The 199815-nt window shown below is 72.0% G+C and carries 185 protein-coding genes, 2 tRNA genes and 1 pseudogene (1 of these 188 only partly in view); 119 read left to right on the forward strand and 69 right to left on the reverse strand.

Annotation, left to right across the window (positions count from 1 at the left end; all coding sequences use genetic code 11):
- The 4 genes from AB0I06_RS05985 to AB0I06_RS06000 all read left to right on the forward strand — a co-directional run.
- On the forward strand, positions 1-107 hold the 3' end of the coding sequence (locus AB0I06_RS05985) for a response regulator transcription factor (protein WP_363117505.1). The gene continues 577 nt to the left of window position 1, outside the view; 107 of the gene's 684 nt are visible here — the last part of the coding sequence; its start codon lies off the left edge, out of view; it ends in the stop codon at positions 105-107.
- A gap of 108 nt (positions 108-215) precedes the next feature.
- Positions 216-1559: a histidine kinase gene (locus tag AB0I06_RS05990; RefSeq protein WP_363117506.1), complete on the forward strand. Its 1344-nt coding sequence runs from the start codon at positions 216-218 to the stop codon at positions 1557-1559.
- The gene (locus AB0I06_RS05995) at positions 1556-2221 is read left to right on the forward strand and encodes a response regulator transcription factor (RefSeq protein ID WP_363117507.1); all 666 of its coding nucleotides are present in this window, start codon (positions 1556-1558) and stop codon (positions 2219-2221) included. The genes AB0I06_RS05990 and AB0I06_RS05995 overlap by 4 nt, the downstream gene beginning before the upstream one ends.
- Before the next feature lie 105 nt (positions 2222-2326).
- Positions 2327-3532: a cytochrome P450 gene (locus AB0I06_RS06000; protein ID WP_363117508.1), complete on the forward strand. Its 1206-nt coding sequence runs from the start codon at positions 2327-2329 to the stop codon at positions 3530-3532.
- Positions 3533-3556: 24 nt separating this feature from the next.
- Here AB0I06_RS06000 and AB0I06_RS06005 read toward each other — a convergent pair whose 3' ends face one another.
- Both AB0I06_RS06005 and AB0I06_RS06010 read right to left on the reverse strand, forming a co-directional pair.
- On the reverse strand, positions 3557-5185 hold the full coding sequence (locus AB0I06_RS06005) for an ABC transporter permease (protein ID WP_363117509.1): 1629 nt from the start codon (positions 5183-5185) through the stop codon (positions 3557-3559).
- Entirely contained in the window at positions 5182-6087 is a 906-nt protein-coding gene (locus AB0I06_RS06010) for an ABC transporter ATP-binding protein (RefSeq protein WP_363117510.1), read from the reverse strand. Before AB0I06_RS06010 ends, AB0I06_RS06005 begins: the two co-directional genes overlap by 4 nt.
- Before the next feature lie 74 nt (positions 6088-6161).
- Here AB0I06_RS06010 and AB0I06_RS06015 point away from each other — a divergent pair, with 74 nt between their 5' ends.
- Positions 6162-6668, forward strand: a complete 507-nt coding sequence (locus AB0I06_RS06015) for a MarR family transcriptional regulator (protein ID WP_363117511.1) — start codon at positions 6162-6164, stop codon at positions 6666-6668.
- Between the two features lies 1 nt (position 6669).
- Here AB0I06_RS06015 and AB0I06_RS06020 read toward each other — a convergent pair whose 3' ends face one another.
- A complete protein-coding gene (locus tag AB0I06_RS06020) occupies positions 6670-7551 on the reverse strand; it encodes a diacylglycerol kinase family protein (RefSeq protein WP_363117512.1) in 882 nt (293 codons plus the stop codon).
- A gap of 185 nt (positions 7552-7736) precedes the next feature.
- On the opposite strand from AB0I06_RS06020, the gene AB0I06_RS06025 reads away from it, so the two are divergent.
- Positions 7737-9020, forward strand: a complete 1284-nt coding sequence (locus AB0I06_RS06025) for an adenylosuccinate synthase (RefSeq protein ID WP_363117513.1) — start codon at positions 7737-7739, stop codon at positions 9018-9020.
- Between the two features lie 141 nt (positions 9021-9161).
- Complete coding sequence (locus AB0I06_RS06030; protein WP_363117514.1) at positions 9162-9455, forward strand: hypothetical protein; 294 nt, start codon at positions 9162-9164, stop codon at positions 9453-9455.
- Between the two features lie 9 nt (positions 9456-9464).
- Here AB0I06_RS06030 and AB0I06_RS06035 read toward each other — a convergent pair whose 3' ends face one another.
- The 3 genes from AB0I06_RS06035 to AB0I06_RS06045 form a co-directional block, all read right to left on the reverse strand.
- Entirely contained in the window at positions 9465-10115 is a 651-nt protein-coding gene (locus AB0I06_RS06035) for a hypothetical protein (RefSeq protein WP_363117515.1), read from the reverse strand.
- Between the two features lie 121 nt (positions 10116-10236).
- A complete protein-coding gene (locus AB0I06_RS06040) occupies positions 10237-10938 on the reverse strand; it encodes a GntR family transcriptional regulator (RefSeq protein ID WP_363117516.1) in 702 nt (233 codons plus the stop codon).
- Between the two features lie 118 nt (positions 10939-11056).
- Positions 11057-12412, reverse strand: a complete 1356-nt coding sequence (locus AB0I06_RS06045; RefSeq protein WP_363117517.1) for an aspartate aminotransferase family protein — start codon at positions 12410-12412, stop codon at positions 11057-11059.
- Positions 12413-12573: 161 nt separating this feature from the next.
- Here AB0I06_RS06045 and AB0I06_RS06050 point away from each other — a divergent pair, with 161 nt between their 5' ends.
- The 4 genes from AB0I06_RS06050 (at position 12574) to AB0I06_RS06065 (ending at position 17687) form a co-directional block, all read left to right on the forward strand.
- Positions 12574-13188 carry a DJ-1/PfpI family protein gene (locus AB0I06_RS06050; protein ID WP_363117518.1) on the forward strand — a complete coding sequence of 205 codons (615 nt, stop codon included), beginning with the start codon at positions 12574-12576 and terminating at the stop codon, positions 13186-13188.
- The gene (locus AB0I06_RS06055) at positions 13185-13643 is read left to right on the forward strand and encodes a MarR family transcriptional regulator (RefSeq protein WP_363117519.1); all 459 of its coding nucleotides are present in this window, start codon (positions 13185-13187) and stop codon (positions 13641-13643) included. The genes AB0I06_RS06050 and AB0I06_RS06055 overlap by 4 nt, the downstream gene beginning before the upstream one ends.
- Positions 13644-13723: 80 nt before the next feature.
- A complete protein-coding gene (locus AB0I06_RS06060) occupies positions 13724-16003 on the forward strand; it encodes a protein kinase (protein WP_363117520.1) in 2280 nt (759 codons plus the stop codon).
- 130 nt (positions 16004-16133) lie between these two features.
- Positions 16134-17687, forward strand: coding sequence for a substrate-binding domain-containing protein (locus AB0I06_RS06065; RefSeq protein WP_363117521.1), 1554 nt, complete (start codon positions 16134-16136; stop codon positions 17685-17687).
- Positions 17688-17732: 45 nt separating this feature from the next.
- Here the strand turns inward: AB0I06_RS06065 and AB0I06_RS06070 are convergent, their stop codons facing one another.
- Complete coding sequence (locus tag AB0I06_RS06070) at positions 17733-18491, reverse strand: SLATT domain-containing protein (protein ID WP_363117522.1); 759 nt, start codon at positions 18489-18491, stop codon at positions 17733-17735.
- A 276-nt stretch (positions 18492-18767) separates the two neighbouring features.
- Between AB0I06_RS06070 and AB0I06_RS06075 the strand changes: the two genes are divergently transcribed.
- The 3 genes from AB0I06_RS06075 (at position 18768) to AB0I06_RS06085 (ending at position 20454) form a co-directional block, all read left to right on the forward strand.
- Positions 18768-19109 (forward strand): YbaB/EbfC family nucleoid-associated protein, encoded by a 342-nt coding sequence (locus AB0I06_RS06075; RefSeq protein WP_078615225.1) that lies wholly within the window; start codon positions 18768-18770, stop codon positions 19107-19109.
- A gap of 93 nt (positions 19110-19202) precedes the next feature.
- Positions 19203-19802 (forward strand): recombination mediator RecR, encoded by a 600-nt coding sequence (gene recR, locus AB0I06_RS06080; RefSeq protein WP_003991835.1) that lies wholly within the window; start codon positions 19203-19205, stop codon positions 19800-19802.
- Entirely contained in the window at positions 19795-20454 is a 660-nt protein-coding gene (locus AB0I06_RS06085) for a DUF5063 domain-containing protein (protein WP_363117523.1), read from the forward strand. Before recR ends, AB0I06_RS06085 begins: the two co-directional genes overlap by 8 nt.
- A 37-nt stretch (positions 20455-20491) precedes the next feature.
- Here AB0I06_RS06085 and AB0I06_RS06090 read toward each other — a convergent pair whose 3' ends face one another.
- Positions 20492-21328: a PhzF family phenazine biosynthesis isomerase gene (locus tag AB0I06_RS06090; RefSeq protein ID WP_363117524.1), complete on the reverse strand. Its 837-nt coding sequence runs from the start codon at positions 21326-21328 to the stop codon at positions 20492-20494.
- Positions 21329-21501: 173 nt separating this feature from the next.
- Here AB0I06_RS06090 and AB0I06_RS06095 point away from each other — a divergent pair, with 173 nt between their 5' ends.
- Entirely contained in the window at positions 21502-22029 is a 528-nt protein-coding gene (locus tag AB0I06_RS06095) for an SgcJ/EcaC family oxidoreductase (protein ID WP_363117525.1), read from the forward strand.
- A gap of 6 nt (positions 22030-22035) precedes the next feature.
- On the opposite strand, the gene AB0I06_RS06100 is transcribed toward AB0I06_RS06095, so the two are convergent.
- Both AB0I06_RS06100 and AB0I06_RS06105 read right to left on the reverse strand, forming a co-directional pair.
- Positions 22036-23394: a HAMP domain-containing sensor histidine kinase gene (locus tag AB0I06_RS06100; protein ID WP_363117526.1), complete on the reverse strand. Its 1359-nt coding sequence runs from the start codon at positions 23392-23394 to the stop codon at positions 22036-22038.
- Positions 23391-24083, reverse strand: a complete 693-nt coding sequence (locus tag AB0I06_RS06105; protein WP_363117527.1) for a response regulator transcription factor — start codon at positions 24081-24083, stop codon at positions 23391-23393. The genes AB0I06_RS06100 and AB0I06_RS06105 overlap by 4 nt, the downstream gene beginning before the upstream one ends.
- Before the next feature lie 235 nt (positions 24084-24318).
- Between AB0I06_RS06105 and AB0I06_RS06110 the strand changes: the two genes are divergently transcribed.
- The 4 genes from AB0I06_RS06110 (at position 24319) to AB0I06_RS06125 (ending at position 28936) form a co-directional block, all read left to right on the forward strand.
- Positions 24319-25596 carry an aspartate kinase gene (locus AB0I06_RS06110; protein ID WP_356443529.1) on the forward strand — a complete coding sequence of 426 codons (1278 nt, stop codon included), beginning with the start codon at positions 24319-24321 and terminating at the stop codon, positions 25594-25596.
- Positions 25596-26672 carry an aspartate-semialdehyde dehydrogenase gene (locus tag AB0I06_RS06115; protein ID WP_363117528.1) on the forward strand — a complete coding sequence of 359 codons (1077 nt, stop codon included), beginning with the start codon at positions 25596-25598 and terminating at the stop codon, positions 26670-26672. The genes AB0I06_RS06110 and AB0I06_RS06115 overlap by 1 nt, the downstream gene beginning before the upstream one ends.
- 522 nt (positions 26673-27194) lie before the next feature.
- Positions 27195-27770 (forward strand): SigE family RNA polymerase sigma factor, encoded by a 576-nt coding sequence (locus tag AB0I06_RS06120; protein WP_363117691.1) that lies wholly within the window; start codon positions 27195-27197, stop codon positions 27768-27770.
- Positions 27767-28936 carry a hypothetical protein gene (locus tag AB0I06_RS06125; protein WP_363117529.1) on the forward strand — a complete coding sequence of 390 codons (1170 nt, stop codon included), beginning with the start codon at positions 27767-27769 and terminating at the stop codon, positions 28934-28936. Before AB0I06_RS06120 ends, AB0I06_RS06125 begins: the two co-directional genes overlap by 4 nt.
- A gap of 198 nt (positions 28937-29134) precedes the next feature.
- Here AB0I06_RS06125 and AB0I06_RS06130 read toward each other — a convergent pair whose 3' ends face one another.
- Complete coding sequence (locus AB0I06_RS06130; protein WP_363117530.1) at positions 29135-29929, reverse strand: SURF1 family protein; 795 nt, start codon at positions 29927-29929, stop codon at positions 29135-29137.
- A gap of 135 nt (positions 29930-30064) precedes the next feature.
- Here AB0I06_RS06130 and AB0I06_RS06135 point away from each other — a divergent pair, with 135 nt between their 5' ends.
- Complete coding sequence (locus AB0I06_RS06135; protein WP_363117532.1) at positions 30065-31933, forward strand: prolyl oligopeptidase family serine peptidase; 1869 nt, start codon at positions 30065-30067, stop codon at positions 31931-31933.
- 145 nt (positions 31934-32078) lie between these two features.
- Here the strand turns inward: AB0I06_RS06135 and AB0I06_RS06140 are convergent, their stop codons facing one another.
- Positions 32079-33965 (reverse strand): NAD-binding protein, encoded by a 1887-nt coding sequence (locus AB0I06_RS06140; RefSeq protein WP_363117692.1) that lies wholly within the window; start codon positions 33963-33965, stop codon positions 32079-32081.
- 373 nt (positions 33966-34338) lie between these two features.
- Between AB0I06_RS06140 and AB0I06_RS06145 the strand changes: the two genes are divergently transcribed.
- The 3 genes from AB0I06_RS06145 to AB0I06_RS06155 all read left to right on the forward strand — a co-directional run bounded on the left by AB0I06_RS06145 (position 34339) and on the right by AB0I06_RS06155 (position 36444).
- Entirely contained in the window at positions 34339-35262 is a 924-nt protein-coding gene (locus tag AB0I06_RS06145; RefSeq protein WP_363117693.1) for a permease, read from the forward strand.
- On the forward strand, positions 35259-35969 hold the full coding sequence (locus AB0I06_RS06150) for a TIGR03943 family protein (protein WP_363117533.1): 711 nt from the start codon (positions 35259-35261) through the stop codon (positions 35967-35969). Before AB0I06_RS06145 ends, AB0I06_RS06150 begins: the two co-directional genes overlap by 4 nt.
- 64 nt (positions 35970-36033) lie before the next feature.
- Positions 36034-36444: a hypothetical protein gene (locus AB0I06_RS06155; protein WP_363117534.1), complete on the forward strand. Its 411-nt coding sequence runs from the start codon at positions 36034-36036 to the stop codon at positions 36442-36444.
- 60 nt (positions 36445-36504) lie between these two features.
- Here the strand turns inward: AB0I06_RS06155 and AB0I06_RS06160 are convergent, their stop codons facing one another.
- Positions 36505-37032 (reverse strand): hypothetical protein, encoded by a 528-nt coding sequence (locus tag AB0I06_RS06160; RefSeq protein WP_363117535.1) that lies wholly within the window; start codon positions 37030-37032, stop codon positions 36505-36507.
- A gap of 17 nt (positions 37033-37049) precedes the next feature.
- Positions 37050-37193, reverse strand: a complete 144-nt coding sequence (locus tag AB0I06_RS06165) for a hypothetical protein (RefSeq protein ID WP_363117536.1) — start codon at positions 37191-37193, stop codon at positions 37050-37052.
- 68 nt (positions 37194-37261) lie between these two features.
- On the opposite strand from AB0I06_RS06165, the pseudogene AB0I06_RS06170 reads away from it, so the two are divergent.
- Positions 37262-37399 (forward strand): annotated as a pseudogene (locus AB0I06_RS06170) (site-specific integrase); the annotation flags it as partial.
- Between the two features lie 97 nt (positions 37400-37496).
- Here the strand turns inward: AB0I06_RS06170 and AB0I06_RS06175 are convergent.
- From AB0I06_RS06175 to AB0I06_RS06185, 3 genes are all read right to left on the reverse strand, one after another.
- A tRNA-Pro gene (locus tag AB0I06_RS06175) sits at positions 37497-37570 on the reverse strand.
- 47 nt (positions 37571-37617) lie between these two features.
- A complete protein-coding gene (locus tag AB0I06_RS06180; protein WP_363117537.1) occupies positions 37618-38385 on the reverse strand; it encodes a Pr6Pr family membrane protein in 768 nt (255 codons plus the stop codon).
- An 80-nt stretch (positions 38386-38465) separates the two neighbouring features.
- Positions 38466-39404 (reverse strand): metallophosphoesterase, encoded by a 939-nt coding sequence (locus AB0I06_RS06185; RefSeq protein ID WP_363117538.1) that lies wholly within the window; start codon positions 39402-39404, stop codon positions 38466-38468.
- A 186-nt stretch (positions 39405-39590) separates the two neighbouring features.
- On the opposite strand from AB0I06_RS06185, the gene AB0I06_RS06190 reads away from it, so the two are divergent.
- Entirely contained in the window at positions 39591-40055 is a 465-nt protein-coding gene (locus AB0I06_RS06190; RefSeq protein WP_363117539.1) for a GatB/YqeY domain-containing protein, read from the forward strand.
- A 98-nt stretch (positions 40056-40153) separates the two neighbouring features.
- Here AB0I06_RS06190 and AB0I06_RS06195 read toward each other — a convergent pair whose 3' ends face one another.
- Positions 40154-42454, reverse strand: coding sequence for a transglycosylase domain-containing protein (locus tag AB0I06_RS06195; protein ID WP_363117540.1), 2301 nt, complete (start codon positions 42452-42454; stop codon positions 40154-40156).
- Between the two features lie 685 nt (positions 42455-43139).
- Between AB0I06_RS06195 and wblA the strand changes: the two genes are divergently transcribed.
- Entirely contained in the window at positions 43140-43478 is a 339-nt protein-coding gene (gene wblA, locus AB0I06_RS06200; RefSeq protein WP_352115483.1) for a transcriptional regulator WblA, read from the forward strand.
- 127 nt (positions 43479-43605) lie between these two features.
- On the opposite strand, the gene AB0I06_RS06205 is transcribed toward wblA, so the two are convergent.
- Positions 43606-45054, reverse strand: a complete 1449-nt coding sequence (locus AB0I06_RS06205; protein WP_363117541.1) for an ArsA family ATPase — start codon at positions 45052-45054, stop codon at positions 43606-43608.
- A gap of 49 nt (positions 45055-45103) precedes the next feature.
- A complete protein-coding gene (locus AB0I06_RS06210; protein WP_363117542.1) occupies positions 45104-46081 on the reverse strand; it encodes an ArsA-related P-loop ATPase in 978 nt (325 codons plus the stop codon).
- Between the two features lie 130 nt (positions 46082-46211).
- On the opposite strand from AB0I06_RS06210, the gene AB0I06_RS06215 reads away from it, so the two are divergent.
- From AB0I06_RS06215 to AB0I06_RS06230, 4 genes are all read left to right on the forward strand, one after another.
- Complete coding sequence (locus AB0I06_RS06215) at positions 46212-46370, forward strand: DUF4177 domain-containing protein (RefSeq protein ID WP_093708112.1); 159 nt, start codon at positions 46212-46214, stop codon at positions 46368-46370.
- On the forward strand, positions 46370-46831 hold the full coding sequence (locus tag AB0I06_RS06220; protein WP_363117543.1) for a RidA family protein: 462 nt from the start codon (positions 46370-46372) through the stop codon (positions 46829-46831). The genes AB0I06_RS06215 and AB0I06_RS06220 overlap by 1 nt, the downstream gene beginning before the upstream one ends.
- An 82-nt stretch (positions 46832-46913) precedes the next feature.
- Positions 46914-47783 carry an NUDIX hydrolase gene (locus tag AB0I06_RS06225; RefSeq protein WP_363117545.1) on the forward strand — a complete coding sequence of 290 codons (870 nt, stop codon included), beginning with the start codon at positions 46914-46916 and terminating at the stop codon, positions 47781-47783.
- Entirely contained in the window at positions 47780-48610 is an 831-nt protein-coding gene (locus AB0I06_RS06230) for an MBL fold metallo-hydrolase (RefSeq protein ID WP_363117547.1), read from the forward strand. Before AB0I06_RS06225 ends, AB0I06_RS06230 begins: the two co-directional genes overlap by 4 nt.
- On the opposite strand, the gene AB0I06_RS06235 is transcribed toward AB0I06_RS06230, so the two are convergent.
- Together AB0I06_RS06235 and AB0I06_RS06240 are read right to left on the reverse strand one after the other, a co-directional pair.
- Positions 48607-49437, reverse strand: a complete 831-nt coding sequence (locus tag AB0I06_RS06235; protein WP_363117548.1) for a nucleotidyltransferase domain-containing protein — start codon at positions 49435-49437, stop codon at positions 48607-48609. The two genes, AB0I06_RS06230 and AB0I06_RS06235, sit on opposite strands and share 4 nt — an antisense overlap.
- Positions 49438-49552: 115 nt before the next feature.
- Entirely contained in the window at positions 49553-50227 is a 675-nt protein-coding gene (locus AB0I06_RS06240; RefSeq protein ID WP_010031945.1) for a Crp/Fnr family transcriptional regulator, read from the reverse strand.
- Positions 50228-50562: 335 nt separating this feature from the next.
- Here AB0I06_RS06240 and nth point away from each other — a divergent pair, with 335 nt between their 5' ends.
- The 3 genes from nth to AB0I06_RS06255 all read left to right on the forward strand — a co-directional run bounded on the left by nth (position 50563) and on the right by AB0I06_RS06255 (position 53759).
- Complete coding sequence (gene nth / locus AB0I06_RS06245) at positions 50563-51660, forward strand: endonuclease III (protein ID WP_363117550.1); 1098 nt, start codon at positions 50563-50565, stop codon at positions 51658-51660.
- Positions 51661-51850: 190 nt separating this feature from the next.
- Positions 51851-52546 carry a CoA pyrophosphatase gene (locus AB0I06_RS06250; RefSeq protein WP_363117694.1) on the forward strand — a complete coding sequence of 232 codons (696 nt, stop codon included), beginning with the start codon at positions 51851-51853 and terminating at the stop codon, positions 52544-52546.
- Between the two features lie 13 nt (positions 52547-52559).
- The gene (locus AB0I06_RS06255; protein WP_363117551.1) at positions 52560-53759 is read left to right on the forward strand and encodes a MarP family serine protease; all 1200 of its coding nucleotides are present in this window, start codon (positions 52560-52562) and stop codon (positions 53757-53759) included.
- 62 nt (positions 53760-53821) lie between these two features.
- Here the strand turns inward: AB0I06_RS06255 and AB0I06_RS06260 are convergent, their stop codons facing one another.
- From AB0I06_RS06260 to AB0I06_RS06285, 6 genes are all read right to left on the reverse strand, one after another.
- The gene (locus AB0I06_RS06260; RefSeq protein ID WP_363117552.1) at positions 53822-54004 is read right to left on the reverse strand and encodes a hypothetical protein; all 183 of its coding nucleotides are present in this window, start codon (positions 54002-54004) and stop codon (positions 53822-53824) included.
- Positions 54005-54132: 128 nt separating this feature from the next.
- Complete coding sequence (locus AB0I06_RS06265; RefSeq protein WP_363117553.1) at positions 54133-55071, reverse strand: alpha/beta hydrolase; 939 nt, start codon at positions 55069-55071, stop codon at positions 54133-54135.
- Positions 55068-55556: a phage holin family protein gene (locus AB0I06_RS06270; protein WP_363117554.1), complete on the reverse strand. Its 489-nt coding sequence runs from the start codon at positions 55554-55556 to the stop codon at positions 55068-55070. The genes AB0I06_RS06265 and AB0I06_RS06270 overlap by 4 nt, the downstream gene beginning before the upstream one ends.
- Positions 55557-55677: 121 nt before the next feature.
- A complete protein-coding gene (nhaA, locus tag AB0I06_RS06275; protein WP_363117555.1) occupies positions 55678-57114 on the reverse strand; it encodes a Na+/H+ antiporter NhaA in 1437 nt (478 codons plus the stop codon).
- Positions 57115-57311: 197 nt separating this feature from the next.
- Positions 57312-59267 carry an acetate--CoA ligase gene (gene acs / locus AB0I06_RS06280; RefSeq protein ID WP_363117556.1) on the reverse strand — a complete coding sequence of 652 codons (1956 nt, stop codon included), beginning with the start codon at positions 59265-59267 and terminating at the stop codon, positions 57312-57314.
- A 597-nt stretch (positions 59268-59864) separates the two neighbouring features.
- Positions 59865-62234, reverse strand: coding sequence for a SulP family inorganic anion transporter (locus tag AB0I06_RS06285; protein ID WP_363117557.1), 2370 nt, complete (start codon positions 62232-62234; stop codon positions 59865-59867).
- A gap of 291 nt (positions 62235-62525) precedes the next feature.
- Between AB0I06_RS06285 and AB0I06_RS06290 the strand changes: the two genes are divergently transcribed.
- Entirely contained in the window at positions 62526-63791 is a 1266-nt protein-coding gene (locus AB0I06_RS06290; protein ID WP_363117558.1) for a hypothetical protein, read from the forward strand.
- A 92-nt stretch (positions 63792-63883) separates the two neighbouring features.
- On the forward strand, positions 63884-64708 hold the full coding sequence (locus AB0I06_RS06295) for an oxidoreductase (protein WP_363117559.1): 825 nt from the start codon (positions 63884-63886) through the stop codon (positions 64706-64708).
- Between the two features lie 336 nt (positions 64709-65044).
- Here the strand turns inward: AB0I06_RS06295 and AB0I06_RS06300 are convergent, their stop codons facing one another.
- Positions 65045-65878 (reverse strand): HAD-IB family hydrolase, encoded by an 834-nt coding sequence (locus AB0I06_RS06300; RefSeq protein ID WP_363117560.1) that lies wholly within the window; start codon positions 65876-65878, stop codon positions 65045-65047.
- Positions 65879-66451: 573 nt separating this feature from the next.
- Between AB0I06_RS06300 and ssd the strand changes: the two genes are divergently transcribed.
- From ssd to AB0I06_RS06335, 7 genes are all read left to right on the forward strand, one after another.
- Complete coding sequence (ssd, locus tag AB0I06_RS06305) at positions 66452-67564, forward strand: septum site-determining protein Ssd (RefSeq protein ID WP_363117561.1); 1113 nt, start codon at positions 66452-66454, stop codon at positions 67562-67564.
- On the forward strand, positions 67561-68793 hold the full coding sequence (locus AB0I06_RS06310) for a TadA family conjugal transfer-associated ATPase (protein WP_363117562.1): 1233 nt from the start codon (positions 67561-67563) through the stop codon (positions 68791-68793). Before ssd ends, AB0I06_RS06310 begins: the two co-directional genes overlap by 4 nt.
- On the forward strand, positions 68777-69649 hold the full coding sequence (locus AB0I06_RS06315; RefSeq protein WP_363117564.1) for a type II secretion system F family protein: 873 nt from the start codon (positions 68777-68779) through the stop codon (positions 69647-69649). Before AB0I06_RS06310 ends, AB0I06_RS06315 begins: the two co-directional genes overlap by 17 nt.
- Positions 69646-70437 (forward strand): type II secretion system F family protein, encoded by a 792-nt coding sequence (locus AB0I06_RS06320; RefSeq protein WP_363117565.1) that lies wholly within the window; start codon positions 69646-69648, stop codon positions 70435-70437. The genes AB0I06_RS06315 and AB0I06_RS06320 overlap by 4 nt, the downstream gene beginning before the upstream one ends.
- 81 nt (positions 70438-70518) lie before the next feature.
- Positions 70519-70728 carry a DUF4244 domain-containing protein gene (locus tag AB0I06_RS06325; RefSeq protein ID WP_363117696.1) on the forward strand — a complete coding sequence of 70 codons (210 nt, stop codon included), beginning with the start codon at positions 70519-70521 and terminating at the stop codon, positions 70726-70728.
- A complete protein-coding gene (locus AB0I06_RS06330) occupies positions 70715-71074 on the forward strand; it encodes a TadE family type IV pilus minor pilin (RefSeq protein WP_363117566.1) in 360 nt (119 codons plus the stop codon). Before AB0I06_RS06325 ends, AB0I06_RS06330 begins: the two co-directional genes overlap by 14 nt.
- A 185-nt stretch (positions 71075-71259) precedes the next feature.
- The gene (locus AB0I06_RS06335; protein ID WP_363117697.1) at positions 71260-71673 is read left to right on the forward strand and encodes an Rv3654c family TadE-like protein; all 414 of its coding nucleotides are present in this window, start codon (positions 71260-71262) and stop codon (positions 71671-71673) included.
- Here the strand turns inward: AB0I06_RS06335 and AB0I06_RS06340 are convergent.
- Entirely contained in the window at positions 71591-74158 is a 2568-nt protein-coding gene (locus tag AB0I06_RS06340) for a DEAD/DEAH box helicase (protein ID WP_363117567.1), read from the reverse strand. The genes AB0I06_RS06335 and AB0I06_RS06340 overlap by 83 nt on opposite strands.
- Before the next feature lie 78 nt (positions 74159-74236).
- Between AB0I06_RS06340 and bldG the strand changes: the two genes are divergently transcribed.
- The 11 genes from bldG to AB0I06_RS06395 all read left to right on the forward strand — a co-directional run bounded on the left by bldG (position 74237) and on the right by AB0I06_RS06395 (position 90615).
- Positions 74237-74578 (forward strand): anti-sigma factor antagonist BldG, encoded by a 342-nt coding sequence (gene bldG, locus AB0I06_RS06345; RefSeq protein ID WP_003991900.1) that lies wholly within the window; start codon positions 74237-74239, stop codon positions 74576-74578.
- Between the two features lie 122 nt (positions 74579-74700).
- On the forward strand, positions 74701-75132 hold the full coding sequence (locus AB0I06_RS06350) for an ATP-binding protein (protein ID WP_363117568.1): 432 nt from the start codon (positions 74701-74703) through the stop codon (positions 75130-75132).
- Positions 75133-75405: 273 nt separating this feature from the next.
- A complete protein-coding gene (locus tag AB0I06_RS06355; protein ID WP_363117569.1) occupies positions 75406-77811 on the forward strand; it encodes a sodium-translocating pyrophosphatase in 2406 nt (801 codons plus the stop codon).
- A 193-nt stretch (positions 77812-78004) separates the two neighbouring features.
- A complete protein-coding gene (locus tag AB0I06_RS06360) occupies positions 78005-78595 on the forward strand; it encodes a small secreted protein (RefSeq protein ID WP_363117570.1) in 591 nt (196 codons plus the stop codon).
- A 90-nt stretch (positions 78596-78685) separates the two neighbouring features.
- Positions 78686-80224, forward strand: a complete 1539-nt coding sequence (locus tag AB0I06_RS06365) for a class I SAM-dependent methyltransferase (RefSeq protein ID WP_363117572.1) — start codon at positions 78686-78688, stop codon at positions 80222-80224.
- Positions 80225-80445: 221 nt separating this feature from the next.
- Positions 80446-80643 carry a hypothetical protein gene (locus tag AB0I06_RS06370; protein WP_363117573.1) on the forward strand — a complete coding sequence of 66 codons (198 nt, stop codon included), beginning with the start codon at positions 80446-80448 and terminating at the stop codon, positions 80641-80643.
- A gap of 246 nt (positions 80644-80889) precedes the next feature.
- Positions 80890-83736, forward strand: coding sequence for a type I DNA topoisomerase (topA, locus tag AB0I06_RS06375; protein WP_363117574.1), 2847 nt, complete (start codon positions 80890-80892; stop codon positions 83734-83736).
- Between the two features lie 154 nt (positions 83737-83890).
- Positions 83891-87154, forward strand: coding sequence for a dTMP kinase (gene tmk, locus AB0I06_RS06380; protein ID WP_363117575.1), 3264 nt, complete (start codon positions 83891-83893; stop codon positions 87152-87154).
- A gap of 129 nt (positions 87155-87283) precedes the next feature.
- Positions 87284-88489, forward strand: coding sequence for a DNA polymerase III subunit delta' (locus tag AB0I06_RS06385; protein ID WP_363117576.1), 1206 nt, complete (start codon positions 87284-87286; stop codon positions 88487-88489).
- A 322-nt stretch (positions 88490-88811) separates the two neighbouring features.
- Positions 88812-90434 (forward strand): alpha/beta hydrolase, encoded by a 1623-nt coding sequence (locus tag AB0I06_RS06390; RefSeq protein ID WP_363117577.1) that lies wholly within the window; start codon positions 88812-88814, stop codon positions 90432-90434.
- A gap of 107 nt (positions 90435-90541) precedes the next feature.
- Positions 90542-90615 (forward strand) — tRNA-Thr (locus AB0I06_RS06395).
- 48 nt (positions 90616-90663) lie between these two features.
- On the opposite strand, the gene AB0I06_RS06400 is transcribed toward AB0I06_RS06395, so the two are convergent.
- Positions 90664-91545, reverse strand: a complete 882-nt coding sequence (locus AB0I06_RS06400; protein WP_363117578.1) for an AraC family transcriptional regulator — start codon at positions 91543-91545, stop codon at positions 90664-90666.
- Between the two features lie 206 nt (positions 91546-91751).
- Here AB0I06_RS06400 and AB0I06_RS06405 point away from each other — a divergent pair, with 206 nt between their 5' ends.
- Positions 91752-92645 carry a glycosyltransferase gene (locus AB0I06_RS06405; protein WP_363117579.1) on the forward strand — a complete coding sequence of 298 codons (894 nt, stop codon included), beginning with the start codon at positions 91752-91754 and terminating at the stop codon, positions 92643-92645.
- Between the two features lie 381 nt (positions 92646-93026).
- Positions 93027-95969, forward strand: coding sequence for a BTAD domain-containing putative transcriptional regulator (locus AB0I06_RS06410; protein ID WP_363117580.1), 2943 nt, complete (start codon positions 93027-93029; stop codon positions 95967-95969).
- On the opposite strand, the gene AB0I06_RS06415 is transcribed toward AB0I06_RS06410, so the two are convergent.
- Both AB0I06_RS06415 and AB0I06_RS06420 read right to left on the reverse strand, forming a co-directional pair.
- Entirely contained in the window at positions 95970-97673 is a 1704-nt protein-coding gene (locus tag AB0I06_RS06415) for a bifunctional 3'-5' exonuclease/DNA polymerase (RefSeq protein ID WP_363117581.1), read from the reverse strand. It abuts the gene before it with no gap.
- A 107-nt stretch (positions 97674-97780) separates the two neighbouring features.
- Entirely contained in the window at positions 97781-98521 is a 741-nt protein-coding gene (locus AB0I06_RS06420; RefSeq protein ID WP_363117582.1) for a Clp protease N-terminal domain-containing protein, read from the reverse strand.
- 97 nt (positions 98522-98618) lie between these two features.
- On the opposite strand from AB0I06_RS06420, the gene AB0I06_RS06425 reads away from it, so the two are divergent.
- Entirely contained in the window at positions 98619-99719 is a 1101-nt protein-coding gene (locus tag AB0I06_RS06425; protein WP_363117583.1) for a DUF2786 domain-containing protein, read from the forward strand.
- A 45-nt stretch (positions 99720-99764) separates the two neighbouring features.
- Here the strand turns inward: AB0I06_RS06425 and AB0I06_RS06430 are convergent, their stop codons facing one another.
- The 4 genes from AB0I06_RS06430 to rpmB all read right to left on the reverse strand — a co-directional run bounded on the left by AB0I06_RS06430 (position 99765) and on the right by rpmB (position 101944).
- The gene (locus tag AB0I06_RS06430) at positions 99765-100295 is read right to left on the reverse strand and encodes a DUF4232 domain-containing protein (protein WP_363117584.1); all 531 of its coding nucleotides are present in this window, start codon (positions 100293-100295) and stop codon (positions 99765-99767) included.
- A gap of 476 nt (positions 100296-100771) precedes the next feature.
- Positions 100772-101278, reverse strand: coding sequence for a hypothetical protein (locus AB0I06_RS06435; RefSeq protein WP_363117585.1), 507 nt, complete (start codon positions 101276-101278; stop codon positions 100772-100774).
- Positions 101279-101402: 124 nt separating this feature from the next.
- Entirely contained in the window at positions 101403-101708 is a 306-nt protein-coding gene (rpsN, locus tag AB0I06_RS06440) for a 30S ribosomal protein S14 (RefSeq protein WP_062928325.1), read from the reverse strand.
- Positions 101708-101944 (reverse strand): 50S ribosomal protein L28, encoded by a 237-nt coding sequence (gene rpmB, locus AB0I06_RS06445; RefSeq protein ID WP_037683940.1) that lies wholly within the window; start codon positions 101942-101944, stop codon positions 101708-101710. Before rpmB ends, rpsN begins: the two co-directional genes overlap by 1 nt.
- Positions 101945-102008: 64 nt before the next feature.
- On the opposite strand from rpmB, the gene rpmG reads away from it, so the two are divergent.
- The 5 genes from rpmG to AB0I06_RS06470 all read left to right on the forward strand — a co-directional run bounded on the left by rpmG (position 102009) and on the right by AB0I06_RS06470 (position 104883).
- Positions 102009-102173 (forward strand): 50S ribosomal protein L33, encoded by a 165-nt coding sequence (gene rpmG, locus AB0I06_RS06450; RefSeq protein ID WP_003991959.1) that lies wholly within the window; start codon positions 102009-102011, stop codon positions 102171-102173.
- A 2-nt stretch (positions 102174-102175) separates the two neighbouring features.
- Positions 102176-102433 carry a type B 50S ribosomal protein L31 gene (locus AB0I06_RS06455; RefSeq protein WP_363117586.1) on the forward strand — a complete coding sequence of 86 codons (258 nt, stop codon included), beginning with the start codon at positions 102176-102178 and terminating at the stop codon, positions 102431-102433.
- Positions 102434-102437: 4 nt separating this feature from the next.
- Entirely contained in the window at positions 102438-103640 is a 1203-nt protein-coding gene (locus tag AB0I06_RS06460; protein ID WP_363117587.1) for a GTP-binding protein, read from the forward strand.
- Positions 103641-103646: 6 nt separating this feature from the next.
- Entirely contained in the window at positions 103647-103880 is a 234-nt protein-coding gene (gene rpsR / locus AB0I06_RS06465) for a 30S ribosomal protein S18 (RefSeq protein ID WP_363117588.1), read from the forward strand.
- 787 nt (positions 103881-104667) lie between these two features.
- Positions 104668-104883: a DUF397 domain-containing protein gene (locus AB0I06_RS06470; protein ID WP_363117698.1), complete on the forward strand. Its 216-nt coding sequence runs from the start codon at positions 104668-104670 to the stop codon at positions 104881-104883.
- An 83-nt stretch (positions 104884-104966) separates the two neighbouring features.
- Here the strand turns inward: AB0I06_RS06470 and AB0I06_RS06475 are convergent, their stop codons facing one another.
- Positions 104967-105482: an ATP-binding protein gene (locus AB0I06_RS06475; RefSeq protein ID WP_363117589.1), complete on the reverse strand. Its 516-nt coding sequence runs from the start codon at positions 105480-105482 to the stop codon at positions 104967-104969.
- A gap of 343 nt (positions 105483-105825) precedes the next feature.
- Here AB0I06_RS06475 and AB0I06_RS06480 point away from each other — a divergent pair, with 343 nt between their 5' ends.
- From AB0I06_RS06480 to AB0I06_RS06505, 6 genes are all read left to right on the forward strand, one after another.
- A complete protein-coding gene (locus tag AB0I06_RS06480) occupies positions 105826-106650 on the forward strand; it encodes a helix-turn-helix transcriptional regulator (protein ID WP_363117699.1) in 825 nt (274 codons plus the stop codon).
- A gap of 103 nt (positions 106651-106753) precedes the next feature.
- On the forward strand, positions 106754-108217 hold the full coding sequence (locus AB0I06_RS06485; RefSeq protein ID WP_363117590.1) for an aldehyde dehydrogenase family protein: 1464 nt from the start codon (positions 106754-106756) through the stop codon (positions 108215-108217).
- A gap of 118 nt (positions 108218-108335) precedes the next feature.
- Positions 108336-108887: a DinB family protein gene (locus AB0I06_RS06490; protein ID WP_363117591.1), complete on the forward strand. Its 552-nt coding sequence runs from the start codon at positions 108336-108338 to the stop codon at positions 108885-108887.
- A 10-nt stretch (positions 108888-108897) separates the two neighbouring features.
- The gene (locus tag AB0I06_RS06495; protein WP_363117592.1) at positions 108898-109539 is read left to right on the forward strand and encodes a PadR family transcriptional regulator; all 642 of its coding nucleotides are present in this window, start codon (positions 108898-108900) and stop codon (positions 109537-109539) included.
- 71 nt (positions 109540-109610) lie between these two features.
- Positions 109611-110561, forward strand: a complete 951-nt coding sequence (locus tag AB0I06_RS06500; RefSeq protein ID WP_363117593.1) for an ATP-binding cassette domain-containing protein — start codon at positions 109611-109613, stop codon at positions 110559-110561.
- Entirely contained in the window at positions 110558-111319 is a 762-nt protein-coding gene (locus AB0I06_RS06505; protein WP_363117594.1) for an ABC transporter permease, read from the forward strand. The genes AB0I06_RS06500 and AB0I06_RS06505 overlap by 4 nt, the downstream gene beginning before the upstream one ends.
- Here the strand turns inward: AB0I06_RS06505 and AB0I06_RS06510 are convergent.
- Complete coding sequence (locus tag AB0I06_RS06510) at positions 111316-112722, reverse strand: glutamate decarboxylase (protein WP_363117595.1); 1407 nt, start codon at positions 112720-112722, stop codon at positions 111316-111318. The two genes, AB0I06_RS06505 and AB0I06_RS06510, sit on opposite strands and share 4 nt — an antisense overlap.
- Positions 112723-112760: 38 nt before the next feature.
- On the reverse strand, positions 112761-114047 hold the full coding sequence (locus tag AB0I06_RS06515; RefSeq protein WP_363117596.1) for an ion channel protein: 1287 nt from the start codon (positions 114045-114047) through the stop codon (positions 112761-112763).
- A 102-nt stretch (positions 114048-114149) separates the two neighbouring features.
- Here AB0I06_RS06515 and AB0I06_RS06520 point away from each other — a divergent pair, with 102 nt between their 5' ends.
- The 9 genes from AB0I06_RS06520 (at position 114150) to AB0I06_RS06560 (ending at position 123037) form a co-directional block, all read left to right on the forward strand.
- The gene (locus AB0I06_RS06520; protein ID WP_363117597.1) at positions 114150-114914 is read left to right on the forward strand and encodes a MerR family transcriptional regulator; all 765 of its coding nucleotides are present in this window, start codon (positions 114150-114152) and stop codon (positions 114912-114914) included.
- A gap of 215 nt (positions 114915-115129) precedes the next feature.
- A complete protein-coding gene (locus AB0I06_RS06525) occupies positions 115130-117082 on the forward strand; it encodes an ABC transporter ATP-binding protein (protein ID WP_363117598.1) in 1953 nt (650 codons plus the stop codon).
- On the forward strand, positions 117079-118563 hold the full coding sequence (locus tag AB0I06_RS06530) for an NAD(P)/FAD-dependent oxidoreductase (protein ID WP_363117599.1): 1485 nt from the start codon (positions 117079-117081) through the stop codon (positions 118561-118563). The genes AB0I06_RS06525 and AB0I06_RS06530 overlap by 4 nt, the downstream gene beginning before the upstream one ends.
- Positions 118564-118860: 297 nt before the next feature.
- Positions 118861-119619 (forward strand): class I SAM-dependent methyltransferase, encoded by a 759-nt coding sequence (locus tag AB0I06_RS06535; protein ID WP_363117600.1) that lies wholly within the window; start codon positions 118861-118863, stop codon positions 119617-119619.
- A 67-nt stretch (positions 119620-119686) separates the two neighbouring features.
- On the forward strand, positions 119687-120010 hold the full coding sequence (locus AB0I06_RS06540; RefSeq protein ID WP_363117602.1) for a helix-turn-helix domain-containing protein: 324 nt from the start codon (positions 119687-119689) through the stop codon (positions 120008-120010).
- A 190-nt stretch (positions 120011-120200) separates the two neighbouring features.
- Entirely contained in the window at positions 120201-121103 is a 903-nt protein-coding gene (locus tag AB0I06_RS06545) for an alpha/beta hydrolase (RefSeq protein WP_363117603.1), read from the forward strand.
- Positions 121100-121687: a hypothetical protein gene (locus AB0I06_RS06550; protein WP_363117604.1), complete on the forward strand. Its 588-nt coding sequence runs from the start codon at positions 121100-121102 to the stop codon at positions 121685-121687. The genes AB0I06_RS06545 and AB0I06_RS06550 overlap by 4 nt, the downstream gene beginning before the upstream one ends.
- Before the next feature lie 129 nt (positions 121688-121816).
- Positions 121817-121999 carry a linaridin family RiPP gene (locus AB0I06_RS06555; protein ID WP_099046143.1) on the forward strand — a complete coding sequence of 61 codons (183 nt, stop codon included), beginning with the start codon at positions 121817-121819 and terminating at the stop codon, positions 121997-121999.
- Positions 122000-122140: 141 nt separating this feature from the next.
- Positions 122141-123037 (forward strand): hypothetical protein, encoded by an 897-nt coding sequence (locus AB0I06_RS06560; RefSeq protein WP_363117605.1) that lies wholly within the window; start codon positions 122141-122143, stop codon positions 123035-123037.
- A gap of 113 nt (positions 123038-123150) precedes the next feature.
- On the opposite strand, the gene AB0I06_RS06565 is transcribed toward AB0I06_RS06560, so the two are convergent.
- Positions 123151-123525, reverse strand: coding sequence for a YbjQ family protein (locus AB0I06_RS06565; RefSeq protein ID WP_363117606.1), 375 nt, complete (start codon positions 123523-123525; stop codon positions 123151-123153).
- 134 nt (positions 123526-123659) lie between these two features.
- Here AB0I06_RS06565 and AB0I06_RS06570 point away from each other — a divergent pair, with 134 nt between their 5' ends.
- Positions 123660-124601 carry a VTT domain-containing protein gene (locus AB0I06_RS06570; protein ID WP_363117607.1) on the forward strand — a complete coding sequence of 314 codons (942 nt, stop codon included), beginning with the start codon at positions 123660-123662 and terminating at the stop codon, positions 124599-124601.
- Positions 124602-124640: 39 nt separating this feature from the next.
- Here the strand turns inward: AB0I06_RS06570 and AB0I06_RS06575 are convergent, their stop codons facing one another.
- Together AB0I06_RS06575 and AB0I06_RS06580 are read right to left on the reverse strand one after the other, a co-directional pair.
- The gene (locus tag AB0I06_RS06575) at positions 124641-126338 is read right to left on the reverse strand and encodes a threonine/serine exporter family protein (RefSeq protein WP_363117700.1); all 1698 of its coding nucleotides are present in this window, start codon (positions 126336-126338) and stop codon (positions 124641-124643) included.
- Between the two features lie 120 nt (positions 126339-126458).
- Positions 126459-126950, reverse strand: a complete 492-nt coding sequence (locus tag AB0I06_RS06580) for an inorganic diphosphatase (RefSeq protein WP_003975424.1) — start codon at positions 126948-126950, stop codon at positions 126459-126461.
- A 79-nt stretch (positions 126951-127029) separates the two neighbouring features.
- On the opposite strand from AB0I06_RS06580, the gene dacB reads away from it, so the two are divergent.
- From dacB to AB0I06_RS06615, 7 genes are all read left to right on the forward strand, one after another.
- Positions 127030-128610 carry a D-alanyl-D-alanine carboxypeptidase/D-alanyl-D-alanine-endopeptidase gene (dacB, locus tag AB0I06_RS06585; RefSeq protein ID WP_363117608.1) on the forward strand — a complete coding sequence of 527 codons (1581 nt, stop codon included), beginning with the start codon at positions 127030-127032 and terminating at the stop codon, positions 128608-128610.
- Between the two features lie 433 nt (positions 128611-129043).
- Complete coding sequence (locus AB0I06_RS06590) at positions 129044-130171, forward strand: zinc-dependent metalloprotease (protein WP_363117609.1); 1128 nt, start codon at positions 129044-129046, stop codon at positions 130169-130171.
- Between the two features lie 196 nt (positions 130172-130367).
- Positions 130368-131399 (forward strand): tRNA lysidine(34) synthetase TilS, encoded by a 1032-nt coding sequence (gene tilS, locus AB0I06_RS06595; RefSeq protein WP_363117610.1) that lies wholly within the window; start codon positions 130368-130370, stop codon positions 131397-131399.
- Positions 131400-131461: 62 nt separating this feature from the next.
- Positions 131462-132022, forward strand: coding sequence for a hypoxanthine phosphoribosyltransferase (gene hpt, locus AB0I06_RS06600; RefSeq protein ID WP_363117701.1), 561 nt, complete (start codon positions 131462-131464; stop codon positions 132020-132022).
- Between the two features lie 186 nt (positions 132023-132208).
- Positions 132209-134251, forward strand: a complete 2043-nt coding sequence (ftsH, locus tag AB0I06_RS06605; RefSeq protein ID WP_363117702.1) for an ATP-dependent zinc metalloprotease FtsH — start codon at positions 132209-132211, stop codon at positions 134249-134251.
- A 127-nt stretch (positions 134252-134378) separates the two neighbouring features.
- Positions 134379-134984, forward strand: coding sequence for a GTP cyclohydrolase I FolE (gene folE, locus AB0I06_RS06610; RefSeq protein ID WP_363117611.1), 606 nt, complete (start codon positions 134379-134381; stop codon positions 134982-134984).
- A gap of 64 nt (positions 134985-135048) precedes the next feature.
- On the forward strand, positions 135049-136038 hold the full coding sequence (locus tag AB0I06_RS06615; protein WP_363117612.1) for a hypothetical protein: 990 nt from the start codon (positions 135049-135051) through the stop codon (positions 136036-136038).
- A gap of 11 nt (positions 136039-136049) precedes the next feature.
- On the opposite strand, the gene AB0I06_RS06620 is transcribed toward AB0I06_RS06615, so the two are convergent.
- From AB0I06_RS06620 to AB0I06_RS06645, 6 genes are all read right to left on the reverse strand, one after another.
- A complete protein-coding gene (locus AB0I06_RS06620; RefSeq protein WP_363117613.1) occupies positions 136050-136538 on the reverse strand; it encodes a DUF3180 domain-containing protein in 489 nt (162 codons plus the stop codon).
- A 59-nt stretch (positions 136539-136597) separates the two neighbouring features.
- Entirely contained in the window at positions 136598-137209 is a 612-nt protein-coding gene (gene folK / locus AB0I06_RS06625) for a 2-amino-4-hydroxy-6-hydroxymethyldihydropteridine diphosphokinase (protein ID WP_363117614.1), read from the reverse strand.
- Complete coding sequence (gene folB, locus AB0I06_RS06630; RefSeq protein WP_363117615.1) at positions 137206-137565, reverse strand: dihydroneopterin aldolase; 360 nt, start codon at positions 137563-137565, stop codon at positions 137206-137208. The genes folK and folB overlap by 4 nt, the downstream gene beginning before the upstream one ends.
- Before the next feature lie 236 nt (positions 137566-137801).
- Positions 137802-138308, reverse strand: coding sequence for a nuclear transport factor 2 family protein (locus tag AB0I06_RS06635; protein ID WP_363117616.1), 507 nt, complete (start codon positions 138306-138308; stop codon positions 137802-137804).
- Positions 138305-139195, reverse strand: a complete 891-nt coding sequence (folP, locus tag AB0I06_RS06640) for a dihydropteroate synthase (RefSeq protein ID WP_363117617.1) — start codon at positions 139193-139195, stop codon at positions 138305-138307. The genes AB0I06_RS06635 and folP overlap by 4 nt, the downstream gene beginning before the upstream one ends.
- A 69-nt stretch (positions 139196-139264) precedes the next feature.
- Entirely contained in the window at positions 139265-141100 is a 1836-nt protein-coding gene (locus AB0I06_RS06645) for a phosphatidylglycerol lysyltransferase domain-containing protein (RefSeq protein ID WP_363117618.1), read from the reverse strand.
- 231 nt (positions 141101-141331) lie between these two features.
- On the opposite strand from AB0I06_RS06645, the gene AB0I06_RS06650 reads away from it, so the two are divergent.
- Entirely contained in the window at positions 141332-142450 is a 1119-nt protein-coding gene (locus AB0I06_RS06650) for an alpha/beta hydrolase-fold protein (protein ID WP_363117619.1), read from the forward strand.
- A 135-nt stretch (positions 142451-142585) separates the two neighbouring features.
- Positions 142586-144055, forward strand: coding sequence for a hypothetical protein (locus AB0I06_RS06655; protein WP_363117620.1), 1470 nt, complete (start codon positions 142586-142588; stop codon positions 144053-144055).
- A gap of 59 nt (positions 144056-144114) precedes the next feature.
- Here the strand turns inward: AB0I06_RS06655 and AB0I06_RS06660 are convergent, their stop codons facing one another.
- Positions 144115-145449: a PH domain-containing protein gene (locus AB0I06_RS06660; protein WP_363117621.1), complete on the reverse strand. Its 1335-nt coding sequence runs from the start codon at positions 145447-145449 to the stop codon at positions 144115-144117.
- Positions 145446-145976, reverse strand: a complete 531-nt coding sequence (locus AB0I06_RS06665; protein WP_363117622.1) for a PH domain-containing protein — start codon at positions 145974-145976, stop codon at positions 145446-145448. The genes AB0I06_RS06660 and AB0I06_RS06665 overlap by 4 nt, the downstream gene beginning before the upstream one ends.
- Before the next feature lie 31 nt (positions 145977-146007).
- Here AB0I06_RS06665 and AB0I06_RS06670 point away from each other — a divergent pair, with 31 nt between their 5' ends.
- Positions 146008-147159 (forward strand): NADH-quinone oxidoreductase subunit D, encoded by a 1152-nt coding sequence (locus AB0I06_RS06670; protein WP_363117623.1) that lies wholly within the window; start codon positions 146008-146010, stop codon positions 147157-147159.
- A gap of 4 nt (positions 147160-147163) precedes the next feature.
- Here AB0I06_RS06670 and AB0I06_RS06675 read toward each other — a convergent pair whose 3' ends face one another.
- The gene (locus AB0I06_RS06675) at positions 147164-148165 is read right to left on the reverse strand and encodes an SAM-dependent methyltransferase (RefSeq protein ID WP_363117624.1); all 1002 of its coding nucleotides are present in this window, start codon (positions 148163-148165) and stop codon (positions 147164-147166) included.
- A gap of 118 nt (positions 148166-148283) precedes the next feature.
- On the opposite strand from AB0I06_RS06675, the gene AB0I06_RS06680 reads away from it, so the two are divergent.
- Positions 148284-149477: a sensor histidine kinase gene (locus AB0I06_RS06680; protein WP_363117625.1), complete on the forward strand. Its 1194-nt coding sequence runs from the start codon at positions 148284-148286 to the stop codon at positions 149475-149477.
- A 53-nt stretch (positions 149478-149530) separates the two neighbouring features.
- Entirely contained in the window at positions 149531-150199 is a 669-nt protein-coding gene (locus tag AB0I06_RS06685; protein ID WP_363117626.1) for a response regulator transcription factor, read from the forward strand.
- 16 nt (positions 150200-150215) lie between these two features.
- On the opposite strand, the gene AB0I06_RS06690 is transcribed toward AB0I06_RS06685, so the two are convergent.
- Positions 150216-151322 (reverse strand): DUF5937 family protein, encoded by a 1107-nt coding sequence (locus tag AB0I06_RS06690; protein WP_363117627.1) that lies wholly within the window; start codon positions 151320-151322, stop codon positions 150216-150218.
- Positions 151323-151481: 159 nt separating this feature from the next.
- On the opposite strand from AB0I06_RS06690, the gene AB0I06_RS06695 reads away from it, so the two are divergent.
- Positions 151482-151685 carry a hypothetical protein gene (locus tag AB0I06_RS06695; RefSeq protein WP_363117628.1) on the forward strand — a complete coding sequence of 68 codons (204 nt, stop codon included), beginning with the start codon at positions 151482-151484 and terminating at the stop codon, positions 151683-151685.
- Here AB0I06_RS06695 and AB0I06_RS06700 read toward each other — a convergent pair.
- Positions 151657-152859, reverse strand: coding sequence for a beta-eliminating lyase-related protein (locus AB0I06_RS06700; RefSeq protein ID WP_363117629.1), 1203 nt, complete (start codon positions 152857-152859; stop codon positions 151657-151659). The two genes, AB0I06_RS06695 and AB0I06_RS06700, sit on opposite strands and share 29 nt — an antisense overlap.
- Positions 152860-153041: 182 nt before the next feature.
- On the opposite strand from AB0I06_RS06700, the gene AB0I06_RS06705 reads away from it, so the two are divergent.
- The 10 genes from AB0I06_RS06705 (at position 153042) to AB0I06_RS06750 (ending at position 161243) form a co-directional block, all read left to right on the forward strand.
- A complete protein-coding gene (locus tag AB0I06_RS06705; protein ID WP_363117631.1) occupies positions 153042-153962 on the forward strand; it encodes a DUF2520 domain-containing protein in 921 nt (306 codons plus the stop codon).
- The gene (panC, locus tag AB0I06_RS06710) at positions 153959-154960 is read left to right on the forward strand and encodes a pantoate--beta-alanine ligase (RefSeq protein WP_363117632.1); all 1002 of its coding nucleotides are present in this window, start codon (positions 153959-153961) and stop codon (positions 154958-154960) included. The genes AB0I06_RS06705 and panC overlap by 4 nt, the downstream gene beginning before the upstream one ends.
- Entirely contained in the window at positions 154957-156663 is a 1707-nt protein-coding gene (locus AB0I06_RS06715) for an L-aspartate oxidase (RefSeq protein ID WP_363117633.1), read from the forward strand. The genes panC and AB0I06_RS06715 overlap by 4 nt, the downstream gene beginning before the upstream one ends.
- 5 nt (positions 156664-156668) lie before the next feature.
- Positions 156669-157643, forward strand: a complete 975-nt coding sequence (gene nadC / locus AB0I06_RS06720) for a carboxylating nicotinate-nucleotide diphosphorylase (RefSeq protein ID WP_363117634.1) — start codon at positions 156669-156671, stop codon at positions 157641-157643.
- Between the two features lie 14 nt (positions 157644-157657).
- Positions 157658-158455: a type III pantothenate kinase gene (locus AB0I06_RS06725; protein WP_361113391.1), complete on the forward strand. Its 798-nt coding sequence runs from the start codon at positions 157658-157660 to the stop codon at positions 158453-158455.
- 176 nt (positions 158456-158631) lie between these two features.
- Positions 158632-159273: a hypothetical protein gene (locus AB0I06_RS06730; RefSeq protein WP_363117703.1), complete on the forward strand. Its 642-nt coding sequence runs from the start codon at positions 158632-158634 to the stop codon at positions 159271-159273.
- 18 nt (positions 159274-159291) lie between these two features.
- On the forward strand, positions 159292-159480 hold the full coding sequence (locus AB0I06_RS06735; protein ID WP_363117635.1) for a hypothetical protein: 189 nt from the start codon (positions 159292-159294) through the stop codon (positions 159478-159480).
- 158 nt (positions 159481-159638) lie between these two features.
- Positions 159639-160100 (forward strand): BlaI/MecI/CopY family transcriptional regulator, encoded by a 462-nt coding sequence (locus AB0I06_RS06740; RefSeq protein ID WP_363117636.1) that lies wholly within the window; start codon positions 159639-159641, stop codon positions 160098-160100.
- A 9-nt stretch (positions 160101-160109) separates the two neighbouring features.
- Positions 160110-160643 (forward strand): amino-acid N-acetyltransferase, encoded by a 534-nt coding sequence (locus AB0I06_RS06745; protein WP_363117637.1) that lies wholly within the window; start codon positions 160110-160112, stop codon positions 160641-160643.
- A gap of 261 nt (positions 160644-160904) precedes the next feature.
- Positions 160905-161243: an Lsr2 family protein gene (locus AB0I06_RS06750; RefSeq protein ID WP_363117638.1), complete on the forward strand. Its 339-nt coding sequence runs from the start codon at positions 160905-160907 to the stop codon at positions 161241-161243.
- 9 nt (positions 161244-161252) lie between these two features.
- Here AB0I06_RS06750 and AB0I06_RS06755 read toward each other — a convergent pair whose 3' ends face one another.
- The gene (locus tag AB0I06_RS06755; RefSeq protein WP_363117639.1) at positions 161253-161948 is read right to left on the reverse strand and encodes an SCO3374 family protein; all 696 of its coding nucleotides are present in this window, start codon (positions 161946-161948) and stop codon (positions 161253-161255) included.
- Between the two features lie 441 nt (positions 161949-162389).
- Between AB0I06_RS06755 and AB0I06_RS06760 the strand changes: the two genes are divergently transcribed.
- Complete coding sequence (locus tag AB0I06_RS06760; protein ID WP_363117640.1) at positions 162390-164915, forward strand: ATP-dependent Clp protease ATP-binding subunit; 2526 nt, start codon at positions 162390-162392, stop codon at positions 164913-164915.
- 78 nt (positions 164916-164993) lie between these two features.
- Here AB0I06_RS06760 and AB0I06_RS06765 read toward each other — a convergent pair whose 3' ends face one another.
- Both AB0I06_RS06765 and AB0I06_RS06770 read right to left on the reverse strand, forming a co-directional pair.
- Positions 164994-168053, reverse strand: a complete 3060-nt coding sequence (locus tag AB0I06_RS06765) for an NACHT domain-containing protein (protein WP_363117641.1) — start codon at positions 168051-168053, stop codon at positions 164994-164996.
- 61 nt (positions 168054-168114) lie between these two features.
- Positions 168115-168741, reverse strand: a complete 627-nt coding sequence (locus AB0I06_RS06770) for an HAD family acid phosphatase (protein ID WP_363117642.1) — start codon at positions 168739-168741, stop codon at positions 168115-168117.
- A 439-nt stretch (positions 168742-169180) separates the two neighbouring features.
- Between AB0I06_RS06770 and AB0I06_RS06775 the strand changes: the two genes are divergently transcribed.
- Positions 169181-169894: a M23 family metallopeptidase gene (locus AB0I06_RS06775; RefSeq protein WP_363117643.1), complete on the forward strand. Its 714-nt coding sequence runs from the start codon at positions 169181-169183 to the stop codon at positions 169892-169894.
- Between the two features lie 22 nt (positions 169895-169916).
- Here AB0I06_RS06775 and AB0I06_RS06780 read toward each other — a convergent pair whose 3' ends face one another.
- Positions 169917-170513, reverse strand: coding sequence for a helix-turn-helix domain-containing protein (locus tag AB0I06_RS06780; RefSeq protein ID WP_363117644.1), 597 nt, complete (start codon positions 170511-170513; stop codon positions 169917-169919).
- 123 nt (positions 170514-170636) lie between these two features.
- Between AB0I06_RS06780 and AB0I06_RS06785 the strand changes: the two genes are divergently transcribed.
- The 3 genes from AB0I06_RS06785 to AB0I06_RS06795 all read left to right on the forward strand — a co-directional run bounded on the left by AB0I06_RS06785 (position 170637) and on the right by AB0I06_RS06795 (position 173466).
- On the forward strand, positions 170637-172220 hold the full coding sequence (locus AB0I06_RS06785; protein ID WP_363117645.1) for an MDR family MFS transporter: 1584 nt from the start codon (positions 170637-170639) through the stop codon (positions 172218-172220).
- Positions 172221-172513: 293 nt separating this feature from the next.
- Positions 172514-172948, forward strand: coding sequence for a helix-turn-helix transcriptional regulator (locus AB0I06_RS06790; protein WP_363117646.1), 435 nt, complete (start codon positions 172514-172516; stop codon positions 172946-172948).
- A gap of 71 nt (positions 172949-173019) precedes the next feature.
- Positions 173020-173466, forward strand: coding sequence for a VOC family protein (locus AB0I06_RS06795; RefSeq protein WP_363117647.1), 447 nt, complete (start codon positions 173020-173022; stop codon positions 173464-173466).
- A gap of 28 nt (positions 173467-173494) precedes the next feature.
- On the opposite strand, the gene cseC is transcribed toward AB0I06_RS06795, so the two are convergent.
- The 5 genes from cseC to AB0I06_RS06820 all read right to left on the reverse strand — a co-directional run bounded on the left by cseC (position 173495) and on the right by AB0I06_RS06820 (position 178115).
- Positions 173495-174844, reverse strand: coding sequence for a two-component system sensor histidine kinase CseC (gene cseC, locus AB0I06_RS06800; RefSeq protein WP_363117648.1), 1350 nt, complete (start codon positions 174842-174844; stop codon positions 173495-173497).
- Between the two features lie 8 nt (positions 174845-174852).
- Positions 174853-175554, reverse strand: coding sequence for a two-component system response regulator CseB (gene cseB / locus AB0I06_RS06805; protein WP_363117649.1), 702 nt, complete (start codon positions 175552-175554; stop codon positions 174853-174855).
- 129 nt (positions 175555-175683) lie between these two features.
- Complete coding sequence (locus tag AB0I06_RS06810; RefSeq protein WP_363117650.1) at positions 175684-176340, reverse strand: hypothetical protein; 657 nt, start codon at positions 176338-176340, stop codon at positions 175684-175686.
- Positions 176328-176867 carry a SigE family RNA polymerase sigma factor gene (locus AB0I06_RS06815; protein WP_030251439.1) on the reverse strand — a complete coding sequence of 180 codons (540 nt, stop codon included), beginning with the start codon at positions 176865-176867 and terminating at the stop codon, positions 176328-176330. The genes AB0I06_RS06810 and AB0I06_RS06815 overlap by 13 nt, the downstream gene beginning before the upstream one ends.
- 282 nt (positions 176868-177149) lie before the next feature.
- Complete coding sequence (locus AB0I06_RS06820; RefSeq protein ID WP_363117651.1) at positions 177150-178115, reverse strand: A/G-specific adenine glycosylase; 966 nt, start codon at positions 178113-178115, stop codon at positions 177150-177152.
- Positions 178116-178619: 504 nt separating this feature from the next.
- On the opposite strand from AB0I06_RS06820, the gene AB0I06_RS06825 reads away from it, so the two are divergent.
- Entirely contained in the window at positions 178620-179477 is an 858-nt protein-coding gene (locus AB0I06_RS06825; RefSeq protein WP_363117652.1) for a hypothetical protein, read from the forward strand.
- Positions 179478-179737: 260 nt separating this feature from the next.
- Here the strand turns inward: AB0I06_RS06825 and disA are convergent, their stop codons facing one another.
- The gene (gene disA, locus AB0I06_RS06830; RefSeq protein ID WP_363117653.1) at positions 179738-180862 is read right to left on the reverse strand and encodes a DNA integrity scanning diadenylate cyclase DisA; all 1125 of its coding nucleotides are present in this window, start codon (positions 180860-180862) and stop codon (positions 179738-179740) included.
- Between the two features lie 80 nt (positions 180863-180942).
- Positions 180943-182352 (reverse strand): DNA repair protein RadA, encoded by a 1410-nt coding sequence (gene radA, locus AB0I06_RS06835; RefSeq protein WP_363117654.1) that lies wholly within the window; start codon positions 182350-182352, stop codon positions 180943-180945.
- 197 nt (positions 182353-182549) lie between these two features.
- Between radA and AB0I06_RS06840 the strand changes: the two genes are divergently transcribed.
- Entirely contained in the window at positions 182550-184250 is a 1701-nt protein-coding gene (locus AB0I06_RS06840) for a hypothetical protein (protein ID WP_363117655.1), read from the forward strand.
- Positions 184251-184258: 8 nt separating this feature from the next.
- Here the strand turns inward: AB0I06_RS06840 and AB0I06_RS06845 are convergent, their stop codons facing one another.
- Positions 184259-185059, reverse strand: a complete 801-nt coding sequence (locus AB0I06_RS06845; protein ID WP_363117656.1) for a hypothetical protein — start codon at positions 185057-185059, stop codon at positions 184259-184261.
- A gap of 71 nt (positions 185060-185130) precedes the next feature.
- On the opposite strand from AB0I06_RS06845, the gene AB0I06_RS06850 reads away from it, so the two are divergent.
- The 4 genes from AB0I06_RS06850 (at position 185131) to ilvD (ending at position 189594) form a co-directional block, all read left to right on the forward strand.
- Positions 185131-186063: a Ppx/GppA phosphatase family protein gene (locus AB0I06_RS06850; RefSeq protein WP_363117658.1), complete on the forward strand. Its 933-nt coding sequence runs from the start codon at positions 185131-185133 to the stop codon at positions 186061-186063.
- A gap of 82 nt (positions 186064-186145) precedes the next feature.
- Positions 186146-186970, forward strand: coding sequence for a sugar phosphate isomerase/epimerase (locus AB0I06_RS06855; RefSeq protein WP_363117659.1), 825 nt, complete (start codon positions 186146-186148; stop codon positions 186968-186970).
- A complete protein-coding gene (locus AB0I06_RS06860) occupies positions 186967-187599 on the forward strand; it encodes a TetR family transcriptional regulator (RefSeq protein WP_363117660.1) in 633 nt (210 codons plus the stop codon). Before AB0I06_RS06855 ends, AB0I06_RS06860 begins: the two co-directional genes overlap by 4 nt.
- A 141-nt stretch (positions 187600-187740) precedes the next feature.
- Entirely contained in the window at positions 187741-189594 is a 1854-nt protein-coding gene (ilvD, locus tag AB0I06_RS06865) for a dihydroxy-acid dehydratase (RefSeq protein WP_363117661.1), read from the forward strand.
- 46 nt (positions 189595-189640) lie between these two features.
- Here ilvD and AB0I06_RS06870 read toward each other — a convergent pair whose 3' ends face one another.
- Positions 189641-191752 (reverse strand): serine/threonine-protein kinase, encoded by a 2112-nt coding sequence (locus tag AB0I06_RS06870; RefSeq protein ID WP_363117662.1) that lies wholly within the window; start codon positions 191750-191752, stop codon positions 189641-189643.
- 181 nt (positions 191753-191933) lie between these two features.
- Between AB0I06_RS06870 and AB0I06_RS06875 the strand changes: the two genes are divergently transcribed.
- The gene (locus AB0I06_RS06875; RefSeq protein ID WP_363117663.1) at positions 191934-192260 is read left to right on the forward strand and encodes an SH3 domain-containing protein; all 327 of its coding nucleotides are present in this window, start codon (positions 191934-191936) and stop codon (positions 192258-192260) included.
- A gap of 161 nt (positions 192261-192421) precedes the next feature.
- Entirely contained in the window at positions 192422-192934 is a 513-nt protein-coding gene (locus AB0I06_RS06880) for an EamA/RhaT family transporter (protein WP_363117664.1), read from the forward strand.
- Between the two features lie 51 nt (positions 192935-192985).
- On the opposite strand, the gene AB0I06_RS06885 is transcribed toward AB0I06_RS06880, so the two are convergent.
- A complete protein-coding gene (locus tag AB0I06_RS06885) occupies positions 192986-193564 on the reverse strand; it encodes a TetR family transcriptional regulator (protein ID WP_363117665.1) in 579 nt (192 codons plus the stop codon).
- A gap of 70 nt (positions 193565-193634) precedes the next feature.
- Here AB0I06_RS06885 and AB0I06_RS06890 point away from each other — a divergent pair, with 70 nt between their 5' ends.
- The 5 genes from AB0I06_RS06890 (at position 193635) to proC (ending at position 197961) form a co-directional block, all read left to right on the forward strand.
- The gene (locus tag AB0I06_RS06890) at positions 193635-194228 is read left to right on the forward strand and encodes a dihydrofolate reductase family protein (RefSeq protein ID WP_363117666.1); all 594 of its coding nucleotides are present in this window, start codon (positions 193635-193637) and stop codon (positions 194226-194228) included.
- A 241-nt stretch (positions 194229-194469) separates the two neighbouring features.
- The gene (locus AB0I06_RS06895; protein ID WP_363117667.1) at positions 194470-195309 is read left to right on the forward strand and encodes a class I SAM-dependent methyltransferase; all 840 of its coding nucleotides are present in this window, start codon (positions 194470-194472) and stop codon (positions 195307-195309) included.
- An 81-nt stretch (positions 195310-195390) separates the two neighbouring features.
- Complete coding sequence (locus tag AB0I06_RS06900) at positions 195391-196221, forward strand: ABC transporter ATP-binding protein (protein ID WP_363117668.1); 831 nt, start codon at positions 195391-195393, stop codon at positions 196219-196221.
- A complete protein-coding gene (locus tag AB0I06_RS06905; RefSeq protein ID WP_363117669.1) occupies positions 196218-197006 on the forward strand; it encodes an ABC transporter permease in 789 nt (262 codons plus the stop codon). The genes AB0I06_RS06900 and AB0I06_RS06905 overlap by 4 nt, the downstream gene beginning before the upstream one ends.
- Before the next feature lie 142 nt (positions 197007-197148).
- The gene (gene proC / locus AB0I06_RS06910; RefSeq protein WP_363117670.1) at positions 197149-197961 is read left to right on the forward strand and encodes a pyrroline-5-carboxylate reductase; all 813 of its coding nucleotides are present in this window, start codon (positions 197149-197151) and stop codon (positions 197959-197961) included.
- Between the two features lie 44 nt (positions 197962-198005).
- On the opposite strand, the gene trpS is transcribed toward proC, so the two are convergent.
- Positions 198006-199040: a tryptophan--tRNA ligase gene (trpS, locus tag AB0I06_RS06915; protein WP_363117671.1), complete on the reverse strand. Its 1035-nt coding sequence runs from the start codon at positions 199038-199040 to the stop codon at positions 198006-198008.
- Between trpS and AB0I06_RS06920 the strand changes: the two genes are divergently transcribed.
- The gene (locus tag AB0I06_RS06920; RefSeq protein ID WP_363117672.1) at positions 199034-199189 is read left to right on the forward strand and encodes a hypothetical protein; all 156 of its coding nucleotides are present in this window, start codon (positions 199034-199036) and stop codon (positions 199187-199189) included. The two genes, trpS and AB0I06_RS06920, sit on opposite strands and share 7 nt — an antisense overlap.
- The last annotated feature ends 626 nt before the right edge of the window (positions 199190-199815 follow it).

Below are 199815 nucleotides of genomic sequence, written 5' to 3' on the forward strand. Positions count from 1 at the left end.
TGAAGACCCACGTCGGCAGGATCCTGGTGAAGCTGGGCCTCAGGGACCGCACCCAGGCGGCGGTGTTCGCCTACGAGTCGGGGCTGGTGCGGCCCTCCGGCTACTGAGGGCGGTGCCGGTCCCACTGGTGGCTCCCGTAGTACCTGAGAGGGACCCCGTATGACCCCTCTCACTGGGGACGACCACGCCCCCGGCCTACGCCTACCGTTCTGTACGTGACCGAGACGACTCACATGCAGACCACGCCGCCAGGGGGCGGGGCCAAGCCGCGCAGTCCCGAGTACCGGGTGGCGGTGGACTCCCTGCGCGGGCTGCGGCAGGACCTCATCCACGACGCGTTCGCCTACCGGCCGCTGCCGGGCCGGCGCACGGACGGGCGGCTCGTGCGGCGGCTGCCGGGGCGGCTGCGGGTGTACGCCGCGTGGCTCCCGCACGCCGTGATCGGCGTGGCGGCCCTGATCACCCTGTCCGCCTCCACGGTCGACTCCGGCGGCCCGGCCGTGCTGCTCGGTCTGCTCTGCGTGGTTCCCGTGCTGCTGACCATGGTGCGGCCGGTCGCGGCGTTCTGGGCGTCCATGGTCTCCACGCCGTTCGCCTCCGTGCTCGGCAGCCGCTGGGGCGAATGGCCCTGGGCCGCAGGCAGCTTCGCCTGCCATCTGACCGTGCTGACGGTCGTGGCGATACGCACCCGGCCGCGCACGGCGGGGTGGATGTGGGTGCTGACGGCGCTGTACGCCGTCCTCGCGGACACCGGCATAGGCCCGACGTACTACGAGTACGGCAGCAACGCCGCTTCCATGCTGGTCATATCGGCCCTGGTCCTGCTGTGCGTCACCGTATGGCACATCCGCCGCCACGCGGAGCAGGAGGTCACCGCCCAGCAGACGGTCACCGCGCACGAGCGCTCCCGCCGCACCCTGCTGGAGGAGCGGACCACCATCGCCCGGGAGCTGCACGACGTCGTCGCGCACCACATGTCGGTGGTGGCCATCCAGGCGGAGGCCGCGCCCTACCGGGTGGACAACCCGCCCCCCGAGCTGGAGAAGGCGTTCGCCACGATCCGGGAGAACGCGGTGGCGGCCCTGACCGAACTGCGCCGCGTGCTGGGCGTCGTCCGCGCCGAGGACTACGAGGTCCCGGACGCGCCGCAGCCCACGCTCGCCGACCTGGACGGGCTGCTGGCCAATGTGAGGGAGGCCGGGCTGACGGTGGACAAGGTGGTGACGGGAGCGGTCCGCGAGCTGCCGCAGGGCGTGGAGCTGTCGGCGTACCGCATCGTGCAGGAGGCGCTCAGCAACACCCTGCGGCACGCGCCGGGTGCGACGGCCCGCGTCGAGGTGGGCTATGTGCTCGGCGGCCTGGGCGTGCGCATCGTCAACGGCCCGCCGCCCCACCCGCAGCTGATCAAGCCCTCGCCCGGCGCCGGACACGGCATCACGGGCATGCGCGAGCGGGTGTCGATGCTGAACGGCGAGATGACGGCGGGCGGCACGGACGACGGAGGTTACGAGGTGACGGTGTTCCTGCCGGTCGCCCTGCCGGACGAAGGTGACGCATGACCATCCGCGTCCTGATCGCGGACGACCAGATGATGGTGCGCGAGGGCTTCTCGGTCCTGCTGAACGCGATGCCGGACATCGAGGTCGTCGGCGAGGCCGTGAACGGCCGGGAAGCCGTCACCAAGGTCCGTGAGCTCGCCCCGGACGTGGTGCTGATGGACATCCGCATGCCCGAGCTGAACGGCATCGAGGCGACCCGCGAGATCGTCGCCGCCGACGGCGCGGCCAGGGTGCTGGTGCTCACCACCTTCGACCTCGACGAGTACGTGTACCAGGCGTTGCGCGCCGGTGCCTCCGGCTTCCTCCTCAAGGACGCCTCGGCCCGCCAGCTCGCCGACGGGGTGCGCGTGGTCGCGTCGGGGGAGGCGCTGCTGGCCCCGTCGGTGACCAGGCGGCTGATCACCGAGTTCTCCAAGCTCTCCGCGACGCCGCGCCTGATGCCCTCCGCGCAGGCGGCGTACGGGGATCTCACCGACCGGGAGACGGAGGTGCTGGTCCTCATCGCGCAGGGCCTGTCGAACTCGGAGATCGCGGTGCGGCTGGTGGTCGCCGAGTCGACGATCAAGACCCACGTCAGCCGGATCCTGGTGAAGCTGGGCCTCAGGGACCGGACCCAGGCGGCGGTGTTCGCGTACGAGGCACGGCTGGTGACGCCCGGGTAGCCGCCCCCCGGGCGGCCGGGGGGCGACGTGGAAAACGCGTTTCCCCCTCGGCCACTTGAAGGAAGACCCTGGTCAGGGACGGGGGTGTGGGGCTAGCGTCCCGGCATGGCTGCATTCGACCCGTGGGACCCGGCCTTCCTCGCCGACCCGTACCCCGCCTACGCCGAGCTGCGTGCCCAGGGCCGCGTGCACTACTTCGAGCCCACGAACCAGTGGCTCGTTTCGCACCACGCGGACGTCTCGGCACTGCTGCGCGACCGGCGCCTCGGCCGGACGTACCAGCACCGGTTCACGCACGAGGAGTTCGGCCGCGGCGCGCCCCCGCCGGAGCACGAGCCGTTCCACACGCTCAACGACCACGGGATGCTCGACCTGGAGCCGCCGGACCACACCCGGATCCGCCGGCTGGTGTCGAAGGCGTTCACGCCGCGCACGGTGGAGCGGCTGAAGCCGTATGTGCGGGGGCTGGCCGACGCGCTGGTGGCGGATCTGGTCGCGGCCGGCGGCGGTGACCTGCTGAAGGACGTCGCGGAGCCGCTCCCGGTCGCGGTGATCGCCGAGATGCTGGGCATCCCGGAGTCCGACCGGGCCCCGCTGCGCCCCTGGTCGGCGGACATCTGCGGGATGTACGAGCTGAACCCGTCCGAGGAGACGGCGGCGCGGGCGGTGCGGGCGTCGGTAGAGTTCTCCGACTATCTGCGCGAGCTGATCGCGGCCCGCCGCAAGGAGCCGGGCGAGGACCTCGTCTCCGGTCTCATCGAGGCCCACGACGAGGGCGACCGCCTCACCGAGCAGGAGATGATCTCCACCTGCGTCCTGCTGCTCAACGCCGGCCACGAGGCCACGGTGAACGCCACGGTCAACGGCTGGTACGCACTGTTCCGCAACCCCTCCCAGCTGGAGCTGCTGCGCTCGGACCACACGCTCGTCCCCTCCGCGATCGAGGAGCTGATGCGCTACGACACCCCGCTCCAGCTGTTCGAGCGCTGGGTCCTGGACGACATCGAGATCGCCGGCACGACCATCCCCCGGGGCGCGGAGATCGCCATGCTCTTCGGCTCCGCCAACCACGACCCGCAGGTGTTCCGGAACCCGTCCGGCCTCGACCTCACCCGCGCGGACAACCCGCACATCTCCTTCAGTGCCGGCATCCACTACTGCATCGGCGCCCCGCTGGCCCGGATCGAACTGGCGGCCTCGATGGGCGCCCTGCTGGACAGGGCCCCGACCCTCCGCCTCGCCACCGAGCCGGAGAGGAAACCGAACTTCGTGATCAGGGGCTTGGAGGGGCTGGCCGTCGAGGTGGGCTGACCGTCGAGGTCGGCTGATCACCCGCTAGGTGGTCATGTCCCGGCGCCGCAGCCCCGCCAGCCCGCCCGCGACCAGCGCCACCGCCAGCCCGGTCAGCACCAGCAGCGGCCCCCACCGCACGGAGCCGCCCGGCAGCTTGGGCAGGTGGCCGAACGGGGAGAGGTCCAGCACCGCCTGCGGTACGTCCAGCGCGGGCCCCACCCAGCCGATCAGCAGCGCCGCCCCGGCGACGCCCCAGGCCGCCACGGCCGCCCGGGGCAGGACCCCGTACAGCAGCACCGCCAGCCCGCCGATCACCCACACCGCCGGGAGCTGCGCCAGGCACGCGGCCAGCACCGGGCCGGTCCGCCTGCCGTAGCCGACGGCGAAACCCAGCCCGGCCAGCAGCATGATCAGGGTGGCGCCGCCGAAGGCGATCAGCAGGTGGCCGGCGGCCCAGCGCAGGCGGCCGACGGCGTTGGCCAGCACCGGTTCCGCCCGGCCCGAGGTCTCCTCGCCGTGCAGACGCAGCACCGACGCCACGATGTACAGCGCCGCGACCAGGCCGAGCATGCCGATCATGGACGCCAGGAACGCGTCCGTCAGGCCGGAGTGGCCGCCCATCCGCTCGAAGACCTTCCGGGCGTTGTCGTTGCCGCCGACCAGGTCCGCCGCACCCTCGGTCATGCCGCCGTAGACGACCCCGGCCAGGAAGAATCCGATGCCCCAGCCGAGCACACCGCCCCGCTGCAACCGCCAGGCCAGGGCGCCCGCGCTGCCCAGACCGCCGGACGCCGGGCCCGGCCGGGTCGGCAGGAAGCTCATGCCGAGGTCCCGGCGGCCGGCCAGCGCGTAGGCCGCCAGGCCCTGGAGGACCACCGCCCCGGCGAACAGCGCCAGCACCCACCAGCGCTCGGCGGCGTAGGGCCGCAGGTTCTCCAGCCAGCCCAGCGGCGACAGCCAGGTCAGGACCGAGGAGCCTGCCCCGGTGCCGGAAGCCCGGGAGGTGCCCCCGTCCGTGGCCGAGTCGCCCGCCGCGCGCAGGACGAACGCGGCCCCGAGCACCGCCGCCGTCAGGCCGCGTGCCAGCCGTGCGCTCTCCGTCAGCTGGGCGACGATCGCCGCCATCGTGGCGAAGACCATCCCGGCCCCGGCGACCCCGAGCCCGAGGGCCAGCGCCCCGGTGCCGCCCTGGCCGGCCAGTCCGGCCGTCAGCAGCAGTGCCAGCACCCCGTTCGCGACCGCCGCCGCCAGCAGCGCCGCCGTCAGGGAGGCCCGGCGGCCCACCGTGCCGGACGCCACCAGCTCCTGACGGCCGCTCTCCTCCTCGTCCCGGGTGTGCCGCACGACGACCAGCAGGCTCATCACGGCCGCCAGGGCACCAGCGTAGAGGCCGGCGCGCCAGGCCGTCAGGGCGCCCAGCGAGTCGCCGAAGACCGGGCCGACCATCGCCCGCAGCGAGGAGTTGGTCTCCACCTGCCGGACCAGGTCCGCGCGTGCGGCGGGAGTGCCGTAGAGGCCCTCCAGCGTGCTCGGCATGGAGAGGACCATCAGCGCGGTCACGGCGATCCAGACGGGGATCAGGATCCGGTCGCGGCGCAGGGCGAACCGCAGCAGGGTGCCCGTGCCCGCCAGGTGACGTGCGCCGCCGGGCCGCGCCGCGAAGGCCGTCATCGGGCGCCCGCCTCGGCCGTGCCGTCCTGGTAGTGGCGCAGGAACAGCTCCTCCAGCGTCGGCGGTGTCGACGTGAGCGACCGCACGCCCGAGGCGCTCAGCGACCGCAGGACGCCGTCCAGCCGCTCGGTGTCGACCTGGAGGCGGACGCGGTGCCCCCGCACCTCCAGGCCGTGCACGCCCGGCAGCTCCGCCAGGCCGTCGGGCGCGCCCGCGAGTTCGGCGACGACGCTGGTGCGGGTGAGGTGGCGCAGGTCGGCGAGCGAGCCGCTCTCGACCGTACGGCCCTTGCGGATGATGCTCACCCGGTCGCACAGCTGCTCGACCTCGCTGAGGATGTGGGAGGAGAGCAGGACCGTGCGGCCCCGGTCGCGCTCCTCCTCGACGCAGGCCCGGAAGACCTCCTCCATCAGCGGGTCCAGGCCCGAGGTCGGCTCGTCCAGGATGAGCAGGTCGACGTCCGAGGCGAACGCGGCGACCAGGGCGACCTTCTGCCGGTTGCCCTTGGAGTAGGTGCGGCCCTTCTTGGTGGGGTCGAGTTCGAAGCGCTCGGTCAGCTCCGCTCGGCGCCCGGGGTCGAGTCCTCCGCGCAGCCGGCCGTAGAGGTCGATGACCTCGCCGCCGGACAGGTTGCGCCACAGCGTCACGTCCCCGGGGACGTAGGCGATGCGGCGGTGCACCTCGACCGCGTCCTGCCACGGGTCGCGGCCCAGGACCTGTGCGGCGCCCGAGTCGGCGCGCAGCAGACCGAGCAGGACCCGGATGGCGGTGGACTTTCCGGCGCCGTTGGGGCCGAGGAAGCCGTGGACCTCGCCGGTGGCGACTTCAAGGTCGAGTCCGTCGAGCGCGTGGGTCCGTCCGAAGGACTTGTGCAGTCCGGAGACGGTGATGGCCTTCGTCACGCTTCAGAACGTACGCGTCTTTCAGAAATTTGTGAAGGTTAGGAACAGTGTGAATCACGCCTAGGATGGGACCCATGACGCAATCAGCCGGGAGCGACCGGGACGCGGAGGCCGTGTCGAGGTTCGTGGAGTCCTTCGCGGCGCAGCTCGTCGAGGCGGGGATGGCGCGCATGCCGGCCCGGGTCTTCGCGGCGCTGCTGTCCTCGGACGAGGGTTCGTTGACCTCCGCCGAGCTGGGGGAGCAGCTGCGGATCAGCCCCGCGGCGGTCTCCGGCGCGGTGCGTTACCTGGCCCAGACGCACATGGTCTCGCGCGAGCGGGAGCCCGGTTCGCGCCGGGAGCGCTACCGGGTGCACGGCGATCAGTGGTACGAGGCCCTGGCCAACCGCGACGCCGTCCTCAAGCGCTGGGAGGCCGCCCTGCGCGAGGGCGTCGCCGGCCTCGGCGCGGGCACCCCGGCGGGCCGCCGCCTCGCCGAGACCCTGGCGTTCTTCGAGTTCATGGAGGGCGAGCTCGCGGAGCTGATGGAACGCTGGCGCGTGCACCGGGCCAGGACCTTCGGGCCGGACGCCGGGGCCTGACTCACCGGCCCGACGGCACCGTCAGCCCCCACGCTCCTTCCCGCACCACCCAGGTGCGGGTGCGCACCGGCCCCGACACCACGGTGTCCGCGCGGTAGCGGAAGTGCGCCCCGGACACCGTCACCGTCCGGCCCTCCGCGAGCAGCGGCGAGGCCTCCGCGCCCACCGACACCGGTCTGACCTCCACCGACGCAAGGCCCGCCGCGGACGGCGCCACCGACACCGCCTCCACCGGCTGGTTCAGGTCCACGAGGGTCTCCCCGTCCACCTCGACCCGCAGTCGCGACGGCCCCGGCTCGGGCGCGGGGGCGGGCCGGGACGGACGGTTGACCGGCACCAGGGTCCGGACCAGGGACTGGCAGGTCCGCAGCCACGGGCGGCCCGGCACCTGCCCCGGGTCCGGCTCGGCCCGCGGGCCGGACCAGGCCGGGGAGGGCGACAAGGGCGGTATCCGCAGCGCACCGAGCACCACCCCGTCGCTGTCGTCGACCATCAGGTCCATCCGCCGTTCGACCCCGTCGAGCACCGCCCGCGCCGCCGCCACCGTCCCCGTCGGCACGCCCAGGGACCGGGCCAGGGACTGCGCAGCGCCGACCGGCACCACCGACAGCGCGCATCCGGCCAGCTCCCGGTGGCGGTGCAGCAGCGCCACCGCGCGGATCAGGGCCCGGTCGTCGCCCACCACCACCGGTCGCCGCGAGCCCCGCCGGGCCAGTGCCCGCGCGAACTCCTCCGGCCCGTCCGGCAGGCACAGCTTCATGCCGGCACCCGCGCCGAGCACGTCTTTCGCGATCCTGACGGACTCGCCGTCCGACCGACGGGCGCCCGGGTCGACCACCACCAGCAGCTGCTCGGACGTCGCGGAAGTCGCCACCTCGGCCATGCCTCGCTTCCTCGGGTAGCATCTTTGTGCAAGAGCCCCTTGCGCTATTGCGCCAGGGGCTTCGTCTATTCCGGGGCATCCGGTCCGACGGTTGGCCGCCAACGGCGGTCGCGGTGCACGCGGCTGTGATCCTCCGCGTTCGCCCTCGACCATGGACATGCCCCGCCCGGAAGGGGTGTACGCGCGTGCCCGCACTTGTGCTGCTCGGTGCTCAGTGGGGTGACGAAGGCAAGGGAAAGGCCACCGACCTGCTCGGTGGTTCCGTGGACTATGTGGTGCGCTACCAGGGCGGCAACAACGCCGGCCACACGGTGGTCGTGGGTGATCAGAAGTACGCACTGCACCTCCTCCCTTCCGGAATCCTGTCTCCCGGCTGTACGCCGGTCATCGGTAACGGCGTCGTCGTCGACCCGTCGGTCCTGCTCTCCGAGCTGAGCGGTCTGAACGAGCGTGGCGTCGACACGTCCAAGCTCCTCCTCAGCGGAAACGCGCACATCATCACGCCGTACAACGTGACGGTGGACAAGGTGACCGAGCGCTTCCTCGGCAAGCGGAAGATCGGCACCACCGGGCGCGGCATCGGCCCGACCTACGCCGACAAGATCAACCGCGTCGGCATCCGCGTGCAGGACCTCTACGACGAGTCGATCCTCACGCAGAAGGTCGAGGCGGCCCTCGACGTCAAGAACCAGATCCTCACCAAGCTCTACAACCGGCGCGCGATCGCCGTGGACCAGGTCGTCGAGGAGCTGCTGGCCTACGCGGACAAGCTCGCGCCGTACGTCGCCGACACCGTCCTGGTGCTGAACCAGGCGCTGGAGGAGGACAAGGTCGTCCTGTTCGAGGGCGGCCAGGGCACGCTCCTGGACATCGACCACGGCACGTATCCCTTCGTGACCTCGTCGAACCCGACCGCGGGCGGTGCCTGCACCGGCGCAGGTGTGGGCCCGACGAAGATCAGCCGGGTCATCGGCATCCTGAAGGCGTACACCACCCGCGTCGGCGCCGGTCCGTTCCCGACCGAGCTGTTCGACGAGGACGGCGAGGCACTGCGCCGCATCGGCGGGGAGCGCGGTGTCACCACCGGCCGTGACCGCCGCTGCGGCTGGTTCGACGCGGTCATCGCCCGCTACGCGACCCGCGTGAACGGCCTGACCGACTTCTTCCTCACCAAGCTCGACGTCCTCACCGGCTGGGAGCAGATCCCGGTCTGCGTGGCGTACGAGATCGACGGCAAGCGCGTCGAGGAGCTCCCGTACTCCCAGACCGACTTCCACCACGCCAAGCCGGTCTACGAGATGCTCCCGGGCTGGTCCGAGGACATCAGCAAGGCGAAGTCCTTCTCCGACCTGCCGAAGAACGCGCAGGCGTACGTGAAGGCGCTGGAGGAGATGTCCGGCGCACCGATCTCCGCGATCGGCGTGGGCCCGGGCCGCGACGAGACGATCGAGATCAACTCGTTCCTCTGACCCGTCCCCGTCCCCGTCTCCGCAGACCGCCCCCCGTTCCCGCGGGGGGCGGCCCGCGTTCTCCCGCCGGGAGAGTTGCCGGGAACCGGCATACGCTGAAGCCATACCCCCGCGTGCGTCGACCAGGAGAAGGTGAGTGCGATGCGCGTCATGCTCAAGGCGTCCATGGACACGGAGAAGGCCAACGAGGCCATCCGCAACGGCACCCTGGGGAAGCTGATCCAGGAGGCGCTGGAACAGATCAAGCCCGAAGCCGCCTACTTCACCTCCGACCACGGCAAGCGCACCGCTTTCCTGGTCTTCGACATGCAGGACAGTTCGCAGATGCCGGTGCTCAGCGAGCCCTTCTTCCTCCACCTCAACGCGGAGATCACCTACACGCCGGTGATGAACGTCGAGGACGTGCAGAAGGGCCTCTCCCAGCTCGGACGCTGAGCCGCCGGCTCAGCTGAAGACGATCATCGACCCCTGGGCGAGACTGCGGGTCACGGCCGCGTGCAGCCCGAGCCAGACGTGCCGCTCACGGGCGAACGGGCTCGGGTCGTACGGGGCGGGAACGGCGGGCTCCTCCAGCTCCGTCGGGGCGAGCGGCGGCTGGGGGGCCGCCGGCGGGTTGGCCGGGTCGATGCCGAGCGCCGGGGCGACCACCTCCAGCTCCCGCAGCAGGGCGTGCGAGGAGCCCAGCGGGCCGCCGCCCGCGAGGAGGTCGTCGTCCGCGAGCGGGCTGGGGAAGTCGACCGGGACGTAGGCGCCCGCGTGGTCGTAGTGCCAGACCAGGTGGGACTGCTGGGCCGTCGACTCGAACATCTCCAGCAGCTGCTCGTAGTCGCCGCCGAGCTCGTCCACGGGCGTCACCGGCAGGCCGCACACCTGGAGCAGGTAGGCGCGGCGCAGGAAGTGCAGTGCGTCGTAGTCGAAGCCCGCGACCGGGGCGACGTCACCGGTCAGGCCCGGCATGTACTGGTACACCGGCACCGGCGGCAGACCGGCCTCCGCGAGCACCTTGTTGTATTGCGCGAGTTCCTCGGCGAAGGGGTTGTCCGGCGTGTGGCACAACACGTCGACGAGCGGTACCAGCCACAGGTCACAGGCCAAAGAAGGCTCCTCGCTCAGCGCGGTGGTCGGGTAGCACGGTGGTCAAGAAGAGTAGCGGTGCGACACGGTCACGGCTCCCGCCGTGCCTGTCCCATACCCACACGGGCAGCGGCGACTCGGGTCATCGGGAGGCGAGCCGCTCGATCAGGTCGAGCGAGTGCGCGTTGTACGCGGCGATGATCGCCCGGGCGGCGTCGTTGTCGCGGTCGATCAGGGCGTCCACCAGCCGGGTGTGACCGGCCCACAGCTCGCCGCGCAGATCGGTCAGCCGACGCAGGTGCTGCACCGCGCAGACCCAGGTCTGGACGCGCAGCCGGTGCAGGAAGTCGGCGAGGTAGGGATTGCCGAAGCAGGCGCCGAGCTCGCGCCAGAAACGCAGGTCGTAGCCGATCAGGACGGAGAGATCACCGGCGGCGGCGGCCCGCTGCGCCTCCTCGCCGCGCCTGCGGACCCCGGCGACGACGGCGGCGGACCGGGGATCGTCCGGCCGCACCGCGTTGGGGCGCCCCTCGGTCAGCGCGACGAACATGCCCTCGATGACCAGGTCGCGGGCCTCGATCATGCCGCGGAAGTCCTCGACCGAGTACTCGTGGACCCGGAAGCCGCGGTGCTGGTCGGCCTCGAGCAACCCCTGGGCGGAGAGGTCGACGAGCGCCTCGCGCACCGGCGTCGCGGACACCCCGTACTGCTCGGCGATCTCCTTGACCGTGAACTCCTGCCCCGGCTGGAGCCGTCCGGCCAGCACCTCGTCACGAAGCGCGTCGGCGATCTGCTGTCGCAGGGTGCTGCGCGTCACGGCGCCGTTGCCGGTGCTGGCGGGCATGGTCAGGGCGTCTCCCTCGTCGCGTTCGGGTGGCGTGCGCGTATATGTCTACGAGCACGCCACCTTACGCGTTCGAATGAGTCGCGAGAATGTCGGTTACTGACGGGTTTACAGCTCTTTACTCGGTGTGCTCGTCCGCCACCGAGAGCGCCGCGTCCAGGGCCGCGAGCCCCTCCTTCAGCTCCGCCTCGCTGATGTTGCAGGGCGGCACCACGTGCGTCCGGTTCATGTTCACGAACGGCCACAGCCCGCCCTTCTTCGCGGCGGCGGCGAAGGCGGCCATGGGCGCGTTCGCCTCACCGGCCGCGTTGTACGGCACCAGCGGCTCCCGCGTCTCCCGGTTGCGGACCAGCTCCAGTGCCCAGAACATGCCGACGCCGCGCACCTCGCCGACGCTGGGGTGCCGCTCGGCCAGCGCCCGCAGCTCCGGCCCGACGACGGACTCGCCGAGGCGCGCGGCGTTCTCGACCACGCCCTCCTCCGCCATGACGTCGATCGTCGCCGCCGCGGCCGCGCAGGCCAGCGGGTGCCCGGAGTACGTCAGACCGCCCGGGTAGGGCCGCTTCCCGAAGGTCTGCGCGATCGCGCCGGAGATCGCCACTCCGCCCAGCGGCACATAACCGCTGTTCACGCCCTTGGCGAAGGTCAGCAGGTCGGGGGTGACGTCGAACAGGTCGGCGGCGAACCACTCACCGGTCCGCCCGAACCCGGCCATGACCTCGTCCAGGACGAAGACGATGCCGTGCCTGTCGCAGATCTCCCGCACCCCGGCGAGATAGCCGGGCGGCGGGACCATGATCCCGGCCGTGCCCGGGATCGTCTCCAGGATGATCGCCGCGACCGTCGAGGGCCCCTCGAAGGCGATCGTCGTCTCCAGGTGCTCCAGCGCCCGCGCGCACTCCTGCTCCTCGGTCTCGGCGTAGAAGCGCGAGCGGTAGAGGTAGGGCGCCCAGAAGTGCACGACTCCGGCCGTGCCGCTGTCGGAGGCCCAGCGGCGCGGGTCACCGGTGATGTTCACGGCCTGCTGGGTGCCACCGTGGTACGAGCGGTACGCCGAGAGCACCTTGGGGCGGCCGGTGTGCAGACGGGCCATCCGGATCGCGTGCTCGACGGCGTCGGCGCCGCCGTTGGTGAAGAAGATCTTGTCCAGGTCGCCCGGCGTCCGCTCGGCGATCAGCCGGGCCGCCTCCGACCGCGCCTCGACCGCGAAGGCGGGCGCGAACGTCGTCATCCTCGCCGCCTGCTCCTGGATCGCCGCGACGACCTTCGGGTGCTGGTAGCCGATGTTCGTGTAGACCAGCCCGCTGGAGAAGTCGAGGTAGCGGCGGCCGTCGTAGTCCCAGAAGTGCGATCCCTCGGCACCGGCGACGGCGAGCGGGTCGATGAGCTCCTGAGCGGACCAGGAGTGGAACACGTGGTCACGGTCGGCGGCCTTGACGGCGGCACCGGCTTCGGGGTTCGGCTGAGGGGTCATGCGGGCGAGCGTAGGCGCGGGGGAGAGGGCGGTGAAATCGGCGGCCTGTCTGGCGTCGGCGGCATTCCGCGACAGGTTGTCCACGGGGGACGCGGCATGTTGACAGCATGCTGCCCAGTCGACAGAATGCTGTCATAAGCGCACGGGACCGAGGAGGAGCCATGAACGCCACCACCGGCAAGCCCGTCCATCTCGCCGTCTACGACACCCTCGCCGACTGGGAGACCGGTCACGCCACGGCCCAGCTCGCCCGCTCCGGCCACGAGATCCGCACCGTCGGCCCGGCCACGGCCCCCGTGCGGAGCATCGGCGGCCTGCGCGTCCAGCTCGACCTGGCCCTTGAGGACCTGCGCCCCGAGGACAGCGCGCTGCTGATCCTCCCGGGCGCCGACCTGTGGGACACCTCGGACGACCTCGCCCCCTTCGCCCGCACCGCCCGGGCGTTCCTGGACGCGGGCGTCCCGGTCGCCGCCATCTGCGGCGCCACCGCCGGACTCGCCCGCGAGGGCCTGCTCGACGACCGCGACCACACCAGCGCGGTCTCCTTCTACCTGGCCGCGACCGGCTACGCGGGCGGCGCACGCTACGTCGAGGCCGACGCCGTCACCGACGGCGCGCTGATCACCGCGGGCCCCACCGAACCCGTCGCCTTCGCCCGCGAGATCCTCCGGCTGCTCGGGGTCTACGAGGGCGAGGTGCTGGACGCCTGGTACCGGCTGTTCCACGACTCCGACGCGGCGGCCTACGGGGTGCTGGAGAAGGCCGGCGCCCTGTGAGCCGCGAGCGTCAGGACCTGCTCAGCCGCAGCGCCCTCGGGGTGTTCCGGCTCAACGGCCAGTTCCTCGCCGTCGCGGAGGAACTGGCCCGGCCCGCCGGGCTCACCGCCGCCTGGTGGCAGGTGCTCGGCGCGGTCCTCCCGGAGCCGCTGCCCGTCTCCGGCATCGCCCGCGCCATGGGCATCACCCGGCAGAGCGTCCAGCGCATCGCCGACCTGCTGGTGGAGCGGGGCCTCGCGGAGTACCGGCCGAACCCGGCCCACCGCCGCGCCAAGCTCCTCGCCCCGACCGATGAGGGCCGCGCGGCCGTCGCCCGGATCGACCCCGGGCACGCGGCCTTCGCCGACCGGCTGGCCGAGGCGTTCGGTGAGACGGAGCTGGCGGAGGCGGTGCGGACGCTGGAACGGCTGTCGAAGGTGCTCGACCAGGCAGGTCCGCCTGTTACGGAACCGTAGACGTCGCCCAGGCCACCCCGCCCCCGCCCCGCACTATTCTCGATCTGTTTGCTCGCGTGTGGGGGGAAGGCGGCTGAGCGATGGAGAAGCTGGGGCCCGGGGATCCGCCTCGGATCGGTGCGTACCGGCTGCTGGCGCGGCTCGGTGCGGGGGGCATGGGGCACGTCTATCTGGCCCGCTCCGAGCGGGGCCGCACGGTCGCCGTGAAGCTGGTCCGTGAGGAACTCGCCGCGCAGGAGGAGTTCCGGGAGCGGTTCCGGCAGGAGGTGCGGGCCGCGCGGAGGGTCGGCGGGTACTGGACCGCGCCGGTGCTGGACGCCGACACCGAGGCCGCCGTGCCGTGGGTCGCCACCGGGTACGTCGCCGGGCCGAGCCTCCAGCAGGTCGTCGGGCACGATCACGGTGCCCTGCCCGAGCGGACGGTCCGCATCCTCGCGGCCGGGCTCGCGCACGCGCTCAAGGACATCCACGCCGCCGGGATCGTCCACCGTGACCTCAAGCCGTCCAACGTGCTGGTCACCATCGACGGCCCGCGCGTCATCGACTTCGGCATCGCCCGCGCGCTGGAGACCGTGACGGACGGCGGGCTCACGCGCACCGGCGCGCTCGTCGGATCCCCCGGTTTCATGGCGCCCGAGCAGGTGCGGGGCGATCGCATCACCCCGGCGTGCGACGTCTTCTGCCTCGGCTCGGTCCTCGCCTACGCCGCGACCGGCGCCCTGCCCTTCGGCAGCGCCAACAGCGGTGTGCACGCGCTGATGTTCCGCATCGCCCAGGAGGAACCGGACCTGACGGGCGTCCCCGAGGGCATCGCCGACCTGGTCCGGGACTGCCTGCGCAAGGACCCCGCCGCCCGGCCCTCCCTCGACCGCGTCCTGGAACGCACGGGCGCGGACGACACCGTCGCGGACGGCCGCGCCCTCGATCCGTGGCTGCCGAGCGCCCTCGTCGCCCAACTGGGGCGGCACGCGGTGCGGTTGCTGGACGCGGAGGAGCCGGAGGGGGCCGGCTCTCCCGCGGGGTCAGCCTCCGGCCCCGGGGGCGGCGAGCGCCCCGGAGCGCAGCCCGCCGGCCGGCCCGCCCCTGACGCCTCCACACCGCCGCGCCCTGCCGGGGCCGCCGGCCCTGGTTCTGCCGTGCCGCCGGGCTCTGCCGGGGTCGCCGGTCCTGGTTCTGCCGTGCCGCCGGGCTCTCCTGGGGGCGCCGGTCTGGGCCCTGCCACACCCCCGGGCTCTGCGGGGGTCGCCGGTCCTGGCCCTGCCACGCCCCCGGGCTCACCGGGGGCCGGACCCGGTTCTGCCACACCGCTGGTCCCCGCCGACGCCCCCGGCTCGGGTGCCGTGACACCGTCGGCCCCCTTCGGGAGCCCGGGTGCCGTGACACCCCGGGCCGCCACCGGGGCCCCCGGCCCCGGCCCCGGCGCCGTACCGTCCGCCCCCTCCGGCGGACCCGGCCCCGGCCCCACCCCTGAGCACGCCCCCGCCGCCGACGAGTCCTCGCCGCGCCCCATCACGCCGCCCCCGCCGGGCCCGCCGGGGGAGGGGCCGTCGGTGAACCATCTGCCCACCATGGTCGCGGGGCAGAGCGTGCCCCCGGCGCCCGGGCGACTGCCGGGCGCCGCCGCCCCGTCCCACCCGCAGATGCCGACGCCCGCGCCCCCGTACCCGGCGTACGGCTACCCCCAGCAGCACCCCCAGCCCCACCCCGCCTACGGCGGCCTCGGCTCCACCCCGCCCTACGGCCCGCCGCCCTACGGCACCACCCCGCCGTACGGCCCCCCGCAGCCGCAGCGGGGGAGAGACGGCCGTTCCACCGCGCTGCTCGTGGTGATCGCCCTGGTCGTGGCGCTCGCCGCGGGCGGGTCCGTGTACGCGCTGATGCAGGGCGGCGGCGACGACCGGGCCGACGGCGGCCCCACTCCCACGCAGGGCACGAGCGCGCCACCGACCACGCCGGGCCCGTCCCCGACGACCTCGCAGGGCACCTCCCCCTCCCCGGCGGACGGCACGATCCCGACCGGGTACCTCGGCACCTGGACCACGGCCATCGACAACGCCGACGGCGAGCACAGCCGTTCGCTCACCCTCCAGCAGGGCGAACCGGGCGACACGGTCCTGTCCCTCGTGGCCGACGGGCCGACCAAGGACGGCGGCACCTACCACTGCGTCTTCGAGGGGCGGCTGACCGCGGAACCCGGCACCGACGGCGCGCTGAGCATCGGCCCGACGACCGTGAAGGTCGGACAGCCCCGCACCGCCTGCACCCCGGGCGCGGCCACCGAGGTGACCCTCCTGTCGGACGGCACGCTGGAGCGCGTGAACACCAGCAGCGGGGAGCGGCTGACGTACACGAGGCAGTGACCAACTGGCACTGGTCACCCGGAGGTTGAACGTCCGGCGAATTCCGGCCGACGACAACCGGATGGGTGCTCGCACGGCCGTACGGTGACCGGACGATCGAATCGTCCGGGCGGCGGCGGGGGCACCCACGGTGGAGTGGTTGAGCGCGGAGAACCTCGTGGCCGTGGCCACGGCCCTCCTCGGCATCGTCGCCTCGGGCGTGATGGTCTGGTACGAACGCCGGGTACCGCGCCGCAAACGCATGGGCTACCGGGTGCAGATGGACAACCCCATCGGCGACGACGTGCGTTCGGGCCGCGCCAACCGCCGACTCGGCCTGTTCGACGAGGCTCCCGGTATGTCGGACGCGACCCTGGTCCTGCTGCGCATCGAGAACGACGGCTCGCAGGGCATCGACCGCGACGACTACACCGGCCCCGAACTCCACGGCCTGACCGCCGTGTTCACCGGCCGGACCGTCCGCGGTGTCTCGGTCACCCAGCCGTCGGACACCGACCACCTCATGGACCACTTCACCGCGGCACGCGGGTTCGCCTACGACGGCAACACCCTGCGCATCCCGCGCGTCCCGCTCAACCGCGGCGACCACTTCAAGCTGCTCGTCCTCCTCTCCGGCGGTGACGTCGGCGACGAGATCCGGCTGGTCGGCGGACTGCGCGACGGTGAGGTGCACCCCAACCGCAGTGCCACGCCCGACGAGAAGCCGCCGCTGTTCAGCCGGGCCGCGCGGCTGATCACCATCGCGCTCACGGCGAGCGTGGTCACCCTGGCGGCGATCGTCGTCGCCCAGGACGACACCCCGCCCCCGATCGGCTGCGCGAGCGGCACCCTCACCCTCACCGGCTCGACCGCCTTCGCTCCCGTCCTGCGCGAGGCGGCCGAGAAGTACGAGCGCGACTGCGGCGGCGACCCCGTCATCGCCGTGGACGCCCACGGTTCCACGGCCGGGATACGCGAGCTCACGGCCGCCGGCGACCGGGCGAAACGGGACTCCCAGGGCTCCCCGCCGGTCGTGGCACTGTCGGACGGCCCCAAGCCTGCCGGTCTGCCCGACCTGCGGGAGAACAGGGTGGCGGTGTCCGTCTTCGTGCTCGTGGTCAACGACGACGTGAGGCTGACGAACCTGTCCACCGACGACGTCCGGCGCCTGTACCGGGGCGAGATCCGCAACTGGCGGCAGCTCGGCGGCCCCGACCTGCCCGTGCGCCTCGTCAGCCGGGACGCCAACTCCGGGACACGGCAGGTCTTCCAGCGCCGGGTGCTGGGCCGGGGGGAGATCGCCAACTCGTCCGTCGACTGCGTCCACAAGGACGACCCCACGGCGATCGTCCCGCGCTGCGAACTCGATGCGACCGAGCAGGTCCTGGCGACGGTCGCCGGCCTCCCCGGCGCCGTCGGGTACAGCGAACTGAACCTCGCCGCCCGGGCGAAGGGCCTGCACGCGCTGCGCCTGGACGGCGACCCGCCGTCCGTCGACGCCATCGAACACGGCACGAGCGCCTACCCCTACCGCGAGATCGAGTACGCCTACACCTACGGCCGCCCCCCGGCCGACTCCCTGGCGTCGAGCTTTCTCACCTACCTGGCCCGCGGCAACGGCCAGGACGTCATCCGCACCCACGGCCACGTGCCGTGCTGGACACCGGAGGGGCTCACCTTGTGCGCACGGGACGGAGGGTCCTGAGGCCGCAGTTCGCCGTGGCGGCGGACGGAGGGCCGCCGGCTCCGCTCACCGCGGCTCGGGCGGCCGCTGCCGGGGCATGTTCGGCCGCGTGCCCCCCGCCGGGGGCACGGCGAACCGCCCGTTCACCCCCACCTCGGTCCCACGCCCCGGCCCGGGGAACGTCACCGCCTGCAGACCCACCGGCGCGGCACCCCCGGACCGGAACTCGCCCATCCAGTCCGCCGTCTCCACCCGCACCAGCTCCGTCACGTCCTCGGAGAACCTCCGCAGCACCCCCAGGCACCGCTCGGCGGCCTCGCCGGCCGTGCCCTCCGCCGGTCCCAGCACCTCCCGCACGCTCTCCGCCGCCCAGTCGAACTGCAACGCCTGGAGCCGCCGCTGCACGGCCTGGGCGGTGGCCACGTCCCGCATCCACCCGGACGTCACGCCGAAGTACCGGTCGACGGCCACGCACGCAGCTCCCGCCAGCAGCGCCAGGCACCCCCAGGGCGCGATCCCGCCCGCCACGCCGGTCAGGTCCAGCACGGGCAGCGCGACCCCGGTGACCGCCCCGGTCGCCGCCCCGCAGCGCAGCACCCGCGCGCACCGCCGCTTCCACACCCGGTCCACGAGATACCAGGCCGCCGTCCGCAGCGCCCCCCGCTCCACCCACCGGTACAGCTCGTCCAGCCGGACCGCCGGCTCGCCCCAGTCCCCGAGCGGAAAGACCCGCCCGGTCAGATCGCCGGGCCGCAGCCCGGCCGCCGTCTGCTCGCCCCGCCCGTCCTGAGGCGGCCCCTCGGGCTGCATCTCCGGCTGACCCACCCGGCACTCCTCACTGACCACGAATGACCACGTACGGTTCACTCACCGATCACGCTGCGCGATGGGCGAAAGCCCGCCTCCCGAACGCGCCCGACCCTTCCTACCCCCCAATGGGTGGCGAAGACGCGGCTTTCGCCGCTTTTCCGCCCGGAAGTATTCCTTGATCAGGTATAGGGCGCGAGAGGGACTCACTCGAAAGAGTGCTGGGGCGACGGCAGCCCCGACCACGTAGGCTCGTGCCGAACGGGAAAACCCGTACCGAGCAAGGAGCTGATCGTGATCCCCGGTGGTGGCCAGCCCAACATGCAGCAGCTGCTCCAGCAGGCCCAGAAGATGCAACAGGACCTGGCACAGGCGCAGGAGGAACTGGCGCAGACGGAGGTCGACGGGCAGGCGGGCGGCGGTCTGGTGACGGCCACCGTCACCGGCGCCGGCGAGCTGCGCGCCCTGAAGATCGACCCGAAGGCGGTGGACCCGGAGGACACCGAGACCCTCGCCGACCTCGTCGTGGCGGCCGTCCAGGCGGCCAACGAGAACGCGCAGACGCTCCAGCAGCAGAAGCTGGGCCCCCTCGCGCAGGGCCTCGGCGGCGGCGGGATCCCCGGCCTGCCGTTCTGACCCGGCGCACCGCCTTCCTCACAGAGGCGGCAGACAACTACGGTACGTACGGGACGGTGCGCACCGCCCCGGAAGACCCAGGAAGGCAGTCCGTTGTACGAAGGCGTGGTCCAGGACCTGATCGACGAGCTGGGACGGCTGCCCGGCGTCGGTCCGAAGAGCGCCCAGCGGATCGCCTTCCACATCCTCCAGGCAGAGCCGACGGACGTACGGCGGCTCGCGCAGGCGCTGATGGAGGTCAAGGCGAAGGTCCGCTTCTGCGCGACCTGCGGCAACGTCGCGCAGGAGGAGCTGTGCAACATCTGCCGTGACACCCGCCGCGACCCGGCCGTCATCTGCGTGGTCGAGGAGCCCAAGGACGTCGTGGCGATCGAGCGCACCCGTGAGTTCCGGGGCCGCTACCACGTCCTGGGCGGCGCGATCAGCCCGATCGACGGCGTCGGCCCGGACGACCTGCGCATCAGGGAACTCCTGGCCCGCCTGGCCGACGGCACGGTCACGGAACTCATCCTGGCCACGGACCCGAATCTGGAGGGCGAGGCGACAGCGACGTACCTCGCCCGCATGATCAAGCCCATGGGCCTGAAGGTCACCCGCCTGGCCAGCGGCCTCCCGGTGGGTGGGGACCTGGAATACGCGGACGAGGTCACACTCGGCCGCGCCTTCGAGGGGAGACGACTCCTAGATGTCTGACGCCACGCTGCACGCGACCGACCAGAACCCGGACGATTTCGCGGTCCAGATCGCGGACCAGATCGAGAGCTTCCTGGTCGCCGTCACGGAGGTCGCCAAGGGCGACGAGCCGGAATCGGCCGTGCCCTTCCTCCTCCTGGAGGTCTCCCAGCTCCTCCTGGCCGGCGGCCGGCTCGGCGCGCACGAGGACATCGTGCCCGACGAGCGCTACGAACCGGACTCGGGCCCCGAGCCGGACGTCGACGCGCTCCGCGAGAACCTGGCCCGTCTGCTGGACCCGATCGACGTCTACTCCGAGGTCTTCGACCCCTACGAGCCCCGCAAGGCGCCCGTGCCGGCCCGGATCTCGGACGACCTGGCCGACGTCATCGCCGACCTGCGCCACGGCATGGCCCACTACCGCGCGGGCCGCACCAGCGAGGCCCTGTGGTGGTGGCAGTTCTCCTACTTCTCCAACTGGGGCTCCACCGCGTCGGCCACCCTGCGCGCCCTCCAGTCGGTCCTCGCCCACGTCCGCCTCGACCAGCCCCTGGCCGAACTGGACGGCCTGGACACGGACCAGAGCATGGGCGACGACACCCTGGAGATCGAGGCGGGCCGTGTGATGGCGGAGGAGATCGCCGGCCCGCTGGGACTGCGCCCGGCCACGTAGCCGGTCGGATCCGGACGCCGGCCGGATCCGGACGCCGTCAGATCCGGACGGCCGTGCCGGTGACGCCGATTCCGCTGCCCGCCTGCGCCGGCACCGTCACCGTGATGGTGCTCGGCCGTCCCATGTCCACGCCCTGATGGATCGTCAACGTCGCGGGGACCGGCACGAGTTCGAGCTCCCGCAGGTAGCCGCCGAACGCGGCCGCCGCCGCCCCCGTCGCCGGGTCCTCGACGACGCCGCCGGGCGGGAAGGGGTTGCGGGCGTGGTAGACGGTGGGTGACTCCCGGTGGACCAGGTCGATCGTGGTCCAGTCCCGGCCGGTCATGAGGGCCGCGAGCGTGGGCATGTCGTAGTCCAGGTCCGCCAGCCGCTCCCGGCTCGCGGTGGCGAGGACCGGGTGCCAGGCCCCCGCGAAGGCCACCCGGGGCGGCAGTGCCGGATCCAGGTCGTCCGCGGACCAGCCGAGGATCGCCAGCAGTTCGGCGAGGTCGCCCTCGTCGAGCGGGACCGTGCGCGGCGGGACGCTCACCAGGGTCGCCACCAGGGCGCCGTCCGCCGCCCGGTCCGTGGTGACGGTGACCGGGCCCGCCGCCGTGCGCAGCAGCAGCCGTCCGGTGCCGTGACGCTCCGCGTGGGCGACAGCGGTCGCGATCGTCGCGTGGCCGCAGAACGGCACCTCGGCGAGCGGGCTGAAGTACCGCACGTCCAGGGAGCCTTCGCCGGCCTCCCGCACGAACGCCGTCTCGGAATAGCCCACTTCGGCCGCCGTCGCCAGCATCGCCGCGTCGTCGGTGCCGCTCGCGTCGAGCACCACCCCGGCCGGGTTGCCGCCCTTGGGGTCCGAGCTGAACGCGACGTAGCGCAAGGTCTCCATGTCCCGACCGTAGCGCCCGGCCGCTGGTCGCGCCGCGCGATTTTGGCGGCTCCTTGTACGAGCCCTGTACGACGGCTGTACGGCCCCTGGCCGGGGGGACGCGAGGCTGGAGTCACTTCCACCGCGGAGCACGCGGAGGCAGGCCAACTCCCCTCGATGTCCCAGGAGATGTCATGAACCGTCGCCCCGCCCGCCGGCACATAGCCGCCGTCGCCACCGCCACCGCGGTCCTGGCCGCCGGCTCCTTCGCCCTCGGCACCGGAGTGGCCGGAGCCGACTCCCCGAGCAAGGGCGAGAAGCACGCCGTGCCGGTGACCAAGACGCAGGTGCTCGGCCTGTTCGACGACTGGAACGCCGCGCTGCAGACCGGTGACCCGAAGAAGGTCGCCGACCTGTACGCCAAGGACGCCGTCCTGCTGCCCACCGTTTCCAACCAGGTCCGCACCGACAGAGCCGGCATCGTCGACTACTTCGAGCACTTCCTGCTCAACAAGCCGAAGGGCACGAAGATCGAGTCCGTCGTCAACGTCCTGGACCGGGACACCGTGATCGACACCGGTGTCTACGAGTTCGCGCTGACCGACCACGGCACGGGTGCGAAGAGTACCGTCAAGGCCCGCTACACCTACGCCTACGAGAAGCAGCCGAACGGCAAGTGGCTCATCGTGAACCACCACTCGTCGAAGATGCCGCAGGGCTGAGCCGGGTCAGCCGCCGCTGCGGTGGGACGCCCGGAGCGTGATCGTCACGCACAGGCCCCCGCCCGGTGCGTCCGTCAGCGCCACGGTCCCGCCGTCGTCCGTCGCCAGTTGTCTGACGACGGCGAGACCGAGGCCGGAGCCGGACTTCCCGGTCAGGCCCCGGCCCCGCCAGAAGCGGTCGAAGGCGCGGGACTTCTCGGCGTCCGGCATGCCGGGTCCCTGGTCCAGGACCGACACCCGCACCACATCGCCCCCGGCCTCCACCCGCACGGTGATCGTCCCGCCGTCGGGCGAGACCTCCAGGGCGTTGGAGAGCACGTTGTCCAGCATCTGGTCCAGATGACCGGGACCGGACAGCACAGACAGCCGGCCGTCGGCACTCCCCCCGAGCGCGACGGTGACTCCGCGCTCGTCGGCGGCCGGCCTCCACACGGCGAGCCGCTCCCGCACGATGTCCATCAGCGGCAGCGGCTCGGCCGCCGTCACCTTCGCCTCGGCCCGGGCCAGCACCAGCAGTCCGCTGACCAGCCGGCTCATCCGCACGACCTCCGCGGTCGCCTGCTCCACGTCCTCCCGTACGAACTCGTCGTCCACGCCGTCGGCGATGTTGTCCAGGGACAGGCGCAGCGCCGTGAGCGGGGTGCGCAGCTGGTGGGAGGCGTCCGCGACGAAGATGCGCTGGGCCGCGATGAGCGTGTCCAGGCGTTCGGCGCCCTGGTTGAGGGTGCGTGCCAGGGTCTGGGTCTCGGGCGGGCCCGTCACGGGGGAGCGGGCGGTCAGATCGCCGTCGCTGAACTTGCTGGCCATCTCGTTGAGCTGGCGCAGCGGCCGGGTGAGCCGCCGGGCCACCACGACGCCGAGCAGCGCGGCCACCCCGAGGACGAGCACGGCGAGGACCGCCCGGAAGGCCCAGATCTGCCACAGGCGGCCGGTCATCTCGCCGGTCGAGTACACGATGCGTACGGCGCCGACGACGCGGTCCGTGCCGGGCGCGCGGGCGGGCACCGTGACCACCAGCTCGGGTCCCCAGATGAAGGAGGAGCCCCAGTCGGTCGTGGCCCTGCCCTCCTCCAGTGCCCTGGTCAGCGCCGCGTCCGCGGCCGGCCGCGGCAGGTCCGCCGCGCAGCTCGCGGTGCGGGTCACCTGGATCTCGTCGTCGTAGGCCTTGGCCATCTCCTGGAGCGCCCGGCAGGACGCGGCCCGGCCGTCGCCCAGCAGCAGGGCCATGGCTCCGGCCTCGCGCAGCACCGCGGACCTGGTGTCGCCGCGCAGCTGGTCCGTGAGCGTGAACGCCACCGGCACGGTGAACAGCGCGATGGCGACGGCGACGAGCAGGACATAGCTGCGGACGAGCTGGCGGATCATGAGGCGCCGCCGTCCCCGCCGGTGTCCTGCGTGATCTCCAGCCGGAACCCCACCCCGCGTACGGCCTCGATCGTGATCGCTCCCGCGAGCTTGCGCCGCAGCGCCGCCACGTGCACGTCCAGCGTCTTCGTGGGGCCGAACCAGTTCGCGTCCCAGACCGCTTCCATGATCTGTTCGCGGGACATCAGCGCGCCGGGCTCCTCGGTGAGGAAGGCCAGCAGGTCGTATTCCTTGGGCGTGAGGGAGACCTCCTCGCCGTCCAGGTGCACCCGGGCGGCCTTGCGGTCGACGGTCAGCCGGGTGCCGTAGCGGTCGGGGGCCGCGTCGGGGGTGCGGGGCCGGGTGCGGCGCATGACCGCCCTGATCCGCGCGATGACCTCGCGGACGCCGAACGGCTTGGAGACGTAGTCGTCCGCGCCGAGCTCCAGGCCGACCACCCGGTCCGTCTCGTCGCTGCGGGCGCTGATCACGATGATCGGCACGTCACCGCGCTCACGCAGCGCCTTGCAGACGTCCAGTCCGTCGGTGTCGGGCAGGCCGAGGTCCAGCAGGACGACCTCGTAGGGGCCCGGGTGCCGCAGGGCCGCCTCGCCCGTGGCGACCCACTCCACCTCGAAGCCGTAGCGCGTGAGGCCACGGCGCAGGGACTGGGCGACCGGTTCATCGTCTTCCACCAGGAGTACGCGCACAGCCGCACCCTAGTGCTTGAAAGTTGCCAGACCAGGACCGCGCCCACGTGCGATTGTGACGCCGGGCACTTTCTCGCGTGGCCCGTGCCCAGATGGGCATGAGCCACTCTGGACGGGCGGGCCGAGATCTCACCATGCGATATCGCGGAGGGGTTTTTCGGACGCTCGTTAGACTGAGCCGACCGCGGTACGAATGCGTATGAGCGGACAGAGACGGATTGAGCGAGGAGCGCACGTGGGCCTTGTCGTGCAGAAGTACGGAGGCTCCTCCGTAGCCGATGCCGAGGGCATCAAGCGCGTCGCCAAGCGGATCGTGGAAGCGAAGCAGAACGGCAACCAGGTGGTTGCCGTGGTTTCCGCGATGGGCGACACGACGGACGAGCTGATCGATCTCGCCGAGCAGGTTTCCCCGATGCCTGCCGGGCGCGAGCTCGACATGCTGCTGACCGCCGGAGAGCGGATCTCCATGGCCCTGCTGGCCATGGCGATCAAAAAGCTGGGCCACGAGGCCCAGTCGTTCACCGGCAGCCAGGCGGGTGTCATCACCGACTCGGTCCACAACAAGGCCCGGATCATCGACGTCACGCCCGGCCGGATCAAGACCTCGGTGGACGAGGGCAACATCGCGATCGTGGCCGGGTTCCAGGGCGTCTCCCAGGACACCAAGGACATCACCACGCTCGGCCGCGGCGGCTCGGACACCACGGCGGTGGCCCTGGCGGCCGCGCTGGACGCCGATGTCTGTGAGATCTACACCGACGTGGACGGCGTGTTCACCGCCGACCCGCGCGTGGTGAAGAAGGCGAAGAAGATCGACTGGATCTCCTTCGAGGACATGCTGGAGCTGGCGGCGTCCGGGTCGAAGGTGCTGCTCCACCGCTGTGTGGAGTACGCCCGCCGGTACAACATCCCGATCCACGTCCGGTCCAGCTTCAGCGGGCTTCAGGGCACGTGGGTCAGCAGCGAGCCGATCGATCAAGGGGACAAGCAGGTGGAGCAGGCTCTCATCTCCGGTGTCGCGCACGACACCTCCGAGGCCAAGGTCACGGTTGTCGGCGTGCCGGACAAGCCGGGCGAGGCGGCCTCGATCTTCCGCACGATCGCCGACGCCGAGATCAACATCGACATGGTCGTGCAGAACGTGTCCGCGGCCTCCACGGGCCTGACGGATATCTCCTTCACGCTGCCGAAGACCGAGGGCCGCAAGGCCATCGACGCGCTGGAGAAGAACAAGGCCGGCATCGGCTTCGACTCCCTGCGCTACGACGACCAGATCGGCAAGATCTCCCTGGTCGGCGCCGGTATGAAGACCAACCCGGGTGTCACGGCCGACTTCTTCACGGCCCTGTCCGACGCGGGCGTGAACATCGAGCTGATCTCGACCTCCGAGATCCGCATCTCGGTCGTCACCCGCGCCGACGACGTGCCCGAGGCCGTCCGCGCCGTGCACTCGGCGTTCGGACTCGACTCCGACAGCGACGAGGCCGTCGTCTACGGAGGCACCGGCCGCTGATGGCCGGACCCGACCGAACCGGCCGGTCCGCACGCCCGACGCTCGCCGTGGTGGGAGCGACCGGAGCCGTCGGCACGGTCATGCTCCGGATCCTGTCCCAGCGGGCGGACATCTGGGGCGAGATCCGACTCATCGCCTCCCCGCGCTCGGCCGGCCGCAAGCTGGCCGTGCGCGGCGAGGAGACCGAGGTCGTGGCGCTCACCGAGGAGGCCTTCGACGGGGTCGACGTCGCCCTGTTCGACGTCCCCGACGAGGTCGCCGAGCAGTGGGCGCCCCTCGCCGTCGCCAAGGGCGCGGTGGTCGTCGACAACTCCGGCGCGTTCCGGATGGACCCGGACGTGCCGCTCGTCGTGCCCGAGGTCAACCCGCACGCCGTGCGCATGCGCCGGCGGGGCATCGTCGCCAACCCCAGCTGCACGACGCTCTCCATGATCGTCGCCGTGGGCGCGCTGCACGCCGAGTTCGGGCTGCGCGAGCTGGTCGCCTCCTCGTACCAGGCCGTCAGCGGTGCCGGGCGCGCGGGCGTGGAGACCCTGCGCCGGCAGCTCTCCCTCGTCGCCGGCACGGAACTGGGCACCAGCCCCGGCGACGTCCGCCGGGCCGTCGGGGACCAGACCGGGCCGTTCCCCGAGCCGGTCGCCCTGAACGTCGTGCCCTGGGCCGGCACGGCGCGAGAGGACGGCTGGTCCTCGGAGGAGATGAAGGTGCGGGACGAATCCCGCAAGATCCTCTCCCTGCCCCGCCTTCCCGTGGCCGTCACCTGTGTCCGGGTGCCGGTGATCACCACGCACTCCCTGACCGTGCACGCCCGCTTCGAGGGCGAGGTCACCGTCGACAAGGCCCGTGAGATCCTCGCCACAGCGCCCGGGGTCGTGTTGTTCGACAACCCGGCCGCCGGGGAGTTCCCCACCCCCGCCGACGTGGTCGGCACCGACCCGACCTGGGTCGGCAGGGTCCGGCGGGCCCTGGACGACCCCACGGCGCTCGAACTGTTCGTGTGCGGGGACAACCTGCGCAAGGGCTCCGCGCTCAACACCGCGCAGATCGCCGAGCTGGTCGCGGCCGAACTGGCATGAACCCGGTGTTCCCCCCGGTTTTCGTGAAGTTTCGCGCGCCCGAATCCCCGAGCCGATGTCATAGGCGGTTTGTAGGATCTGTGCACGACATGTGAGCCGGTCGATGGTCCGGATCACTTGTTCACGGCGCTTTGGCATCAGAGGATTTACCTCCCCGCTCTCCGCAACCGCGCGGAGGGCGGGGAGCGTCTTTGCGGTCACCCTTCGACCGTGGGAGCGCTTCATCAGGCGTGGGGACGCCTGGAACCGGGCGTGGGGACGTCCGTTCACATTTGGACATAGGGGAAGAGCGGGACGCATGAGGGCATTTGATGCACCATCGGTTGTGCTGCCTGACGCGGGTAGACCGCCGACGGCGACGGTCGGCGTGAAAGTGATGCCCGGCACGTACAACCCTGACAGGGGTACGCGTGTCCAACAGGCGTGGCAGAGGTACTCGACTTCAGCGCGGCACGCGGCACGGTCCTTCGACCGCCCCGTCCGGCGGCTCTACGACCCCGCATGTCCGGTACGCCCGGTGGCATGCCGGTGATCGCGCCCGTGCCCGCAGCGCGGCCGACCCGCATCCCCAGTCAGCGCGACGGCGCGGAGGACGGCGTCGCGGCCGGCACCACCGTCGACCACCTCACCGAGACCTACCGCGCGCACTACCGCTCGCTGCTGGGTCTCGCAGCGCTCCTCCTCGACGACACCGCCTCCTGCGAGGACGTCGTCCAGGAGGCGTTCATCCGTGTCCACTCCGCCCGCAAGCGGGTCCGCGAGCCCGAGAAGACGCTGGCGTACCTGCGCCAGACCGTCGTCAACCTCTCGCGCTCCGCGCTGCGCCGCCGCATCCTCGGCCTGAAGCTGCTGTCGAAGCCCATGCCCGACATGGCCAGCGCCGAGGAAGGCGCCTACGACCAGCTGGAGCGCGACTCCCTCATCAAGGCGATGAAGGGGCTCCAGCGCCGCCAGCGCGAGGTGCTGGTGCTGCGCTACTTCGCGGACATGACCGAGGCTCAGGTCGCCGAGACGCTCGGCATATCGCTGGGCTCGGTCAAGGCGTACGGCTCGCGCGGCATCGCGGCACTCAGGGTCGCCATGGAGGCCCCGGTATGAGTGACGGCAACGGCGCGGGCGGCAAGGGGCGCGACCGCCCCGACCCCGCCGAGGGCCTCGACGGGTGGCAGGCGCCGACAAGGCGGCACGGGCAAGATCCGAAGCAATCGCACGCTGGGAACGGAACTGTGAACCACGGCCCCGACGACCAGAGCCCCGACGGGTTCGGCTCGGACGAGCTGGACCTGCGCACGATGCTGCACCAGGCGGTGCGGGAAGTGGAGCCGCGCGACGGCACCCTGGACTACCTGCGCAAGGCGGTGCCGCAGCGGCGGACCCGCAAGCGGCAGGCCGTCGTCGGCATGGCGGCCGCCGCCCTCTTCATCGGCACCGCCGTCCCCGCCCTCGTCCACGTCTCCAACGCCACCGGCTCCGACGCCAACCCGTCCGCCATCGGCCACGCCTCCGAGACCCAGGGCGGCGCGAGCCAGGGCAAGGGCCCCGACGGCGGCGAGAGCACCTCGGGCGGCTCCGCCGGCAAGCCCGAGGGCAAGGAGAAGGGCGACAAGAAGGAGAAGGACAAGGACAAGGGATCCGGCGCCTCCACCGGCGCGTCCCAGGGCACCGGTCCGTCCTCCACCACCGCCGCCGGCATCCCGGCGTGCACCCCGGCCCAGCTCGGTCCCGCCTCCGGCAGCAGCAACGCCCCCGACTCCACGGGTGCGGTCTCCGGCTCCTTCCGCGTCGTCAACGTCTCCGGCGCCGCCTGTACGGTCACCGGCCCCGGCTCGGTGAGCGCGCTGCCGCAGGGCGCGGCCGACGCCACCAAGGTCGGCGCGGTCCGGCACGCGGCCGGGGACGCGGCGGCCGGGCTCCTGCCCGACCCGTCCCTGGAGGCCGCCCAGCTGGTGCTCCAGCCGGGCCTCGGCTACGACGTGAAGTTCGCCTGGGTCCCCTCCGAGACCTGCCCGACCCCCGGCGGCAGCGTCGGCGGCCCCGACCCCAGCCCCGAGCCCACCCCTTCGGAGGACCCGACGACCACGGCCGGCACCTCCACCGGCGGCGACACGGGCGCGGTTCCCCAGCTGGCCACGGAGGACGGCACGGTCGACGGCAGCGTCGCGGTGTCCTACACCCCGGGCACCGGCTCGGGCGGAACCTCGGTGACGGTGTCCAACGCGTGCGCCGGGACGGTGTACTGGACGGGCGTGCTGGCGGGGGCGTAGCAGCCGGGGGAGTAGGCGGAGTCGGAGTCGTGGTCGCGGGCGTGCGGGCCGCCTAGCCGGCGGCCGGCGCGCCCTTCGCCGGAGGTCGGGCGCCGCTCAGGTCGCGGCGGCGTCCGGACGGCTCACTTGGCGGTGGCTCCCACGCGGCTCGGCTCGGTGGCCTCCGCATGGGCCACTTCGCGGTGGCGTCCACGCCGCTCACTTCGCGGTGGCGTCCACGGCGACGGGCTCCTCGTCCGGTACCAGGCCCAGCTCCGCGTCGCGGGCGAACTCGACCTCGCGCCGCAGCAGGCGGAACCACATGAAGATCACGAAGCCCACGAAGGCGAACCACTCGGCGGTGTAGCCCAGGTTCTGGAACGCCTTCAGATCCAGCCCCGAGTCCGGTGGCGCGGCGGCCGGCACCGCCTTCATCCCCGAGTCGGCCTTCGTCAGCGTGACCCACGCGTCGTACACGTCGTACGGCACCAGGTTCACCAGCGACGCCGCACTGATCGCCGACGTCTGCCCGGCGGGCAGCCCGCCCTGCGCGCTGACCCCGTTGTCCCCCGGCGTCTCCGATGCCTGGAGCGCCCCCGTGACGGTGACCTCACCGGCCGGCGGGGCGGGGGCCTTCGCCGTGTCGGCGGCCCCGGGCAGCCAGCCGCGGACCACCGGCAGCGCCTCACCCGAGCCGGTCCGCAGCAGCGTCAGCACGTAGAAGCCCTGCTTGCCGTCGAGCTCCCGGCCGGGCACCAGCAACTGCTTGCCGTAGCGCCCGCTCGCGGTGACCAGCTTCCCGGAGGTCGCCTTGTCCACCGGCAGCATGTCCTTCAGCGGCCGGGGCGCCTCGCGCCGGGCTTCGGAGACCTGCTCGGTCGCGTCACGATGGTCCTGCACCCGGTCCTCGAACCGGCCCAGCTGCCACGACCCCATGAAGATGCAGAAGGGGATGGACAACAGCACGAAGACGTTGATCCCCCACCATCGGGGCGTCAGCAGAAACCGGTACACACCCCCACGGTACGGGGCTGTCGGACAGCTCGGGCCCGCGGGGTCGGCAACCGGCGGGCCCGGGACCGGTGGAGGTTATCCACAGGCTGGGGACCTCGGCAGCGGATTGTCGGCCCGGGCGGGCAGTATGGGGCCATGACTGAGAGCAACGGGTCCGACGCGCGGGATCAGCGGGACCAGCACGAACAAGCGGTACAGGCGGGGCGGCAGGAGCGGATGCCGGACTGGGAGAAGCGCTTCCGGGCGCCCCGGGTGTCCCTGCCCGACTGGGCGGAGGACGCGCCGGACCACGCCCTGTTCGTCTCGAACGCGACCGGGACGTACGAGCTGTACGCCTGGGACCGGTCGACGGGCGAGCAGCGCCAGGTCACGGACCGGCCGAACGGCACGACCGACGGCGTGCTGTCCCCGGACGGCGCGTGGATCTGGTGGTTCGACGACAAGGACGGCGACGAGTTCGGCGTGTGGCGCCGCCAGCCCTTCGAGGGCGGCGCGGACGAACCGGCCGCAGCCGGCCTGGAGCCCTCCTACCCGGCAGGCCTCGCCCTCGGCCGCGACGGCCGTACGGCGGTCGTGGGCCGTTCCACGGACGAGGACGGCACGACCATCCACCTCGTGCGCACCGGAGAGGAGCCGGTGGAGATCTACCGCCACCGTGAGTCGGCCGGTGTCGGGGACCTCTCCCACGACGGCTCGCTCATCGCCGTCGAGCACACCGAGCACGGCGACGCGATGCACTCGGCGCTGCGCGTCCTGCGCTCCGACGGCACCGCGGTCGCCGACCTCGACGACACCGAGGGCGGCACCCGCGAGCTGGGCCTGGAGGTCCTCGGCTTCGCCCCCGTAGACGGTGACACCCGCCTGCTCATCGGCCACCAGCGCCGCGGCCGCTGGGAGCCCCTGGTGTGGGACGTGGCCACCGGCGAGCAGACGGACCTGGCGCTGGAGCTGCCGGGTGACGTCAGCGCCGAGTGGTACCCGGACGGCACCGGCCTGCTCATCGTGCACAGCTTCGAGGCCCGCAGCGAGCTCTTCCGCTACGACCTGGCAAGCCGCGCCCTGACGGAGATCCCGACCCCGCCCGGCACGGTCTCCGGCGCGACGGCCCGGCCCGACGGCAGCGTGGAGTACCTGTGGTCCTCGTCGGCGGAGCCGTCGGCGGTCCGCTCCACCACGGGCGGCGTCGTGCTCGACCCGCCCGGCATGAAGTCGCCCGGCTCGGTGCCGGTGGAGGACGTGTGGGTGGAGGGCCCGGGAGGCCGCATCCACGCCCTCGTCCAGAAGCCGGCGGGCGCCACCGGCCCGTTCCCCACGGTCTTCGACATCCACGGCGGCCCCACCTGGCACGACAGCGACTCCTTCGCCGCGGGCCCCGCGGCCTGGGTCGACCACGGTTACGCGGTGATCCGTGTCAACTACCGCGGTTCCACGGGCTACGGCCGTGCCTGGACGGACGCCCTGAAGCACCGCGTCGGTCTCATCGAGCTGGAGGACATCGCCGCGGTCCGCGAATGGGCCGTCGGATCCGGCCTCGCCGACCCCGAGCGCCTGATCCTCACCGGCGGTTCCTGGGGCGGCTACCTCACCCTGCTCGGCCTCGGCGTCCAGCCCGACGCGTGGACCCTCGGCATCGCGGCGGTCCCCGTCGCCGACTACGTCACGGCGTACCACGACGAGATGGAAGCGCTGAAGGCGATGGACCGCACGCTGCTCGGCGGCACCCCCGAAGAGGTTCCCGACCGCTTCGAGGCGTCGTCCCCGATCACCTACGTCGACAAGGTCACGGCCCCGGTCTACATCTCCGCCGGGGTCAACGACCCGCGCTGCCCGATCCGCCAGATCGAGAACTACGTCAAGCGCCTGGAGGCGAGGGACGCGGTCCACGAGGTCTACCGCTACGACGCCGGGCACGGCTCCCTGGTGGTGGACGAGCGGATCAAGCAGGTACGGCTGGAGCTGGAGTTCGCGGAGCGGCACCTCAAGGGGGCACCGGGCACCCGGTAACCCGGGAGGCGGGGCTTGGGCGGCCGCGGGCGGGTGGTGGCCGATCGCGCGGTCCCCGGGGGGCGCGGGACGGCGGAGACCGGCGTTCACGCACCCCCCGCTGCCGCCGCCTGAGCCTCAGCAACTCAGGCGGGCACCGCGTCGTTCAGGCCCCCGCCCGCTGCCGCCGCCTGCGCCCCAGCAGTTCCGCCAGGCCGCGGCGCGTGGCGGCCAGCACCACCCGGTCGGCGGCCCCCAGCACATAGGTGGAAGGCAGATCCCACACCAGCCCCGAAGTCCGCTCCTCCCCCGGAGGGACGTGCTCCTCCCGCCGCGCGCCGCGAGGTGACGTATTGAGCGCCAGCACCCGCCAGGCCCCGGCCCGGAAGGCCTCCGCCACGGTCCGCCCCTCCAGCTGCGGATGCCCGGCCACCTCCAGCTCCGCGAACAGCAGCACCCGCCGCTCCACCGGGATCGCCCCGAGGATCTGCCGCCCCATCATCGCCCCGGCGAACGCGGGCGCGGCCAGATGCGACACACTCCGGCTCCGCGTCAGGGCGCGCGGATGCGCGGCCCGCAGCGTGCGGTACACGGCCGTCGCGAAGTCGTCGTCGTACAGCCGCAGCACGACCCGCAGGTCCGGCCGCAGGGACCGGGCGTACAGCGAGGCCTCCAGATTCGTCGTGTCCGCACTGGTCAGCGCGAGCAGGGCATGCGCGCGGTGGATCTTCGCTGCTTCCAGCACGCCCTCCTGCGTGACGTCCCCGAGCACCACCGGCACCCGCAGCCGCCGCGCCGTGGCCATGCCCCGGGCATCGGGATCGGACTCCACGCACACCACCGGGATGTGCAGCTCCCGCAGCCGTGTCAGCACCCGTGTCCCGATCTTGCCGAGCCCGAGCAGCACCACGTGCCCGCCGAGCCCCCGCGGCGGCTTGCGCAGGGCGGAGGCGCTGCGGAACGTGCCGAGTGCCTCCAGCACCGCGGCCAGCAGCACCGGCAGCAGCAGCAACCCGACCAGCCCGGACAGCAGTTGCAGCACCTGCTGCCCGGTCGACTCGTGGAAGGCGGGGTCGTTGATGCCGAACAGATCGAGCAGCGTGACGTACGTGGCGTACAGCGGATGCTCCCCGGTCACGATCGTCAACGCGACGGCGAGCGCGAGCACACACCCCACCAGCCCGGCCAGCGACCACCGCAGCCGCCGCGAGAACAGCGAGGCCAGCGGCGGCACCCCGCCCCTCCCGGCGGGCAGGGACGGCCCCGAGTACGACACCTGTTCCAGGACCACCGTCCCGCGCCCGGTCGCCGACGCCACCGCCGCCTCGTCCGGCAGGAGTTGCGGCCCGTGCTCCCCGCTGCCCTCGGAACCGTCGGCTCCGGCCGGGTCGTTGCTCGTCGCGGACAGCAACGCCAGCGTGCACAGTCCCGGGTCGGCCACCTCGCCCGGCCGGGGCGGCTGCCGCTCCACCGCACGCAGCACCAGCCCTTCCGTCTGGACGACCTTGCTGGTGCCCACCAAGGCGGTGGCGGCCAGCGCGGGCGCGGCCGTGTCGGCGTCGGACAGCACCGTCGTGGACGCGTCGAGGCCCGCGCCGGGACCGTCCCCGGAGGCGACGGCGGCTGTCTGGTCCAGCAGTTCCTCGATGTGCTGGCCCAACCGCCGGTTGTACAGCCGCAGTACGAGACGCAGGCGCGGGTTGAGCCGGCGCGCGGTGAGGGCGGCCCGGATGTTGGTCTCGTCGTCGTCGTAGACGAGCGCCAACGCCGCCGCCCGGTCGGCGCCCACCTCGGTGAGCACCGCTTCGGTGACCTCGGCGGCCTCCACGACCTGCTCGTTCGAGGCCGGTTCGCCGCTCGCGCCGGTCCGGTTGACGGCCGCGTTCACGACCCGGTCCAGCAGCGCGGCCGAGGCGGCCCGGGCCCGCCCGACCACTGGCCGGCGCACGCGTCTGTCCGAGGGCGGCACGACGAGTGTGACCTGCTCGGCGTAGACACCGCGGAGTTCGGCGGCCAGCCGGTGCGCGAGCCCGTCGTCACCGCACACGATCATGTGCGTGGCCGGATCACTCGGCTGACCTTGGTTCGGAACGCTCCCCACGAGGAGAAGACTGCCTCACCGGGGCGGCCGGTTCCAGAAGGGGACGGTGGTGCCTGAACGCCCGTCCCCCGTCGTCCGTACGCAAGGGGAGGGAAGAAAAACGCCCTCGCGCACCACCGGAGGTACCGGGCCCGTGGCCACGACGAAGACCACACCGCGAGACAGCGGCGAGCGCAGGGAGCCCCGGACGGACCGGGCCGACGAAGGTGAGCCGGCCCGGGACCGGGAAGCCACGGCGGACGGCGCCGACACGGCGGACGGCGTCGACACGGCCGAGCCGGACGGCGGCCGGGAAGAGGGCCGCCACCTCGACTCCGCCCTCCTCCTGACACTCCTGCTGCTCACGGCGGTGATGTTCCAGGACCCGATCCGCGGCGCCCTGGCCGCACCGGTGATGCAGAGCTGGATGACGGTGTTCGTCGCGGTCATGGTCCAGGCGCTGCCGTTCCTGGTGCTGGGCGTGCTGCTGTCGGCGGCGATCGCGGTGTTCGTGCCGCCGTCGTTCTTCGCCCGGGCACTGCCCAGGCACCCGGCCCTGGCGGTCCCGGTCGCGGGCGCGGCCGGCGCCGTGCTGCCGGGCTGCGAATGCGCGTCCGTGCCGGTGGCCGGCGCTCTGGTCCGCCGCGGGGTGACACCGGCGGCGGCCCTGGCCTTCCTCCTGTCGGCACCCGCCATCAACCCGATCGTGCTGACGGCGACGGCCGTGGCGTTCCCCGGCAACCCGGAGATGGTCCTGGCCCGTTTCGTCGCGAGCCTGCTGGTGGCCTGCTCGATGGGCTGGCTCTGGCACCGCCTCGGCCGCACCGACTGGCTCCGCCCGCCGGAGAGGACGTCGTACGAGGGGCAGGGCAAGGGGCCGGCGTTCTGGGGCTCGGTCCGCCACGACGTGACGCACGCGGGCGGTTTCCTGGTGATCGGCGCGATGGCCGCGGCGACCCTGAAGGCGATGGTCCCGGCGGACTGGCTGGGCCTCGCCGCCGGCCACCCCGTGCTGTCGGTCCTGGTCCTCGCGGTCCTGGCCGTGCTGCTGTCCATCTGCTCGGAGGCGGACGCGTTCGTGGCGGCGTCCCTGACCCAGTTCTCCCTGACGGCCCGTCTGACGTTCCTGGTCGTCGGCCCGATGATCGACCTGAAGCTCTTCGCGATGCAGGCGGGTACCTTCGGCCGCGCCTTCGCCCTGCGCTTCGCCCCCGCGACCTTCGCCCTGGCCGTCGTCGTGTCGGCCCTGACCGGAACGGTCCTGCTGTGAACCGCCTGGCCCAGACGGCCCTCCTCTTCCTCCTCGGCGCGACGCTCCTGCACGCCGGCACGACCGACCTCTACCTGCGGTACGTCAAGGAAGGTCTGCGGCCCCTGGTCCTGCTGGCGGGCGCGGTCCTCATCACCACGGCCGCGGCGAACCTCTACCACGACCGCCGCACCCCCGCCGCCCATGACCACCACCACCGCGAACCCCGCGTCTCCTGGCTCCTCACCCTCCCGGTCCTGGCCCTGATCCTGGTCGCCCCGCCGGCCCTCGGCTCCTACAGCGCGGCCCACACCGGCACGGCCCTGACGAAACCCTTCGGCTTCCCGGCGCTGCCCCCCGGCGACACCCCTCTGCGCCTAGCCGTCGCCGACTACGCCGGCCGTGCCGTCTACGACGAGGGCCGCTCCCTGCGGGGCCGCGAGCTGCGGATCACCGGGTTCATCACCCTGGACCGGGCCGGCACCCCCTACCTGGTCCGTATGGGCCTCAACTGCTGCGCGGCGGACGCCCAGCCGGTCAAGATCGCACTGGCGGGCGACGTTCCCCCGGTCCTGCGACCGGACACCTGGCTGGAGATCACCGGCACGTACACCCCCCGCCGCACGAAGGACCCGGTCAACAACGGCCCCATCCCCTACCTGTTGGTCAAGACGGCCAGACCGGTCCCCACCCCGCACGACCCGTACGACGAGACGTGGAACACCTGAACTCCGGTGTAGCGAGGGTCCTTCGGGGTACTCGTGAGGGACCGCTGATCAGCGAGGAGTACGCATGACCACACTCCAAGGCGAGCACACGGCGGATTTCGACCGCCCGCTCCTGCCCGAGGCGGTCCGCGAGGAACTGGCGAAGGCGGACCACCGGGCCACCCTGACCCTGGCCACCCTCGGTGCGGCCTTGGCCGCCCTCCTCACCGCGATCACCACCGGCGTCATCACCCCCGCCCAGTACGCGGCGATCCCCCAACTCCTCCTGTGGACCGGCTGCGCGGCCTGCGCCCCCTCCCTGGTCCTGCTCAGCCTGGTGCGCAGGCCCGACCCGTCCACGACCGCCGACACCCCACCCCAGTTCCTCACCCGCACCACCTGCACCAAGCACCGCCGCACACGCCAGGCGATGGCATGGGGCGCGGCATTCCTGACCCTCACCCTGGCGGGGACGCTGACCGGGCTGCTGTCCTAGCCCGTTCACAGACACCGAGGCGGGCCTTTCGAAACGGCTGCGCCACCGAACGTACGAATGTCAGAGGTCGTCCTCATCGACTGGTTCGGGTTCGCCGATGTAGGCGAGATCGAGGACATAGCGTTCGGTGAAGGGGCAGTTGTTCCATGCCTGGGTGAGGTGGCCTTCGAAGGTGTCGTCCGTGGGGTGGCCGAGGCTGCGCTCGTAGTAGTCGGCAGTCGCCTTGCGGCCTTCCCACCAGACGTGGCCTTCGTAGATGCCGGGGCGCGGCAGGGTCATTTCTCCCGCAGGCCCGTACGCGAGTTGGTTGACGACGAGGATGCCGGTCTCGGACTCGATACGCACGGGAACCTGACCCTCCGCGTCGGCAGGCGGGGCCGGCGGGGTGTCCCAGACACGGATGGCGACTTCCACTTTGATGTCGGGTTGCAGACTGAGGATGTACAGGTGATAGCCGTTGCCGCCCACCACATGCCTGCACGCAGCGGCCATGGCCTCGTCGTCGCTCAGGTAGGCGTCGGCGTCGTACACCTCCACGACGCGGCGGGCCGGTGTGGCCTTGCAACGGTATTCGGCGAGGAGTGCCATGTGCCCTTGTCCTTCTGCTAGTTGCTGATCTTCATGGAGATGGCGTCACCGTCCAGGGTCGGGTCGAGGGTGTACCTCTGGCCGAGCTTGCGACCGCCTGCCTCATTGTCATCGCCGTTGATCAGCCGGACGGAGAAGCGGCGGTGGGGCTTTTCGGTCATTGAAGGTCATCTAGGCTGCCGACGCCCGTGAGGGGCGGCGTGGGACGCCGCCGGTTGCTGGGGTTGCTCAAGTGATCTGCCGGCTCGTCGGGCACTCCGGGACGGCCGTGACCGAGGAGGTCTACTGGAAGCAGATCCCGCCCGTGATCCAGACCGGCGCCGTGGTCATGGACGGGATCTTCGGCGCTGGTCCGCGGCGGCCGTAGACACGTGGGAAGCGGCGGTCACGCACATAGGCACGCACACAAAAACAGGTGAGGCACCTAGGAACATTCCTAGGTGCCTCACCTGGTGTTTCGGCTGTCGGGGTGGCGGGATTTGAACCCACGACCTCTTCGTCCCGAACGAAGCGCGCTGCCAAGCTGCGCTACACCCCGATGTCGCTGCTGTCGCGGCGACGACGTTTACTTTAGCCCACCGGTGGCTAGAGACGAAATCCGGTTTTGCCGCGGTGCCGGATGGGGTTCGGGCGGGCGTGGTCGAGGGCCACGAGCAGCACGGCCAGGGCGTAGAAGGACAGGCCCAGGAGGAGGGCGTTGCCCAGGACCCGCTTGAAGCCGTCCTGGCCGACGTCCAGGAACGGGTAGAGGTAGCGGCCCGGGGTGCCCGGAAGCAGCAGCTCGCCGCGGACCAGGCAGAAGGCCAGGTAGGCCATGGGGTAGAGGAGCCAGGTGCTGGCCTGGCGCAGGTGCAGGCGGCCGGGGGCCGTGAGCAGGAGCCAGTCCAGTACCGCCGCTATCGGCGTCACCGTGTACAGCACGCCGTGGCACACGGCCTGCCAGCCCGTGGGGGCCGCCTCGCCCGTCAGGGAGAAGGGGCTCGCCTCGTTCGCCAGCAGCAGATGGTGAACCAGGGCCGAGATGACCACGTAGAGCAGCGTCGCACCCAGCACCGCACCCGGCAGGGGCCGGCTGGCCGTCCAGGCGCGTCGGGCGGAGAAGGTCATGACCAGCGCCAGCAGCAGGTTGCTCTGGATCGCGAAGTGGCTGAGGGCCCGGGACGGATCGCCGAGGAGCAGTTCCAGCGTCACCCCTGCGGCCGCCACCACGGCGATCAGCAGGCGGTAGGCCGCGGCCGCGGGGCGGCGGACCGGGGTGACGACGGCCGTGGCGGGCACGGGCGCGGGCTTCAGTGCCGGCGGGGACGGTATCGCTGGGAGGTCCGGGATGTCCCGGGGTATCGGGGCGGTCATGCCCCCACGCTGACAGGAGGGGACATAAGGGGCGATCCGGGCGGGGCTGTGTGGGTTACCTCCGCCCGTGGCCCCCCGCCCTACCTCACCGCCTCCTCACGCCCCACCAGCGTCAGCAACGTCGCCTCCGGCGGGCAGGCGAACCGCACCGGCGTGTAGCGGTTGGTGCCGCAGCCCGCCGACACGTGCAGGTAGGACGTACGGCCCTCCGCCGTGTGCCTGGAGAGGCCCTTCACCCGGTCCGTGTCCAGGTCGCAGTTGGTGACCAGGGCGCCGTAGAAGGGGATGCACAGCTGGCCGCCGTGGGTGTGCCCGGCCAGGATCAGCGGGTAGTCGTCGGCCGTGAAGGCGTCCAGCGTGCGCAGGTACGGGGCGTGGACCACGCCCATCGAGAAGTCGGCCGCCTCGGACGGGCCGCCGGCCACCCGGACGTAGCGGTCCTTCTTGATGTGCGGGTCGTCCAGGCCCGTGAGCTCGACCGAGCCGCCCTCGAGCTTGAGCTCGCCGCGCGCGTTCGTCAGGTTCAGCCAGCCCGCCGCGTCGAAACCGTCCCGCAGGTCCTCCCACGGGTTGTGCACCACGCCCTCGGCCGGCGCGTTGCCGTTGAGCCCGTGGCGGCCCTGGGCCTTCTCCAGGAGGTAGCGGGCGGGGTTGCGCAGCTTGGGGCCGTAGTAGTCGTTGGAGCCGAAGACGTAGGCGCCGGGGAACTCCATGAGGGGACCGAGCGCGTCCAGGACCTCCGGGACGCCCTCCGGGTCGGAGAGGTTGTCGCCCGTGTTGATCACGAAGTCGGGGCGCAGGCCCGCCAGGGACCGCAGCCAGCGCTGCTTCTTGCGCTGGCCGCCGACCATGTGGATGTCGGAGACCTGCAGCACACGCAGGGGGCGCATGCCCGGAGGCAGGACCGGGACCGTGACCCGGCGGAGGCGGAAGGAGCGGGCTTCGAAGCCCGCGGCGTACAACAGTCCGGCGGCACCGGCCGCCGTGATTCCCAGGGGGACTTTGTATCGCGCGCGCATACGACCATCGTGTCAGACCCCGGCGGTCGCCCGTGCCGGGGCGCTGCCCGAAATCCCCTGGCGGCACCGGTCCTTGATTGGCCCGCGGGCGCCGGTCCCTCGGCGGCGGTCCGGAGGGAGGTCCGTCCGTGGCGGCCCCTGAAATCGAGGGGCGTCACTCCGCCCGCACCTGCGACAATCGACCCCATGACCACGCTCAAGTCGAAGCTGCAGGATGACCTCAACGTTGCGATCAAGGAGCGCGACGAGCTCCGCTCCTCGACGCTCCGGCTGACGCTCGCCGCGATCACCAAGGAGGAGGTCGCGGGCAAGGAGAAGCGCGAGCTCTCCGACGACGAGGTCCAGAAGGTGATCACCCGGGAGGCGAAGAAGCGGCGGGAGGCGGCCGACGCCTTCGCGCAGGGCGGTCGTCCCGAGCAGGCCGAGCGGGAGAAGGCGGAGGGCGAGGTGCTCGCCGCGTACCTGCCGAAGCAGCTGTCGGACGAGCAGCTCCAGGAAATCGTCGCCCAGGCCGTCGAGGAGGCCAAGGCCGCCGGCGCCGAGGGGCCGCGGGCCATGGGCGCGGTCATGAAGATCGTGAACCCGAAGGTGGCCGGCCAGGCCGAGGGCGGCCGCGTCGCCGCCGCCGTGAAGAAGCTGCTGGCCGGCTGACCTGCCGACCGGACGAGGACGGCCCCCTCCCACCCGCGCGGGTGGGAGGGGGCCGTCTGCATGTGGCGGCCGCGGCTCAGCCGAACCGCGGCCGCGGCTCAGCCGAACCGGCCGCCGTTGCCGTTTCCGCCGTTGCCCTGGCCCCGGAAGAAGCCCTCCGGGATGGAGAACGAAGGCGTGGGCTCGCCGCCGCCCCCTCCGCCGTCGTTGCCGCCGACCAGGCCGCCGAGGAAGCCGTCGTTCCCGCCGTTGCCCCCGTTGTCGCCGTTGCCGCCGTCGTCACGGCCGCCGTCGTCACCGTCACCCCGGTCACGGGGCTTGCTGTCGGGGATGTGGACGGTGTTGAAGTTCTCGACGGGCTTGCCCTCCAGCGCGCCGGACATCATGTCGCCCCAGATCGGGCCGGGGACCTCGCCACCGAAGACCTTGCCGTACGACCGGCCGCCGATGGTGATGCCGACCATCTTCCGCTTGTGCGCGGGGTCGCCGACCCACACCGCACCGGCCAGGTTCGGCGTGTAGCCCACGAACCAGGCCGCGTAGCGCTCGTCCGTCGTACCGGTCTTGCCGGCGCTCGGGCGGCTGCCCAGGCCGGCCTTCTTGCCCGTGCCGTCCTCGACGACGCCCTTCAGCAGCGTGTTGATGGTGTCGGCGGTGTTCTCCGACATGGCGCGCGAGCAGGTCGACTTCGGCACCTGGAGCGAGGTGGTCTTGTCGCCGACCCGCCGGCTGACCGACTCGATGGCGACCGGCGTGCAGTGCATGCCGCGCGAGGCGAAGGTCGCGTACGCGTTCGCCATGGTCAGCGGGGACATCTCCTGCGTGCCGAGGGCGATGGAGGGCACCTGCGGCATCTTGTTGCCGTCGGCCCGCACCACGCCCATCTTCTTCGCCATCGTCGTCACCGGGCAGATGCCGATGTCGCCGATCATCTGCACGTAGTAGGTGTTGACCGACTTGGCGGTCGCCTCCCGCATGTCGTACGGGCCGACCTCGGAGGAGTTCTCGTTCTCGAGCTTCGCCGGGTTGTTGGGGTCGTTCACCCACCGCTTGCCGTCACAGGCCGAGACCGGGCTCGGGTACGCCATCTGGTACGGCGACGAGTACACCTTGTTCGCCGGCATGCCGTCCTCGAGGGCCGCGGCGGCCACGATCGGCTTGAACGTCGAACCGGGCTGGTAACCCATGCCGCCGCCCATGTCGCCGTCGACGGACAGGTTGAGGGTCGTCTCGCCCTCCTTGATGTCGACGCCGTACGGACGCGACTGGCCCATGGCGAGGATCTTGCCGGTGCCCGGCTGGACGAGGGTTACGGCCGTGGCCACGTCGTCGCTCTTGTAGACGTGCTCCTTGATGGAGCGCTGCGCCGCGTTCTGGGCCTGCGGGTCCATGGTGGTGCGGATGGTGAGGCCGCCCTGGTTCCAGATCTTCGCGCGCTGCTCCTTGGTCTTGCCGAAGACCGGGTCGGTCAGGAAGACCTCGCGCACGTAGTCGCAGAAGAAGCCGGCGCCCTTGACCGCGGTGATGCAGCCGTTCTTGGGCTTGCTGACCTTCAGGCCGAGCGGCGCCTTCATCGCGTCGGCGGCCTGCGCCCTGGAGATGTCGCCGACGGCCGCCATGCGCTGGAGCACGGTGTTGCGGCGCTTGGTGGCCTCCGCCTCGTCGTTGACCGGGTCGTAGCGGCTGGGCGACTGGACGATGCCGGCGAGCAGGGCGGACTGCTCCAGGCTGAGGTCCTTGGCGGACTTGGAGAAGTAGCGCCGGGCGGCGGCCTCGACGCCGTAGGCCTGCTGGCCGAAGAACGTGATGTTCAGATAGTTCTCGAGGATCTTCTTCTTGCCCAGTTCCTCCTCGACCTGGATCGCGTACTTGAGCTCGCGGATCTTGCGGCCGATGGTCTGCTGGGTGGCCTGCGCGACCTTGGTCGGGTCGTTGCCCGCCTCCTCGACGAAGACGTTCTTCACGTACTGCTGCGTCAGGGTGGAGGCGCCCTCGGAGACCCCGCCGGTCTGCGCGTTCTTGTTGAGGGCGCGCAGGACGCCCTTCAGGTCGACGGCGCCGTGCTGGTAGAAGCGCGAGTCCTCGATCGCGACGATCGCCTTCTGCATGTACGGCGAGATGTCCTTGAGGGGGACCACCGTGCGGTCGCGTGAGTAGACGGTGGCGATCGGGCCGCCGTCGGCGTCGAGGATGGTGGTGCGCTGACTCAGCGGTGGGGTCTTCATGGTGGCGGGGAGCTCGTCGAAGCTCTCGACGGATCCCTTGGCGGCGAGGCCCAGCGCCCCCACCGCGGGGAGGGCGATGCCGGCCAGCACGGCTCCCGCGAGGACACTGACACCGAGGAACTTTGCGGCCTGCTGCGTGGGAGACAGACCACCGCCCGAGCGCTTCTTTGGCATGAGGGCAGCCTAATCCGTAGGTTTGAGCGATCCGCAGGAGCAGGGGGTGCTCGGAGCGTTCGAGTACCAGACCGTGACATCCGGGTGCGGCCGGGGTGTCGGGCCTCACCGTGGAACGGTGCGCGGTCGAGCCGCGAGTGGCGGGGCGGTCACGCGGCGCCGGACGGCCTCCTGATGCCCTCGGCGCCCCCGGCCGGACGCCGGCGGGTGGTGTCGACGGCATCACGACCGCGCCCCGGGCGCGGGACACGGCCCCCGGACCTGACGGCATGGCGACGTGAGCGGCCTACGTTCCCATTCGCCGGACAGGCGTATAGGCCTTGGCCTAAGCTGCTCTCAACTGTCACAGCAGTGAGGTCACGTATCAATACGTCCGGCGACCCCGAATCGTTCTGGGTGTTCCCCGACTTTTTTGCTGGGGGCGTGTCCGAATCCGCCTTGTGTGTCATACGGCGTCCGTTGTGACGCAACTGAACTGTCCCGGTTTGACGGGAAGGTCGCGTATGTCGCCAGCTCACTCCCCCGGGTGATCTGCCGCTTACCCATAGTCCGTTCGGGCCATTCAAGATTGGGCCCGAAGGGGGTGTTGCGCTGTGCCCACCTTCCGTAACGTCCTCAACTGGCGGCGGTGAATATGCCGCTGCCGCCGTGGGGGAGCCTCGATTCGGGAGAGGACGGCGCCGGTATGGGCTGGGTAACCGACTGGAGTGCGCAGGCGGCCTGCCGCACTACCGATCCGGATGAACTGTTCGTTCAAGGAGCAGCGCAGAACAGGGCCAAGGCGGTGTGCACCGGATGCCCGGTGCGCACGGAGTGCCTGGCCGACGCGCTCGACAACCGCGTCGAGTTCGGCGTGTGGGGAGGCATGACGGAGCGGGAGCGCCGCGCACTGCTGCGCAGGCGTCCCACTGTGACCTCCTGGCGCCGGCTGCTGGAGACGGCGCGCACGGAGTACGAGCGGGGGTGCGGTGTCATGCCCCTCGACGACGACGAAATCTACGAGAACTACGCGGCGGTGAGCTGAGGACTCCCCTCCGGGAGCTCCCCAGGTCCAGGTCTGAGGGCCCGTTGCCGGGCCCTTCGCCGTCACCGGTGAGCCCGGCGCCGCCCGCGCCGCCGCTCACCCGCCCTGCGCTCTCGCCTGGTTGCCCTCAGGCACTCGCCTCGGGCGGTTCGGGCCGGTCGCGTCCGGCCTGGTCGACTCCGGGCTGGTCGACGGGGTCGGGAAGCGCACGCTCGTCGGCCGCGAGCCGGCCGCCGATGGCGCGCAGTCCCGCGAGGTCGTGCACATCGCCGGGCAGCGCGGCCACTTCCGTCACGGCCACCTCGGGGTGCAGCGCGGTGAAGCGGTCACGCGTGCGCTGCTCACGGGCCAGCAGGTGCATGCGATCGGCATGCAGCCTCAGCAGGCCTGCCGCGAGCTGGTCGACGGACCGCTCGGTGTCCTCAGCGTGCTCGGCGTCCTCGGTGTGTCCGGCGACTTCGGTGGGGGAGCCATCCTCGGGAGCCGGTGCCGATGCCAAAGCTGGTGTTCCGGGCGTGGGAGAGTCTGAACTGTCGTGTGCGTCGGGGGAGTTACGAAGTACTGCTTTCCCGCCCTCCTGATCCACAATGCCGGGCTCTTCAAGATTTTCCGCGGCGGCGAGCGCCCGCTCGGCCGACAGTCCGCCGGCGCCGCTGCCGTGCACCCGGTTGAGCACCAGACCGGCCAGCGGCATGTCCTCCGCGGCCAGCCGCTCCACGAAGTAGGCGGCCTCGCGCAGCGCGTCCCGCTCCGGGGCCGCGACCACGAGGAACGCCGTGCCGGGCGCCTGGAGCAGCTTGTACGTCGCGTCCGCGCGGGTGCGGAAACCGCCGAAGGTGGTGTCCATCGCGGACACGAACGTCTGGACGTCCTTGAGGAGCTGACCGCCGAGCAGCTTGCCGAGGGTGCCGGTCATCATCGACATCCCGACGTTCAGGAACTTCATCCCCGCCCGGCCGCCCAGCTTCGCCGGTGCCGTCAGCAGCCGGATCAGCCGGCCGTCCAGGAACGAGCCGAGCCGCTTCGGCGCGTCCAGGAAGTCCAGCGCCGAGCGGGACGGTGGCGTGTCCACGACGATCAGGTCCCACTCGTCCCGGGCGCGCAACTGCCCGAGCTTCTCCATCGCCATGTACTCCTGCGTGCCCGCGAAGCCCGCCGAGAGCGACTGGTAGAAGGGGTTGCCCAGGATGGCGGCCGCCCGCTCGCGGTCCGCGTGCGCCTCGACGATCTCGTCGAAGGTGCGCTTCATGTCGAGCATCATCGCGTGCAGCTCGCCGCCCGCGGAGTCGTCGATGCCCTTCACCCGGCGCGGGGTGTTGTCCAGCGAGTCGATGCCCATGGACTGGGCCAGCCGGCGGGCCGGGTCGATGGTCAGGACGACCACCTTGCGGCCCCGCTCGGCGGCGCGCAGACCCAGGGCCGCCGCGGTGGTGGTCTTGCCGACCCCGCCCGAGCCGCAGCACACCACGATCCGGGTCTCGGGGTCCTCCAGCAGCGGATCGATGTCGAGGAGCCGCGCGGGGGTGAGATGAGGGCGGGCCGGGTCGTGGGTGTGGGCCGGGTCCGGACGACTCATGACATCCCCTGCTTCCGACTCGTGACGGGCCTTGACTGTCTGTCCCGGCTCATGACACGCCCTGCTCGCGCAGCTCGCGGGCCAGCTCGTACAGCCCGGCCAGGTCCATGCCCTCGGCGAACAGCGGCAGTTCGTGTAGCGGCAGGCCCAGCTCGGCCAGGACCGCGCGCTGTTCGGTCTCCAGCGTGTACCGCTCGGCGTACTCCTCGGCCTGCGCGAGCAGCGGGTCCACCAGCCGCTCGGCGTGCCCGCCGCGCCGTGCCCCGCCCAGCCCCGCGGACGACAGGGACCGCGCGACAGTGGAACGCGGGACCGTCCGCAGGAGTTCCAGGTCGGTCTCGTCCAACACCTCCGGCCGGACCATGTTCACGATGATCCGCCCCACCGGGAGCCGGGCCGAACGCAGCTCGGCGATGCCGTCCGCGGTCTCCTGGACGGGCATCTCCTCCAGCAGCGTCACCAGGTGCACGGCCGTCTCGGGCGACTTCAGCACCCGCATCACGGCCTGCGCCTGATTGTGTATCGGGCCGATCTTGGCGAGACCCGCGACCTCGTCGTTCACGTTGAGGAAGCGCGTGATCCGCCCGGTCGGGGGCGCGTCCATCACGACGTAGTCGTACACGAAGCGGCCGCTGCGCTCCTTGCGCCGCACCGCTTCGCAGGCCTTGCCGGTCAGGAGGACGTCCCTGAGGCCGGGCGCGATGGTGGTGGCGAAGTCGATCGCGCCGAGCTTCTTCAGGGCCCGTCCCGCACCGCCCAGCTTGTAGAACATCTGGAGGTAGTCCAGAAGGGCCAGTTCGGGGTCGATGGCCAGGGCGTACACCTCCCCGCCCCCGGGAGCGACGGCGATCTTCCGCTCCTCATAGGGCAGCGCCTGCGTCTCGAAGAGCTGCGCGATGCCCTGACGGCCCTCGACCTCGACGAGAAGCGTCCGCTTCCCCTCCGTGGCGAGAGCCAGTGCTAGTGCGGCGGCCACCGTGGTCTTACCGGTACCGCCCTTGCCGCTGACGACCTGGAGCCTGCTCACGTATTCGAGCCTAACCAGTCCGCGCCCGGGCTACGCGGGAGGCTGTGGACAACCGTGGCCGTGGCCTGTGGACGACCGGGGCCGCGGGTGGCCGCGTGGCCCTCCTCCGGCAGCGGCTAGAGTCGGCCGCATGACCAAGTGGGAATACGCAACCGTGCCGCTGCTCGTCCACGCCACGAAGCAGATTCTGGACACCTGGGGCGAGGACGGCTGGGAGCTCGTCCAGGTCGTGCCCGGGCCGAACAACCCCGAGCAGCTCGTGGCCTACCTGAAGCGGGCGAAGCAGTAGTGGGCGCCGTCGAGGCGAAGCTTGCCGAGCTCGGCCTGAGCCTTCCCGACGTGGTCCCGCCGCTCGCCGCGTACCAGCCGGCCGTGCAGTCCGGCCCGTACGTCTACACCGCCGGGCAGCTCCCGATGGTGGACGGCAAGCTTCCGGTCACCGGCAAGGTCGGCGCCGAGGTCACCCCGGAGGAGGCCAGGGAACTGGCACGCACGTGCGCGCTGAACGCCCTGGCCGCCGTCAAGTCCGTCGCCGGTGACCTGGACCGCATCGCGCGCGTGGTGAAGGTCGTCGGTTTCGTGGCCTCCGCCTCGGACTTCACCGGCCAGCCCGCGGTGCTGAACGGCGCAAGCGAGCTGCTCGGCCAGGTGCTGGGAGACAAGGGCGTGCACGCGCGCAGCGCGGTGGGCGTCGCGGTGCTGCCGCTGGACGCGCCGGTCGAGGTCGAGATCCAGGTCGAGCTCGCCTGACCCGCTCTTCGACGGCCCCAGCTGCGGAATCCGCCCCCGGGGCCACTCGAACATCCGCCCGTCACGGGATAGCCTCGCGCCCATGGCGAACGGTCAGTGGTACCCCCCGGAGTGGCCGGACCGCATCCGCGCACTCGCGGCCGGCACCCTCACCCCGGTGACCCCGAAGCGCGCGGCCACCGTCATGCTCCTGAAGGACACCGGCGACGGCCCCGCCGTCCACATGCTGCGCCGACGCGCCTCCATGGCCTTCGCCGGAGGCGCGTACGCGTATCCCGGTGGCGGAGTCGACCCGCGTGACGACGATCACCACGTCCGCTGGGCGGGCCCCACGCGCGCGTGGTGGGCGAAACGGCTCGGCGTCGACGAGACGGCGGCCCAGGCCATCGTCTGCGCCGCCGTGCGCGAGACGTACGAGGAGGCGGGCGTGCTGCTCGCCGGACCGGCGCCCGACTCGGTCGTCGGCGACACCACCGGCGCCGACTGGGAGGCGGACCGCGCCGCCCTGGTGGCCCGGGACCTGTCCTTCGCGCAGTTCCTGGACCGCCGCGGCCTGGTGCTGCGCTCCGACCTGCTCGGCGCATGGACCCGGTGGATCACGCCGGAGTTCGAGGCCCGCCGCTACGACACCTGGTTCTTCGTCGCCGCGCTCCCCGAGGGGCAGCGCACCCGCAACGCCTCCACGGAGGCCGACCGCACGGTGTGGATCACCCCGCGCGAGGCGGCGGCCGGCTACGACAAGGGCGAGCTGCTGATGATGCCGCCGACCATCGCGACCCTGCGCCAGCTGGCCCCGTACGAGACGGCCGCCCGGGCGCTCGACGCCGCCCCGGAGCGCGATCTCACGCCCGTCCTGGCCGGCGCCCGCCTGGTGGACGGCGAGATCGTGCTCTCCTGGCCCGGCCACGACGAGTTCACCAAGCACATCCCGACCGGGGGAGCCACCGCATGACGGACGCAGCAGCCCTGCCCGGCCGGCCCCGCGGCGGCGTCCTCTCGGGGCCGGCCACCGCGCGGGCCGTGAACGTCCTGGCGCCCAACGCCTCGGCGATGACCCTGGACGGCACGAACACCTGGATCGTCGCCGAGCCCGACTCGGACCTCGCCGTCGTCATCGACCCGGGTCCCCTGGACGACGCGCACCTGCGCCGGGTCGTCGCCACGGCCGAGCAGGCCGGCAAGCGCGTCGCCCTCACCCTGCTGACGCACGGCCATCCCGACCACGCGGAGGGCGCCGGCCGGTTCGCCGAACTGACCGGCACGCGCGTGCGCGCCCTCGACCCGGCACTGCGCCTTGGCGACGAGGGTCTGGCCGCCGGAGACGTGATCACCACCGGCGGACTCGAACTGCGCGTCGTACCGACCCCCGGCCACACCGCCGACTCCCTCTGCTTCCACCTCCCTGCCGACCGGGCGGTCCTCACCGGCGACACCGTCCTGGGCCGCGGCACGACGGTCGTGGCCCACCCCGACGGCCGTCTCGGCGACTACCTGGACTCCCTGCGGCGCCTGCGCTCCCTCACCGTCGACGACGGCGTCCACACCGTCCTGCCCGGTCACGGCCCGGTCCTGGACGACGCCCAGGGCGCCGTCGAGTACTACCTCGCCCACCGCGCCACGCGCCTCGCCCAGGTCGAGACGGCCGTGGAGGACGGCTACCGCACCCCCACGGAGGTCGTCGCCCACGTCTACGCCGACGTGGACCGCTCCCTGTGGCCGGCGGCGGAGCTGTCGGTACGGGCGCAGATGGAGTATCTGGAAGAACACGGGCTCATCTAGAGGCCGTCGGGGCGCGGCGCTTTGAGCCCGTGCACGCGCGCGTACTCCCCGGCGAGCCAGGGGCCCAGATCGCCCACGTACGACGCGAGGACGACGGCGTCGCCGACCGGCTCCCGTCCCAGGACGGCAGCGGCCCGCATCTGCTCGCCGCGCCCGGGGTAGTACCCGGCGAAGGCCTCGGCCATCTCGCTCAGATCGCTGGTCCAGCCGTTCCAGCGGGGCATGACGAGCGTGAAGCCCGTACGGACCAGATGCCGGGACATGAAGCGGACCAAGGGCCGCAGGGCCTCCTCGGTGTCGCCTGCCTCGGCGATCCGCCGACGCCAGCGGGGGAGCAGCAGGGCCAGGTCGCCGTTGGTTTCGCGGGCCAGCATCGAGTCGGGACGGTAGCGCGGCAGACATGCGGCCAGGTCCTCGCCCAGCAGTGGTGTGCACAGACAGGCGACGAACCATCCCAGGTCGTACCTCTCCGGGTCACTCAGCAGTCGGGCCCGGCTGAACAGCAGGATGCCGTGCCCGTCGATCTGTTCGAACTCCGCGTCCAGTGCCGTGCCGAGCGCCCGGGCGTCGTCCCGGTCCGCCTCGGTCGGCTCCTCGCGCAGGGCGAGCAGCAGGTCCAGGTCGCTGCGGCCTACGCGCGCGGTGCCGCGAGGTATCGACCCGTAGAGGTACGCGCTGTGCAGCCGGCGCCCGAAGACGCCGGCCAGCCGGTCGCGCGTCGCGGCGACGACCGGGCGGAAGGCGTGCGGCACACGTGCCAGGCACCCCTCCCGGGTGAGGAAGCCCCGCGCGTCAAGTCCCGGACGCTGGGCTGTGCTGCCGGTCATGCGCCCACTGTGGCGTGAGCGGGGTCCACGCGAGGCGGGTTTTCGGTTCTCTTGACGACGTCGGCCCCGTCTCACGCGGAGACGGGGCCCGATGACGTACGGCCGGGTAGTGCGCTCAGCGGGAGCGCTTGGCGAGGCGTTCGACGTCCAGCAGGATCACCGCGCGGGCCTCCAGCCGCAGCCAGCCGCGCTGGGCGAAGTCCGCGAGGGCCTTGTTGACCGTCTCGCGGGACGCGCCGACCAGCTGGGCCAGCTCCTCCTGCGTGAGGTCGTGGACGACGTGGATGCCTTCCTCGGACTGCACGCCGAACCGTCGGGAGAGGTCGAGCAGGGCGCGGGCGACACGGCCCGGAACGTCCGAGAAGACGAGGTCGGACATCGCGTCGTTGGTCTTGCGCAGTCGGCGCGCGACAGCGCGCAGGAGGGCCGTGGCCACCTCGGGGCGGGCGTTCAGCCAGGGCTGGAGGTCACCGTGGCCGAGGCCGAGCAGCTTGACCTCGGTCAGTGCCGTGGCGGTCGCGGTGCGCGGGCCCGGGTCGAACAGCGACAGCTCGCCGATGAGCTCGCCGGGGCCGACCACGGCCAGCATGTTCTCGCGGCCGTCGGGGGACGTGCGGTGGAGCTTCACCTTGCCCTCCGTGACCACGTACAGGCGGTCACCCGGGTCGCCCTCATGGAACAGCGAGTCACCGCGGGCGAGGGTCACCTCACTCATGGAGGCGCGGAGCTCCGCGGCCTGCTCGTCATCGAGCGCCGCGAAGAGCGGGTTGCGCCGCAGAACGTCGTCCACGAGTTCTCTCCTATTCGACCTGCTCAGGGGATCTTGCTCCCCCGTGTACCGAGGGACCGTTGTGCCCATTTTGTCGGGCGGTCCAAACAGTGTGATCTGTCACAAGGATGCCGCACACGTGTCCCGGGGTACGCGGCAGGGGTCCAATTGGGCGCCGATCTTCAGGGGCCGGGGCGGATGTCGGTGCCGGGCCTTAGGCTGGCCGGGTGTCCAAATCGCCGGTGAGAGCACAGGCCGAGGGGGCTGCGCGGGTGGTTGTACGTCGCGATTCCGCTGTGGGCGAACAGAGCCCCGATGGCGGTAGGAAAACGGCGAAAGAGAACAAGACGGAACCAGTGAAGAAGGCTGCTTCCGCGAAGAAGACGGCGCCTGCGAAGAAGGCGACGTCCGCGGAGAAGACGGTGTCTTCGAAGAAGGCCGCCACTGCGAAGAAGGCCGCCTCCGGGGGCAAGGCCGCGTCGACGGGAAAGACGGCGGCCGCGAAGAAGGCCGCGCCGGCGAAGAAGGCCGCTTCCAAGACCTCCGGTGCCGGGAAGGCCTCGCAACGCGCCCTCGTGAAGAAGGCGCCCGCTGCCAAGAAGGTCGCGGTCGCGCCCAAGAAGGCCACCGCCCGCGTCAAGGGCGCCACCCCCGCCAAGGCCGTCGTCCACCCGCCGCGCGACGAGTCGCCCACCGCCCTGGTCCGCCGGGCCCGCCGCATCAACCGCGAGCTCGCCGAGGTCTATCCGTACGCGCACCCCGAGCTGGACTTCGACAATCCCTTCCAACTGGTCGTCGCCACCGTCCTGTCCGCGCAGACGACCGACCTGCGCGTCAATCAGACGACCCCCGCCCTCTTCGCCAAGTACCCCACCCCGGAGGACCTGGCCGCCGCCAACCCCGAGGAGGTCGAGGAGATCCTGCGCCCGACCGGCTTCTTCCGGGCCAAGACCAAGTCGGTCATAGGGCTCTCGAAGGCTCTGGTGGAGGAGTTCGGCGGGGAGGTGCCCGGCCGGCTGGAGGACCTGGTCAAGCTGCCCGGCGTCGGACGCAAGACCGCGTTCGTCGTGCTCGGCAACGCCTTCGGGCGCCCGGGCATCACCGTCGACACGCACTTCCAGCGCCTGGTGCGCCGCTGGCAGTGGACCGCCGAGACCGACCCGGACAAGATCGAGGCCGCCGTGGGCGCGCTCTTCCCGAAGAGCGACTGGACGGATCTCTCGCACCACGTGATCTGGCACGGCCGCCGCATCTGCCACGCCCGTAAGCCCGCGTGCGGCGCCTGCCCGATCGCCCCGCTCTGCCCGGCCTACGGCGAGGGCGAGACCGATCCGGAGAAGGCGAAGAAGCTCCTCAAGTACGAGAAGGGCGGCTTCCCCGGCCAGCGCCTGAAGCCCCCGCAGGCGTATCTGGACGCGGGCGGCACACCGGCGCCGCCGCTGGGGGCCGGATGAGCCGCCCGAGCCGCCTGATGCGCCGTCCGAGCCGCCCGACGCGCCGTCCGAGCCGTCCGGCGCGCCGGTTGACGGGCCCGGCGCGCCCCCCGACGGGCTCGGCGCGCCGCTCGTTCAGGGGACCCCGGGCGTCCATGGAACGATCTCGGGCCCGTCGCGCGTTGGACGCGGCAGGACGACGGGGGTGGCGATGACGCGGGCGAGCGACACACAGGGCGGCCCGATGGTGCTGAGCAAGGAGGGGCTGCCCGGCTGGCTCGACCCGGTGGTGCACGCCGTGGAGACGGTCCGGCCGAGACAGCTCAGCCGGTTCCTGCCGCCCGAGGACGGCCGGGGGCGCCAGTCGGCCGTGCTCGTCCTGTTCGGTGAGGGCGCGCGGGGGCCGGAGCTGTTGCTCATGGAGCGCGCCAGCTCCCTGCGCTCGCACGCCGGCCAGCCCTCCTTCCCGGGCGGCGCCCTCGACCCGGAGGACGGCGACCCGTCCGGCGACGGCCCGCTGCGGGCCGCCCTGCGCGAGGCGGAGGAGGAGACCGGCCTCGACCCCTCCGGCGTCCAGCTCTTCGGTGTCCTGCCCCGGCTGTACATCCCGGTCAGCGGCTTCGTCGTCACGCCGGTGCTGGGCTGGTGGCGCGAGCCGAGCCCGGTCGGGGTCGTCGATCCGAACGAGACCGCCCGGGTCTTCACCGTCCCCGTGGTGGATCTCACGGAGCCCGCCAACCGGGCGACCGCCGTCCACCCCAGCGGCCATCGAGGTCCGGCATTTATGGTCGAATCGGCCCTTGTCTGGGGTTTCACGGCCGGAATCATCGACCGGTTGCTGCACTTCGCGGGCTGGGAGCGGCCCTGGGACCAGGAGAAGCAGGTCCCGCTCGACTGGCGCGCATGACAGGGTGGCCTTCGTGAACGTGCTGGACATCTTGTTGCTGGTCGCCGCCGTGTGGTTCGCGGTCGTGGGGTACCGCCAGGGGTTCGTCGTCGGCATCCTGTCGGTGATCGGCTTCCTGGGTGGCGGCCTCGTCGCGGTGTACGTGCTGCCCGTCATCTGGGACGCGCTGACGGACAACGCGGAGGTGAGCACGACCGCCGCCGTCGTCGCGGTCGTCGTCGTCATCGTCTGCGCCTCCGTCGGCCAGGCGCTCACCACCCACCTCGGCAACAAGCTGCGCCGGCACATCACCTGGTCCCCGGCCCGGGCCCTGGACGCCACCGGCGGCGCTCTGGTCAACGTCGTGGCGATGCTCCTGGTCGCCTGGCTGATCGGCTCCGCGCTCGCGGGCACCACGCTGCCCACGCTCGGCAAGGAGGTCCGCAACTCCAAGGTGCTGCTGGGGGTGTCGCGGGCCCTGCCGGAACAGGCGGCCACCTGGTTCGCGGACTTCTCCTCCGTCCTCGCGCAGAACGGCTTCCCGCAGGTCTTCAGCCCGTTCTCGAACGAGCCGATCACCGACGTCCGGCCGCCCGATCCGGCGCTCGCGAACAGCGAAGTCGCGCACCGCGCCCAGCGTTCCATCGTCAAGGTCATGGGCACCGCCCCGAGCTGCGGCAAGGTCCTGGAGGGCACCGGCTTCGTCTTCTCCGACCGCCGCGTGATGACCAACGCGCACGTGGTGGGCGGAGTCGACGAGCCGACCGTGCAGATAGGCGGCGAGGGCAGGAAGTACGACGCCAAAGTCGTGCTCTACGACTGGCGGCGCGACATCGCCGTCCTCGACGTGCCGGACCTCAAGGCGCCCGTGCTGCGGTTCACCGAGAAGGACGCGACCAGCGGCGACGGCGCGATCGTCGCGGGCTTCCCGGAGAACGGGGCGTACGACGTGCGGGCCGCGCGCGTACGCGGCCGCATCACGGCCAACGGCCCGGACATCTACCACCGCGGCACGGTCCGCCGTGACGTCTACTCCCTCTACGCCACCGTCCGCCAGGGCAACTCCGGCGGCCCGCTGCTCACGCCCGACGGCAAGGTCTACGGCGTCGTCTTCGCCAAGTCGCTCGACGACGCCCAGACGGGATACGCGCTGACCGTGGACGAGATCCAGCAGGACATCACCAAGGGACGCGCCGCCGACCAGCAGGTGGGCAGCGACAGCTGCGCCCTTTGAGGCCGGCTCAGGAGCGTTCTCGGTGCGGGAGGTGGCGGGGTGTCACTCGCGCGAGTGATGCCTCAGTCGCGTGTGTGACGCAGGCGTACGGAGACCCAGCGGGCCCGGCGGCGGAGGATCAGCGGAATCCCGACCCGGGGATCCGCGGTCGCCATCTGCGGTGCGCCGCTTCGCCGGTGGGGATTCGCACCGCCCGCCGAGCGGCGATTGCGGGTTGCGTCACTGTAGTCGTGCGTCCAGCCCATACCCCGACGTGTGCCCCCGCCCCATGGTCGATAACCGCTCCCGGAGCGTCCAATTGGCCTATGCGCCAGGCAATTGGCCGTTCGTCAGACAATCGTTCCCGTGCCGGTGAGCGGACGGGAACGACCGGTCACCGGTCGGGCTCGGGATCCCGCAGCCAGTTGATGAGCTCCGAGGAGAACGCGACCGGGTCCTCCTCGTGCGGGAAGTGGCCGAGCCCGTCGAACAGGCGCCAGCGGTAGGGGGCTTCGACGTACTCGCCGGACCCGGCCGCGCTGCGCGTGCGCATCACGGGGTCCAGCGAGCCGTGCAGATGCAGGGTCGGCACGCGCACGGGCCGCTTCATCCGCCGGTTGAACTGGATGCCGTCCGGGCGGGCCAGGGAGCGCACCATCCAGCGGTACGGCTCGACCGCGCAGTGCGCGGCGGAGGGGATGCACATGGCGCGGCGGTAGTTCTCCAGCGCCTCGTCCTCGGGCGGCCTCGGCCCCGACCACTCCTGGATCAGCTCGGCGACGAGCGCCCCGTCGTCGGCGGTGAGCTGCCGCTCCGGGATCCAGGGCCGCTGAAACCCCCAGATGTGTGAACCGGCGCGGCTCTGCTTGACGTCGCGGAGCATGGCCGAGCGCCAGCGCCGCGGGTGCGGCATGGACGAGACCGCGAGCCGCCGCACCAGCTTGGGGCGCATCGCGGCGGCCGTCCAGGCGAGGTATCCGCCCAGGTCGTGGCCGACGAGCGCGGCGTCCGACTCGCCGAGGGAGCGGATGACGCCGGTGACGTCGAGCGCGAGGTTGGCGGGGTCGTAACCGCGCGGCGTCCGGTCACTGCCGCCGACTCCCCGCAGGTCCATGGCGACGGCCCGGAAACCGGCGTCGGCGAGCGCCACCAGCTGGTGCCGCCAGGCCCACCAGAACTGCGGGAAGCCGTGCAGCAGCAGGACCAGCGGCCCCTCACCCAGCTCCGCGATGTGGAAGCGGGCGCCGTTGGCGGCGACGTCGCGGTGGCTCCAGGGGCCGTCCAGGAGGACGGCCGAGGCCGGTTGAGCCGGGGGCGGTGCGGGGTCCGTCATGACGACGAGCGTGCCACAGCCTCGATGGCCTCGGGGACCCGGTCCTGCGCGAGCTCCGGGCGCGGGTGCGGCTTGGCCTTCTGCAGCACGACCGCGGTCTGCTTCATCGAGGCGGCGACCTTCTGCGGGCCCTTGCTCTTCTTGGCCTTCTTCGCGAAGACCACGCCGATCAGCGCGAGGCCGCCCGCGACCAGCACGTTCGCCGCGAAGGACAGCAGGAAGCAGACCGCGAGGTTCCAGTCGCTCCAGGTGCGGATGCCGTACGCCAGCGCGAAGTTCAGCATCGGCAGGGAGAAGATCAGCACGGCGCCGGCCGCCGAGAAGGCGCCGCCACTGGTCGCGCCGCGCTTGACGTCCTGCTTGAGCTGCGCCTTCGCCAGCGCGATCTCGTCGTGCACCAGCGCCGACATTTCCGCCGTCGCCGAGGCGAACAGCTGGCCGATGCTGCGTTCGGCGCCGACCGGGCTGCCGTCGGGTGCGCTCATCGCGGTCTCCCTCTTCTGCGTACGGTCCGATGTCCGTGTCTTCTGCCTGACTCGTGCGCAGTCGTCCGACTGCGTCCGGCATGACTGCGTACGGTCCCGTCTTTTGTACCGTCTCGTCAGATCATGCCGGACGGTGGTGGTCCTCGCCTGCCCCGCCCGGTACTTCGGCAAGCCCGTGGCGCGCGGCTGCCTTCTCCTGGGCGATCCTGCGGTGTTCGGCGGCCTTGCGTTCGTGGAGCGCGGCGAGCCGCAGGTGGTACGCCGGGTCGTCCTCCTCGTAGATGTCCGGGATGCCGTCGGCGTCCTCGTCGCGCTCCTCGTCCTCCCACAGCCGGCGGTACTTGGTGTTGCGGATCTTCAGCAGGACGGTCGCGAGTATCGCGGCGATGAGCGAGCCCAGCAGGACGGCCGCCTTGACCTGGTCGGTCATCGTCCGGTCTCCGGCGAAGGCGAGTTCGTCGATGAGCAGCGACACGGTGAAGCCGATGCCGGCGAGGCTCGCCACCGCGAACACGTCCGCCCAGGCCAGGTCGTCGCTGAGCGAGGCGCGGGTGAAACGGGCCGTCAGCCAGGTGCCGCCGAAGATGCCGAGCGCCTTGCCGACGACGAGACCGAGGACGACGCCGAGGGTCTCGGGCGTGGTGAACACGTCGGCCAGGGCCCCGCCGGACACCACGACCCCCGCGCTGAACAGCGCGAACAGCGGGACGGCGAGCCCCGCCGACAGGGGGCGTACGAGGTGCTCGATGTGCTCGCCGGGGGAGCGGTCCTCGCCCTCGTGGCGGTGGCAGCGCAGCATCAGGCCCATGGCGACACCGGCGATGGTGGCGTGGATGCCGCTGTTGTACATCAGCGCCCAGACGACGAGGGCGAGCGGGACGTACACGTACCAGCCCCTGACACCCTTGCGCAGCAGCAGCCAGAAGAGCACCAGTCCGGCGACGGCGCCGCCGAGGGCGGCGAAGTTCAGGTCGGCGGTGAAGAACACCGCGATGATCAGGATCGCGAAGAGGTCGTCGACGACGGCGAGGGTGAGCAGGAAGGCCCGCAGCGCGCTCGGCAGGGAGGTGCCGATGACCGCGAGCACGGCGAGCGCGAACGCGATGTCGGTGGCGGTCGGCACGGCCCAGCCGGCCAGGGAGCCTCCGCCGGCGACGGTGGTGACGGTGTAGACGAGCGCCGGCACGGCCATGCCGCAGAGCGCGGCCACGACCGGCAGGGCGGCGGCTTTCGGGTCGCGCAGGTCGCCCGCCACGAGTTCCCGTTTGAGTTCGATCCCGGCGACGAAGAAGAAGACGGCCAGCAGTCCGTCGGCGGCCCAGTGGGCGATGGAGAGGTCGAGGCCGAGGGCGGCGGGGCCCAGGTGGAAGTGGGAGACGCTCTCGTAGCTGTCGCGCAGCGGGGGGATGTTCGCCCAGAGCAGCGCGGTGACCGCGGCGGCGAGCAGCAGCACCCCGCCGACGGTCTCGGTGCGCAGCGCGTCCGTCACGTAGGTCCGCTCGGGCAGCGACAGTCGGCCGAGGACCTTGCGGGGGGTGGTGGGGCGGGGCGCTGTCACGGGCGAACCTCCGGTCGGTGGGCAGGACGGAACACATGCCGACCAGACTTCCCGGCGCACCATGGAGCACTTGTATTGCTTAGCTTAGCTAAGGGAGTGGCCGCCCGCACCCCCTGATCTGCGGCGGGGGTGCGCGGAGGGCACCCGGTATCAGCTCACCGGGTGCCCTCCGCGGCCTCCGCCATGCCTGTGCGCGATCAGTCCTCGCTGGGCGCGGCCGGCAGCTTGGCCTGGATGAGGTCCATGACCGTGGAGTCGGTCAGCGTGGTGACGTCACCCAGCTGACGGTTCTCGGCGACGTCCCGCAGCAGCCGTCGCATGATCTTGCCGGAGCGGGTCTTGGGCAGCTCGGCCACCGGCAGGATCCGCTTGGGCTTGGCGATCGGGCCGAGCGCGTTGCCGACGTGCGCGCGCAGCTCGTCGACCAGCGTCTCGGTCTCGGCGGCCGTACCGCGCAGGATCACGAACGCGACGATCGCCTGCCCGGTCGTCTCGTCCGCCGCACCGACCACGGCCGCCTCCGCGACCGACGGGTGGGAGACCAGAGCGGACTCCACCTCGGTGGTGGAGATGTTGTGCCCGGAGACGAGCATGACGTCGTCGACCCGGCCCAGCAGCCAGATGTCCCCGTCGTCGTCCTTCTTGGCACCGTCACCGGCGAAGTACTTGCCCTCGAAGCGCGACCAGTAGGTGTCGAGGAACCGCTGGTCGTCGCCCCAGATGGTGCGCAGCATCGACGGCCACGGCTCGGTGAGCACCAGGTAGCCGCCTCCGCCGTTCGGCACCTCGTTGGCCTCGTCGTCGACGACCGTCGCGCAGATGCCGGGCAGCGGCGTCTGGGCCGAGCCGGGCTTGGTGGCGGTCACGCCCGGCAGCGGCGTGATCATCATCGCGCCGGTCTCGGTCTGCCACCAGGTGTCGACGACCGGGGTGCGGTCGGCGCCGATGTTCTTGCGGTACCAGATCCACGCCTCGGGGTTGATCGGCTCGCCCACCGAGCCCAGCACGCGCAGGCTGGACAGGTCGAACTTGGCGGGGATGTCGTCTCCCCACTTCATGAAGGTGCGGATCGCGGTCGGCGCGGTGTAGAGGATCGTCACGCCGTACTTCTGGACGATCTCCCAGAAGCGGCCCTGGTGCGGGGTGTCGGGCGTGCCCTCGTACATGACCTGCGTCGCGCCGTTCGCCAGCGGGCCGTAGACGATGTACGAGTGGCCGGTGACCCAGCCGACGTCGGCCGTGCACCAGTAGACGTCGGTCTCCGGCTTGAGGTCGAAGACGGCGTGGTGGGTGTAGGCGGTCTGGGTCAGGTAGCCGCCGGAGGTGTGCAGGATTCCCTTCGGCTTACCCGTGGTGCCCGAGGTGTAGAGGATGAACAGCGGGTGCTCGGCGTTGAACGGCTGAGCGGTGTGCTCGGCGCTCTGCCGCTCCACCAGGTCGTGCCACCACACGTCGCGGCCCTCGGTGAAGGCGACCTCCTGGCCCGTGCGCCGCACGACCAGGACGTGCTCGACGTTGCCCGCCTTCTCGACGGCCTCGTCCACGGCCGGCTTCAGCGCGGACGGCTTGCCGCGCCGGTATCCGCCGTCGGAGGTGATGACCACGCGCGCGTCGGCGTCCTGGATGCGGGTGGCGAGGGCATCGGAGGAGAAGCCGCCGAACACCACCGAATGGGCGGCGCCGATGCGGGCGCAGGCCAGCATGGCGATCGCCGTCTCGGGGATCATCGGCATGTACACCGCGACCCGGTCCCCGGCCTGAACCCCCAGCTCCAGCAGGGCGTTGGCCGCCTTGGAGACCTCGTCCTTGAGCTCGGCGTAGGTGATGGCGCGGCTGTCGCCGGGCTCGCCCTCGAAATGGATGGCGACCCGGTCGCCGTGGCCCGCCTCGACATGCCGGTCGACGCAGTTGTAGGCGACGTTCAGTTCGCCGTCCTTGAACCACTTGGCGAACGGCGGGTTCGACCAGTCGAGGATCTCGGTGAACTCCTTGGCCCAGGTCAGTCGGCGGGCCTGCTCGGCCCAGAAGCCGAGCCTGTCAGCCTTGGCCTGTTCATACGCCTCCGCGGTGACGTTGGCGTTGTCGGCCAGGTCGGCGGGGGGTGCGAACCTGCGCTCTTCCTTGAGCAGGTTGGCCAGGCTCTCGTTGCTCACGGCATCTGCCTTTCCCAGGGTGTCCGTTGTGTCCCAGGCCACAGCTCATCAGACCCGGGGGTGCGATGACAAGGGCCGACCGGCGATTGGTTTAGACCTTTCCGGCGGTCTGCCGGCGGCCGGGGTCATCCGTACCCACGGACGCCGACCAGGGAAAGTTCACCGTGGAGGCAGCCCTTCACTTGGCTCGCGCCGGGGGGAGGGGCTGAGGGGATCGGGCGGGCCGCTCGGCCCCGGGGCCGCCGTTCGGCCAGGGGCCGGGCCGTTCGGGCCAGCCGGGCCGTTCGGGCCAGCCGGGCCGTTCGGGCCAGCCGGGCCGTTCGGGCCAGTCGGGCCGTTCGGGCCAGCCGGGCCGGACCTCCAGGCCGGGTTCGGCCGGAGCCCCGGGCCGAGTCCGGCCGGAGCCGCAGGGCGGACCCGGCCGGAGCCCCGGGCCGGACCCGGCCGGAGCCGCAGGGCGGGCCTGAGGTTCCTCGGGCCGGGCCCGATGAGCCCCCGGGCCCGACCCGCTGACGTACAGGGTGTGCCCCCGCTGTCGGTCGGGGGCACACCCTCATCCGGTGCCGGGCGGGAGCACGCCCCGGCCCGGCGCCGGGGTCATGCCGTCAGGTCCGGCTCCCGTACGCGGTCGAAGACGCCTCCGGTCTCCGACTCGGTGAGCAGGTACGCCTCGGCCTCGCCCACGTGGAAGTACATCCCGTGCAGCTCCAGGGAACCCTCGCCCAGGGCCCGGGCCACCGAGTCGTGGGCGCGCAGGTGCTCCAGCTGCTGGACCACGTTCGTCAGGCAGAGCTGCTCGACCGCGTCCTCGGGGGACCGCCCGGCCAGCCCGGCCCAGGACCGGCTGTCGTCGGCCATGCGTTCCAGGCTCGGCAGGCCGTGCCGCAACCACCGCTTCAACGGGGTCCGGGCGCCCCCGGGCTCGGCGTTGAGCAGCGCCTGCATGGCGCCGCACCCCGAGTGCCCGCACACCGTGATCGACCGCACCCGCAGGACGTCCACGGCGTACTCGATCGCGGCCGACACCGAGTCGTCGCCGTCCTCCTCACCCGGACGCGGGACGAGGTTGCCCACATTGCGCACGACGAACAGGTCGCCCGGACCACTGGAAGTGATCATCGAGGTGACCAGCCGTGAGTCGGCGCAGGTCAGGAAGAGCTGCGAGGGCCGCTGCCCCTCACGCGCCAGCCGGGCCAGCTCGCTGCGCACCAGGGGCGCGGTGTTGCGCTGGAACGCGCTGATGCCACGCGCCAGTTCGCTCCCCCTGGATCCGCCGGGGCCCTGCGGGTCCGGCTCGGAGCGGTCCGCCCCTTCCGCCCTCTTCTCGGCGAGGGGCACAGCCTGGGGGCCGTCGCACTGGTGGTTGCGCCAGGGCGTCCAGGGCCGGCAACGGCAGTCGGTGAGGGACTGCGGTTCGGAGATACGGGTGCCGGGATTCCGGCCGGTGATCTCCACGGTGCCGCCCTGCGCGGTGTGCGTCTTCTGCCAGTCCTGCAACGTCTCGTACGCCGCGTGGTCCATGAACGACCCGTCCAGCTCGACGACGGTGTCGGCGCCGTGGGGCACGCGGTGCAGGGCCCGGCTGAGCCGAGGCACCGCCAGGAACGTCAACTGGCCTCTGACATGGACGTGATGGACTCCTTCCCTGTCTTCGTGCGTGATGCGGGTGCGGGTGAGGCGGTGCAGGGCGACACCGACGGCGGTGGCGATGCCGAGCGCCACGCCCTCCAGGACGCCGAGCGAGACCACGCCGAGGGTGGTGACGGCGTAGACCCACACTTCGCGGTGGCGGGTCACCGTGCGGATGTGGTTCAGGGACACCATCTGGATGCCGACGGCCATCACCAGGGCGGCGAGCGAGGCGAGCGGGATGAACTCCAGGATCGGGACCATCAGCAGCGTGGCGATCACTACGAGAACGCCGTGCAGCATCGTGGAGTTCCGGCTGACCGCTCCCGCGTGGACATTCGCCGAACTCCGCACGGCCACACCGGCGATGGGCAGACCGCCGAGCGAGCCGGAGACGATGTTGGCGGCGCCCTGACCGAGCAGTTCGCGGTCGAGGTTGGAGCGTCCGACCCGGGCGGACGCGCCCTGGCGGCCGGCGACCAGCTTGTCCACGGCGACCGCGCCGAGCAGCGACTGCACGCTGCACACCAGCGTGGTGGTGAGGACGGCGGCGACCAGGCCGAGCACGGGGCCCTCGGGCAGCCCGGCCAGGGCGTGGTTGCTCCAGGACGGCAGGTCGACCTTGGGCAGGCGCAGACCGGCGAGGGCGGCGACCGCGGTGGCCCCGGCGACGGCGATGAGCGCGGCCGGGACCTTGCGCAGCAGCTTTCCGGCCCGGCCGGGCAGGCGCGGCCAGAGCAGCAGCAGTGCCAGGGTCAGCACGCTCACCGACACGGCCTCGGGGCGCATCTGCGCCAACTGGGCGGGCAGCGCGCGCAGGTTGTCCGGGACGGAGCTCTGCGGTGTGCCGCCGAGCACGATGTGCAGCTGGGCGACGGCGATGGTGACGCCGATCCCGGCGAGCATGCCGTGCACGATGGCGGGGCTGACGGCGAGGGCGCCACGGGCCACGCGCAGGCACCCGAGCCCGAGTTGGGCGAGGCCGGCGAGGACGGTGATGGCGCAGGTCGTCCGCCAGCCGTAGCGCTGGATGAGGTCGGCGGTGACCACGGTGAGTCCCGCGGCGGGTCCGCTCACCTGGAGCGGGGAACCGCCGAGCCGCCCTGCGACCAGTCCGCCCACGGCGGCGGCGACGAGGCCGGCCTGCAAGGGGGCGCCGGTGGCGAGGGCGATGCCCAGGGACAGGGGCAGGGCGATCAGGAAGACCGCGATCGAGGCCGACACGTCGGCACCCGCGATGCGGAATCGGCGGGGCCCGGTCGGTGGCGGACTGTGGGGCGGATGGGTTCGTTCGGTTCGGTTCGGATCGGCGGCGCGTGTGGGGACGCAGGCTGACATGGTTTCCCGTCTCCTCCGGGGCTGCGCGGTCGCGTAACTGGGGGGTCCCGCCTCGGGCGGGGTTCGGTCGCGGCGGTCACGGCGTAAATCGGCGGGATGAATCAACGCTCGGTAAACGGATCGTAATGCAGAGTAAAGGACGAGCATAGACTTTACGGGCAAATGGGTGAATGGATCACCTTGAAGAGTGAAGTGGCCATTTGATCGGCTTGTCGTACTAATTCCTTCTCGGTCTCGTGCGAATTTGGCGGCGCTGTCCGCACCCGAGAGAAGGAAGAAGGTGGGCGGAACATGGCCGCCACCCACAGGATCGCCGCGGGTTCCGTGATCGCCGCGGTCTGCGCCGCATCGCTCGCCGGTTGCGCGACCGGCACCCCCCGGCAGGAGCGTCCCGACCCGCAGAAGGCCACCCCGGCGCAGGCGCCGAAGAGCGCCGTCCGGCTGATCGGAGACGGCTCGACCGCCTACACCGGAGCCCAGCCCCACCTGCCGCGAGCCGAGCGGCTGCGGCCCGGCCAGAAGCCCCCGCAGTTCGTCGTCTTCTCCTGGGACGGCGCGGGCGAGGACAGCCAGAAGCTGTTCTCCCACTTCCGTGAGGTCGCCAGGAAGAACAACGCGACCATGACGTACTTCCTGAGCGGCGTGTACATGCTGCCGGACGACGAGCGCGACCGGTACCGGCCGCCGGAGCACTCCCCGGGCCGCTCCGACATCGGCTTCAACGACCGCCGGGGCATCGCCGCCACCGTGAAGCAGCTGCGCCTGGCGTGGCTGGAGGGCAACGAGATCGGCACCCACTTCAACGGCCACTTCTGCGGCAGCGGCGGCGGTGTCGGCGAGTGGTCCGTGCAGGACTGGAAGGACGAGATCTCCCAGGCCAAGCGGTTCGTGAAGACCTGGAAGACCAACACCGGCCTGAAGAACGCCGCCCCGCTGCCCTTCGACTACGACAAGGAGCTCATCGGCGCCCGCACGCCCTGCCTCGAAGGCCAGCGCAACTTCATGAGGGCCGCCCGCGACCTGGGCTTCCGCTACGACACCAGCGGCGTCAACGACCAGGTCTGGCCGAAGAAGAAGCAGGGCCTGTGGGACGTGTCCATGCAGCTGGTGCCGTTCCCCGGCCACTCCTTCGAGCAGCTCACCATGGACTACAACTTCATGGTCAACCAGTCCGGCACCGCCACCCAGGGCGATCCCGCCAAGTTCGACTACTGGGGCGACCAGATGCGCGACGGCCTGCTCAAGGGCTTCTCGAGGGCCTACGACGGCAACCGCGCGCCGTTGATCATCGGAAACCACTTCGAGTCCTGGAACGGCGGCACCTACATGCGTGCCGTCGAGGAGGTCATCGAGACGGTGTGCACCAAGAAGGAGGTGCGCTGCGTGTCGTTCCGCCAGCTCGTGGACTGGCTCGACGCGCAGGACCCGAAGACGCTGGAGAAGCTGCGCAGTCTGCCGGTCGGCCAGGCACCGAAGGAGGGCTGGGCGTCCTTCCTGTCGGACCGGCCGGCCCCGGCACCCAAGGGCGTGCCCGGCGCTCCGGCGGCCAAGGGGTAGTCCTTCGGGAGGACGTGGCCCGGCGCACGCGCGCGCGTGAAGAAGGCCACTCCGCCGTGGGACGGCGCCCCGGGGTGCGTAGGGTCGTACTCATGAGTACAGCAGGCGCGAGCGCCGATCCCCTCGCGGCCCTGGGGGCGCTGCCCGGAGTGGCCGAGTCCGTGGAGTCCGTACGCAAGGCCGTGGACCGGGTCTACGGGCACCGGGTCATGCGGCGGCGCAGCAACGCGATCACCTCCGAGGCCGCCCTGCGCGGCGCCCGTGGCTCGGCCGCGCTGTCCGGCGCGGACTGGGCCCTGGAGGAGGTGCGCCGGCGTACGGACTTCAGCGGCGACGACGAGTCCCGCACCGTGGGCGCCGCCCTGCGGCTGACCGCGGAGGCGGGTCAGCTGCTGTCGATCTGGCGGCAGTCGCCCCTGCGGGTGCTGGCCCGGCTGCATCTGGTGGCGGCCGCGGACAAGGGCGACCAGGTGGGGCGGCCCCGCAAGGAGGGCGAGTCAGTCGACGAACCGGTCGTCGCGCTACCGCTGCCGAGCGCCGCCGAGACGCACGGCCGACTGGACGGGCTGGCCGAGCTGATCATCGCGGGGGGCTCCGCTCCGGCGCTGGTGACGGCCGCCGTCGTACACGGCGAACTTCTCGCCCTGCGCCCCTTCACGTCCCACAACGGCCTGGTCGCGCGCACGGCCGAGCGCATCGTCCTGGTCGGCAGCGGGCTGGACCCGAAGTCGGTCTGCGCGGCCGAGGTCGGTCATGCGGAGCTGGGACGCGACGCCTACCTGGAGGCCCTGAGCGGGTACGTCTCCGGGACTCCTGAGGGTGTCGCCGCCTGGATCGCCCATTGCGGCAGGGCGGTCGAACTGGGGGCCCGCGAGTCGATGGCGGTGTGCGAGGCGCTGCAACGCGGAGCGGCCTGAAATCTTTCACCGGGAAAAGTGATGCGGCGGTACGAGTTCTCGTACCGCCGCTGGCATGAGCATCGGGTTACCAAGCGTCCTCGATATGTGCCCATCAGGCCGGGAACTTTGCCCGTGACCTGGTGCGGCTGGCCCGTATTCGACGGGTCGACGTCGCGTGGGTGCCCGGTGTTCATGCTCGGTCCGTGGGGCCAAATGCGTTTAAAAGGTGATCCTCTCGGATGTCCTTGGTCTCGCGGGCCGTTGAGTCCTTTGTACTCCTGACCCGCAACAAGCGGAAGTCCAGGCTGCACTTCTTTACTTTCGGATTCACCTAGTGCGAGCCGTCGTTCCAGGTCAAGCGACCGTCGCCCGGCGCCTGTTCGCGTACCAGACGAGTCCCGCCGTCGCCGCCGCGGCGCTTATCGCGGCGACCGCCACGAGGGCCGGGCGCGGCGGTACGGAGAACGCGGGAATGCGCTGCTTGAGCCGGACGGGGCGGTGGAAGTCCAGGATCGGCCAACCACGCGTCAGCGCCTCGCGGCGCAGCGCCCGGTCCGGGTTCACTGCGTGCGGATGGCCGACGGACTCCAGCATCGGCACATCGGTCGCCGAGTCGCTGTAGGCGTAACAGCGGCTCAGGTCATACCCCTCGGACTCGGCCAGTTCCCTGACGGCCTCGGCCTTGGTCGGGCCGTACGCGTAGTACTCCACCTCACCGGTGAAGCAGCCGTCGTCGCCCACGACCATGCGGGTGGCGACCACCCGGTCCGCGCCGAGCAGCTCTCCGATCGGCTCGACCACCTCCGCGCCCGAGGTGGACACGATCACGACGTCGCGGCCCGCGGTGTGGTGTTCCTCGATCAGCGAGGCGGCCTCGTCGTAGATGATCGGGTCGATCAGGTCGTGGAGCGTCTCGGCGACGATCTCCTTGACCTGCTGCACGTTCCACCCGCGGCACAGGGCGGACAGATATGCGCGCATGCGCTCCATCTGGTCGTGGTCGGCGCCGCCGGCGAGGAAGACGAACTGGGCATATGCGGTGCGCAAGACGGCCCTGCGGTTGATCAGACCGCCTTGGTAGAACGACTTGCTGAACGTGAGCGTGCTCGACTTCGCAATGACCGTCTTGTCCAGGTCAAAGAAGGCGGCTGTGCGGGGCAACGAGTGGTTTTCCACGCCCCGAAGCATAGGGGCAGCCCATTCGGCGTAAGGTGGGGCGCGTGGGTTTGCCTGAGAAGGCTCTCGGGTACACCATGGAAGTCACGGATCGTTCGCGACCGTGCTAACCCGGCCCGACTCCTCCCCCCCCCGAGTCGGCCGTGGGGACGACCCCCGCTCTCCCCCCCGGCGGGGGTCGTCGCATGTCCGGGTGGGTTTTCTCCTTCTTTTTCGGCCTGACAGCCGCTGAGATGTTCACGGTGGCGCGCTGTTGGCATGCCCATGACCAGTAACACCGTGTAGCCGCCGGACTGCTCTGTGGAAGTCGCACAGAGGGTCTGAGCGGCTCACCGGTATGGGTGACGGCGATATTCACAACCCCCGGCACGTCCACAGTTATCCACCAAGATCCACACGATTTCCGGGATCGCTGCACCGTGATTCCAACGCGTCCCGCTCGCGGCGAGTTCATGGCCGGTTCCGAGGAGCGGGGGCGTTCGGCCGGTTTCTGTCCGGCCGTTCACAGGGAGGCCGCTCGCCGGTTCTCCCAGGTTTGGCAATCGCGGGGCCGCTGGAGCCGCGCGAGTCACGCAGCGAAGGGGGATGGAAACCGTGGCCGGAACCGTCACACACGACCCGCCGCCGGCCGCCGGAGGGCGGCAGGGCGGACCACTGATCCTCACCGAGGACACCGAACTCCTAGACGATCTGCTGCGCCTGTGCGCGGCGGCGGGCGCCACACCCGAGGTGCACCACGGTCTGCCCGAGCGCAGAGGCAGCTGGGAGGCCGCGCCGCTGGTCCTGGTGGGCGACGACGCCGCCCGGAGGGTGCGCGGGGCCGCGCGCCGAAGGGGTGTCGTCCTCGTCGGCCGGGACCAGGACGACTCCGGCGTGTGGCGGCGGGCCGTCGAGATCGGCGCCGAGCACGTCCTGATGCTGCCCGACGGTGAGCAGTGGCTGGTCGACCGGATCGCCGACGTGGCCGAGGGCGTCGGCCGGCCGGCCCTCACCGTGGGGGTCATCGGCGGGCGGGGCGGGGCCGGAGCGTCCACGCTCGCCTGCGCCCTGGCCGTCACCTCCGCGCGGGAGGGACTGCGCACCCTCCTCGTGGACGCCGATCCGCTGGGCGGCGGACTCGACGTACTCCTCGGCGGTGAGACGGCCGAAGGACTGCGCTGGCCCGCGTTCGCCTCCTCCCGCGGACGGGTCGGCGGGGGAGCCCTGGAGGAGTCGCTGCCCGAACTGCACGCGCTGCGGGTGCTCAGCTGGGACCGCGGCGACCGCATCGCCGTCCCGCCGCAGGCGGTGCGCGCGGTGCTGGCGGCGGCCAGGCGCCGGGGCGGCACGGTCGTGGTCGACCTGCCGCGCCGGATCGACGACGGTGTCGCCGAGGTCCTCTCACAGCTCGATCTGGGCGTGCTGGTGGTGCCCGCCGAGCTGCGGGCCGTCGCGGCCGCGGGACGGGTGGCGTCCGCGGTCGGCATGGTCCTGCGGGATCTGCGGGTGGCGGTCCGCGGGCCGTACCCGCCGGGGCTCGACGACCGCGAGGTGGCCCGCCTGCTCGGACTGTCTCTGGTCGGCGAGGTACCGGACGAGCCGGGGCTGTCGCGCCCGGACCAGGCCGCAGCGCCCCCGGGCGCCGCCCCGCGCGGACCGCTCGCCCGGTTCTGCGCGGAGTTCTGGGAGCGGGCGCTCGTCGAGGCGGGTACGGCATGAGCACCCTGGCCGGACTCGAGGGCGCGGCGCTGCTCGACGGGGTGCGGCGGTGGCTGGCCGAGAGCGGGGGCGAGCCGACCCCCGCACGCGTGGCGCAGGCCCTGCGGGAGCAGGGGCGGGTCCTCGGGGACGCCGAAGTGCTGGGGGCGGCCGCGCACTTGCGGTCCGAACTGGTCGGCAGCGGACCGCTGGAGCCGCTTCTCGCCGACCCGTCGGTGACGGACGTGCTGGTGTCGGCCCCCGACCGGGTCTGGGTCGACCGGGGCGGCGGACTGGAGCTGACGCCGGTGCGCTTCGCGGACGCCGCGGCCGTACGCCGGCTCGCCCAGCGTCTCGCGGCCGTGGCCGGACGCCGTCTGGACGACGCCCGGCCCTGGGCGGACGCCCGGTTGCCCGACGGGACGCGGCTGCACGTGGTGCTGCCGCCGGTGGCCGTGGGCTGCGCCTGCCTGTCGCTTCGGGTCGTGCGTCCTCGTGCCTTCACACTCGGCGAGCTGGTCGCGGCGGGCACGGTTCCTCCGGGTGGAGACCGCGTGCTGCGCGCGCTGCTCGACGCCCGGTTGTCCTTCCTGGTCAGCGGAGGAACCGGCACCGGCAAGACCACGCTGCTGAGCGCCCTGCTGGGACTGGTGGGACCGGACGAGCGGATCGTCCTCGCCGAGGACTCGGCGGAACTGCGACCCGACCATCCGCACGTCGTGCGGCTGGAGACCAGGCCCGCCAACCAGGAGGGGGCGGGCCTGGTCACCCTCGAGGACCTGGTGCGCCAGGCGCTGCGGATGCGGCCCGACCGGCTGGTGGTGGGTGAGGTGCGCGGGCCCGAAGTGGTGCATCTGCTGGCCGCGTTGAACACCGGCCACGAGGGCGGCTGCGGCACCGTGCACGCCAATGCCGCCGCCGACGTACCTGCCCGGCTGGAGGCGCTCGGCACGGCCGCCGGGCTCGACCGGGCCGCGCTGCACAGCCAGCTGGCGGCCGCGCTCTCCGTGGTGCTGCACCTGGTGCGCGACCGGTCCGGGCGGCGGCGGATCGCCGAGGTGCACGTGCTGGAGCGGGACCCGTCGGGGCTGGTGCGGACGGTACCGGCACTGCGATGGGGAGAGCGGGCCTTCGTGCGTGAGCCGGGGTGGGAGCGGCTGAGGGGGCTGCTCCGGGGCGGGGAGAGCGGGAGCGGCCCGGAGGAGGCCGCGGTGGAAGGGGGCGAGGCGAGGCATGACGGGGGTGGCTGAGATGTCGACGGGTACGGCGGTGGTCTGCATGGGAGCGGCCGTCTGGTTGCTGGGCGAGCGGGAGGAGGCGGCGCGACGGGCGCGGCTGCTGCTCGCGGACGGCGGAGCCGTCTCGCACGGGTCGCCCGGGTGGCGGCGGCTGACCCATGGGCTGTGGCGTATCCGTGCGCGACTGGGGGCCGAGTGGTGGGCGCCGGTGGCCGGGCTGGTGCCGGCGGTGCTCGGGGCGTCGGTGCTGCCGGTCGTCCTGGGGGCGGCCGGGGTGCCGCTGCTGCGGCGGGCCCGGCTGGCCGGCCGGGCGCGGCGGGAGCGGGAGCGCCGGGCCGACGCGGTGATCGCGTTGTGCGGGTCGCTCGCCGGGGAGGTGCGGGCCGGACGTCAGCCGGGTGAGGCGCTGCTGCGGGCCGCGCGGGACTGCGGCGGGCTCGCGGGCACGCGGGCGACGGTGCTGGCGGCGGCGCGGTTCGGCGGTGACGTGCCGGAGGCGCTCGCGATGGCGGCACGGCAACCGGGCGCCGAGGGACTGCGGGGACTCGCGGCCTGCTGGCGGGTGGCGGTGGACCAGGGCGCGGGGCTCGCCGCCGGGCTCGACCGGCTCGCCACCGCCTTGCGGGCCGAACGGGACCAACGGTCCGACCTGAGGGCTCAGTTGGCGGGTGCCCGGGCCACGGCGGTGATGCTCGCCGCTCTGCCGGCCCTGGGCCTCGCCATCGGCATCGCCCTCGGCGCCGATCCCCTTCACGTCCTGCTGCACACCGGGGCGGGGCTGGGCTGTCTGGCGGCGGGCGGGGTGCTGGAGGGCCTGGGCCTGTGGTGGGTGCGGCGGATCGTTCGGGGCGCGGAGGAAGCGGCATGAGCGGGGACGTTGTCCACAGGCTGGGGGTGGCCCTGGGGATCGTGGCGGCCTGCGCCTGGTCGGCGCGGTGGCTGGTGGAGTCGCGGCGTCGCCGAAGGACGCGCCGGCGGCTGGCCGAGCTGTCGGGGGCCCGGGAGGCCACCGCTCCTGCCCCACGCCATGCCATCCGTGGGATCGCACGCGCCTGGCTGGCCCCGGTGGGCGTGGCGTGCGCCGTCTGGGCGCTGGTCGGGGGCCTCACCGGGGCCGCCGTGGGACTGGCCGGCGCGGTGGGCCTGTGGCGGTGGCAGTTGCGGCAGGCGGCTGCGGGAGAGGACCCGCGGGCACCTGACCACGCCGAGGCAGCGCGCCAACTGCCCCTCGCCGCCGACCTGCTGGCGGCCTGCGCGGCGGCGGGCGCCGGCCCGGTCATCGCTGCGCAGGCGGTGGGCGAGGCCCTGGGCGGCCCTGTCGGCGAGGCGCTCGCCCGGGGCGCCGCGGAGGTGCGGCTGGGCGGTGAACCGGGGGCGGCCTGGCGGAGGCTGGACGCGCTCCCGGGCGCCGGAGGTCTGGCCCGGCTGCTCGAACGGGCCGATGTGTCAGGCCTGCCGGCCGCCGGACCGGCCGCACGGCTGGCCGCCGAATCGCGCGCCGACTGGAACCGCGCCGCGACGACCAGGGCCCGCCGGGCGGGCGTGATGGTCAGCGCGCCGGTCGGGCTGTGCTTTCTGCCCGCATTCATCGCGGTCGGCGTGCTGCCGGTGGTGATCGGGCTCGCGGGCGGGGTGCTCGGAGGGGGTGACGGCTGACGCGGGGACGGACCGGAAGCGAGTGAGCGACAAGTGAGCGAAGACCAAGAGAAGTTCGGACTCTTTCCTACGGGGGTTGAGATGTATCAGGCGGTTCGGGCACGGCTGCGTGCCCTGGTGTGCGGGTTGCGTGCGGCGCGGCGGGACGGGGGGATGGTCACCTCCGAGTACGCGATGGGAATCGTCGCGGCCGTGGCGTTCGCGGTGGTGCTGTACAAGGTCGTCACGAGTGGGCCGGTCAGCGCGGAGCTGCAAGCCGTGGTGAAGGGGGCCCTCAATGCGCGGATGTGAACGGGGCGCGGACCGCGGGTTCGTCACGGCGGAGTCGGCGGTGGTGCTGCCCGTCCTGGTGATGTTCGCGATGGCCCTGGTGTGGGGGCTGCTGGTCGTGGCCGCGCAGATCCAGTGTGTGGACGCGGCGCGGACCGGGGCGCGTGCGGCGGCACGCCAGGACCCGCCCGGCGCGGTCGTGCGGCTGGCCCGCGAGGCGGCACCGCCCGGTGCGAAGGTGACGGTCAGCCGGGACGCGGAACACGTCCGGGTGACCGTGGTGGCCGAGCCGCCGGTGCTGCGCGGTCTGTCCTTCGCCGTGCGCGAGGAGGCGGTGGCGTCCGTGGAGGAGGCGGTGGGCACGTGAGACGCCGCCGGGCGGGGGCCGGGGTCAGTACCGGTGGTGGGCATGTGTGGTGCCGCCGGGAGGGGGCCGGGGCCGGGGTGAGTACCGGCGGTGGGCACGTGCGGTGCCGTCGGGCGAGAACCCGGCCCGAGACAGGTAGCGGCGGTGGGCGTGTGAGGCACCGCCGGGCGGGGGTCGGAGCCGGTATCGGCAGGTGGACGGCCGTGCGCTTGAGCGCCGGTTCGGACCGCGGGTCCGCCACCGTCTGGAGCGTGGGGGCGATCGCCGTGCTGTGCGTGGTGTTCGGTGTGGTCCTCGCGCTGGGACAGGCCGTCGTGATCCGGCACCGGGCGGCGGGCGGTGCGGATCTCGCGGCGCTCGCCGCGGCGGACCACTGGGCCGAAGGGGGCTCGGCGGCCTGCGCTCGGGCCGGCCGGGTGGCCCGGGCGCAGGGCGTGCGGCTCGTGCGGTGTGAGATCACCGGGCAGATCTCGGATGTGACGGCGGCGTCGGGACGGGGCCCGTTCACGGCGCGGGTCAGGGCGCGGGCGGGTCCTCCGATGGCCCCGCCGGGCCTTCCGCCGGCTGCTCTGCCACCCCGTCCGCCGTCCCCTCCATGACAGGAGCGCCTTCCTCCTCCGGAGCGCCCTCCTTCTCCTCGGGAGCCCCCTCCAGCAGCACCGTGAGGAGGCGCACCGCCCCCCTCTTGTGCAGCGGGTCGTTGCCGTTGCCGCACTTGGGGGACTGGATGCAGGACGGGCAGCCGGCCTCGCATTCGCAGGAGGCGATGGCCTGGCGGGTGGCGGTCAGCCAGGTGCGGGCGGTGTGGAAGGCGCGCTCCGCGAAGCCCGCGCCGCCCGGATGGCCGTCGTAGACGAAGACCGTGGGCAGCAGCGTGTCGGGGTGGAGCGGGATCGACACGCCGCCGATGTCCCAGCGGTCACAGGTGGCGAAGAGGGGCAGCAGGCCGATGGACGCGTGTTCGGCGGCGTGCAGGGAGCCGCCGAGGATCTCCGGGTTGATCCGGGCCCGGTCCAGCTGGTCCTCGGTGACGGTCCACCACACGGCGCGGGTGCGCAGCGTACGGGGAGGGAGGTCGAGTTTGGTCTCGCCGAGCACTTCGCCGGTGATGAGCCGTCTGCGCAGGAAGGAGACGACCTGGTTGGTGACCTCGACGGAGCCGTAGCAGAGACGGCCGTCACCCCAGGGGATCTCCACGTCCGTCTCCAGGACGGAGATCGACGTCGTGTCCCGGGCGACGGTGGAGTACGGCGGGGCGGCCTCCTCGACGAGGGCGACGGAGTCCTCCAGGTCCAGCGACCGCACCAGGTAGGTGCGGCCCTGGTGGAGGTGGACCGCCCCTTCGTGCACCGTCGAGTGCGCGGCGCCGGCGTCGACCGTGCCGAGCAGCCGGCCCGTGCCGGTCTCGACGACCTGGACCGGGCGTCCGCCCTCCCCTCGGATGTCCGTCAGGTCGGCGGCGCGCTCCCGGCGGGTCCAGTGCCAGGCCTTGGTGCGGCGGCGCAGCAGCTTCGCGGCCTCCAGCTGCGGCAGCAGGCTCTCGCCGGCCGGGCCGAACAGGGCGAGGTCCTCGTCCGTCAGGGGCAGCTCCGCGGCGGCGGCGCACAGATGCGGGGCCAGCACGTAGGGATTGTCGGGGTCCAGGACGGTCGATTCGACGGGCTGGTCGAACAGGGCCTCCGGGTGGTGGACGAGGAAGGTGTCCAGCGGGTCGTCACGGGCCACCAGCACGGCCAGCGCCCCCTGCCCGGCCCGTCCGGCCCGGCCCGCCTGCTGCCACAGGGAGGCGCGCGTGCCCGGGTAGCCGGCGATGACGACCGCGTCGAGGCCGGAGATGTCGATGCCGAGTTCGAGGGCGTTCGTCGCGGCGAGGCCCAGCAGTTCACCCGAATGGAGGGCATGTTCGAGTGCGCGTCGCTCTTCCGGCAGATAGCCGCCCCGGTACGCCGCGACACGCCGGGCCAGCGACCGGTCGACTTCGGCGAGGCGCTCCTGGGAAATGACCGAGATCAGCTCGGCGCCGCGCCGGGAGCGGACGAAGGCGACCGAGCGCACGCCCTGCACGGTGAGGTCGGTCAGCAGGTCCGCGGCCTCGGCGGTGGCCGTGCGGCGGACGGGAGCGCCCTTCTCGCCGTGCAGCTCGGTCAGCGGCGGCTCCCAGAGGGCGAACACCAGTTCACCGCGTGGGGAGGCGTCGTCGGCCACCTCCAGCACCGGCACGCCGGTGAGGCGGCGGGCGGCCACCGCGGGCTCGGCGGCGGTCGCGGAGGCCAGCAGGAACACGGGCGAGGCGCCGTAACGGGCACAGAGCCGCCGCAGGCGGCGCAGCACCTGGGCGACGTGGGAGCCGAAGACGCCGCGGTAGGTGTGGCACTCGTCGATGACGACGTACTTGAGCGACTTCAGGAAGGAGGACCAGCGGGGGTGGGACGGCAGGATCCCGCGGTGCAGCATGTCCGGGTTGGTCAGGACGTAGTTGGCGTACTGCCGGATCCACTCGCGTTCCTCGAACGGAGTATCGCCGTCGTACACGGCTGCGCGTACGGCGTTGCCGAGGGGATGTGAAAGTTCCTTCACCGACCGGCACTGGTCCGCCGCGAGGGCCTTGGTCGGAGCCAGGTAGAGGGTGGTCGCGCCCCGGCCGTTCGGGGCCTCCGCGCCGTCCATGAGGGTGGACAGCACCGGCACGAGGTAGGCCAGGGACTTGCCGGAGGCCGTGCCGGTGGCGACGACGACCGAGTCGCCGTCCAGGGCGTGCTCGGCCGCCCGTGCCTGGTGGGCCCAGGGGTGTTCGATGCCCGCGGCCCGCACGGCGGCGACCACCTCCGCCCGGATCCGGTCCGGCCAGACGGCATGCCGACCCGCGCGCGGGGGCAAGTGCTCCGTATGAGTAATGCGCGAAGCCCTGCCCGGACCGGACGCGAGCCGGTCCAGGACCGTGCCCGGAGCGGGCCGGGAGGCGGGTTCCGTCGGGGTTCGATCGGATCGGTGATTCTTGGCCATCGGCACCGAGTGTGTCACTGGCGTGACGGACAATGGAGCCAAGGCGTCGTGCACGCCTGCCGGTAAGTGATTGAATGCCATCGCGGCTGGCGAAGCGTCCAGGGGCTGAAGCCGAATGCCCCTAGGGCGACCGCTCGATAGCAAGGTGCTGGAGGATCCGTGGACCTGTCCCTGTCGACCGAAACCATGGGCGATCGCACGATCGTCAGGGTCGGTGGCGAAATCGACGTATATACCGCGCCCAAGCTGCGCGAGCAGTTGGTCGAGCTGGTGAACGACGGCAGTTTCCACCTTGTCGTCGACATGGAGGGCGTGGACTTCCTCGACTCCACCGGGCTCGGCGTGCTGGTCGGCGGCCTGAAGCGTGTGCGGGCCCATGAGGGCTCCCTGCGCCTGGTCTGCAACCAGGAGCGCATTTTGAAGATCTTCCGTATCACCGGCCTCACCAAGGTGTTCCCCATTCACACCTCGGTCGAGGAAGCGGTTGCGGCCACCGACTGACACCGGTCCCGGGCCTCGTGCCCGGGCCGGCCGACATTCGGCAAGAGTGAACACCGAGGGGGCCCGGGTTTCGTCGGCCCGGAGCCTCTCGACAGCACGCCCGCTAGTTGCGAGGGGGATGCATGGCCACCGTTGAGCTCCGCTTCAGCGCGCTGCCCGAGCATGTCAGGACCGCCCGGCTGGTGGCGGCCGCGGTGGCGCGCAGGGCCGGAGTGGACGAGGCCGTCCTCGACGAGGTCAGGCTCGCCGTCGGCGAGGCGTGCAGCCGGGCCGTCGGGCTCCACCAGACCGTCGGGATCTCGGCACCGGTGAAGGTGCTGCTGATCGAGGAGGAGAAGCAGTTCTCCATCGAGGTCGGCGACGAGGCCCCGCACGCGGTCTCCGGCGAACGCGCGTCCGGTGCCGGCGGCTCCGACGGCGAGGCCGACGAGGACGAGATGGGCCTCGCGGTCATCAGTGGACTCGTCGACGACGTCGAGGTCAGCGCGGGAGAACACGGCGGGCTGATCAAGATGACCTGGCCGACCACACCGCCGCCGACGATCCTGGTCTGATTCCGCCACCGCGCACACCGTTCTTCCGAAGGGCCCCACCCGTGGGGCCCTTCGTCATGTGCGGGTGTCAGTGCTCGCCTTTACAGTAGTTCCTGTGCCGTTCATCGCGTGAATTCGTTCACGATCATTCGCGCGCCCTCCGGCAGCGTCAGAATGCTTTCAGGGCATTACCTCGGACGTCCAATTCCGTTTATCGCGCTCTGTTTTGATCAGGTTCCGGTACCTACAATCCCGTCCACATCTTGAGCTCAGCCCAAGCGTCAAGGAGGACGAATGGCGGGGCTTTCCCTCTCACAACAGTCGGGTCATCACACCGACTTCGCAGCCGCGGTCCTGACCGACGGCAACCGCGTTCTCATCGTGGTCATCGCGGTCGTCGCACTGGCGGCGCTGGCGGTCGCGGGCGTCCTGGTGCGCCAGGTGCTAGCGGCCGGCGAGGGCACCGACAGCATGAAGGAGATCGCGGCAGCGGTCCAGGAAGGCGCGAACGCCTATCTGGCGCGTCAGCTGCGCACGCTCGGCGTATTCGCCGTCGTCGTGTTCTTCCTGCTCATGCTGCTGCCCGCGGACGACTGGAATCAGCGTGCCGGACGTTCGGTGTTCTTCCTGATCGGAGCGGCGTTCTCGGCGGCCACCGGCTATATCGGCATGTGGCTCGCCGTGCGCAGCAATGTGCGTGTCGCCGCGGCGGCACGTGAAGCAACCCCGGCACAAGGCGAGCCGGAAAAGGATCTGACCTCCGTCTCGCACAAGGCGATGAAGATCGCATTCCGTACGGGCGGCGTGGTCGGCATGTTCACGGTGGGCCTCGGCCTGCTCGGCGCCTCCTGCGTGGTGCTGGTGTACGCGGCCGACGCGCCGAAGGTGCTCGAGGGCTTCGGCCTCGGAGCCGCGCTGATCGCGATGTTCATGCGGGTCGGCGGCGGCATCTTCACCAAGGCCGCCGACGTCGGCGCCGACCTGGTCGGCAAGGTCGAACAGGGCATTCCGGAGGACGACCCGCGCAATGCCGCGACCATCGCCGACAACGTGGGCGACAACGTCGGCGACTGCGCGGGCATGGCGGCCGACCTCTTCGAGTCCTACGCCGTGACGCTGGTGGCCGCGCTCATCCTGGGTTCGGCCGCCTTCGGCGACGCAGGGCTGGGCTTCCCGCTGCTCGTGCCGGCGATCGGCGTGATCACCGCCATGATCGGCATCTTCGCGGTGGCGCCCCGGCGCGCCGACCGCAGCGGCATGAGCGCCATCAACCGCGGGTTCTTCATCTCCGCGGTGATCTCGCTGGTGCTGGTGGCGGTGGCCGTCTTCGTCTACCTGCCCGGGAAGTATTCCGAGCTCGACGGGGTCACCGACGCCGCGATCATGGGCAAGGACGGCGACCCACGGGTCCTCGCGCTGGTCGCGGTGGCCATCGGCATCGTGCTCGCCGCCCTGATCCAGCAGCTGACCGGCTACTTCACCGAGACCACCCGCCGCCCCGTCAGGGACATCGGCAAGACCTCGCTCACCGGCCCGGCCACCGTCGTCCTCGCCGGAATCTCCGTCGGTCTCGAATCCGCCGTCTACACCGCCTTGTTGATCGGCCTGGGGGTGTACGGGGCGTTCCTGCTCGGCGGCACGTCCATCATGCTGGCGCTCTTCGCGGTGGCCCTGGCCGGCACCGGCCTGCTCACCACGGTCGGCGTGATCGTCGCGATGGACACCTTCGGGCCCGTCTCCGACAACGCGCAGGGCATCGCGGAGATGTCCGGTGACGTCGAGGGCGCGGGCGCGCAGGTGCTCACCAACCTGGACGCGGTCGGCAACACCACCAAGGCGATCACCAAGGGCATCGCGATCGCCACGGCCGTGCTCGCGGCGGCGGCGCTGTTCGGGTCGTACCGCGACGCGATCATCACCGGCGCGCGGGACGTGGGCGAGAAGCTCAGCGGGGAGGGTGCCCCGATGAGCCTGATGATGGACATCTCGCAGCCCAACAACCTCGTGGGTCTCATCGCCGGCGCGGCGGTCGTCTTCCTCTTCTCGGGGCTGGCGATCAACGCCGTGTCGCGGTCGGCGGGTTCCGTGGTCTACGAGGTGCGGCGGCAGTTCCGTGAGAAGCCCGGGATCATGGACTACAGCGAGAAGCCGGAGTACGGCAAGGTCGTCGACATCTGCACCAAGGACGCCCTGCGCGAGCTCGCCACGCCCGGTCTGCTGGCCGTGATGGCGCCCATCTTCATCGGGTTCACGCTGGGCGTGGGAGCGCTCGGCGCGTTCCTGGCGGGCGCGATCGGCGCGGGCACGCTGATGGCGGTGTTCCTCGCCAACTCCGGTGGCGCCTGGGACAACGCCAAGAAACTCGTCGAGGACGGCCACCACGGTGGCAAGGGCGGCGAGGCCCATGCGGCGACCGTGATCGGAGACACGGTCGGCGACCCCTTCAAGGACACCGCGGGCCCCGCGATCAACCCGCTGCTGAAGGTCATGAACCTGGTGTCGCTGCTCATCGCGCCCGCGGTGATCAAGTTCTCCTACGGCCCGGACAAGAGCATCGGGGTGCGGATCCTGATCGCCGCCCTCGCGTTCGTCGTGATCGTCGGAGCGGTCTACGTGTCAAAGCGGCGGGGAATCGCCATGGGTGACGAAGACAACGCCGGATCGAAGTCCAAGTCGGCCGACCCGGCGGTGGTTTCGTAGGGAGGTTCTCCGAGCCCCAGCTCAAGGTGCGGGCGGGCGGCGCGCGTTGACGCGTCGCCCGCCCGCTCTTTGTGGGTAGACGCTCACGCGTGAGCCTTCTCTCGATTGGTGCAAAAGGTTACAAAACGGTCTTAATAGACGTTCGACGTGCGGTTGCCGTGCATCTGGCGTGTATGTTCCGGGGCCGAGAGCCATGGAAGGGACCAAACCGGTGAACAAGAAGCTCGCGGCCGCACTGTCCGGCGGTGCGGTACTGGTACTGGCGCTGTCGGGCTGCGGCGGCGACGACGGCAACGACAAGCTGGACTCCTGGGCCAAGCAGGTCTGTGACGCCGTGCAGCCGCAGGCCAAGAAGATCGAGTCGGCCAATGCCGCGATCCAGAAGGAGACCTCGGACAACAGCACGCCGAAGGACGTCCAGAAGACCGACGCACAGGCCTTCCAGGACATGTCCGACGCCTACAAGGCGATCGGGACGGCTGTGAACAAGGCCGGGGCGCCTGACGTCGAGAACGGCGAGAAGAAGCAGCAGGACGCGGTCAAGGAGCTCAACTCGATCTCCGCCTCGTACGCCTCCCTGAAGAAGCAGGTCGACGGGCTCGACACCAAGGACCAGGGCAAGTTCGCCGACGGCCTGAAGGACATCGCCACCGAGCTGGACAAGCTGAGCCAGAGCGGGAACGACGCCCTCAGGAACCTGGAGGAGGGCGAGGTCGGCCAGGCCATGGCCCGGCAGTCCAGCTGCAAGGCGGCCACGGCGTCGGCGGGCGCGACGCAGAGCTGAGCGTGCACCTCATGCCGCTGGTGCGCCGAGTGGCGGGGAACGCACGGACTGCCGCGCACGGTCACGCGCGGCCCCGCACCGGCGGCCACAATGGACGGCGTGAGTAACGCCAGCCAGTCATCCCTGCCCCCGCTGCCCGCCTCCGACCGTCCCGATGTCGCCGCCCGGCTCCGGGACGCCCTGCTCGCGGCCTCCTTCACCGCCGACGGACTGCTCGAACTGCTCGGCGCCCCCGCGTACGCGGCGCTGGCCCGGAGCGAGACCGTGCCCGCGCTCCGGGCGACGCGCGGGGACACGCCCCTGGAGATGCTCGTCCGGCTGTTCCTGCTCCAGCAGCCCGTGCCGCACGCGCGCGTGGCGGACGTCCTGCCCGTCGACGCCTGCATGGAGAGCGGCTGGCTGGCCCGGGCCGGCGGGGACGAACTCGCCGCCACGGTGGACGTCCGGCCCTACGGCGGGCCCGGCGGCGAGGACTGGTTCATCGTCTCGGACCTCGGCTGCGCGGTCGGCGGCGCCGGCGGCATCGGCCGGAGCGACGAAGGGGTCGTCCTCGGAGTCGGCGGCGCCTCCACGACCCTCGCCGGCATCACCGTCCGCACCCCCGTCGCCGCCACGCTCGACCTCGGTACCGGCTCCGGCATCCAGGCCCTGCACGCCACACGGCACGCCACGCGGGTGGCGGCCACCGACCTCAACCCGCGCGCCCTGCACATCACCGCCCTCACCCTGGCACTGTCCGGCGCCGCGACCGCCGACCTGCGCGAGGGCTCCCTCTTCGAACCGGTCCGGGACGACGAGACGTTCGACCTGATCGTGTCCAACCCGCCCTTCGTGATCTCTCCCGGCACACGACTCACCTATCGCGACGGCGGGATGGGCGGGGACGATCTGTGCCGCACGCTCGTTCAGCAAGCGGGCGACCGGCTGAACGAGGGCGGGTTCGCCCAGTTCCTGGCCAACTGGCAGCACGTGGAAGGGGAGGACTGGCAGGACCGGCTCAGGTCATGGGTGCCGCGAGGCTGCGACGCGTGGATCGTGCAGCGCGAGGTGCAGGACGTCAATCAGTACGCCGAGCTGTGGCTGCGTGACGCCGGTGACCACCGGGGTGACCCGGCGGAGTACCAGGCGCGGTACGACGCATGGCTCGACGAGTTCGAGGCGCGCAAGGTGAAGGCCGTCGGGTTCGGCTGGATCACCCTGCGCAGGACGAGTGCCGCCGTTCCCTCGCTCACGGTGGAGGAGTGGCCGCACCCGGTCGAGCAGCCGCTCGGCGACACCATCCGGGCCCACTTCGACCGGCTCGACCACCTGCGCGACCACGACGACGCCGCGCTGCTCGAAGGGCACTTCCGGCTCGCCGCCGAGGTCGTGCAGGAGCAGGTGGGGCTGCCGGGGGCCGAGGACCCCGAGCACGTCGTGCTGCGCCAGAACCGCGGCATGCGCCGGGCGACCCGGGTGGACACGGTCGGCGCGGGCTTCGCGGGTGTCTGCGACGGCACGATGAGCGCGGGCCGCATCCTCGACGCCATCGCCCAGCTGATCGGCGAGGACCCGGTGCTGCTGCGCGACCGCACACCGGCCCAGATCCGGCTGCTGGTCGAGCAGGGGTTCCTGGAGCCGGTGCGCTGAGCGCCCGCGCGAGGGGTGTCGTCGGAGGGTGCCGGGAGGCGCGCCAATAAATTCGAGTCGATTTGGACACCCCGTCCGAGACGGGTCACGCGGAACCGGACGCCCTTGATCCACCGCCGTGTCGCCCCGGCGTTCACCTCGGGTTCGCCTGCCCGCCGCCCGCGCGTGTCAGCCTCCCGGGGCCGACACGGCGCGGGCGGGGGAGAAGGGGGACGGCGGCCATGGAGAGCGAACCGGCGATCTTCACGGGAGCGGTGTTCTCCCTGTTCGGAGGCGGGCTGCTGGCCTGGACCGTGTCACGGGTGCGCCGGCGGCTGCCTGTCGCCGAGGGGGTGAGGCCGGCCCCATCCGCGGCCCTCGCGAGCGTCGCCGCGGTGATCGCGCTGGCCCTCGCGGCGTGGTGCTTCACGCGCCTGTGAGACCCGCGTCGGCCTCGCACCCGCCGGTGACCGGGGGGTCGCGCTCCGCACAGGGCCCGGCCTGCTCTCGATACGCCGGGCGGCAGGATCGGTGGTAGTCGGGTTACCGTTCGAGTGGCCGTTGCGGGCTTTTCCCGTTTGACACGGGGGCGGGATGTACCGTCACACTCCGCAGCGTCACCACGTTTCCAGCCCCGGTGAGCGACTCCGGGGAGGCCCCAGTGTCGACCGGAGAGAAGAGCGAAGTTGTCCCCGACCAGCGAGACCGCGAAGGGCGGCCGCCGACTCGTCATCGTCGAGTCGCCTGCCAAGGCGAAGACGATCAAGGGCTATCTCGGCCCCGGCTACATCGTCGAGGCGAGCGTCGGGCACATCCGCGACCTTCCCAACGGCGCCGCCGAGGTGCCCGACAAGTACACCGGCGAGGTCCGCCGCCTCGGTGTGGACGTCGAACATGACTTCCAGCCGATCTATGTGGTCAACGCCGACAAGAAGGCGCAGGTCAAGAAGCTCAAGGACCTGCTGAAGGAGTCCGACGAACTCTTCCTCGCCACCGATGAGGACCGCGAGGGCGAGGCCATCGCCTGGCACCTCCAGGAAGTGCTCAAGCCCAAGGTCCCGGTCAAGCGGATGGTCTTCCACGAGATCACCAAGGCCGCGATCCAGGCCGCCGTGGCCAATCCGCGCCAGCTGAACCAGAAGCTCGTCGACGCCCAGGAGACCCGCCGCATCCTCGACCGCCTCTACGGCTACGAGGTCTCGCCGGTCCTGTGGAAGAAGGTCATGCCGCGGCTGTCCGCGGGCCGTGTCCAGTCGGTCGCCACCCGGCTCGTGGTGGAGCGGGAACGCGAGCGCATCGCCTTTCGTTCGGCTGAGTACTGGGACCTGACGGGCACCTTCGCGACCGGCCGCGCGGGAGACCCGTCGGACCCGTCGTCGCTGGTCGCGCGCCTGCAGACCGTCGACGGCAGGCGGGTCGCGCAGGGCCGCGACTTCGACTCCCTGGGACAACTGAAGAGCGCGAACACCCTCCACCTCGACGAGGCGAACGCCCGCGCCCTGGCCGCCGCACTGGAGCAGACGCGGTTCGCCGTCCGCTCCGTCGAGTCCAAGCCCTACCGCCGCTCGCCGTACGCCCCGTTCCGTACGACGACGCTGCAGCAGGAGGCCAGCCGCAAGCTCGGCTTCGGCGCGAAGGCCACCATGCAGGTCGCGCAGAAGCTGTACGAGAACGGCTACATCACCTACATGCGTACGGACTCCACGACGCTGAGCGACACGGCGGTATCCGCCGCCCGCGCCCAGGTCACGCAGCTGTACGGCGCCGACTACCTGCCGCCGCAGCCGAGGACGTACGCCGGGAAGGTCAAGAACGCGCAGGAGGCCCACGAGGCGATCCGCCCCTCGGGCGACCGTTTCCGCACTCCCGCCGAGACCGGACTGACCGGTGACCAGTTCAAGCTGTACGAGCTGATCTGGAAGCGGACCGTCGCTTCCCAGATGAAGGACGCCACCGGCAACAGCGTCACGGTGAAGATCGGCGGCACGGCGGCCGACGGACGGGACGTCGAGTTCAGCGCGTCCGGCAAGACGATCACTTTCCACGGCTTCCTGAAGGCCTACGTGGAGGGCGCCGACGACCCGAACGCCGAGCTGGACGACCGGGAGCGCCGGCTGCCCCAGGTCGCCCAGGGCGACGCCCTGAGCGCCGAGGAGATCACGGTCGACGGGCACGCCACCAAGCCCCCGGCCCGCTACACCGAGGCGTCCCTGGTCAAGGAGCTGGAAGAGCGCGAGATCGGCCGCCCGTCGACCTACGCGTCGATCATCGGCACGATCCTGGACCGCGGCTACGTGTTCAAGAAGGGCACGGCCCTGGTGCCGTCCTTCCTGTCCTTCGCCGTGGTCAACCTCCTGGAGAAGCACTTCGGGCGGCTCGTCGACTACGACTTCACCGCCAAGATGGAGGACGACCTCGACCGCATCGCCCGCGGTGAGGCGCAGTCCGTGCCGTGGCTGAAGCGCTTCTACTTCGGCGAGGCCAACGGCATCGGCGGCGCGGCCGAGGCGGGCAACGGCGACGGGGACCACCTCGGCGGCCTCAAGGAGCTGGTGACGGACCTGGGCGCGATCGACGCGCGCGAGGTGTCGTCGTTCCCGGTGGGCAACGACATCGTGCTGCGGGTCGGCCGCTACGGGCCGTACATCGAGCGCGGCGAGAAGGACACCGAGCAGCACCAGCGCGCCGACATCCCCGACGACCTGGCGCCCGACGAGCTGACCGTCGACCTCGCGGAGGAGCTGCTCGCCAAGCCGAGCGGTGACTACGAGCTGGGCACGGACCCGGCCACCGGCCACACCATCGTCGCCAAGGACGGCCGCTACGGCCCGTACGTGACGGAGGTCCTCCCCGAGGGCACCCCGAAGACGGGCAAGAACGCGGTCAAGCCGCGCACGGCGTCCCTGTTCAAGACGATGTCGCTGGACACGGTGACCCTCGACGACGCCCTGAAGCTGATGTCGCTGCCGCGTGTCGTCGGCACCGACGCCGAGGGCCAGGAGATCACCGCGCAGAACGGCCGCTACGGCCCGTACCTGAAGAAGGGCACCGACTCCCGGTCCCTCCAGGCCGAGGAGCAGCTCTTCACGATCACGCTGGAGGAGGCGCTGGCGATCTACGCCCAGCCCAAGCAGCGTGGCCGGGCCGCGGCGAAGCCGCCCCTGAAGGAGCTGGGCACCGACCCGGTGAGCGAGAAGCCGGTCGTGGTCAAGGACGGCCGCTTCGGCCCGTACGTCACCGACGGGGAGACCAACGCGACCCTGCGCTCCGGTGACAGTGTGGAGGAGATCACCCCGGAGCGCGGTTTCGAGCTGCTCGCCGAGAAGCGCGCCAAGGGGCCGGCGAAGAAGACCGCGAAGAAGGCGGTCAAGAAGGCGCCGGCGAAGAAGACGACGACGGCGAAGAAGACCGCGGCGAAGAAGACCACCACCGCGAAGAAGGCGACCGCGAAGAAGACGACGGCGAAGAAGACCACCGCCGCCGCCAAGACGGCAGCCACGGCGGCGGCCGCCGCCAAGTCCGTGGAGGACTGAGGTCGTTCGAGTCCTGTTCGAAGTCCGCGCCGCCGCGCGCGGATCTTCGCCCAGGGTTCGGAAAGCGAACGCCCCGGCAACACTTCGGTGTCGGGGCGTGCGCATGCCAGGCCGCGCCCTCCAGCGTGCCGGTGGCTCCCGATAGGCTGAACGCATGACGCGAGCCGACCACCCAACGGCCCCTCAGCCCGCCCCCGACGATGCCCTGGTCGCGGACTCCCGCGAGCGTGCCGTCCGTGCCCTGCTGCGGCGACCGCAGTTGAAGCGGTTGTGGAGCGCACAGCTCGTGGGGGGCGTGGGGGACACCCTCGCCCTTCTCGTCCTGGTCGTTCTCGCACTCCAGGCGGCCGTCGTCGAAGGCTCGTTCGGGGGCGGTTACCGGGGTGTGGCGTTCGCAGTGGCGACCGTTTTCGGGGTGCGCATCCTCGCGACGCTGCTGTTCGGCGCCGTACTGCTCGGTCCGCTGACCGCACTCACCTCGCAGGACGGTCCGCTGGACCGCCGCTGGACCATGGTGGGCGCCGACGGGCTGCGCGCGGCGCTGCTCATCGTCGCTCCCTTGTGGATCGACTGGACGCCCGACGACGCGCTGACGCTGCTGCTCGTCACGGCCTTCGTGACCGGGGTCGCCGAGCGGTTCTGGACGGTGTGCCGCGAGAGCGCGGCCCCCGCGCTGCTGCCCGCCCCGCCGCCGGAGGGCGCGACGGTCCGGCCGCTGCCCGACCACATGGACGCCCTGCGCCGCCTGTCGCTGCGCACCGGCTTCGTGGCGATCCCCCTCGCGGCCGTCGCCCTCGTCGTCGCCTCCCTGTTCAACAACCTGCTCGGCGCCGGCATCGACTGGTTCGGCCAGCACCAGGCGGCCCTCGCCTCCTACGTCGCGGCCGGCCTGTTCGCCGCGTCCCTGTCCGTGCTGACGTTCCTGGAGCTGCCCGACACCCGCACCCCGCGTGCGCGATCGCCGCTCGAGGGGCTGCGCCGCCCGAAGACCGGCACCGGCACCGACAAGGGCCGCACCGGTGCGTTGCCCCTGCTGGTGCTGGCCAGTGCCGCCGTCGCCGCGGCGGTGTCGGCCGCCGTCGCCGTCGCCGTGCTGCACGCCAAGGACCTGGGCGGTGGCCCGGTGCTCTACGGCCTGTTCGTGGCCGCGCTGACCGGCGGTGTCGTGGTCGGCATCCGCACGGCGCCCGCCTTCATGCCGGCGCTGTCCCGGCGCAGGCTGCTCGCGCTGACGATCGCCTTCACCGGTATCGCCCTGCTGGCCGCCGGGCTGGTCCCGGACGTCACCACCGTGCTGCTGATCCTCGCGCTGGCCGGCGTCGGCGCGGGCATGTCCGCCAACATCGGTCACACCCTGCTCGACCAGGAGACCGAGGAGTACCGGCGGCCCCGCACGACGGAACACCTGCACGCGGTCGTCCGGGTCTTCGTGGCGCTCGGCGCGGTCATCGCCCCGCTCGTCGCGGCGGCGATCGGTCCGCACCGGCTGGAGAGCGGCAAGTTCGTCTTCGCGCACGGCGGCGCGGCCTTCGCGCTGATGCTGGCCGGCGCCCTGCTGCTGCCGGTGGCCGCGCTGGTGCTGGCCAAGGCCGACGACCGTTCCGGTGTGCCGCTGCGGCAGGACCTGAAGGACGCGCTGCTCGGCGGCGACGACCCGGAGCAGGGCCCGTCGGCCTCCGGTTTCTTCATCGCCCTGGAGGGCGGCGACGGGGCCGGCAAGTCGACGCAGGCCGAGGCGCTCGCCGAGTGGATCCGCGGCAAGGGCCACGAGGTCGTGCTGACGCGCGAGCCGGGGGCGACGCCCGTCGGCAAGCGGCTGCGGTCGATCCTGCTGGACGTGTCGAGCGCCGGTCTGTCCCACCGCGCGGAGGCACTGCTGTACGCGGCCGACCGGGCCGAGCACATCGACACCGTCGTACGGCCCGCCCTGGAGCGCGGTGCTGTCGTCATCTCCGACCGGTACATCGACTCCTCGGTCGCCTACCAGGGAGCCGGCCGCGACCTGTCGCCGACCGAGATCGCCCGCATCAACCGCTGGGCCACGAACGGGCTCGTGCCGCATCTGACCGTGCTGCTGGACGTCGCGCCGGAGACCGCGCGCGAGCGGTTCACGGAGGCGCCGGACCGGCTGGAGTCGGAGCCCGCCGAGTTCCACGCGCGCGTACGGGCCGGTTTCCTCACCCTGGCCGCGGCCGACGCCGGCCGGTACCTGGTGGTGGACGCCGGCCAGGAGCCCGAAGCCGTCACGACCGTCATCCGGCACCGGCTCGACCAGGTGCTGCCGCTGTCCGAGGCCGAGATCAAGGCCCAGGAGGAGGCGCGGAGGAAGGCCGAGGAGGAGGCCCGCCGCAAGGCCGAGGAAGAGGCCGCCCGCAAGGCCGAGGAGGAGCGCCTGGAGCGCGAGCGCCAGGAGCAGCTGGCCAAGCTGCGCGCCGAGGAGGAGGAGCGCAAGCGCCGCGAGCTGGAGGAGGCGCAGCGCCGCGAGGCCGAACGGCAGGCGGAGGAGGCCCGGCGCCGCGCCGAGGAAGCGCGCAGGAAGGCCGAGGAGGAGCGGGCACGTCTCCTCGCCGAGGAGAAGGCCCGCGCCGAGGAGGAGGCCCGCCGCAAGGCGGAGGAGGAGCGCCGCCGCAAGCAGGCCGAGGAGGAGGCGCGGCTGCGCGCCGAGGCCGAGGCGCTCCGGCTGGAGAAGCAGCGCAAGGCCGAACAGGCGCTGCTGCGGGCCGAGGAAGCCCGGCGGCTCGCGGAGGCGGCGGCCGCCGCGGCCGAGGTCGGCCCGAAGAACTCCGCCCCGAAGGGTGCCGCGGGTTCCGCCGCCCCCGCTCAGGACGCGCCGACCGTGCCCACGCCGGTGGTGTCCCCGGGCGGCGGTGCCGGAGACGACACGACAGTGCTGCGCCCGGTGCGGGAGGAGGAGCGCGGTGCGGGCCGGGTTTCCGGTGAGTCCGACGCCGAGGTGACGGCCGAGCTGCCGATGCCGCCGCCGGTGGCGCCGGAGGCCGACGACCGGACGGAGCTCCTGCCGCCGGTGTCCCCCCGCGCCGGGGACGAGACCGAGGTGCTGCCTCCGGTCCGGCCGACAGACGCGGAGGAGACGGCGGTGCTGCCTCCGGTCCGGCCGGCAGACGTCGAGGAGACGGCCGTTCTCCCTCCCGTGCGCGGCGATGACCCGGCGGACCGGGTTCCGCCCGGCTACTTCCGCAAGGACGCCCCGGCCCCCCGGCCCGACGGCACCGAGGACCGCACGCGGGAGATGCCCCAGGTCGACGCCGACGGGGCGCCGCGCCGGCGCCGGTCCGACTGGGCCGAGGAGACGCCGCTGGACGACCTGCCCTCGCTGGCGGACGAGCTGCTCGGACCGCACGACGACGAGCCGGACGAGGGGCGCGGACGCCGGGGCCGAGGCGGCCGGGGGCGCTGACGCCTCCGGCCGGCGGGCGCGGGACCCAGGGCTCCGGCCGCGCGGTCGGACGGGGCGGCAGGCGTTGTCAGTGGTCGCCCCCACAATGGAGCTCGCAACGCGGAACGTGACGGAAGGACGGCGTGACCCATGACCGTGTGGGACGACCTCGTCGGGCAGGAGAGGGTGAGCGAGCAGCTGGCCGCCGCCGCTCGGGACGCCGACGCGCTGGTCACCGCGGTCGCCACCCACGTCCCGCCGCCCGAGGCGTCGAAGATGACGCATGCGTGGCTGTTCACGGGCCCGCCGGGGGCCGGGCGCAACCAGGCGGCGCGGGCGTTCGCGGCGGCCCTGCAGTGCGTGAGCCCCGACCGGGCCCTCGGCGGCTCCCCGGGCTGCGGCTTCTGTGACGGCTGCCACACGGCACTGATCGGGACGCACGCCGATGTCACCACCGTGGCGGCCGTCGGCACGCAGATCCTCGCCGACGACATGCGCGACACCGTCCGCAAGTCGTTCACCTCGCCGGCGAACGGCCGCTGGCAGATCATCCTCGTCGAGGACGCCGAGCGGCTGAACGAGAAGTCGGCCAACGCCGTCCTCAAGGCCGTGGAGGAACCCGCCCCACGGACGGTCTGGCTGCTGTGCGCGCCCTCCATCGAGGACGTCCTGCCGACCATCCGCTCCCGCTGCCGCCACCTCAACCTGAGCACGCCGAGGGTCGACGCCGTCGCCGACATGCTCGTCCGCCGCGAGGGCATCGAGCCGGACGTGGCCGCCGCGGTGGCCCGCGCGACCCAGGGCCACGTCGACCGGGCACGCCGCCTGGCCACCGACCCGGCCGCGCGTGAACGCCGCGCCGCCGTGCTGAGGCTGCCGCTGCGGGTCGGGGAGATCGGCGGTGCGCTCAAGGCCGCGCAGGAACTCGTCGACGCGGCCGCCGAGGACGCCAAGCAGCTCGCCGAGGAGACGGACTCCAAGGAGACCGAGGAGCTGAAGACGGCTCTCGGCGCCGCCCAGGGCGGGCGCATGCCCCGGGGCACGGCGGGTGTGATGAAGGACCTGGAGGACAAGCAGAAGCGCCGCAGAACGCGCACGCAGCGTGACAGCCTCGACCTGGCCCTGACCGACCTCACGGCCTTCTACCGCGATGTCCTCGCCCTCCAGCTCGGCTCCCGCGTGGCCATCGCCAACGCGGATGCCGAGGACGCCCTGGAGCGCCTCGCTCGCGGCAGCTCCCCGGAGTCCACACTCCGCCGCATCGAGGCGATCGCCGCCTGCCGGGACGCCCTCGACCGCAATGTAGCGCCCCTGCTCGCGGTGGAGGCCATGACGATGGCGCTCAGAGCGGGCTGAACAGGCGCGGGAGGCCGCGGGGCCGGGGCGGACGCGGGGTGTCGGTGCCGCGGGGCTGATGCGGGCACCATGCCGGATGCCGGATGCCGGATGGTGTGGCGCCGCTGGAGCCGATGCCGCAATGACGGGTCGGGCAACGGACAACGACGCCGCACGACGACGCCGGGGCAGGGCACCCCCATCGCCCGAGCCGGACGGGCGCCGCCCGAGCCGGACGGACGCCGCCCGTCCCGGACATGGCATGGCATTGACCCCGTCACTCGTACGAGGCACGACACGCACGCAGGGCACTCATCCCGTCGCCCAGAGTTACGCTCGCTGGATGGACACAAGGCGCACCCCCCGCTCCGCCTCCGCCTCCGGCGGTCTCCACCGCAGGACACGCAACCGTGCCAAGACCGCCGCCGGTCTCCTCGCCACGGCCGCGCTGCTCGTCTCCGCCTGCTCCTCCGGGAGCGCGACGACATCCGCCGCCTCAGCGGCGGCGGAGGCGGCGCTGATCGCGTTGCCGCAGGCCACGCCCGAGGCGCTCTCGTCGTACTACGGGCAGAAGCCGGCCTGGCGCGCCTGCGGTACCCCCGGCTTCGAGTGCGCCACCCTCAAAGCCCCGCTGAACTACGCCGAGCCCTCCGCCGGAGACGTCCGGCTCGCGATCACCCGCAAGAAGGCCACGGGCCCGGGCAAGCGGCTGGGCTCGCTGCTCGTGAACCCCGGCGGGCCGGGCGGCTCGGCGGTCGGCTACGTGCAGGCGTACGCGGGCATCGGCTACCCCGCCGAGGTGCGCGCCCGCTACGACATGGTCGCCGTCGACCCGCGCGGTGTGGCCCGCAGCGAGCCGGTCGAGTGCCTGGACGGTCCGGACATGGACACGTACACGCAGACGGACACCACGCCTGACGACGCGAAGGAGAAGGACGGCCTGGTCGCGGCGTACCGGACGTTCGCCGAGGGCTGCGGCGCGGACGCGCCCCGGCTGCTGCGCCATGTGTCCACCGTGGAGGCGGCCCGGGACATGGACATCGTGCGGGCGGCGCTCGGCGACGAGAAGCTGAACTTCGTCGGGGCCTCGTACGGCACCTTCCTCGGGGCGACGTACGCCGGGCTGTTCCCGGAGCGGGCGGGCCGGCTGGTGCTGGACGGCGCGATGGACCCGTCGCTGCCGGCCCGGCGGCTGAACCTCGAACAGACGGCGGGTTTCGAGACGGCCTTCCGGTCGTTCGCGAAGGACTGCGTAAGCCAGTCCGACTGCCCGCTGGGCGGCAAGGGCACCGCGCCCGAACAGGTCGGCAGGAACCTCAAGGCGTTCTTCGGGAAGCTGGACGCGCGGCCCCTCGCCACCGGCGACGCGGACGGCCGCGAGCTCACCGAGTCGCTCGCCACCACGGGCGTGATCGCGGCCATGTACGACGAGGGCTCGTGGGAGCAGCTGCGCGAGGCGCTGACGACCGCGATGAAGGAGAAGGACGGCTCGGGGCTCCTCGTCCTCTCCGACGCCTACTACGAGCGGGACGCCGACGGTGCGTACAGCAACCTGATGTTCGCCAACGCGGCGGTGAACTGCCTGGACCTGCCGCCCTCCTTCGACACCGCCGACGAGGTGGGCAAGGCGCTGGCCGACTTCGAGAAGGCGTCGCCGGTCTTCGGTGAAGGCCTGGCGTGGTCCGCCCTGAACTGCGCGTACTGGCCGGTGCAGGCCACGGGCGAGCCGCACCGCATCGAGGCGAAGGGCGCGGCGCCCATCGTCGTGGTCGGCACGACCCGGGACCCGGCGACCCCCTACCGCTGGGCGCGGGCCCTGGCCGGTCAGCTCTCCTCGGGGCGTCTGCTCACCTACGAGGGCGACGGCCACACCGCCTACGGCCGCGGCAGCGCCTGCGTCGACCGGACGATCAACGCCTACCTGCTCCGCGGCACCCCGCCGACGGACGGGAAGCGCTGCTCATAACCCTGCTCCCAGCCCCGGAAAGCCCGCCTCCGGGGCTGGTGCGGAGCACCCTCGGAAACTGTGTAGACTTACCGTCGTTGCTGATCGCACCATAGTGCGGACAGCGCGCCGCCTTAGCTCAGATGGCCAGAGCAACGCACTCGTAATGCGTAGGTCTCGGGTTCGAATCCCGAAGGCGGCTCACCTGAAACCCCAGGCCGGATGCAATCCGGCCTGGGGTTTCTGTGTGTCAGTGGCTCGTTTCCCGCTCCACCGGCAGCCACAGTTCCGCGTCCGCCCGCGTGCCGTCGGGTGACAGGCGGGCGCGGAGGATCTCCGGGCCCGGGCGGGTGCGGTAGGGGTTGGACGGGAACCACTCCGTGAACACGTCGCGCCAGAGTTCCTGGATGGCCTCCGGGGCCGGACCCGACGTGGTGAAGACCGCCCAGGTGCCCGGCGGGACCGGGAGCGTGGTCGTGCCCTCGGGGGCCGGGCCGGGGGTCGGGGCCGATGTGATCACTGCGTGGTAGTAGTCCAGTTCCGTGCCCTCCGCGCGGCTCGGGTCCAGGTCGTCGCAGACCGCGACGAGGCCTTGCGGATCCTGGTCGGAGAGTTTCTCCAGGCGTTCCACGGCCGGCTTGTCGAGGCCGCGGACGAAGTCGGTGATCGCCGGGTTCGGGCCGGAGTGGATCAGGGGGATCCGGGTCTTGAAGCCCAGGACGGTGAAGGCCGGGCGGTCGGTGACGCGGTAGTGCATGCTGCTGCTCCCTTCGACGGTGAGGCGGAAGGTCAGCCGGGGCTGGGAGACGAGCGCGGCGCCGGTGCGCCGGGCCTTGCCGGGGCCCACGCCGTGCATCGCGCGGAAAGCCCGCGCGAACGCCTCTCCGGATCCGTAGCCGTAGCGGACCGCGATCTCCAGCAGCGTCGCGTCGCCCGCCAGGACCTCCGCGCCCGCGACCGTCAGCCTGCGGCGGCGGACGTACTCCGACAGGGGCATGCCTGCCAGGGCGGAGAACATGCGGCGCAGGTGGTACTCCGAGGTGCACGCCGTCCGCGCCAGGTCCGCCACGTCCACGGTGTGGGTGAGGTTCCGTTCGATCCGGTCCATCGCCTGGTTGAGCCGGTCCAGCACGCCGGGCTCCTTCCTTTTCGTGCCCTCACGCTAGGCAGCGCGCCCCCCGCCGCACCCGACATCCTGTGCCCGCTCCGGTCGGGTGCGGCCCGCCCCGACCGGCGTGGGGCGAACCGCCGTCGGACAGACGTACACCGGGCGTCCCCGCCGTGAACGGCTAGCATCGCCCGTCGACCCGTAGGCGCCGACCGGATGAGGTGAAGGACATGGGGGCACCCAGGATCGCGGTCGCCGTGGTGACGATGGGCAACCGGCCCGAAGAGGTCGACGCCCTGCTGGAGTCCGTGGGCAAGCAGGATGTGCCGCCCGAGCGGATCGTCGTCGTCGGCAACGGCTGCCCGCTGCCCGACTTCGCCCGCCGGCTGTCGCTGCCGGGTGAGGTCACCACCGTCGAACTCGACGAGAATCTCGGCTGCCCCGGCGGGCGCAACGCGGCCCTGGCACGGCTGCGGGAGTTCGGCGACATCGACGTGGTGGTGGATCTCGACGACGACGGTCTGCTCGTCGACGCCGATGTGCTGCGCCGGGTGCGCGACCTGTACGCCGCGGACGAGCGGCTGGGCATCGTCGGCTTCCGCATCGCCGACGAGCTCGGTGAGACGCAGCAGCGGCACGTGCCCCGGGTCGGCAACGCGGACCCGCTGCGGGGCGGTTACGTCACCGGCTTCCTCGGCGGCGGGCACGCGCTGCGCATGGCGATGCTCGACGAGATCGGGGACTGGCCGGCCGAGTTCTTCTTCGCGCACGAGGAGACCGACCTCGCCTGGCGCGCGGTCGATGCCGGGTGGCGGATCCTGTACGCGCCGGAGCTGCTGCTGCGGCATCCGAAGACCTCGCCCGCCCGGCACGCCATCTACTTCCGCGTCAACGCCCGCAACCGGGTCTGGCTTGCCCGCCGCCGGCTTCCGCTCGCCCTCGTGCCCGTCCATCTCGGCGTGTGGGTGCTGCTCACCCTCGCCCGGAACCGGTCGGGCGCCGGACTGCGGGCGTGGTTCGGAGGGTTCCTGGAAGGTGTGCGGGAACCGGCGGGGGAGCGGCGGCCCATGCGGTGGCGGACGGTGTGGCGGCTCACCCGGCTCGGGCGGCCGCCCGTCGTCTGACGCGTCGGAGAGATTGAGGGGCCCCGGCCGTTCACCTCCGCCGACCGGGACCCGGATCCGGCCGCGGCGGCGACACTCCCCCGAGTTGCGCGTCCAGACGCGCGTACCGTCGGGCCAGATCCGATGAAGTGATCACATCAGGTTTTGCCAACCGATCGCTAACATGTGGCCAATGGTTCGCCGTTGTGTCATCCGCTGCCTGGCCTGAAGTCGCCGGACCGGGATCGGGGCGGCCGGTAGGGCTGCCGGTGGGACCGCCGGTGGGACCGCCGGTGGAGCGGTCGGCAGGGCGGCCGGATCCGGCGGAGCGGGCCGCGGGCCGAGGTGGCGGAAATCCGCTGCGTGGGGATGGAAACTCGTCAGGGCTGGGGGCACGGGGGTATGCGATTCGGGCTGCTGGGGCCGCCTGCGCTGTTCTACGACGTCCGGGGTGGCGGCCCGGTCGAGGCCAGGGCCGTCGCTAGCCCCAAGTCCCGTGTGCTGCTGGCCGTGTTGCTCCTCGACGCGGGGCGCGTCGTCTCCGTCGAGTCGCTCAAGGACGCCCTGTGGAGCGGGGCGCCGCCCGTTTCCGCCCAGGCCTCGCTGCACAACCACATCGCCCGGGTGCGGCGGCTGCTCGACGATCCCGAGCGGTTGCGCACCGTGCCGTCCGGGTACGTGCTGAGGCTCGACGAGGGCGAGTTGGACGTCCATGTCTTCGACGCCCGTGTCGCCGCCGCGCGCGCCGCGCACGCGGGGCGGGACTGGGAGCGGGTGGTGCGTGAGTGCGAGGCCGCGCTCACGCTGTGGCGGGGTGCGCCGCTCGCCGGGTTGCCGCCCGAGGCGGGAGGGTACGCCCTCGCGCAGCGGCTGCGCGAGGCCCGGATGATGCTCCTGGAGTGGCGCTACGACGCCGAGTTGGCGCTGGGCGGCCCACGCCTGCGCGAACTGGTGCCGGAACTGGCCGCGTTGACCGGCGAGCACCCGCTGCGGGAGATGTTCCACCGGCAGCTGATGCTCGCCCTGCACCGCACCGGTCGCCAGGCCGAGGCCCTGGCCGTCCACCGCGACCTGCGCACCCGCCTCGTCGGCCGACTCGGCGTCGAGCCGGGTCCCGGGGTGCGTCAGGCCCATGTGGAGGTGCTGCGGGGGGCCATGGGGGAGGGGAGCCCGGCGGAAACACGCGAAGCGGTGCCCTCGCCCGCTCAACTGCCCCCGCCACCTGCCCATTTCGTCGGCCGCACCGCCGTACGCGACCGTCTGCACCGCGTCCTCGCGGCGCCCGATCCGCATCCCGCCGTCGTCATCAGCGGTATGGCGGGTGTCGGCAAGAGCGCCCTCGCGCTCCAGGTGGCCCACCGTTTGGCGGACCGTTTCCCCGATGGGCAGCTCCACCTCGACCTGCACGGTGCCACGCCGGGCATGACCCCCCTCACCCCCGGTCAGGCGCTCACCGCCCTGCTGCGTGACCTCGGCACGGAGCCCTCCCGCATCCCCGAACAGCCGGACGCGGCGGCCGCGTTGCTGCGCTCGCTGCTCGCGCCGACCCGCACGCTCCTGGTGCTGGACGACGCCGTGAGCGCCGCGCAGGTGCGTCCGCTGCTGCCGGGCGGTGCCGGATGCGGGGTGATCGTCACCAGCCGTTCGCCGCTGGCCGCCCTCGACGGCGCGGCCCGGTTCCCGCTCGCTCCGCTGTCGGAGGAGGAGGGCGCCGAACTCCTGCGCGCCGCTTCGGGCCGCGACGGCCTGGACGGTACGGACGCCGCCCGCCGCCTCGTCGCCCTCACCGGCCGTCTCCCGCTGGCCCTGCGTGTCGTCGCCGCGCGGCTGGCCGCCCGCCGGGCTCTGTCCCCGGACGTCCTCGCCGGTCAACTCGCGAATGCCGACAGGCGGTTGCACCACCTGGAGTACGACGACCTGAGCGTCCGGCGCTCCCTGGCCGTCGCCTATGACGCGCTCGCCGCCTCCGAGCGCGAGGCGGACCGGGACGCGGCCCGCACCCTGCGCCGCATCGGCGCGCTCGACCTGCCCGCGTACGGCGCCCCCCTGCTCGCCCGCCTCACCGGCATCGGCGAGGCCCGCACCGAGGCCGCCCTGGACCGGCTCCTCGACGTGGCGCTGCTGGAGGAGACCACGTACGGCCGCTGGGCCCCGCACGACCTGGTACGTGACTTCGCCCGTGAACTCGCCGGGCGGGAGGACGCCGGTGCCTGCGCCGACACGGCACTGCACTGGTACGCCGCCGTCGCCGAGCGCGTCCTCACCGCGATCGTGGAGCCCGGCCCCGACCAGGACGACCGCCGCCGCCCGACCGCGGGCCTGCCGGGCTGCCACGCGGCCCACCTCGGCACCGTCGCCCCCTTCACCGGCCCCGAGGAGGCCTTCGCCTGGGCGGACGGTGAGCTGGAGAACGTCGTCACCCTCGTCGAGCGGTACGCGGACGACCCCTGCGAGCGGCGGGCGGGCCTGATCTGCACGCTGGTCCGGCTGATCGTTCCCTACGTGCACCGCCGGGGCCGCGTCGCCGAGATGGAGGTGCTCGGGCCGGCCGGGCTGCGGGTGGCACGGCGGCTCGGTGACGCGGCGGCGGAGGCGTACGCGCTGGTCGACCTCGCCGGGCTGCACTTCCTCACCGGCCGGCACACCGAGGCCCTCGCCCTCAACGACCTCGCGCTCGTCATCTGGCGGCGGCTGGACCACCCCTCCTGGATCCGCCGCTGCCTCAACAACCGCGGCCTGCTGCTGGACGGCCTCGGCCGGCACACCGAGGCGGGCGAGGCGCTGAAGCGGAGCCTGGAGTACGCCCGGCGACTGGACGATCCGTACGGCGAGGCCGTCACCCACAGCCACCTCGGCAACCTCTTCGAGCACACCGACCCGCGGGCCGCGATCGAGGAACACCGGCGTTCACTCGCCCTCGGGGACGAGATCGACGCCGTGATCGTGCGCCACTCCGCACACCGCAACATCGGGTACGCGCATCTGCGGCTCGGTGAACCGGCCGCGGCGCTGCCGCACTTCGAGGAGAGCCTGCGCATCCTCGGCGGGCACGGCGACTGGCACGGCGAGTCCCGGGCCCGGCTCGGTCTGGTGCGCGCTCTACGGCTGCTGGGCCGCGGTCGCAGGGCCGCCCGCGAGTGCGCCGAACTGCTCGTCCTCGCCGATGCCCGCGCCGACCGCTACACCGGCGCTCTCGCCCGCCACCAGCACGGACTGCTGCTGCGCGAGCGGGGGCGTCTCGGTGAGGCGCGGGCGCAGTGGGGCTCGGCGCTCGCGGCGCTGGAGGGCACGGACGAGCGGTCGGTGGTCACCGAACTGCGTGCGCTGCTGGCCTGCTCCGCCTGATCACTTGGCGTCCGCGTAGCACTCCACCACCGCCGTGGTGAACGGGAACCGGACCGGCGTCTCGCCGAAGGTCAGCCGCCCGGCCAGGGCCGCCGCCTCGCGGATGGCGGCCACCACCGCCTCCGTCTCCCGCTCGGGGCAGTGCACGATCACCTCGTCGTGCTGGAAGAAGACCAGCTCGGCCGACAGCTCGGCGCAGCTCTTGCGCAGCGCGGCGAGCAGCAGCAGCGCCCAGTCGGCCGCACTGCCCTGCACGACGAAGTTGCGGGCGAAGCGGCCGCGGGCGCGGGCGTTGGTCGAGGCGTAGCCGGGGACCCAGGCGGCGCCGGCGGTGTCGGACCGGTCGTCGTCCTCGGCGGCAGCGGAGGGGATGCCGGCCTCCTCGGTCGCGTCGTCCGTCCCCCGGGCAGCGGGCGGGCAGGTCCGACCGAGCCAGGTCCGCACCAGCCGGCCCTCCTCACCGGCCCGGGCCGCGTCGTCGACGTACGCCACCGCCCTGGGGAAGCGGCGTCTGAGCGCGGCGAGGTTCTTCAGGCCGTCACCGGAGGTCTGGCCGTAGACCGCGCCGAGCACGGCGAGCTTGGCCTGGTCGCGGTCACCGGAGAAGGCGCGGTCGGAGACCGACTGGTACAGGTCGCTCTCCCGGCCGGCCACCTCCATCAGGCCCGGGTCGCGGGAGATCGCGGCGAGGACGCGCGGTTCCATCTGGTCGGCGTCGGCGACGACGAGCCGCCAGCCGGGGTCGGCGACCACGGCCCGCCGGATCACCTTGGGGATCTGGAGCCCGCCCCCGCCGTTGGTGACCCAGCGCCCGGTGACCGTGCCGCCCGCGAGGAACTCGGGTCTGAACCGGCCCTCGCGGACCCAGTCCTGGAGCCAGGACCAGCCGTGGGCGACCCAGATGCGGTACAGCTTCTTGTACTCGATCAGGGGCTTCACCGCCGGGTGGTCGACGGACTGGAGCTCCCAGCGGCGGGTCGAGGAGACCTTGATGCCGGCCTGGGAGAAGGCCTTGACCACGTCCGCGGGCAGGTCGGGGCGGACCCGTCTGCCGAACGCGGCGGACACCTCGTCGGCCAGCTCGGCCAGCCGGCGCGGCTCGCCGCCGCCCGTGTAGCGCTCGCCCAGCAGGTCGTGCAGCAGCGCGCGGTGCACCTCGGCGCTCCAGGGCAGCCCGGCGCGGTTCATCTCGGCGGCCACCAGCATGCCCGCCGACTCGGCGGCCGTCAGCAGCCGCATGCGCTCGGGGTGCTCGGCGCGCGCGTGCCGCCGCTGCTGCTCGGCGTAGACCGTGAGCAGGTCCGGCAGGGGCAGGGGGACGCCCCGGGGCTCGAACAGGGAGGACTGGGAGCCGGGCTCGGCGGAGCGCTGCGGTGGGTCGGGCGGTACGGGGCCGCCGCGCAGCCGGGCCAGGGCGGCCGCGGCCGAGCGTGGTTCCCCGTACCGCCCCTCGTGGCCGAGGAGGAGCGTCTCGGCGGCCTCGACGTCGTAGCACCGCTCGACTCGCACCCCCGTGGCGAGCAGGCGCGGGTAGACCTCGGCGGTGGACCGCCACACCCACCGCGTGACGCCGGGACGGCTCCGGACGGCCTCGGCGGGATCGGCCTCCCGCCGCACCGGCCCGGCGGGCAGCCCGTCCGGACCGAGGGGGGCGACGTCCACGCCACCGTCCTCGGCCGGAGCGAGTGCCCACCGGTCGGCCATGCTGCGAGTGTGCCAGGGGGGTCTGACAACGCCCCGTCGCCGCGGGCCGCCGTCAGGATTCCTCCGGCGTCCCCTTCTGCGCCTGCACGATCAGGACGCCCGCGCGATCAGGATTCCTCCAGCGCTTCCTTCTGCGCCTGCGCGATCTTCTCCAGCACCGCGGCGACATACCGCTCGGTGCGTTCCTTGTCGACGCCGAGGCCGCTGAGGACGCCCTCGCCGTTCTCGTGCTCCAGCAGGGCGAGCAGGATGTGCTCGGTGCCGATGTAGTTGTGGCCGAGGCGCAGGGCCTCGCGGAAGGTGAGCTCCAGGACCTTCTTGGCGGCCTGGCCGTACGGCACCAGCTCCGGGACCTCGTCGACGGCGGGCGGGAGCGCCGCCGTCGCCGCCTCGCGGACCGTGTCGAGCGAGACGCCCTGCTCGACGATCGCCTTCGCGGCGAGGCCCTCGGGCTCGGCGAGCAGTCCGAGGACGAGGTGCTCGGGCACGCCCTCGGCGTTGCGCGCGGTCTTGGACTCGTTGTGGGCGGTCATGACCACGTTCCGGGCGCGCACGGTGTAGCGGCTGAAGCCCTGGCTGGGGTCGAGGTCGGCCGACTCCTTCGGCACGAACCGCTTCTGGGCGGCCTGCCGGGTGACGCCCATGCTCTTGCCGATCTCGGTCCAGGAGGCGCCGGAGCGCCGGGCCTGGTCGACGAAGTGGCCGATCAGGTGGTCGGCCACGTCGCCCAGGTGGTCCGCGGCGATCACCGCGTCCTGCAACTGGTCAAGCGGTTCCTCGTGGACCTTCTTGATGGCCGCGATGAGGTCGTCGAGACGGATGGATGACGTGGTGTCGGGGTTCGTCATGTGTCAACCGTAGGTTGCGCCCCCTGAGGTGTCAACCTTGAGTTGACAGCCGTCATCGGGTTCCGGATCCTCCGCCACGGCGTGGCACCATCGGCCCGTGAGTACGTCCAGCACCGTCGACCGCGCCTTCGCGGCGGCCCTCTACGCGACCGGCGAGAGCGCCCTCGACACCGGCGCGTCCCTGCTCGCCTCCGACCCGGCGGCGGACGCCGAACTCGCGCGCCGCGGGCAGGAGTTCATCGCGAGCGCCTGGCGACGCGGCTGGCAGCCGGCCGATGTCGTGCGGATCGTCCGGCGCGAGCTGGACGACGCCCACGTGCTCCTCGCCGCCGAGCTGATCCGCGCCCAAGTGCCCGACGACGGGCCCCGCGGCCGCCGCTGGAACGAGCAGCTCGCGGACCTGCCCGGCGACGCCCTGCCCCGGACCGACCGTTTCTCACACGCCACCGCCGTGCTGGAGCTGTATCGGCTGCTGCTGCGGCTGCCGGCACTGGAGGCCCTGGACGAGGCGCCCGGGCCCGCGCGGACCGAGTCCCGCATGCTCACCCGCATCCGTGCCCTGCTCGCCAAGGCGGAGGCCACCGGGTTCCCGGAGGAGGCCGAGGCGCTCAGTGCCAAGGCGCAGGAGCTGATGGCCCGGCACAGCGTCGACGAGGCGCTGCTCGCGGCGCGGGCGCCCTCGCCGGACACGCCCGGGGCCTGCCGGATCGGGGTCGAGCCGCCGTACGAGCAGGCCAAGGCGGTGCTGCTGGACGCCGTCGCGGGCGCCAACCACTGCCGGGCGGTGTGGAACGAGCCGCTCGGGTTCTCCACCGTGGTCGGCTTCGACACCGACCTGGAGGCGGTCGAGCTCCTCTACACCTCACTGCTCGTCCAGGCCATGAGCGCGATGACCAAGGCGGAGGCCGCGCAGCGGGCGGGTGGCCGCAAGCGCACGAAGACGTTCCGGCAGTCGTTCCTCGCGGCCTACGCCCATCGCATCGGCACCCGTCTGACGGCGGCGGCGCGGACCCAGGTCACCGACGACCTGCTGCCGGTCCTCGCCTCCCGCGAGGTCGCCGTCACCGGGCGGCTGGACCGGATGTTCCCCGAGACGACCACGACCCGGCTGCGGGCGGTCCGGGACGAGGCGGGCTGGACGGAGGGCGCGCGGGCGGCGGACCGGGCCCAGGTCCGGCACCGGCCGCCCTTGCGCTGACCTGCCGGGAGCTCCGCCCGGTTCGGTCCGGTTCCGCCCGTGCCGTCAGTCGCCCGACGTCTCGAAGCCGCTCACCGAGGGCTTGTGCGTCGTCCAGTCGACCTCGCCGTAGGACCACGTCAGTTCGTGCGCCGTCCTGGTGTCGCCGGGCAGGGTGAAGGACGCCTTGCGCACGTCGAGGCTCTCAGCGGAGCCCGCCTCGCCCCGGACGTAGGTGATCGTGAAGGACGTGGTGCCGCCCTTCCCGAGGGTCAGCGACTGGGCCTTCGCGCCCTCGTCGGGGGAGACGGACGTCGTCTTGTCGTCGGCCAGCAGGTCCACGCCGGGGAAGCCCTTCAGCGTGCACGTCGCGCCCTTGTTGGTGAGCGTGACGGTGACGGTGCCGGTGTCCCCGGCGGCCGGGGCGGCACCCGCGCCGACCTCGACGCCCATGTCGCCGAGCGCGCAGGCCGCATCGCTCTTCGGCCGGTCCGCGTTCTTGACGTCGTCGCCACCACCGGAGGCGTCGTCGCTGCAGCCGGTCAGCAGGACCGTCGCGGCGAGGGCGGCGGCCAGGGTGAGGGGAAGGGTTCGCATGGGGTCCTCTGGACGTGTCGAACGGAAGCGTCATCGGGCCCCTGGATCATCACGCACGCGACTGCCGCAGGAGCACGCACCCCCTGCGATTCCCCCGAACGCCGGACGGTCCACGGTGCCCGGGGCGATCCAGGGCCCGCCTGCACGGCGCCGAGTGCCAGTTGGGCTGCTGCCCCGGGTTTCGGGTCAGCCGGGTTGTTGTCCGGGTTCGGTCAGCCGGGCCGCCGCCCAAGATCGGGGACAGCCAGGCTGCTGTCCGGGGTCCGGGGCAGCCGGGCTGTCGTCCGGGACCGGGGTAAGTCGGCCTGCCGTCCGGGAGCCGGGGCAGCCGGCCGGCCGCCCGGGTTTCGGGTCGGCCGGGCCGCCGCCCAAAATCGAGGCTAGCCGGGCTGCCGTCCGGGACCCGGGTCAGCCGGGCTGCCGCCCGCGATCAGGGGCAGCCCGTCTGCCGCCCGGGACGCCGCCCAGGACCCGGATCAGCCGAGGCCGGCCGTCGGCAGGTCCGTCGGGAGTTTGCCGCCCTCGGCCTTCCGGTAGGTCTCCGCACCGAGGCCGCCCTTCCAGGTGACCTTCAGGCTGCTCCCGTCCACGGAGTCGACCATGCCGCTCGTCCGGTCCTTGGAGCCGTCCGTGCACTTCAGGCGGATCATGCGCATCCCGGACTCCTCGCCCGCGGTGCCGCTGCACACGCTCCCGCCGGTGGCGAACAGCGCGGCCTGCTTGCCGGTGATCACCAGGGCCACGGCCTTGCCGCCGGTCGTCGCGAGCCAGCTGCCCTCCAGTTCGCCGGCCGCCGGCTTCCCGGAGCCGGAGCCGGAGTCGCCGCCCGTGCCGGCGGAGGCCGAGGCGGACGGAGCCGGGCTGGAGGCCGAGTCGTCGCCCGAGTCGCCGTCGCTGCTGCACGCGCTCAGCGCGAGCACGCCCGCCAGCCCCGCGGCCGCCGCCGCGACACGCACGGCGCCGGAGCGGCGCGAGAAGATCACCGAAGTCACTGCAAGCCCCCAAGCTGTAGCCGGGCGGGCGGCCCGGACGGCACCGGCCCCGCCCCGTGGCCGGAACGATCGCAGCAAGCTACCAGGGGCCGTCAAGAGCCTCTGCGAACGCCTCTCACCAGGACGACTTGCGCACCCCGGGCAGATACCCCGCGTGCGCCTGCTCGCGCAGACTCACCCGGGACAGCCCGAACGCCCGGAAGTAACCGCGCGGCCTGCCGTCCACCTGGTCCCGGTTGCGCACGCGCGTGGCGCTCGCGTCGCGCGGCTGCCTGCGCAGTTCCGCCTGTGCGGCGAGCCGTTCGGCCTCCGTCGACGACGGCCGCCGGATGATCTCCTTCAGTTCGGCCCGCCGGGCGGCGTACCGCGCGACGACCTCCTGCCGGCGGTCGTTCTTGGCGATCTTGCTCTTCTTGGCCATCAGACCCTCACTCCCCGGGCCCTGATCCGGGCGACGGCGGCCTCGACCCCGATCGTGTCGACGGTCTTGATCCCCCTGGCGCTCAGCCGGAGCCGGACGTACCGGCCCTCGCTCGGCAGCCAGTAGCGCTTGGACTGGATGTTGGGGTCGAACCGGCGCGACGTGCGCCGGTGGGAGTGCGAGATGCGGTTGCCGAAACCCGGCTGTGCGCCGGTCAGCATGCAGTGCGCGGACATGGGTGGTGACGTACCTCTCTGCTCAGGCAATGGAAATGGGATTCATTTTCAGTATCATAGCGGCATGGCACGCAACGAACTCCGGCCGGTCATCAAGCTCCGGTCCACCGCCGGGACCGGCTTCACCTACGTGACCCGCAAGAACCGCCGTAACGACCCGGACCGGCTGACCCTGCGCAAGTTCGATCCGGTCGCCGGCCGCCACGTCGACTTCCGAGAGGAGCGCTGACCATGCGCCAGGGAATCCACCCGCAGTACGGGCCCGTCGTCTTCCGCGACCGTGCCGCGAACTACGCCTTCCTCACCCGCTCGACCCTGTCCGCCACGGCGGGCGAGAAGACGATCGAGTGGGAGGACGGCAACACCTACCCGGTCGTGGACGTCGAGATCTCCGATGTCAGCCACCCCTTCTACACCGGCACGGCCCGCGTCCTGGACACCGCCGGCCGCGTGGAGCGCTTCGAGCGCCGGTACGGAAAGAAGGGCTGACCCGGTGGCCGTCCCTCCTGGGCTCCCCGTCGTGATCGTCGGCGGGCTGCACGCCGACGCCCGCCGGGCGGCCGTCGCGCGGCTGCTCGCCGACGTCCCCGGCAGCGTCGTCCTCCACCACGACCTGTCGACGGCCGCCGCGGGCACCGTCGTACGGACCGTCAGGGACGCCTCCGGCCTCCTCGACCTGGGGGAGGCGCCGCTCGTCAACGACTGCGCGTGCTGCGCCCTGCGCGAGGACCTGGTGCCGGAGCTGGAGCGGCTGCGCGACGCCGGGGCCACCCGGCTCGCGGTCGTCGAACTGTGGGACTCCGTCGAGCCCAAGGCCATGGCCGAGGTCGTCACGGCCGGAGGGCTCACCGTGAGCGGCGTGATCACCGCCGTCGACCCGGCCCTGGTCCTGCCGTACCTCGGCAACGGCGACGACCTGGCCGACGGCGGTCTCGCCGCGGCGGCGACCGACCAGCGCACGGTGGCCGACACCTTCGCACGCCAGCTGGAGTACGCCCCCGTCCTCGCGGTCGCCGATTCCCCGGAGGCCGACGACGAGGACCGTGAGCTGCTCGCGCAACTGCACCCGACGGCCCGCCTGGCCCCCATCGGGTGCGAGGCTCCCGCGGATCCGGCCGGTGACGGTCTGACGGTGCCGGCCCCCCGCCGGCGCCCGCTGTCGTCCCTGGCCGAGGCCGCCCTGGCCGGTTTCGACGTCGAGGCGGCCGCCGCCGCCCAGCACCCGGCCTGCGCCCTGCTTCCCGCGGAGGCCGACGCGCACGGTGTCTCCACCCTGGTCTGGAGCCGCCGCCGTCCCTTCCACCCGGAGCGGCTCTACGCCGCGCTGGAGGACCTGACCTGTGCGGCCGCCCGCAGCCGGGGCCGGTTCTGGCTCGCCGACAAGCCCGACACGCTGTTCCACTGGGACGCGGCGGGCGGGGCCCTGTGCGTCGAGAGCGCGGGCCCGTGGCTGGCCTCCCTGCCCGACGCGGCCTGGGAGATGGTCCCGCCGGTGCGCCGCGCCGCCGCCGCGCTGGACTGGCACCCCGAACACGGCGACCGGGGTCAGCACCTCGTCTTCACCTCGCCCGGCCTCGACCGGGACGGTCTGGAGCGACTGCTGGAGTCCTGCCTGCTCACCGACGCCGAATACGCCGCCGGGCGCGATGCCTGGCAGCGGCTGCCGCACGCCTTCGACACCCTCCTGGAGGTCTGACCCCTCATGCCGCGCAAGCCCGACCGCAAACCCGCCAAGGACCGGCCCAACCCCCTGGACCAGGCCGGGATCACGTACATCGACTACAAGGACACCGACCTGCTGCGGAAGTTCATCTCCGACCGCGGCAAGATCCGCAGCCGCCGCGTCACGCGGGTGTCGTCCCAGCAGCAACGGCAACTGGCCAGGGCCATCAAGAACGCCCGCGAGATGGCCCTGCTGCCCTACAGCGCCCGCTGATCCCCGCCCGAGGAGCTGAGGTCCCCGACGATCGCTGGAGCTCAAGCGTCGCCTCGGGGGCCTCAGCTCCTCATCCCCCCGGGGCGGGACCGGCCTCGCCCCGGGTGACGTTCCCCACGCTTGACGACCGGCAAGTCTCCCGTCCGGGCAACGGGAGGTCCTGCGAGCGGTCTCTCGCGGCCCGGGCCGCAGCCCCCGGCGGACCGTCGGGACCGGGTCCGATGTCGGCCGGGCGGTCGTGCGGAGGCCGTTCGCGGCAGCGTCCCGGGGGCGTCTGCCGACCGGGTGGGCGGGGACGGGAGCCGGGCGCGTGTCCGGCGATGGGCCGAGGACGGTACCGGTCACGCGGAGGACCCCGCCCTCCTGCGACCGGCCCAATTTTCCCCGTACCCGCAGGCCGGGGCCGTCTTCCGGATGCGGGTCGGCCGGCCGAACGGCCGCGGCCGGGCCCCGCGCCCCAGCTCACGCTTCTCCGGTGCGGCCCCCCGCCCGGCCCCTCGTCCGGCGGTCGACCGGATGCTCCGCCTCCACCCGGCCTCCCCCGGAGCGGCGAGTTCGCCGCGCGCCGGGGGAACGTGAGGCGGGCCGAAGCCGTCAAACAGTCAAGAACTTCGGTCGAGCGGGGCCAGCGCTGTAACCGCGGGACCACCCCGCGTGCACGTGCATCTGCTCCTGCATCTGCACATGAACAGAGCTATGATCCGGGTCAGTTGACCACTGCATCAATGGCCACACCAGCCAGTGCACCACCGGGGAGCGACCTGTGGACCACGACGTGTACAACGGTATGGCGGCCGCGCGGCTGCACGGTGTGGCCTGGCAGAAGAGCCGGCACAGCAACTCGCAGGGCTCGTGCGTGGAGTTCGCCCGGCTGCCGGGCGGAGACGTGGCCGTGCGCAACTCGCGCTTCCCCGACGGGCCCGCGCTGGTCTACACCCGTGCGGAGATCGAGGCGATGCTGCTCGGGGTGAAGGACGGCGAGTTCGACCACCTGGTGGGATGAAGGCCCTGCCTCCGCAGGGCCGTCAGGTGCGCGCCGCGCGGTGACGCGCGTAGAACCGCGGCGCGAGAAGGCGCCGCGGTGTCTCATTCCCCGTGCGGCCGGGTACCGGAGCGCGGCAGCCGGAACAGTGCCCAGACCACCTTGCCGTCGAGCGCGCCCGCGAGCGGGTGCCAGCCCCAGCTGTCGCTGAAGGAGTCGACGAGGAACAGCCCGCGGCCCGACTCGGCCGAGAAGTCGTCGGTCTCCCGGGCCACCGGACTGTCGTGACTGGGGTCGCGCACCGCGCACACCAGCCGCTCGGTCCACCGCATCAGGTGCAGCCGCACGGGAGCCTCACGGCCCCCGGCGCACGCGCTGTTCGCCGGCAGGCCGTGCCGCAGGGCGTTGGTGACGAGTTCCGAGACCACCAGACAGACGTCGTCGAACCGGTCGCCCATGTCCCACCGGTCGAGGGTCTTTCGGGTGAACCGCCGTGCCTCGCGCACCGCTTCGTAGCGGGCGGGAAGGGCGCAGGAGGCGGCGTCGGACACGGCCGCGGGATCCAGCGGCGGAAGGCCCTGCCGTAACGGCTCGAGCATGGTCGATCCATTCGTCCCCATGCGAGGCACTCCCGGGAATTCGCGGTCGGTGCGATGCGGCGGTGGTGCGGGACCATGGTTTCGGATGCGTACAGCAGATGCAAGGGCAGATGCACGTGCACGTGACCGGATTGCGACGTCCCGTACCGCTTGTTGGCCAATTTTTCCGTCATCTTCGCGTCTCCCTTTGGTCGTTCGCTTGCCTCTTTCTTGCTCACCCGCGCGAGCGCCGACCGACTGGATTCCGTTTCCGTAACCGGGCGAGTACTGCTCGGAGTGTTTTAGTGGCAGACTGCGGCCCCTGGAGACGTTGGGGAGGCTGGCGAACGTGAGCGCGGGAGAGCCGGGATCGGTGGTGCGGCGCATGCTGCTCGGATCACAACTCAGGCGACTGCGTGAGGCGCGGGGCATCACGCGCGAGGCGGCGGGCTATTCGATCCGCGCCTCCGAGTCGAAGATCAGCCGGATGGAGTTGGGCCGGGTGAGCTTCAAGACCAGAGACGTCGAGGACCTGCTGACCCTGTACGGCATCACGGACGAGCAGGAGCGCGCCTCCCTGCTGTCCCTGGCGAAAGAGGCCAACGTCGCGGGGTGGTGGCACAGTTACTCGGACGTGCTGCCCAGCTGGTTCCCGACCTACGTCGGCCTGGAGGGCGCGGCGTCGCTGATCCGGGCCTACGAGGTGCAGTTCGTGCACGGACTGCTGCAGACCGAGGCGTACGCCCACGCGGTGGTCCGGCGGGGCATGCAGGGCGCGAGCGAGGCCGACGTCGAGCGCCGGGTCGCGCTGCGTCTGGAGCGCCAGAAGCACCTCGTCGACGAGCGCGCCCCCGACTTCCACATCATCCTGGACGAGGCCGCCCTGCGCCGCCCCTACGGCGACCGCGCGGTGATGCGCGGCCAGCTCCAGCACCTCATCGACATCTCCGAGCGGCCCAACGTGCGCCTCCAGGTGGTGCCGTTCAGCATGGGCGGTCACTCCGGCGAAAGTGGCGCGTTCACGATCCTCAGCTTCCCGGAGTCCGACCTGTCGGACGTGGTGTACCTGGAGCAGCTCACCAGCGCGCTGTACCTGGACAAGGCCGAGGACGTCGCCCAGTACGAGAGGGCACTCAAGGAGCTCCAGAGCGACAGCCCGGGCCCCTCGGAGAGCCGGGACCTCCTGCGGGGGCTCCTCCAGCTCTCCTGAAGGCCCAAGGACCCCTTCAACTCACCTGAAACATCAGTACGATGACGTGTGATCAGATCGTGAAGGCGCGATCAGAGGCCTGCCAGGGATCGAGGGGTCACACATGTCGTCGTCCTGCTTCACCGACCTTGCACAGCAGTACATCGACGGTGAGTGGCGCCCGGGTACCGGCTCCTGGGACATCATCGACTTCAACCCGTACGACGGCGAGAAGCTGGCGTCGATCACCATAGCCACGGCCGACGAGGTCGATCAGGCGTACCGGGCCGCCGCCCGTGCCCAGAAGCAGTGGGCGGCGACCAACCCCTACGCCCGCCGGGCGGTCTTCGAGAAGGCGCTGCGCCTGATCGAGGAACGCGAGGCCGAGATCTCCGAGGCCATCGTCGCCGAGCTCGGCGGCACCCGCCTGAAGGCCGCCTTCGAGCTGCACCTCGCCAAGGAGTTCCTGCGCGAGGCGGTCCATCTGGCGCTTGCTCCCGAGGGCCGGATCATCCCCTCACCGGTGGACGGCAAGGAGAACCGCGTCTACCGCGTGCCGGTCGGTGTCGTGGGCGTGATCAGCCCCTTCAACTTCCCGTTCCTGCTGTCGATCAAGTCAGTCGCCCCGGCGCTCGCGCTCGGCAACGCCGTGGTGCTCAAGCCGTACCAGAACACGCCGATCGTCGGCGGTTCCCTGGTCGCGAAGCTCTTCGAGGACGCGGGGCTGCCCGGCGGTCTGCTGAACGTCGTCATCACCGACATCGCGGAGATCGGCGACGCCTTCATCGAGCACCCGGTCCCCAAGGTCATCTCCTTCACCGGCTCGGACGCGGTCGGCCGGCACGTAGCGACGGTCTGCGCCCGGCTGTTCAAGCGCTCGGTGCTCGAACTGGGCGGCAACAGCGCGCTGGTGGTCCTCGACGACGCCGATGTCGACTACGCGGTCGACGCGGCCGTCTTCAGCCGGTACGTCCATCAGGGCCAGGTCTGCATGGCCGCCAACCGGATCCTCGTGGACCGGTCGATCGCGGACGAGTTCACGGAGAAGTTCGTCGCCAAGGTGAAGTCCCTCAAGACGGGCGACCCGCGCGACCCGGAGACCGTCATCGGCCCGGTCATCAACTCCTCTCAGGCGGACGCCGTCTCCGGTGTGGTCGAGCAGGCCCTCGCGGAGGGTGCCACGGCCCTGGTGCGCGGCGGGCGGAGCGACAACCTCGTCGAGCCGTCCGTGCTGACCGACGTGCCCGCGGACTCGGCGCTGCTGCGCCAGGAGGTCTTCGGCCCGGTCGCGTTCCTCGTCCCGTTCGACGGCGAGGAGGAGGCCCTCCACCTCGTCAACGACACCCCGTACGGGCTGAGCGGTGCCGTGCACACCGGGAACATCGAGCGGGGCGTCGCCTTCGCCCGGCAGATCGACACGGGCATGTTCCACGTGAACGACGGCACCGTGCACGACGAGCCGATCGTCCCGTTCGGCGGCGAGAAGCACTCGGGCATCGGCCGGCTCAACGGCGACACGATGCTGGACTCCTTCACGACGACCAAGTGGATCTCGGTGCAGCACGGCCGCAGCGGCTTCCCGTTCTAGCCCTTCCGAGCCTTCGCCCGGCCCGCCGGACCCTTGCGGACAGAAGCTGACCGCAAGGGTCCGTAGCGTGGTCGTTGTCAGGGGGAAAGGCCCCCGGACCCGGTGAAAGGCGGCAGTCATGGTCACTCACGTTCCGGCTGAGGCGCACGGCGACGAGCGCGGAGCCCTCCTGTCCTTCATCGCCGAGCAGCGCGGAGGCGTCCGCCGGGCGGTGCTCGGGCTGACGGACGAGCAGGCGGCTTCCCGCCCCAGCGCCAGTGAGCTGTCCCTGGCCGGGCTGGTCAAGCACGTCGCCGAGGTCGAGCAGATGTGGGTCTCCCTGGCCAAGGGCGAGCCGCCGGCCGTGGTGCGGGACCAGAGCAACTGGCACGAGTGCTTCCGACTGGTCGAGGGCGAGACCGTCGCCTCGCAGCTGGAGTACTGGGAGAAGGTCGCCGCCGAGACGGAGGCGTACATCCGCTCGGTCCCGAGCCTGGACGACACGTTCGCGCTGCCTGCCCAGCCCTGGTTCCCGCCGGACGGCCGGGTCTCGCACCGCTGGCTCTGCCTGCACCTCATCCGCGAGACGGCCCGGCACGCCGGACACGCCGACATCATCCGCGAGTCGCTGGACGGCAGGACGGCATTCGAACTGGTGGCCGAGGAGCAGCGGGTCGTGGCCGGGCCATAACCTGGACCGCATGTCAACCATCCGCCTCCTCGTGCTCGGCGCGGTCCGTATGCACGGCCGCGCCCACGGCTACCAGGTGCGCAACGACCTGGAGTACTGGGGTGCGCACGAGTGGTCCACCGCCAAGCCCGGCTCGATCTACCACGCCCTGAAGCAGATGGCCAAGCAGGGCCTGCTGCACGCGCACGAGATCGCCCCGTCGACGGCCGGCGGCCCGCCGCGCACGGAGTACGAGATCACCGGGCAGGGCACCGAGGAGTACTTCCGGCTGCTGCGTGAGGCGCTGGTCACCTACGACCAGCGCGGGGACATGAAGACGGCCGCCGTCGGCTTCGTCGTCGACCTGCCCCGGGCCGAGGCGGTCGCGCTGCTGAAGGAGCGGATCCTGCGCATCGAGCAGTGGCGGACCTCCGTCCTGGAGCACTACGTGCCCGAGGAGGGGCCCGAACAGCTCGGCCACATCGGCGAGATCATGAACATGTGGGTGCACACGGCCGACTCCGAGGCCGAGTGGACCCGCGGTCTCGTCGCGCGCGTCGAGGGCGGCGCCTACACCTTCGCCGACGAGGGGGACCCGTTCGTCGGGGTCCTGGCCGACGGCGAGGAGAACCCCTACGCGACGGGGGAGCGGCACCCCGGGGATGCGGACTGATCAAGTTTGACGAATGGCCTCCGCCTGCTTACCCTCGACCTTGTAGTCAAGTTTGACTAGCGAGGGGGCTCATGACCGACACGGCGATCACCGTCGAAGGCGCGGAGAAGACGTACGGCGACAAGAAGGCGCTGGACGGGCTCGACCTGACGGTCGCGCGCGGCACGGTGCACGGGGTGCTCGGCCCGAACGGCGCGGGCAAGACCACCCTGGTGAGGATCCTGTCCACCCTGCTGCGGCCGGACGCGGGCCGGGTCCGGGTCGCGGGGCACGACGTGGTGCGCGAGGCGTACGCCGTGCGGTCGCGCATCGGCCTGCTCGGCCAGCACGCCGCCCTCGACGAGGAGCTCGGGGGCCGGCAGAACCTGGAGCTGTTCGGCCGGCTGCACCACCTGGGCGCCAGAGGGGCACGCGCGCGTGCCGGTGAGCTCCTGGAGCGCTTCGGCCTGGCCGGCACGGGCCGCAAGGCGGTCCGGCAGTACAGCGGTGGCATGCGGCGGCGTCTGGACCTCGCCGCCTCCCTGATCACCGAGCCGGAGGTGCTGTTCCTGGACGAACCCACCACCGGACTCGACCCGCGCGGCCGCGCCGAGGTGTGGGCCTGCGTGCGCTCCCTGACCGACGGCGGTACGACGGTCCTGCTCACCACCCAGTACCTGGAGGAGGCCGACCAGCTCGCCGACCGCATCTCGGTCGTCGACGCCGGCCGGGTCATCGCCGAGGGCACGCCGGACGAGCTGAAGGCGCGGACGGGCGGCGACCGCATCGACGTGGTCCTGCGCGACGCCGGCCGACTCGGCGCGGCCGTCGCCCTGCTGCCCCTCACCGGGGTCAGCGTGGATGCCGACCGCCGGCTGCTGAGCGCCCCGGTCACCGACCGCATGGAGGCGCTCTTCGGGGTCGTACGGGCCCTCGAGGAGGCCGGGATCGAGGCGGAGGACGTCGCCCTGCGCCGTCCGACGCTGGACGAGGTGTTCCTGCATCTCACCGGAGACGACCGCCGGATGAAGGAGGCCGCGTGAGCGCCCACGCACTGACCGACTCCTGGACCATGACCCGCCGGGAACTCGCCCGCTGGGGACGGCAGCCGGCGCAGCTGGTCGTCGGCCTGGTCTTCCCGGTGATGCTCCTGCTGATGTTCGGCTACCTGGTCGGCGGCGGCCGGGGCGTGAGCGGTGAGTACCGCGACTACCTGATCCCCGGCATGCTCGCGCTCACCATGGCCTTCGGCCTGGAGGGCACGATGCTCGCCGTCACACAGGACCTCGGCAAGGGCGTGATCGACCGCTTCCGGTCGATGCCGATGGCCGACGGGGCCGTGCTGGTGGGCCGTTCGGCCGCCGACATGCTCCAGTCCGCGCTGGCCCTGGCCGTGCTCATCGGCGTGGGCGCCGCGCTCGGCTGGCGGCCGGGAGGAGGCCCGGTGGCCCTCCTCCAAGCCGTGGGCCTGCTGCTCCTGTTCCGGTTCGCCATGCTGTGGATCGGCATCCACCTGGCGCTGGTGGCCGGGAAACCGGAGATGGTCCAGGCCGTGCAGATCCTGGTCTGGCCGGTCGGCTTCCTCTCCAACGCCCTGGCCGCTCCCGGCTCCATGCCCGGCTGGCTGGGCACGGCCGTCGAGTGGAACCCGATGTCCCACACCGCCACCGCCGTACGGGACCTGTTCGACGTGCCCGGCACGCAGTCCGGGCACGTCTGGGCGGCGGTCGTCTGGCCCCTGGCGCTGCTGGCGGTGTTCTTCCCGCTGGCGGTGCGGAGGTTCGCACGCCTGAGCCGTTAGTGGTGGAAGCCGGTCGCCGCGTCCTTGTCCTTCGTCAGCGGGCGCGGCTGCCGGCGCAGGTCCGGCAGCAGCCGTTCCAGGTCCTCGGCGAGCAGCTCGGCGAGGTCGGCGGAGAAGCCGTTGCGGCACACCACCCGCAGCACGGACAGGTCCTGACGGTTCTCCGGGAAGGTGTACGCGGGCACCAGCCAGCCGTGCTCGCGCAGCCGCCGCGACACGTCGAAGACGTCGTACGCCGTGACGTCCGGCGCGGTCGTGAAGGCGAACACCGGCAGTTCGTCGCCCCGGGTCAGCAGCCGGAAGTCGCCGAGCGCCTCGATGCGCCCGGCAAGCCCCGTGGCCACGTCCCGCGCGGCCTGCTGGACGACCCGGTAGCCCTCCCGGCCCAGCCGGAGGAACGTGTAGTACTGCGCCACGACCTGCGCGCCCGGCCGGGAGAAGTTCAGCGCGAACGTCGGCATGTCGCCGCCCAGGTAGTTCACCCGGAAGACCAGCTCCTCGGGCAGCGCGTCCGCGTCCCGCCACAGCGCCCAGCCGACGCCCGGGTAGACCAGCCCGTACTTGTGCCCCGAGGTGTTGATCGACGCCACCCTCGGCAGCCGGAAGTCCCACACCAGGTCCTCGTCGAGGAACGGCGCGACCATGGCGCCCGACGCCCCGTCGACATGCACGGGGATGTCGAGCCCGGTCCGCTCGTGCAGCGCGTCCAGCGCGGCGCACAGCTCGGCGATCGGCTCGTAGGAGCCGTCGAAGGTGGAGCCGAGGATGCCGACGACCCCGATGGTGTTCTCGTCGCACAGTTCGGCGGCGGCCTGCGGGTCGAGGTGGAAGCGCTCGCCCACCATGGGCACCAGCCGGGCCTCCACCTCCCAGAAGTTGCAGAACTTCTCCCAGCAGACCTGCACGTTGACGCCCATCACCAGATTGGGCCGGGCCCCGGGGTAGCGGTCGGCGTTGCGCTTCGCCCAGCGCCGCTTCAGCGCCATGCCGGCGAGCATGCACGCCTCGCTCGACCCGGTCGTCGAGCACCCGACGGCGGTCGCCGGGTCGGGCGCGTTCCACAGGTCGGCGAGCATCGCCACGCAGCGCCGCTCCAGCTCGGCGGTGCGCGGGTACTCGTCCTTGTCGATCATGTTCTTGTCCCGGCACTCCGCCATCAGCACCCCCGCCTCGGGTTCCATCCAGGTGGTGACGAAGGTGGCGAGGTTCAGCCGCGCGTTGCCGTCGAGCATCAGCTCGTCGCGCACCAGCTGGTGGGCGGTCGCCGGGGCCAAGGGCTGGTCCGGGAGCCGGTGGGTGGGCGGGGCCTCGGCCATGTCGCCGAGCGGGTTGGCCGGGCCGTAGAAGGGGTTGACGGACAGACGGCGTCCGCCGGGCCGGGGGGATCCTTCGTGGAGCGGCATGGGTGCCTCCGGGGGGTGGGGTCGAGAGGGGGACGGCTTCAGCGGACGGGGGTGCCGTCCTCCCGCAGCTGCATCTGCGGCCGGCCGGTCACCAGCAGCCAGGCCCCGAGCGAGGCGACGCAGAGCAGGGCGAGGATCCCGGCCTCGGCGACCAGGACCGCGGCGACGAAGAGGCTCACCCAGCCCTGCCGGGTGATCGCCAGCAGCATCCCGAGCACCCCGGCCGAGACGCCCACCGAGGCATGCACCCCGGGCACCAGGGCGTGGGCGCACAGGCCGAGGGCGGTGCCGATGAACACGGCCGGGAAGATGCGCCCGCCGCGGAACCCGCAGGACGCGGCCACCAGCAGCGCGGCCAGCTTCACCAGGGTCAGCAGGGCGTACTCCCCGGCCGAGCGGCCGTCCGGGTCGCGGGCCAGCTCGGCGATCTCGTCGAGCCCCTTGAACAGCGTCAGGTGCCCGCCCAGGGCCGCGAGGGCGCCCAGCACGGCCCCGCCGGCCGGGAGCATCAGCATCGGGTGCCGCAGCCGCCGGAACGCCCCGTGCACGTACGGGAGCGCCCGCACGGCGCACATGCCGAGCAGCGCGCCCGCGCAGGCGACCACGACCACCGCCAGCAGGTCGGCCCAGCCGGGGCGCCCGAAGGACGGCAGGTTCAGGTCGAAGCTCGGGTGTTCCAGGAGGGAGGCGGTCAGCGCGCCGGCCGCGGCGGCGGTCAGCGGCGCGAAGAGGTTGTCCCAGAGCAGGCCGCGCGTCTCCTGCCGGGCCAGCACCTCGGAGATCACCAGGGCGGCCGCCACGGGCGTGCCGAACAGCGCCCCGAGCGTCGCCGCCTCCGCCAGGGCCGGCCAGATCCGGCCCGGCGCGCGCGGCACGGCCCGGCCGCCCAGCCAGACCGCCAGCCCGACGTTCACGGCGATGATCGGGTTCTCCGGACCGAGGCTGGGCCCGCCGGCCAGCATCAGCGCGGTCGCCAGCAGCAGCCCGGGCAGCACGGCGGGCGGCAGGACGGGCGCGTCCAGACCGACGGTCGCCGGGTCCGGGCCCGCGTGCCCGGGCGCCTTCCACACCACCAGACCGACCGCGACGCCGGTCCCGACGAGCATCACGAACATCCACGTCACGGAGTACCGGCCGACGCCGAGCGCGTCCGGCACGGTCTGCCAGAGCACGTCCTGGAGCTCCTCGGCGGCGGCACTGACCCCCACCAGGATCAGGCTGGAGATCACCCCCACGGCGAGGGCGGGCAGGATCGCCGGCAGCAGGGCGCGCGCGGGGGTCGACGGGGTGACGGAGGATGCCCGCTCTTCGGTGTCCTGGACCACGGGCCCACGATAAACGGATCAAACGGTACAAACGGGAAACACGCTTGCACCTCACGTGGCGTGAGGCCCGACCGTGGAGCACGGAAGAAGAAGGGAGCGGTAGTGAGCTACTCCGTAGGACAGGTCGCGGGATTCGCCGGCGTCACGGTGCGCACGCTGCACCACTACGACGACATCGGCCTGCTCGTCCCGAGCGAACGCAGCCCGGCGGGACACCGGCGTTACAGCGACGCCGACCTCGACCGGTTGCAGCAGATCCTGTTCTACCGGGAGCTCGGCTTTCCGCTCGACGAGGTCGCCGCCCTGCTCGACGACCCGGACGCGGACCCGCGCGCACACCTGCGCCGGCAGCACGAACTGCTGACCGCCCGGATCGAGAAGCTGCGGAAGATGGCGGCGGCCGTGGAGCAGGCCATGGAGGCACGCACGATGGGACTCAACCTCACGCCCGAGGAGAAGTTCGAAGTCTTCGGGGACAACGACCCCGAGCAGTACGACGAGGAGGTGCGGGAACGCTGGGGCGGCACCGAGGAGTACGCCGAGTCGCAGCGCCGCACCGCGAGCTACACGAAGGAGGACTGGAAGCGCATCCAGGCCGAGGCCGCCGACTGGGGCGAGCGCTACGTCGCCCTGATGGCGGCGGGCGAGCCACCCACCGGCGAGGCGGCCATGGCCCTGGCCGAGGAGCACCGGCAGCACATCTGCGCGTCGTTCTACGAGTGCTCCTACGAACTGCACCGCTGCCTCGGCGAGATGTACGTCTCCGACGAGCGCTTCACGGCGTTCTACGACGCCATGCGCCCGGGGCTCGCCGAGCACCTGCGGGACGCGATCGTGGCGAACGCGGACCGCCACAGCGCCGGGTAAGAGTCACGCAAAAGGGAGAGCGCTTAAGTTGCGGACATCCGCCCGCCTCTTTCCCGTCCTGTGCCGGGGGGCCGATCGCCGGTCACTTTACTCATAAGTTGAGGCCGGACGAGCGTGTTAGCTTCGAACGCCTTGACGACGGGACTCGTGCGGCGCAGCTGTCTTTCCGGCGCGTGCCGAGGGGTGTGACCGTCGGCAAAGCGGGGGGAGCGCTGATGGCGAGTCACGGGACGGATCACGGGAAAGAGGCGAGCCCGCGGGCCCGGGGAGCGAACGGCGCGCAGTCGGTGGCGAGCGTCGCCCGACAGCACACCGGACTGCTGCTCACGGGCGTGCTGCTCGGGTTGCTGGGAGTGGCCGCCTCCCTCACCCAGCCCTGGGCCATCGGCAACCTGATCGAGGCGGCGGGCGCGGGAGCCTCGATGCGGGGCCCCGTCGTCCAGCTGGTCGGCCTCTTCTGCGCGGGCGCGCTCTTCTCCGCCCTCCAGGCCTACGTCATCGGGCGGGCCGGGGAGAACATCGTCTTCGACGTCCGCGAGATCCTGGTCGGGCGGCTTCTGCGCGCCGACCTCACGGCGTTCGCGAGGGAATCCCAGGGCGACATCTTCACCCGCACCGTCACCGACACCTCCCTGGCGAGGATCGCCCTGGCCCAGAGCCTCGCCCAGCTGATCGTCAGCGGCGCCACCGTCATCGGCGGTGTCGTGCTGATGTGCCTCATCGATCTGTGGCTGATGGCCATCACCATGAGCTGCCTGGCGGTCGCCGGTGTCCTGTCCGTCACCCTCGCCCGGAAGCTGCGCAAGGCCGCTCTGCGCAACCGCGACGACACGGGGGCCTTCGCCGCCGGCATCCAGCGCGTGCTGTCCGCGCTGCCCACCGTGAAGGCCTCCCGCGCCGAGTCCCGTGAGGCCGCGCGCATCGGCGAACTGGCCGGCACGACACGGCGCTCGGGCATCCGGGTCAACGCCTTCAACGCCCTGCTGATGCCGTCCATGAACGTCGGGACGCAGGGCGCACTGGCCGTCGTCGTGGGCGTCGGGATGGCCTGGGTGGCCCGCGGCGAGATGGACATGGCCAGTCTGACCACGTTCATCATGTACCTGTTCCAGCTGGTGTCCCCGCTGGTCATGCTCTTCATGGGGGTGGGGCAGCTCGTGCAGGGCCGGGCCGCCATCCAGCGCGTGGACGAACTCGCGCGCCTGCCCCAGGAGGACGACGTCCCGGCCGGTGCGGCCGGCACCGCGCCCCTCGCGCAACTGGCCCCGCATTGGCCGGCGGTGGAGTTCCACGACGTCCGCTTCGCCTACCGGCGGGGCAGGGAGGCGGAGCGGGCGCAGGTCCTCGACGGCGTCTCGTTCAGCGTGCCCACGCGCGGACTGACAGCGGTGGTCGGACCGTCGGGCGCGGGCAAGACCACCCTGTTCCAGCTGATCGAACGCTTCTACCCGGTGGACGGCGGACAGATCCGGCTCGGCGGGCGGAACGTCCAGGCGCTTCCCCTCGACACCGTCCGGGGGCTGGTGGGCTACGTCCAGCAGGACAGCACGGCCCTGCGCGGCACCATCCGGGAGAACCTGACCTACGCCCGTCCGCACGCCGGTGAGGACGACATCCGGGAAGCGGTGGAGATGGCCGGACTCGCCTCGGTGATCGCCCGGCTCCCGCACGGCCTCGACACCGAACTCGGCGACCAGGGCAGCGGGTTGTCCGGCGGGCAGCGCCAACGCCTGTGCATCGCCCGCACACTGCTCCAGCGGCCCGCGGTCATGCTGCTCGACGAGGCCACCTCCAACCTGGACTCCGACTCCGAGCGGGACTTCCGCGAGGTGCTGCGCCGGGTCTCCCGGCGGTGCGCGGTCATCACCATCGCCCACCGCATCTCCACGGTGATCGACGCCGACCAGATCGTGGTGATGGAGGCGGGCAGGGTCCGGGCCGTCGGCGTGCACCGGGACCTGATGGAGCACGACGAGCTCTACCGGCGCCTGGCCGGCTCCCAATTGCACGCCGGGCCCGGCCCCGCCGCCCCGGCGACTCGCCCCGGGCCGGGGGAGGCGTGGGCTGCCGTGCCCGCGCCCCCCGTCGCCGCCGGCCGGCCGCCGTTCACCGGGTTCGCCGAGCAGACGTTGCGGCTTCGGCCCGTCAACAGTGAGGAGCAGCGGTGAGCACCACCGATGTCGCCATCGTGGGCACCGGACCCAACGGCCTCGCGGCCGGTGTCGTCCTGGCCCGGGCCGGTCTGCGCGTGGAGCTGCACGAGGCGGCCGAGACCATCGGGGGAGGGCTGCGCACCGCTTCGCTCTTCGACTCCGACGTGGTGCACGACCTCTGCTCCGCCGTCCACCCCATGGCCGCCGCCTCCGCGTTCTTCCGGGCCTTCGATCTGCCGGCCCGCGGGGTCGAGCTCCTCCAGCCCGAGATCAGTTACGCCCATCCGCTGGACGGGGGACGCGCCGCCCTGGCCTACCGGTCCCTGGAGCGGACCTGCGAACACCTGGGCGCCGACGGCCCACGGTGGCGCCGGCTGATGGGGCCGCTGCTCGACCACAGCGCGGCGGTCGTCGACCTCGTCCTGTCCGGGCAGCGCCGGCTGCCGCGGGACCCCGTGGCGGCCGTGCTGCTGGCGAGCCGGGTGGCCCTGCACGCAGGCCCGCTCGGCGCGGCGCGCTTCCGGGGCGAGCAGGCTCCCGCCCTGCTCACCGGTGTCGCCGCGCACGCGCTCGGCAAGCTGCCGAGCGTGGCGTCCGCCGGGGTGGCCATGCTGCTGGGCCACCTGGCCCACGGGACCGGGTGGCCGCTGCCGCGCGGTGGCAGCGGCCGGATCGCACAGGCGCTGGCCGACGACATCACGGCGCACGGCGGCGTCTTCCACACCGGGCACCACGTGGCCGACCTGTCCGAACTGCGCGGCGCCCGCGCGGTGTTGCTCGACACCAGCCCCAAGGGTGTGCTGGCCCTCGCGGGCGACCGGCTGCCGGCCGGCTACGCGCGCGCTCTGCGGCGGTTCCGCTACGGCCCGGGCGCCGCCAAGGTCGACTTCCTGGTCTCCGAGCCGATCCCCTGGGCCGATCCGGCGGTGGGCCGTGCCGGAACGGTCCATCTGGGCGGCACACACGCCGAGATGGCGCGCCAGGAGACGGCGAACGCCCGCGGTGAGCGCACCGAGGAGCCGTTCGTCCTCGTGGTGGACCCGGCGGTGGCCGACCCCGGGCGGGCCCTGCCGGGCAAGCGCCCCGTGTGGGCGTACGCGCACGTGCCCAACGGCGACCCCACCGACCCCTACGACCTGGTCCGGGCACGGATCGAGCGGTACGCCCCGGGGTTCTCGGACACCGTGGTCGCCCACCGTTCCGTCGCCGCCGCTCAGTACGAGGCGTACAACCCCAACTACGTGGGCGGGGACATCGGTTCGGGAGCGATGACGCTCTACCAGAGCATCGCGCGGCCCGTACCGCGCCTCGACCCCTACCGCACGCCGCTGCCGGGCGTCTTCCTGTGCTCCTCGGCCACCCCGCCGGGTCCCAGTGTGCACGGAATGTCTGGATACCTGTCCGCTCTTTCCGCTCTCCGCCATTGTTTCGGGATATATGATGCGCCCGACTTGACGTTCGACCCGTCGACACTCGAATTCGGACGCCGTGGCTAATCGGGAGCCCCGCTGATCCGCCTTGTCCTTCAACTCTCGCTGCCGCAACCCGATGTGACGAATTCGGCCCGGAAAATTGATGGATCCGTTGATAACCGGTTTGGTACGGTGGAGGTAACGAAGGCCGCCCCACCGGCCCCGTTGAGGCGTTACCGCTGATGCTTGACCAATCACGCGGGTGGTTGCGGTGCTTCCGCGGCCGATGCAGCCGACATCCAGTTGTAATCGGTTTCAGTTCCTCGGCTTCATGGCGCTCCCATCGGTAAGGCAGTGGGGACAGCATGAGGGGGAATATCTGTGGATACCGGAGTCGACGACATAGGCTACGGCAGACAGTTCGATGGCTGGTACGACCGGCTCATCCCGGACGACAGACTCACCGCGGAGGCCGTCGCGGGACTGCGCGACCGCCATCCCGCTCCCGAACTGGGAACCCTTGAATTCGGAGTCGGCACCGGGCGGATCGCCATCCCGCTCTCCCGGAGCGTCGGCCACGTGACCGGCGTGGACTCCTCACCCGAGATGCTGGACGCGCTGCGCGTCAAGCTGAAGGACGGCGGGGACGTCACCCCGGTGCACGGGGACATCCGCTCGTACACCTCGGAATCCCGCTACGGAATGGTGTATTCCGTATGTGCGACCCTGTCCTGCCTCACCACCGCCGAGGACCAGCAGCGGGCCGTCCGGCGCGCCGCCGACCTCCTGGTCCCCGGCGGCCGGCTGGTGATCGAGACGCACAACAAGCCGGCGATCGTGCGACTGCACGAAGGCCTGGCCCGTACCACGTACTTCGTGCCCTACCCGGAGCCCGGGACCGGTGTGCAGACCCACTCCACCCTGCTGGACGGGGGTCTGTGGCAGTGCTCGCACATCCTGTACCAGAGCGACGGCACCACCCGGGTCGGCAACGAACTCACCCGGCTGACCACCCCGGACGACGTCGACGGCTACGCCCGCGCGGCCGGGCTGGTCCCCGAGTCCCGCATGTCCCGCTGGGACGGCACCCCCTACAGCGAGCAGGCACCCCTGTTCATGTGCTGCTACCTCAAGCGCTGAGCGCACCAGACACTGCACACGGTTGGTCATAAGGGGGTTGCACATGGGGCGTCCGCCAGTACTTCCGGTGGACAAGAAACTCGGACTGGTGGTCCGGGTGATGAGCGGTGACCTGACAGCGGCGGAGGCCGCACGGGAAGCAGGAGTCTCCGAACAGTCGGTATCGAACTGGCGGAGACAGTTTATTGAGGGTGGCCGTAACGGCCTGGCCGGCGAAGGTGGAAAAGACACCGAGGAAGCATCCCGGATGGCCGAACTGGCCAAAGAGAACGCGATGCTGAAGACAACGATCGGTGAACTCTACCTGGAACTGCGCAAGTACGGCCGCAGTGCCGCCCTCCGTCCGCCGCAGCCCCGGGGCAGAGTCCGCCCGGGACGGCTGGTCAATTAACTCATTAATTGAGCCCGGGATCTCCTGTTAGTGTTTCGGGCAGACAGTCACTCCACATCACGGGGGAGGGAATGTGGCGTCTCTGGAACGCCAGTTTACCGTCGGTATTGCTGGATTGGCCGGCGCAAGCCTTCTGACCGGTGCGGTAACCCGATTCACCGGTGCGCGCGAGCGTGCGCGGCGTTATCAGATGCATGAAAGGCCGGACGGCAGCCTCGTCGAGGTCGACGTCCATATTCCTCCGCAGGCGCAGCGAGCCGTTCTGCTGGACAACGGAATGGGCGCACCCCAGGAATACTGGGACTGGGTCTGCCGCGCACTTCCCGCGGACATGGGATACGTACGCTTCAACCGCCCCGGCTACGGGCTCAGCACCCCGGGCACCCGCTACGGCCTCGAGGCGCATTTCGAGCTGTTGCAGGAGCTGCGCGACACCTACATCGACGACCTTCCCGTCGTGCTGGCGGGGCACTCCCTGGGCGGGTACTTCGTGGCGGCCTACGCGTCGCTGCACCCGGGCGCTGTGCGGGGTGTGACCCACGTGGTGATGATCGACGCCACCGAAGTGGTCAGCCTGCGCCACGCCCGCCGAACCGACGTCGACCGCTGGTCCCACCAGCGGATGATGATGGAGCAGGTGTTCGCCGCCACGGGACTCTCGGTCTTCCGCCCGGCCATGAACACGCACCAGCAGTACCGTCCGGAGATCAACCGGAGCCACCGGGCGTTCCTGGCCACCCCGCGCAACTGGGCCACGGCGCACCGGGAGTACCGCGACGCCCAGACCTACCCGGAACTGACCCGCCTGGACTGCCCGTTGACCGTCATCACGGCGGAGAACAACATCGGCGACAACACCCTGCACGCCGGAATCCAGGCCAGGCTGGCCGTCATCTCCGAGCGCAGCCGGCATCACTTCGTGGCCGGCTCGGACCACGAGTCCCTGCTCTCGGTGCGCAAGCACGCCGAAGAGGTGACGGAACTGATCACCGGCGAACCGCCCTCCGAGTCGCTCGGGGAGTCGTGGCGGCCGTCCACCACGGCACGCCGGATCGTCGGCGACGCCGCGGTGCGGGAGGAGGAACCGGCGTGATCCCGAAGATGGACACCGAGCGTGTGAAGACCGCCGCCGTCACGACGTCACTGGCCGCATGGCTGGTCGCCACGGCCGTGGCACAGATCCCCGAGCAGCGCTTCGACGGTCTGCTGCGGCGCGGGAAGCTGCGCATTCCCACCCCGAACTGGCGCTTCTTCGGGCCGAACCCGGGCGTCAAGGACAACCACCTGCTCTACCGCGACATCACGGCTGGAAAGCCCGGTGAGTGGACGGAGGTCCCGATCGTCCAGGACCGGCCGTGGTACGCGCTGGCCTGGAACGCCCGCAACCGGAGCCCGAAGGCCCTGTTCGACGCGACCCAGCACGCCCTCGCCCACGCGGTCGCCTTCGGATCGGCGGTCCTCCCCGTGACGACCGCCTCCGGATACCGGCTGCTCGGGCGCTACATCCAGCTGCACCTGCCGCACGCCGAGGGCGCCACGCACAGCCAGTTCATGCTGCTGCACTCGTACCCCACCAGCCCGCAGGACCGGCAGATCGAACCCGTCTTCGTCTCCATGGAATTCCCCCTGGACGGAGACGTCACCCCCGCCGAGGCACCGTCGCGCATTCCCGCGTGAACGGGCGGCCCGAGCCTTTCGACCGGAAGCCGCGAGCTCACTCGGCACCCTCGTGCCGCGTGAGTCCGCGCCCTCCCGCCGAACGGCCGGAGAACTGTTCCGCGCATTACCGACAGGAAGAGGACAACCATGTCTGTTGTGGCTGATTTCGCCAACACCGAGCTGGCTGACGTGACTCCGGGCCGTATCGGCAACGACGCGACCCCGACCATGCTCACCCCGCTGGCCGCCCTCGCCACCCCGGAGGGTGTCGCGGTGACCGCCGCGACCGCCTACGCGCTGAACGAGGTCACCAACGACCTCGCCGGCTGACCGACGGGCCCTCAGGCGACGCTGACCGGCATCGCCGGCTCCGTCCTGTGAAAGCGGCGGCACGGTACGCCCGATACGCATACCGTGCCGCCGTTCGCCGTATCAACCGTACTCGCATCACACCGTCGGGAGCACCCATCCATGTTCCTCAGCGCTCCGCCCGAGGTCACGGCACGCCGAGTGGCTTCGCTGGGCACGTTGGTCTCCGCACTGGAAATGCTGAGCCAGTCGCGCAAGTTCGAAGAGGGCGAAATGCTGAGCGGCCAGGTGGCCAACATGCGCCCCAAGTTCGCCAAGCGCTTTCCCCGGCTGACGCGCGCCCTGGAGTCCAAGAAGGCGGCCGTCGCCCTGTACGGGGTGCAGGCGGGTGCCTCCGCCGCGACGCTGATCTGGGCCCACAAGCGCGGCGTGCGCACGGCGGGCAGTGCCGTCCTGGCGGTGACGGGCGCGGCCGGGCGGCTGCGCACCCCCTTCGGCGGTGACGGCGCCGACCAGCTCCAGCAGGTGATCAACATCGTCCTCGCCTCGACCGGCACCTTCAAGGACGGCGACAAGGCCCGCGACGTGGCCATGCGCGCCCTCGCGCTGGAGACGACCATCTCCTATGTCGCGTCCGGCGTGGTCAAGCTCGTCTCCCCGGTGTGGCTCAGCGGAGAGGCGTTCAACGGGGTCATCCGTACGCGCAACTACGGTGACCAGCGCGTGTACCGGCTGGTGCACAAGTACCCCACCGTGGGCAAGCTCGTGACCTGGGGGACGGTCGCCGCGGAGGTCTCCTTCCCGCTGGTCTTCGTCCTGCCCAAGCCCGCGGCGAAGGCGTTCCTCGGCTCGATGACGCTGTTCCACCTCGGCATCGGGCAGTTCATGGGCCTCAACCGTTTCGTGCTGGCCTTCGGCGCCACCCACCCGGCGCTCCTGTACGTCTTCGCCGAGAGCGACAAGCGGGCGGAACTGGCCGGCAAGACCGTCGCGGCCCTCGCCCCCGCCGCGGCCGCCGCCGGCGCGGCCCTCGCCCCCGCCGCGGCCGCCGCCAGGTAGCGGGCGGACGCGAGGCGGACGAGGGACGGCAGCGAGGGCGGACGAGCGGGTACGGCAGCCGGATTCCCGGGAGGCACGCGGCGGGTCTCCGGCTACCGTCGGCAGCGCTCCTGTCACGCCATGTGCGCGTCCTCGATCACCACCGCCGTGCCGTACGCGCACACCTCGGTGCCCACGTCCGCCGCCTCCGTCACGTCGAAGCGGAACGCCAGGACGCAGTTGGCGCCCCGCGCGCGTGCCTGTTCGACCAGTCGCTCCATGGCCTGGTTGCGGGTCTGCACGAGGGTCTTGGTGAGCCCGCGCAGCTCGCCGCCGACCATCGACTTCAGCCCGGCGCCGATCTGGCTCCCCAGGTGCCGGGAGCGCACGGTCAGGCCGAAGACCTCACCGATCACCTCGCGCACGTGGTAGCCGGGAACGTCGTTCGTGGTGACGACGAGGACGTCGGGCCGGGGGCCCTGTCCACCGCCGTATTCATCGATGCCCATGGTCCACAGCTTTGCCCGGGACGGCCCACGGTGCATCCTGAGTACCCCCATGGAACCTGGGCCGGGACGGCTGCGTTGATACTTTGAGGCAGCCAGCCCAGCCCGTCCCCCACTGCAGCAGGAGCCACATCCCCGTGACCACGCTTGCGCTCGGCCCCGAGTGGCTCAGCCCGGACTACCTGATCTCGACGTTCAGCCTGCCCGGGATCCTGCTCATCGTCTTCGCGGAGTCCGGTCTCTTCGCCTTCCTGCCCGGCGACTCCCTGCTGTTCACGGCCGGCCTCTTCGTCGCCGAGGGGACCTACATCAGCCAGCCGCTGTGGCTGGTCTGCACCCTGATCGTGCTGGCCGCCGTCCTCGGCGACCAAGTGGGCTACATGATCGGCAAGTTCCTGGGCCCGAAGCTCTTCAGCCGTCCCAACTCCAAGCTCTTCAAGCAGGAGAACCTGGACAAGGCCCACGAGTTCATGGAGAAGTACGGTCCCAAGGCGATCGTGCTGGCCCGCTTCGTGCCCATCGTGCGCACCTTCGCCCCCATCGTGGCCGGCGCCGGCCGCATGAAGTACCGCACGTTCCTCACGTACAACGTCATCGGCGGCGTCGCCTGGGGCACCGGCGTCACCCTCGCGGGCTACTGGCTCGGCCAGATCGCCTTCATCAAGAAGAACGTCGAGCCGATCCTGGTCCTGATCGTCCTGCTCTCCGTCGTGCCGATCATCTTCGAGTACCTGCGGGACCGCTCGAAGAAGAAGCGGGCCGCGGCGCAGGCCCCCGCGGAGCGGCAGCAGCCCCCCGCCATGGACGACGCCACCACGCAGCTGCGCCGCATCACCCCGCAGGACCAGCCGCCCCACCAGCAGCCGCAGCAGCCCCCGTACGGCCGGCAGAACGGCCACCAGGAGCAGCAGTACTACGGCCAGTACCCGCAGACCCCGGGCTACGGCCAACCCCAGCAGCAGGGCGGCGGTCACCAGCAGCAGGGGTACGGCCATCAGCAGCAGGGCTACGGTCAGCAGCAGGGCTACGGCCATCAGCAGGGCGGCGGTCACCAGCAGCCGTACAACGGCGGTTACTGAACCGCGAACGCCCCCGCCGGTCCGCGGCCGCCTAAGCCATCAGAAGCCCCTGGTGCGCTTGGCGGCCCTTCGCTTCTCCGCGGACCCGATGCGCAGGAACATCCGGGAGATCTCGGAACCCAGGTTCACCCCGATGGCGATGGCCATGGCGAGCGCCACCGCCTTGGACAGAGACACCAGCCCTTCGTCGATCTCGTTCTGCGCGATGGCCAGCAGCCCGAAGTAGGTCGCCGAACCCGGCAGCAGAGGCCCGATCGCCGCCGTCGTGTACGGCAGGGCGGAGGCGAACTGGTACCGGGACAGCAACTGCCCGAACAGCCCCACCAGCCCCGCGGCCGCCGCCGTGGACGCCACCGGCGAGATGTCTCCCACGTAGTGCATCGCGCCGTACACGATCCACGCGACACCGCCGTTCAGGGTCACCCACACCACGGTGGATCGTTCCTGCTGGAGCAGGACCGCGAACGCCAGGGACAGCAGCATCGACGCCCCGATCATCATCACCGGGTCGTCGGAGGCGCCGAGCGCCTGGTCCGGGTTGAGCCGCGCTCCCAGCTGCACGCCGAAGTACAGCACCAGCAGCACACCCGCGACGATGCCGACGAAGAAGTACAGGACCTCCAGCAGACGCGCGGACGCGGTGATGTAGAACCCCGTCAGTCCGTCCTGCACCCCCGCCACCAGGGCCCGCCCGGGCAGCAGCGCGAACAGCCCACCGGTGATGACCGCGGAGGCCTTCACGTCGACATGGCCCAGCGTCAGCGCGACCCCGATCGCGGCCGGCGGCATCGCGGCCACCGTGAACTGGTAGAACTCCGGCAGCCCGCGCCCCGCGCACAGCCACGCCAGCCGGTCACCGAGCATCGCGCCCAGCGCCGCCGCGACGAACACGACCACGTCACCGCCCACCAGGACGGAGGCCGCACCCGCCAGCAGGCCGCTCGCACCGGTCAGCGCCCAGCCGGGGTAGGGGTGCCGGTTACGGCGGATCTCCGCCAGCCGCCGGTAGGCCTCCTCCAGGGAGACGGCCGTCTCGTCGTCGCTGAGGTCGTCCACCAGCTGGTATACGGCCGCGAGCCGCGTGTAGTCGGTGCCCCGGCGGCGCACGGTGCGTGACGCCGTGACCGGGTCCTCGACGAGGGACGGCTGGTACGAGATGGCCAGCAGCGTGAAGGTGACGTTGGGCTCGCAGCGGTCCAGGCCGTAGGACCGGCAGACGGCGAACATCGCCGCCTCCACGTCCTCGGCGCCCTCACCGCCCGCCAGCAGCAACTCGCCGATACGCAACGTCAGGTCGAGCACGCGCGGCACGGCGGGCCCGCTCTCGTCGCCGCCGCGCTGGATCGTCTCCGGCGCCGGCCGGTCCGCCACCGGCATGCGCAGCATCGTGCGCATCCGGTCCTGCCAGGGCACGTCCTTGGTCAGACTGACCACGGGGATCCCGCTCGGCGGTGTGAAGGCCGTCGGAGGGTGCTTCGCGCTGTACGTGCTCGGCGGGGTGAACGCCGACCCCTCCTGCTCCACCGCGGGCGCCGCATGGACGTCCAGCCCCTGCGGCACCGCGAACTCGGAGGTCGTCTCGGACTCCGTACCGGCCGCTCTGTGCAGGGCCAGACCCTCGGGGATCGCGAACTCCGACGTCGTCGACATGTCTCCGTCGACGCCGGTCCCGGCCGGAGGCAGGAAGGCGCTCCTGGCCTCGTCCGACTTCGGCTTGCGGTCCTCCGCGTCCATCACTGCCTGGCGCTCCCTGTACGACACGTCAGCCTCGTACCCCCCACAGGCTCAGTATGCGCACAGACGGACGAACGGGCCGCACACGCAGGCGTGCGGCCCGTGAGCACCAAGGGGAGGGGGTCAGTGACCGCCCTGGTCCTTGAATCGCTTGTACGACCGCTCGATCTCGGCCTCGGCCTCGGTGCGGCCCACCCAGTCGGCGCCCTCGACGGACTTGCCCGGCTCCAGGTCCTTGTAGACCTCGAAGAAGTGCTGGATCTCCAGGCGGTCGAACTCCGACACGTGGTGGATGTCCCGCAGGTGCTCCACGCGCGGGTCCGTCGACGGCACGCACAGCAGCTTGTCGTCGCCGCCGGCCTCGTCCGTCATGCGGAACATGCCGATCGCACGGCAGCGGATCAGGCAGCCCGGGAACGTCGGCTCGTCGAGGATGACCAGCGCGTCCAGCGGGTCGCCGTCCTCGCCGAGGGTGTTCTCGACGAAGCCGTAGTCGGTCGGGTAGGCGGTCGAGGTGAAGAGTCGCCGGTCCAGGCGGATACGACCGGTCTCGTGGTCCACCTCGTACTTGTTGCGCGAACCCTTCGGAATCTCGATCGTGACGTCGAACTCCACCGGTGGCTCCTCCATGATCAACACATAGTTCTGGTGGTTAAGTGTCCCTCACGCAGGTGTGTGATCGCGAAAGGGGCTGGTGGTCGTGCCAGAGCTGAGGCCTTGGCGGGCCGCGAGACCGCATGTGGTGCGGCTCGCGGATGCCGTACGACCGCGCCTGGCCCGGGCCGCAGCGGCCACGAAACCACGGCTCGCCCGGCTCGCACCAGCCGGGAAACCGCAGGTCGCGCAGGTCACGCGGCCCTGGCAGTACACCGCGGGGGCCGCCACCGCCGGTCTCGCACTGGCGGCCGGTGTGGTGACCGCCGCCGGTCCCTGGGACTCCTCGGGTCAGCGTACGGCCGAGCGGGACCGGGCAGTGGCACTGGGCCGCCCGGGTGGCACAGATCACGGCAGCGCCCCCGGCGCGCCCGGCCGGCCCCGGCCCGCCCCCAGCGCCGGACCGGTGCTGACCGGCCTCGGCGGCGTCAGCACCGTGAAGTCCGGCCCGGACGGCAAAGCCCTCACCGACGCCCTCACACCGCTGCTGAAGGACCCGGCCCTCGGCCCCCGGCCCGCCGGGGCGGTCGTCGACGTCACCACCGGCAGGCGCCTGTTCGGCAGGACCCCGGACGCCGCGCTCACCCCGGCCTCCACCACGAAGGTCGCCACGGCCGTCGCCGCGCTGTCCGCGATGGGCCCCGACCACCGCCTCACCACCCGCGCCGCGCTGGAACCCGACACGAAGGAAGTCGTCCTGGTCGGCGGCGGCGACCCCACGCTCACGGCCCGCGAGAAGGCCGGGGACTCGGCGAGCCTGCGCACCCTGGCCGCCTCCACGGCCGCCGCCCTCGCCGACCGGGGCGTCCGCGAGGTGACCCTGTCCTACGACACGACCCTCTACGCGGGCGACGAAATGCACCCGATCGGGGTCGACGGCAACATCGCCCGCATCACCCCCCTGATGGCCGACGAGGGCCGCACCGACGACTCGACCAGCGGCCCGGTCGACCGCGTCGAGGACCCGGCGGCGGACGCGGCCCGCCGGTTCGGCGACTTCCTGAAGTCCCACGGCATCAAGGCCACGGCCCCCGGCCCGTCCAAGGCCACGACCCGCGCCCAGACCCTCGCCTCGGTCTCCTCGCCCCCGCTGTCCGCCCTCGTCGAGCGCATGCTGACCAACAGCGACAACGACATCGCCGAGGCCCTGGCCCGGCAGACCGCGATCGCCACGGGCGGCCGGGCCGACTTCGCCGGCGCCGGGAAAGCCGTCAGCGCGCGGCTGCGCAAGCTGGGCCTGCCCCTGAAGGGCGCCGCCTTCAAGGACGGCAGCGGCCTGAACCGCGCCGACCGGCTGTCCCCCGGCCTGCTCACCGCGCTGCTCGCCAAGGCGGCCGACCCCTCCCACCCCGAGCTCCGCCCGGCCCTCACCGGCCTGCCCGTCGCCGGTTTCACCGGCACCCTGACCGGCCGCTACGCGGACGGGGCGGCCGGCGTCGTCCGCGCCAAGACCGGCACCCTCTCGGGCGTGCACGCCCTCGCGGGCACCCTGGTCGACGAGGACGGCCGCCTGCTGGCCTTCGCGTTCATGGCCGCCGACACGGACCCGGGCCGCCGGGCGGCGACCCAGCAGGCCCTGGACCGCATCGCCACGGCCCTGGCGGCATGCGGCTGCAGGTGACGGCGACCCGGTCCCCGACCCCCCACGGCACACCCACCGGCTGCGCGGCCGTCACCGCCTGACCGTCCGGCCCCGGCGCTCCGGCTACCGGAGCAGGTCCGGCCGTGTCTGCTCGGGCCCGGCCGTCGCGGCTGCGGCTACCGGTGGCCCGGCAGGCCATCGGCTGCGCCCGGTTGCCCGGCCGTCGCGGCCTGGCTGTCCAGTTACCGGCTCGGCGTTCCGGCTGCCGGAGTGGGCCCGGCCATGTCTGCCCGGGCCCGGCCGCCGCGGCCACGGCCACCGGCCACCCCGTCGCGCCGCCCCGGGCGGTCGACCGGGCGGGGTGGGACACGGTGGGTGCGGCCGTCGGCACCGGGTGACCGGGAACGGACCCCGCATCACCCCGGCCCTCGCCGCCCTGCCCCAGCGGCGAGCGCTCACGTACGGTTGACGCATGACGAGCATCGGTGGTGCTTCAACCGGCATGGTCGACTGGAATCTCGCGGTCGCGACCGCGACCCGGCTCGTACGGCCGGGCCCCGAGGTCAGTCGCGACGAGGCGAGGGCCGTCGTCGCGGAACTGCGCCGGCACGCCAAGGCATCGGAAGAACACGTCCGCGGATTCACCCGGCTGGGCACCGAGGAGGGGCACGACACCCCCGTCCTCGTCGTCGACCGGGCGGGCTGGATCCGGGCCAACGTCGCCGGCTTCCGGGAAATCCTCAGGCCCCTGCTCGACAAGATGCAGGAACGGCGCGGCGACAGCCCGGGCGGCGCGGTCATGAGCGCCGTCGGCGGCAAGGTCACCGGCGTCGAAGTGGGCATGCTGCTGTCCTTCCTGGCCTCCCGCGTCCTCGGCCAGTACGAGACCTTCGCCCCGGCCACCGGCGACCTGCCGTCCGGGCAGAACGGCGGCGGCCGGCTGCTGCTCGTCGCCCCCAACATCGTGCACGTGGAGCGCGAACTCGACGTCGACCCGCACGACTTCAGGCTCTGGGTGTGCCTCCACGAGGAGACGCACCGCACCCAGTTCACCGCCGTGCCCTGGCTGCGGGACCACCTTGAGGGTGAAATCCAGTCGTTCCTGGGCGAGACCGATGTCGACCCCATGACCGTCCTGGAACGCGTCCGGGAAGCCGCCCAGAGCCTCGCCGGGGGCCGCCCCGAGGGCGAGGAGGACGACGGCGGCCGCTCCCTCGTCGAGATCGTCCAGACCCCCGCCCAGCGCGAGATCCTCGGCCGCCTCACGGCCGTGATGTCCCTGCTGGAGGGCCACGCCGACTTCGTGATGGACGGCGTCGGCCCCTCCGTCGTGCCGTCCGTCGGCGAAATCCGCGAGAAGTTCCAGCAGCGCCGCGCCAAGGGCGCCTCCCGCCTGGACCTCGCCCTGCGCAAGCTGCTCGGCCTGGACGCCAAGCTCCGCCAGTACCGGGACGGCGAACGCTTCGTGCGGGCCGTCGTGGACGAGGTCGGCATGGACGGCTTCAACCGGGTGTGGACCTCGCCCAACACCCTCCCCACCAAGTCGGAGATCGCCAAACCGGCGGACTGGGTCGCGCGGGTGCACCGCAGGGCCGAGTAGTGAACATCGCGGGAAGGTCGTGAAAGGAAACCGGCCGACGGCAGGCGAACGCCCCTCCAATCACCCGTCCGAGGGACCGTGAGGCAGGGGTAGGCGTGCGATGCTCGGGGAACGGCCCGGTTCTGTCACCATCTACACACTCGGCGTGACCGACACGCGGGCTCACCCCCCGATAACTTCATGAAGGGAACCGGACATGGGTCCCCATCCTGCGGTCGCGGCGATACGCCTGGCGGTCCGCCGCGTCCTCCACGACCTCCTCACCGAACACCACCGCGCCCCCGTCGCGGCCCCGCACGCCCCCTCGCACGAGCCCCCGCCGCTCGTGCTCGTGGCGTGCTCCGGCGGCGCCGACTCCATGGCCCTCGCCTCCGCCCTCGCCTTCGAGTCGCCCAAACTCGGCATCAGGGCCGGCGGCATCACCGTCGACCACGGCCTCCAGGCCGGCTCCGACGCCCGCGCCGCCGAAGTCGTCCAGCGCCTGCGCGAGCTCGGCCTCGACCCCGTCGACTCCGTCGCCGTCACCGTGGGCCGCGCCGGCGGGCCCGAAGCCGCCGCCCGCGACGCCCGCTACGCCGCCCTCGACGCGGCCGCCGAACGCCACGGCGCCGCCGCCGTCCTGCTCGGCCACACCCGCGACGACCAGGCCGAAACCGTCCTGCTCGGGCTCGCCCGGGGCTCCGGCACCCGCTCCCTGTCCGGAATGGCCGCGGTCTCGGGGGCCGACGGCCGTTACCGCCGCCCCTTCCTGGAACTCGACCGGCAGACCGCCCGCAAGGCCTGCATGGTCCAGTCCCTGCCCGTCTGGGACGACCCCCACAACGCCGACCCGGCCTACACCCGCTCCCGGCTGCGCCACGAAGGCCTGCCCGCCCTGGAGAAGGCCCTCGGCAAGGGCGTCGTCGAAGCCCTCGCCCGTACGGCCCAGCTCTCCCGCGACGACGCCGACGCCCTCGACTCCTGGGCCTCCCAGGCCGAGGCCACCGTCCGCGACGCCTCAGGGCAGCTGGAGTGCGCCAGGCTCTACGCCCTGCCGCCCGCCGTACGCCGCCGCATCCTGCGCCGGGCCGCCGTCGCGGCCGGGGCACCCGCCGGATCGCTGTTCGCCCGCCACATCGAGGAAATCGACCGGCTGATCACCGGCTGGCGCGGCCAGGGGGCCATCAACCTCCCCGGCAAAGTCGTGGCCCGGCGGCAGGGTGGCAGACTGGTGATTCGGCAAGGCTGAACCACGACCCCTCCCCGCAGTCGCCAGGAGGGGCCGTTCGGCCGGTGGGACGACCGAAAGTGATGCGGGTGGACGCGAAAGACATGGGTGCCGACCTCGAGAAGGTGCTCATCACCAAGGAAGAGATCGACGCCAAGCTGGTCGAGCTGGCAGCGAAGATCGACGCGGAGTACGCGGGCAAGGACCTGCTGATCGTCGGAGTCCTCAAGGGCGCGGTGATGGTCATGGCCGACCTCGCCCGGGCGCTGTCCACCCCCGTCACCATGGACTGGATGGCCGTATCCTCGTACGGGGCGGGCACCCAGTCCTCCGGTGTGGTGCGGATCCTCAAGGACCTCGACACCGACATCAAGGGCAAGCACGTCCTGATCGTCGAAGACATCATCGACTCCGGCCTGACCCTGTCCTGGCTGCTCTCCAACCTCGGCTCGCGCGAGCCCGCCTCCCTCAAGGTGTGCACGCTGCTGCGCAAGCCCGAGGCCGCGAAGGTGGCCATCGACGTGGAATGGGTCGGCTTCGACATCCCCAACGAATTCGTCGTGGGATACGGACTCGACTACGCCGAGAAGTACCGCAACCTCCCGTTCGTCGGTACGCTCGCGCCCCACGTGTACGGCGGCTGAAACCCCGGAAGGGATGCCGTCACGGTGATCGGGAACCCCAGCGGACTTCCCGCCGTTGGAGCATGCGTAGGCGGATCGCCAGCTGTCCCACGCGGCTTCAGGTGACAATGCTGGGGTACCGTCCGAAGAACAGTCTTTATCAAACTCACTATGGCAGGAGGGACGGGGCGGCACCGCTCCGTATGGATGGACGTGAAGCGATACTTCCGTGGGCCGGTCATGTGGATCGTGCTGGCCGTCCTTGCCGTGGTCGTGTTGATGCAGGTCGTCGGCTCGTCCGGCGGCTACAAGACGGTGGACACCGGCCAGATCGTCCAGGCGATCAACCAGAACAAGGTCGAGTCGGCCAAGCTGACCACCGGTGACGAGCAGACCATCAAGGCCACGCTCAAGGACGGCGTAAAGGTCGAGGGCAGCTCGAAGATCCAGGCGAGCTACATCGGCGATCAGGGCGTGGACATCGCCAACACGCTGCAGAACAAGTACCAGGACAAGCAGATCCCGGACGGCTACACCGTCTCGCCGTCCAAGCAGAACCCGTTCATCGGGATGCTGATCTCCTTCCTGCTGCCCCTTGTTCTCATCGTGATCATCTTCCTGTTCCTGATGAATCAGATGCAGGGCGGCGGCTCCCGGGTCATGAACTTCGGGAAGTCCAAGGCCAAGCTCATCACCAAGGACACCCCCAAGACGACCTTCGCCGACGTCGCCGGGTCCGACGAGGCCGTCGAGGAGCTCCACGAGATCAAGGAGTTCCTCCAGGAGCCGGCCAAGTTCCAGGCCGTCGGCGCCAAGATCCCCAAGGGCGTCCTGCTCTACGGGCCTCCCGGCACCGGCAAGACCCTCCTCGCGCGTGCCGTCGCGGGCGAGGCCGGCGTCCCCTTCTACTCGATCTCCGGTTCCGACTTCGTCGAGATGTTCGTCGGTGTCGGTGCCTCCCGTGTCCGTGACCTGTTCGAGCAGGCCAAGGCGAACGCCCCGGCGATCGTCTTCGTCGACGAGATCGACGCCGTCGGCCGTCACCGCGGTGCCGGACTCGGCGGCGGTCACGACGAGCGCGAGCAGACCCTGAACCAGCTGCTCGTCGAGATGGACGGCTTCGACGTCAAGGGCGGCGTGATCCTCATCGCCGCCACGAACCGGCCCGACATCCTCGACCCGGCGCTGCTGCGCCCCGGCCGCTTCGACCGGCAGATCGCCGTCGACCGCCCGGACATGCAGGGCCGTCTGGAGATCCTCAAGGTCCACCAGAAGGGCAAGCCGGTCGCGCCCGACGTCGACCTGTCGGCGATGGCGCGTCGCACGCCAGGTATGACGGGTGCCGATCTGGCCAACGTGCTGAACGAGGCCGCCCTGCTGACGGCCCGCAGCGACAAGAAGCTGATCGACAACCACATGCTGGACGAGGCGATCGACCGTGTGGTCGCGGGCCCGCAGAAGCGGACCCGGATCATGTCGGACAAGGAGAAGAAGATCACCGCGTACCACGAGGGCGGACACGCCCTGGTCGCGGCGGCCTCACCGAACTCCGACCCCGTCCACAAGATCACGATCCTGTCGCGCGGCCGTGCCCTCGGCTACACGATGGTGCTGCCGGACGAGGACAAGTACTCGACCACGCGCAACGAGATGCTCGACCAGCTGGCGTACATGCTGGGCGGCCGCGCGGCCGAGGAGCTCGTCTTCCACGACCCGACCACGGGTGCCGCCAACGACATCGAGAAGGCCACCGGCCTGGCCCGCGCCATGGTCACGCAGTACGGCATGACCGAGCGTCTCGGCGCGATCAAGTTCGGCGGCGACAACACCGAGCCCTTCCTCGGCCGTGAGATGTCTCACCAGCGCGACTACTCGGAAGAGATCGCCGCGCTCGTGGACGAAGAGGTCAAGAAGCTCATCGAGACGGCGCACAACGAGGCCTGGGAGATCCTGGTCGAGAACCGCGACGTCCTCGACAACCTCGTGCTGCAGCTGCTGGAGAAGGAGACGCTGGGCAAGGAGGAGATCGCCGAGATCTTCGCCCCGATCGTCAAGCGTCCGCCCAGGCCCGCCTGGACCGGATCCTCCCGCCGCACGCCGTCCACCCGTCCGCCGGTGCTCTCCCCCAAGGAGCTGGCCCTGACGAACGGCGCGAACGGCGCGACGCCGGCCATCTCCACCGCGAAGAGCACCGCGGCGGAGCCCACCCCGGCGCCCGAGCCGACCCCGGAGGAACGCCCCGAGGGCTGACCCGGGCCCCCAAAGGCCCCGCCGCCCCCGGAATGGATGCCGCGCCCCCCAGGTTTTAGCCTGGGGGGCGCGGCTTTTCGCCATTTCCGCAGGCCGCTCCGTGAAGGACACAGGAACGAGGCACCACATGACCGACCCCGTGACGCTGGACGGCGACGGCCGGATCGGCGAGTTCGACGAGAAGCGCGCCGAGAACGCCGTCCGCGAGCTCCTGATCGCGGTCGGTGAGGACCCGGACCGCGAGGGCCTCCGGGAGACGCCGGCACGGGTGGCGCGGGCGTATCGCGAGCTGCTGGCAGGGCTGCGGCAGGAGCCCGAGGATGTTCTGACGACGACGTTCGATCTGGGGCACGACGAGATGGTCCTGGTCAAGGACATCGAGATCGTGAGCCTCTGTGAACATCACCTGCTGCCGTTCCACGGCGTTGCTCATGTCGGCTACATCCCGGCGGAGACCGGCAAGATCACCGGTCTGTCGAAGCTGGCCCGTCTCGTCGAGGTGTTCGCCCGGCGTCCGCAGGTGCAGGAACGACTCACCACCCAGATCGCCGACTCCCTGATGAAGATCCTCGAAGCGCGGGGCGCCATCGTCGTGATCGAGGCGGAGCACATGTGCATGTCCGTGCGCGGCATCCGCAAGCCGGGGGCCAAGACCACGACATCGGCGGTCCGAGGCCAGCTTCGGGACGCTACGACCCGGTCCGAGGCGATGAGTCTGATACTGGCGCGCTGAACCCACTGTCAGTACTGCCCGATATCGTCCCTGATCGGTGATTCATAACTGATCGGGGGGCGCGGTGGGATACGGGCTGCCGAGTCGGCAGACGGTGAACGTCGTCGGTGGCCGTCAGCAGGCGCGGAGCGTTCAGGTGGGCTGCCGTCTGTGGACCTTGGACGAGGGGCGCACGGTCCCCACGACGGTCACCGGCGTCTCGACCGCCCAGGCGCGTGAAGTCGTCGACGTGGTGACAGATCACCTGACGTTCGCAGTGTCCCCAGATCAGATGCTGGGCACGCCGGACGGGTGGGTTCACGCCCGAGATGCCGAGGGGACCGTCCTGGCTTGGACACCTGCGCGGAAGTTGTGCCGCGAGCGGTTGACGATCAAGTCGGGATATGAGTTCGGCTACTTCATCGGCGCCACGTGTTCTGACGGAACAGTCGGTAGGAACTACGTCTCACTTGTGGTCAACGACGAGGGTTTCGCTTCTCGCTATGCGGCTTGCCTGGCGTCTGCGACCGGGCTGCCTGCCCGGCTGCAAGCGGTGTCACGGCCGTCCGGCTACCTTCAGCGTGACGTCCCTGGTTTTCGCGTACGCGTGGTCTCGTCGTACTTGGCGGATCTTGTGAGGCAATACGTGGGCGGGGACGCGCACCATATGAGGCAGCGGTTCCCTCGCGTTGTCCTCCGGGACAGGGAGACGTTCGAGGGTTTTCTGGACGGGTATGTGGACGGCGACGGATTCAGGCCCAAGAACTGGTCCGGGCGCTTGCTGGTCAGTGCCAATGTGCCGTTCCTCGCGGAACTGGCCAAAGTGGTCGGTGCCCGCTTCACCCCCCGTCCCCGAGCGTCTGCCGCACATCTCGTCGTGACCGACAGCTGGCCCGCACGAGGAACGTTCAGGTCCGAACGGCACCCCTTGCAGCTTCGGGAGTCCGGGTGGGTTCAGGTGCGTGAGGTGCGGCGGCGGGCGACTGCGAACAAGCCGTTCACCCTTTACCGCTACCGCCTCCACCCCTACCCGGGTTTCCTGATCAACGGGCATCTCGCCCGGCAGCCCTGGTGAGCCCGGGTGGGTCACACCGTCGGGGCAACCCCCGTGCCGTCGTTCTCGTCGTCCTCCGGGAGTTTGCAGACGCGCTCCAGGAAGAGGGCGGCCGCTATGACGGCGATGCCCGCGAGGACCGAGAGGCCGGCGTAGATGGCCTGGTCGCGGCGGGCGGGGATCTCCAGGTACTCCAGGAGGAAGACGCCGGTGCCGCCGTACATGCCGGCCACGAGGGCGGCGACCAGGGCGCTGGCGTGGCCGAAGACGACGGCTCGGGCGGCCATGAGGGGGTCGACGCCCTTGGCGTCCGGAAGCCGCTCGCGCTGGGCCTTGAGGCGGGCGCGGATCGAGAGCGCCGTGGCCAGCAGGACCACGGCGATCGCGGCGAGGACGATGGGGGCGGGCAGGGGGACGCTGGGGAGCGTTCCGATCGAGTTCCACAGGCGGGCGCCCGCCCAGGACAGGACAGCGGCCACGGCGAAGACGCCGGCCAGCACCCGGATACGCAGCTCTCTCACGGTGTCCCTTCGGTTCCCCCGGCTTCCGGCCCGGTTCGCGGCCGTCTTGACCTTAACGGCTACTCGGGCAGCCGGAGTTCCAGGTCCTCGCGGGGTGTCACGCCCTCGCGGGTGACGGCCTCCAGCAGACCGGCGACCGGGCCGTGGCCGGGCAGCTGCGCCTCGGGGTCCAGGTCGTGCCAGGGGGCCAGGACGAAGGCGCGTTCATGGGCGCGGGGGTGGGGGAGGGTGAGCCGCGGGTCGTCGGAGACGACATCGGCGTAGGAGACGATGTCGACGTCGAGGGTGCGGGGGCCCCAGTGCTCGTCCCGGACGCGGTGGAAGGCCTCCTCGACCGCGTGCGCGCGCTCCAGGAGCGAGGAGGGCGGGAGGGTGGTCTTGAGGACCACGACGGCGTTGAAGTAGGCGGGCTGGCTGCCGGGATCGACGCCCCAGGGCTCGGTCTCGTAGACCGGGGAGACGCCCTTGACGCGGACGCCGGGCGTGTCCCCGAGGGCGTCCACGGCTCCCTGGAGGGTCTCCAGGCGGTTGCCGAGGTTGGAGCCGAGGGCGACCACGGCCCGTTTCGGGTTGGACAGGGTCGTGTCGGCGGCGTCGACCTTCTCGACGACGGAAGCGGGCACCGGCTGGACGGTCGGGTCGGTCGGGCCCTGGATGAAAGGCGCGGTCATGCTCGGCTCCGGGTGATGGTGACGGTCACGTCGTCGAAGGGGACGGTGATCGGGGCCTCCGGCTTGTGGACGCAGACCTCGACCTCCTGGACCGCCTCGTGCTTCAGACAGACCTGGGCGATGCGCTCGGCGAGCGTCTCGACGAGGTCGACGGGCTCGCCCTGGACGACGGCCACGACCTCCTCCGCCACGATGCCGTAGTGCACGGTCTTCGCCAGGTCGTCGTCGGCCGCGGCCGGGCGGGTGTCCAGGCCGAGGACGAGGTCCACGACGAAGGTCTGGCCCTCCTCGCGTTCCTTCGGGAACACCCCGTGGTGCCCGCGGGCCTTCAGGCCGCGCAGCGCGACACGATCCACGCGAATCACTCCTGCAATCGTCGGTCAGGGCCGGTCGGTGCCGGGTGCGGCCGGCACCCCGGCCTCGGTCGAATCTACCTGCGAGCACGGGCGGGGCCGGGCCATGGGGTGGGGGCCTCGGCCGGATCCGTCAGGATTCACCGGGCGTTCGTCCGGGGGAACCCGCCGGCTCACGGGCTGGTAGCCGCCCCTACCCGTGGGGTGGTGTTTCCAACCACTTCCTGGCGCGTACCCACTCAGGTGGGGGTGTCGTCCTGCTCGTCCTCGTCGGTTTCGGCGAGGACGGGGGAAGCGTGGTGCGACCAGAGTTTCCACCCCTGGGGCGTGCGCCGGAACACATTGGTGGCGACCACGAGCTGCCCGACGAGGGGGCCGAGTTCCTCGTCGGCGCCCTCGGGGGCGGGGCCGCCGCTGAGGATGTTCTCGGTGCAGTTCACCAGGGCGGTGTCGCCGGTGACCGAGACGTGCACGTCGGTCAGGAAGAACTGGATGTAGTCGGTGTTCGCCATGATCAGCGCGTACGACCTGAGGACCTCGCCGCGGCCGGTCAGCACGGGCCAGCCGGGGTGCACGCAGGAGACCACGCCGGTGTCGGCGGGGTCGTGGTAGGTCTCGTCGACGCCCAGGTCGGAGGGGGTCAGCCAGAGGGAGGCCAGCTCCTCGAAGTCACCTTGCTCGAGTGCCTCGTAGAAGGCGGTGTTGGCGGCCTCGACCTGTTCGACGTCGGTGTGGGGGGCGCTCACCGGGCTCCTTCCGCGCCGGTGTGCGTCCCGCGCGCTCCCGCGATGGCGCGGGCGACCCGGACCGCGTCCGCGGTGGCGCGCACCTCGTGGACGCGGACCGCCCATGCGCCGGCGTGCGCCGCGAGCGCGGACACGGCGGCGGTGGCGGCGTCGCGTTCGCGTGCGGGCGGTGGCGGGCCGTCGGGGGCGGCCAGGACCCGGCCGAGGAAGCGCTTGCGGGAGGCGGCGACGAGCAGCGGATGTCCGAGGCCGAGGACCCGGTCGAGGCCGGCGAGGAGGGCGAGGTCGTGCTCGGCGTCCTTGGAGAAGCCCAGGCCGGGGTCGACGACGACACGGTCGGGGGCGATGCCGCCGGCCAGGACGGCCTCCACGCGCGCGTGCAGTTCGTCGACGACTTCGGTGACGACGTCGGTGTACTCGCCTCGGACGTTGCCGCCCTGGAGGAAGCCGCGCCAGTGCATGACGACGAAGGGGGTTCCGGCGTCGGCGACGGCCGGGATCATGCGGGGGTCGGCCAGGCCGCCGCTGACGTCGTTGACGAGGGCGGCACCGGCCGCGAGGGCCCGTTCGGCGACGGAGGCGCGCATGGTGTCGACGGACACCGTGACGCCCTCGGAGGCCAGACCGCGCACGACGGGGACGACACGGCGCAGCTCCTCGGCCTCGTCGACCCGGGTGGCTCCGGGGCGGGTGGACTCGCCGCCGACGTCGACCAGGTCCGCGCCCTCGGTGACCAGGTCGAGGCCGCGTTTGACGGCGGCCGTGGTGTCGAAGAAGCGGCCGCCGTCGGAGAAGGAGTCGGGGGTGACGTTCACGACACCCATGACCGCGCAGCGGTCCCATTCGGGTAGGCCCGCCACGCGCCCGCGTCCGCTCTGGTTGCTCATATGGTCAGCGTAGGCCCCGGCGGGGGCCGCCCGGCGCTGCGGCCCGGGGCGACGCCCCCCGGGGGCGGGTCATGCCGCCCGGACGTCGCGTTCGGCCGTGGTGGCGTGGGCGCAGGGGCGGGAGGTGGTGGCGCGCCGGGGGCGCAGGAAGCGCGGCAGGGGGAGGGCGAGGTTGACGAAGCCCTCGGCCTGCATGGCGGCGAAGCCGATGCGGGGCAGGTCGGCGGAGGCGCGGTAGACGACGAAGCGCGGCTCCCAGCGCGGCTGGAACTTGGCGTTGAACTTGTACAGGGACTCGATCTGGAACCAGCGGGAGAGGAAGACCAGCAGTCCGCGCCAGGCGCGCAGCACCGGTCCGGCCCCGATCTTCTCGCCGCGGGCCAGCGCCGCGCGGAACATGGCGAAGTTGAGGGAGACGCGGGCGATGCCGAGCTTGGGGGCGGCCTGGAGGGCGGCCACGATGAGCAGCTCGTTCATGCCGGGGTCGGCGGAGCGGTCGCGGCGCATCAGGTCCAGGGAGACACCGTCGGTGCCCCAGGGCACGAAGTGCAGGATCGCCTTCAGGTCGCCGTAGGGGCCGGGGTGCTCGTCCTGCTTGTGGGCGGTGGCGATGAGGCAGTCGCCGTCGGCGGGGTCGCCGACGCGGCCCAGGGCCATGGAGAAGCCGCGTTCGGTGTCGGTGCCGCGCCAGTCGTCGGCGGCCTGGCGGATGCGCTCCAGTTCGGTTTCGCCGAGGTCACGGACACGTCGTACCCGGGTTTCGTAACCGGCGCGCTCGATGCGCTTGACCATCTGGCGCACATTGCGCATCGCGCGGCCGGCGAGGGAGAAATCCGCGACGTCCACCACCGCCTCGTCACCCAGTTCGAGGGCGTCGAGCCCGGTCTCGCGGGTCCACACCTCGCCGCCGGTCTCGGAGCAGCCCATGACGGCGGGGGTCCAGGAGTGGGCCTTGGCCTCGTCCATGAACCGTTCGATGGCGCCGGGCCAGGCCTCGACGTCGCCGATCGGGTCGCCGCTGGCGAGCATCACGCCGGAGACGACGCGGTAGGTGACCGCCGCCTTGCCGCTGGGGGAGAAGACGACGGCCTTGTCGCGGCGCAGGGCGAAGTGGCCGAGGGAGTCGCGGCGTCCGTGCTTGTCCAGCAGGGCGCGCAGCCGGGCCTCGTCCTCCTCGGTGAGCTGTGCGGCCGGGTGCTCGGGGCGGAAGGCCAGGTAGATGGTGGTGACGGCGGTGAGCAGACCGAGGGCGCCGAGGGAGAAGGCGACGGTCCAGGAGGTGTTGCCCTGGTAGTCGACGGGGCCCTCGAAGCCGAACAGGCCGTAGATGACGTGGGTGATGCGGTCGGCGAGGCTGGGGTCGCCGACGATGCGCTCGCCGTGGACGCTGACGATGAGCAGCCCGAGCAGCAGCGAACCGGCGCTCATGAGCACGAAGTTGGCCAGCGCCCGCCAGCGGCTGCGCGGGTCGGGCAGGGCGTTGAACTGGTCGCGGTGGCGCAGCAGGGGCGCCAGCAGGGCCAGCGAGATCAGCATGCCCACCAGTGAGTGCCGGTAGGTGAACTGCGCGACGGCCCCGGCGGGCAGGAGCGCCACGGCGGCCCGCCAGGCCCGGCGCTTGCCGCGCTTGAGGCCGTGCGCGAGCAGCAGCAACAGCACGCCGGTGCTGAGCGACAGGGCGGCCGCGAACGGGCCGAGGGCGCCGGGCAGGACCTCGGCGATGGCGTGCATCCGGCTGTGCCGGAAGCGGGGGAAGACGCCCGCGGCGATGTCCAGGACGCCCACCAGGGCGCAGGCTCTGCCGACGAGGGCGGGGACGGCCTCGGGGCGTGGCCCGCTCAGTATCCGGTTCATCCGGCCCGGGCCGGCCGTGCCGCTGAAGCGACGCGGAACCTCGCCCGACATTTCCTCATCTGTCCTGACAGACATCGCATCCCGTAGTTCTGCGAGAGACCTTGGATCCGGTGCCGATTCGGGCATCCGGCGACATTGCGCCCTCTAGGACGGTGTCTCGGGGGGAGAGGTTCACTCCCCACGTCAAAGCCGTATCAAAGGCCGAGGAAAGTCCGGGACAAGCCCGTGCGAAGGTGTGATCGCGGGCGGGCCGGGCGGAGAGTGCGCACAGGTGACCGACCCATGGGTCTGACAAGCGAAAAGGTGCTGGTGCTGGCGGTGGCGTCGGCGGTGCTGCTGTTCGTGGGCACGGTCTGGCTGTGGCCACGGCTGGCCCGGCGCACCTGGCGTGCCGTGGGCGGGCGCGTGGGTCTGCTGCTGGGCACCCAGCTGGCGCTGTTCGCCGCGGTGGGCCTCGCCGCCAACCAGTCCTTCGGTTTCTACGCGAGCTGGGCGGACCTGTTCGGGCAGGAGAAGGACCAGGGCGTGGTCGTCGACCACACGCCGGGCGGCGGCCCGCTGGAGGTGGTCGCCTCGCGCCGGGTGCCGGGGGCGGCCGGGGCGCTGCCCCGGACCGGTGGCCGGGTCCAGCAGGTCGACATCGTGGGCCGGACGACCCACATAGCCACGCCCGCGTACGTCTATCTGCCGCCGGAGTACTTCCAGCCGCGGTACCGCACCCACCGGTTCCCGGCGGCCGTCGTGCTGACGGGGTATCCGGGTACGGCGTCGGCGCTGGTGGAGAAGCTGCACTATCCGCGTACGGCTCTGGAGCTGGCCCGGGAGGGCCGGGCGAAGCCGATGATCCTGGTGATGCTGCGGCCGACGGTGGCGCCGCCCCGGGACACGGAGTGCGTCGACATCCCGGGCGGGCCGCAGACCGAGTCGTTCTTCGCGAGGGATCTCCCCGACGCGTTGCGCACGCACTACAGGGTGGCCGAAAAGCCCGGCGGTCTGGGCATCATCGGCAACTCCACGGGCGGCTACTGCGCGTTGAAGATCGCCTTGCACCATCCCGATGTGTACGCGGCCGGGGCGGGCTTGTCGGCGTACTACAAGGCGCCGATCGACGCCACGACGGGTGATCTCTTCCAGGGCGACAAGGGGTTGCGCAATCGCGCCGATCTGGAGTGGTACCTCGCGCACATGCCCGCCCCCGATACGTCCCTGCTGGTCAGCAGCAGCAAGCGGGGAGAGAGCAACTACAAGGACACGCTCCGGTTCATCGAGGGGGTGGAGCGCGGTGGGAAGACGCGGATCTCGTCGATCATCCTGGAAAGCGGCGGGCACAACTTCAACACCTGGCGGCGCGAGATTCCGGCGGCGCTGGAGTGGATGAGCGAGCGGCTGAGCCGCCCCTGAAAATGATCTTGGGAATTGCTTGAGCGATCCATTCCGCTTCTTGTCGAGATCTGATGCCGTGTGAAGGTTTCGGTGTGGCTTTGTTTTTGCGGGGTGGGTCACCATGATTCGCCTACGCGCGGTAAGTTTCTGGCCATGCCACGTGGACGTCATCGCCATTCCCCGCCCCTGCACAGGCTGCTGCCCCCGTCGGCGATCGCGGGCGTCTCCCTCGTCTGCGCCCTGGGGCCTTGGTTGTTCACGGAGCCGATGGTGCTCCGCGGTCTGGCCGCGGCGGCCGCGGCGACGGCGGTCATCGGGGCGATCGTGCTGCGCCGTTGGGACACCCAGGCGGGCAAGCGCGTCGCCGACCTCACGCGCGCGCGGGCGAGCGACGAGTGGCGCTTCGAGGAGCGGGTCGCCGAACTGGAGGCCGACCTCGAGGAGTCGCGGGAGCTGCGCGGCAAGCTGGAGCAGCGGCTGCGCGCCAAGCGCACGGAACTGGCCGGGCTGCGCAACGAGCACGCCGCGCTGCTGCGCCGGTACGCCACGGCGGAGACCGAGCGCGCGAGCGTCCTGGAGGAACGCCGGGTGCTCGAGATAGAGGCGACGGTTCCGGCGCGGGCCGCGCTGCCGGCGGGGGTGTCGGAGGCGGCCGGGGCTTCGCCCGTACGGGACGGGGCGCCCGAGGCGCTCGCCGTCGAGGAGGAGCCCGCGGTTCCCGCCGTGTTCTCGCCCGAGGGTTCCCGGCTTTTCCTGCGGGCCGCTGCCGCGCTCGCCCGGTTCGACGGTGCGACCGTCCCGGACCCGGACGGCGGTGGTGACGGCGACGGCGACGGCGTGCCGGAGGGTGAGGACGCCGAGTCCGCGCGGGAGCCGCGGCCGGAGCAGACGGAGCAGGAGGAACGGCGCGAGCAGGCGCCGGAGGACGAGGCGGCACGGGAACGGTCCGAGGCGGCCGACGGACACGACCGCGCGAGGGCCGCGACGTCCGTGCGGGGCGACGGGACCTCGGCGCCGGGCGGTGCGGCTTCCGTGCGCGGCGGTGCGGTTTCCGGCGAGGCTTCCGCGCGAGGCGGTGCGGCTTCCGGCGAGGCCCCCGCGCGGGATGGCAAGGCTTCCGTGCCGGGCGGCGGGGCCTTCGCGCCGCGCGGTGCGGCCTCGGTTCCGGGCGGCGGCACCTCCGCCCCGCTCGCGGACACCTCCGCACCGGCCGTCGACACCTCCGCCCCGGCCGCGGACACCCCCCTTCGGGGCGGCGAGTCCGGTCGGCTCCAGGAGGCCGCGCGGCGCGAGCAGTCCGCGGGGCGGGACGGCCACTACGCCGTGCCGACCGCCGTGGCCGTCCCGCCGCAGGTACCGGCCCGGCGCCCGCTGACCGAGGGCGGGTTCGACTTCTTCGGCACCAAGGCGGGCACCACGCGCGCCGCCCTGGAGGCCGTGCAGAACGAGGACCTCGCCGATGTCGTCGGCCAGGAGGCGCTCGCCCTGCACAAGGCCGAGGCCGAGGCCCGGTACAAGCCGGCCGACGAGGAGTCGCGCGGCATCGGCCAGGTCATCGACCTGACGGCGCACGACGAGACCGAGCAGATCGACGTCCAGACACTGCGCAGCGCGGTGTCCTGACGCCGGTGCGGACCCAGGGCCCCTCGGCTACGGCCGGGGGGCCCTCGGCGTGCGGCCGGTCATGCCATCCAGCGGTCCGGCCGCGCGTCCCTGCGCCCCGTCCGGGACCGCTCCGCCTGGGAGGCCAGCAGTTCGCGTGCCTCCCCGGCCTCCCGCAGCCGGGCCCGCACCGTCTTGTTCGCGCCCGTGTCCACACACACGTCGGCGAGGCCCCGGGCCCGCTCCCACGGCCCCTGCGTCAGCCGTACGCTCTGCACCTTGGCGTGCGGCACCAGCGCCAGGCTCCGCCGCAGCAGTCCCGAGCGGGAGGCGAACACCGCGTCCGTGACGGCGAGTTTGTAGCCACGCCACCACAACGGCACGCACCAGCGGGCGACTCGCGGCGCCGGCGACAGGGCCGAGGCGGGCGGCACGCTCACCCCGGGCAGCACGCGCGCGACGACGTCCGCGGCGATCTCGCGCGGAGCGACCGGCACCAGCACGGAGTTGGACGAGCCCGCCACGTCCAGTTCCACCCGCACCCAGCCGCGCCGCCGCCACAGCAGCGGTTCCACGATCCGCACGGTCTGGACGCGGCCCGGCGGCACCGTCTCGTGCGCCCGGTCCAGCAGCCCGTGATCGATGCGCAGCCCGTCGGGCGACTCACCCACCGTCCAGTCGTACTCGGCGACGAACCGCCCCACGCTGCTCGCGCCCGCCGCGCCCAGCAGCGGCAGGGCGACCGCGAGGACCGTCCACAGGCTGTGGGTGAGCAGCCACAGCACCGGCGGGACGACGAGCGCCGCGGCCAGCGACATCCAGGTCGCGCCCGTCAGCACCAGCGACAGGGCGAGCACCCCGGGCGGCACCCGCAGCAGCTGCCGGGCCGGGGCCTCCCCGACCTCGTGCGCGGTCTCCGGGGCGAAACCGGCGGCCCGGGCGAGCAGTTCGGCCCGCAGCGACCGGGCCTCGTCCGCGCCGAGAAAGGCCAGTTCGTCCTTCTTGTCGGTGCCTATGACGTCGAGTTTGAGCTTGGAGACACCCGCGACCCGGGCCAGCAGCGGCTGGGTGATGTCGATGGCCTGGATCCGCTCCAGCCGGATGTGCGCGGTGCGCCGGAAGACGAGCCCGGTACGGATGCGCAGTTCGCTCTCGGTCACCGCGAAGTGCGTGAACCACCAGGAGCAGAAGCCGTACAGCGCGGCGGCCGGGACGAGCACGGCGAGGCCGATCAGCAGGGTGGTCGTGGTGAGCCGGGCCAGATGGCGCTGCGCCCCGTCGGGGTCGTGCACGGCCCAGCCGATGATCACGGCGACCGGCGCCCAGGCGCGGCGCAGCGGGGTGACGGGGTGCAGCCGCCGCTCGACGACCTCGGCGACGGCCCGCTGGGCCTCGGCGGCCCCGGGCGCCGTCACAGCCCCGCCGATCGGGCCTCGCCCAGCTCGGTGAGCCGGTCGCGCAGCCGCTCCGCCTCGGCCGGGTCCAGTCCCGGGATGGTCGCGTCGGTGGCCGCGGCGGCCGTGTGCAACTGCACGCTGGCCAGCCCGAAGTGCCGCTCGACGGGCCCGGAGGTGACCTCGACCAGCTGCATCCGCCCGTACGGCACGACCGTCTCCTCGCGCCACAGCACGCCCCGGCTGATCAGCAGGTCGTCGGCCCGCTCGGCGTACCGCCAGGAACGCCAGTTGCGCTCGGTCATCACCCAGCCCCAGGCCATCAGCGCCAGCGGCGGCAGCGCGAAGGCGGCCCAGGCGGGTCCGGCCAGCAGCCCCGGCAGCAGCCCGGCGGCCAGGGCGATCAGCCCGAGCCACACCACCAGCAGCAGCCGGCGCATCCTCAGCAGGCCGGGCGGCAGTCCGGTCCACACCGGCTCGTCACCGGCCGCCTCGATCGTGCCCCGTGGCCCGTCCGGCCCCACCTCGTGCGGACTCCCCGTATCCATGGGGCCAGCGTACGTAGGAGAGACTGTGTCCATGACTCCTACGACGGAGACCATGGTCGGAATCGGCGGCGCGGCGGAGAGCACCGACATGGTGCTCAACATCGGTCCGCAGCACCCGTCCACCCATGGCGTGCTGCGGCTGAAGCTCGTTCTGGACGGCGAGCGCATCAGGCACGCGGAGCCGGTGATCGGCTATATGCACCGCGGCGCGGAGAAGCTGTTCGAGGCGCGCGACTACCGCCAGATCATCATGCTCGCCAACCGCCACGACTGGCTGTCGGCGTTCTCCAACGAGCTGGGCGTGGTCCTCGCCGTGGAGCGGATGCTCGGCATGGAGGTGCCCGAGCGCGCGGTCTGGCTGCGCACGCTGCTCGCCGAGCTGAACCGGGTGCTCAACCACCTGATGTTCCTCGGCTCGTACCCGCTGGAGCTGGGCGGCATCACCCCGATCTTCTACGCCTTCCGGGAGCGCGAGGAGCTCCAGCACGTCATGGAGGAGGTCTCCGGCGGGCGGATGCACTACATGTTCAACCGGGTGGGCGGCCTCAAGGAGGACCTGCCGGCCGGGTGGACCACACGCGCGCGCGGCGCCGTCGCCGACGTGCGGTCCCGCATGGACCGTTTCGACGACCTGGTGCTCGGCAACGAGATCTTCCGCGGCCGCACCCGGGGCGTGGGCGTCCTCACCGCCGAGGCCGTGCACGCCTACGGGGTGAGCGGGCCGATCGGGCGCGCCTCGGGCGTCGACTTCGACCTGCGCCGGGACGAGCCCTACCTCGCCTACGGCGACCTCCAGGACACCCTGAAGGTGGTCACCCGGCAGGAGGGCGACTGCCTCGCCCGCTTCGAGTGCCTCCTGGAGCAGACGCACAACGCGCTCGACCTGGCCGACGCCTGCCTCGACCGGCTCGCCGAGCTGCCGCCCGGGCCGGTCAACCAGCGGCTCCCCAAGGTCCTGAAGGCACCCGAGGGCCACACCTACGCCTGGACCGAGAACCCTCTCGGCATCAACGGCTACTACCTGGTCAGCAAGGGCGAGAAGACCCCGTACCGGCTGAAGCTGCGCTCGGCGTCGTACAACAACATCCAGGCGCTGACGGAGCTGCTGCCGGGGACGCTGGTGGCGGACATGGTGGCGATCCTCGGGTCGATGTTCTTCGTGGTCGGGGACATCGACAAGTAGGGGCTCACGGCCGGAAGGGGTCCGGGACGCCGACCGGCTGCACCAGCCAGCCGAAGTCGCCGAGGCCGGCCCCGGCGGTGAGTTCGGCGGCCTCTCCGGCGCTCGCGAGGGCGCGCACATAGGCGGCGGGGTCGGTGGAGGCCAGTGTGAGCGGGGGGCGTGCGCCGTGCACGCCCAGGGCGTACAGCGCCTCGCGCTGGGACAGGACGCGTCCGCCGGGCAGCGCGCACGCGTCCAGGGCGACATGGGCGGTGAGGTCGCAGGAACCGTCCGGCACCGGTGTGGTCTCGCGGCCCTCGCGGAAGCCGGTGAGCGTCCCGAAGGGCGGCCGGGTGGCCGCCGTGTGCGCGTAGTCCACGGCGACGGCGAGTCCCCGGCGCAGCGTCCCCACCGCCCGGGCCCAGGCCTCGTCCCGGGGCAGACCGATCTCGGCCCGCAGCCCCTCCTCGCCGGGCAGCGGCCACCACCGCTCCAGCCACCGCGCCGCCGCCCCGGCCACCGGCTCCCCGAGCCGCTCGGTCCCGTCCTCGCGCACCAGCACCAGCCTCGCGACGCCCGCGGCGTCCACCTCCGCGACCTCCACGGGCACGTTGTCCAGCCACTCGTTGGCGAACAGCAGCCCCGTCGTCCCCTCGGGGGGCGCGGCCAGCCACTCGATCCGGTGATCGAGCCCGGCGGGACGCTCGGCGATCTCGACGGCGTACGCGCGCGTGCGGGCCGCCACGTCGGCGGGGAGGGCGGCGAGCACCCCGCCGGCCAGCTCGCCGCGTCCGGCGGCCATGTCGACGAAGTCCAGGACCGGCGGCCGCCCCAGCGCCTCGTCGACCCGGCACAGCAACCGCGCCACGGCTCCGGCGAACAGCGGCGACGCGTGTACGGATGTCCGGAAATGCCCGGCGGGCCCTTCCGCGCGCCGGTAGAAGCCCCCCGGCGCGTACAGGGCGTGTTGCGCCGCCGCACGCCACCCGCGCCCCTCACGCCCCTCGTTGCTCTTGCCTGCCGTCACCGGGCCAGGTTAAGCGGACACAACGAACGCAACTCCACCTTGGGGAGTAGGCGCACCCGATGCGGATCGGCCCTCCGGTTGACCCCTGCACCTATCCCGTATCCCTACGCTGGGTTACGTGCAGCGCCTCTATGACTTCCTCCGCAGGCACCCGACATGGGTCGACGGCTTCTGGGCCGTGGCCCTCCTCGGGATTTCGGTTGTGGGCGGGGCGGCGGGCGAGCAGTTCGGCCCCTGGGCCACCGTCGTCCCCATCACGCTGCTGCTGTGCCTCGTGGTGGCGCTGCGCCGCCGTATGCCGGAGAAGATGCTGCTGCTCGCGGCGGCGGTCGGCGTCGCGCAGCTGGTCACCGACGTCGCGATCCTGCCCGCCGACTTCGCCATGCTGGTGGTCGTCTACACCGTCGCGGCGGAAGGCGCCCGCTGGGCCTCACGCTTCGCGCTGATCGCCGGCCTGTGCGCGGCCCCCCTGGCCCAGCTGCGCTGGTCGAACGAGCAGACGGGGGTGGCCGGGGACATCGCCCTGGCGGTCCTGCAGACCGTGCCCTTCGCCCTGGCCTGGGTGCTCGGCGACTCCATCCGCACCCGCCGCGCCTACTTCGCGCAGCTGGAGGAGCGGGCCGCCCGCCTGGAGAAGGAGCGCGAGGCCCAGTCCAAGGTCGCCGTCGCCGCCGAACGCGCCCGGATCGCCCGCGAACTGCACGACGTCGTCGCGCACAACGTCTCGGTGATGGTGGTCCAGGCCGACGGCGCCGCCTACGTCCTCGACGCCGCGCCCGACCAGGCGAAGAAGGCCCTGGAGACCATCTCCTCCACCGGCCGCCAGGCCCTCGCCGAGATGCGCCGCCTGCTCGGCGTGCTGCGCACCGGCGAGCACCAGGAGGCCGGCGAGTACGTGCCGCAGCCCGATGTGCGCCAGATCGAGGACCTCGTCGAGCAGTGCCGCGGTTCCGGACTGCCCGTCGACTTCAAGGTCGAGGGCACGCCCCGCCCGCTGCCCAGCGGCGTCGAGCTCACCGCCTACCGCATCGTGCAGGAGGCGCTCACCAACACCCGCAAGCACGGCGGTGCCAACGCGGGCGCCAGCGTGCGCCTGGTCTACTTCGACGACGGCCTCGGCCTGCTCGTCGAGGACGACGGCAAGGGCGCCCCGCACGAGCTGTACGAGGAGGGCGGGTTCGACGGTCAGGGCCACGGCCTCATCGGCATGCGCGAGCGGGTCGGTATGGTCGGCGGCACCCTGGACGCCGGTCCGCGCCCGGGCGGAGGATTCCGCATCAGCGCCCTGCTGCCGCTCAAACCAGCGCACTGAGCCCCGCGCACGCCCCACTGACACCTGTCACGACCCCCTATGGAAGAGGCCCGATGACGATCCGCGTGATGCTCGTCGACGACCAGGTGCTGCTGCGCACCGGGTTCCGGATGGTGCTCGCCGCCCAGCCGGACATGGAGGTCGTCGCGGAGGCGGGCGACGGGGTCGAGGCCCTCGCGGAACTGCGCAGGACCGAGGTCGACGTGGTGCTCATGGACGTCCGCATGCCGAAGCTCGACGGGGTGGAGACGACCCGCCGGATCTGTGCGGACACCGACCCGCCGAAGGTGCTCATCCTGACCACCTTCGACCTCGACGAGTACGCCTTCTCCGGGCTGAAGGCGGGTGCCTCCGGCTTCATGCTCAAGGACGTGCCGCCGGCCGATCTGCTGGCAGCGATCCGGGCCGTGCACAGCGGTGACGCGGTCGTCGCGCCCTCCACCACCCGGCGGCTCCTGGACCGCTTCGCGCCGATGCTGCCGGGCACCAAGCAGCCCCAGCACAAGGAGCTGGAGCGGCTCACCGAACGCGAGCGCGAGGTCATGGTCCTGGTCGCGCACGGCCTGTCCAACGGCGAGATCGCGGCGCGGCTGGTGCTGTCGGAGGCCACCGTCAAGACGCACGTCGGGCGCATCCTGACCAAGCTCGGGCTCAGGGACCGGGTGCAGGTCGTCGTGCTGGCCTACGAGACGGGGCTGGTGCGGGCCGGCGGGCACGGCTGACCGGTGCGCCGGGCGGCTACCTGAGGATCCCTTCCAGGAACTCGCTGCCGAGCCGCGCCACCACCGTCACGTCCAGCTGGTGCAGGACGTAGCGGCCGCGGCGGCGGGTGGTGATCAGGCCCGCCTTCTTCAGCACGGCCAGGTGCCGGGATATCTCCGGGGCGCTCATGCCGTGCACCTGCGCCAGCTCGCTGGTGGTGTGCGCGCTGCGGGCCAGGTGCCGGCACATGCGCATACGGACCGGGTGGGACAGCGCGGTCATCCGCATGGCCAGCTGTTCGAGCGTCTGCGGCGCGGTGAGCTCCGGGGAGCCGACCGGGTAGTGCAGCACCGGCTGCCAGCCGTGCCGGTGCAGGACCATCAGGTGCGGCCAGCCCAGGCTGGTCGGGACCAGCAGCAGGCCGCCGTCGCGGGTGGCCGTACGGCCCTCGCCCAGCTTGTCGACGGTGATCCGCGCGGCCTCCTCGTCGAGCGTGACCGCCGGGGACACCGCGCCCAGCGCCTCGGCCAGGCCCTTGCGCCGCAGCAGGTCCGTCTTGTGCCGGGCGTCCGCCGCGAGCTGGTGGCGCAGCCGCTGCCAGGCCTCCGCGAAGAACGCCTCGTCGCAGTCCCGCAGGAACTGCCGCATCCAGGCCCGGATCCTGGGCGGATCGGCCAGCAGCCGCTCACCGAACCGCAGCTGCCGCGGCCCGCGCGCGGCGGCGAGGTCCAGCGCCCGGCGGCGCGTCGCCGGGTCGGACAACGGGGTCGGCGCGCACTCGCCGTAGCCGAGGCCGCAGGTGAACTCCAGTGCCGCGTCCACGAACTGCTCGTCCGACAGCTTGTCGAGCTGGTCCAGTTCCTCGGCGAGGGACGCGCCCGGGAGGGAGCGCCGGTCCGGCAGGCCCGCCCAGGGCAGGAACAGGTCCGAGAACGTGGTCCGCCACAGGAAGTCCGCCTCGCACATCCGGTCGGCCAGATGCGAGTCGAGCCGTGCCGTCACGCCCGTCACCCAGCCCTGGAGGCCCGGGTGGTGCGCCGGCTCGGACAGCGCGTGCAGCGCCATGCCGAGCTCGGCCAGGGGGGAGGGCACGACGGCGATCTCCTCCGGCCGCAGACCCGCGATGTCGATGTGCACGCTCATGACCTCATGGTGCACCCGGCCACCGACAACGCCCCCGCCGATTGACGGACCCCGTCAATCGGCGCGACGCCACCCCCGGCGCGGGCGCACGGTGGGATCACCGGGGCCACCGCGGAGCCTTCGGACCTCCACCACCCCGTCGCGCGAAGGCGAACCACCATGAGCATCACGCAGCAGCACCTCCTCGACACCTACCGCGCCCGGACCCTCGGCGAGCCCGCCCCGCCCGCGCCCGGCGCCCACGACCGGCAGGTCGTACGGGAGTGGCGCGAGGCACGGCGGTTCCGCGCGGTCCTCGCGGGCCGCCCGGCCCGGCACCGGTTCCAGGACGCCCTCAGGCGGTGGCGGCGGCGCCCTGTCTGACCCGCTCCGGCAGCCGGGCCACGAACTCCGCCACGGCCGCCTTCACGTCCTCGGCGCTCCACTCCAGCGCCTCGGCCCGCACATGCACGTCCGTGAAGGCCAGCCCGGGGCCGCCCCGTTGCCAGGCGCTGCCGAACAGGACGTCCCCCGTCTCCTCGGCCGTGCGGACCGCCGCCTCCCCGAGCACCTCCGGCTCGTGGGGCAGCCAGACCCGGAAGTCGTGGGTGTGCGGCACCTCCGGGTGCACACGCGCCCACGGCACCCCGGCCGCCGCGAACCCCTCGCGCAGGGCGGTGGCCACCACGCGCGCGTGGGCCACGTACTCCGGCAGCCTGGGCAGTTGCCGCTCCAGCCCGACCAGCGCCGACAGCACCGTCGGGAACTGCTGGAAGGCCATCCCGCCGTACCGGTGCCGCCAGGTCCTGGCCTGGCCGACGAGCTCCTCGGGGCCGGCGAGCGCCGCGCCGCCGTACGCCTCCAGGGACTTGTAGAACGACACGTAGACGCTGTCGGCCAGGCCCGCGATCTCCTCCAGGGGGCGGCCGAAGTGGACGGTGGACTCCCACAGGCGGGCCCCGTCGAAGTGCACCACCGCGTCCCGTTCCCGGGCGGCCTCGACGACCGCGGTGAGCTCCTCCCAGGTGGGCAGCAGGTAACCGGCGTCCCTGAGGGGCAGTTCCAGCATCAGCGCCCCGAAGGGCTCCTCGAAGTCGCGGACCTCGGCGGCGGTCGGCAGCCGCGGCTCGCTCGTCAGGCGCACCGGGCGCAGCCCGCCGACCTCGCTGAACGCGTTCCGCTCGTGCACCTCGGGATGGCTGAGCGCGTGCAGGGCGACCGTCCGGTTCCCGGTGCGCTCCGCCCAGCAGCGCAGGCCCACCTGCTGGGCCATCGTGCCCGTCGGGAAGAACGCGGCGGCCTCGGTGCCCAGCAGGCCGGCCACCTTCCTCTCCAGCTCCTCGACGACGCCGTCGCCGTACACGTCGGACAGCTCGTCCAGGTCGTGCACGCCGCCCGCCTCCTCCAGCAGGGCCAGGCGTTCCCTGAGGGTCCGGTGGAAGCCGAAGCGCGCGAACACGCGCCGTGCGGTGCGATGCGCGGCCAGCCGTCTCTCCCGCAGCCCCGCGCCCCGGTCCTCGTCCGCCGCCTGATCGTCGTGCTCCGCCGTATCGGTCATGCCCGGGATCCTCTCCCGCGCGCACGGCGCCGGGCACCCGACTTTTCCGTACGCCGTGCCGGGCGTGCCGCACGCGCGTGCACAGCCTGTGGACGACCGGACGCCCCCCGAACCGATCGCGTTAACATGACGAGAAATCGTCCGGTACCCGGAGCGGACTGGAACGGGAAGGCCGCCGTCGAGTGAACACAACCCCACAGCCGGATCCCAGGGACCGCCCCGCGCGGCTCACCGTAGGCGTGGTCGGCGCCGGCCGGGTGGGCCCCGCGCTGGCGGCGTCCCTCCAGCTCGCCGGGCACCGCCCGGTCGCCGTCTCCGCGGTCTCGGAGGCCTCCCGGCGCCGCGCCGGGCTGCTGCTGCCGGACGTACCGGTGATGCCGCCCGCCGACGTCCTCCAGCGGGCCGACCTGGTGCTGCTCACGGTCCCCGACGACGCCCTGCCCGAGCTGGTCAGCGGCCTCGCCGACACCGGGTCCGTCCGGCCCGGGCAGCTCCTCGTCCACACCTCCGGGCGGTACGGGGCGCGGGTCCTGGACCCGGCCCTGCGCGCCGGTGCCCTGCCGCTCGCGCTGCACCCCGCGATGACCTTCACAGGCACCCCCGTGGACGTCCAGCGGCTGGCCGGCTGCTCCTTCGGCGTCACCGCCCCCGAGGAGCTGCGCCTGGCCGCCGAGGCCCTGGTCATCGAGATGGGCGGCGAGCCGGAGTGGATCGCCGAGGAGAACCGCCCGCTCTACCACGCGGCCCTCGCCCTCGGCGCGAACCACCTGGTCACCCTGGTCGCCCAGTCCATGGAGCTGCTGGCCGCGGCCGGCGTCTCGGCCCCCGACCGGATGCTCGGCCCGCTGCTCGGCGCGGCCCTGGACAACGCCCTGCGCTCCGGCGACGCGGCCCTGACCGGCCCGGTCGCGCGCGGGGACGCGGGCACCGTCGCGGCGCACGTCACCGAGCTGCGCCGGCACGCCCCGCAGACCGTCGCCGGCTATCTGGCGATGGCCCGGGCGACCGCCGACCGGGCCCTCGCCCAGGGCCTGCTGAAGCCGGAACTCGCCGAGGACCTCCTCGGGGTACTCGCCGACGGCACCGAAGGGGACGCCCGATGACCACCGCCCTGCTGCGCACCGCCGGGGACCTGCACGCACGCGCGCGTACGGGCCGCCGTGCCGTGGTGATGACCATGGGCGCCCTGCACGAGGGCCACGCCACGCTGGTGCGCACCGCGCGCGAGCTGGCCGGGCCGGACGGCGAGGTCGTCGTCACCGTCTTCGTCAACCCGCTTCAGTTCGGCGCGGGCGAGGACCTCGACCGCTACCCGCGCACCCTGGACGCCGACATCGAGCTCGCCGGGCAGGCGGGCGCCGACGTCGTGTTCGCCCCCGCGGTGGACGAGGTCTACCCCGGCGGCGAGCCCCAGGTCCGGATCACCGCGGGCCCCATGGGCGAGCGCCTGGAGGGCGCCTCCCGCCCCGGCCACTTCGACGGCATGCTCACCGTCGTCGCCAAGCTGCTGCACCTCACGCGCCCCGACGTCGCCCTGTACGGGCAGAAGGACGCCCAGCAGCTCGCCCTGATCCGCCGCATGGTGCGGGACCTGAACTTCGGCGTGGAGATCGTCGGCGTGCCCACCGTCCGCGAGGAGGACGGCCTGGCCCTGTCCAGCCGCAACCGCTACCTCTCGGCCGCCGAGCGGCGCACCGCCCTCGCCCTGTCCGGGGCCCTGTTCGCGGGCCGTGACCGGCATGCCGCACAGGAGGCGCTGCGCGCCCGGGCCCGTGAAGTGCCGGCCACGCGCGCGCGTGCCGAAGCGCTCAGCGCCATAGGGGAGTCCCGCGCGGCGGCCGACGCGCACGCCGTGGCGACGGCCGTCCCGGGCGGCCCCGCGGCCGTGCGTGCCGCCGCCCGCCAGGTCCTCGACGAGGCCGCCCGCCTCGATCCGCCGCTCGCCCTGGACTACCTCGCCCTGGTCGACCCCTCCGACTTCACCGAGATCGCGGACGACTTCACCGGCGAAGCGGTCCTCGCCGTCGCCGCCCGGGTCGGCACGACCCGGCTGATCGACAACGTCCCCCTCACCTTCACACGCTTCGGAGCCGCCTCGTGACCACCACAGGCATACGACTGCACGCGCCCGCCCCCGGGTGGTCCATCGCCGCGGACGTGGTCGTCGTCGGCTCCGGCGTCGCCGGGCTGACCGCCGCCCTGCGCTGCGAGGCCGCGGGCCTGCGGACGGTCGTCGTCACCAAGGCCCGGCTCGACGACGGCTCCACCCGCTGGGCCCAGGGCGGCATCGCCGCGGCCCTGGGCGACGGTGACACCCCCGAGCAGCACCTCGACGACACCCTCGTCGCGGGCGCCGGCCTGTGCGACGCGGACGCGGTCCGGCTCCTGGTCACCGAGGGCCCCGGCGCGGTACGCCGCCTGATCGAGACCGGTGCCCGGTTCGACGAGTCCGAGGGCGAGCTGGAACTGACCCGCGAGGGCGGCCACCACCGCCGCCGCATCGCGCACGCGGGCGGTGACGCGACCGGCGCCGAGATCTCCCGCGCCCTGGTCGAGGCGGTCCGCGCGCGGGGCATGCGCACCGTCGAGAACGCGCTCGTCCTGGACCTCCTCACCGACGCCGAGGGCCACACGGCCGGCGTGAGCCTGCACGTCATGGGGGAGGGCCGGCACGACGGCGTCGGGGCCGTCCACGCCCCCGCGGTGGTCCTCGCCACCGGCGGCATGGGCCAGGTCTTCTCGGCGACCACCAACCCGTCGGTGTCGACGGGCGACGGCGTGGCGCTCGCGCTGCGGGCGGGTGCGGAGGTCAGCGACCTGGAGTTCGTCCAGTTCCACCCGACCGTGCTGTTCCTGGGCCCCGACGCCGAGGGCCAGCAGCCCCTGGTCTCCGAGGCCGTGCGCGGCGAGGGCGCCCACCTGGTCGACGCCGACGGCGTGCGCTTCATGGTCGGACAACACGAACTCGCCGAACTCGCCCCCCGCGACATCGTCGCCAAGGGCATCACGCGCCGTATGCAGGAGCAGAACGCCGAGCACATGTACCTCGACGCCCGGCACTTCGGCGCCGAGATGTGGGAGAGCCGCTTCCCGACGATCCTCGAAGCCTGCCGCGCCCACGGCATCGACCCGGTCACCAGCCCCATCCCGGTCGCCCCGGCCGCCCACTACGCCTCCGGCGGCGTCCGCACCGACTCCCACGGCCGGACGACCGTCCCCGGCCTGTACGCGTGCGGCGAGGTCGCCTGCACCGGGGTGCACGGCGCCAACCGGCTGGCGTCCAACTCGCTGCTCGAAGGTCTCGTCTACGCCGAGCGCATCGCGGCCGACATCGCGGCGAACGGCCTGCCCGCGCGCGTGCCCGCGCCGGTTTCGCACCCCGAGATCCCCGAGCACCCCCTGCAGACCGCTCAGGCCCGCTTCACGATCCAGCGGATCATGACGGACGGGGCGGGCGTCCTGCGCTCGGCCGGGTCCCTCGCCAAGGCCGCCGACCAGCTCCAGCGCCTGCACACCGACGCCCGGGAGGCCCTCGCCGAGAACGGCGCCACGGCCGAGGCCGGCGTCGACACCTGGGAGGCCACCAACCTCCTGTGCGTGGCCCGCGTCCTGGTCGCCGCCGCCCTGCTGCGCGAGGAGACCCGGGGCTGCCACTGGCGCGAGGACCGCCCCGAGCGCGACGACCCGGCCTGGCGCCGCCACATCGTCGTGACCCTGAACCCGGACCGCACCCTGGCCGTGCACACCACGGACACCACAGACTTCCCCCCGACCCTCCCCACCCAGGCCCCCCAGGAGCAGTGACCGACGTGAGCACCCCCGACCTTCCCCTCGCCTCCTCGGGAGGCTGCGGAGACGGCTGCGCCTGCGGCGCGGACGACGAGGCATACCTGGAGTGCGGCCTGGACCCCGCACTCGCCCAGCTCCTGGCCGACGCCGGCCTCGACCCGGTCGAGGTCGAGGACATCGCCAACGTGGCGCTCCAGGAGGACCTGGCCCACGGCGTGGACGTGACCACGGTGGCGACCATCCCCGAGGACGCGGTGGCCACGGCCGACTTCACCGCCCGCGAGGCGGGCACCGTGGCCGGTCTGCGCATCGCCGAGGCGGTCATCTCGGTGGTGTGCGAGGAGGAGCTCGAGATCGAGCGCCACGCCGAGGACGGCGACCGCGTGGAAGCCGGGCAGAAGCTCCTGTCCGTCACCACCCGCACCCGTGACCTCCTCACGGCCGAGCGCAGCGCGCTGAACATCCTGTGCCGCCTGTCGGGCGTCGCGACGGCCACGCGCGCGTGGGCGGACGTCCTGGAGACCACCAAGGCCAGGGTCCGCGACACCCGCAAGACCACTCCGGGCCTGCGCAGCCTGGAGAAGTACGCGGTGCGATGCGGCGGCGGCGTCAACCACCGCATGTCGCTGTCGGACGCGGCCCTGGTCAAGGACAACCACGTGGTCGCGGCCGGCGGTGTCGCCCAGGCCTTCCAGGCGGTCCGCGAGCGCTTCCCCGAGGTCCCCATCGAGGTCGAGGTCGACACCCTGGACCAGCTCCGCGAGGTCCTGGACGCGGGAGCCGACCTGATCCTGCTGGACAACTTCACGCCCGCCGAGTGCGAGGAGGCCGTCGCGATCGTCCAGGGCCGTGCCGCCCTGGAGGCGTCGGGCCGTCTCACGCTCGACAACGCCAAGGCGTACGCGCAGACGGGTGTCGACTACCTGGCCGTCGGAGCCCTCACCCACTCCTCGCCGATCCTGGACATCGGCCTGGACCTGCGGCCGGCGGAGTAGGGGCGGTACGGGTCATGCTGCTGACGATCGACGTAGGAAACACCCACACCGTCCTCGGCCTGTTCGACGGCGACGAGATCGTCGAACACTGGCGCATCTCCACCGACGCCCGGCGCACCGCCGACGAACTGGCGGTCCTGCTCCAGGGCCTGATGGGCATGCACCCGCTCCTCGGCGACGAGCTGGGCGACGGCATCGACGGCATCGCCATCTGCGCGACCGTCCCCTCGGTCCTGCACGAGCTGCGCGAGGTGACGCGCCGCTACTACGGCGACGTGCCCGCCATCCTCGTCGAACCGGGCGTCAAGACGGGCGTGCCGATCCTCATGGACAACCCCAAGGAGGTCGGCGCCGACCGGATCATCAACGCGGTCGCGGCGGTCGAGCTCTACGGCGGCCCCGCCATCGTCGTCGACTTCGGCACGGCGACGACGTTCGACGCGGTCAGCGCGCGCGGCGAGTACGTCGGCGGGGTCATCTCGCCGGGCATCGAGATCTCCGTGGAGGCCCTGGGCGTCCGCGGCGCCCAGCTCCGCAAGATCGAGGTGGCCCGGCCCCGCAGCGTCATCGGCAAGAACACGGTCGAGGCGATGCAGTCGGGCGTCATCTACGGCTTCGCGGGCCAGGTCGACGGCGTGGTCAACCGCATGGCCCGCGAGCTGGCGGAGGACCCGGACGACGTCACGGTCATCGCGACGGGCGGCCTGGCGCCCATGGTCCTGGGCGAGTCGTCGGTGATCGACGAGCACGAGCCGTGGCTGACGCTGATCGGCCTGCGGCTGGTCTACGAGCGCAACGTCTCGCGCATGTGAGCCTGCGCCGGGGGCGGTGCACACCCGGCCCGGGGCCTGCCGTGCGCAACGGAACACTGCGGCGGGCCCTAGGCGGGACGGGTGGTCCCCCGCGCCACACCCGTCCCCTATGTCGAATTTGTCTGATTAGCGCGTATCGTCGCCACATGCCCACGCCATACGGATCCCGCGGCGGCATGGCGTTCGGCGTGGAGGAGCTGCGTGTGCTCCGCCGCGCTCTCGCCCTCGCCCTCCACCCCACCCACGCCTCGGCCGACGACGTCCAGGACTGTCTCCGCCTCGCAGAGTCACTCGACGAGGCCGTGCGGGAGGGAGCCAGGCTGCGCGCCTTCCTCGTGGCCGACCTGGGCCGCTACCGCGCCGCCCTCCCCGGTACCGCCGCCGGTTACCTCGCGCTCCTCGAGGAGGCGCTGGGCGCCGGTTACCGCCCCCTGCCCGACGACCTCGCGGCCCTGCGCGCCCTGCGCGGCAACCCGGCCGCGGCGGCCCTCCTGGACCGCTGCACCGTCCCGTCCGTCACCGTCGCCGCCGCCGTCCCCGCGGCCGTCGTGCCCGGCTCCCGCACCCGCACCCGCCTCATGGCCCTGCCCGGAGGCCGCCGCGCCGCCGTCGGCGCCGGGGACGGCCCGGGCAAGCAGCCCGAGAAGAAACCCGCCCGCAAGCCGGTGGCCCCCAAGCCCGCCCCGGGCCCGCCCCCGGCGCCCGCCCCGGGCACCCCGAAGCCGTCCCGTCCGATCCCCACCCCGGGCGAGGTCTTCCCGCGCCGCAAGCCGACACCGCCACCCCCGGCGAACCCCCAGCAGCTCGCCGCGGGCTGACGTGGCTACCCTGGATCCATGGACTACGTCTCCGCGCTCCTGCCCCCGGTCGTCATGGCCGTCTTCTTCATCGGCGTGATCCGGGTGATCGTGAAGACACAGGGCGGCGCCAACAAGGCCAAGGAGGACGCGGCCGTCGACGCCGCCCTCGCGCGCGCGGAGAGCGCCCCCGGCCCCGCCGCCGCGCCCCCGAAGGCCGAGGCCTGACCCCACCCCCGAGAGGGCGTACGACTCGGCGAGCCCGCCCCCGCGGCGCTCGTACTTTCGAGTCGTACGCCCTTTTTGTTCCCGTTCGCCGGTGAAGCGCACGTCCGCCACGCCATTACCGGGATCTCCCACTATTGTTCTGAGCTGTGCCTCGCCCATTGGGAGAACTCGAAGACGCGGTCATGTCGCGGGTGTGGAAGTGGAACCGCCCGGTGACCGTTCGAGAAGTCCTGGAAGATCTTCAGAAGGAGCGGTCCATCGCGTACACCACCGTGATGACCGTTTTGGACAATCTCCATCAGAAGGGCTGGGTGCGCCGCGAGGCGGAAGGCCGCGCCTATCGATATGAGGCGGTCTCCACCCGCGCCGCCTACGCGGCTGCCCTGATGAACGACGCCTGGTCGCAGAGCGACAACCCCGCCGCCGCTCTCGTCGCCTTCTTCGGGATGATGAGCGAGGAACAGCGGCGGTCTCTCAGTGATGCCGTACGCATCGTCCAGGGTCCTCAAACGCAGGAACCGACCGAACCGTCGGAATCCGCGGAACCGGCCGAAGGAGCGGAACCCCCACAAGACCCTGCGCAGAACCCCGCCTCCGCTCAGGACCACGACGGGCGATAGCGTCCCGTCATGTCCGCGAAGAGCCCCGAACCCACCGCAAAAGCCATCACCGTCCGGCGGGCCCGCACCAGCGATGTCCCGGCCGTGCGCCGTCTCCTCGACGCCTACGTCCGCGGCGGCATCCTGCTCGACAAAGCGATGGTGACGCTTTACGAGGACATCCAGGAGTTCTGGGTCGCGGAACGGGACGACAACGCCGAGGTCGTCGGCTGCGGTGCGCTGCACGTGATGTGGGAAGACCTCGCGGAAGTCCGCACTCTGGCGGTGAAGCCAGGACTGAAGGGCGCGGGCGTCGGACACCGGGTGCTGGAGAAGTTGCTTCAGACCGCCCGCTGGCTCGGTGTTCGCCGCGTTTTCTGTCTGACCTTCGAAGTCGACTTCTTCGCCAAGCACGGCTTCGTGGAGATCGGCGAGACGCCCGTCGACCGGGATGTCTACGCGGAGCTGCTGCGTTCCTATGACGAGGGCGTCGCGGAGTTCCTCGGACTCGAACGAGTGAAACCGAACACCTTGGGCAACAGCCGGATGCTTCTGCATCTGTGATCGCCGGACGCCAGTCGCCCGCAAGACGCGCACGCTTGTCCCGGCATATTCCGCCGTGCCGACCCTGCCCAGGTGCCCTATGTCCGAAACGCGCACGTTTCCGGACCGGGCCCGGGCTGCCGGTCTCTGCCGGGGGTTTGTGTTTTTCGGGCAAAAGCGGTTTGCTTTCCGACGTACTGCAGTACTGCATATAACAGGGGACGGCGATACGGCGGACGCCGGCACACCCCGGCCCTGAAGATATCGATGAAAGGAAATCCGGTGGCACAGAAGGTTCAGGTCCTTCTTGTCGACGACCTCGACGGTGGCGAGGCGGACGAGACCGTGACGTTCGCGCTGGACGGCAAGACGTACGAGATCGATCTCACCACCGCCAATGCGGACAAGCTCCGCGGCCTTCTCGAGCCTTACGTGAAGGGCGGTCGTCGTACCGGAGGCCGTGCTTCGGGCGGACGTGGAAAGGCGCGCGCCGCCGCGAGCGGCGGCAGCCAGGACACCGCGGCGATCCGCGCCTGGGCGAAGGAGAACGGCTACGAGGTCAACGACCGCGGCCGTGTTCCCGCGACCATCCGCGAGGCTTACGAGAAGGCCAACGGCTGAACAGCGGCTTCACCGACCCTGCGCACGCAAGGCCGGCGGCTGGGCGCACGCGCGCCGCAGCCGGAGCCGGTGGCACTGGGTCGCCACCGTGTTCACCAGCCGCACGAGATCGGGGGCGTTCCCATCTGCCCCCAGCGCCGACAGCGTCGGCAGCGAGGCCTCGACCTCGCATCCCGGCTCGGGGGGCCGCAGCCACACGGCGGCCCCCTGGGAACCGGCCGGGCACGGCACGGAGAGCGGAACGCCCGCCTCGCGGGACGCCGCGGCGTGCGACGCGCGCGCCGGCAGCGCCGCCCTCTCCCGCCGAGGCTCCGGGGGCGACGGGGCGTCCATGACGCCGCCCGCGCCGATCGCCGCCAGATCCAGGGCCAGGCACCCCCAGTCGAGCCACTCCAGCAGCCCGGGAAGCTCCTGCGCGCTGCCGGCGGCCACCAGCAGCAGCATCCGGTCGCCGTGCAGGGCGACGGGCCCGGTCGGCACCGAGCGCCGCAGCGCCGCGTGACCCGCCTCCGCCGGCACGTCCAGGACGTCGTAGCGCGGCCCCACGGCCAGCCGCAGCGGATCGCCGGGCACCGTCGGCCACCGGAGTTCGTTCTCGTACCACCGCCGGACCTGACCGCTCGCACCGGCCGGGTCGAGCGGCCGGCGGGGGAGCGGGACGGGCGGGGCCGAGGATGCGATCACGGGCTGAGGGGCGCCGAACATGCCAAGCGCAACAGCCGGAAGGGCGTGCGGGTTACGCTGGGTGGCGCCTCGAACGCACGGTGTGGCGAAATGGGGGCGCGCGGGGGGTGCGGGGAGGCGCAAGGTTGTTCGCCCGTAGCGGAGGGAACGGGGGCACTCGGCATGGTCTTCCGGTCCGCGCGGGTAAGACATCCCTAGTGGGAGGGGGCGACACGCAGAAAAGGCCGTCTCACGTTCGCCATCGGCGTACTGGCGAGTGGGGTATCTGCCTGGCCTGCGGGAACATCGTCTCGCACCATCGGGTTGGAGCAGATGTCGGCGTTCGGGGTCAGGAGGCAGTGTTGGTTCTCGGTCCGGTGTCGGCAGTTGGAATGAGCGGTCCCCGCTTGCGGGACTAAGCTGCGGAAGGACAGGGAGGGGAAGTTCCCCCCACTGCCTGACCGCTCTGAGGAGCGATTAACGATGTTCGAGAGGTTCACCGACCGCGCGCGGCGGGTTGTCGTCCTGGCTCAGGAAGAAGCCCGGATGCTCAACCACAACTACATCGGCACTGAACACATCCTCCTGGGTCTGATCCACGAGGGTGAAGGTGTCGCCGCCAAGGCCCTTGAGAGCCTCGGGATTTCGCTCGAGGCGGTCCGCCAGCAGGTGGAGGAGATCATCGGCCAGGGCCAGCAGGCCCCGTCCGGGCACATCCCCTTCACCCCCCGAGCCAAGAAGGTCCTGGAGCTGTCGCTCCGCGAGGCCCTTCAGCTGGGCCACAACTACATCGGCACGGAGCACATCCTGCTCGGCCTGATCCGCGAGGGCGAGGGCGTGGCCGCCCAGGTCCTCGTGAAGCTGGGCGCAGATCTGAACCGCGTGCGGCAGCAGGTCATCCAGCTGCTCTCCGGATACCAGGGCAAGGAGACCGCCACCGCCGGCGGTCCTGCCGAGGGCACGCCCTCCACGTCCCTGGTCCTCGACCAGTTCGGCCGGAACCTCACCCAGGCCGCTCGTGAGTCCAAGCTCGACCCGGTCATCGGGCGCGAGAAGGAGATCGAGCGGGTCATGCAGGTGCTGTCCCGCCGTACCAAGAACAACCCGGTGCTGATCGGTGAGCCCGGCGTCGGCAAGACCGCCGTCGTCGAGGGCCTCGCCCAGGCCATCGTCAAGGGCGAGGTGCCCGAGACCCTCAAGGACAAGCACCTCTACACCCTGGACCTCGGCGCCCTGGTCGCCGGCTCCCGCTACCGCGGTGACTTCGAGGAGCGCCTGAAGAAGGTCCTCAAGGAGATCCGCACCCGCGGCGACATCATCCTGTTCATCGACGAGCTGCACACGCTGGTCGGTGCGGGTGCCGCCGAGGGCGCCATCGACGCCGCTTCCATCCTGAAGCCGATGCTGGCCCGCGGTGAGCTCCAGACCATCGGTGCCACCACGCTCGACGAGTACCGCAAGCACCTGGAGAAGGACGCGGCCTTGGAGCGCCGCTTCCAGCCCATCCAGGTCGCGGAGCCGTCCCTGCCGCACACGATCGAGATCCTCAAGGGTCTGCGTGACCGGTACGAGGCGCACCACCGCGTCTCCATCACCGACGAGGCGCTGGTCCAGGCCGCCACCCTGGCCGACCGGTACATCTCGGACCGCTTCCTGCCGGACAAGGCGATCGACCTGATCGACGAGGCCGGTTCCCGGATGCGCATCCGCCGGATGACCGCGCCGCCGGACCTGCGCGAGTTCGACGAGAAGATCGCCGGTGTCCGCCGGGACAAGGAGTCCGCGATCGACTCGCAGGACTTCGAGAAGGCCGCCTCCCTGCGCGACAAGGAGAAGCAGCTCCTCGCCGCCAAGGCCAAGCGGGAGAAGGAGTGGAAGGCCGGCGACATGGACGTCGTCGCCGAGGTCGACGGCGAGCTGATCGCCGAGGTCCTCGCGACCGCCACCGGCATCCCGGTCTTCAAGCTGACCGAGGAGGAGTCCAGCCGCCTGCTCCGCATGGAGGACGAGCTCCACAAGCGGGTCATCGGCCAGAACGACGCCGTCAAGGCGCTGTCGAAGGCGATCCGCCGTACGCGTGCCGGTCTGAAGGACCCCAAGCGTCCCGGTGGCTCGTTCATCTTCGCCGGCCCGTCCGGTGTCGGTAAGACCGAGCTGTCCAAGGCGCTCGCCGAGTTCCTCTTCGGTGACGAGGACGCGCTGATCTCCCTCGACATGTCGGAGTTCAGCGAGAAGCACACGGTCTCGCGCCTCTTCGGTTCGCCCCCCGGATACGTGGGCTACGAGGAGGGCGGCCAGCTGACGGAGAAGGTCCGCCGCAAGCCGTTCTCGGTCGTCCTCTTCGACGAGGTCGAGAAGGCCCACCCGGACATCTTCAACTCGCTGCTGCAGATCCTGGAGGACGGTCGCCTGACCGACTCCCAGGGCCGGGTCGTGGACTTCAAGAACACGGTCATCATCATGACGACCAACCTCGGCACCCGGGACATCTCCAAGGGCTTCAACCTGGGCTTCGCGGCCTCGGGTGACACGAAGACCAACTACGAGCGCATGAAGAACAAGGTCTCGGACGAGCTCAAGCAGCACTTCCGGCCCGAGTTCCTCAACCGCGTCGACGACGTGGTCGTCTTCCCGCAGCTGACCCAGGGCGACATCCTGCGGATCGTCGACCTGATGATCGGCAAGGTCGACGAGCGCCTGAAGGACCGGGACATGGGCATCGAGCTCTCCCAGTCCGCCAAGGAGCTGCTGGCCAAGAAGGGCTACGACCCCGTGCTGGGTGCGCGTCCGCTGCGCCGCACCATCCAGCGCGAGATCGAGGACTCGCTGTCGGAGAAGATCCTCTTCGGCGAGCTGCGCCCCGGTCACATCGTGGTCGTCGACACGGAGGGCGAGGGCGAGACCAAGACCTTCACCTTCCGCGGCGAGGAGAAGGCGGCCCTGCCGGACGTCCCGCCGATCGAGCAGGCGGCCGGTGGCACGGGTCCGAACCTGAGCAAGGACGCGTGATCCCTCCGGGACACGTGTGACACGACAGCGGGGCCACCACCTTCGGGCGGTGGCCCCGCTTCGCGCTTCTCCGGGGTCTCAGCGCCGGACCGCGGTGACGTCCGCACCCGGGAACAGCGGCTGGAAGTCCGACACCGGGAAGGAAAGCCCGGGCAGGGGCCCCAGGATCACCGAGTGCAGTCCGGGCAGCCGGGACGCCAGTGCCGCGAGGTGCTCGGTGCCGTCCATGCCGGAGAGCCGCACCGTCCCGACCTGGGGCAGCTCCGGCATGCAGCCGATGGAGGCCGGCAGATCCCGGATGATCGACGCGTTCAGGTAGAGGCTGGTGAGCCCGAGGAGCGCGGCGACCTCCCGCCAGTCCTCGGCCGTCAGTTCCGTGGTCAGCGGTCCGAGGCTGAGCGTGTGCAGCGCGTCCCAGTGGCGCAGCCCCCGCAGGCCGGTCGCGTCGGTGCTGTGGCGGCCCAGGAAGAGGTAGCCCAGCGGCGCCTCGGTCGGCAGGGTGTCGGTGAGGTCGGCCCCGGGCAGTTCCTGGGCCACGGAGAGCAGGGTCAGTGACGACAGGGACCGCAGCCCCGCCGGATCCGCGGCCGTGTGGAGGACGAGTTCGGCGAGCGGCAGCGGCCGCAGGTGCTCCAGACCCGTCGCGTACGGGCACTCGAAGAGTGTCAGTCTGGCCAGCGAGGTGAAGCGCCGCAGGGCGCCGAGGTCCGTCAGCCGCTGGTTCAGCTGGATGCCGAGGTCGGTCACCGCCCCGGGCTCGGGCACGGCGGCCACGATGTCCTCGGCGCTGTGCGGGCCCTCGAAGGTCAGCTCGGGCCAGGGGCGCATCCGGCCGAGGGCCGTGAGCTGGGCGGACGACGCGCAGGTGACGAAGAGGTCCGAGCGGTCGAGGTGGTCCAGTACCTCGACCGCGTACTCCTCGGCGTCGAACCGGTGCCAGGTCCCCGCGAGCTGCCGCCGCACGCCGTGGTCGGGATGGTCGCGGAAACGGCGCAGCACGGCGAGGGCGCCGCCCGGTTCCTCCGATCCCACGACCGAGGCGGTGGCCACGACTCCCAGCGCCTCCTCGTCCGTCAGGTCCTCCGGCCCCGGCAGCAGCTCCAGCACCAGCGGGCCCGCCTCCGCCAGCTCTCGGGCGGCCCTGGTCGTGCGCGGCGGGATCAGCGCGGCGGCCCGGGCCTCCACCTCCCCGCGCACCGCGGGATCGAGCGCCGTGGCGTGTTCCAGGCAGGCCAGGGCCAGCAGGGTGAGCCGGGGCGTGTCCCGGGCCAGCAGCTCCCGCAGCACCAGGACCCGCTCGTGGGGCCGGGCGTGGGCCACGGCCATGCGGATGACGTCCTCCCACTGGGTGTCGTCGGCATGCCGGATCAGCACGTCGAGGTGTCCCTCCTCCACGGCGTGCCGGGCTCCCAGGTAGTCCTGGAAGGTGCGGTGGACGAAATCCATCACGTCCTGGGCCGGGCGGCGCAGCACTCCGCTGCGCAGCAGGAGGGCCCGCAGCACCGTCGAGGCGTCCCCCTGGTGGGCCTCCGGCGCCAGGACGGGCAGCGCGCGCTCCACGATCCGCTCGGCCGTCTCCAGGGTCATCTCGTTCCGGCCGCTCAGCACCAGGGCGTAGGCGAGGCGCTGGAGCAGTTCGAGCCGGGCCGCCTCCCCCAGCTCCGGTCCTTCGACCGGGCCCATGCCGCGCTCCCGGTCCCGGCGGGAGAGCAGCATGGCGAGGGCGGCGTCGTACAGCTCCTTGCGCCCGGTCGGCAGATAGCCGCGCCGCTCGCGGTGCAGGGCGCAGATCAGGCCGCACATCAGGGGGTTGGTGGCGAGGCGGGCCAGGTCCCGTTTGGTGCGCAGGGAGTCCAGCAGCCGCTGCTCGTACTCCGGGGCGCGTGCCGCCCGGTGCCAGCGGTGGACGAAGGTGGCGACCTCGGCCCGGCCCATCGGTGCCAGGGACAGCTCCCGGAAGCCCTCCTGGGCGAGCCACTCGGTGCGTACGGCGGTGGGCCGGGTGGTCAGCAGCCAGCGGTTGCCGGGGTAGGCGTGGATGAGGGCACGCAGCCAGTCACGGGTGGCGTGACGGTCGGCGGCCGGGACCTCGTCCAGACCGTCGACCAGGACCAGCGCCCGGCGGGTGGCCAGTACGCGTTCCGCCCAGCCGTCCGGTGGGGACAGCGGGCAGCCTACGGCGCTCAGGAAGGCGGCCGGTGCGGGCAGCGGGCCGGTGCGGATCAGGGTGCGCAGCGGGAGGACGAACGGGATGTGCGTGCCCGCGCGCGCCGCGGTCACCGCCAGCCACTGCACCAGGGTCGTCTTCCCCGAGCCCGCGTCGCCGCGCAGCAGCACCCGGGAGTCCTGCTCCAGCGTGCCGTCGGCGGGCATTCGCCCGGTGCGCGCCGGCTGGTCCTCGCCGGGTGGGCCGGCCCGGTCGGGTTCCTGGTCGGCCGTCGCCTCCAGCGTCAGATAGGCGACCTCCAGAGGCCAGCGGTCGGGGGAGTCCCGCAGGTCGATGCCGTAGATGGTGAGGTGGTTGTGACGCTCGGCGACGTACGGCAGGTAGCGGCGTTCGAAGGCGGCGTCGCGTGCGTCCGGGCGGGGGGCGCGGGTGAGCAGCTCGTCGACCTTGGCGATCAGTTCCGCCTGGTCGCGGGTCTGCTCGACGAGGGTGCGGGCGACAAAGGTGGAGCGGCGGGTGAAGAACTCCAGGATGTTGAGGCACGCCCACTCGGTCGCGTGGTCCAGGAAGTGGCAGGCGTCCGCGGACAGGCCGTCGGGGTAGGGGCCCGAGTGGTGCAGCTCCCTGGCCAGCTCGCGGTGGCCGAGGCGGACCGCCTGGACGTCGTCCATGCCGAGGTCGCCCAGGGCGAGCAGCCGGCGGGCCAGGGTGTCGGTGACGGCGATGTGCTCGTCCGCCGGGAAGGGCGGCTCGCCCGGGGAGTCCACGGCCTGCGCCACGATCCGCGCGGCCAGCTTGTGCACGTCCGCCTCGGTCAGGGTGCGCTTCTCGCCCCGGAAGGACACGAGAGCGGCCAGGCGTACGGGCTTGTCGACCAGGCCCGCTCCCGGTCCCTCCGGGCGGAAGAGCTTTTTCAGCAGCGGGGCGACCAGTCCGGACGCCAGCTTGCCGCCGAGTACTGTCGGATCCAACCGCCGCACCCCCGTGATCGCGTGAACGGGGCCGAGAGTACCCGGAGTTGATCCGTCGGGGTCAGGACAGCTGCCCGTCGTAGTCCGGCAGCTTGTACGTCTTCTCGGCGTGGCCGCCCGACAGGTCGGTGGCGCTGTTGCCGATGTTCGCGATGATCGTGTAGCCCTTGCGCTCGATGTCGACGCGCTGGGCCGTCTTGTAGTCGGCGACGTTCTTGAAGAGGTCGCCGAAGCCGCGGACGTAGAGCCCCGAGACCCGGTAGCCGGCCTGCTTCAGGTTGTACTGGGTGAACGAGGCGATGATGTCGGGGCGGGCGGTCACGAAGAACAGGGCGACGCCGTGGTCCTGCGCGTATCTGGCGGCCTCCAGGACCGGCTTGTTCGCCGGCTGCGGGTAGCTGAAGCCGAAGTCGGTCTCCAGCGCCGTGTTGTCGATGTCGAGGACGACGGCCTGCTTCTCGCCCGGGTTCGTGGCCGCGATCCGCTGCTTGAGGTAGGGCAGCGCCTGGTCCATCACGGCCCGGCAGTCCTTCTGCCAGGTGCCGTAGTCGACGTCCGCCGCGGTGGCGGACGGGGAGGAGGCCGGGGCGGCGGTCGTGGCGTCGGCCGGGGCGGCCATCGCGACCAGGGCTGCCGCCGAGACGGCGGTCACTGAGGCACGGCGCAACCAGGGGCGTCGGATCTGCATGTCGTGGGGGTCCTCTCACGTCCGTGACGCTGCCAACATGTCGTGTGCATGCTCGTGCTCGAGGGTGGCGCGAGGGGAACCGTAGGGTTACCGGACGGTAGGTGCCTAGAGGCGTGCGCCACATTTCCGGAATGGCCGAAGAGGCGTCCCGGTGACATGGCGCACAGGCGATATGTCCCTTACTAACCGGAATAGTGGCCAACGGGCCAGGAGAAAAGGGATTCCTGGTCTTCCCCGAGGGTGGAAGTGCTAGCCAGTGCCCTATTCGTCCGGAATGGCTGCCCTGTCAAGAGACGTAGAACACTGAACCACATTACTAACTAACGCCGTAGATCACGCTTTTGGGCGTATGTCGGACTTCGGGTTACCAAGGGATGGCCACACGGCGAGCGTCAATGCGCCGGGTGGTTTTCTCCGTCCCCTTCCACACGAGGTTTCGATGTCCCAGCGCGTCACGTCCCGTTCTTCCCGTACGTCCCAGCTCCGCACCCGTGCGACCGTGCTGGCCGCCGGCCTTGGTGTCTCGGTCGCACTGGGAGCCGGGGTCGCGTCCGCCGCCGACACCACGGCCGCGTCCGGTGCCGCCAGTGCCGTCCAGGCGCAGGCCGCCGCCCAGGCCAAGGCCGCCAAGGCCGAGGCCGTGAAGGCCGAGAAGGCCGCCAAGACCGCCGCCGCGAAGAAGGCGGCCGAGAAGAAGGCCGCTGCCAAGAAGGCGGCCGCCAAGAAGGCCAAGCCCTCCTGGGTCGACCCGGTGAAGAAGTACACGCTGTCCGCGAGCTTCGCCCAGAACGGCGGTATGTGGGCGCACAAGCACAGCGGCCAGGACTTCGCCGTGCCGAGCGGCACCCAGGTCGTCGCCACCCACGGCGGCACCGTCGTCAAGGCCGGCGGCAACGGCGCCGGTGACGGCCCCGCGTACGGCAACGCCGTCGTGATCAAGCACGGCAACGGCACGTACTCCCAGTACGCCCACCTGTCGAAGGTCGAGGTGCGGATCGGCCAGATCGTCAAGACCGGCCAGGAGATAGCCAAGTCCGGCAACACCGGCAACTCGAGCGGTCCCCACCTGCACTTCGAGATCCGTACGACCCCGAACTACGGCTCGGCGGTCGACCCGGTGAAGTTCCTGCGCGCCAAGGGCGTGACGGTCTGACCGAAGGTGTGACCCCCAGGCCCTAGGAGCCCCCGGCTCCCCGGTGGGCCTGGGTCACCAGGTCCGTGGCGACCTCGAGGACGGCTTTGTTCTTCTCCTCGGGGTCGTTTCCCATGTCCTGGAGCAGGAACATGCCGGCGTGCAGCGTGAAGATCGCGCTGGCGCAGCGGACCTGGTCGGCCAGCTCGGCGTCCGGGTCGACGATGATGTCGCGCAGGCTGGTGATGCGCGCCTTGAAGGAGTCGCCGATCCGCAGGTCCCGCACCGTCGCCTGGTTCTCGTGCATGAAGCGGAACAGCGGTGCCGCCTCGGCGAGGGTGTCGGCGTAACGGCGGATGATCTCCTGCTTGGTCGCCAGGGTGGGCGGCTGCTGCCGGCCCCACTCGATCAGGTCCTCGATCGGCTGGGTGAGGTCCTCGAAGATGCTGACGAGGATCTCTTCCTTGGTCTTGAAGTGGTAGTAGAGCGCCGCCTTGGTGACCTCGAGATGCTCCGCGATCTCGCGCAGGGAGGTCTTCTCGTAGCCGTGCTCCGCGAAGAGGTCGAGGGCCACGTCCTGGATGCGCCGGCGGGTGTCCCCGCGGCGCCGCTGCCTGGTGCCGTCCATGGTGCCGCCCATCCTCCTACGCCGCCCGCTTTCCATAAAACTTACTTGACGCCCGGCTAGTTCCGCGGCTAGCTTCCGAGTGTAGTCACTAGCCGGTCGGCAAGTAAGTAGCGGTAGCTGGGGGAGTGGGAAGCGATGACGGACACAACGGACACACCGGCGGCCGACGCCGGGGGGAAACAGCCGAAGAGCGTGCGGGTGGTCCTGCTCGCGCTGATGATCGCGATGATGCTCGCGATGCTCGACAACATGATCATCGGCACCGCGATGCCGACGATCGTGGGTGAGCTGCACGGGATCGAGCACCTCGCGTGGGTCGTCACCGCCTACACCCTCGCGACCGCGGCCTCCACCCCGCTGTGGGGCAAGCTCGGCGACATGTACGGCCGCAAGGGCACGTTCCTGGCGTCCATCGTGATCTTCCTGATCGGCTCCGCGCTCAGCGGCATGGCCCAGGACATGAACGAGCTGATCGGCTTCCGCGCGGTGCAGGGCCTCGGTGCCGGCGGTCTGATGGTCGGCGTCATGGCGATCATCGGTGACCTGATCCCGCCCCGGGAGCGGGGCAAGTACCAGGGCATGATGGCCGGCGTCATGGCGCTGGCGATGATCGGCGGTCCGCTGGTCGGCGGCACGATCACCGACAACTGGGGCTGGCGCTGGGCCTTCTACATCAACCTCCCCCTCGGCGCGGTCGCGCTGGTCGCCGTCAGTGCCGTGCTGCACCTGCCGAAGAAGCGCGCCCAGGCGCGGATCGACTACCTGGGTGCCGCGCTGCTGACCGTCGGCATCACCGCGATCGTGCTCGTCACCACTTGGGGCGGGACGGAGTACGCCTGGAGCTCCGCGCGGATCATGGAGCTGATCGGCATCGGCGTCGCCGCGCTCGTGGGGTTCCTGTTCTGGCAGACCAGGGCCGCCGAGCCGGTGCTGCCGCTGCACATCTTCCGCAGCCGCAACTTCACGCTGATGTCGGTCATCGGCTTCATCACCGGCTTCGTGATGTTCGGTGCCACCCTCTTCCTGCCGCTGTACCAGCAGTCCGTGCAGGGTGCCTCCGCGACCAACTCCGGGCTGCTGCTCCTGCCGATGCTCGGTGCGATGCTCGTGACCTCGATGGTCGCCGGGCGGGTGACCACGAACACCGGCAAGTACAAGATCTTCCCGATCCTCGGCAGCGCGCTGATGATCGTAGGGCTGTACCTGCTGTCCACGATGGACACCGGCACCTCCCGTCTGACGTCCGGCGTCTTCATGGCCGTGGTCGGGCTCGGCATGGGCTGTCTGATGCAGATCACCATGCTGGTCGCGCAGAACAGCGTGGAGATGAAGGACATGGGCGTCGCGTCCTCCTCCACCACGCTCTTCCGCACCCTCGGCTCCTCCTTCGGCGTCGCGATCATGGGCGCGCTGTTCAACCACCGCGTCCAGGACGTCATGAGCGAGCGGGCCGGTGCGCTGGGCTCCAAGGTGACCGAGCAGTCGGCGCAGCTCGACTGGAAGAGCATGCAGAAGCTGCCGGTGCTGGTCCGTGAGGCGTACCAGCACGCGGTCTCCGCCGGTACGCACTCGGCGTTCCTGCTCGGCGCGGTGGTGGCGGTGGTCGCACTCGTCGCGGCCGTGTTCGTCAAGGAGGTGCCGCTGAAGGGAGCCGGGCCCAAGGAGGACGGCACACCGGACGCCGCGACGGCGCAGGCGCCCATGGTCGAGGCCGTCTGACCGCGCGACGCGGCCCGGCCGGGCGACCCGGTCCGGCTGGGCGACGCGGTCCGGCCGGGCCACGCCGTCCGACGGCAGGAGACCGTCCGGCCCTGTGACGCGGTGCGGCCCGTGTGACGCCGTCCGGCCGGACAACGCGGTCCGCCCCGTGCGACGCCGCCCCGCCGCAGAGGTCGTCCCCCGCCCCACGTGAGGCCCCCGGGAGTGTCCCCCCGGGGGCCTTCGTCATGCGCGTCGGTCGTGCCCGGTTGCGAGCCGGGCCGTTGTCACACCCCCGTGCCACCATCGGCAGCATGGACAAAACGCGGTGTATCCGGCTCGCCAAGGACGCCATGGACCGGGACTGGGCCGACCCCGGGCTCGACCTGGACACCATGGCCGCACACGCCGGGTACTCGCGCTACCACTTCATCCGCGCCTTCAAGGAGGCCTACGGCGAGACCCCCGGCCAGTACCTGACGCACCGGCGCATCGAGCGGGCCGAGGACCTGCTGCGCACCGCGAACCTGTCGGTGACGGAGATCTGCCACCTGGTCGGCTTCAGCAGCGTCGGCACCTTCTCGGCCCGCTTCAAGACCTGGACCGGCCTGACACCCAGCGAGTACCGGACCAAGCACGTGGGCCGGGGAGCCGCTCTCATACCCGGTTGCTACGCCATGCTCTGGGCCGGCGGCTTCCGCCCCGCGCCCGGCGCCGGCAAGCAGCGCAATTCCGGAGAAGCGGGCTGACACCGCCGCTGCCTACCGTGACAGTGCGGGCACAACCGGCCGCACCCGCAGCGTCAGAGCAGGAGCACACCATGATCAAGGGTCTCGCCATCTCGACCGTCTGGGTCCTTGACCAGGACCGCGCCAAGGAGTTCTACACCGAGAAACTGGGCCTGGAGGTCCGTACGGACATGACCATGGGCGAGGGCGGCATGCGCTGGCTCACGGTCGGCTCGCCGAACCAGCCCGAGGTGGAGCTGACGCTCATGGTGCCCGGCGGGCCCGCGATGGACCCCGAGTCCGCCGAGATGCTCCGCAAGCTGGTCACCAAGGGCGCGCTCGGCGCGGGAGTGCTCACCACCGACGACATCCACGGTGACTACAAGAAGCTCAAGGACCGGGGCGTGGAGTTCCTCCAGGAGCCGCAGGAGCGCCCGTACGGCACGGAGGCGCTGTTCCGCGACGACTCCGGCAACTGGTTCTCCTTCACCCAGCCCCGCGAGGGCGGACTCGACATGGACCGGGACTGGACCTGCTGACCGCGTCGGTGCCGGGAGCCCGAGAGCCCTACGACCCCGGCAGCACCGGGTAGCTCCCCGTGTTGGTCGGCGCGTGCTCCGGCAGCCACAGCACGGCGACCGCGCCCTCGGCCGGCAGGTGCTCCGGCGTCCCCGGGGTGCGGACGTTGCGGAAGGTCAGCCGGGCGCCCAGCACCCGGGCCTGCCCGGCCGCGATGGTCAGACCGAGCCCGTGGCCGTGCCCGGCCCGGTCCGCGCTGCCGGTGCGGAAGCGGCTCGGCCCCTCGGCGAGCAGATCCTCGGGGAAGCCCGGGCCGTGGTCGCGCACCCGGATGACCCGGCCCTCGACGCTGACCTCGATGGGCGGCTTGCCGTGCCGGGCCGCGTTGGCCAGGAGGTTGAACAGCACGCGCTCCAGTCGGCGCGGGTCGGTGGTGACCTCCGACTCGTGCACGATGCGCACGTCGATGCCCGGATCCTTGGCCGCCACCCGCCGGGCGACGAACTCGCCCAGCATGATGTCCTGCAACTCCGCCCGCTCCGAGGCCCCGTCCAGCCGGGCCACCTCCAGCACGTCCTCGACGAGGGTGCGCATGGCCTTCGCCCGGTCCAGCACCAGCTCGGTCGGGCGTCCGGGCGGCAGGAGCTCGGCGGCGGTCAGCAGCCCGGTCACCGGGGTGCGCAGCTCGTGCGCGATGTCGGCGGTGACCCGCCGCTCGGCCTCGATGCGCTGCCGCAGCGCGTCCGCCATGGCGTCCACCGCGCTCGCCAGGTCGTCCGTCTCGTCGCGCACGACCCCGCCCATGGCGTCCCGCACGCGTACGTCCGTCTCACCGCCCGCGAGCTGGTTCGCCGCGACGGCGGCCTTGCGCAGCCGCCGCGAGAGGTGCCCGCCGATCAGCACCCCGAGCGCGCTGCCGCCGAGGACGACGGCGATGGATCCGATGAGCAGGGCCTGGTCCAGGTCCTGAAGGATGTCCGAGCTGCGGTCGGTGAAGCCCGAGTGCAGGGACATCACCTGCCCGTTCTTCAGCGGCACGGCGGCCCATATGTCGGGCACGCCCCCCGGCCGGTCGGCCACGTAGGTCGCCCGCCGGCCCGCCTCGACCCGTTCGCGCAGTGCGTGCGGCAGATTCGGGTCGTTGATCTTGGCGTTGGGGAAGTTCATCCGCCCCGACAGCTCGAAGTTGCGCTGGGCGATCATGATCCGTTCGTCGGCGAGGTCACGTGCGTTGTCCAGCATCGAGACCCGGGCGGCGTTGTGCACGACCAGGCTCAACGCGATCGCCACCAGTGCCCCGACCAGCGCGATGGCCGCGCTCAGCTTCCATCTGAGGCCGGTGCGGATGCCCGCCCGGTCCAAGCCCGTGGCGACCAGGCGCCGGAACTGCCCCCTCATACCCCTGCTCAGGCCTTCAACTTGTAGCCGAAGCCACGGACCGTCTCGATCCGGTCCTGGCCGATCTTCTGCCGCAGCCGCTGCACGTGCACGTCGACCACCCGGGTGTCCCCGCCCCAGCCGTAGTCCCACACCCGCTCCAGCAGCTTGTCGCGGGAGAGCACCGTGCCCGGCGCGGAGGAGAACTCCAGCAGCAGCCGCATCTCGGTCGGTGTCAGCCCCACCGGCTGCCCGGCGCGGCGGACCTCCATGCCCTCGGTGTCGACCTCCAGGTCCCCGAAGGCCAGCACCCCGCCGCTCGCCGGGACGGGCGCCTCCTCGCCCCGGCCGCCGCCCGCGTGCCCGAAGCGGCGCAGCACCGCGCGGATCCGGGCGACCAGGACCGCACCGTCGAACGGCTTGGTCACGTAGTCGTCGGCGCCCGCCTCCAGGCCCAGCACCACGTCGATGGAGTCGGCCCGCGCCGACAGCATGATCACCGGCACGGTCGACTCGTCCCGGATGCGGCGGCACAGGCTGACCCCGTCGAGGCCGGGCACCATGACGTCCAGCAGCGCGATGTCGGGGCGGTCCGCCCGGAACGCCTCCAGGCCCGACAGCCCGTCGGGCATGGCGGTGACCACGAAGCCGTCCCGTTCCAGGGCGAGCTGCGTGGCCTCGCGGATGACGTCGTCGTCCTCGACGAACAGGACGTGGGTCTGGTCTGCCATCCCGGTGCTCTCAGTCCTTCGTGGTCCGTGGGGGTGCGTTCTCACTGCTTCGACGCACGGGCCGTGCGGTGCGTTCACCGGGGGATCGGTCCGAGCGGCCCGATCGGTTCACGCGGCCCCGGGCCCGCGTCAGCTCGCGGGCGCCGGTGTCGTGCTGTCGCCGACGACCTTCCCGTAGTCGTTGTGCGTGCGGTACTTCTCCGCGAAGTGGCCGGAGGTCCATCTGTACGTGATCACGTTCTCCCCGGAGGGGCTCGACACCGGGTCGCCCTTCTCGTACACCTGCTTGGTCACCACCAGGTCGCCGCGGTCGATCTCCGCGTAGACCGGCGGCTCCTCGGCCTTGAACACATTCTCGTACGAGCCGCCCTGCTCGCGATACACGTAACTGCCCACACCCACCGCGTCACCGCAGGTCAGCACATTGACGACGACGTCGTCGGCGGAGCCGCCGGTCAGGTTGCCGTAGGAGACGTCGACCGGGTACTCGTCGGCGACGCACGGCTTCAGATCGCGCTTCACCTCGGGCGCGACCTTCGGGTCGTCCTTGACGAGCTTGACCGCGTTCACGGTGTCGGGCGACTGCGACGGCGCGGCGGACGGGGTGGCCGCCGCGGCGCCCGCCACCGAGTCGGCGTGCGCCGGGCCCTCGTCCCGGGCACCGGTCCCGCCGGAACCGCACCCGGACACCAAAAGGGCGAGGGCGGTGGGCACGGCCAGTGCCGCGCTCACCGCCTGGATACCGCCCCGGGTCCGCGCGGAACCCTCGCCGGTCAGGCCGCGCACCGCTCCCGCTCCTCACGCTCCAGCGCGCGTGCGTCCAGATCGCGGGACTCCAGCTCCTCGCGGAGCCGGGCGAGCGCCCGGTGCAGCGTGCTCTTGACCGTTCCGGCCGACATGCCGAGGGCGGCGGCCGTCTCCTCCGTGGACATCTGCTCCCAGTGTCGCAGCACCACGACACTGCGCTGTTTCGGGGCGAGCACCTTCAGGATGTCCATCAGCAGGGCGCGGTCCGCGTGCTGCTCGGTGGCGTCGTCGACCGAGGCGTCCGGGAGCTGCTCGGTCGGGACCTCCTCCAGCTTCCGCGCCCGCCACCACTCGGTGCGGGTGTTGATCATCACCCGGCGCAGATACGCGTCGGCCAGCCGCTTGTCCTCGATGGTCTCCCAGCGGCCGTACGTCCGTACCAGCGCCGTCTGGAGCAGGTCCTGCGCATCCGTCGGGTCCGGGACCAGGCGGCGGGCACTGCGCAGCAGCGCGTCCTGCCGGGTGCGGACGTACTCCTCGAACTCGAGCACCTCGCCCTGCGCCATGGTGAACCGCCTCCCGTTTCCCCGTTCGGGCCGGCTCCCCGCCGCCCGTGTACTGCCTGTGGCCTTCGTCGTCCCGTGTCTTCCGGGAACGAGTTCGAAGGTACGGAGGCGTTGTCACGGCGTTGTCCGAAGCAGCCTGCGGCCAGCGCTCGGCTGTCCGTCGGTTGTGTAACGGAAGTCGGAACGGGGTAAAGCCATGGGGGTGTTGGGGGTGGTTCGGGGTGATTTGCCCACCCCGGCTTCTGTGACGGACGGCGATCCGCGCTGTGAACTGTCCGTACGTCAGCTCATCGGCAGCCGGTACGAACCGTCCGCCAGCGGTTCCACCAGACCGTCGGCGACCAGACCGTCCAGCGCGCGGGCCCGCTGCACCGGCTCGTGCCACACCCGGTCCAGGGCGGCCTGCGGAACGGGCCCGTGCGCCTCCCGGAGCACGGCGAGCAGCCGCCCGCGTACCTGCCGGTCGGTGCCCGCGTAGGTCTGGCCGCGGCGCGGCGGCCCGTCGTGCTCCGGCTTGCCGGCCAGCCGCCAGGCGCACTGCGCGGCGATCGGGCAGCGGTGGCACGACTCGCTCTTCGCCGTGCAGACCAGCGCCCCCAGTTCCATCGAGGCCGCGGCCCAGCGGGCGGCGGTGGTCTCGTCCTCGGGCAGCAGCGCGCGGGCCAGTCTGCGCTCGGCGGCGGTGGTGGCGTTCGGCGGGTACCGCACGCCGGTGACCGCGCGGGCGAAGACCCTGCGCACGTTGGTGTCCAGCACCGGGTGCCGCTGCCCGTAGGCGAAGGAGGCGACGGCGGCGGCCGTGTACTCGCCGATGCCGGGCAGCGCCAGCAGCTGCGCGTGGTCGGCCGGTACGTCGCCGCCGTGCCGCTCCGTTATGGCGACGGCGGCGCCGTGCAGCCGCAGCGCACGGCGCGGGTAGCCGAGCCGGCCCCAGGCGCGCACGGCCTCGCCGGGCGCCTCCTTGGCCAGATCGGCGGGGCGCGGCCAGCGCGCCACCCACTGCTCGTAGACGGGCAGGACGCGGCTCACGGGCGTCTGCTGGAGCATGAACTCGCTGACCATCACCCCCCACGCCCCGGCCTCGGGACGCCGCCACGGCAGGTCACGGGCGTTCTCGCCGAACCAGTCGATGACGGGGGAGTGCAGGTCCTCGCCGGGGGGCGGGCCGGAGGGGGCGCCGGCGGAGGCGGGTACGGCGACGGCGGCGGTGTCGGTGGAGGGGTGCGGGGGTTTCGTGGGAGCAGTCATGGCCTTTCGATGGTGCCACGCAGAGCCGCCGAATCGGGCACACCGCCACCCCGCCGAGGGGGTTGCCCGACGATCGGCAGCTCTCCGTCCGAGCTGCCGATCGTGAGCGAGCGCCGCCTCGGCTTCCCGGGTTCATCCTCAACCGGCTGTGCGACGACAGCAGTTCGCCCGCCGGTGTCGTGAACCGCTTGCCTGCCTGGCCACTTACCGACCGGCGCACGGGCGTCCTGGCCCCGCGGCGCGCCGTGCGGCCCCGCTCAGTGGCGCGCGGGACGTCTCGTCGTGAGGCGAAGGGCGCCGCACCGGTGCTGCGGCCTGCCCGCCACGAGTGATCACGGACGGTAGGCGACGGGGCGATACCGTCACGCCCCGCGACCGTCGGAGCCGTGACGGACGAAAGACGAGGGCGGGCACGGGATTTCCGGAATGATGATCCGGAAAAGTTGTCGCTCCGAGCGGCGGGTGGGACGGGCGAACGCGCCGTTCTCTCGTAAGGTTTGCGGCGTGGGATCTTTGCGCAATCCGGTCGGGCCGCTTCCCTCCTCCATCTACTGGCGTCGGAGGGTCGTACTGGTGTCTGTGGTCGCCGTGTTGGCGCTGCTGACCGTCTGGATCGTGACGATGGGCGGCGGGGGCGGCAAGGACGGCGACAACGGCGCCAACGGCAAGAATCCCGCGCCCTCCATCACGCCCGGCCCGTCGAGTTCGGGCCCGGCCATCAGCCAAGCCCCCGGCGGTCGCGACGAGTCGGGCGGTGGCGGTTCCGGCGGCTCGTCGTCCGGGTCCGGCGGCGGGTCCGGTGACGGTTCGGGGGACGGCGGAGCCGGCGACGGTTCCGGGTCGGGCGGCGGTTCCGGCTCGGGCGGGTCCGAGGGGTCGGGCGGTTCGGGCGGTTCCGGAAGCGGCGGCACCGCGGGCGGCGTCGGCGCGGGCGACACCCTGCCGGCCGGTTCCACCCTGCCCAACTGCGCCGCGAGCGCGGTCAAGTTCAGCCTGCGCAGCCGGCACAACACCTACGACCCCGAGCAGACGCCCACGTTCCTGCTGACCGCGCGCAACGTCTCCGGCAGCGACTGCAAGATCGATCTCGGGCCGAAGAACGCGGTGTTCACGATCGCCCCCGCGAGCAGCGACGACGACTACTGGTCGTCCGAGGACTGCCCCAAGGCCGCCGCGCACCAGCTGTACCGGGTCGCCGCCGGCAGCGGCATCACCTACACCGTGAAGTGGGACCGCAAGCCGAGCGCTCCCGAGTGCGCCACACCTCCGGCGGGTTCGGCCAAGGCGGGCACCTACCTGGTGGAGGCCAAGGCGCCGGGCTTCGCGAAGGTGCAGACGTCGTTCGTGCTCTCGGCTGACTAGGGCCTGTCGTTTGGATCAGGTCGGCCGGGAGTGACTGCGCCTCTCGGCCGACCCGAGCGGGGTGTGGTGCGTGCAGCTGCAAGGCGGAGGAGGGCGTCAACGCGGAGCGTTGACAACCGACGACAACGCGGCAGGTGTGCGTGCCACGCCCCGCGACGCTGGCATGATCCAAACGACAGGCCCTAGACCTGGAGTAAGCCGGAGGGCGGTACCCCGTGCCGGGTACCGCCCTCCGTCGTTCCGTCCGGGGATCGTACGCGTCAGACGTACCGCTCCAGGATCGACGACTCCGCCAGCCGGGACAGGCCCTCGCGGACGCTGCGTGCCCGGGCCTCGCCCACGCCGTCGACCGTCTGGAGGTCGTCGACGCTCGCCGCGAGCAGCTTCTGGAGCCCGCCGAAGTGCTCGACGAGGCGGTCGATGATCGCGCCGGGCAGCCGGGGCACCTTGGCCAGGAGACGGAAGCCGCGCGGCGACACCGCCGAGTCCAGCGTCTCCGGCGCGCCGGTGTAGCCCAACGCCCGTGCCACCGTGGACATTTCGAGCAGCTCGGCGTGGCTGAGGGCGTCGAGTTCGGCGAGGGCCTCGTCGACCGTGCGGGAGCGCTTGGCCGTGGGTTCGGGGACGTAGTCCCGCACGACCAGCGAGCGCTCGGGCTCGACGCCCGCGATCAGCTCGTCGAGCTGAAGGGCCAGGAGGCGGCCGTCGGTGCCGAGCTCCACCACGTACTCGGCGATCTCGGTGGCGATGCGGCGCACCATCTCCAGGCGCTGGGCGACCGCCGAGACGTCCCGGACGGTCACCAGGTCCTCGATCTCCAGCGCCGACAGCGTGCCCGCGACCTCGTCGAGGCGGAGCTTGTAGCGCTCCAGGGTGGCGAGCGCCTGGTTGGCCCGGGACAGGATCGCCGCCGAGTCCTCCAGGACGCGGCGCTGGCCGTCGACGTACAGCGCGATCAGGCGCATCGACTGGGAGACGGAGACCACCGGGAAGCCGACCTGCTTGCTCACGCGGTCCGCCGTGCGGTGCCGGGTGCCGGTCTCCTCCGTCGGGATCGTCGGGTCCGGGACCAGCTGCACGCCGGCGCGCAGGATCTTCGACAGGTCCGAGGACAGCACGATGCCGCCGTCCAGCTTGCACAGCTCGCGCAGACGGGTCGCGGTGAACTCGACGTCCAGCACGAAACCGCCGCTGCACAGCGCCTCGACGGTCTTGTCGGAGCCGAGCACGATGAGCCCGCCGGTGTTGCCCCGGAGCACGCGCTCCAGGCCGTCACGCAGGGCGGTGCCGGGTGCCACGGCGCTCAGGGAGGCGCGCATCAGGCCATCGGTACCGGCGCTCCCGCCGGATTTTCCGGGAGCAGATGCCCGGTCGTTGGCTGCCACTGCACTCCTCCGGTCGCAGGTTCTGGGCGCCCCCGTGTCGCGCGCTCGGTTCGCACGGACGGGCGAGACCAGGGCAAAGTCTACCGGCGACCCTCCTCGTCCCGTGGGGCCTCTCTGCGACGGGACCGCGGAAGGACCCGCAGGGCGTCCCCTATGTCCGCGACCTCCAGCACCTTCATGCCCGCCGGGACCTTGCCCGGATCGCCCGGGACCAGCGCGTGCGTGAAGCCCAGACGGTGGGCTTCGGCCAGCCTGCGCTGCACTCCCGTGACCCTCCTCACCTCGCCCGCGAGGCCCACTTCGCCGATCGCGACGAGGTTCTTGGGGAGAGGTGTGTCACTCGCCGCGCTGGCCAGGGCGAGGGCGACGGCCAGGTCCGCGGCCGGCTCGGTCAGCTTCACACCGCCGACCGTCGCGGAGTAGATGTCCCTTTTGCCCAAGGCGCTGATCCGCCCGCGCTGTTCCAGCACCGCGAGCATCATCGACACACGGGAGGTCTCCAGGCCCGAGGTGGTGCGGCGCGGGGAGGGGATCTGCGAGTCCACCGTGAGCGCCTGGACCTCGGCGACCAGGGGGCGGCGGCCCTCCAGCGTGACGGTCAGGCAGGTGCCCGGGACGGGTTCGGCCCGGCGCGTCAGGAAGAGGCCGCTCGGGTCGGCGAGGCCCGTGATGCCCTCGTCGTGCAGCTCGAAGCAGCCGACCTCGTCGGTGGTGCCGTAGCGGTTCTTCACGCCGCGCACGAGACGCAGGCGGGCGTGCCGGTCGCCCTCGAAGGACAGGACGACGTCCACCAGGTGCTCCAGCAGGCGCGGGCCCGCGATCGCGCCGTCCTTGGTGACGTGGCCCACCAGCAGCGTGGACATGCCGCGCTCCTTGGACGCCCGGATCAGTGCCCCCGCGACCTCCCGCACCTGGGCCATGCCACCGGGCGCGCCGTCGATCTCGGGGGACGCCACCGTCTGCACCGAGTCCATGATCAGCAGCGACGGCTTCACCGCGTCCAAGTGGCCCAGCACCGCCGCCAGATCCGTCTCCGCCGCCAGGTACAGGTGGTCGTCGATGGCGCCGATGCGGTCGGCGCGCAGCCGGACCTGGCTCGCCGACTCCTCACCCGTGACGTACAGCGTGCGGTGCTCGTCGCTGGCGGACTTGGCCGCCACGTCGAGCAGGAGCGTGGACTTGCCGACGCCCGGTTCACCGGCGACCAGCACCACCGCGCCGGGGACCAGCCCGCCGCCCAGCACGCGGTCCAGCTCCGGCACGCCGGTGGGGCGGGCGGTGGCCTGACGGCCGTCCACCTGGCCGATCGGCAGGGCGGAGGTGGTGACCCGGCCGGGCGCCGTCGTACGCACCGCGGGCGTGCCGTACTCCTCGACCGTCCCCCAGGCCTGGCACTCGGGGCAGCGGCCGAGCCACTTCGCCGTCTGCCAGCCGCATTCCGTGCAGCGGTAGGACGGGCGGTCCTTGGTGGTCTTCGTACGGGCAGCCATGGACGAAACCGTAGCCGCCGGCACTGACATCGCGGGGAGCGGCCGACGACGGCCGGCTGCGCGCCAGGGGTCCGCCACCCCGCGCCAGCGGCGGAACGCCTGGTTCATGTCCCCGATTGAGGGATCGTTTCACCCGTACGGATTAAATGTGCTCAAGCCGCCTGAAGGTGCCACTCCCGGCCCCCTACGGTCGCCGAATGATGAGCAGTACTCCGGAGATCTCGACCCGCACGGCCGGCGCGCACCGGGCGCACCGGGAAGCGCGTGACCGAGGGGCTGCGCGCACGCTGGCGCAGCGGCCGCCCGCGCGCTACGAGCCCTACCTGGACGGCCTGTTCACCTACTGCCTGTCCGTGCTGTGCGACCACGAGGCCGCGACCGCCGCCCTGGGCGACGTCCTCGCACTCGCCGAACGGCGGGGCCGGCACGCGCCCGAGGCGCCCGCGGACCGCAGGGCCTGGCTGTACGCGCTGGCCCGCTGGGCGTGCCTGCGCAAGCTGGCCGAGGCCAAGCAGAAACGTCAGAGCAGCCACGCCGCGGGCCGCGCCGCACGGCAGCGCGCCGACCGGCCGGCCGGCCCGGCCCCTTCCGAGGAGGTCCAGGAGCGGCGCCGTCGCGAACTGGCCCTGCTCGCCTGGCCGGAGGCCGCCGGCACCACCCCGGAGCAGCGGGAGGCGCTCGAACTGGCCGTGCGCCACCACCTCGCCGCCCACGAGGTCGCCGCCGTCCTCGGCATGGACCCGGCCGCCGCCCGCGACCTGCTCGCCTCCGCCGCCTGCGAGGTGGAACGCACGCGTGCCGCCCTCGCCGTGGTCGAGACCCGGGCGTGTCCGAGCGTGGCGCACCTCGCGGGCGACGACCGGCTCGTGCTCGGCACGGCCCTGCGCCGCGAACTCGTCCGGCACGTCGACGACTGCCCGCGCTGCCGCCGCACCGCCGAGCGCGCCATCCCCGGCCGCTGGCCCGGCACCAGCGTCACGCCCGCCGAACTGCCCGTCCTGCCAGCGCCCCGGGCGGCCCTGCACGTCGCCATGTCGCACCACGCGCGGGGGCTCGCGCCCCGCTTCGACCGGCGCGGATTCCCGATGGACCCCAAGGACCACGCCGCCCGGAGGGACCGTCTCCGCGCGCGTGCCGTGACCACGACCGTCGTCGCCACCGTGGTGGCCGCCCCCGTGCTCGCCCTGTGGGCGGCCTACCGGGGCACCCCCGTCGGTGAGGGCCAGGACGGCCGCTCGGCCTCCGCGCGCGAGGCGGACGACCCCTTCGGCCTGGACGGCGAGATGGCGGGCGGCGGCTACGAGAACACCGGCAACGCCAGCACCCGGCCCGGCCCCCGCTTCGGCAAGGACGGCAAGGCCGACGTCTCCGTCGAGGTCATCGGCGTCGCCGGCGCCGGCCGCGAGACCACCCTCGAGGTCACCGCTGACCACAGCGGCGACACCACCCTCGTCACCCTGACCGCCACCGGCCCGGCCCCGGTCCGCTGGTCCGCGACCACGGGAGCCCCCTGGCTCTACCTCAGCCGGTCCTCGGGAACGCTGCGGCCCGGCGAGTCGTTGACGATCAAGGTGTACGTCGACCATCTGCGGGAGCCCGCCGGGCCCTGGCACGCGCAGGTGGCGATCGCACCGGCGGGCGCCGTCGTCCACATCGACGGCTACGGCACCGCGCCCAGTCCCTCCGGCCCCGGCCCGGACCCCCGGCCCAGTGACCCGGGCCCGACCCGGCCCGACCCGACACCCACGACCTCCGCCCCGGACCCGGACCCGACGCCGACCACCCCGCCCCCGTCACCCGACCCGGACCCCACCCCCACGGACACCGCCCCGACCGAGCCGACGGGCTCGACGCCACCGCCCTCGGACGGCGGCGACCCGAGCCCGGCCACCTCGTAACCGGCCGCTCAGATCCCCGGATCCGCAGGGTGCGGTGCCAGCAGCGGCAACTGCGAGGCCAGCCGCTCCTCGCACAGCTCGACCAGCCGGTCGTAGCCGGCCTTGCCCATCAGCTCGATCAGCTCGGGCCGGTAGGAGACGTAGACGGGGTCGCCCGCGCCGTGCGCCGAGGTGGCCGACGTGCACCACCAGTGCAGGTCGTGACCGCCCGGGCCCCAGCCCCGGCGGTCGTACTCGCCGATCGACACCTGGAGGACGCGGGTGTCGTCGGGCCGGTCGATCCACTCGTACGTCCGCCGCACAGGCAGCTGCCAGCACACGTCCGGCTTGGTCTCCAGCGGCTCGCGGCCCTCCTTCAGGGCCAGGATGTGCAGCGAGCAGCCCATGCCGCCCGGGAAGCCGGGCCGGTTCTGGAAGATGCACGAGCCCTGGAAGGGCCGGGTCTGCCGATCGCCGTCCTCGTCCTCGGAGACCCAGCCGTTCCGCGTGCCCTCGGCGTGGTGCTGCCAGATGTCCGGCGTGAGCCTGGCCACATGCCCGGCCACGCGCTTCTCGTCGTCCTCGTCGGAGAAGTGGGCACCCAACGTGCAGCACCCGTCGTCCGCGCGGCCCGCCTGGATGCCCTGGCAGCCGCTGCCGAAGATGCAGTTCCAGCGAGAGGTCAGCCATGTCAGATCGCAGCGGAACACCTGCTCGTCGTCCGCCGGATCGGGAAACTCCACCCACGCGCGGGCGAAGTCCAGGCCCTGCTCGTCGGGTACCGCGACGCCAGGTGATTTGTCGCGCTTGGCCTTTTTCGTCTTTGGCACGAGTCCAGGGTACGGGCCTCGTACCCCCACCGAGGACGGCGGACGGCCCGGTGGGCAGTAGCGTGCCGTACATGAGACTCGGTGTCCTCGACGTGGGATCGAACACGGTGCATCTGCTCGTGGTGGACGCGCACCCCGGCGCGTGCCCGCTTCCCGCGCACTCGCACAAGGCGGAACTGCGCCTCGCCCAGCTCCTCGAAGACGACGGCGCGATCGGCCCGCACGGCGTCGACCGACTGGTCTCGGTCATCCGGGAGGCCCTCCAGGCCGCCGAGGACAAGGGCGTCGAGGACCTGCTCCCGTTCGCCACCTCCGCCGTGCGCGAGGCCGGCAACGCCGACGACGTCCTGGCCCGGGTACGCGCCGAGACCGGTGTCGAGCTCCAGGTCCTCACCGGCGAGGAGGAGGCCCGCCTCACCTTCCTCGCCGCCCGCCGCTGGTTCGGCTGGTCCGCCGGAAAGCTGCTGGTCCTGGACATCGGCGGCGGATCCCTCGAGATCGCCTACGGCATGGACGAGGAGCCCGACGCGGCCGCCTCCCTCCCCCTGGGCGCCGGGCGCCTCACCGCCGGCTGGCTGCCCGGCGATCCGCCCGACCCGGACGACGTCCGCGCCCTGCGCCGCCATGTGCGCACCGAGATCGCCCGCACGGTCGGCGAGTTCAGCCGCTTCGGCGCCCCCGACCACGTCGTCGCCACCTCGAAGACCTTCAAACAGCTGGCCCGCCTCGCCGGTGCCGCCCGCTCCGCCGAGGGCCTCTACGTCCAGCGCGAGCTCAAGCGCGAGTCCCTGGAGGGCTGGGTCCCGCGCCTGGCGGCCATGACGGAGCGCGAGCGCGCGGAGCTGCCGGGCGTCTCGGAGGGCCGCGCCGGTCAGCTCCTGGCGGGCGCCCTGGTGGCCGAGGCCGCCCTGGACCTCTTCGGCGTGGAGCGGGTCGAGATATGCCCCTGGGCGCTGCGCGAAGGCGTGATCCTGCGTCGCCTGGATCACATGGAGTCGGTGTAGAGGACCCCACTGCTATGGCAAACACCACAACGGCGAAGAGAGCCCCCACTTCACCCCGACCACACCCCGTAACCTGTCCTGCATGGCAGAGCCAGCCGTGAAGATCCCGGACGCGAAGGTCGCCCTGTCGACGGCCTCGGTCTACCCGGAGTCGACGGCCACGGCCTTCGAGATCGCCGCGCGCCTCGGCTACGACGGAGTCGAGGTCATGGTCTGGACCGACCCGGTCAGCCAGGACATCGAGGCCCTGCGCAGACTCAGCGACTACCACCGCATCCCGATCCTGGCCGTGCACGCCCCCTGCCTGCTCATCACGCAGCGCGTCTGGTCCACCGACCCGTGGACCAAACTCCAGCGGGCCCGCACGGCGGCGGAGAAGCTCGGCGCGAGCACGGTCGTCGTCCACCCCCCGTTCCGCTGGCAGCGCCAGTACGCCCGGGACTTCGTCAACGGCATCTGGCGCATGGCCGACGAGACGGACGTACGGTTCGCCGTCGAAAACATGTACCCGTGGCGCTACCGCGACCGCGAGATGCTCGCGTACGCCCCCGACTGGGACGTGACGAAGGACGACTACCGGCACTTCACGATCGACCTCAGCCACACCGCGACGGCCCGCTCCGACGCCCTGGACATGGTCGACCGCATGGGGGACCGGCTCGGCCACGTCCACCTCGCCGACGGCCGGGGTTCCGCCAAGGACGAGCACCTGGTGCCCGGCCGCGGCACCCAGCCCTGCGCCGAGGTGCTGGAGCGGCTCGCCCTGACCGGCTTCGACGGGCACGTCGTCATCGAGGTCAACACCCGCCGCGCGATGTCGAGCGCGGAGCGCGAGGCCGATCTGGCGGAGGCCCTGGCCTTCACCCGCCTGCACCTGGCCTCGGCCGTGAAGGTGCCGCGGCGATGACCGAGCGGTCCCCGGCCGGAGGCGGGTCCGGCACGGCCGCCCGCCGCCGCGGCCGCCCCCCGCGCGCCGAGTCGGCCGACACCCGCGACCGCATCCTGGCCGCCGCCCGCGACGAGTTCTCCGAGCGCGGTTACGAGAAGACGTCCGTGCGCGGCATCGCCAAGTCCGCGGGTGTCGACTCCGCCCTCGTGCACCACTACTTCGGCACGAAGGAGCAGGTCTTCGAGGCGGCGATCACCCAGTCCTTCGGGCCCGCCCTGCAAGCCCCCAAGGCCATCGAGGAGGGCCCGCTCGACGGGGTGGGGGAGCGCCTGGCCCGCTTCTTCTTCGGGATCTGGGAGAACCCGGCGACCCGCGCGCCCGTGCTCGCCATCGTCCGCTCCGCCCTCACCAACGAGACCGCGGCCGCCGTCTTCCGCCGGATCGTCGCCACCCAGGTGCTGCGCCGCATCGCCGGCCGGCTGGAGCAGCCGGACGCCGAGCTGCGGGCCGAGCTGGCCGCCGCGCAGCTGGTCGGCACCGCGATCCTGCGCTACGTCGTCAAGGTCGAGCCGCTGGCCTCCGCGGACCCGGAGCAGATCATCGCGCGCATCGCACCGGTCGTGCAGGGACACCTGACCGGCCCGTAGGGCTCGCGGACGCCGCCGTCTCCGAGACGGCCGTCCCGCATTCCGGACACTCCGTCCCGCCCTCTGGATGACCGGCGTACGCTCGGTAGCAGTCAGAAGTGTCCGAATCCTCTGACGCAGTCTCTGAAGGAGCGAGCGACGATGCCCGAGCTGAGGTCCCGCACAGTCACCCACGGCCGCAACATGGCGGGCGCCCGCGCCCTGATGCGCGCCTCCGGTGTACCGGGCGGGGACATCGGCCGCAAGCCGATCATCGCGGTCGCCAACAGCTTCACGGAGTTCGTCCCCGGCCACACGCACCTGGCGCCGGTGGGCCGGATCGTCAGCGAGGCGGTGATCGAGGCCGGCGGCATCCCGCGCGAGTTCAACACGATCGCCGTGGACGACGGCATCGCCATGGGCCACGGCGGCATGCTCTACTCCCTGCCCTCGCGCGACCTGATCGCGGACAGCGTGGAGTACATGGTGGAGGCCCACTGCGCCGACGCCCTGATCTGCATCTCCAACTGCGACAAGATCACCCCGGGCATGCTCAACGCCGCCCTGCGGCTGAACATCCCGACGGTGTTCGTCTCCGGCGGCCCCATGGAGTCCGGCCGCGCCACCCTGGTCGACGGCACGGTCCGCACGCTCGACCTGGTCGACGCGATCTCCGACGCTGTGAACGACAAGATCTCCGACGAGGACATCCTCCGCATCGAGGAGAACGCCTGCCCGACCTGCGGCTCGTGTTCCGGCATGTTCACCGCCAACTCGATGAACTGCCTGACCGAGGCCATCGGCCTGTCCCTGCCGGGCAACGGCTCGGTCCTCGCCACGCACACCGCCCGCAGGCAGCTGTACGTCAACGCGGCCAAGACGGTCATGGACATCAGCCGCCGCTACTACGAGCAGGACGACGAGACGGTCCTGCCGCGCAGCGTGGCGTCCGTCGCCGCCTTCGAGAACGCCATGGCCCTCGACATCGCCATGGGCGGCTCCACCAACACGATCCTGCACCTGCTGGCCGCCGCCCAGGAGGCGGGCGTCCCCTTCGGGCTGGAGGAGATCAACGAGGTCTCCCGCCGTGTGCCGTGCCTGGCCAAGGTCGCCCCGAACGTGGCCAAGGACCGCACGTACTACATGGAGGACGTGCACCGCGCCGGTGGCATCCCCGCCCTGCTGGGCGAGCTGCACCGCGCCGGGCTGCTCAACGAGGACGTGCACTGCGTCCACAGCCCCTCCCTGGCCGACTGGCTGAAGACCTGGGACGTGCGCGGCGGCTCGCCGTCCCCGGAGGCGATCGAGCTGTGGCACGCGGCCCCCGGCTGCGTCCGCTCCGCCGAGGCCTTCTCCCAGTCCGAGCGCTGGGAGGCCCTGGACGAGGACGCCGAGGGCGGCTGCATCCGCTCCGCCGAGCACGCCTACTCCAAGGACGGCGGCCTCGCGGTCCTCAAGGGCAACCTGGCCGTGGACGGCTGTGTCGTGAAGACGGCCGGCGTCGACGAGTCCATCTGGACCTTCGAGGGTCCGGCGGTCGTCTGCGAGTCGCAGGAGGAGGCCGTGCAGAAGATCCTCACCCAGCAGGTGAAGGAGGGCGACGTCGTCGTCATCCGCTACGAGGGCCCCAAGGGCGGCCCCGGCATGCAGGAGATGCTCTACCCGACCTCGTATCTGAAGGGCCGCGGCCTGGGCAAGGTCTGCGCGCTGGTCACCGACGGCCGCTTCTCCGGCGGCACCTCGGGCCTGTCCATCGGCCACGCCTCGCCCGAGGCGGCCGCGGGTGGCACCATCGCCCTGGTCGAGGACGGCGACCGCATCCGCATCGACATCCCGAACCGCTCCATCGAGCTGCTGGTGGACGACGCCGAGCTGACCCGCCGCGAGCAGGCGCTCAACGGCGTCTACGCCCCGAAGAACCGCGAGCGCAAGGTCTCGGCCGCGCTGCGGGCCTACGCGGCGATGGCGACCAGCGCGGACAAGGGCGCCGTGCGGGACGTGTCGAAGCTGGGCTGACCCCGTCGCGGACTCAGGGCCGTCCCCCGTTGCCGGGGGGCGGCCCTCATCCGTGTGGCCAGGTGGCGGGATCGCCCGCGGGGACGGCGAAGACGGTGCCGTCGGGAGCGGCGGCGCACAGACGGCCGTCGGCGAGTACGGGGGCGGGGACCGCGTCCGCGACCCGTGCCGCGTTCGTGCCGAGCCGCGGGGGCGTCTGCCCGAGGAGCCGGCCCTCACGTGCGTCCACGCCGAGCAGGCGCCCGTCGGGGGCGGAGAAGTAGACGTACCGGCCGTCGGCCACCGGCGCGGAGCCCCGGGTCACCGCGGTCTCCAGGCTCCAGAGCTGCCGCTGCGCACGCAGGTCGACGGCCACCAGGGATCCGCCGTCCCCCATCAGATACACGACGTCGCCGCGCACCGTGGCCTGCGACCGCTCGAGCGGGACGGGCAGCACCACCCGACGGGATGTCCCGTCGTCCGGCGTGTATTGCACCACGGCCTTCGTCGATCCGTAGACCGCGTCGACGGAGACGAGGACGACGGATCCGCCGGCCGCGCCGACGGGCTGCAACGACCCCTTCAGCCGTACGTCCCATCGGACCTCGCCCGTCTCCGGGGCGACCGCGGTGACGCGGGTGCTCGACCCGTCGTCCGACGTGCTCGTCGCATAGGCCGAAGGGTCGGCGGAGAAGGACGTGAAGTACGGGGCCCGGTGCCCCTCGATGCGGCGGTTCCACTTCGTGCGCCCCGTAGCGCTGTCCACGCCGGTGACCGTGCCGTCGGCGCCGGTGACCAGGAGCATGCCCCCCGCGTGCGCCAGCCCGCTGTACGACGGCACCGTCTGCCGCCAGCGCGTCCTGCCCGAGGCCGGCTCGAAGGCCTCCAGTCGCGTGCCCCGGTCCAGGGCGGGCTGCACCAGGCCGCCTGACACGACCGGCCGTCCGCCCTGAGCCGTGGCGCCGGTGCGCTGCCACAGCCGGCGCCCGTCGGACGGGTCGAGCGCGAAGACACGACCCGTCTGCGCGCAGACCAGCACCCCTTCTCCGTGGGAGCACTGCGGCGTCCCCTTCTCGGGCGCCGACGTCGTCTCCCACGGGCTCACTCCCGCCGCCCTCGCGCGCGGCGCGCTGCCGCCCGCGGGGGCCGGATCGTCACCGCCGAGCAGCTGCACGGAGGTCAACGCGGCGATGGCGGCCAGACCGAGGAGGCCGGTCCCGACCAGCGGCCACCTGCCGGGGAGTCTCCAGGACCGCCGTCCGGGCTCGGGGACGCGCCGCTCCGGGCCCGGCTCGGGCTCCGGCGGGTCTCCCGCCCGTTGTGCCGGTATGAACACCTGGGTGTCGTACGAGGCCGCCACCGACCGCAGTTCCCGCATCAGCTCGTCCGGTGTCGGCCGGTCCTCGGGCTCCTTGGCCAGACACCGCGCCACGAGGGGCGCGAGACTCTCCGGTACCCCGGCCAGGTCCGGTTCGTCATGGACGACCTGGTAGGCGACGACGTACGGACTGTCGGAGTCGAACGGCCCGCGCCCCGTGGCCGCGTGCACCATCACCGACCCGAGCGCGAAGACGTCGGCGGCGGGCCCCACTTCCCGGGGGCGCCGGAACTGCTCCGGCGCCATGAACGGCGGGGTCCCGATCAACTTGCCCGTCTCGGTGCGCAGTTCGCTGTCCTTGGGCCGGGAGATGCCGAAGTCGATGACTTTGGGACCGTCCTCGGCGAGGAGCACATTGCTCGGTTTGAGATCCCTGTGCACCACACCGACCCGGTGGATGTCGCGCAGCGCCTCGGCCAGTCCGGCCATCAGGCGGCGCAACTCGGCGGGGTTCATGGCCCCGTTCCGCTTCACATGGCCGGACAGGGTCGGCCCGGGGATGAACAGGGTGGCCATCCAGGGCCGTTCGGCCTCCGAGTCGGCGTCGACGACGGACGCGGTGAAGGCACCGCTGACCTGTCGAGCGGCCGCCACCTCCTGTCTGAACCGCCCCCTGAACTCGGGGTCCCTGGCGAACTCGGCGTGGACGACCTTCACCGCGAGCTTCATCCCCGAGGTACTGCGCGCGAGATGCACGACACCCATGCCCCCGGAGCCCAGGATCGACTCCAGCCGGTAGTGGCCGGCGTATTCGGGAAGTTCCGCTTCCGGGCCCGTCCCGGTACCGCTCTGTGGCGCCATGGACCCACCCCCGTGCTCTTCGTCCGCGCGCGCGACGCACGGAGCCTAGTCGATGGCTCGTTCGGGACAGAGGCGGCTTGCTAGTCTCCGCGTGCGAGTCGCGCACGTGTGTTTCACGACGTGACGCGGGGGAATCAACGGGGCCCCATGGCAGTCATGGGGTGCAACGGGGGGAGTTTTCATGTCTGTCGACCGTGTCGAAGAGACGGTGAGCGGCCAGCTGACGGAAGCGGCCGGCGCCGAGGTCACCACCACGGCCCTGCGCTACTACTCGGTCGCGCCGGGCGCCCGTCTCAACGTCCGCAGCGGCCCGGGCACCAACTACACCGTGGTCCGGATCCTGCCCGAAGGAGCGAAGGTCCCGATCTACTGCCAGTCGCCGGGCACCTCGGTGACGGGCCCGTACGGCACGACGAACATCTGGGACAACATCGACAACGGCCAGTACGTCTCGGACGCCTACGTGAACACCGGCAGCGACGGCTATGTCCGTCCGCGCTGCTCCTGATCCGGCCGCCACGACTCCGAAAACCAACGGCGCGTTCGTCTCGGACGCCTACGTGAAGACGGGCAGCGACGGCTACGTCGCCTCGAGCTGCGGGTAGGTCGTGTCCGCGAAGTCCTCGGCCCGCACGGAGCCCGCGGCCCGGCAGTGGTCATAATCGACCTGTGAGTGCAGACGACAGCACCCCTGCCGCCCCCGCGGGCTCCCCGGCCGGGCGCCTCGGCCCCCGCCCCGAGCCCCTGCGCTTCTTCGGCACGACCTGGCTGCACCACGACAGCGGCTACACCGCCCGCCGCATCGCGGTCGCCGCCGGTTCTCTCGCCGCCGCGGCCGTCTCCTGCCTCGTCCTCCGCCTCGCCTACCAGGGGCTCCAGATCGCCGCGATCGGCGGTTTCGTCACGCTCCTCATGGTCGTGATGTTCGCGGTGTGCAGCGCGATGGCCTTCCGTCACACCTGGGACGGCTTCACCCGGCGCCCCGACCCCGACCGCCAGGCATCCCTGCGTGGCCTCCTGACGGTCGGCTTCGTCGGCTCCCTGCTCGCCTACTTCTTCCGCTCCCTCACCGAGGCGCCCGGGGAGAAGCTCCACCGCGAGGAGTACGAAGAGGCCCGCAGGCAGTACGAGCAGCGCACGACCCGACGCTCGGGCAACCCGAGGAACCGCCGCCGCAGGTAGCGCCCGGCGCATCGCCGCCAGGCCCGGGCCGCGCTTGAGCCTCCCGGCCCCCTACCGCGCCGCGACGATGCGCTCGACCGCTGCCGTGACCAGTTGTCCGCGCTCTGCCTCGTCGAAGACGTCCGGCAGGGTCAGCTGCTCGACGATCAGCCAGTTCAGAGTCAGCATGAGCAGCTTCACGGCCATGGCGTCGCCGGGGAGCCCGGAGGCCTCGTGGTGAGCGACATTGGCGTCGACGTCGGCGCGCACCCGCTCGGTGAGGACCCTGCGCAGTTCGGGGCGGCGGGTGGCCTCGAGGCGCAGTTCGAGCAGGGCGAGATAGCCGGTGCGGAAGCCGGCGACGCGGCCGACGAGTTCCCGCATCAGCGCCGCGTAGCTCTCGCGGTCACGGCCGGCCGCCTGCTGGCGTGCGATCGTCGCCTCGTCGGGCTGGAGCCGCTCATACACCCGGGCCCCTGCCTGGGTGAGCAGGTCGTCCCGGTTGGCGAAGTAGTTGGAGGCGGTCCCGGCCGGAACGGCGGCCGCGGCGTCCACCGCCCGGAACGTCAGCCCTCGTGCGCCCTCACCGGCCAGCACCTCGATCGCCGCATCGACGAGGGCGGCGCGCCGCTGATCGTTCCGCCTGACCATTGACACCACTCCATCTGTAGTACTAGTTTCAAACCACTACGAAGAGAGTACTACGTCTGGAGTTATCAACGTGCGGAAGCTCGTGTACTACATCGCCGTCACGCTCGACGGCCGCATCGCAGGCCCGCACGGCGAGTACGACTTCTTCCCCGCCGGGGACGAACAGCAGAGCGCCGCCTACGCCGCCTGGGTCAACGGCCTCTACCCCGAGACCCTTCCGACCGCCTACCGGGCCGCCGTCGGCCTCGCCGACGCACCGAACCGGCGGTTCGACACCGTCGTCATGGGCCTCGGCACCTACCGCCCGGCCCTCGACCAGGGAATCACCAGCCCATACGCCCACCTGCGCCAGTACGTGGTCTCCAGCACGCTGAACCAGGACATCGACCCGGCCGTCACCGTCGCTGCGGGCGATCCGCGCACTCTCGTCCGCGACCTCAAGCAGGAGCAGGACACCGACCTGGACATCTGGCTCTGCGGCGGCGGCAAGCTCGCCGGTACCCTCCTGCCCGAGATCGACGAACTCATCGTCAAGCACTACCCGGTGGTCGCCAGCGCCGGGATCCCGGCCTTCGACGGCACTTTCGACCCCACGGTTTTCGATGTCGCCGAGCGCACCACCTTCCCCAACGGCGTCACGCTCGCCCGCCTCACCCGCCGCTAGCGCGCCGGCCTGGCCATAGGTTTCCCCGGTAAGCGCCCCCTTCTGTCCCCCGCGTGCCGTCACCCCGGGCGCGATCCCTGCGCCTGAGTCCCACCCCCGCGCCCCCCTGCCCTCTCGAAGCCCGGAAGTTCCCAGCCCCCGCATTCCCGAAGCCCCTGCACCGCCCCCGCCCACCCCCAACCCCCGCCGATCTCACCGAAATCTCACCGCACCCCACCCCGCCCCCGGCCACCATGGCCCCATGACCACACCTCCCACCGCCCACCACCCCACCGGAGCCGACCGCACCCCCGAACCCCCCGCCGACCACCCCGCCCCCGAGCCCTCCCGGGCCGCCCGGGCCCACTCCTTCAACGCCGCCGCGGCCCAGTACGCGGCCAACCGGCCCTCCTACCCCCCGGCCCTCTTCGACGCGATAGAGGACCTGACCGGCCGCCCCCTCGCCGGCACGCGCGTCGCGGACGTCGGCGCCGGCACCGGCATCGCCACCGCCCTCCTGCACGCCAGGGGCGCGCACGTCGTCGCCGTGGAACCCGGTGACGGCATGGCGGCCCAGTTCCGCCGCGCCCTCCCCGGCATCCCGGTCGTCCGCGGCACGGGCGACGACCTCCCCCTCGCCGACGCCTCCGTCGACCTCGTCACCTACGCCCAGGCCTGGCACTGGACCGACCCCGCGCGCGCCGTCCCGGAAGCCCTGCGCGTCCTGCGCCCCGGCGGCGCCCTCGCCCTCTGGTGGAACACCGACGCCCTCGACGTGCCCTGGATCGCCGAGGCCGCCGCCCGCACCGCACACCACTTCGGCATCGACGTCTCCGCGGAGAAGCGCAACGTCAACGCCCGCGCCGCCGACCCCACCGGCCGCCTCGCCTTCACCCGCCGCACCGTCCGCTGGAGCCGCCGCGTCCCGGTCGACACCCACCTCGCCAACATCGGCAGCCACTCGGTGTTCCTCGTCCACGGCGCCGAACAGACCGCGGCGTTCCTGGCCGAGGAGCGCGAGCACCTCCTCCGCGCCTTCCCGGACGGCTTCGTGGAGGAGGTCTACGAGGTCGTCCTGCTCCTCGCCGCGACCCCGGCCTGACGCGCACCCGCCCGAAGGAGGCCCGGGCCCACCCACCACAGCCGCTTGACGCGTCCGGACCCCGGGAGCATTATTCATCACATGATGAATAATGCTCCCGGCTCGCCACGCCCGGGCCCGGACACCCCAGCCGTCCACGCCGAGAACCTCACCGTCGTCCGCAACCCCAGCACGGTCCTGCGCAACCTCGGCTTCACCGTCCCCCGGGGCCGGATCACCGGCCTCCTCGGCCCCTCCGGCTGCGGCAAGTCCACCCTCATGCGCGCCCTGGTCGGCAGCCAGGCCAACGTCACCGGCACCCTCGACGTCCTCGGCCACCCCGCCGGCCACCCCACCCTGCGCGCCCGCATCGGCTACGTCACCCAAGCCCCCTCCGTCTACGACGACCTGACCGTCCGCCAGAACCTCGACTACTTCGCCGCGATCCTGAACCCCGGCCGGGCGGCCGCCGGTCACCGGGCCGAGATCGTCACCCGGGCCATCGCCGACGTCGACCTCACCACCCACGCCGACGCCCTGGCCGGCAACCTCTCCGGCGGCCAGCGCAACCGCGTCTCCCTGGCCGTCGCCCTCCTCGGCACCCCTGAGCTCCTGATCCTCGACGAACCCACCGTCGGCCTCGACCCGGTCCTGCGCCGCGACCTGTGGAACCTCTTCCACGACCTCGCGACCCACCGCGGCGCGACCCTCCTCGTCTCCTCCCACGTCATGGACGAGGCCGAGCGTTGCCACCGCCTCCTCCTCATGCGCGACGGCGAGCTCCTGGCTGGGGGCACCTCCCGGCCGGAGGCGGGGGGAGACACCCCCGACGACCTGCGTGCCCGCACCGGCGCCGACACGGTCGAACAGGCCTTCCTCCACCTGGTGGACGAGGCGAAGGCGGCAGCCCGCACGAAGGAGACGACCCGATGACCACCAGCACCACCCCCGAGGCCCGGCCGGCCGGCCCACCGCGAGCCCTCAGCGCCTCCCGCACCACCGCCACCGCCGCCCGGGTCCTCCGCCAGCTCACCCACGACCCGCGCACCATCGCCCTGCTGATCCTCATCCCCTGCGTGATGCTGTTCCTGCTGCGCTACGTCTTCGACGGCAGCCCGCGCACCTTCGACAACATCGGCGCGTCCCTGCTGGGGATCTTCCCGCTCATCACGATGTTCCTGGTGACGTCGATCGCCACCCTGCGCGAACGCACCTCGGGCACCCTCGAACGCCTCCTCGCCATGCCCCTCGGCAAGGGCGACCTGATCGCCGGCTACGCCCTGGCCTTCGGCACCCTGGCGATCATCCAGTCCGCCCTGGCCACCGGCCTCGCGGTCTGGTTCCTCGGCCTCGACGTCACCGGCAGCCCCTGGCTCCTGCTGCTCGTGGCCCTCCTGGACGCCCTCCTCGGCACAGCCCTCGGCCTCTTCGTCTCGGCCTTCGCGGCCTCGGAGTTCCAGGCGGTCCAGTTCATGCCGGCGGTGATCTTCCCCCAGCTCCTCCTGTGCGGCCTGTTCACCCCGCGCGACGCCATGCACCCGGCCCTGGAAGCCGTCTCCGACGTGCTGCCCATGTCGTACGCCGTCGACGGCATGAACGAGGTGCTCCGCCACACCGACATGACCGCCACGTTCGTACGCGACGCCCTGATCGTCGCGGGCTGCGCACTCCTGGTCCTGATCCTGGGCGCGGCCACCCTCAGGCGCCGGACGGCGTAACCACCCCGGCGCGACCGCCCCGAGTGCCTCCCCGGGCGGCGACCGGGCCCGGCATCCCGCCCAGCGGACACCCGAGCCGCCCCCCACTCCCCGGTGCGAGGATGGACCCCGGACGACGCACCCTTCGGAGGCACCCCGCGCCATGACCCAGAAAGTCGCAGTCCTCGGCACCGGCAAGATCGGCGAAGCCCTGCTCAGCGGAATGATCCGCGCCGGCTGGACCCCGTCCGACCTCCTGGTCACCGCCCGCCGCCCGGAACGAGCCGAAGAACTCCGCACCCGCTACGGCGTCACCCCGGTCACCAACCCCGAAGCCGCCAAGACCGCCGACACCCTGATCCTCACGGTCAAACCCCAGGACATGGGCACGCTGCTCGACGAGCTCGCCCCCCACGTCCCCGCCGACCGCCTGGTCATCAGCGGCGCCGCCGGCATCCCCACGGCCTACTTCGAGGAACGCCTGGCCCCCGACACCCCGGTCGTCCGCGTCATGACGAACACCCCCGCCCTGGTCGACGAGGCCATGTCCGTCATCTCCGCCGGCACCCACGCCACCGCCGACCACCTCGCCCACACCGAGGAGATCTTCGGCGCCGTCGGCAAGACGCTCCGCGTCCCCGAGTCCCAGCAGGACGCCTGCACCGCCCTCTCCGGATCGGGCCCGGCCTACTTCTTCTACCTCGTCGAAGCCATGACCGACGCCGGCATCCTCCTCGGCCTGCCCCGCGACAAGGCCCACGACCTGATCGTCCAGTCCGCGATCGGCGCCGCCACGATGCTCCGCGACAGCGGCGAACACCCGGTGAAGCTCCGCGAGAACGTCACGTCCCCCGCCGGAACCACCATCAACGCCATCCGCGAACTCGAGAACCACGGCGTACGGGCCGCCCTCATCGCCGCCCTCGAAGCCGCCCGCGACCGCAGCCGCGCCCTGGCCTCAGGCAACAACGGCTGACCTGTGGGGGCGGGCCGGCGGCCCGCCCCCACACCGGCGTCACCTCACACCGCCACCACGGACCCGGCCCCCGCCGCCTCCGTCACGGCCGGCAGCAGCCCGATCGCCCGGTACGCGGCATCCACCGTCGGCCGGGCCATCCCCCGAGCCCGCTCCGCCCCGTCCCGCAGCACCCCCTCCACATGAGCGGGATCCGCGCACAACTCCTTGTGCCTCGCCTGAAGGGGCCGGAGCACCTCGACCACGGCCTCGGCGGTGTCCCGCTTCAGATCCCCGTACGACGTGTACGCCCCGGCCAGCTCCTCAGGGCTACCACCCGTGCACGCGGCGAGGATCTCCAGCAGATTGGCCAGCCCCGGCCGGTCCTCCCGGTCGTAGACGACCTCCCGCCCGCTGTCGGTCACCGCCCGCATGACCTTCTTCCGCACCACGTCCGGCTCGTCCAGCAGATAGACGATCCCCGGACCCACGTCGTCGCTCTTGCCCATCTTCGACGCCGGGTCCTGCAGATTCATCACCCGCGCCGCCACCCCCGGCCGCGTGGCCCGCGGCACCACGAACGTGTGCCCGTAGCGCTGGTTGAACCGCACGGCCAGATCCCGCGCCAGTTCCACATGCTGGCGCTGATCGTCCCCGACCGGCACCTCGCCGGCCCCGTACGCCAGGATGTCCGCCGCCATCAGCACCGGATACGTCAGCAGCGACAGCCGCACACTCCCGCCCCGCCGCTGCTCCCGCGCGGCCTTCTCCTTGTACTGGATCATCCGCCGCATCTCACCGTCGGTGGCCACGCACTCCAGCACGTACGACAGCCGGGCGTGCTCGTCCACGTGGCTCTGCACGAACACCGTGCAGAGCTTCGGATCAAGACCTGCCGCCAGCAGCAACGTCGCCGACTGCCGACTGAGCCTGCGCACCCGCGCGGGATCGTGGTCCACGGTCAGGGCGTGCAGATCGACGACGCAGAACAAGGCGTCGGCCTCGTGCTGGTCGACCGCGGCCCACCGCCGCATGGCCCCCAGGTAGTTCCCCAGCGTCAGATGCCCCGTCGGCTTGACCCCGCTGAAGACCCGTGTCATCTCTCCTCCACCTTCCGGTCGGGACCACCGCCCCGGGCGGCCGCCCCTCGGTGCTGCTGGAGGGAGAAACAGAAACGGCCGCCGAAGCGGCGGCCGTCGAGTGCGTACGTGAGCGCGGCCGCCGTCAGGCGGCCCACCAGGACTGGTGACACGTACGCGTGGTCATGGCCCCAGAGTACGCCGCGGCAGGGCGGTCCACCCGTGAGTTGACACGCCCTGCCCCGCTCCGTAGTGTTCTCCGAGTTGCCCGACGTGAGCGCCGACCCCGGTCGGTCCCCGGGCAGCCAATCCGCAAGTACCCACCACTACTCGATGGCAGAACTCTGTCGTCGTTTCATTGGTGTACGTATTCACGGAATGAGGAATCCCCGTTCGAAAGGACGAGGCCCCCGATTAGGTCGGGAGCCGGGGAATCCGCTAAAGTCTCACTCGTCGGAACGGCCCAACAGCCGCAAAGACAACTCCCGCTGACCGGGAATCAGGCCCGAAAGGATCTGATAGAGTCGGAACCGCCGGAAAGGGAAACGCGAGAGCGAGAACCTGGAAAGCACCGAGGAAATCGGATCGGAAAGATCTGATAGAGTCGGAAACGCAAGACCGAAGGGAAGCCCGGAGGAAAGCCCGAGAGGGTGAGTACAAAGGAAGCGACCGTTCCTTGAGAACTCAACAGCGTGCCAAAAGTCAACGCCAGATATGTTGATACCCCGTCCATCGGATCTCCGATGGTCGAGGTTCCTTTGAAAAAACACAGCGAGGACGCTGTGAACGGTCGGGC

Source organism: Streptomyces sp. NPDC050674 (genome assembly GCF_040654575.1).
Taxonomy (GTDB): Bacteria; Actinomycetota; Actinomycetes; order Streptomycetales; family Streptomycetaceae; genus Streptomyces.

What these genes read in the sequence shown, in the direction of transcription:
- AB0I06_RS06760 (WP_363117640.1), top strand. Translation starts at nt 162,390, where the DNA reads ATGTTCGAGAGGTTCACCGACCGCGCGCGGCGGGTTGTCGTCCTGGCT.
- AB0I06_RS06020 (WP_363117512.1), bottom strand. Translation starts at nt 7,551, where the DNA reads ATGGCCGAGGTGGCGACTTCCGCGACGTCCGAGCAGCTGCTGGTGGTG.
- AB0I06_RS06330 (WP_363117566.1), top strand. Translation starts at nt 70,715, where the DNA reads ATGCGCGGATGTGAACGGGGCGCGGACCGCGGGTTCGTCACGGCGGAG.
- AB0I06_RS06050 (WP_363117518.1), top strand. Translation starts at nt 12,574, where the DNA reads ATGAACGCCACCACCGGCAAGCCCGTCCATCTCGCCGTCTACGACACC.
- AB0I06_RS06745 (WP_363117637.1), top strand. Translation starts at nt 160,110, where the DNA reads ATGTCCGCGAAGAGCCCCGAACCCACCGCAAAAGCCATCACCGTCCGG.
- AB0I06_RS06190 (WP_363117539.1), top strand. Translation starts at nt 39,591, where the DNA reads ATGACCACGCTCAAGTCGAAGCTGCAGGATGACCTCAACGTTGCGATC.
- AB0I06_RS06030 (WP_363117514.1), top strand. Translation starts at nt 9,162, where the DNA reads ATGCGCGTCATGCTCAAGGCGTCCATGGACACGGAGAAGGCCAACGAG.
- AB0I06_RS06790 (WP_363117646.1), top strand. Translation starts at nt 172,514, where the DNA reads ATGGACAAAACGCGGTGTATCCGGCTCGCCAAGGACGCCATGGACCGG.
- radA (WP_363117654.1), bottom strand. Translation starts at nt 182,352, where the DNA reads ATGGCTGCCCGTACGAAGACCACCAAGGACCGCCCGTCCTACCGCTGC.
- AB0I06_RS06100 (WP_363117526.1), bottom strand. Translation starts at nt 23,394, where the DNA reads ATGATCCGCCAGCTCGTCCGCAGCTATGTCCTGCTCGTCGCCGTCGCC.
- AB0I06_RS06685 (WP_363117626.1), top strand. Translation starts at nt 149,531, where the DNA reads ATGACGATCCGCGTGATGCTCGTCGACGACCAGGTGCTGCTGCGCACC.
- AB0I06_RS06370 (WP_363117573.1), top strand. Translation starts at nt 80,446, where the DNA reads ATGGAGAGCGAACCGGCGATCTTCACGGGAGCGGTGTTCTCCCTGTTC.
- AB0I06_RS06590 (WP_363117609.1), top strand. Translation starts at nt 129,044, where the DNA reads ATGACGAGCATCGGTGGTGCTTCAACCGGCATGGTCGACTGGAATCTC.
- AB0I06_RS06455 (WP_363117586.1), top strand. Translation starts at nt 102,176, where the DNA reads ATGCGCCAGGGAATCCACCCGCAGTACGGGCCCGTCGTCTTCCGCGAC.
- AB0I06_RS06700 (WP_363117629.1), bottom strand. Translation starts at nt 152,859, where the DNA reads ATGACCGATACGGCGGAGCACGACGATCAGGCGGCGGACGAGGACCGG.
- AB0I06_RS06160 (WP_363117535.1), bottom strand. Translation starts at nt 37,032, where the DNA reads ATGGCACTCCTCGCCGAATACCGTTGCAAGGCCACACCGGCCCGCCGC.
- cseC (WP_363117648.1), bottom strand. Translation starts at nt 174,844, where the DNA reads ATGAGGGGGCAGTTCCGGCGCCTGGTCGCCACGGGCTTGGACCGGGCG.
- AB0I06_RS06205 (WP_363117541.1), bottom strand. Translation starts at nt 45,054, where the DNA reads ATGAGTCGTCCGGACCCGGCCCACACCCACGACCCGGCCCGCCCTCAT.
- AB0I06_RS06410 (WP_363117580.1), top strand. Translation starts at nt 93,027, where the DNA reads ATGCGATTCGGGCTGCTGGGGCCGCCTGCGCTGTTCTACGACGTCCGG.
- AB0I06_RS06500 (WP_363117593.1), top strand. Translation starts at nt 109,611, where the DNA reads ATGACCGACACGGCGATCACCGTCGAAGGCGCGGAGAAGACGTACGGC.
- AB0I06_RS06040 (WP_363117516.1), bottom strand. Translation starts at nt 10,938, where the DNA reads ATGCCCGCCAGCACCGGCAACGGCGCCGTGACGCGCAGCACCCTGCGA.
- AB0I06_RS06755 (WP_363117639.1), bottom strand. Translation starts at nt 161,948, where the DNA reads ATGTTCGGCGCCCCTCAGCCCGTGATCGCATCCTCGGCCCCGCCCGTC.
- AB0I06_RS06650 (WP_363117619.1), top strand. Translation starts at nt 141,332, where the DNA reads ATGGGTCTGACAAGCGAAAAGGTGCTGGTGCTGGCGGTGGCGTCGGCG.
- AB0I06_RS05995 (WP_363117507.1), top strand. Translation starts at nt 1,556, where the DNA reads ATGACCATCCGCGTCCTGATCGCGGACGACCAGATGATGGTGCGCGAG.
- AB0I06_RS06695 (WP_363117628.1), top strand. Translation starts at nt 151,482, where the DNA reads ATGAGCATCACGCAGCAGCACCTCCTCGACACCTACCGCGCCCGGACC.
- AB0I06_RS06855 (WP_363117659.1), top strand. Translation starts at nt 186,146, where the DNA reads ATGGCAGAGCCAGCCGTGAAGATCCCGGACGCGAAGGTCGCCCTGTCG.
- AB0I06_RS06340 (WP_363117567.1), bottom strand. Translation starts at nt 74,158, where the DNA reads ATGGCATTCAATCACTTACCGGCAGGCGTGCACGACGCCTTGGCTCCA.
- AB0I06_RS06390 (WP_363117577.1), top strand. Translation starts at nt 88,812, where the DNA reads ATGGACACAAGGCGCACCCCCCGCTCCGCCTCCGCCTCCGGCGGTCTC.
- AB0I06_RS06470 (WP_363117698.1), top strand. Translation starts at nt 104,668, where the DNA reads ATGGCGGCCGCGCGGCTGCACGGTGTGGCCTGGCAGAAGAGCCGGCAC.
- AB0I06_RS06795 (WP_363117647.1), top strand. Translation starts at nt 173,020, where the DNA reads ATGATCAAGGGTCTCGCCATCTCGACCGTCTGGGTCCTTGACCAGGAC.
- AB0I06_RS06690 (WP_363117627.1), bottom strand. Translation starts at nt 151,322, where the DNA reads ATGAGCGTGCACATCGACATCGCGGGTCTGCGGCCGGAGGAGATCGCC.
- AB0I06_RS06905 (WP_363117669.1), top strand. Translation starts at nt 196,218, where the DNA reads ATGACCACCAGCACCACCCCCGAGGCCCGGCCGGCCGGCCCACCGCGA.
- rpsN (WP_062928325.1), bottom strand. Translation starts at nt 101,708, where the DNA reads ATGGCCAAGAAGAGCAAGATCGCCAAGAACGACCGCCGGCAGGAGGTC.
- AB0I06_RS06225 (WP_363117545.1), top strand. Translation starts at nt 46,914, where the DNA reads ATGGCGAACGGTCAGTGGTACCCCCCGGAGTGGCCGGACCGCATCCGC.
- AB0I06_RS06900 (WP_363117668.1), top strand. Translation starts at nt 195,391, where the DNA reads ATGATGAATAATGCTCCCGGCTCGCCACGCCCGGGCCCGGACACCCCA.
- AB0I06_RS06780 (WP_363117644.1), bottom strand. Translation starts at nt 170,513, where the DNA reads ATGGGCGGCACCATGGACGGCACCAGGCAGCGGCGCCGCGGGGACACC.
- AB0I06_RS06355 (WP_363117569.1), top strand. Translation starts at nt 75,406, where the DNA reads ATGGCGGGGCTTTCCCTCTCACAACAGTCGGGTCATCACACCGACTTC.
- wblA (WP_352115483.1), top strand. Translation starts at nt 43,140, where the DNA reads ATGGGCTGGGTAACCGACTGGAGTGCGCAGGCGGCCTGCCGCACTACC.
- AB0I06_RS06235 (WP_363117548.1), bottom strand. Translation starts at nt 49,437, where the DNA reads ATGACCGGCAGCACAGCCCAGCGTCCGGGACTTGACGCGCGGGGCTTC.
- AB0I06_RS06260 (WP_363117552.1), bottom strand. Translation starts at nt 54,004, where the DNA reads ATGGGCTGGACGCACGACTACAGTGACGCAACCCGCAATCGCCGCTCG.
- ssd (WP_363117561.1), top strand. Translation starts at nt 66,452, where the DNA reads ATGGAAACCGTGGCCGGAACCGTCACACACGACCCGCCGCCGGCCGCC.
- AB0I06_RS06295 (WP_363117559.1), top strand. Translation starts at nt 63,884, where the DNA reads ATGAGTACAGCAGGCGCGAGCGCCGATCCCCTCGCGGCCCTGGGGGCG.
- AB0I06_RS06525 (WP_363117598.1), top strand. Translation starts at nt 115,130, where the DNA reads ATGGCGAGTCACGGGACGGATCACGGGAAAGAGGCGAGCCCGCGGGCC.
- rpmB (WP_037683940.1), bottom strand. Translation starts at nt 101,944, where the DNA reads ATGTCCGCGCACTGCATGCTGACCGGCGCACAGCCGGGTTTCGGCAAC.
- AB0I06_RS06870 (WP_363117662.1), bottom strand. Translation starts at nt 191,752, where the DNA reads ATGGCGCCACAGAGCGGTACCGGGACGGGCCCGGAAGCGGAACTTCCC.
- AB0I06_RS06875 (WP_363117663.1), top strand. Translation starts at nt 191,934, where the DNA reads ATGTCTGTCGACCGTGTCGAAGAGACGGTGAGCGGCCAGCTGACGGAA.
- AB0I06_RS06000 (WP_363117508.1), top strand. Translation starts at nt 2,327, where the DNA reads ATGGCTGCATTCGACCCGTGGGACCCGGCCTTCCTCGCCGACCCGTAC.
- AB0I06_RS06415 (WP_363117581.1), bottom strand. Translation starts at nt 97,673, where the DNA reads ATGGCCGACCGGTGGGCACTCGCTCCGGCCGAGGACGGTGGCGTGGAC.
- AB0I06_RS06285 (WP_363117557.1), bottom strand. Translation starts at nt 62,234, where the DNA reads ATGTCAGCCTGCGTCCCCACACGCGCCGCCGATCCGAACCGAACCGAA.
- AB0I06_RS06290 (WP_363117558.1), top strand. Translation starts at nt 62,526, where the DNA reads ATGGCCGCCACCCACAGGATCGCCGCGGGTTCCGTGATCGCCGCGGTC.
- AB0I06_RS06325 (WP_363117696.1), top strand. Translation starts at nt 70,519, where the DNA reads ATGTATCAGGCGGTTCGGGCACGGCTGCGTGCCCTGGTGTGCGGGTTG.
- AB0I06_RS06420 (WP_363117582.1), bottom strand. Translation starts at nt 98,521, where the DNA reads ATGACGAACCCCGACACCACGTCATCCATCCGTCTCGACGACCTCATC.
- AB0I06_RS06665 (WP_363117622.1), bottom strand. Translation starts at nt 145,976, where the DNA reads ATGGATACGGGGAGTCCGCACGAGGTGGGGCCGGACGGGCCACGGGGC.
- AB0I06_RS06850 (WP_363117658.1), top strand. Translation starts at nt 185,131, where the DNA reads ATGAGACTCGGTGTCCTCGACGTGGGATCGAACACGGTGCATCTGCTC.
- AB0I06_RS06115 (WP_363117528.1), top strand. Translation starts at nt 25,596, where the DNA reads ATGGCCGGACCCGACCGAACCGGCCGGTCCGCACGCCCGACGCTCGCC.
- AB0I06_RS06385 (WP_363117576.1), top strand. Translation starts at nt 87,284, where the DNA reads ATGACCGTGTGGGACGACCTCGTCGGGCAGGAGAGGGTGAGCGAGCAG.
- AB0I06_RS06180 (WP_363117537.1), bottom strand. Translation starts at nt 38,385, where the DNA reads ATGACCGCCCCGATACCCCGGGACATCCCGGACCTCCCAGCGATACCG.
- AB0I06_RS06770 (WP_363117642.1), bottom strand. Translation starts at nt 168,741, where the DNA reads ATGCAGATCCGACGCCCCTGGTTGCGCCGTGCCTCAGTGACCGCCGTC.
- AB0I06_RS06250 (WP_363117694.1), top strand. Translation starts at nt 51,851, where the DNA reads ATGACGCGGGCGAGCGACACACAGGGCGGCCCGATGGTGCTGAGCAAG.
- AB0I06_RS06045 (WP_363117517.1), bottom strand. Translation starts at nt 12,412, where the DNA reads ATGACCCCTCAGCCGAACCCCGAAGCCGGTGCCGCCGTCAAGGCCGCC.
- AB0I06_RS06510 (WP_363117595.1), bottom strand. Translation starts at nt 112,722, where the DNA reads ATGCCGCTCCACGAAGGATCCCCCCGGCCCGGCGGACGCCGTCTGTCC.
- AB0I06_RS06785 (WP_363117645.1), top strand. Translation starts at nt 170,637, where the DNA reads ATGACGGACACAACGGACACACCGGCGGCCGACGCCGGGGGGAAACAG.
- AB0I06_RS06655 (WP_363117620.1), top strand. Translation starts at nt 142,586, where the DNA reads ATGCCACGTGGACGTCATCGCCATTCCCCGCCCCTGCACAGGCTGCTG.
- AB0I06_RS06085 (WP_363117523.1), top strand. Translation starts at nt 19,795, where the DNA reads ATGTCTGACGCCACGCTGCACGCGACCGACCAGAACCCGGACGATTTC.
- proC (WP_363117670.1), top strand. Translation starts at nt 197,149, where the DNA reads ATGACCCAGAAAGTCGCAGTCCTCGGCACCGGCAAGATCGGCGAAGCC.
- AB0I06_RS06480 (WP_363117699.1), top strand. Translation starts at nt 105,826, where the DNA reads ATGCTGCTCGGATCACAACTCAGGCGACTGCGTGAGGCGCGGGGCATC.
- AB0I06_RS06090 (WP_363117524.1), bottom strand. Translation starts at nt 21,328, where the DNA reads ATGGAGACCTTGCGCTACGTCGCGTTCAGCTCGGACCCCAAGGGCGGC.
- AB0I06_RS06360 (WP_363117570.1), top strand. Translation starts at nt 78,005, where the DNA reads ATGGAAGGGACCAAACCGGTGAACAAGAAGCTCGCGGCCGCACTGTCC.
- AB0I06_RS06545 (WP_363117603.1), top strand. Translation starts at nt 120,201, where the DNA reads ATGCATGAAAGGCCGGACGGCAGCCTCGTCGAGGTCGACGTCCATATT.
- AB0I06_RS06565 (WP_363117606.1), bottom strand. Translation starts at nt 123,525, where the DNA reads ATGGGCATCGATGAATACGGCGGTGGACAGGGCCCCCGGCCCGACGTC.
- AB0I06_RS06495 (WP_363117592.1), top strand. Translation starts at nt 108,898, where the DNA reads ATGTCAACCATCCGCCTCCTCGTGCTCGGCGCGGTCCGTATGCACGGC.
- AB0I06_RS06350 (WP_363117568.1), top strand. Translation starts at nt 74,701, where the DNA reads ATGGCCACCGTTGAGCTCCGCTTCAGCGCGCTGCCCGAGCATGTCAGG.
- folE (WP_363117611.1), top strand. Translation starts at nt 134,379, where the DNA reads ATGACCGACCCCGTGACGCTGGACGGCGACGGCCGGATCGGCGAGTTC.
- AB0I06_RS06310 (WP_363117562.1), top strand. Translation starts at nt 67,561, where the DNA reads ATGAGCACCCTGGCCGGACTCGAGGGCGCGGCGCTGCTCGACGGGGTG.
- tilS (WP_363117610.1), top strand. Translation starts at nt 130,368, where the DNA reads ATGGGTCCCCATCCTGCGGTCGCGGCGATACGCCTGGCGGTCCGCCGC.
- AB0I06_RS06270 (WP_363117554.1), bottom strand. Translation starts at nt 55,556, where the DNA reads ATGAGCGCACCCGACGGCAGCCCGGTCGGCGCCGAACGCAGCATCGGC.
- panC (WP_363117632.1), top strand. Translation starts at nt 153,959, where the DNA reads ATGACCACCGCCCTGCTGCGCACCGCCGGGGACCTGCACGCACGCGCG.
- tmk (WP_363117575.1), top strand. Translation starts at nt 83,891, where the DNA reads ATGACGCGAGCCGACCACCCAACGGCCCCTCAGCCCGCCCCCGACGAT.
- AB0I06_RS06560 (WP_363117605.1), top strand. Translation starts at nt 122,141, where the DNA reads ATGTTCCTCAGCGCTCCGCCCGAGGTCACGGCACGCCGAGTGGCTTCG.
- AB0I06_RS06135 (WP_363117532.1), top strand. Translation starts at nt 30,065, where the DNA reads ATGACTGAGAGCAACGGGTCCGACGCGCGGGATCAGCGGGACCAGCAC.
- AB0I06_RS06485 (WP_363117590.1), top strand. Translation starts at nt 106,754, where the DNA reads ATGTCGTCGTCCTGCTTCACCGACCTTGCACAGCAGTACATCGACGGT.
- AB0I06_RS06820 (WP_363117651.1), bottom strand. Translation starts at nt 178,115, where the DNA reads ATGACTGCTCCCACGAAACCCCCGCACCCCTCCACCGACACCGCCGCC.
- ftsH (WP_363117702.1), top strand. Translation starts at nt 132,209, where the DNA reads ATGGACGTGAAGCGATACTTCCGTGGGCCGGTCATGTGGATCGTGCTG.
- AB0I06_RS06230 (WP_363117547.1), top strand. Translation starts at nt 47,780, where the DNA reads ATGACGGACGCAGCAGCCCTGCCCGGCCGGCCCCGCGGCGGCGTCCTC.
- AB0I06_RS06860 (WP_363117660.1), top strand. Translation starts at nt 186,967, where the DNA reads ATGACCGAGCGGTCCCCGGCCGGAGGCGGGTCCGGCACGGCCGCCCGC.
- AB0I06_RS06120 (WP_363117691.1), top strand. Translation starts at nt 27,195, where the DNA reads ATGCCGGTGATCGCGCCCGTGCCCGCAGCGCGGCCGACCCGCATCCCC.
- AB0I06_RS06885 (WP_363117665.1), bottom strand. Translation starts at nt 193,564, where the DNA reads ATGGTCAGGCGGAACGATCAGCGGCGCGCCGCCCTCGTCGATGCGGCG.
- AB0I06_RS06670 (WP_363117623.1), top strand. Translation starts at nt 146,008, where the DNA reads ATGACTCCTACGACGGAGACCATGGTCGGAATCGGCGGCGCGGCGGAG.
- folP (WP_363117617.1), bottom strand. Translation starts at nt 139,195, where the DNA reads ATGAGCAACCAGAGCGGACGCGGGCGCGTGGCGGGCCTACCCGAATGG.
- AB0I06_RS06155 (WP_363117534.1), top strand. Translation starts at nt 36,034, where the DNA reads ATGACCACACTCCAAGGCGAGCACACGGCGGATTTCGACCGCCCGCTC.
- AB0I06_RS06815 (WP_030251439.1), bottom strand. Translation starts at nt 176,867, where the DNA reads ATGGCGCAGGGCGAGGTGCTCGAGTTCGAGGAGTACGTCCGCACCCGG.
- AB0I06_RS06095 (WP_363117525.1), top strand. Translation starts at nt 21,502, where the DNA reads ATGAACCGTCGCCCCGCCCGCCGGCACATAGCCGCCGTCGCCACCGCC.
- AB0I06_RS06555 (WP_099046143.1), top strand. Translation starts at nt 121,817, where the DNA reads ATGTCTGTTGTGGCTGATTTCGCCAACACCGAGCTGGCTGACGTGACT.
- AB0I06_RS06365 (WP_363117572.1), top strand. Translation starts at nt 78,686, where the DNA reads ATGGACGGCGTGAGTAACGCCAGCCAGTCATCCCTGCCCCCGCTGCCC.
- AB0I06_RS06895 (WP_363117667.1), top strand. Translation starts at nt 194,470, where the DNA reads ATGACCACACCTCCCACCGCCCACCACCCCACCGGAGCCGACCGCACC.
- AB0I06_RS06300 (WP_363117560.1), bottom strand. Translation starts at nt 65,878, where the DNA reads ATGCTTCGGGGCGTGGAAAACCACTCGTTGCCCCGCACAGCCGCCTTC.
- AB0I06_RS06430 (WP_363117584.1), bottom strand. Translation starts at nt 100,295, where the DNA reads ATGCGAACCCTTCCCCTCACCCTGGCCGCCGCCCTCGCCGCGACGGTC.
- AB0I06_RS06060 (WP_363117520.1), top strand. Translation starts at nt 13,724, where the DNA reads ATGGAGAAGCTGGGGCCCGGGGATCCGCCTCGGATCGGTGCGTACCGG.
- AB0I06_RS06645 (WP_363117618.1), bottom strand. Translation starts at nt 141,100, where the DNA reads ATGTCGGGCGAGGTTCCGCGTCGCTTCAGCGGCACGGCCGGCCCGGGC.
- AB0I06_RS06215 (WP_093708112.1), top strand. Translation starts at nt 46,212, where the DNA reads ATGACCAAGTGGGAATACGCAACCGTGCCGCTGCTCGTCCACGCCACG.
- hpt (WP_363117701.1), top strand. Translation starts at nt 131,462, where the DNA reads ATGCGGGTGGACGCGAAAGACATGGGTGCCGACCTCGAGAAGGTGCTC.
- rpsR (WP_363117588.1), top strand. Translation starts at nt 103,647, where the DNA reads ATGCCGCGCAAGCCCGACCGCAAACCCGCCAAGGACCGGCCCAACCCC.
- AB0I06_RS06490 (WP_363117591.1), top strand. Translation starts at nt 108,336, where the DNA reads ATGGTCACTCACGTTCCGGCTGAGGCGCACGGCGACGAGCGCGGAGCC.
- ilvD (WP_363117661.1), top strand. Translation starts at nt 187,741, where the DNA reads ATGCCCGAGCTGAGGTCCCGCACAGTCACCCACGGCCGCAACATGGCG.
- AB0I06_RS06405 (WP_363117579.1), top strand. Translation starts at nt 91,752, where the DNA reads ATGGGGGCACCCAGGATCGCGGTCGCCGTGGTGACGATGGGCAACCGG.
- AB0I06_RS06840 (WP_363117655.1), top strand. Translation starts at nt 182,550, where the DNA reads ATGATGAGCAGTACTCCGGAGATCTCGACCCGCACGGCCGGCGCGCAC.
- trpS (WP_363117671.1), bottom strand. Translation starts at nt 199,040, where the DNA reads ATGACACGGGTCTTCAGCGGGGTCAAGCCGACGGGGCATCTGACGCTG.
- AB0I06_RS06265 (WP_363117553.1), bottom strand. Translation starts at nt 55,071, where the DNA reads ATGACGGACCCCGCACCGCCCCCGGCTCAACCGGCCTCGGCCGTCCTC.
- AB0I06_RS06140 (WP_363117692.1), bottom strand. Translation starts at nt 33,965, where the DNA reads ATGATCGTGTGCGGTGACGACGGGCTCGCGCACCGGCTGGCCGCCGAA.
- AB0I06_RS06725 (WP_361113391.1), top strand. Translation starts at nt 157,658, where the DNA reads ATGCTGCTGACGATCGACGTAGGAAACACCCACACCGTCCTCGGCCTG.
- AB0I06_RS06015 (WP_363117511.1), top strand. Translation starts at nt 6,162, where the DNA reads ATGACGCAATCAGCCGGGAGCGACCGGGACGCGGAGGCCGTGTCGAGG.
- AB0I06_RS06320 (WP_363117565.1), top strand. Translation starts at nt 69,646, where the DNA reads ATGAGCGGGGACGTTGTCCACAGGCTGGGGGTGGCCCTGGGGATCGTG.
- AB0I06_RS06735 (WP_363117635.1), top strand. Translation starts at nt 159,292, where the DNA reads ATGGACTACGTCTCCGCGCTCCTGCCCCCGGTCGTCATGGCCGTCTTC.
- AB0I06_RS06730 (WP_363117703.1), top strand. Translation starts at nt 158,632, where the DNA reads ATGGCGTTCGGCGTGGAGGAGCTGCGTGTGCTCCGCCGCGCTCTCGCC.
- AB0I06_RS06185 (WP_363117538.1), bottom strand. Translation starts at nt 39,404, where the DNA reads ATGCGCGCGCGATACAAAGTCCCCCTGGGAATCACGGCGGCCGGTGCC.
- cseB (WP_363117649.1), bottom strand. Translation starts at nt 175,554, where the DNA reads ATGGCAGACCAGACCCACGTCCTGTTCGTCGAGGACGACGACGTCATC.
- AB0I06_RS06005 (WP_363117509.1), bottom strand. Translation starts at nt 5,185, where the DNA reads ATGACGGCCTTCGCGGCGCGGCCCGGCGGCGCACGTCACCTGGCGGGC.
- folK (WP_363117614.1), bottom strand. Translation starts at nt 137,209, where the DNA reads ATGACCGCGCCTTTCATCCAGGGCCCGACCGACCCGACCGTCCAGCCG.
- AB0I06_RS06195 (WP_363117540.1), bottom strand. Translation starts at nt 42,454, where the DNA reads ATGCCAAAGAAGCGCTCGGGCGGTGGTCTGTCTCCCACGCAGCAGGCC.
- AB0I06_RS06165 (WP_363117536.1), bottom strand. Translation starts at nt 37,193, where the DNA reads ATGACCGAAAAGCCCCACCGCCGCTTCTCCGTCCGGCTGATCAACGGC.
- AB0I06_RS06315 (WP_363117564.1), top strand. Translation starts at nt 68,777, where the DNA reads ATGACGGGGGTGGCTGAGATGTCGACGGGTACGGCGGTGGTCTGCATG.
- rpmG (WP_003991959.1), top strand. Translation starts at nt 102,009, where the DNA reads ATGGCACGCAACGAACTCCGGCCGGTCATCAAGCTCCGGTCCACCGCC.
- AB0I06_RS06775 (WP_363117643.1), top strand. Translation starts at nt 169,181, where the DNA reads ATGTCCCAGCGCGTCACGTCCCGTTCTTCCCGTACGTCCCAGCTCCGC.
- AB0I06_RS06475 (WP_363117589.1), bottom strand. Translation starts at nt 105,482, where the DNA reads ATGGGGACGAATGGATCGACCATGCTCGAGCCGTTACGGCAGGGCCTT.
- AB0I06_RS06125 (WP_363117529.1), top strand. Translation starts at nt 27,767, where the DNA reads ATGAGTGACGGCAACGGCGCGGGCGGCAAGGGGCGCGACCGCCCCGAC.